Genomic DNA, 230,686 nt, shown 5'->3' with positions numbered 1-230,686 from the left:
CAGCGAGATGCCGGCCAGGAGGGTGGTTCCAGTTATCAGGCGTTTAAGCGCATGCGCCGTGTTCGATCCGTGCACCTTCAAGTGTCTCCGTGGCCTGAAAGATTTGATATCATCGGGTAATCGGGCGTCAGGGGTGAGGCAAGGCGTCGGCCTTCGGTTCCAAGTTCGCCAATCTCGCTTGATCTCATTTGAACGGCGCGATCCATCGGAAAGGACTGTTCCATTCGGATGGCTAACATCTTTTAATGACATTGCTGCGGGTCGAAACGTCGATCGGCGAAGTATGTTTCGCCTTTATACCGAAGTTGGGCGTTCTATTCCAAAGACATAGGCAAAAACCCCGATCTCCCTCGCGGTGGCGTGGGCGAGGAGGCGGGGTCTCCATCGGTCGGATCATGGCGGGGAAGGGCATGCCGGGATCAGGCTCCGCGCCGGGCCGGCACGGCTCGCCAGGAGGCCGTTGCGCCAGGCGGCGCAGGAATTGCGACGAGAAGCGCCAAGTTTCGGTAACCCCGCCTTGCACTCCTGACTGGTGCCGCTAACCATCAGAAAAATACAGATATAGGATCGGCCTGCACAGAGCGGGCTGATATGCATTCGATCGGGTCGTAATCTTCACCTGTTCAAGCAAGACTTCCGTCGTTCAGTCTTCAAGGAGGACGCATGAACCCGAAAGGATGTGCTTACTACGAATGCCGTTTCAGGCGTTATCCAACGCGTCTGCTTGAGGTCGCTTCTTTTGAACGGGTTGTACTATATTGAAAGCTGACGTTCTGACCCGCGCGCGAGGAACAGGCAGAAAGCGCTCGGCCCCCGGCGCGCTTCCGCGTGGCCGCGCGGCCGTGGTGGCGCTGCTCCTGACGGTCGGCCTGCTGCTCGGCGGCGGCGGGTCCGGCGCGGGGCTGGCCAACATGGTGGTGCAACTGGCCGGGCTTGCGGCGCTGGCCTTTCATCGCGACGCGGTTTTCGACTTCTTCGCCAAGGCGCCGCGGCTGCCGGCACTGCTCGTCGCCGCGACGGTGCTACTGCCGCTGCTGCAGATCGTGCCGCTGCCGCCGGTCTTGTGGCAGGCCTTGCCGGGGCGGGATCTGGTCGCTCAGTCGTATGATCTGATCGGCGCGCAGGGGGCGTGGCATCCGTTTTCGCTCAGCGCCGCGCGCACCGCGATCGCCTTCTTCTCGCTGCTGGCCCCGCTGGCGATCCTGACGCTTTCTTGGAACCTTCCCGAAGACCAGAAGCGCAGCCTGCTGCTGGTGGTAGCGGCAGCCGGCATGATCGTGGTCGCGCTGGGCGCGCAGCAACTTGCGACCGGCAACCGCGTTCTGGTGTTCTATGACGAGGTGGTGGGATCGGCAGACCTGCAGGGAACATTTTCCAATCGCAACAGCGGCGCGCTGATGCTGGACATCGCGCTGGTCGCACTCGTCGCCGCCGTGCCCTGGCGCCGCGTGGCTCCGGCGTGGAAGCTCGGGGCGATTGCGATGGGGTTCCTGCTCGTCGTCGGCGTGGCCCTGACCGGCTCGCGTTCGGGCATGATGCTTCTGATGGTGCCGGGCGTCTTGGCCGCCTGGGCATGGTGGAGCGCGCACGATTTTGGCCGGGGGCGCAGGAAACTCGCATGGGGCGCGTTGGCCGCACTGGTCGTCGTCATTGCCGGCGGCGCGCTGTTGAGCGGTAATCACCGGCTGGGGCAGAGCCTGTCGCGCTTCACGTCGATGGAGGACGAGCAGCGCCCGATCATCTGGAAGGACACGATCGAGGCGACCCGGCGCTATTGGCCGGTGGGCAGCGGCATCGGCTCGTTCGACGAGGTGTTCCAGGTGGACGAGGCGCTGGAGAACCTGAGCTATGGCCGCGCCGGCCGCGCGCATAACGATTTCCTGGAAAGTGCGCTGGAATCTGGGGTGTTGGGCATCGTGCTCGTCGCCGGCTGGGCAGTGGCGCTCTGCACCCTGGGTTATCGGGCAATGCGGCGCGGCGGCCCGGCTCTTGCCGCGGTAGGCGCCTTCGCCCTGATTACATTTCAGTCACTCACCGACTATCCTTTGCGGAGCCAGACCTTGCTGTGCATTGCAGCACTGATGTTGGCCCTGCTGTTGGATCCGGGACAAGGACGCAACACTGTTCGAAACGGCAGCGGGTCGCATCGCCCTGAAATCTGAAACTGGAAGCTGCATGGTGCCGGCGGAGCGGTTTTTCGCCGGTGGAGATCACACAGGCAGGTATTTCGGGACGCTCCTGGCGGACGACCTCCTGACGCAAACGATGGCTGCGGCCCGGTCTCGCACCGGGCCGGACAAACAGGCAGGATGAAACGTTGAACGACGCATATTTGGAACAGGACGGCGTGGACGGATATTCCACCGTGGAGGAGTCAGGGCCGGATCTGACCACCATGGTCAAGGCCGTGGTGGGCGCCGTGCGCCGCAACTGGGCGCTGATCGCGGGAACCATTGCCGGCGTCGTCGTGCTCGGCATCGCCGCAACGCTGCTGGTCGCGCCCCGCTACCGGGCCCAGGTGCGTGTGCTGATCGAGGATCAGGCAGACCAGATCATCGAAGGCACCGATCTCCAGAAGGTCAACAACGTCCAGGATACCGACCGCTTCCTGCAAACGCAGGTCGGCATCATCCAGAGCCGTTCGCTGGCGCAGAGCGTTGTCGAAAGCGGCAAGCTGGACCGCGATGCCGCCTTCTTCGACGCGATGGGCCAGGACATGCCGGACGCGGATTCGCTTTCCGAACTGGGCGGCAAGAAGACGCTGGAGCAGGCGCGCAAGGACGCGGCGATCGAGGCGCTGATGGACAACGTCAGCGTCGATCTGCCGCCGGACAGCCGGATCGTTTCGATCAGCGTCAGCAGCCATAGCCCGACTTATTCGGCCAAGCTGGCCCAGCTCTATGGCGAACGCTACATCGACCGCAATCTGGACCAGAAGTACAACAGTTCCTCCTACGCCCGCCGTTTCCTTGCCGACCAGCTTGACGAAGCGCGCGACAAGGTCACCCAATCGGAGCGGGACCTGAACCAGTACGCCCGCGCGGCCGGGCTCATCCGCGTGACCAGCCAGGGCGAAAGCGGCAACGAGGAATCGGTGCTGTCGGTCACCAACACCACGCTGGTCCAGCTGACCGACGCCACGTCGAAAGCAACGGCCGAGCGGATCGCCGCCGAGGATCGCTGGCGCACGCTGGCGAACGTGGCGCCGCTTTCGGTGCCCGAAGTGAACTCCAATCCGGCGATCGCCACGCTGCTGAGCGAAAAGGCCAAGACCGAGGCGGCGCTGGCCGAGGAGCAGTCGCGCCATCTGGACGATTTCGTCACGGTGAAGTCGAAGAAGGCCGAAGTGGCCGAGTACGACCAGCGCATCGGCGCCATCGCCGATTCGCTGAAGAAGACGGCCTATCTGGAATATCAGGCCGCGCTCCAGCAGGAAAAGTCGCTTACGGCGCGCGTCGGTGCCCTGCGCGGCGATGCGCTGAAGGAACAGGATCGCGGCGTGCAGTACGCGGTGCTGAAGCGCGTGGCCGATACCAATCGCACGCTCTACGACACGCTGCTTTCGCGCTACAACCAGCTCAATGCCGCCGCCGGTGCCTCGTCCAACAACCTGACGCTGGTCGACCGGGCGGAAGTGCCCACCAAGCCCTATTCGCCGCGTCTTTTCCTCAACATTCTGATTTCGCTGGTGTTGGGCATCATCGTGGCGGCGGCCGTGGTGCTGCTGCGTGAGGTTTTCGACGATACGATCCGCTCGCCCGACGATGTCGAGCGCAAGCTGGGCATGCCGCTGCTGGGGCTGATCCCGCTCGAAAAGGATGGCGACGTCCAGAACGCGTTCACCGATCGCCGCTCGAAAGTCAGCGAGGCATTCCGATCGCTGGTCACCAACTTGCGCTACTCAACCGCTTCGGGTCTGCCGCAAGTGCTGATGGTGACCAGTTCGCGCGAATCCGAAGGCAAGTCGACCACGGCGCGCGCGGTCGCCACCGATATCGCTCTGCTGGGCAAGCGGGTACTGCTCATCGATGCCGACTTGCGCCGGCCGACGCTTCATCGCCGGATGGCCGATCAGAAGGCCACCGGCCTGACCGACGTGCTGACCGGGCAGAAGAGTTTCGCCGACGCGGTCCATCCCACCGATGTCGAGACGCTCAGCTACATGTCGGGGCTGCCTGTGCCGCCCGATCCGGCACTTATCCTTGCCGGGGACGGTCTGACCGGCTTCGTGGAGCAGGCACGCGCGCAATTCGATATCGTCGTTGTCGACTGTCCGCCGCTGCTGGGGCTTTCGGATGCGGCGCTGCTGGCGAATCATGCCGACGGCGTGTTGTTCGTGATCGATGCGTCGGAATTCCATCGCGGCGCGGTCAAGTCGGCGCTGCGCCGGCTTGCGCTGATCAAGGCGAACGTCCTGGGCGTGGTGCTGAACCGCTTCGATCCGCGCGTCGGCGGAGAGGACTACAGCTATTACACCAACGACTACTACAGCTACGGCAACAAGCGGGACTGAGGCGGCCATGGCATCGGCGATCGGAAAGGCCCTGTGGTTCGCGCTGGCAGCGGCCTTTGCGGTGCCGGTGGTGGGGCTGGAACTCGACCGGGAGGCGCGGCGCAACGATGCCGTGGCAGAGGCCGTGCCCGCGCCGTTTCGCCATTTCGCGCTGGAGCCTCTGATCGACGCCGCCTACGCGCGCGGCGACAATGCGACCGGGCTGGCGCTTTCGCGCGAATTCGTCCGCCGGCGGCCGGTGCCTGCGGACGGCTTGGCTTTCATGGCCTATGGGCAAGTGCGGCAGGGGGATGAGGATGGGGCGGTCCGCTCGCTCGTGCTGGCCGGCCAGCGCGGCTGGCGCAACCGCTTCGCGCAGGACATGCTGGTGGTCATGGCGTTCCAGTCGCAGGAATGGAACGTCGCGGCGCAGCGCCTGCTGGCGCTTTGGCGGGTGGGGGTGACCGACGATCGGCTGAAGGAGATGACCGCGCACCTGCTGTCGCAACCGCAGGGCGTAAAGGCTTTTTCCGCGCAGCTTGGCCGCGAAAGGGACTGGTCGGACGCGTTCATTGGCTGGGCCGGCGAGACGCTGGATGACGATGCGCTGCGCAGCACGGTAGGGGCGATGGCGCACCACGGCGCCCGCGTCAGCTGCGATACGCTGGCCACGAAGCTGCCCGCGCTGGTCCGGTCGGGCCGCGCCGGAGCGGCGGCGGTGCTATGGGGCGAACTCTGCGCCAATGGCCGGATGACCGCGCCGGATGACTTCCGCTTCCGCCCGGTCACCGATGGCTCCCTGCCGGGACCGTTCGATTGGCAATATCCGGAAGTGGACGGGATCGAGCGTAGCTTCGTCACCGGCAAGAGCGGGACGACGGTTCGCTATTCCAACCGCAATGCGCTGCGCGGCGCGGTGGGCGTGCGCAATGCGTTGCTGGCCGCTGGGCGATATACCGCGACCATCGACGCCGCCGCGCAAGGCGAGGCGGGCTTCAGGCCACTGCTGCTGCGCATCACCTGCTATTCGGCCCGGGGCGAAGGCAATCAGCTTGTCGATATCGCGCTGAAGGCCGAAGGCACCGGCTTCGAGATTCCCACCTACGATTGCGTCAGTCAGGAACTGACGCTGATGACGGGACGGGGAGAGGGCGAGATTCGCCGGGTGACGATCGCGCCCCGATAATCCCCGCAATGGATACCCGAAGGTCGCCCCCGTCAGGCGGGGGCGAAATGCAGCACGATCTGATCGTCCAGTGGCTGGACGAATCGCACGGCATGGTGCCGGTCGTCGCTACGCGTCGCCGTGGCCGCGAACGGCCCTATCGCGCCGATCCACATCGTCAGTTCGCCTTCCAGATCGACGGCGCAGGCATCCGTTTCGACCGCGCAGCCAACGCGCGCGAGGTCCGAAATGCGCACGGTCATCGTCTCGCCCGAGCGAACGCATTCGCCATAAAGAACTTGGCCCATCAACTCACCCTGACGCCCGCTTGAGCGGGCTTTCCAGTGTACTATAGGACGGCGTGAGCCTCTTGCCGCAAGCCTTGCAACAGGCCTTGCGGCACGGGGCGAGTCCCGCCGTCTCCATCCTCTCCCTACCTGCCTTAGTGGTCAGATTGGTTGCAGGCGAGGGAAGTTTTGAAGATGCTCCGGAATTTCCGGGTGAATACCCGTTGGGATGCGACGGGGCGCGATCATGCCGTCTGGTCCTGGGCCGGCTTCTCGGCTTCGGTAGGCTTCTCTGCTTCGGCAGGATTCTCTGCTTCGGCAGGATTCCCTGCTTTGGCAGGCAAGGGCATGGCCGGCGGTTCCGCAGGCGGTCCGACGGGCGGGCCGAACAGGGCTTCGACGAAATCCTCCCGCCAGCGGCGCACGTCGTTCTCGCGTACCGAGGCAAGCAATCGCGCGTGGCGTTCGCGGCGTTCGGCCAGCGGCATTTCCAGTGCGCGCTTGATCGCCTCGCTCACGTGCTCGATCGAATGCGGGTTCACCAGCAGCGCATCCTTCATCTGGTGCGCGGCGCCGGCGAATTGCGACAGGATCAGCACGCCGGGATCTTCGGGATCCTGCGCGGCGACATATTCCTTGGCGACCAGATTCATCCCGTCCCGCAAGGGGGTGACCAGGCCGATGTCGGCGGCGCGGTAGAACCCGGCCAACTGGTCGCGCGGGTAGCCGCGGTTGACGTATCGAATCGGCACGAAGGCCACATCGGCATGGGCGCCGTTGATATGGCCGGTCTTGCGTTCCAGATCCTCGCGAATTTGCTGATAGCTGGCCACGTCCTCGCGCGATGGCGGCGCGATCTGGAGCAGCACGGCCCGCGCGGCCAGTTCGGGGTTGTCGGCCAGAAAGCGCCCATAGGCCTCGAACCGTTCGCCAAGGCCTTTCGAATAGTCCAGCCGGTCGACGCCGATCAGGATCTTGCGGCCGCGCACGCTCTGCTTCAGGCGGTCATGCGCGGCGCGGGCTTCCGCACCCCCGGCCGCTTCCACGAATTCCTCGTAATCGATGCCGATCGGGAAGGCGCGGGCGACGACGCGGCGGCCCTGATAGTCGATCGAATTGTCCGGATTGACGGTCAGCCCCAGTTCCTTCTGCACGTAATGCAGGAAGCTTTCGAGCCATTCGACATTCTGGAAGCCGATCACGTCGAATTCCAGCATCGATGCGACCAGCCGCTCATGCAATGGCAGCGAGACCAGCAGGCGCGTCGGCGGCCAGGGCGTGTGCAGGAACAGGCCCATGCGGTTCTTCACGCCCTTTCGGCGCAGTAGCGAACCCAGCGGCAGCAAGTGATAGTCATGGACCCAGACAAGGTCGTCGCTCTCGATCAGCGGCAGCACCGAATCGGCGAACCGCTCGTTCACGCGTTCGTAGCCTTCGCCGAAATTGCGGTCGTACTCGGTCAGGTCGATGCGATAGTGGAACAGCGGCCAGAGCGTGCGATTGGCATAGCCGTTGTAGTATTCCTCGATATCCTGCGGTTCCAGATCGATGGTGGCGGTGGTGACGCCATCGTTGCGCTGCATGTCGAGGTGGCCGGTAAATTCCTCCGTCTCCTGGCCGGACCAGCCGAACCAGATGCCGCCGTGTTCGCGCAGTGCCGAGTTGAGCGCCACTGCCAGCCCCCCTTGCGCGCCGGCGGCACCTGCCGCCTTGGGCACCGAGACCCGGTTCGAGATGACGATCAATCTACCCATTCAAATTCCCCTGTCGCGCGCCTCCTGACGCGCCTTTTGCGAGGCTGACTCAGCGCCAGTCCCGCCACGACCGGGACAGTTGCCCGGCACAGTTGATGATACCCACCAGCGAATAGGTCTGCGGAAAGTTCCCCCAGAGTTCGCCGGTCTCGAAATCCATATCCTCCGACAGCAGGCCGGACTGGGTGCGATGGGCCAGCATGGCCGCGAACAGCCGCCGCGCCTCCTCATCCTGGCCGGAGCGGTGCAAGGCCTCGATCAACCAGAACGTGCAGATGTTGAAGGCGGTTTCGGGCAGGCCGAAATCGTCCTCGCTATCATAGCGCAGCATGTGTTCGCCCCGGCGCAGCGCCTTCTGCACGGCGGCAAGCGTCGCCTTGAAGCGGGGATCGTCAGCCTCGACATAGCGCAGTTCCACCATCTGCAGCAGGCTGGCGTCTAGCTGGTTGCCGCCGAACGAGGCGGCATAGTGGCCGCCGGCGCCGCCATCGTCGAAATCGGCGCCCTCGATCACGTGCCACGCCTCGGCATCGATGGTCTTGCGTACCGTTTCTGCCCGTTCACGCCAAAGCGTGGCGCGGTCGTGCAGGCCCAGATGTTCGGCGGCATTGGCCAGACGGTCGCAGGCGGCCCAGCTCATCACGCTGGAATAAGTATGCACGGCCGTGCGCGTGCGCAGTTCCCACAGGCCGGCGTCGGGCTGGTCGTGCGTTTTCCACGCCAGTTCGCCCACTTGTTCAAGGCTGGTGAAATCGTCCACCGAGGCCATGCGCAGCAGGCGCTGGTCGGAGAAAGCCTGGATCGCGGGCAGGACGATCTGGCCATAGCAGTCGTTCTGGACCTGATAGTAGGCCGCATTGCCCACGCGGACCGGACCCATGCCGCGATAGCCGGGCAGATCGGGCGCTTCCCACTCGATGATCTCGCGCGCGCCGCTGACGGCATAGAGCGGCTGGATGGCGCCGCCTTCCGCATCGTCGATGATGTTGCGCAGATAGGCGAGGTACTTTTCCAGCACGTCCAGCGCGCCAAGGTGGTTCAGGGCCTGCACCGTGTAATAGGCGTCGCGTATCCAGCAGTAGCGATAGTCCCAGTTGCGCTGGCTGCCCGGCGCCTCCGGGATAGAGGTCGTCAGCGCGGCGACGATCGCGCCGGTTTCCTCGTGCTGGCACAGCTTCAGGGTGATGGCGGCGCGGATCACCGCATCCTGCCAGTCCAGCGGCGTCGCCAGCCCGCGCACCCACAAGCGCCAGTATTCGGCGGTGTGGCGCAGCATCGCCTCCAGCCGGTGCTCCACTTCGCCCTCGAACGGCTCGTCGGGGCCCAGGAAGAAATGCAGCGAGGTTTCGAGGCGGAAGAACCGCTCGTCGAGGATATAGCCGATCGGCGCATCGGTGGTCAGGCGCAGGGTATTGCGTTCCACCAGATAGCGGATGTGGTTGGAGCCGCGCGTGGTGGCGGCAAGCTGGGCGCCATAGTTGCTCATCGGCGTCAGCACGCAGCGGATGCGCGGCGATCCGGCGACGGGGCGGACGATGCGGGCGTAGGCCACCGGCCGGTACATGCGCCCCAAACGCTCATGACGCGGACAGAAATCGTAGATGTCCACGGCCCCGCCGGTGGCATCCTCCAGCCGGGTGATCAGGATCGGCGTGTTGCGCATGTAGGACTGGTGGACCGCCGTCTGGTTTTCCAGTTCGAACCGCCAGGTTCCCGCGTCCCGACCTTCGTCCCCGCGCAGAAGCGCGCAGAACGTGGGATCGCCGTCGACCCGGGGGACGCAGCCCCACGCGATCGCGCCGGTTTCGTCGATCAGGCCGGAAACCTGACAATTGCCGATAGGCCAGAGTTCGAGCGTGCTCATCCCCGTGCGTTCTCCTCGATTGTGGCGGTGAACGCCTCTGCAAGCCAGCGATGGACCGATGCGACCGAATCCAGCCGCCGGGAGGCCGCCGTCTTGCGGATCGGCCCTACCAGCACACCTTCGCCGCCCAGCCGCGCGATGGCGGCAAATGCATCCTCGTCGGTCACGTCGTCGCCGATGAAATAGGGGTGGGAGCCCGCGAAAGGCTCCATTTCCATGAAACGGGTTACCGCGCTTCCCTTGTCCGATCCGGGCATGGCCAGTTCGATCACCTGCTTGCCGTGTTTCAGCGTGAGGCCCAGCTCGTGACGGACCCCTTCCGCACAGGCGAGCAGGCCGTTCAGCGCGTGGGGGTGGGTGCGATAGTGAACGGCGATGGAAAAGGGCTTGGGCTCTACCAGCAGGCCGCCGTTTTCGCGCGCGAAGCGGGTCAATCGCTCGACCGCCAGCCCGGGCAGCGGATCGGCCAGCGCCATGGCCACGGAAACCCCGGCCGGGCGGAATTCACCGCCGTGCGATCCCGCCACCGCGACGCCAAGCGGGCCGACAAGCGCCTCCAGCGCGGCGATCGAGCGGCCGGTCACCAGCGCCAGCCGCCCGTCAAGAAGGTCGGAAAGGCGCGCGATCAGGCCGGGCAGGGTGGGCGGAACGATCACAGCATCCGGATGATCGGCAATCTCTACCAGCGTGCCGTCGAAATCGAGGAAGAGCGAGAGCGGCGGTTCACCGATGCGGGCAGGGCGCAAGGGCGGGGGCGGCGGCAGATCGCGCGGGCGCGCGCCATGTTCCGCCGGAGGAATGCGTTCGCTCGGGCCGGTCATTGCGATCAGTCTTGCACTTTGCAGCCGCGAAGACCACCCCCGTCGGGGATGGATCGGAAGTTGGAAGGCGTGGGGGAAGCCATGCAAGGGCAACGCCCTGAACCGAAATAGGTTCCGCCTACATCTGCGTGCGATAAGTGGCGCATTCCGGAGGCAATTCGCGGTTGCAACAGGAAAGCCACCGGGTATCACCATGACCAAGACCCCAACAGATCGTTGAGTTCATCGAGCCTAATGACCCAGATAGTCCCGGTTATCCTGTGCGGCGGCAGCGGCACGCGGCTGTGGCCGCGCAGCCGTGCGGCGCGGCCCAAGCCGTTCCTGCCGCTGGTTGGCGACAACACGCTGTTCGAGGCGAGCCTGGCGCGCTGCCCGGCGCATCTGGGCTTTGCTGCTCCGGTGGTGGTGACTGGCAGCAAACACCTCGAACACGTCGAAGCGCAGCTTGCGGGCGCGCCCGGCGCTACCGTGATCGTCGAGCCGGCCGCGCGCAACACGGCTGCCGCCATCGCGCTCGCCGCCTGCCGCTTGCCGGACGATGCGGTGATGCTGGTCTGCCCGAGCGACCACCACATCGGCCGTCCCGAAGTCTTTGCGGAGGCTGCCTGCGCCGCGGCGGCGCTTGCCACCGATGGCTGGCTGGTCTCGTTCGGGATCGAGGCGACCGCGCCCGAAACCGGCTTCGGTTATCTGAAGCGCGGTGAGGCGATCGCGGGTACGCCCGGCTATCGCACCGCGCAGTTCGTCGAGAAGCCCGATCTGGAGCGCGCCAGGAGCTTCCTCGAACACGGCGGCTATGCCTGGAACGGCGGCATTTTCGCCTTCCGTGTCGGCGACTTCATGGCCGAACTGGCCGCCCATCGTCCCGAGATCGCCGCCAAAGTGCGCGAGGCCGTGGCGAAGGGTGCCGAGGACGGCCACCGCTTCCACCCCGATGCCGTGACTTTCGCCGAAGTGCCGAGCGATTCGGTCGACTATGCGGTGATGGAAAACACCACGCGCGCGGCAATGGTGCCGGCGGACATGGAATGGTCCGACATCGGAAACTGGCAGGCGCTGCACGATGCGCTGACGCGCGACGAAAGCGGCAACTCCGTGCGCGGGCCGGGCGAGGCGGAACTGGTCGATTGCAGCAATGTGCTGGTCGACAGCGACGGGCCGCGCGTCTCGGTAATCGGACTTTCCAACGTGATCGTCGTCGTCGACGGGAACGAGGTGCTGGTCACTACGGTTGAAGGCGTGCAGAAGGTCGGAAAGCTCCACGGCGCCGTAAACCAGTAGGCCACCAGTAGCCGCTGGGCTTTGTCCCCGGATTGCCACGGTTTCGGCGCTAGGGGGTATGTTCAAGTCTCGCGCCCGATGGCAGAGGCGCGCACCAAATTGCTGGGGCCGGACGGCTCCGATTGCAGGGACAGACCGGAAATGAAGAAACTCGTTGCCTTCGATCTCGACGGTACGCTGGCCAAGAGCAAGCAGCCGCTTACCGAAGAGATGGCCGATGCGATGGCCCGGCTGCTGACCGTTTCCGACGTGGCGGTGATTTCCGGCGGGGACTGGCCGCAGTTCGACAAGCAGGTCGCGAGCCGCCTGCCCGCGCATACGGACCGTTCGCGCCTGTGGCTGATGCCTACCAGCGGCGCGAAGCTCTACGTCCACAGCGATGGCGCGTGGAACGCCGTCTATGCGGAGCTTTTCACCGACGCGCAGAAGCGTGAGATTCTCGACGCGTTCGACGCCGCGTTGGCCGCTACCGGCTTCACGCCGGAGGAAACCTGGGGCGAGCGGATCGAGGATCGCGGCAGCCAGATCACGTTTTCCGCACTGGGGCAGGAAGCCCCGCTGGAGGCCAAGGAAGTCTGGGATCCGGACTTCGCCAAGCGCAAGGTGATCCAGGCCGACCTGATGGCGCGCCTGCCCGGTGTTTCGGTCAATCTGGGCGGCGCCACCTCGGTGGACGTAACGCAGCCGGGCGTCGACAAGGCCTGGGGCCTCCAGCGCCTGTCCGAACGCGGCAATTTCGCGCATGACGATATGCTGTTCATCGGCGATGCCATCTTCCCGGGCGGCAACGACTATCCCGCCAAGGCCATGGGTCTGGATACGATCTGCGTGCGCGATCCGGCGGACACGCTGAACGTGATCGACGCCATCGTCGCCTGCCAGAAGTAAGGCCGGGTCTACTCCCTTTTGCAGGGCCATCGCGCGGGAAAGGATGCGGCAGGAATCCGTTCCGGATTCGGATCACGCCGCGTCTTTTCCTGCCAGGCTTTCGCAAGGCCTTCGATCAGCGGCCCGGCGTGAAATTGAAAATCGCTTCGGCGGCTGAAATCATTCAGTTTATCCCGTTATGTGCAGTTGCAGCACGATCTTGTTTGACGACATCGTTCGGGCCCTCAATAGACTTAGTCATCGGGTAGCCGAATGGGTCCTATCGTCGCCTTCGGAGTAGATTGCGACTGCAATGCAAAGCCGTTTACTTACGGCTGCATACGACGTTTAGCGTGAGAGCGAGTTTATGAAGATCGCCGTTTTCGGTCTTGGTTACGTTGGCCTTTCCAACGCGGTGCTTCTGGCGCAGCGCAACACGGTATTCGCCGTCGACATTTCGGCCGACAGGGTTGCCATGCTGGCAGCGCGCAAGTCTCCGATCGTCGATGCGGAACTGGAAACCTTCCTGGCCACGCGCGACCTCGATCTCACGGCCACGCTGGATCCGGCCCAGGCGCTGGAGGGTGCGGACTACGTGATCGTGGCAACGCCCACGAACTACGATGTGAACACCGACAAGTTCGACACGTCTTCGGTCGAAACCGTGATCCAACTGGCAACCCAGCTGAACCCGGCGGCGACCATTGTGGTGAAGTCCACGATCCCGGTCGGCTTCGTGGACGACGTGCGCGCGCGCTACCGGACCGACAACGTGATCTTCAGCCCCGAATTCCTGCGCGAAGGCCGGGCGCTTTACGACAACCTGCACCCGTCGCGCATCATCGTCGGCGAACGGTCGGACCGGGCGCGGGTGTTTGCCGAACTGCTGCTGCAGGGCGCGGAGAAGAAGGATGTCGAAATCCTCTTCACCGACACGCGTGAGGCAGAGGCGATCAAGCTTTTCGCGAATACCTACCTGGCGATGCGCGTCGCGTTCTTCAATGAACTGGACAGCTATGCGATCGCCGGCGGCATGGATACGCGCCAGATCATCCAGGGCGTCGGCCTCGATCCGCGCATCGGGATGCATTACAACAACCCCAGCTTCGGTTACGGCGGCTATTGCCTGCCCAAGGACACCAAGCAGTTGCTGGCCAACTATTCCGAGGTTCCCCAGAACCTTATCCGCGCGATCGTTGACGCCAACCGTACGCGCAAGGATTTCCTCTCCGATCAGATCATTGCCCGGCGGCCCCGCAAGGTCGGCGTGTTCCGTCTGGTCATGAAGGCCGGATCGGACAATTTCCGGCAGTCTTCCATCCAGGGCATCATGAAGCGGATCAAGGCCAAGGGTATCGAAGTCGTGATCTACGAGCCGGCGATGGTCGAGGATGAGTTCTACAACTCCCGCGTCATGCGCGATCTGGATGCTTTCAAGCAGGAGGCCGATGTGATCATCGCCAACCGCATGACCGCGGAAATCGAAGATGTGGTGGACAAGGTCTTCACGCGAGACCTGTTTGGTTCCGACTAGATGAATTAAAAAATGTTTATTGGCGCGGGTCGTATTTCGCTGCCAATGAAAACATAGTTTTGAATATTGTCGCATATTCAAAATAGCGCTGTTCATAAGATGAATATTCGTGAGGCGCGATGATGGTGGCGAATTCGACGGCAAGGCTCAAGGGCATCAGGTGGTGGCATTCGCCCGCCGCGCTGACTGCGTTCTTCGTCATGCCGTTCTTCCTTCTTCTGGCGGTGGTGACGCCGGCGGTCATCCGCACGGCGCCCGTGCTGCAATCGCACCGGGTCTACGTCACGCCGGAGAATATCGTGCAGGGCGTCTCGCTGCTGTTCGCGCTGATGGTCGGCGCGTTCATGACGGAGCGGTTTCCGTTCCGGCGCAAGCTGGTGATCCGCAACGGCGCGCTCGATTTCCTGTTCTGCATGACGCTGGCGGCCTATCTGATCTGGTTCGGCCCGCTGTTCGCCACGCATCCGGAGATCATCCTGGCCACCATCAGCGCATCGCGCGGGGCGATGTACGAGGTGCGCGAGGCGGCGCCGAACATTTCGGGCGTCACCACGGCCACCCAGTTCGGCATCTCCTATGCCATCATCTACGGGATGAAGGTGTTTCAGGACGGGCAGAAACTGCCGCGCCGTTATCACCGGATGCTGGCGGGGATCATCGCCCTGGCCGTGTTCCGCGCGATGGTGTTTTCGGAACGTATTGCCATCGTCGAATTAGTGGTGCCGCTGTTTGCCGTATATGCGACGTCCAAGGCGCCGAAGGTGCATGTCGCCGGGCTGGGGTTCAAATTTTTTCCTTACGTCCTCTATGCCGCGGCGCCGCTGTTTTTCGCGATTTTCGAATACCCCAGGTCGTGGATCAATCACTATGTGAACATCTACGACAACTTCTGGCACTTCATCGCGGACCGTTTCACGCTCTACTACGCAACGTCGATCAACAATATTTGCGCGCTGCTGCGCTATTCGCCCAATCCCACGTTTCGCGGGGAATGGACGCTGAACTGGCTCTATAAATTCCCGGTGATCGGGCAATTTCTGCCGACCCGGCCCGCGACCAAGGATGGATCCTGGTTCCTCAGCTTCCTGTCTGTCTATGCGACGCCGGAATACAATAACACCACGGGCATTCTCACCGTCATGTACGATTGGGGTTGGGTCTTGGGCCTATTCCTGATGGTCCTGTACGGTGCGATTGCCGGGATATCCTATTCGTCCCTGAAAAGCGGGTTGGGGCCGATGCGCTATATCTATCCCGTATTTCTCTATTCGATGCTCGAAATGACGCGAATTGGCTACATCTACGATGGGCGTGCCGTTTCCGTGCTGATCGGCATCATTTTCAGCGCCGTGATCTGGGGCAAGTGGCAACCTGCGACGCCATCGGTGCCGCGCAAGGCAAGGCCTGCGCCGCCGCTGCGCAGCCGCCCCGCGCGGTTGAATGCGGCCGCCCCTGTCAGATCGCGTGTCTAGGAGCCGGACAATGCGTGTAGTCATCAATGGACGCTTTCTCGACAAGGCGACCACCGGGGTCGAGCGCTATGCCCGCGAAGTGGTGCGCGCGATCGATGGGCTGGTCGCGGCGGACGATCCGCAGGTGCGCGGGATGACCTTCGTGGTCGCGCGTCCGCCGTCGCAAGCGGGCCGGTTCACCCGGGCCATTTCCGAAGTGCGCGTGGGCCCCGGGCGCGGCGTGCTGTGGGAGCAGACGGCGCTGCCCCGCATCGCTGGCCGATCGGCGATCCTGAACCTGTGCAACATGGCGCCGTTGCTGGCGGGCGCGCAAGTCACGTGCGTGCACGACGCGCATCCCTGGCTGATGCCGGAGAACTTCTCACGCGCGTTCAGGCGGTGGTACGATCTGATGATCCCGTTGGTGATCCGCCGCAGTGCGCGGTGGACCACGGTTTCCGAATTCTCCGCGCAAAAGTTGCAGGACCTGGACATTGCGCGCCGCCCGCCGGACGCGATCACCTACAACGCGGCGGACAATTTCGATGCTATCGCCCCGGAAGGGCTGGAGGGCCTGCCTGATGCGGTTCGCGGCACGTACGTGCTGTGCTTGGGCAGCCAGTCCGCCAACAAGAACATCGGCCTGATCGCCAGCATCGCGGGGGAACTTCGCGCGCATGGGATCGGCGTGGTGGTCGCGGGCGGGGGCATCAGCAGCATTTTCGGCGCGCGGGATGGCTATGGCGGCGATGTCGTCGATCTCGGCCGCGTGACTGACGGACAGTTGAAGGCGCTATACGCCCATGCGCTGGCCTTCGTGTTCCCGTCGTTCTTCGAAGGCTTCGGCGTTCCGGCGATCGAGGCGATGCAGATGTCCTGCCCGGCGATCGTCTCCAACACCTCCGCCTTGCCGGAAGTGGTGGGGGATGCCGCGATCCTGGCCGATCCGAACGACGGCGCGCAATGGCTGGAGGCGATCCTGCGCATCCGCGACGAACCCGGATTGCGCGAGGAGTTGGTCCGCAAGGGGCATGCGCGCGCCGCGCGATACAGCTGGGAACGTTCCGCCCGCACCATGGTCGCGCTGCTGAAGGATGCCGCCGCATGAGCGACCTCGATATCAAGGTGCTGCACGTGTGCGAGTGCCTGCCCGGCGGCCCGGCCAGCTATCTTCAGGAAGTGCTGCCCGCGCAGATCAACCGGCTGGGCAAGCGCAAGGTGGCGGTCCTGGCCCCGCAGAACCAGATCCACCTGTTGCCGAACAGTCCCGGCCTGCTGGCCTTCGCTTACGAGCAGGAAAAGCGCACGCTGCCCGCCAGCGTCCGGCTGGCCAGCGCGGTGCGGCGGCTGGTGCTGCGATACCGGCCCGATGTGGTGCACTTGCACAGCACGCTGGCCGGTGCGGTGGGGCGGCTGGCGGTGATCGGCATCAAGCCGCGCCCCAAGATCGTCTATTGCGCGCATGGCTGGATGATCGATCCCGACAAGCCGGTGGCGGGACGGTCCGTCATCACGGCGATCGAAAAGTCGCTCAGCAGCGTGACCGACCGCATCGTCAACATCTCTCCGCACGAAGTCGATTTCCTGCGCGATCGGGGGTTTCCGGAACATAAGCTGGACCTTGTGGTCTCGGGCATTCGCGATCTTCCGCCCGCCCCGCCGTTAGAAACGGCCGAGCAACAGCGCGAACGGCCGGTCAACCTCCTCTTCATCGGCAGGCTGGACCATCAGAAGGGGTTCGACCTTCTGCTCGATGCCTGCGCGCGTCTGCCGGACGGGCGGGCGAAAGTCACTGTGGTTGGCGACGTGGTGCGCGGCGACAAGCGCCCGAGCGCGGATGGCCTGCCGATCGAGTTCAAGGGCTGGCTGCCGCGCGAAACCGTGGCGCAGGCCATCACCGATGCGGATGCGGTGGTCATGCCCAGCCGGTGGGAGGGGTTGCCGCTGGTGGCGCTGGAAACGATGCGCGCCGGCCGTGCGTTGATTGCCACCAATGGCGGCGCGTTTCCCCATCTGGTGAACCACGGCGTGACCGGCGTGCTGGTGGACAGTGCCGATCCGGAATTTCTGGCCACGGCGCTGTCGCAATACGGCATCGCGGATTTCCGCCGCATGGGCATCACCGCGCGTGAGGAGTTTGAGGAACGCTTCCGTGCGGAACGGATGAACGAGGAACTGCTGGGGCTCTATCGCAATCTGGCCGTGGCGTGATCGCGCGGGTGGGGGCCCGCGCATCGATCCCGGTCGCTGACGAATATCGAGGAAACTTCGGCATGCACGGTACCAACAGGCACATCACCGGCAGTGCGACGGGCGGCCCGGAAACGCCGCCTTTGCGCGTGCTCTACGTGGTGCCCCCGTCGAAACAGTTCGCCGGGATCGAGCGGGTGACGGACGAGATCGCATCGGCCCTCGCCACGTTCGAAAGCCCGCGTTTCGATGTCAGCGTACTCTACTTCCGCGACTATCCCGAAGTGGTCGATCCCGCCTATTCGGTCATTCGCGGTGAGGCGGAGCGGACGCGGCATATCCCCGGCGCGGTCCAGCGCGTGTTGGACACGCACCGCTTCGACCTGGTGGTGATCCCGCAGTTCGAAATCGCCTTCCTCTGCATGGTGCAGGATCGGTTGCGCGGGCGGCGGACCCACATCGTGCTCCACCTCCACGGCAATCCGGAGATCGAGCGTGCCGTCTCGCTGAAATCGCGGGTGCTGTTCGCCTTCCTGAAGCCCGCCGCGCCCCGGTTCGCCGGCGTGATCGCGGTTTCGCCGGGGTTGGCGCGCCATGCCTCTGCCATGATGGGCGGCGGGGTCTCGGTCGAGCATATGCCCAACCCAGTGCGCCAGCTGGGCGATCATGTGCGAGTGGGCGCGGAGGCGCTGGCCGGCCGGAATTTCGTGACGGTGGCGCGGCTGGCCTACCAGAAGGGGCACGATATCGCGATCACCGCGTTCCGCCGCGTGGTGGACGCCTATCCCGATGCCCGGCTGACGATCGTGGGCGAGGGCCCCGAGCGTCCCAAGCTGGAGGCGCTGATCGCCCGGCTGGGATTGCAGGACAATGTGCGCCTTGCCGGCATGGTCGCCAATCCCTCGGCCGAACTGGCTTCGGCGCGGGCCTTCGTGACGGCGTCGCGCTGGGAAGGCTTCGGCGTCGCCATTGTCGAGGCGATGAGCGTGGGCTTGCCGGTGGTTGCCGCCAAGTGCGATTTCGGGCCGGAGGACTTGATCGTCGCCCCCGAACTGGGCGAACTGGCCGAACCGAACAACCCCGATGGGCTGGCGGAGGCGATGATCCGCCAACTGGCGCAGGAGCCGCGCGCCGAACACGTCGAAATTCGCCGCCGCCATGCGGCCGAGAGCGCCAAGGCCGCCGTCGTCGCCCGTCACGCCGCCTATCTTGCCGATCTCAAGCGGAGCCTGCCGGCATGAGCGCTTTTCCGGCCCCCTATCTGGTGATCAGTTCCGCGCACGATTACCGGTCGAAGAAGCGCGCCAATATCCATTTCATCACCGACGCGCTGGCCTCGCGCGGCGAAACCATGTTCCTCAGCACCCATTCCAGCGCGCTGTCGCGGCTGAAAGGGCGCGATACGCGGCATCAGCAGTTCTCAGACATGGGCCTGACCGCGAACGGCGTGTCCTGCTATCTCTGGCATTCGCTGCTCCATCCGGTGAACGTGGCTTCGGCGGCGGGGCGCTGGTGGAACCCGGTTGCCAGCGCGGTCTATCGCCGGCGGATGCCGCCGATCGTACGTGCCATGATCCGCAAGGCGGCCACCATCGTCGTCGAATCCGGCAGCGCGGTGGCCTTGCTTTCGGAGATCCGGTGGCTGAACCCGGAAGCGAAGATCATCTACAACGCGTCCGACACTTTGGGGACCATCGGGCTCGGCCGCTATTACGACGATCAACTGGCGGCAGCGGCGGCGGGGATCGCTTATGCCCGGCTGCCCTCGGCGCTGATGATCCCCGATCATCGCAGCATCGCCGAACACCGTGTGATCGCGCATGGGCTCGACGATGCCTTCTTCACCGGCGGCCTGCCCGATCCCTACGAAGGCAAGCGAGCGGCGATCTCGGTGGGATCGATGCTGTTCGACCCGCATGTGTTCGACGTTGCCGCGCAGGCATTTCCCGATCTGCAGTTCACCGTGATCGGATCGGGCCATCAAGGTACGGACCGCGCCAATCTGCGCTGGCTGCCGGAAATGCCGTTCCGCGACACGATCCCCTACATCCGCCACGCCACCTTGGGCATCGCGCCCTATCGCTCCGCACTGGCGTCTGACTATCTGATCGACACCTCCATGAAGCTCCTGCAGTTTGAGGCGGCGGGCCTGCCGGCGGTCTGTCCGGACTTCGTGCAGGGCGGCAAGCCCACGCGCCACGGCTACCGGGTGGGCGACGCCGCTTCGATCGTCGCCGCCATGCGCGCTGCGCTGGATGCGCCCAAGGCCGCGCTGGCACCCCCGCGCACTTGGGACCGTGTGGTGGACGAGATGCTGGCGCCTTCACCGCTATCGGCCGGGGGAGCACCGGTAACAGGAGCATCGGCATGAAGCTGTCCTGGCTGCTGCTGGCCCGGCTTCTGGCGGGCGGGGTAGGCTTCTTGCCCCCGCTGGTCGCGGCATCGCTGCTGGACGGGTTGCAATACGGGCTGGGTGCAAGCTCCTTCGCGGTGGGCATGCTGGTGATCGGCCCGGTCGCCCAATATGCGAAGCAGGGCTATCTGCGGTCGATCCTGCTGCCTGACCGGCCGGACATTTCCGCGTGGCATATCCTTTTCGTGTTCCTGGCGCTGGTTATCGCCGGAATGGTGGTGAGCCATGTGGCGCTGGGCGTGCCGCTGATGGCGCTGGCGGCGATCTTCGTGGCGGTCTGCTCGCTGGCGATCGTCCGGATCGAGGAAGTGCGGCAGGTCGCGCTCGATCGGCAATTGCTGGCAGTATGCCTGTTCTACGTGGTGCCGCCGGTGATGTTGACAGTGCTGTTCGCGGCATCGTGGTTCTTCGCGCTGCGGCCCGACTGGGTGGCGATCTCGCTGGCGATGTCGATGGCCTATCTCGTGCCCTCGCTGCTGTCGATCGTGCTGCGGCGGGGCTTGGCTGCGCTCTCCGTGCAGCCGATGCGGATGGAGCATGTGCGCCTGTTGTGGACGGAGAGCCGCACCTTCCTGGTCAGCGGCATCGTCATGTCCGCCACCGAAAGCCTGCCGACCTTGGCGCTTACCGCGCTGGGCGTGCCGCAGGCGGTGGCGACTTTCGAATTGGTCCGCAAGCTGTCCTCCGCCGTCTCGGTCTTCCTGCATGGCCTGTCGATCGCCTTCGCGCCGCGCCTGATCAAGGCGGCGGCAGAGCAGGACTGGACCGCCGTGCGCGGCACGATCTGGCGCAATACCCAGCTCTCGATCGCCTTCGCGGCGGTGTACCTGCCGCTGGCGGTGGCCGCCGTGCTGGTGCTGGGCCGGCTGGGGTGGATCCACGCCAGCGTTTCGTTCGACCTTGCTCTGCCGCTGTTCGCCAGCGCCTTCGTCACTTGCGTCGCCGCGCCGTTCGGCATGGCGGTGGCGGCACTCAATAGCGAGAAGTGGTGGGTGATCGGCGGTTTTCTGGGGGTGGCCAGCTTCGCCGCGACGCTGGCATTCGCGCCGTTGCTGGGCGCGGCGCAGGCCGTAGCCGTGGCGGTGCTGATCCAGAATCTGGTGCTCAGCCTGACGATCAGCCTTGTCGTATCCCGACTGGTCTTCCTGCACCGGGGCGAGGGGGCATCCCCGAAGCGCGAAGTTCGGGGTTTATCGCTGGAAGCGGAGTGATCCGATGACATCATCTCTCTCGTCCCGCCGCGCTTTCGTCGCGATGCTCGCCTGCCTGCCGGTGGCCGCGCGCGCAGTAGCGGCGCCGCCCGTACGGGACATTCGCGAGTTCGGCGGCAAGTCTGACCCGGCGCGCGACCAGCAGGCGGCGCTCCAGAGTGCGCTGGACTGGTGCTCGCAGGCGAAAGGCGTGCTGCGGCTGGAGAAAGGCGGCACTTATTGCCATTCGGGCATGCTTGCTTTGGATGGCGGCGCTATCGAGGGATCGGGGGCGACGCTGAAGGCGCTGGACCCGAACAACGGTCGCCTGCGGGTGACCGGCAGCGGCGCGCGGATCAGCGATCTGACGCTGGCGTCCCCGGCCACCAAGCGCATTCAGGCCTATTCGGGCTTTGGCCTCTTGGTGCAGTCGGCCCACGGCTTCACGCTGTCCAACGTGACTGTGCGCGGCGCGGCGACGGCGGGGATCGCGCTGGACGACGCCCACGGCGGCACGCTGCGGCACATTCTGGTGCGCGATACGATGGCGGACGGGCTGCACATCACCAATGGTTCCTCCGATATCGCGGTGAGCGGCTATCAGGCGATCAATACCGGGGACGATGGCTTTGCGGTGGTCAGCTACGACCGGCCGAACCAGAAGGGCCGGCGCTGCTCGAATATACGCGCCAGCGGGCTGACGATCACCGATGGCCATGCGCGCGGTGTGGCGGTGGTCGGCGGTGCGGACGTGACGGTATCGGACGTGCGCGTGGTGCGATCGGCCTGTGCCGGGCTCTACCTCAATTCGGAGCGGAGCTACGGCACTTTCGGCAATGCCCGGATCACGGCGCGGCGGGTGCAACTGGTGGACTGTGTAACGCGCAAGGGCATCAATCAGGGCGCGGTCCATATCCAGGGCCGCCCGGATTGCAGCGTGCAGCGTGCGGGCGCCGACGCCATCGCCTGCTCCACGCAGGGCGTCACTGTGTCCGAACTGGAGATCGACGGCCTTGGCCCCGGTGCGCGGGCCGGGGTGGTGGCGGCGGGATCGGTGCGCGACGTGCGCGTCAGCGGCCGGCGCGGCGGTGGCAAATGGTCCCGCCCGGCGGCGGTGGTCGATCCCGGCGTGCGCGATCCCGGTGCCGTGTCGCTGAAGGTCTCCTGAGTGGATGGACCTTCGGCGTCGTCCTCAGGCCACTTTCGCTGCGTAGATCATCCGGCCGGAGCCCAAGTGATCGAACGCGCGGTTCAGCAGGCTGTCGCCGACCGCCAGGCAACCCTGGCTGCGGCCCAGCTTGCCGTGGACCGCGATCATCGACGGTTCCGCATACCAGGCCCCGTGGATGACGATGGCGCGTTCCAGCGCGTTGCTGTTGCTGGCGTCCAGCCCGATCAGCCGCTGCGAGCGTCCATGACGGCCGAAGTAGTAGTCGGACGTCAGATAGGCGCCTTCGCTGGTCGCGTTGGAACCGGGGCTGTTGGAGAAGCGTTGCAACCATCCGGTGTGGTTCGGATCCGAACCGCTGCCATGGGCGACATGCAGCGTCGATGTGGTGCCGCCCACGAGATCGACGAGATGGAGGCGGGGATCGGACGAGGACGAGGAAAAGTCGACGATGCCGATTCGATCGCGCATCACCCGGCCGCCGTGGCGGTCCAGCGCGGCCATCGCGGCGTCGAACAGTCCGGGGTTCACGCCGGAACGGACCGCGGGCAGCGCCGCAGGAGCCGTGGGCGCAACGCCGGGGCCGGGCAGCGGGGCGCGCGGCAGTTCGGGCAGCACGCCGCCCACGCCGAAGGGCGAGGAGGAAATGGCGCTGGCCGCAGTCGAGGAGCTCGCCGCAAATGCCGTCGCGGCGACAATGAAGTTACGTCGGCTGAAGTTCATATTGCTGCCCCATTAGGGCATGTTCGTCGACAAGGTCTTGGAGTGATTCTCATTAATCGTCACAACGTGCTGTATTCGCGTTCATCGTCAGGAAAGCGTTCCGCATGACTGCAAACCGCTCCGGCGCACCCACCAGCGATGAGTATCGCAAGGCGGTTTCGGCGATTATCCGGCAGATCCAAAAGAGCCAGGCTCTCAACGATCGCCAGCTCGCCGAACGGCTGGGATGCTCGCCCGGAACGATTCGCAACGCGAAGTCCGAAGCGACCAGCCTCGACCCCGTGATGCTGCTGGGCATCGAGAAGAGCTTCGGCCCCGGGGCCATAGACCGTTGCCTCGGCCTGGCGCAAGTGCGTGCGGTGGCGCTGCCGGAACGGATGATCGGCGTCGATCCCATTCTGGCACTGGTAGAGGCGCTGCACCGGCTGGTGGAGGCGCAGGCAGTGGATAGCGAGGGCGGCAAGCGGATCACCAAGCACGAACTGAGCAAGATCCTGCCCGAACTGCGGCAGGGCCGCGCCGCGCTGGATGCGTTGATCGCGCGCGCCGACGTGAAGTGACCGACGTGGAGCGACCATCGGGCGTGGAGTGACCATCGGGGGCGACAACCTTTCGCATTTGCCCTAAGCTGCGGTCATCTCATGGGAAATTCCACGCTTCGCCAATGTCCGCATTCTACCTGACATGGATCGCGGTCCTGCTCGCGGGCTTCGGTGCGCGCGATCAGATGACCGTGGCGGGGCTGGCCCGCCGACAGGGCGCACGGCCGGGTGTGTTGCTGGTCGCGTTGGCCTGCGCGGTGCTGACGGCGGGGATCGCGGGCTGGGCCGCCAGCCTGCTGCTGGTGCAACTGCCGCCCCCGGCACGGGCGATTTTCGCGGGTATCGCGCTGGCCATGGCAGGCGCGGAGCTGATGATCTTCGTGCCGCGCCGCGATCCGAAGGAGCCGACCAATTCGCTGGGCGCGCTGGCGCTTGTGCTTTTCGCGCAGGAACTGACCGACGCGGCGCGCTTTCTGATCTTCGGGCTGAGCGTCGGCCTTGCCGCGCCGGTTGCGGCGGGCGCGGGCGGCGCGCTGGGCGGCGCGGCGCTGGCGGGTCTGGCCTGGGCAGCGCCGGATCTGCTGGATCGCGGGGCCCTGTGCTGGATCAGGCGCGCGATCGGCCTGCTGCTGCTGTTGGCGGCGGCCGTGCTGCTGCTTCAGGAATTCTCACTAGTCTGATCGAAAATTCGCGTTCCAACCAGACTTCAATTCATACGTTCACCAATCTACATTCCATCCTCCCCCACATGACGACCAAGGGAACCAAAGGCATGACTTCCAAGGACGACAATTCGAAGGCCGCGCTGATCGACAGCCTCAACGGGCTGCTGGCCGATACCTTCGCGCTCTACGTGAAGACCAAGAACTTCCACTGGCACGTCAAGGGCCCGCAGTTCCATGACCTGCACCTGCTGTTCGACACGCAGGCGACCGAGATCTTCGGCCTGACCGACCTGATCGCCGAACGCGTGCGCAAGCTGGGCGGCACCACGCTGACCTCGATCGGCGCAATCGGCGCCAAGACCTCCATCGCGGACCAGGACAAGACCTCGCTGGACGCCATGGCCATGGTCAAGGAACTGTTCGAGGACAATTCGTCCTACGTCGCCTCGCTGAAGGCGACCAAGGAACTGGCCGGCGACGCGGGCGACAACGCCACCGACGGCATCATCGACGACTGGACCGACCAGGCCGAACAGCGCGCCTGGTTCCTGCGCGAAATTCTCGCGTAATCCATTCCTTGGGACTGGCTGTGGGCATGGAGGGAGTGCTAATGCTTCCTCCATGCCCAAGCTGGAAATCATCGAAAACGCCGACAATGCGGCCATCGCCCAGTGGTTCGCCGCGCGCCTGAAGGCCGCGCTCGCCACCAGTCCCGACGATATCGCGGTAACCGTTCCGGGCGGCTCCACGCCGTTCCCGATCTTCGACCTGTTGGCCAAGGAAGATCTGCCCTGGCACCGCATTGCGGTCTGGCCGGGGGACGACCGTATCGTGGATGAGGATCATCCCGCCAGCAACGTCGGCAAGATCCGCGCCCGGCTTGAGCCTGTGGGCGCGCAGATCGTGCCGCTGACCGAAGATGCGCAGCCCCCGCACTTCGCCATCGCCTGGATGGGCATGGGAGGCGATGGGCATATCGCCTCGCTGTTCCCCAATACCGATCCGAAGGCGGACGATCCCTATCCGGTCCGCCGTCTGACCCCCGATCCGCTGCCGCCCGAAGCCCCGTTCGACCGGTTGAGCCTGACCATCCCCGCGCTGGTGGACAGCGACGAGATCGTCTTCGTGATCCGCGGCGACGACAAGCGCGCGGTGTTCGACGCCGCCGTGAAGGGCGAGCATGACCTGCCCATCGCCCGCCTGCTGCGCGCGGCCCGCCACAAGGTGACCTGCTTCTGCTGAACTTCCTGCCCGCCAGCCTCCACCGGACGCTCTACCGCATCGCGCATCGGGCGCGGATGGTGCTCTGGCGGATAAGGCGCCCGCGCCTTGAAGGCGTGCGTGTGCTGGCGCTCGACCCCGAAGGCCGCATCCTGCTGCTGCGCCATTCCTATGGCTCGGGAAAGTGGATGCCGCCGGGCGGGGGCATGAACCGCTCCGAAGACGCGCTGGCCGCCGGCATGCGGGAGTTCGAGGAGGAGACGGGCCGCCCGCTGCTCGACGGGCGGGCCCTGATCGTCATCGACGAGGATCTGCAGGGTGCCAGCAACCGCGTCCACATGGTCGTCGGCCGCGTGGAGGGCACGCCCCGGTGGGACGGGCGCGAGATCGTGGAAATTGCCTTCTTCCCGCTGGACGACCTGCCCGACCACATGCCCACGGGCCTGGCGCGGAAAATCCGCAACTGGATCGCGGAAAGCCGCTAGAGCGGTTTCCGATCCGATTGCGTCGGATCAGCCGCTCTAAGTCATTGGCCCACCGTGTTTTGCGGATCGCCGGGTAATTACTGCCTGATTAGAAAACGCCCAATGGCGCGGCGCGCAAGGGCTGTTATCGCTGCGCTGGCGCGTGGCGCAACCGCGTGGTTCTCGTTCAAATCCAAAAGACTCGCTCCCGTATTTAGTGGGATGCAGGTTGCTGTTTTCTTCAAAATATCGATTGCAGCTATTCGGAGTGTGTAGTTCCGCACATCCTTCAAGATATTTTAACCACGCGGACCTAGGAAGACCACCTAGAAGGAAGTCTTCGCGTGAAGGGCCTTCATCAAAGTGACGAATTTCTGATGGTGAAGCGATGAAGATCGATTTGAAATCTTGCCCGCCGGAAGTATTTATATCCGGAATTGGCCTGATCGCGATGCTATTGATTTCGATCGGATTCGATCTACCGATCGTAATGCCGGCAAGTACGCAGGCTAAATTTCTTGGTTTGTACTTCATATATCCTATGGTCGGTGTCGTCCTGATCGGTCTGCCGATGATTTTTCTGGGAAAGCGCAAGGTGGCAGCCCGTTTTTTGATCGGCTTGCCTTGCTATACAATCGCGCTATTTGTGTATTTCAACGTGAAATTATGGATTCCGCATCTTAACTCACACAATTTTGATGGATTTTACTGGAAGATAGACGAATTTTCTATGCCTTTGATTTATTTGTGCATGGCTATTCGGCGTGGACTTCTGCCGGTGATTCCATATGAGGCGAATTTTTACTTGTCCTCGTACATGATGCTTTTCTACATCAGCTTCCTCTATCACGCCATTCGGACGCCGGAGCAGTTCGGCAAACTCATCGTGGCAGTAATATTGCTTCAGCTGTTGAGCATCGTCGGATACGTAGGAACGCCGGCGGTCGGTCCTTTCATTTTCCAGAATGGCCTCAATCCGATTATCTCGCAGGGCCAGCACCAGATGCTGAATTTCTATTTCCATTCGCTGTCCGGCGGCGGGAAATGGATTGCCAGCCAAGGGGGCGCCAATTTCACGGCCGGGCTGGCGGCTATGCCGTCGCTGCATGCGGGCGGTGCGTTCCTGTTCTTCATGTTTGCGCGCAAGCACGGGAAAGTCCTGGTTCCGCCTTACGCCTTCATCCTGTTCTACATTCTGGTGACGGCAATCGCTTCGCGTTGGCACTACGTAATCGACATCCCCGTGGGAATGGGGCTCGCCTGGTTCAGCTACACGCTGGCAGACCGGCTTTCACCTGCCGGCGTCCGCGATGCCGCCATTGCCGCAAGGGGCAAGGCCGAACAGGGCTTCGGCTATCCTGCGCCGGTGCCTGCGCTGACTTGATGAAGGGCTGAGGGTGGGGCGGCGCGTTCAAAGCAGCGAGAGCTGGCCGTCCTTGGCCGGGCGTGCGTCTTCCTCGCCCCGTTCCAGCGCCGAGAGGGTGAGGCCCATCAGGCGGATCGGCTGGGGCAGGGGCAACAGGTCATCCAGCAGGGCATGGCCGATGCCCGAGAACTCCGCCTTGTCGGCCACGAAGTGATGCAGCGATCGGGCGCGGGTGATCGTGGTGAAGTCGGCATAGCGCAGCTTCAGCGTCACCGTGCGGCCGCGCGTGTCGGCGCGTTCGATACGGGCCCAGACGATCTCCACGATCTCGTCCATCGTCGTGCGCAAGGCATCGGCGCCGGCGATGTTCTCGAAGAACGTGCGCTCCCCGCCGACGGACTTCCGCGGGCGGTCGGCGCGGACCTGTCGCAGGTCGACGCCGCGTGCCGCCCGGAACAGGTATTCGGCGAAGCTGCCGAAGTTCGCGCGCAGGAAGGCAAGGTCCTTGGTGACCAGGTCGGCCCCCGTCTCGATGCCTAGCCGTGCCATCTTCTCCGCCCCGCGCGGGCCCACGCCGTGAAAGCGCCGCACGGGCAGCCCGGCGACGAACTGCGCGCCTTCGCCCGGGCGGATCACGCAAAGCCCGTCGGGCTTGTTCTGGTCGCTCGCCAACTTTGCCAGGAACTTGTTGTAGGAAACGCCCGCGCTGGCGGTCAGGCCGGTTTCCGCCTTGATGCGGCGGCGGATTTCCTCGGCAATGCGGGTGGCCGAACCGATGCCCTTGAGGTCCGCCGTGACGTCCAGATAGGCCTCGTCCAGCGACAGCGGTTCGACGTGGGGGGTGTAGTCCAGGAAGATCGCGCGGATCTGCTCGCTGACCTGGCGATAGACGTCGAAGCGGGGCTTGCGGAAGACCAGGTCGGGGCAGAGCCTTGCGGCTTTCACGGAGGGCATCGCCGAGCGTACGCCGAACTTGCGCGCCTCGTAGCTGGCAGCGGCGACCACGCCGCGCTGGGATGATCCACCCACGGCGACGGGCTTGCCCTTCAGCGTAGGTTCGTCGCGCTGTTCGACGCTGGCATAGAAGGCGTCCATGTCGACATGGATCACCTTGCGCAGGCCGTCGGCTTCCTCCTCGCGTTCATGATCGGCCGATGACATGCGGGTCTTATAGCGAGGGGTGGGCACGCTCCATAGGGGAGATCATGATCGGTGATCGCCAATGATGTGCGTTGCCCAATTGTCCGTTCGATGAGGCGCCGCACTCTCGCCACCCAACGCCGTCATCCCCGCGAAGGCGGGGATCCCGCTTCTTATCGCAGGTGGCGCCGTTCGGCCGATGTGACCGTTTGAACCCAAGGAAAGCGTTGCCCCCGCCTTCGCGGGGGCAACGGGAGAGTGTGCGCGGGAAGTTCGGAGCGGGGGCGGGAAAGGCGCGAGGTCCTGCAACGGACGTCCTCAAACGAAAACGCCCGCCGGTTTCCCGGCGGGCGTTTCGATTTCGTAGTGCGAGTGCGGATCAGCGCAGGCGCACCGGCACGAAGGCGGCCGGTTGGCCGCGCGGCTGGACGCGCAGCAGGATCGCGGAACGGTTGTCGGCCTTGGCGGCCTTGATCACGTTCTCCAGATCGGCCTTGGTCGTCACCGGCTGGTTGTTCGCCGACAGGATGATGAAGCCGCGGGCAAAGCCCTTCTGGCCGGCATCCGAGCTGGGATCGACCGAGATGATGACAAGGCCCTTGGTACCTTCCGCCGCGCCCAGCTGGCGAGCGATCGTCGGGGTCAGCGGGGTCACCGAAAGACCGGTGGCCTTTTCGATCACGCCCTGGGTCTGCTGCGCCGGCGGGTTGTTGAAGGCGTCGGTATCCTGATCGTCGCCGCTGTTGTCGAACGACTGGGCCAGATCGTCCTCGCTCGGGCGCTGGTCCACCGTGGCGGTCACCGTCATGCGGCGGCCGTTGCGGATCAGCTCCACCGGCACCTTCGTGCCCGGCGCCGTGTTGGCGACGAGGAACGAGAGGCTCTGGTCGCGGGTCACTTCCTTGCCGCCGACCTTCACCACCACGTCGCCGGCCTGGATGCCGGCCTTGGCGGCGGCGCCATCGGCGACCACGCTCTGGATGAATTCGCCCTTGTTGTGCTCAAGGCCCAGCGAATCGGCCAGATCTTCGTTCAGCGGCTGAATCTGCACGCCCAGATAGCCGCGCTGGATCTTCTCGCCCTTGATCAGCTTGTCGACGATGGGCGAGGCGATTTCGGAGGGAATCGCGAAGCCGATGCCGACGCTGCCGCCGGTGGGGGAGAAGATGGCGTTGTTGATGCCGATCACCTGCCCGTTCATGTCGAACATCGGGCCGCCGGAGTTGCCGCGGTTGATCGAGGCGTCAGTCTGGAGATAGCGGTCGTAGGCGCCGCCGGCACCGGTGTTGCGGTACACGGCCGAGACGATGCCCGCCGTAACCGTGCCGCCCAGCCCGAACGGGTTGCCGATGGCGACCACCCAGTCACCCACGCGCGCCTTGGAACTGTCCCCGAACTTCACGAAGGGCAGCGCCTTGGGGGCGGTGATCTTCAGCACGGCCAGGTCCGACGCGGCGTCCTTGCCGATCAGCTTGGCCGGATACTCGGTGCCGTCGGGCATGATGACGGTGATCGATTCGACCTGTCCCTTGCCCTCGGCCGTGATCACGTGGTTGTTGGTGACGATGTAGCCGTCGGCCGAGACGATGAAGCCCGAGCCCAGGGACTGCGCCTCACGCGTCTGCGGGCTGGAGCCGCCGCCGCCACCGCCGCCGAACAGGCCTTCGAAAGGCGTGCCCGCGAAGGGATTGGCGCCGCCGCCCTGCACTTGCACGCGCTGGCGGGTGGAGATGTTGACGACCGAGGGCGCCAGCTGTTCGGTCAGGTCCGCAAAGCTCGCCGGAGCGCCGCCGCGAGGGACCACGCGGGCCATCTGGCTGGCTTCGTTCTGGGCGACCTGGGCGCCAGCCGGATAGCCGGTGACAAGGGTGAGCGTCGCGCCTCCCAGCAGGAGCGCTGTGGTCAATCCATAAGCGTATCGCACGGGCTTCACGTCCTTTGATTCCTCCGTCCTGGCAGTGCAGGGTCACATACTGTCGTCACCGCCCGGTTGACGCTCCACGAGCTTAACCGGGTTTGAATGACGTCTCTGCGTCAGACCGGTGCAAACGAGCGCCGATCCGTTGATCGTCCGAAAAGCCTTATGGTTCCCGGAAATGCTTTAGATACGCGTTGTCGGGCGAAAGAAGAATAGTCTTGCCGCCTTCGCCCTTGCTATCGAACGAGATGGTATAGCTCTTCATCGCCCGGTAGAAATCGTAGAACTGGGGGTCCTTGTCGAAAGCATCGGCATAGATGCGCGAGGCTTGCGCTTCGGCATCGGCGCGAATGATCTGCGCATCCTTGGTGCCTTGCGCGCGGATCGTCTTGGCCTCTTCCTGACGCGTGGCCTGCATGCGGTCGAACGCGCTTTCCAGGGCGCTTTCGGGCAGGTCGGCCCGCTTGATCCGCACGTCGATCACTTGCGCGCCGTATTCGCGCGCCTCACGGTCCAGACCATCGCGGATATGGGCCATCGCCTCGCCGCGCTCGGCAGTCAGCAGCGACTGGAACGTGCGCTTGCCCAGTTCCTGCCGCACGACCGAGGACAGGATGGGCTGCAACTGTTCGGTCAGGCGTTCGGATGTCTGCGCCGTCTGCACCATCTTCACCGGATCGATGATCCGGTAGCGGGCGAAGGCGTCCACATTCAGGCGCAACTGATCGGTGGAGAGCACCTGTTCCTGCTGCATGTCCACCGAAAGCAGGCGCTTGTCGATGCGCACCGCGCGTTCCACGACCGGAATGCGCCAGTGGATGCCGGCATCGGTCGCGCCGAACGGCGCGCCGGGCACATAGGCATTGTAGACGCGCGTCGGACGGCCGGCGCGCACGATCACCACCTGCTCCGTCTCGGGCACGACGATCACGCTTACCAGCACGGCGGCGGCGGCGGCACCCGCCGCGATCCATGCGGCCTTGTAGTCCTGCCAGATGCTCATCACTGGCCTCCCTGTGCGGGGGCGGCGGTCACGGTGATGTCACCGGCAGCGGCAGGATCGGCGCGGCGCTTCATTTCGGGAAGCGGCAGATAGCTGGTCATGTTCTTGGGTTCGGCGACGACGGTGTCGTTCTGGGAAATCACGCGCTCCATCGTTTCGTAGTACATGCGCCGCCGCGTCACTTCGGGGGCGAGCTTGTATTCTTCGTAGACCTTGTCGAAGGCGGTGGCTTCACCCTGCGCATGGGCAATCGCCTGCTGCGCACTGGCGCGCGCGTTCGAACGATCGCGGTCGGCTTCCTGCTGGGCGACGTTGACCTGATCGAAGGCGGCGCGGGTCTTCGACGGCGGATCGGCCTTCTTGATCTCGATCCCCTGGATCGAGATGCCGGCGCGATAGTAGTCGAGAATGCGCTGCGTCCGCTCGCGCACGTCCTGCTCCACGCGGGCACGCCCGGCGCCCGACAGAGCCTCATTCAGCGAGATCTGGCCGATGGAGGCGCGCATGGCCGCCTCTGCCACTTCGCGCACGGTGTCCTTGGGGTCGACCAGGCGATAGGAATAGTCCTGCAGGTCCTTGATGTTCCAGCGGACCAGGTAGCTGAGGTCGACAAGGTTCTTGTCGCTGGTCAGCATCAGCTTCTCGCTCTCGCCATCGGGGATCGTGTCCACCGCGAAGGAGCGCACGTCGGTCTTGTCCACCTGCTCGATCGGCCAGGGCAGGGTGAGCGAAACGCCGGAATCGATCACGCGCGAGAATTGGCCGAAGCGGGTGACGACGCCCTGTTCCTGGGGGCTGAGCGAATGGACGGAGGAAACGGCCAGCAATCCCACTACCGCCAGGCCGATGCCCTGCGGCAGCCACGACTTGCCATCGGCGCGGCGCGGCAGATTGGGGAAGCCGCCGCCCAGTCCGCCGCCGCCATTGCCGCCGGTGCGGCGCGGATCGCGCGGACGGAAGATATCCTCGATACTGGCGGAGCGGCGCGGCGGGGTGCCGCCGCTGGGCAGCCAGGGGTTGCGCGGGCCGCGCGGTTCGTTGGGGCCGCCCTTGCCGGTCGAGGGGGCGGAGGGGCCAGCGGGCGTGGAATCGCCGGGCTTCCCGCCTTCGGGCCGGTCATCGGGGGTAGAGCCGGGCGTGTCGGACGCGGGGCGCCCGTCATCGCCGCCGCTGCCACTGCCGCTGCCACCGCCACCCGGCTGCGATGCGCCGTCGTCCCCGTCGCCTCCTTCGTTGCCACTACCGTCCGAGCCCCACGGGCTCTTGCGGCCTGCCATGGCAAGCGTTTCGCCCGAAAGGGTGTCCTGTGCGGTGCCGAGGCCGGCGCGTGAGATTGCGTCACCGTTTGCTGTCATGCCGTTATCTATAGGAAGCCTTTTTCGTCTTAAACAGTGCCTCTCTTGCCCTTTTTCCTCGACTACGCCACCTGAGCGGCATCGGACCCTCCGATTTTCCCGTATTCTCCACCTCATTTATCTCCAAGGACGCCATGACCAGCCCCGATGCCGCCGGCCCCGCCGATCGCCTGAAATCCCTGTTGCCGCCGGATCTGGCGGACCGGGTGCGGTCGCTGCGATTGACCGACGGGCGCGCCGTCGTGGTGTTGGACGGCACCGGCCTTTCGGTTCAGCAGCAGACCGCCGTGGAACCTGCAGTGCGCGCGGCGCTGGAAGGGGCTGAGGGCGTGGCGGAAGTGCACGTCGCGGTGATGGCGGACAAGCCGCGCCAGCACATCCTTGCAGTCGGTTCGGGCAAGGGCGGGGTGGGCAAGTCCACGCTGTCGGCCAATCTGGCGGTGGCTCTGGCCCGGCTGGGCCGCAAGGTCGGGCTGGTGGATGCGGATATCTCCGGCCCATCGCAGGCGCGATTGCTCGGCACTGAGGACCAGCGCCCGGTCGCGCATGAAAGCCGGCTGGTGCCGGTGGCCAGCCCCTGGGGCGTGCCGATGCTGTCGATGGCGCATCTGTCCGAACCGGGGCAGGCGATCGCCTGGCGCGGATCGATGGTGGCCGGCGCGCTGACCCAGTTTCTTGAGGCGCATTGGGACAATGCGGAGATCATCGTGGTCGATCTGCCGCCCGGCACTGGCGACGTGCAGCTGACGATGCTGCAGAAGTTCAAGCCGGCGGGCGCGGTGATCGTCTCCACCCCGCAGGACCTGGCGCTGATGGACGCGGCGCGGGCGGTTTCGCTGTTCGAAAAGAGCAACGTGCCCGTGGTGGGCGTGATCGAGAACATGGCCGGCTATGCCTGCCCGCACTGCGGGGAGGTGAGCGATCCCTTCGGCGCCGGCGGGGCAGAGGCCGCTGCGAAGACCATGGGACTGGACTTCCTGGGCCGCATTCCGCTGGATATCGCGATCCGGCGGGACAGCGATGCCGGCACGCCGCCGGCGGCGGGAACCGGGCCGCAGGCGGAAGCTTTCGTGGCGCTGGCACGCCGCGTGTCGGATTGGCTGGATACGATCTGATGGCGGTTTCGCGGCGCGGCGTCCTGATCGGTGCGCTGGCGGGCGGCGGCCTTGCGGTCGGCTACCTGCTGCGCCCGCATCGTTTCCCGCTGCCGCTGGAACCCGGCCCGGACGAGCATGCCTTCGGCGCCTGGATCAAGATCGGCGCGGATGGCGTGGTCAGCGTGGCGGTGCCGCAAGTGGAAATGGGGCAGGGCGTCACCACCTTGCTGCCCCAGATCGTCGCCTGGGAATTGGGCGCGGACTGGCGACAGGTGGCGGTGGAGCCGGCCCCGGTCAGCGCGTTCTATGCCAATACGGTGCTGGCGGCGAAGTGGGCGCCGCTTTGGATGCCGTTTGCAACCTCTCTTGCCGACAAGCCCGATGCCTACGTCACCCGCCGCTGGGCGGAGGATCACCGCTTCAACGTGACGGCGGACGGCACTTCGGTGGCCGCCTACGAAGGCCCGGCCCGCGCGGCTGCCGCCTCGGCCCGCGCCTTGCTGGCGCAGGCTGCCGCCGCGCGCTGGGGCGTCACTGCCGAAGAGTGCGAGGTGCGTGACGGGCTTGTCCACCATGCCGGCAAAGTGCTGCCCTTCGGCGTGCTGGCGGCGGAAGCGGCCGCGTTCTCGCCGCCGGATCCGCCGCCGCTGCGGCCCGATTTCCCCGCCGAAAAGCCGGGAGAGTTCCCGCCCGGCGCGCGCCTGCGCTATCCCCGGCTGGACTTGCCCTCCAAGGTGGAGGGATCGTGGACTTTCGCAGGCGACGTGCGCCTGCCGGACATGCTGCGCGCCTCGATCCGCCATGCCCCGCTGGTCGGCGGCACAGGGGCGATGGCGGAAGTGTCGGGCCTGAACGAGCAGGCGGCGAAGTCGGTGCGCGGCTTTCGGCGCTTCGTGCAGGGGCCCGGCTGGGTCGCCGCGCTGGCGGATGACTGGTGGAGCGCGGAAACCGCGCTGGTGCGCGCCCAGCCCCGTTTCCGCGTGATCGGCGCGCTCGACAGCGATGTGGTGGACAATGCGCTGGATACGGCGATGCGCACCGGCGGCGGCGAACGCATCTACCTGAGCGGAGACGGCGCGGCGGTGAACGGCCTGCTGCCGTTCCAGGTCCGCTACGAAGTCGCCCCCGCCGCCCATGCCACGATCGAGACGGCGACCGCCACGGCCCGTTTTGCCGATGGCACGCTGGAACTCTGGATCGGCACGCAGGCGCCGGAAGCGGTGCGTGCGGCAGCAGCCGAAGCCATCGGCATCGGGCCGCGCGCGGTCGTGCTCTATCCCATGGCGCTGGGCGGCAGCTTCGACTTGCGGCTGGAATGCCGCCACGCGGCGCAAGTGGCGGTGCTGGCGAAGGCGGCGGGGCGGCCGGTGCAGCTCACCTGGCCGCGCGGAGAAGAATTCCGCGCCGCGTTCCCGCGCGCCCCCGCCGTGGCGGTGATGGCGGCGCGCCCGAATGCGGAAGGCGGCATTGCCGGTTGGCGCGCCCGCATCGCCATGCCCGCCACCGCCCGTGAATTCGGCCGCCGCATGTTCGCGGGGGACAGCCCCGGCGATGCGGTGGCGGCAGTCGCCGGGAAGGCCGATGCGATGGCGCTGGAAGGGGCAGTGCCCGCCTATGCCATCCCCGCGCTCGCCGTCGACCACATCCCTGCCACCATCGACCTGCCGACTGCGCGGATGCGCGGCAATTCGCACGGCTACACCGCCTTCTTCAACGAAAGCTTCGTGGATGAACTGGCCCACCGCGCCGGGCGAGAGCCGCTGTCCTACCGCATGGCGATGCTGGGGCAGGACGTGCGCCTGGCCGAATGCCTGCAGCGGGTTGCCGCGCTGTCCGAATGGGGCGGCGGGGGCGACAACAGCGGGCAGGGCATCGCCTGCCATGCGATCGGCGCGGGGCGCATCGCCGTTGTCGCCAGCGCCCGGCGGGACGAGAGCGGCGTGCGGGTGGACCGGCTGAGCGCGGTGGCGGACATCGGCCGGATCGTCAATTTCGACATTGCCCGCCAGCAGATCGAGGGCGGGCTGGTCTTCGGCCTCGGCCTGGCGCTCGGCTGCGCGCCGCGCTATGCCGGCGGCCGGCCGGACAGCGACCGGCTGGGCGACATGGCCTTGCCGACGCTGGCCGATTGCCCGCGCATCGAAGTGGAATTCATCGAGGGTAAGGCCGATCCTGCCGACGCGGCACAGGCTGCAGGTTCGGGGGCTGCAGATCCGGGCGAACTGGGCACCGCAGTCGTGGCGCCCGCCGTGGCCAATGCGCTTTATTCGGCGACCGGGCTGCGCTTCCGTCGCCTTCCCCTGTTTGCGGAGGAGTTCTGATGCCGCCTTCCAATTCCGGTGTGGCTGTTTCCCGCGTCGGCGTCCTGCTGGTCAACCTGGGCACGCCCGATGCCCCTACCGCGCCGGCCGTGCGCCGTTATCTGGCGGAATTCCTGTCCGACCCGCGCGTGGTGGAAATCCCGGCGATCGCGTGGAAGCCGATCCTCCACGGCGTGATCCTGCGCACCCGCCCGGCAAAGTCCGCCCATGCCTATAGCCAGGTCTGGACCGACAAGGGGTCGCCGCTGGCCGTGATCACCGCCGCACAGGCGGAGAAGTTGCAGCAGCGGCTGGGGCAGGACATCATGGTCGACTGGGCGATGCGCTACGGCAATCCCGCGATCCCCGCGCGGCTTGCGGCGATGAAGGCGGCGGGGTGCGACCGCATCCTGATCGCGCCGCTCTACCCGCAATATTCGGGCGCGACGACAGCTTCGGTGACCGATAAGGTGGGGCAGGCGATGGCGGCGATGCGCTGGCAACCGGCGCTGCGCAACCTGCCGCCCTACTACGCCGATCCCGGCCATATCTCCGCGCTGGAAGCCGACTTGGCGCGGCAGGTCGAACGGCTGGCGTTCACGCCGGAGGTGCTGGTGCTGTCGTTCCACGGCATGCCCCAGCGCACCACCGATCTTGGCGATCCCTATTACTGGCACTGCCGCGAAACCTCGCACCTGCTGGTGGAGCGGCTGGGGAAGCGCTTCCCGGCGCTGCGCATCGAAACCAGCTTCCAGTCCCGCTTCGGCCGCGCCAAGTGGCTGGAGCCTGCGACGGAAGACCTGCTGATTGCCGAGGCCAAGGCCGGCACCCGCCGCATCGCGGTGGCGGCGCCGGGCTTCTCGGCCGATTGCGTGGAAACGCTGGAGGAACTGGCGATCCGCGGGCGGGAAGTGTTCCAGACGGCAGGGGGCGGCGATTTCGCGGTGCTGGCCTGCTTGAACGACACGGCCGAAGGCATGGATATGCTGGAAACGTTGGTCCGGCGAGAGCTTTCGGGCTGGTGATGGAGTCGCGGTAACAAGGATTTAACGCCCGTTTTGGCGGCAAGCCGTGTTGTTCTCCATTTTCTCTACGTGGGAACACCGAGCACATGGACGAGATGGATTTCAGCTACGGCGCGGACGCGCGCGATGGCGGCGCGACGCGGCAGGGTCGTTCGGCCACGCTCGCGATCTTCGCGGACCGCCCGCATTTGCGCGACATGATGCGCGAGGATGCGGCCGCAGCCGGGATGCGCGTCACCGCTGGCGCCCTGGGCGAGTTGCGGGACGATGGCGAGCGGATGCTGGGCGACGTGGTGCTCGTCGATTGTCCGCAAGTGGACATCGAAACGATCGCCGCGCTTGCCCGGCTGGACTTGCGCGCATTCCTGGAAGGCGCGCAGCTGATCGTTTCCACCAGCGTCGCGGGGCTGGAGGATGTCTTCGCCTGCATGGACCATTCCAGCCCGATCCTGCTGGTCGATCCCAGCCGGGCGGAACGCGTGGTGGCGCTGGGCCGGGTGATGGCAACGATGCCGCATGGCCGCGTGCGCGAACTTTCAGACGATGACCGCCTGATGATCCTGCGCCTGACCGAGCAGGTGGGAGAGATCGCCGGACGGATCGAGCGCCTTGCCCCCGGAGCCGAGGCGGAGGCATGGGGCGTCGCCGTTGCCGAGCCCGTTCCTGCGATGCACCCGCCCCAATCGGCCCCGCCCCAATCGGCCCCGGCCCAATCGGTCCCGGCCCAATCGGCCTTGGGCAAGGCTGCTCCGGTCAAGGCCGCCCCGGGCAAGACCACTGCCCAGCTTCCCGAAGCCCGGCTGGTGCGCAAGATCCTGCGTCAGCGCGAACTGCGCGCCCGTTTCATCGAAGGCGACCTGTTTGCCGATCCGGCCTGGGACATGCTGTTGGACCTTGCCGCCGCGCGGGGAGAGGGCAAGCAGGTCTCCGTCACGTCGCTTTGCATCGCGGCCGCCGTCCCGCCGACGACGGCGCTGCGCTGGATTGGCCAGATGGTCGAAGGCGGCTTGTTCCGCCGGGTGCTGGACGACAACGACCGGCGCCGCGCGTTCATCGAACTGACCGACAAGGCGGTCGATTCCCTCGGTCGTTACTTCGGCGAGATAGGATTGGCGACGGCCGCGCCGGTTTGAGGCGGGCGGCCGTCGCCTTCTGACCGCTTTGGACTGAGTTCGGAGCACCGCTCAACGAATTTCAAGTTTCGTCATCCCCGCGAAGGCGGGGATCCCGCTTCCTTCTTCACCGCCGCGCCGTGCTGCAAGAAAAGCGGGGCCCCCCGCCTTCGCGGAGGCGACGCTGGATCCAGACCTAGACCTGTCAGAACGAACGGGACCAAGACCGGCTTGGCCCCTTTTCGCTCGCTCACCCTCGATCAGGCGCGCGTCTTCTGGCGGATCAGGCGCAGATAGGTATCCGCCACTTCCTGATTGATGCGGTCCCAGCTGAATTCCAGTGCGCGTTCCTCACCGGCAAGGCCGTGCGCCTCGCGCAGGGGGGCGTCCTCGATATAGGCTTTCAGCGCTTCGGCGAACTGGTGGATCGCGCCAGGCGGCAGCAGGCGGCCCGACTGGCGATCGTCGACAAGGCTCTGGCTGCCGGTGGCGGCAGCGGCGACCACGGGCAGGCGGCAGGCCATCGCCTCCAGCGTGACATTGCCGAACGTTTCGGTGACCGAGGGGTTGAACAGCATGTCCATGCTGGAAACGGCGCGGGCAAGATCCTCATCCTGCTGGAAGCCGACGAAGACCGCTTGCGGCAGACGCGCCTCGAACCATTCGCGGGCAGGGCCCTCGCCCACGACGAGCACGCGATGCGCAACGCCGCGCCGCGTCAGTTCGTCCAGCGTGTCCGAAAACACGTCCAGGCCCTTTTCCATGACGAGGCGGCCCAGGAAACCGATCGTCACTTCATGATCGGCGATTCCCTTGGCGCGCCGCCATTCCAGATCGCGACGGCCGGGATGGAAAATCTCGCGGTCCACGCCGCGCGACCAGATCGACACGTCGTAATTCATGCGCTGTTCGCGCAGCAGCTGGGCCATCGATTCGGAAGGCGCCACCAGCGCGTCGCAGCGGCGGTAGAAGCGGCGCAGGATCGCTTCTACCACCGGTTCGCCCCAGGCCATGTTGTAATAGCGCAGGTAGGTTTCGAAGCGGGTGTGAACGGATGACAGCACCGGCAGGTTGCGGTTGCGCGCCCACCTCAGCGCCTGATGGCCAACCGGATCGGGGGAGGACAGATGCACCACATGCGGTGCGAAGGCCTTGAGATCCCGGCGCGCCTTGCCCGATATCGAGATGGGCATGCGGTATTCCGAACGCGTCGGGATCGGCACGGCGCGGATGCCCACCAGATCGCCGGTGGGCGCGAACGCCGGATTGCGGACGACGGGGGCATAGACGCGCACTTGCGCGCCCTGCTTCAGAAGGTAGCCGACCAGACGGTTCAGCGCCTGGTTGGCGCCATCACGCACGTAATTGTAGTTACCCGAAAAGAGGGCGATGCGAAGGTCGGCGATATCCATGTTGGGCGCCCCATAGCCGCCCGTGCGGGGCTTGGCGAGTGCGGATCATCGCACGAGGCGTGCATTGGACGGCGAAGATCAAGGGGCGGCGATCGAGTTCGACCGCCGCCCCAACAATTCAGGTCTCATACGTTCAAGTGCGATCGGCTAAGTGCGATCGGCCGGCGGCTCAGCGGCGCCAGCCACGTCCGTGATCGTCATGGCGCCCGTTGTCATGGCGCCCGCCGTCATGTCGGCCGTAATCGCGGCGATCATCATGGCGGCCATAGTCACGCCCGTGATCGCGCCCATAGTCCCTGCGGTCCCAGCCGCGATGATCGTTCCAGCGGTTCGGACCCGGCGCCCATCCCGGACGGCCATAGCCAGGGCGGCCCCAGCCCGGACGGTTCCAGTGCTCGCGGTAATAGGGCGCGTAGTACCGGTCGTAGTAGCGGTCCTGGTAGTAGCGGTTGGGATAGCCGTCGTAGTAATAATAGTATCCCGGCCGGCCGCGCACGGTGACGTAGCGCCGCGCGCCGTAGTAATCGTGATTGTAGTAGTAGCGATCGCCCCGGTCCGCCAGCGCGGCGCCCAGGGCAAGGCCGATGACGCCCGCGCCGATGGCCACGGCCGCCGTGTCGTCGCCATAGCCGTCACGCGCCATTGCCGGCGCCGATGCGGTCACGGCACAGGCCGCGAGAGCCGCGCCGAGGGCGAAATTCCTGATCCTGATATTCATCTCGATTGAACTCCCTTTCCGGGCCAACCAGTCAACGGCGGTTCCAGCGGGCACGTGCAACATTTCTGCAATGTTTCCACTGAACGCGTCGTGAACTTCCTGTTTCGCTTATCGAAAGCTGCGTTGCGCGGAGCGAAAATTGCTGCAGAACGAAAGACGCCCGGCCAGGAGGAGGGCCGGGCGTCTCGTCGCGACGGGGGAGGGGTTCACCCCGCCGCTCGGTGGCTCATGCGATCAATAACCGCGGCGGAAATCGTCCCGGTCGTGGTCGTAACCACGGCGGAAGTCGTTCTGGTTGCCGTGGTAGGCGGCACCGCGATAGTCGTTGCCGCGATAGTTATCGGGCCCGTTGCGGTGATAGCGGGCATATTCGTCGCGGCTGTGGCGGCCGCCGTCATGGTCCCAGTACCAGCCGTCGCGATATTCCCAGCCGCTGGTGTAATAGGCCGGATAGTCGTCGCGGTAGCGGTGGTCGTTGTTCGAAGCGATGATCGCGCCAAGGGCGAGACCCACCACGCCCGCGCCGATGGCGACGGCGGCGGTGTTGTCCCCGCCACGGTGATAGCCCCGATAGTCCTGAGCCATGGCCGGCGTCGCGGCGGCGAGGGCCGTCGCAGCGAGCGCGCCGGTAAGGCCGATCTTGCGCATGATGGTCATGATACTTGCTCCTTCCAGCGGCGGAAGCACCCGGTCATCCGGAGCATTCCCGCCCAGCGTTTCAGCTTGTCTTGAGCTTGGTTCTACCGATGCGCGGCTGAACGGGATCGGAGCGGACTTGGCAGATTCTGTTCAGGTTTGCACGAGATTGTATGAACACTTGTGTCCGCTGCCGGGATGCTAGCCATAGGCATCCCCAATCGCGGTCAGGCGGAATCGCCGGTTGCAGTGGGTTTCAGGTGGGGCACAAGTCTGCATCGGAGGGGAGATAATGGCAGTATTCGTGCTGGTTCATGGCGGAGGACACGGCGGCTGGTGCTATCGGCCCGTCGCCCGCCTTCTGCGGGCGCAGGGGCATGAGGTCTACCATCCGACGCTCACCGGGCTGGCGGATCGATCCCACCTGCTGGCCGCCGATACCGGGCTGGACACGCATATCGCCGACATTGCCTCCCTGCTTGAGTACGAGGATCTGACGGAGGTGATCCTCGCCGGCCACAGCTATGGCGGCATGGTCGTGACCGGCGCGGCGGACCGGGCGCTGGGCCGCGTTGTGCAACTCGTCTATCTCGACGCTGCCATCCCCATGCAGGGCGAGGCGCTGGTGGATGTCTCACCGGGGCTGCTGGCGCTGGCCCCGCGCAATCGCCGGATCGACGGTGTCGAACTATGCCTGTGGCCCGACGAACCGGCGGTCCGCTCGCTCTACGGGCTGGACGATGGGCCACTGGCGCAATGGGCCATGCAACGGTTGACGCCGCACCCCTGGAAGACCTTCACGGACCCGCTACACCTCGATCACCCGCAGGCCGTCGCGGAATTGCCGCGCACCATCGTCAATTGCACCCATACGCTGACCGTGCGGCCGGACGAGACGCGGCACCGGTGGCTGAATGCAGACCGGGTCTGGGATATCGACACCGGCCACGACCTGATGCTGACCGAACCCGAGAAAGTGGCAGCGATGCTGGCGCGCCTCAGCGCAGCACCATCCGAACGCGCATCCTGATCGCGTAGCAGAGCAGGCCGATGGCAACGATCCAGATGCCCCCGCGCAAGGCCATGCTCCCGGTGGTCCGCATCATTTCCGGGGTGCCGGGTTCCAACAGATAGACCTGATTGATCGCCAGCCCCACCAGCGAAAGCGCGAAGAGGGCCGTCGCCCAGCGGGAGCGCAGGAGCAGCAGCAGTGATCCGGCCAAGCCTCCCCAGACGCCGAGTGCCCAACTCGTCAGGCCCCAGACGGGGGTAACGTCCAGCCAGTCGATCGCGTCCGGCGGCAGGGCGGCGAGCCAGTCCATGTCGCGGGTGACGGTCATCCAGAAATCGAGGCAACCGAAGCCGTTCCACAACATGGCGACGATGCCGATCACCCAGAGATGCCAAGGCGTCCGCGCTCGCGTCGATCCGATCACCGTCGTTCTTCCCCCCGATTTTGCCGGGCTATGGTGCTACGCTTCCGGGAGAGGCGATGCAATTGCGCGGCTTAGTTGCTAGATAGCCCCCATGGCCGACCTTTTTGCCGACGATCTACCGCCCGCCACCGCTCCCGATCTGCCGGGCGAGGATGCCCCGCTTGCCGACCGGCTGCGCCCGCGCACTCTGGCCGATGTAGTGGGGCAGGAGCACCTGACCGGCCCCGAAGGCGCGATCGGGCGCATGGTGGCGGCGGGGCGCCTGTCCTCGATGATCCTCTGGGGCCCGCCGGGCACCGGCAAGACCAGCACCGCGCGGCTGCTGGCCGATGCGGTTGGCATGCGCTTCGCGGCGATCTCCGCCGTGTTTTCAGGGGTGGCCGATCTCAAGAAAGCCTTTGCCGAAGCCGATCAGGCGGCGCGCGCCGGGCAGCGCACGCTGCTGTTCGTGGACGAGATCCACCGCTTCAACCGCGCGCAACAGGACGGTTTCCTGCCCTTCGTGGAGCGCGGCACGGTAACGCTGGTGGGCGCGACGACGGAGAACCCCAGCTTCGCGCTCAACGCCGCTCTGCTCAGCCGGGCGCAAGTGCTGATCCTGCACCGGCTGGGCCCGGACGCGCTGGAGACGTTGCTGGACAAGGCGGAGGCGCTGGAAGGCCCGCTGCCGCTCGATGCGGATGCCCGCGCCGCGCTGGTCGCTTCGGCCGATGGCGACGGGCGCTTCCTGCTCAATCAGGCCGAGACACTCTATGCGGCGAAGATCCCGGAGCCGCTCGATGCGGCGGGGTTGGGTGCGTTCCTCCAGCGCCGCGTGGCGGTCTATGACAAGGGTGGCGACGGGCATTACAACCTGATTTCCGCCCTCCACAAATCGGTGCGCGGGTCGGACCCGCAGGCGGCACTCTATTACCTTGCGCGCATGCTGACGGCGGGGGAGGAGCCGCTCTACCTGCTGCGCCGCCTGACCCGCATGGCGAGCGAGGATATCGGCCTCGCCGATCCGCAGGCGCTCTTGCAGTGCATCGCCGCCAAGCAGACGTACGAGTTCCTCGGCAGTCCGGAAGGGGAGGGCGCGATCGTGCAGGCCTGCCTCTATCTGGCCACCGCGCCCAAATCGAACGCCGCCTACATGGCGCAGAAGGCCGCGTGGCAGAGCGCGAAGGAAACCGGCTCGCTGCCGCCCCCCACCAATATTCTGAATGCGCCGACCAAGCTGATGAAGGACATCGGCTACGGCAAGGACTACGCCTACGACCACGATGCGCCTGACGGCTTTTCGGGCGACAACTACTGGCCTGAGGGCATGCCGCCGCAGACTTTCTACGAGCCGGTCGAGCGCGGGTTCGAGCGCGATATCCGTAAGCGCATCGAATGGTGGGACCGCAAGCGGGCCGAACGGAGAGGCGAATGAGCAAGTTTGCCGACTGGGACGCGGTCGTCGCCCATGCGCTGACGCTGGAGGGCGTGGAGCTTTCCGCCAGCTACGGCAAGCCGGCGGTGAAAGTCTCGGCCAACGGGCGCTGGTTCCTGGCTGTCGGGCATGAGCCGGACACGTCGTTCGTGCTCCATGTGGACCTCGACACGGTGGAACTGCTGATGGCCACCGAGCCGGAGACGTACTGGCAGACGCCGCACTATCAGGGCTGGCCGGACGTGCTGGTGCGCTTCGCCCCCGCCGATGCGGAGCGCGTTGCCGCGATGATCGCGCTGGCCCGCGATCAGGCGGCGGCGCGCAAACCGGCCCGATCGAAGAAGTGAGCCCACGCTTCCGGCATTTCATGGCGATCGACTGGTCCGGCGCCCTCGGCCCGCGCCAGAAGGGCATCGCCGTCGCGCTCTGCGGTCTTGAGGGCGCGCCGGAACTGCTGCGGCCGGAGGGGCATGCGCACTGGTCGCGCGCGGAGGTGCTCCACCTGCTGCGCGATGGGCTGCCGCAGGACACGCTGGTGGGCCTCGATCTCGGTATCTCGCTGCCGTTCGCCGATGCCGGGGCGTTCTTCCCCGGCTGGGCGGAAAGCCCCGCCGATGCCCGCGCGCTCTGGGCGCTGATCGACAAGGTCTGCGCAGAGGACGAACATCTCTCCGCCGCCAGCTTCGTCGACCATCCCGAACTCAGCGCCTACTTCCGCCGCCACGGCGGGCGCGAGGGGGCCCGGTTTCACTTGCCCCAAGCACTCCACCGCCGGGGCCGCATGCGCGTGACGGAGGAGGCGCAGGCGCGCGCCGGGTGCAAGCCATACTCCAACTTCAACCTCGTCGGCGCGGCGCAAGTGGGCAAGTCCAGCCTCACCGGCATGCGCCTGCTGCACCGGCTGGGCGGCGCGGTGTCGGTCTGGCCGATCGACCCGCTGCCCGAAAGCGGATCGGTGGTGACGGAGATCTACACCACGCTCGCCGCCGTCGCCGCCGGGCGCTCCGCCGGGCGGGCGAAGATGACGGACTACGCCGCGCTGAACGCCGCGCTGACGGTGCTGGGATCGCCGCCGGTCGCGGGCGAGGGCCCTATCGACGATCACAGCGCCGATGCCCTGCTTACCGCCGCCTGGCTGCGCACCGCCGCCCCGCGCGCGGAGCTGTGGAAACCCGCCGAATTGACCGCCGAATTGGCCCAAACCGAGGGCTGGACCTTCGGCGCACTCTGACGCACAACCTTGCCCATCACGGCGCGCCCGGCCGGGCGACGTCTTACAAGGACAGGGATCGCTCGAAACATGAAGCACACGCTGCTGGCAGGTATGGCCTGCCTCGCTCTCGCCACAGGCGCGGGAGCCGCTGCTCCCGCCCAAAAATCCACCAACTCCGCATTGTCCAATCCCACCCCCGTCACTGCCGCCATGGGCACCCCGGCCACGCCGTGGAAGGCCTATGTCGGCAAGACGCTGGACGCCTGGATGGCGCTGGACCCGTCCTTCGCGATCTATCAGGGCGCGCACCAGTTCGACGGCCGCTTGCCCGATTGGAGCGCCGCCGGCCTCAAGGCCCGCGCCGATTTCCTGCGCGGCGTGATCGCGGACTCGGCCAAGTTCACCGATCTTTCCGCCGCCGACCGGTTTGAGCGGGACTATCTGGTGCAAGTGGCCAAGGGCCAGCTGTTCTGGCTGGTCGATGCCGACAAGCCGCACAACAATCCCGGCTTCTATATCGAGAACGGCCTCGATCCGAACGTCTACGTCAGCCGCGACTATGCCGACAAGCCGACGCGGATGAAGGCGATGATCGCGTTCTTCAAGGCGGTGCCGAACGCCGCCACGCAGATTCGCGGCAACCTGAAGACCGCGATGCCCGCCAGCTTCATCAAGCTGGGCGTCGCCGGCTTCAAGGGCTTTGCCGAATACTACCGGGGCGACGCCCGCGCCGCCTTCGCGGACGTGAAGGACGCGAAGCTCCAGGCCGAGTTCAAGGCCAGCTCCGAAGCTGCCGCCAAGTCCATGCAAGGGCTGGCCGACTGGCTGGCCAAGGCGACGCCGACGCAGGATTTCGCAATGGGCGCGGATCGCTTCTCGCGCATGCTGGCGGCGACCGAGGCGGTGGATGCCCCGCTCGACGAACTGGAAGCCGTGGGCCGCGCCGACCTGAAGCGCAATCAGGACCTGCTGAAAGCCGCCTGCGCCGAATACGCGCCGGGCAAGGACATCGCAGGCTGCTTCGACAAGATGCGCGCCGACAAGCCCGATGGCGGCCCGGTGATCGAGGCGCGCAAGGAAATCCCCGACCTCACCGCCTTCGTGCGCCAGCACGACATCGTGACCATCCCCGGCACCGAACAGGCGAAGGTGGAGGAAAGCCCGCCCTATAACCGCCAGAACTCCGCCTATATCGATCCGGCCGGTCCGCTCGATAAGGGCATCGCCTCGGTCTACTACATCTCGCCGCCGGATCCGGCATGGTCCCAGCAGATGCAGCAGGACTACATCCCTGGGAAGAACGACCTGCTGTTCACCTCCGTGCATGAGGTGATGCCCGGCCACTTCCTGCAGTTCCTCCACTCGAACCGCTCGCCCTCCTGGGTGGGGCGCCTGTTCGTAGGCTATGCCTTTGCCGAAGGCTGGGCGCACTATGCCGAGGAAATGATGTGGGACGCGGGCCTGGGCAACGGAGATGCCGGCGTCCATGTCGGCCAGCTTTCCAACGCACTGCTGCGCAACTGCCGCTACCTCTCGGCCATCGGCCTGCACGCGCGCGGCATGACGCAGGAACAGTCCAAGCGCATGTTCATGGACGAATGCTACCAGGATGAAGGCACCGCCGAACAGCAGGCCGCGCGCGGCACGTACGATCCGGCCTATCTCAACTACACGCTGGGCAAGCTGATGATCCGCAAGCTGCGTGAGGACTGGACCGCCACCCGCGGCGGCCGCGCGGGATGGAAGGCGTTCCACGACGAATTCCTCAGCTACGGTGGCCCGCCGATCCCGCTGGTGCGCCAGGCGATGATGAAGGAAGACGCCCCGCACGCGGTGTTCTGATTAAAATGCTGGACCGGCGCCCCTGCATCACTGTAAGGGCGCCGGACTTGCCTTGGCGAGTGCCGGCTTAGCTCAGTTGGTAGAGCACCTGATTTGTAATCAGGGGGCCACGGGTTCGAATCCTGTAGCCGGCACCATTGGCCCCCGTTCCAGTTTCGATGTGCGTGTATGCGGCGGCCGGACGGGCCGCGGCGGGGGAATGCGTTGGATCGCCGTTTACCTCCGATATGGCGATTTTAACTTTTAGTTAAATGACTTGCTGTAAGCGCGTCATGGGCATATCCCATCGCAACGCCATGAAGAGCGTCAGCGAGGGATGCCGAGATGATTCCATATGAGCAAAGTGTCGCCAGCTTTGGCGATCAGCGTGAAAGCCGCGATCAGCGGGATATCTCGCGCCTTGTTGGCATCGGCTTTCTCTGGGCCGTCACCATCGCCGCCGTGATCGGCTGTTCGGACATCACCGGCTGGCTGGGCTGAGGGCAGGCGGTTGCCCGGCCTTTGGAGGCCGGTGGGGCTTTGTCCGGCCCTGAAAATGATTAGCTAACTATTTCAGGTGTTTTAGGCGGCCGAATATCGGCCGCCCAATGGCCGGTTCAGGCCGCGAGCATGGCCAGCAGGGCGAAGCTCGCCAGCCAGTGTTCGCCCATGTAATCCCCCTCCACATGTTCCAGCGCGGCGGTGAGGTGGGCTTCGGCGGCTTTTCCTGCGATTTGCGACAGTTCCGGCGTGGCGGAGGCGATTTCGCGCCAGGCCCAGGCGCGGCTGAGGTTCAACCCGTCCAGATGCGCGATCTTGCCGTCGCTGCGGTCGCTGACATGGGCGGGGGTGAACAGCGAGGCCGGGCGGCGCTGCGCCAGATGCGGTAGGAAGCGACCGAACCAGTCCGTGAAGTTGGCGGCGTCCAGCGTGCGGCGCATCAGCAAAGCCTCACTGAGCGCGGAGGAGAGGAATTCGTCCCCGCCCGGCTCCCATGCCTGGCAGTCGGCATCGCCGGAGAACCAGTTCACGGCCTTGCCGCGAATCTGGTCGGCCAGCGCTGGATCGAACGCTTCGGCCCATTCCAGCGAGAGTGCGAGGGCGAAGGCGCTGTTGAAGTGGGTGCCGGTGCGGATCGGATACGTCAGGATCGACAGGTAATGCGACAGCCGCGATGCGAAGGCGCGGGCCAGCGGTTCCAGCCGCCCGGCCCATGGCTTGTCGGCATGGCGGCTGGCTTCGAGGTGCAGGTAAAGCAGCCAGGCCCAGCCGTAGGGCCGCTCGAACCCGCCGGAGAGCGGCCGATCCAGATAGGCCAATTCGGCGGCCAGCTTTTCCTCGGTAAAGGTCTCGTCCGCGCGGGCCGCGGCCTCGGCGGCTTCGGGCAGGGCCGGGTGGAGGCGGGTGAGGGTCAGCGCCGTCCACCAGCCGTGGACGCAGGAGTGCCAGTCGAAGCTGCCGTGGAAGGCCGGGTGCAGCACGCGCGGCGGCAGCACATCGGCATCGGAGGACATCACGTGGTCCAGCTTGTGCGGGTACTCCCGGCCCACATGGCCAAGCGCGATGCGGATGAACTTGGCGCCAATCTCGGCAGACGGGCTTTGGGTAGATGGGGTCACAGCAGGAATCCGGCGATGTAGAGGATCAGGATGTTGCAGGCGAGCAGCGGCAGGGCCGTGCCGATCTGGCGGCGGATCACCGCATGCTCGTCCTTCAGTTCGAGCAGCGCGGCGGGGAGCATGTTGAAATTGGCGGCCATCGGCGTCAACAGCGTGCCGCAGAAGCCGGAGAGCATGCCTACGGCGCCGACCACGGCGGGGTTGCCGCCATGCAGGTGGATCAGGATCGGCACGCCCACCGCACCGGCCATCACCGGGAACGCGGCGAAGGCATTGCCCATGACCACGGTGAACAGCGCCATGCCCAGCGCGAAGACCACGACGGCCACGAACACGTTACCCTCCGGCAGCACGCCCTGAGCGATGGCGCCCACCGCCGTGCCGACGCCCGCCGCGCCGAACACGACGCCCAGTGCGGCCAGCATCTGTGGCAGCAGCACGACCCAGCCGATCGCGTCCATCAGCCGGCGCCCTTCCTCCACCGGGGCGGAAAGCGGCGGCCGCAGCCACAGCATCGTCGCGACAAGTGCGATGATCACGCCGAGAGCCAGCAGCACCAGCGTGATCCAGCGCGGATCGACCAGGCCGAGCCGCTCCAGCCCAGCATAATTGAACAGCAGGGTGCCGCAGAACGCGGTGACGGGGATTACCAGTGCGGGCAGGAACAGCCGGGAGCCGAGCTTTTGGGCGAAAGCTTCCCGCTCCGCCGTGTCGGTAGTGCGCGGCTTGCCGTGGCCCAGCAGGCGGGCGCCGGCGATGGCGACGAGCGCGAGGACGAGCAGGCCATTGCCGAAGTCGCCCAGCCGGTCGCCGGCAAGGAAGCTTAACGCGATCAGCGCCCAGAACAGGCCGCTGCCCCAGCGCTTCGGATTGGCCCGATCGCGCGCGGTCGCCACGGCGAAGGCGGCGAAAGCCAGCCCGGCCAGCAGGTAGACGGTGCCGATATCGATCATGCCGCAGGCGTCCCGGCAGCGCGCAGGCGGCGGTCGAACCGCCACAGGCGGAAGGCGTGGATCACGAAGGCGCAGATCGCGGTGGGGATCGCCCATAGCGAGAGGTGGATGGGGGCGATGTCGATCCCATCCGCCTTCAAAACGCCCTGGATCAGCAGGATCGATCCGATGGCGATGAACACGTCCTCGCCAAAGAACACGCCCACGTTGTCGGTGGCGGCGGCCATGGCCTTGACCGCTTCAATGTCATCTTCGGTAGCGTTCGGGTCCTGTTTGCGCGCGGCGGCTTCGGCCATCGGCGCGACCAGCGGGCGCACCGTCTGCGGATGGCCGGCGACCGATGTCAGCCCCAGCGCCGCCAGGATCTGCCGGAAGGCGAGGTAGGCGATCAGCAGGCGCCCCACGGTGGCGCCGCGCATGTTCTCGATCATGGTGCGCGCCCGCTGTTGCAGGCCGAAGCGTTCGAGCAGGCCGATCACCGGCAGCACGATGTAGACCACGGTGATGAAGCGGTTGTCGTTGAAGCCCTTGCCCAGCAGCGAGATCACCTGGATCACGCCCATGTGGCCCAGCAGCCCGGTCACCAGCGCGGCGGCGGCCACCACCAGCAGTGGATTGAAGCGCAGGGCAAAGCCCGCGATCACCACCAGGATGCCGGCCAGCGGCCAATATTCGATCATCTTCACCGCCTTGGATTGCGCCCGAAAGCACAAGGTCTAGCGGCTTGCCGCCAACATGGAAGTGGCGCAGGCGGCACATTTTTCCCGGACGGCGCAACCGACCCGGTGCCTCATCCTTTATAATGAATTGCCGACCTATTTCGGGCGAACCGCAATGCCTGCGCCGCTCAAGCCGAGAGCGCTGCTGCCTCCCCGCAAGTACGGTAGGCCGCATGGTCGCAAGGAATGGAAATGAACAATCCCTCGGGTTCGGATAGCGGAACGGCCGGCAGACGCGGCCGCAGCCGTCTGCGGGTGCGGCTGCCGGCACGGGTCATCACGCGAACACAGACTGGGCAGGGCATCCTGGCCGACCTTTCGTTGACCGGGGCCAAGATTTCCACCGACGCCGAACTCAAGCTGGGCGGAGAAGTGGTGCTGGAATGGGGGAAGTTCGAGGCGTTCGGCGAAGTCGTGTGGATTCGCGGGCAATATTGCGGAATCTCGTTCTTCGACATGATCACGCCCGCCGTGCTGATCGCCACGCGCGCACTGGACGATGCCTCGCATCTTCCGCGCGACAGCGACATGCTGCGCGAAGTGGCGCAGAACTGGGTGAAGGGCGGGACGCGGCTTTGATTGGTGCGCTCGTCACACCCGTGACGAGCTTGCGGCACCGGCAGGCGGTCTTGCACGCGCCTTAGCCTGTAAAAACGAAAAACCCCGCCGCATTGCTGCGGCGGGGTTTTTTCGGATCAGGCGTCCTTCTTGCGGCTCTGCTTCTTGCGCTCGTTCGGGTCGAGGAAGGCCTTGCGCAGACGGATCGACTGCGGGGTCACTTCGACCATTTCGTCGTCGTCGATGTAAGCGATCGCCTGCTCCAGCGTCATCACGCGGGGCGGGGTGAGGCGGATGGCGTCGTCCTTGCCGGTCGAACGGAAGTTCGTCAGCTGCTTCGACTTCATCGGGTTCACTTCGAGGTCGTCGGGCTTGGCGTTTTCGCCGATGATCATGCCCTCGTAGATCTTTTCCTGCGGCTTCACGAACAGGATGCCGCGATCTTCAAGGCTGTTCAGCGCGTAGCCGACAGCTTCACCGGTACCGTTCGAGATCAGCACGCCGTTCTGGCGGCCTTCGATCGGGCCCTTGTGGGTGTCGTACTTCTCGAACAGGCGGTTCATGATGCCGGTGCCGCGGGTGTCCGAAAGGAACTCGCCGTGGTAGCCGATCAGGCCGCGCGAAGGGGCCGAGAAGGTGATGCGGGTCTTGCCGGCGCCCGAAGGACGCATGTCGGTAAGCTCTGCCTTGCGGCGCTGCATCTTCTCGACGACGGTGCCCGAGAATTCGTCGTCCACGTCGATCACGACGGTTTCGTACGGTTCGGTGCGGCCACCGTTCTCGTCCTTGCCGAACAGCACGCGAGGGCGGCTGATGCCCAGCTCGAAGCCTTCGCGGCGCATCGTTTCGATCACGACGCCCAGCTGAAGTTCGCCGCGACCGGCCACTTCGAAGCTGTCGCGGTCGGCCGATTCGGTGACGCGGATGGCAACGTTGGTTTCCGCTTCGCGCATCAGGCGGTCGCGGATCATGCGGCTGGTGACCTTGTCGCCTTCACGGCCCGCGAGCGGCGAGTCGTTGACGGCAAAGCGCATCGCCAGGGTCGGCGGATCGATCGGCTGGGCCTTGATCGGCACGGTGACCTGCGGGTCGGCGATGGTGTTCGACACGGTGGCCTTTTCGAGGCCGGCCAGCGCGATGATGTCACCGGCGCGGGCTTCTTCCACGGGAACGCGGTCAAGGCCGCGGAACGACAGCACCTTGGTGGCGCGGCCGACTTCGATGACCTTGCCGTCGGCATCGATGGCGCGGATCGGGTCGTTGACCTTCAGCGTGCCGGTCTGCACGCGGCCGGTGAGGACGCGGCCCATGAAGTTGTCACGGTCGAGCAGGGTGGCGAGGAACGAGAACGGCGCGTCGACGTCGAGGTTCGGCGCGGGCACGTGCTCGACGATCTTTTCGAACAGCGGGGTCAGCGTGCCTTCGCGCGCGTCCGGATCGTAGCTGGCGTAGCCGTTGCGGCCCGAAGCATAGAGGGTCGGGAAGTCGAGCTGCTCGTCATTGGCGTCGAGGCTGACGAAGAGGTCGAACACTTCGTCCAGCACTTCGGCGTGACGGCCGTCGGGACGGTCGATCTTGTTGACGACGACGATCGGCTTCAGGCCGAGGCCCAGCGCCTTGCCGGTGACGAACTTGGTCTGCGGCATCGCGCCTTCCGACGAGTCCACCAGCAGGACGACGCCGTCGACCATCGAGAGGATGCGTTCGACTTCGGCGCCGAAGTCGGCGTGGCCCGGAGTGTCGACGATGTTGATGCGGTAGCCGTTCCACTCGATCGAGGTCGGCTTCGCAAGGATGGTGATCCCGCGTTCCTTTTCGAGGTCGTTCGAGTCCATGGCGCGTTCTTCGATGCGCTGGTTCTCACGGAACGTGCCGGACTGGCGGAAGAGCTGGTCGACGAGGGTGGTCTTGCCATGGTCGACGTGCGCAATAATTGCGATATTGCGCAAGGGAAGCGGGGCGGACATGCTTTGCCTATCGGTTCGAGGAGTTGGCCAGCGGCGCATGCTGCACCGCAAAATTGGCGCGCCCTTAGCTGAAACCGGCCGTCGCGGCAAGCGCAACGACGATACCGGGAAATGTGACATTCCCGTCACAGATGCCGAAATCTATCGAAATCAACCTTTCGCGCCATTGTAAGTGCTGTGTAATCCGCTAGCTTCGGCGGCAGAGATTTTGGCGGATCGGGACAGCGAAAAAGTTCCGGGTGCCGGTTGAGAGGAAGACTGGGGCTGGCGCGATACGATCGTTTCGATCGCGTATTTCTTCAGGCTTGTGAATTCAGGAGGAACCAGCCGCGACCGCAGGTCGTGGCGGCGCGTTACCGGCTAAAAGCCGGAGCGTGAAAGCGGTCCCGGCGCGGCGGGGAGGAGACGCGACGGATCGCAACTGGCAAGGGGCGCGCAGCGATGCGCGCCCCATTTTATTGGGCCATGCCGTCGTCGAAAGCCTTTGGTTTTTTGCGAAATTACGGGTGGTTGCGGTCCCACGATCGAGCGCTATTGTGCGCTTCGATATTTTCAAAGGGGGAAACCGTGGTACCTTTCGGTGGATTTTGGTGGCGCGTGCTTGCCTATGTAATCGATAGCGTGATCCTATCGATCGCCACGACCATGATAGCGGCGATGTTCAATGTGAGCACGGCTTCGACAAACGCTCAGGATGGCTATGGCATGGCGATCCTGAGCGGATACCTGTTCTTTTTCTCGATAACGACGGTGTTGCAATGGCTTTACTTCGCCGGGCTGGAAAGCTCGCCATGGCAAGGCACGATTGGCAAGCTGGCGGTCGGGCTGGTGGTTACCGATCTGCACGGAAACCGGATTAGCTTCCTGCGCGCTACCGGGCGTTATTTCGCGAAGATCCTGTCCGGCATGATCCTGCTGATCGGCTACATCATGGTTGGCTTTACCGAGCGAAAGCAGGGTCTCCACGACATCATCGCCAGTACGCTCGTCTTCAAGACGCGCGACCCGCGCGAGGCGAAATACGTCGACGAAAACGTCTTCGCCTAACGTAAGGGAGCCTAAAGCTCCCTCAGCGCCCTTGCCGGTTTCGCCCGCAGCAGCGGTAGCGAGCCGGCAAGCGCGAAGGCCAGGACCAGCACGAGGCCGGCGCCCAGCACCGCGAACACGCGGGGCCAATCGGGCAGCCAGTCGAATTCGAACAGCTTGACGATCACCGCCCAGGCCATCGCGCTGCCAAGGACGAGTGCAACCGCGGCCAGAACTGCGGCCAGCAGCCCGTATTCGACCAGCTGGATCGTCAGCAACTGCCCCCGGCTGGCGCCCAGCACGCGCAAGATCACGTTGTCGTAGGTGCGGCTGGCGCGTGCGGCGGCGATGGCGCCCAGCAATACGGCCAATCCCGCCAGCACCGCTACCGAGGCAGCGGCCAGGATCGCCACGCTCATCTGGTCCAGCAGGTCGCGCGCTTCGGAAAGCACGGTCCCGGTCTCGATCACCGAACTGGAGGGGAAGGCGCGGGCGAGGCGCGGCAGCAGCGCAGTCGTGGCCTTGCCCGGAGGAGCCTGGATGGTCGCCGCCAGCTTGTGCGGCGCATCGGCCAGCGTGTTCGGGGAGAACACCAGCACGAAGTTCAGCCCCATCGAATCCCAGTCGATCCGGCGCAGCGCCGCCACTTTCGCGGTGCGCTCCACGCCCAGCAGGCTTACGGTCATATAGTCGCCCACCTTGATCCCCACGGCCTGCGCCAGCTTTTCGTCCAGCGAGACCAGCGGCTCTCCGCGCCAGATCGGCGGCCACCATTCGCCCGATGTCACTGTGCTGCCTTCGGGGATATAGGCCGAATACGTCAGCCCGCGTTCGCCCTTCAGCGCCCAGGCGTCATCGGAAATGTCCTTCAGATCGGCCACGCGCGTCATGTGACCCTTCGGCCCGAAGGCCAGGATGCGGCCACGCAAGTTGGGAACGATATGGGTGGTGGCGCCGGGGATCTGCTGCTCCACCAGATCGTGGAAGGCTTGTGCGCCGTCCTGCGGGATATCGAGCACGAAGTAGTCCGGCGCGCGATCGGGCACGGTCTTGCGGATATTGGCGTCCAGACTGGTCTGCACGCCCGCGATCAGCACGAAGGCGGAGAGCCCGAAGCCCAGCGCCGTCACCAGCGCGCCGGTCTGGGCGCCGGGGCGGTGCAGGTTGGCGAGGCCGGAGCGGAGCAGCGGATTGCGCGGGCGGGGCAAGCGCGCGGCAAGCCGGCGGATGCCGGTGCCCAGCAGTGCGAGCAGGCCCAGCATGACCGCCGCACCGCCCAGAAAGCCTGCCGTCACCAGCGGCTGCGCGGCGTTGAGCATGGCCAGGGCGACGATTGCTGCAAGGCCGAAACCCACCGGAATCGCCCATGCCTTACGGTTGGAGGCCAGCGGCGCGACGCGGGCGCGCATCAGTGCCATGGCGGGGAAACTGCGCGCACGCGCCAGCGGCGGTGCGGCGAAGACCAGAGCCACCAGCAGGCCGTAGGCCGCAGCCGTCAACAGTGCGAGGGGGGAGAGCATCAGGCCGGTCTCCACCGGCAGCAGCGTGCCCAGCGCATGGGCCAGCAGCGGCGTTACCGCCACGCCGACGACCAGGCCTGCCACGCTTCCTGCCAGCGCCGCTGCGCCCACTTGCAGCAGATAGACCCGCGCGATGTCGCTGCTGGTCGCGCCCAGTACCTTGAGCGTGGCGATGCTGGTGCGGCGCGCTTCCAGATACGAGGATACGCCGCCGCCGATACCGATCCCGGCAATAGCCAGCGCGGCTAGCCCGACCAGCGCGAGGAACTGACCCATGCGGCTGACGAAGCGCTGGGTGGACGGGGAGGCAGCCTTGCGCGTGCGAGCGTCGAACGTGGCGTCACCGAACTTGCGCTTCATTGCGTCCACAACGGCGTCGGGATCGCGCGCGGGATCGGCGAACTTCACACGCAGGGCCCCGCGATACATCGCGCCGGTCGCGGTAAGCCCGGCGCGGTCCGGCAGCGAAAGCGCGGAGATCGCGGTGTCTCCGAAGGAAAAGCCCTCGGACAGCGTTTCGGGGTCGGATGCGATGATCCCGCCCACGCGCTGCGGCACTTCGGCGACGGTGACGGTGTCGCCGGACTTCACGCCCAGACGCGCGGCGGTGCCTTCGGCCAGCCAGATCGTGCCCTCAGGCGGCGCGCCGACCTTGCGGCCATCCTTCAGCGAGAGCCGTCCGTAGAGCGGCCAGTTCACATCCACCGATTTCAGCGCGACGGGCGCGGTCAGTTCACCCTTGCGAATGATCGCCTGCAACCGATACCCGCGCGAAACCGTGCCGTACTTGGCCAGCGCCTTCAGTTCCGCGTCGGAGAGCGTGCGCTGCCAGGTCTTCAGCTCGATATCGCCGCCCAGCACCTGCCGACCGCGCGCGACCAGTTCGTGCTCGATCGATCCGGTCAGGCTACCGATCGCGGCCAGCGCGCCGACGCCCAGGAACAGGCAGACCAGCAGCAGTCGCAGCCCCTTGAACCGCGCCGAAAGGTCGCGCCGGGCCAGCGTCCACGCGGTGCGCCAGGAAATCGCGCGCTCAGGCAAGAGTGTCGCTCGCAATCCGGCCGTCCGCCAGCGTCACCACGCGCTCGCAATGGTGGGCAAGGCTTTCGTCATGGGTGATGATCAGCAGCGTCGCGCCCGTTTCGGCACGGCGAGCGAACAGCAGGTCGATGATCGTGTGGCCGGTCTTGGCGTCGAGGTTGCCGGTCGGCTCGTCCGCGAAGACCAGCGAGGGGCGCGGAGCAAGCGCGCGGGCGATGGCCACGCGCTGCTGCTCGCCGCCCGAAAGCTGCGCCGGATAGTGTGAAAGCCGATAACCCAGCCCGACGGCGGTCAGTTCCGCTTCCGCCCGCTCCCGCGCGCCGTCGATCCCGGCGAGTTCCAGCGGGGTCATTACGTTTTCCAGCGCAGTCATCGTCGGCAGCAGGTGGAAGGCCTGAAGCACCACGCCGATCCGGCCGCGCCGCGCGCGGGCAAGGGCATCCTCGTCCATCGCCGAAAAGTCCTGCCCGGCGACTTGCAGCGCGCCGGACGAAGCCCGCTCCAGCCCGGACAGCACCGCCATCAGCGAGGACTTGCCCGATCCCGACGGCCCCAGCAGCGCCAGCGTCTGCCCCTGCGGCACGGCCAGGTCGATCCCCTTCAGAATCTCCACGGCACTGTCGCCGCTGCCAAGCGTGAGGCGCAGGTCCTGCGCGTGAACGGAAAGGGCGAGGGAAGCCGGCTGGGGCTGGGCAGGATCGGTCACGTGCCCCATATGGGTGTGCAACCCGCCGTTCCACAAGCCATTCCATCGGAGAAACCCTTGCGCGCCAAAGCGATCGTCCTTCTTGGGGCCGTCTTGACGATGCCTCTGTTGCTGACCGCCTGCGACAAGGGCGCGCCGCCCGCGCCCGAACAGAGCACGAGCGCCGTCGACGCGCCGCCGGCGATCCCGGTGATGGGGCCGGAGCGGCCGATCCTGGCTTTCGGGGATTCGCTGCTGGCAGGCTATGGCCTTGAGGACGGCGAAAGCTATCCCGCGCGACTGGAAAACGCCCTGCGCGCGCGCGGCATCAACGCGCGGATCACCAATGCCGGCGTGTCCGGAGACACCACGTCGGCCGGGTTGGAGCGGCTGGACTTCACGCTGAAAAGCCAATCGGTGAAGCCCGAACTGGTGATCCTCAGCCTGGGCGGCAACGACATGCTCCGTTCGCTCCCCCCCGAACAGACGCGGCAGAATCTGGAGGCGATCCTGAAGCGGCTGAAGGGCGACAATATCCGCGTCGTACTGCTGGGCATGATGGCTGCGCCCAATCTGGGCAAGGACTATGCGGCGCAGTTCAACCCGATCTATCCGCAACTCGCGCAGAAGTACGGAGCCGTGCTGGTGCCGTTCTTCCTCCAGCCGGTGATCGACAAGCCGGACCTGCTGCAGAAGGACCATGTCCATCCCACCGCCATCGGCATCGAGGAGATCGTCACCGCGACGGTCGACGATGTAGCAGACGCGCTGCCGAAGAAGGCGGGTGGCTGATCCGGTAAGCACCCGCTCTGCTTAAACTCGTCGCCCCCGCGAAGACGGGGGCCCCGCTGCCTTCGAAACCTGTCGCATTAGCGAAGCGGGATCCCCGCTTTCGCGGGAATGACGGATTTGAGGGGCGGGGGTGATCACCGCTGGGCCGATCGCCGGAAGGCTTGCGGCGTCTCCCCGGTAAACTCGCGAAAAGCCCGGGCGTAAGCACTTTGGCTTTCAAAGCCGACACTTGCGGCGATGTTGGCGATGGAATCACGGGTTTCCGTCAGTGCTTCCATGGAAGCCAGCAGCCGAGCGCGTCTTCGGTATTCATCCCAACCCATGCCCAGATGCGCCATGCACCGTCGGCGCAGCGTTCGTTCCGACAGACCGGCGGATTGCAAGGCATCCATCATCCGAATTTCGCCAGGGTTGGCGCGCACGAGAGACAACGCCCTCTCCAGCACGGGGTCGGTGCAGGCGGGCAGCGTCAATTCCGTCCGGTCCACAATCCATTCGCCGCATAAGCGGGCAAAGGCCACGAAGAACGCGCGGCCTGTCGCGTCCAGTGGACGATTGAGTGGCCAACGCGCGGCTTCCGCACACATTTCACGCAGGAGCGGGGGGACCCGCACGATCCGCACACCAGGTTCGGCGCTGCGGACCAGATGTGGCGCAAGCACTATCGAAACGGATCGAATGCGGTGCAGGCTGTTGCGGTGACGTGTTCTAGCGGGAATCCAGGCGGCCAGGCTGCGCGGCAATAAGTGGCGCCCTTGATCGTCTTCCACCTCCATTGCCCCCTCGAAAGCATATTGAAGCTGGTGCATGTCATGGTGGTGCCAAGGGGCATGCAGGTCATACTCATCCTGCACGATAGCTCCGGCGAAGGAGCGCGAGCCCGCCTTGGCAAGTGTGATCAATCCCAGATCGCGATCTGGATCGGTGTCGATTACCGGCATGATCCCCACAGAATCGAATGTGGCCGTTTCAGGCGCAAGATTGTCCGAACACCGTGAGACAGCCAAAGCGCACGCGTGGCAACGAGTAGTCCGCAAGTAGCAGGGAGGCGATCAATGGCTATCCGCGTGCATCATGAAGACCGGCTCACCTGGCGCAAGATGGGCGATATTCCGATGGGATGGATGCGCGATCACATTGATCCGACCGAACTGGAAGGCCATCTCAGCTTTCACGAACCCGGCGGCGCCAATAGGATGCAGCTCATGGAAATGCGGCTGAAGCCCGGCACGCTGATTGCCCCGCATGCGCACGATGAGGATGAGATTTTCTACGTCGTAGAGGGCGCATTGCATTGGCAGGATAAAACGCTGACGGCAGGCGGTTCGCTCTACATCCCGGCAGGCACCGTCTACTCGTTTCGCACCGGAGATACCCCGGCACGGCTGCTCAATTTTCGCGCGCGCGCCGATCACAGCTTTCGCCCGGCGGCTTAGGGGCAGGCAATGCCTCTCGCTGGGTTTCGCGCTTAACTTAACCGCCGCACCGCGCCGGCGCTGACTTCCCATACGGCCGCTTCGGCCGCGATCGCCTCGAACGGGGCGAGTTCGGTGCCGGTCAACCAGACTTGTGCCGAACCTGCGCGAAGGCGGTCGAACAGGGCTTCGCGGCGGAGCGGGTCGAGGTGGGCGGCCACTTCGTCCAGCAGCAGCAGGCGCGGGCGTTGTTCGGTGCCGCCTTCCAGCAGTTGCGAGTGGGCGAGGGTAATCGCGATCAGCATCGCCTTCTGCTCGCCGGTCGAACACTCTGCCGCTGCCTGGCCCTTGCCCGCCATCGTCACCAGGATTTCGTCGCGATGCGGGCCGGTCAGCGTGCGCTGGGCGGCGCGTTCGCGGGGGCGGCCGTCGCGCAGGGCGCGGGCGAGCGCTTCGGCCTCGATCGGGCCGCCCGGTTGATAGGCGAGCGAGGGCCGCGCGAAGGGGGAGTCCGGCAGCGCGGCAAGCGTCGCTTCCAGCCGCTCGACCAGTTCGGCGCGGGCGGTGGCGACCATGGCGCCGGCTTCGGCCAGTTGCAGTTCGATGGCGTCCAGCCAGCGCGGGTCGGGGGCGTACTCGTCCGACAGCAGGCGGTTGCGTTCGCGCAGCGCGTTTTCGAGGCGGGTGGCGTGGCTGGCGTGATCGGGGCGGACGGCCATCACCAGCCGGTCCAGAAAGCGCCGCCGCGCGCCTGCGCCTTCGACGAAGAGGCGGTCCATCGCCGGGGTCAGCCAGCCGATCGAGAGCCATTCGGCCAGCCGCACCGCGGGTGCCTCTGCCCCGTTCACCTGCACCAGCCGTCGTCCGGGCCGTTCGGGCGCGACGCCGGTGCCGAGGCGCACAGGCTCGCTGCCGGGCACCAAAAGTGCGGCGCTGATCGCGAAGCCGCCGTCGAAATCCTGTCCCGGCATGTCCGCCAATGCCGCGCGGCGCAGGCCCCGGCCGGGCGAGAGCAGCGAGATCGCCTCCAGCACGTTGGTCTTGCCCGCGCCGTTTTCGCCCACCAGCAGGTTGAACTGCGCCGTGCCTTCCACCGCGGTTTCACGGTGGTTGCGGAAGCGGGACAGGAGAATGCGGTCGAGCATGGCTGCGGCGGACCTACCGGGGCCAACCGGTCATGCCAAGTCGTGCGCGCGGCTTATTCGGTGGTTGCGGCGTTTGCCTTGCGCGCCTTGGCGAAGGGGGAGAAGTCCACGTTGTTGTCGAACACGTCCACCCCCTCACGCTTCTTCAGCCAGCCGACCACCACGTAAGTCACCGGGGTCAGCACCACTTCCCAGCCGGTCTTGATCGCCCACTGGGTCAGCGCCAGCAGCACGATCGAGTGCGGGGTGAAGCCGGCCACGCCCAGGAAGGCGAGGGGGTAGAACAGCGCACTGTCCACGCCTTCGCCGAAGATCGTGGAGCCGATGGTGCGCGTCCACAAGTGCTTGCCCTGCGTCCAGACCTTCATCCGGGCAAGGACGAAGGAATTGACGAACTCGCCCGCCCAGAACGCGCAGACGGAGGCGAAGACGATGCGCGGCGTCTGCCCGAAGATCGAATAATAGGCGGCCTGGTTGGGCGCCGTCACCTGCTTGCCCTCCACGATATAGGTGGAGGAGGCGAGGGCCCATTCGGCGTTGGCGGGGATGTTCACCACCACCACGCTCATCAACACCATGAACAGCAGCGCGAAGAAGCCCACCCAGATGCAGCGGCGCGCGTTGGCGTAGCCGTAGACCTCTGTCAGCACGTCTCCGATGATGTAGGAAACCGGAAAGAACAGCACGCCCGCGCCGAAAGTGATCGGGCCGAACACGGGGAAGTTCACTTCCGCCTGCTTGGCCGCGCCGATCAGGTTGGAGAGCAGCAGGATCACCACGAAGGCGACCATCACATAGTCGAAATAGCGGAAATGGCGCCGGGCGCCGGCCATGCCGTCGATACGGGAAAGGCCCCGATCTGTAAGGTCTGCTTCGCTCATCGCGGCATGCGTAACCTGCCGGGATCGTTCGGCAAAGCACAACTTGTATGGGGATCGTCCCGATGCGCGGTTTGCGTGTAGAGAGAACCGCGCTATGGGGGCGCCACACAACATAGCGCGCGCCCGTAGCTCAGCTGGATAGAGCACGAGCCTTCTAAGCTTGGGGTCGCAGGTTCGAACCCTGCCGGGCGCGCCAGCTATCTGTCCCCAAAGCGGCAGAAAACTGCCAATTCCGCAGTAGCCGCGCTGCAAGAGGGCCATTCCGATGAGGCGTTCGTATCTCCTGTTCCTGAGCGCCTTGTGCATGGCGGCGCCGATTGGCGCGGCGGCGCCTTCGCATGATGCCTGGATTTTTCTGGGCGGCCGGAATCTCGCCAGCGGGACCGAGCGCGAAACCATGACCGTGATCAGCGATCGCCCGTTCCGCCAGCTGCAACTTTGCGTTTTCAATACGCCGCTGCAGCTGGGCACGGTTTCCATCCACTTCGATGAAGGCCAGCCGCAGGACGTAACGGTGGACCAGCGGATCGCACGCGGGGAATGTTCGCAGACCATCGATCTGGGCCATGCGCCGCGTCATGTCCGTTCCGTCGACCTCGCCTATCACAGCGTATCGCGTTTTCGGCGCCCGCCGATGGTGCGGATCGTCGGGCGCTGAAGCGGCGCCCTGATCCGCATCCATAAGGGCGGACTTACGGCCGTTCGCGGGGTGGCAGCGCGGCGACTTGTTCGGGCGTGAGCGCGGTGATCTGCCGGACGGCGCAGCGTTCCTGCCCTCTACCGCCGGTCCTGCGGGTCACGACCGAGACGCCCAGGGCCGAGCCGGCGCAGATCGAGGAACTGCCCGTCGTCACCAGGCCCATCCGTTCGTTCCAGTTGATGTTGGGGCAGATGCCCATCAGATCGAGGCGATAGACGTCGCGGCCGGCGCGAATGTTGACCGTCGTGGAGTTTACGGCCCGGAAATTGCGGACGTCGTTCGCCCAGAAGCATTGGCGGGGCTCTCGCGCCGCGGTGGGATTGCCGTGATCGGTGCCTGCGCAGCCGGTGACGGTTGCGAGGGTGATTGCCGTTGCAACGAAAATTGCGGATCTGGCCATCTGGAATTTCCTCTCGATCTGATTTTTGCCGTTGCGCGCCGGGATGGCGGCATGCGGCGGCATCGATTCGCGTAGGTGACTTCACCTGCCCGTCCGATCACGCCGGAGGGCGGGCGTTGTGAGAAGCGGGAACCCGGATCAATTCAGCAGAACGATCAACAGCAACCGCGTGGGGGCGGCTATCCGCATTGCCAAGGTCGCGGATATCCAGCGCGGCAATGGGGCGACTATAACCTGCCGAACTTGCATTGGAAACAATCGGAAGCGCGAATTTTCGCGAATCCCGCTCTCGGCCGAAACAAATTGTCCGGCACTGCGAAAATGGCGGGCAGGCAGACTTGCGAATTCGGACAGTACGGGTATCGTGGACTTGCGTTTTAGGCGTCGCACTGCACCTGAACAGGGGGCGAATAGTGGCCGCTCGGGCAATCAACGTGTCGGTCGGCATTATCGCGGCCATCCTGCTTCTTGTTGCCGCGCGGCTGGCAAGCGGCGTTCTGGCGCCTCTGGCCTTCGCCCTTTTCATCATCGCGCTGGTTTGGCCACTGCATCAACGGCTGCAATCCTGGCTGCCCAAGTTGCTGGCGCTGGCCCTTACCATGCTGGTGACGGTCTCGTTCGGATTGGTCTTCGCCGTTGTCATCGTCTGGGGCGTGGGGAACGTCTGGCGCGCCTTGCTGGCGGATTTCAGCCAGTATCAGGCGGCTTACGACGGTGCGATCGGCTGGCTGGCGGCGCATGGCATCTCCGTTCAGGGCCTATGGGCCGAGCATTTCGACACCGCGCGGATGCTGCGGATCGCGCAGCAGGTGGGCGGGCACCTGAACACATCGCTGGTGTTCTGGATCGTCACTTTGACATACGTGATCCTTGGCCTGCTGGAAGTGGAGGAAATGCGCGGCAGGATCGCGCTCCTCGGCAACCGGGAGGCTTCGCGCATATTGCTCACGGCCAGCCGCACCACCGCCGCGTTGTTCCGCCGCTACATGGTGGTGCGCACCTTGATGAGCGTGCTGACGGGCCTGCTGGTATGGGCCTTTGCGGCGATCGTCGGTCTGCCGTTCGCCGTGGAGTGGGGAGTGATCGCCTTCGCGCTCAACTACATACCCTTCATCGGCCCCTTCATCGCGACCTTGCTGCCGACGACGCTGGCGATGTTCCAGTTCGATACCTGGCAGGCGGTGATCGTCGTTTTCATCTGCCTCAACGTCATCCAGTTCGTGGTGGGCAGCTACATAGAGCCGCAAGTCGCGGGCAACGTCCTGTCGATCTCTCCGCCGCTGGTGCTGTTCGCGATATTTCTCTGGACCTATCTATGGGGCTTTCCGGGCACCTTCATCGGCGTGCCGATAACCATCGCGATGCTGACGTTCTGCAGCGAACATCCGCGCAGCCGCTGGGTGAGCGATCTTCTGGGCAAGCGAAGCACCGGGCAGGTAGCCTGAAGATGTCGGCCTGAAGATGAGAGCCGGAAAACGGGCACGTATTTTAGCATGTGCTTGAATTGCAGCGCATGATACTGATGGTGCGGGGGCTGAATACTCTGCGGAGGTAGGACATGTCGGGCTCGATTTCCTCACTTGTTGCCAAGCCGCGTTTTCGATTGGATCGCCATTCGCTGTGTCTGGCCGCAGGCCTCGCGCTGGCGGCAGGGGCCAGCCCGGCGCTTGCCCAGCGCACCGCGGCGGACGAGCTGACGGCCTTTCCCGCCGCGCCGTCCGGCCAGGTGCGGCGGGTGATCCTGCTCCCTCCCGAATCCAATGAAGATGCCCTCAAGGTCGGCGTGGTCATCGGCCGGACCATGGAAGTCGATTGCAATCGCCACGTGCTGGGCGCCCGCATGGAAACGCGCACGGTAGAGGGGTGGGGTTACGACTATTTCGTGGTGACCCTGGCGGATACGGCGGCCAGCACGCTGATGGCCTGCCCACCCAACAGCCAGTCGAAGCAATTCGTGCGCAGCGCGGATGAGCCCATGCTGCGCTACAACAGCCGGCTGCCCATCGTCATCTTCACCTCTCCCGACGTGGAAGTGCGCTACCGCATCTGGCGTGCGGGGCCGGAGGTGATGGCCAAGCAATCCGGTAAGTAGAAACGACGGAAGTCCGGTCCGGGCCGGAATGGAGGATGTCCATGCGCATTGGCAGGCTTTCGGTTCTCGTTGCGACTTTGCTGCTGGCTTCCGTCGATGCGCATAGCCAGCCGACGCCCCCGCGGCCGGGGCCGGCCCATCCCGGCCCGCCGCCGGGGGCGGCCGGGCAGAGGCCGGACGAAGTGATCGTCTACCGGGCCCGCAACTTCGGCGGCCCGGCGGTCAGTGTTTCTCGCGATACATCGCAACTGGGGCTGGCCTGGACAGTCGGTTCGGTGCGGGTTCGCGGCGGTGCCTGGGAGCTTTGCGAGCTGCCCAACTATCGCGGCACTTGCTTCACCGCCGATCGTGACAATGCCAATCTGGGCGCGCGCAGGGTGCAGAGCGTTCGGTCCACCCGATCGCGCGTCTGGCGCGAGTATGGCCATGTCGACATTCCCCGCTCCGGGTGGTGGGCGAACAAGACGATCCGTGCCAATGGCGCGCCCCGGCTCTGGTCGGTTCGCCTCTGCGCCGAGCGCAGCCGGGTCCAGCTTCGCAACGCACGCGCCTATTCCACGGTCGGCCGGTACGAGACGCTGCACATTCCTTCGCAGCTTGCCGCCGGTGCCTGCACGGGAACTTTGACGTTCTCCTCCAGGCGGAATGTCTCGTCGGTGGAGGTGTCGGTATCGGCGGCCTCCGGCCCGGTCCGGCTGCGGCTGGAAGGGCTTTGACGGCCGGGGCCTGACGCCCGGCGCCTGACGCCTGACGCCTGACGCCCGGCGCCGTCGGGCTTCCGGCAGCACACGCGGCGGGGCTGCGCCGCCGGCGCTATGTCGTCTTGTGGGTTTCGATTTTCGCCTTGTCCGCCGCCTTTTGCTCCCGCGCTTCCTGGATGAGGCTGTAGGCGATGTAGTACTTGTAGATATTGCTGACGTAGGTCGTCGTTTCCGTGCCGATCTTCTCCATCGCGATGCGTTCCACGTTGCCGAACCAGATATTGGGGTTCAGCCCGCGTTGCCGGGCAATCTCGCGAAGCTGGGCGACCCGGCCGGCACCGGCATTGTATGCCGCGAACGTGAAGAGCGCCTTGTTCAGCGGATCCATCGGCTCATGTTCGAAATATCGATCGCGCAGGAAGCGCATGTATTTCACGCCCGCGTGGATGTTCGGCTCCAACTGGTGAATATCGCCGACTTTCTGCATCTCCCCCGTCTTCGGCATGAGTTGCATGATGCCCACCGCGCCGACCGGGCTGTGCACGCTATTGTCCAGGCGTGATTCCTGATAGCCCTGCGCGGCCATCAGCAGATAATCGAAATTGTACTGCCCGCCGTAACGGCGGAACAGTTCCGCGATGTTCAGGAATTTCTGGCGTTCCTCGGTCGAGGATGCATCTTTCACGAAGTTCGTGTTCTGCAGGTACTTCTTCTGGAGGACGCGCCCGATAACGGAATCCAGTCCCTCGTCATGGATGAACTGATTCAGGGCCTTCATCATTTGCGGAGAGTTCTTGCGGATGGCCACCGCCAACGATCCGTCGCGGCGAACGGCGATGTCTTCGTGGATCTGGATATTGGGAAACACCGATTTCCAGAACCGCGCGAGATAGTCGTCCGCAATCGTCGCCGGGATGAGGCCGGCATTCACCATCTCCAGCAGGTCGTCGTCTTCCAGCGATTCGGGGGCCTCGCGGATCCGGACGGGCTGCTTGCCCTGGCTCTTCAGCGTGGCGTTCAGCTTCTGCAGGCTGGAATAGTAGCTTGAACTCCTGCGCACGAAGATTTCCGTGCCGGCCAGATCCTCGATCGCGTGAACCGCGCCGATACCCGGCCCGGTGACGAGCACTTCGGAAACGCCGGTGCGGGTCGGCGTCGTGAAGTCGATCAGGCTCTGGCGTTCGGGCGTGATGGTAAGCTGCGCGATCGCCATGTCGATACGCCCGTCGCGCAGTGCCGGCAGCAAGGCGTCCCTGGGCATCGGGATCGGCACGACGTGAATTTTCAGCGAGCCGGGCGGCTGCCGCTTGTTGAGCGTCTGCTCCAGCATCGTGAGATATTCGTAGGATAGGCCGCGCTGCACGCCCTTGTCGATGAAGTAGAACGTGCGGTTGAAGGGCACGCCCACGCGAATGAGGCGCCGGGCGATCAGCGCATCGAAGTCCCCCGTGAACTTGATGTCCACCAGTTTGCGCATGTCCGGCGGCAGGGCCAGTTCGTAAGTGGGCGTAGCGGCCGCCGCCGCCGCTGCCTCCTTCTGCGCATGATCGGACGGCTTCGGCTGATCTTTCCGCTGGGAACATGCGCCGGTCAGCACGAGTGCGGCCGACAGGCAGCCGGCAAGGGCCATGCGGGACATCCGATGGTACTCCCGGGGCTGGGCGTACCGGTCAAACTGCGGGCGATCTGCCATCATCACCATGCATCCGATTCTTGGGCCATCCGCGCGCTGCCCGGATGGCCGGGCCGACCAAGGGGCACCATGCGGAGCGCCGTTCTGCCCGGATACTTTCCAGAACGGCGGCGGGCCTGAAATCGGGAAGAATCCCAAGGTATCGATGGGATTTCCACGACCCCCGCGCATGCCCGAAGGCCCCTTTGCAGCGGGCCGTGAGGGGCCGCGCGCCCTCAATTTCCCGGTGCCGATTTTTAAGGTCCGGGATCAACGTCCACGGTCCGGTTCATTGCGCGGGGGGCGGGCAGGCTGTCATATGGAAGGATGGCGGCCAGGCGGGTAAACTATACCATTGTCCAGGGACTGCGAGGATTTACCTCGATCGCAGTGCTGCTGTTCCATGCCATTCAGGGCGGGCATGTGCCGGCCATTCTCGCGGCGATGCCGATCTCCCTTTTGAACGACTACTTTGCCGTTTCGGTGTTCTTCACGCTGAGCGGCTTCGTCATCGCGCATGGTCTCGACGGCGTGACGATGACCCCCGGCAAAGTGGGCATGTTCATGCTCGGCCGGTCCATCCGGCTCGATCCTGCCTATTGGGCTTCGATGCTGCTGACGATCGGCCTCGTCCTTCTGGCGGCGGCCTTTCATGGCAGGGCGTTCCAGCCGCCGACGACCGGCGCGGTGCTGGCGCACGTATTCTATCTGCAGGAAATTCTGGGCATCCCGGAAATCAATATCGTCTACTGGACGCTCACGTACGAATTCCAGTTTTATCTGGTCTTTGCGCTGGCGCTGATGGTCCGGGCACGATGGATGGAGGCGGCGATCTGGGCGCTGGCCATGCTTTCGGCGCTGGGCCTGGTCGGAACGCATTGGCACGGCTTTTTCATCGAGCACTGGGCGGTATTCTATGTCGGCGTGATGGCCCGGCGAGCGCTGGATTCGCAGCTGTCGCGCGTGGGTCTGGTGCTGCTTGTGCTGGCGCTGTTGACCGGCTCCGGCTTCGAACGGACACCCGCGATGGTGGCGGTGCTGCTGTTTTTTGCCGCGAAAACCGGCTGGGCCGAAACCGGCCTGAACTGGCGCTGGCTGCAGTTCATGGGGATGATTTCCTACAGCCTCTACCTGATCCACGTCCCGCTGATGCAGGTGGTGGACTTCGGGGTGCATCGGCTGGTCGGCCACGGGGTAGGGGCGGATCTGCTCTGCCTTGTCCTGATCATGGTGGTGTGCGTTGGCGGGGCCATGTTCCTCTACTGGGCGGTAGAGCGTCCTTCGCACCGTCTGGCCCGCACCGTTCGCTCGCGCGTTTCGGCGCGGCCATTGCAGATTGCGCCAACGCCCCTGCCGGACGCGCGGGCCTGAGCAAGCGCAAGACTTGAAGAAAACGCCCGGCGCGGGCCATGCGGGAGAGAGCGCCTGTCTGACGCCCGCGCCGGACGAGTGCGACCCTTAGAAGAAGCCCAGCTTCTTCGGGCTATAGCTGACCAGCAGGTTCTTGGTCTGCTGATAGTGATCGAGCATCATCTTGTGCGTCTCACGCCCGATGCCGGACTGCTTGTAGCCGCCGAAGGCCGCATGAGCGGGGTAGGCGTGATAGCAGTTGGTCCAGACGCGGCCGGCCTGGATCGCCCGGCCGAAGCGGTAGCAGGTGTTGATATCGCGGCTCCACACGCCGGCACCCAGGCCGAACATAGTGTCGTTGGCGATTTCCAGCGCTTCCTCGGCATCGCGGAAGGTGGTGGTGGAGACGACCGGGCCGAAGATCTCTTCCTGGAAGATGCGCATCTTGTTATGGCCCTTGAACACGGTCGGCTGGACGTAGAAGCCCCCGGAAAGGTCGCCGCCAAGGCTGGCCGCGCCGCCGCCGATCAGCACTTCCGCCCCTTCGTCGCGGCCGATGTCGAGGTAGCGCAGGATCTTGTCCTGCTGCTCCTGCGATGCCTGCGCACCGATCATCGTCTCCATCTCCAGCGGGCTGCCCTGCCGGATTGCGGCGACGCGCTTCAGCGCCTTTTCCATGAACTTGTCGTAGATCGATTCCTGGATCAGCGCGCGGCTGGGACAAGTGCAGACTTCGCCCTGATTGAGCGCAAACATCACGAAGCCCTCGATCGCCTTGTCGAGGAAGTCGTCATCTTCCGCGCAGACGTCGGCAAAGAAGATATTCGGGCTCTTGCCGCCCAGTTCCAGCGTTACCGGGATCAGGTTCTCGCTGGCATATTGCATGATCAGGCGGCCGGTGGAGGTTTCGCCGGTAAACGCGATCTTGGCGATGCGCTTCGAACTGGCGAGCGGCTTGCCCGCCTCGACCCCGAAGCCGTTAACGATGTTGAGCACGCCGGGCGGCAGGATATCGGCGATCAGTTCGGCTAGGACGAGGATGGAGGCCGGGGTCTGCTCTGCCGGCTTCAGGATCACGCAGTTGCCGGCGGCCAGCGCGGGGGCCAGCTTCCATGCCGCCATCAGGATCGGGAAGTTCCACGGGATGATCTGGCCGACCACGCCCAACGGTTCGTGGATGTGATAGGCCATGGTGTCATGGTCGATCTCGCCGATCGTGCCTTCCTGCGACCGGATGCAGCCGGCGAAATAGCGGAAGTGATCGATGGCGAGGGGAATGTCGGCGGCGGTCGTCTCGCGGATCGGCTTGCCGTTGTCCCACGTTTCCGCCAGCGCCAGCTTGGCTAGGTTCTGCTCCATGCGGTCGGCAATGCGCAGCAGGATCAGCGAGCGTTCGGCGGGCGGGGTGCGGCCCCAGGCCTCACGCGCGCCGTGCGCGGCGTCCAGCGCGAATTCGATATCGTCCGCGTCGGAGCGGGCGACGCGGCAGACCGGCTTGCCGGTGATCGGGCTGACGTTGTCGAAATAGCGACCGGCGACCGGGGGCACCCATTGGCCGCCGATGAAGTTGTCATAGCTCTTGGCGAAAGGCGCCACGAGCACCGAGGGCCTTTCGGTGACTTGTGCGTCTGACATGGTCTGGATCCTCTCGTTGATGGCCCGGCGGGATGCGCGGCCTTGATCGTGAGGGTGTCAGCGTTGGCGGAGGTGTGACAGGGGGAGGGCACAAGCCGTGCCGCCTAGTGTCTCGTCCTTGAGACGCATGGTCTAGGAGCCATTCGCAGCGGATTTTCCAACTCTACTGCCCGGGGGAAATGCCCACGCGCTCCATGCGGCGGTACATCGTCGCCCGGCCGATCCCCAGTTCGCGCGCGGCCTGGGTGACGTTGCCGCCGGAGCGGGCGAGCGCCTGACGCAGGATCGCGCGCTCGCTGTCGTCGAAGCTGCTGGAGGTATCGCCGATCACGTCGGCCAGCGGCCGGGGCCGTTCGAACGGCTTGTTGCCAAGGCCCAGGTTCAGGCGCGCGGCGCGGGTGGCGCCGATCACCAGATCGTCGCGGTCCACCGCCAGCAGCGCCACGCCGCGCCCGCGCGGGCCGGTCTGCCGGTCGGGGCTGTAGACGATCCGCGCGTCGGCATAGCGCATGCAGAAGAAGTCCCGCTCGATCTGGCGCGCGGCGTCCTGCACCAGCGCGGCCACGAGGGCGGCCAGCGCCTCCCCATGTTCGGCCCGCGCGCTGGAAACATCCAGCGCGGCGACAAGGCGACCCTCGGGATCGAACACCGGGGCATCCATGCAGCTGACGCCGATATTGCGGCTGGCGAAATGCTCTCCGCGCAGGATGGTGACGGGGCGCTGCTCGACAAGACAGGTGCCGATGCCGTTGGTGCCTTCGGCCGATTCGCCCCACATGCCGCCGGGGGCAAGGCCGATCGCATCGAACAATGGGGCATCGCTTGCGCTGGACCGCGCCTCCAGCACGACGCCGTCGATATCGGACAGGATCACGCAGCAGCCGGTGCGGCCGACATTGCCGAACAGCTGGTCCAGCACCGGTACGGCGGCGGCGATCAGTTCGCCATTGCTGTCGCGCAGGCCGGCAAGGCCCGCCGCGCTCAGCCGTTCCTGCTTGCGCGATGCTGCCGGGTCGAGCCCGTGGTGGAGGGCGGAACGGCACCAGGACGCGGCCAGCGAAGATGTCGCGGCGGCATTGCCCTGCTGCACGGTATTCAAGACCTGATCGCTGTGGTTCAGCCTGTCGCTGGCCATTGTCATCGTCCTCTCCACCGGTACGAATCCTGCGCCATTCAGGTGCCGCCCGGTTCGAATCCAGTCAGGCAAAACTGCGGAGGCGGAGGGCGCGATGCAATCGCGCGCGAGTCCGCCGCCGGGGCGGAGTGTCCCATTCATGGGACGATCTATCCAGCCCAAAATGCGGAACTTGCGCTTTTCCGGGGCGAACGTGGTGGCCGTGCGCCAGAAGCAAAATTGACGTGTGACGCACAGAATCTTGAGTACGCCGAAATTGCCGTGGGCGGCGTTGACAACGGTTCGATTTCAAATACGGTCGTGTAACAGAAAAGAAATAATATTACTCAGGGATGATGTCCGATAGGAACGCGCTGACCGACTTATGAGGGGGCTGGTCGATGTTCGTAAAGCATTCGCGTACCTGTTGTGATGTGAAGAGCGTATCGCCCATTCGTTGCTCTGGGCTTTTTAAACTTTCCAATTGAGGTTTAGGGCCGGTTTAGGTCCAGGAAGCGTGGTCGCATAGCATGTGTCTGCGGGGCGGGGTGTATTGCCCTATGCGATAAGCGTGCCGATCCGGCAGCTTGCGCGTCACACTTGCACGCCGGAATTCCCGGCATGATGCGGCCGCCGTCTCGTTGCCATCTCGATCCATGGGGACGAGTGGCCGCCTGAGGGTCGCACCGTTTCCGAATAGAGCTGAACTCGCGGCGTCGTTGCCTGCGCCATGCCGTTTCGGTCCCCAGGGGGTGGATCGGACTGCCCTGGCACGCGCCTTTTCCGGACAGCCCCTGGCTGTGTCCCGGCCGCCGATCCGCGTCGGCGCCGGCGGGGAAGGCGTGCGCCTGCATGGACCGGCAGCCGACGATCGCGAGAACCCAGGGAGAGGCCGCAACCACGGAGAAAAACCAGGCAAGGGGGCCTAGATGACATACAGGGTATCCGTATCGGTAACCGCGCTGGCGGCAGCGCTTCTTTTGAATTCGGGGCCAGCCATGGCCGAAGAGCCGGCCGAACCGGCGGCCGCCGAAGCCGCCGCCGATGCTTCGGGCGGCGCGATCATCGTCACCGGCACGCGCACGATCGGCATGAAGGCCACCGAAAGCCCGGCGCCGATCCAGATCATGACCAGCGAGGCGCTGAGCCGCACCGGCCAGCCCGACCTGATCCAGAGCCTTTCGCAAAACCTGCCCTCCATCCAGGCCCAGGCCTTCGGCAGCGATCTTCAGGCGCACAACCTGCAGATGAAGCTGCGCGGCCTTTCGCCCAATCACACGCTGATCCTGATCAACGGCAAGCGCCGCCACGGCACCGCCAACGTCTCGGTCGCCGGCGGTCCTTACGGCGGCAGCGCCGCGCCGGACATGAGCTTCATTCCGAATGACGCGATCGGCCATATCGAAGTGCTGCAGGATGGTGCCGCCGCGCAGTACGGCACCGATGCCATCGCCGGCGTCATCAACATCATCCTCAAGGACAACGATCACGGCGGCGTGCTGAACGGCACCGTCGGCCAGTATTACGATCAGGGTGGCGACACTTACAGCGTATCGGGCAATGTCGGCTTCGCCCCGATCGAGAATTCGTACTTCAGCCTTACCGTACAGAAGAAGAAGAAGGGCTTCAGCTTCCGGGGTGACATCGATCCGCGCGTCTATGGCGACAATGCGGTGGCCAAGGGCAACCTCACCAAGTTCCCGGACGTGGTGAACGCGGCGAACTATCCCTACGTCAACCGCATCGCCGGTGATCCGCAGATCGAACAGACCACGGCGATGTTCAACGCGGGTTGGAGTTCGGGCGATTTCGACGTCTACAGCTTCGGCAGCTACGGCCACAAATATGCCCGCGCTTACGAGAATTATCGCACGCCGGGCATCGTCGTTTCGGCGGCGGGCGTGCCGCTGTTCCCCACCGGCTTCGCGCCGCTGGAAGCCATTCGCGAGACGGACTATTCGATCAGCGGCGGGGTGAAGGGCAGGTTCGGCGATCTCGATTTCGATCTGGCCTCCACTTACGGCGACGATTTCGTGGGCGTCTATGTCGAAAATTCGGCCAACGCCGCGCTCTACAAGGCCACCGGCTTCACTCCCACCGAGTTCCACAACGGCGATTTCAAGGCATCGCAGTGGAGCAACACGCTGGACCTGACCTACCCGGTCGACATCGGCCTTGCCGAACCGATGAACGTCGCCGGCGGTCTGGAATGGCGGCGCGAGACTTACGGCATCGTCGCGGGCGATCCCGCTTCCTACTACGGCAGCGGCGCGCAGTCGTTCTTCGGCTACAGCCCGAACGACGCGGGCAATTATCACCGCACCAACTTTTCCCAATACCTCGATATTTCGCTGAAGCCGGTGTCGGAATGGCTGGTCGACGGTGCCGTGCGTCACGAACACTACAGCGATTTCGGCGATACCACCGTGTTCAAGCTGACGTCGCGCTACGACATTTCGGATATGTTCGCGGTGCGCGGCACCGTTTCCACCGGCTTCCGCGCGCCGACGCTGGCGGAAGGGTTCTATTCGGGCATCAACGTCGGCCCCAGTTCGGTTTCTGGTGTGCTTCCGGCCAACTCTCCGGCGGCGGCCTCGCTCGGGTTCGGCGGGTTGAAGCCTGAGAAATCGACCAACTTCAGCGCCGGCATCGTCTTCACGCCCAGCCCGCGGGTCAGCGTCACGCTCGATGCCTACTGGATCGAGATCCGCGATCGCATCATGATCTCCAGCTCGTTCTATGGCTTCTATGGCCAGTATTGTCCGCAGGGCTATGCCGGTTCCAGTGCGGCCAGCTGCGTTCCCTATACTACCGATAATTACAACCTCTACAATCAACAGGCGGTCTTCGACGCCGTTGCCACTGCGCTGGGCGGAGAAATACCGAGCTATGTGCTGACCGACGTAAACGGCGCCCGCAATACCAGCGGCACCGTGGCCGTGCAGACCTTCGTGAATGGCGCGGACATGCGCACGCGCGGCGTGGATTTCATGGCCAGTTACGACATGCCCACCGGCATTGGTGAGATCAACTGGACGCTTTCGGCCAACTATAACGACAACAAGGTGAAGAAGATCGCCGACTTGCCGAGCGCGCTCTACACCAGCACGGTCGATCCATCGAAGTCGGCGCTGATCAGCAAGTACAACGTCGTCACGCTGGAACACAGCACGCCCAAGGTCCGCGCCACGCTGGCGGCCTATTGGGAATCCGACCGGTTCAGTGTGAACTTGCGCGAAAGCTTCTATTCGAAGGTCTACGCCCTTGAAACCGCGCCGGGCGGCAGCCCGATCGCCGGGCAGGACCTGAAGGTACCGGTCAAGTCCGCCTTCATCACGGACCTGGAACTGGGGTTGAAGGCTACCGAGAACATCAAGCTGGCGATCGGTGCGAACAACCTGTTCAACCAGTATCCCACCAAGCGTTCATACGAATATATCCGTGCCGCACAGTTGGCGTCCGGATCAAGTTCTTATGCGTCTAACGTATATCCCACCATTTCGCCTTACGGTATCAATGGTGGATACTACTACGGCCGCGTCACGGTGAAGTTCTGATTGCTATCGATTGTATAGGCACTGTTCCCGGGTTAGCCCGGGAGCGGTGCCCATTATTTGATTTTTCAGGGAGTTGCGATTGTGATGCTATCTGAAATGGGCTGGCTGATCCCCGCAGTCGGGCTGCTGGTGGCCGGCCTTGTCGCCGGTTTCGCGGGCGGCGTGTTCGGGATCGGCGGCGGTTTCATCGTCGTGCCCGCACTGCTGCTGATGCTGCCGCTGCTGGGCGGCGATCACGCGCAATATGCGCATGTCGCCATCGGCACTTCGGCGGCGACCATCATCGTCACCTCGATCCGTTCGGTCATGAGCCACGCCAAGCGCGGATCGGTCGATTTCGAGATCCTGAAGTCCTGGGCGCCCTGGGTGATCCTGGGCGACGGCGTGGGCGTGGTGCTGGCCAGCCATGTGGACGGCAAAGTGCTGACGATGGTCTTCGCCTCCGGCGTGTTGCTGATGAGTCTCAACTTCCTGCTGCCGCGCGTGGGGGACAAGGTGATCACCGACCAGATGCCGTCCGGCATGCTGCGCGTGGGCATTGCCGGCGGGCTCGGCACGTTCTCCTCGCTGCTGGGCATCGGCGGCGGCACCATCGCGATCATGGTGATGACGCTGTGCGGCCGCTCGATCCACCGCGCGGTGGGCACGGCATCGGGGGTCGGCACGCTGATCGCCATCCCCAGCGCCATCGGTTTCGCGATCATCGGCCTGCACGAGAAGGGCCTGCCCTGGGGATCGCTGGGCTTCGTGAACATGCCCGCGACGCTCGCCATCGCCTCCATGTCGATCCTCACCGCGCCGCTGGGCGTGGCGGCCGCGCACTGGCTGGAGCCGCGCATGCTGAAGCGTGTCTTCGGCGTCTACCTGATCGTGATCTCCATGGTGATGTTCCACAATGCTCTGAAAATCTAGGGCTCTCAAAATCCGACAAAAACTGCCGACCACCCGATTTGAGAAGGAGTTCGAAATGCAGCTTGAGCAAGACATGCTGGCCGAGCGTATCGGCGGCGAAGAAGTGACGCAGGACCTGCTCGCGCGCGGCTATTCGCGCCGCAATCTGGGCAAGATCGCCGCGCTCTTGGGCGGCGGCATGGCGGTAGCGCAGGCCATGCCGGCGGGCGCGCAACAGGCCGCCAAGGCGGTGGCCGGCGCCGTGCGGATCGGCGCCAACGAGTGCTGGACCGGGCCGCTGCCCGCCGGCGCGCAGGCCGCGATGGCGATCGTCACGCAGGGCAACCGCTATGAGCCCAACGACGATCATGCCAAGCTGTTCGCCGCCGTCGCGCAGGTGGAAGGCATCCCGGCGGACCACGTCGTCGCCTGGCCGGGATCGAGCGACCCGCTCAGCCGCACCGCGATCACTTTCGCCTCGCCCTCGCGCGGGATCGTGACGGCGGACCCGACTTACGAAGCGATCTGGCGCACCGGCGCGTGGATCGGCGCCAAGGTCACGAAAGTGCCGCTCACTTCCGACTATCGCCATGACGTGAAGGCGATGCTGGCGGCCGATCCGAACGCCGGGCTCTACTACATCTGCTCGCCCAACAACCCCACCGGCACGCTGACCCCGATCGCCGACATCACTTGGCTGGCCGAGAACAAGCCCAAGGACGCGATCCTGCTGGTGGATGAGGCGTATATCCACTTCGCCGGCACCGAGAATGCGGCCAAGCTTGCCGCCTCTCGCGATGACGTGCTGGTGATGCGCACTTTCTCCAAGCTGTTCGGCATGGCGGGAATGCGCCTTGGTCTGACGCTGGGTTCGAAGGCGCTGCACGAGAAGATGATGCGCTATGACGGCGGGCAGGTCACATCGATGCTGCCGATGACGGCGGTGGCCTGCGGCACTGCCTCGCTCACGCTGGCCGAAGAGATCAAGGCCCGCCGCAACCAGATGATCGCCGCCCGCGAAGCGACCATCGCCCATATCGAGAAGCGCGGCCTGAAGGTGCTGCCGGGCAGCCATGCCAACATGTTCATGGTCGACTGGAACGGCAAGGCGCCCAAGGCGATGATGGAGGCGCTGCTGGCGCAAGGCGTGCAGATCGGTCGTTCGTGGAGCGCCTATCCCACGATGTCCCGCGTCACCGTGGGTTCGGCGGAAGATATGCAGAAGTTCCGCCTGGCGCTGGACAAAGTGCTGATGGCCTGATCGCGGATCCGCCCGCCGCGCCGGCCTGAGGGGGCTTGGTCGGGCGCGGTGGGTGGAGGCCCGACAGGGAAGGGCCCGGCATGCGGGGTTTCGTGCCGGGCCCTTTTATTGCAGCGTGGTCAGGCCGGCTGCGCTTCCGGAAAAGTCCAGCGGCCGTCCAATATTTCCTCGCGCGGTCGGTACAGGCGCACGGTGTAGTTCCAGCCCGGCACGATCGGCAGGCAGTTCGCCACATCCTCTCCGCAGCCGCCGAACTGGATCGTCACGGCACCATCCGCATCGGCCCGCGCGGTGACGGTGTTGAGCGAATAGGCATTGCGGGCATTGCGTTCGAAAAAGCCGTCCTTGTTATAGACGGTGACGGACCAGAAGCCGTCCACGGGCACATCCCTGACTGTCAGGCGATAGACGGTCTTGCCGTCGTTCTGCTTTGGCTCCCCCGCAACATACGTGGCATCCCGCGCCGGATTTCCGCCCCAGCCTACTGCCGTGCAGATAAGGTGGGATGTGGGATCGATCTCTCCGCGCCAACCGCAGGCGGTCGACGGATCGAAGCCCGGCATCCCGGCGATTTCGCCGCGCGTCTGCTTCAGCGACGATGGATCCCAGTTCGGCACCTCGAACCGGCCCGGGCCGCCGGGCTGGTCGACGGCGATCGCGTCCTGAAGCGCGTGGACTTTGGCAAGATCGGCGGGATCACCGGGATCCACGAAGGTTCGCACCAGAACCGTGATGTACCGCGTGCCGCCCCGTTCGCGCGAAAAGCGGTGCGGCTGACTGTCGTAGAAGGTTTCGAGGACATAGTGGTCCTCGTCGATCACAAGCGCGGAAAGGAACCGTCCGCCGCTGTCCGGCAGGGTCACGGTAACGGCACCGGCATCAAGGTCGAACACGGCCTGCGAATAAAGCGTGTCGCGGTTCATGCGGACCACGATCTGGTTGTCGATATCCGCCAGTTCGCGGTGATGAACGAATTGGCCCAGGCCGCCGTCGCGCACGAAGCTGGCGAAATAGGTGTCCGTCTCCGCCCGCACGAAGTTGTCGCGATCGACGGGGATCGGCTTGGTCGGGATGTCGTTACCGGCATGATCGTCGGCCATGTCGGGCCTCCTGCTGCAGTTTCCTTCAGCATAGAGGCGCGCGGCGATCGGGAGGATCGGTGCAAACCCGCAGGATTGGCCGGTGCAATCCGCAGGGCCCGTGTAGGAGGCTGTGCGGAGCGGTCCCGCCCTATTCCGGCGAATGGCAAACCGCTTCGACGTTGATCCCGTCCGGATCGAGGACGAACGCGCCGTAATAGTTCGGGTGGTAATGCGGGCGCAGGCCGGGCGCACCGTTATCCTGCCCACCGGCGGCCATTGCCGCTGCGTAAAAGGCATCGACTTCCGCACGCGATCTGGCGGCAAAGGCAATGTGCATGCCGGCGCCGCGCGGGCCGCCGTTGCCCAGCCAGAAGAACGGCTTTCCGTCCGCTCCATAGCCGATGCCGTGATATCCGCCGGTCTGTTCGGGCGTGACTTCCATCACCGGACCGATCCGCAAGGCGGCCAGAGCCGCGTCGTAAAACGCTTTCGACGCGGAGAAATCGGATGCCGCGATACCCATGTGATCGATCATGCGCATTGTCCTTCAGCGGGATGTCGTGCGCAGTCTATTTCGGTTTTTCGGCAAGTACATGTTCTTGGCCGGACATCGGCCCAATTCCTTGCCTGCCGTCATTCCCGTGCAGGCGGAAATCCCGCTTTTGTGCCAGCAGCCGGTTCGGCCAACCTGATGTAACGCCGATGCAAATCCGTTTGTCCTTGCCAACGGTGCCGCCTGCCTATTTATATGATTAAAGCGATAGAATAGAGAGGTGCCGGACTCAGCATGCCCAACGATCCGCAGGAAAACCGCGACGCTCTTGGACGCAATCTGACGTATGGGCTGCTGGACCGATTGGGGTCGCAGATCGTCGGCGGCACATGGGCGGACCGTTCGTTCCCCACCGAGGCTGAGCTTTCGCAGGCGCACGGCGTCAGCCGCTCCGTCACGCGGGAGGCGGTGAAGATGCTGACTGCCAAGGGCCTCGTCACCGCGCGGCCCCGGCAGGGGACGATGATCCAGCCGGTCAGCCAGTGGAACCTGTTCGACAAGGACGTGCTGCGCTGGATGCTGGAAAGCAGCTTCTCGATCGATCTGCTCAAGCAATTCGGGCAGTTGCGCGTCGCCATCGAACCCGCCGCCGCCGCGCTGGCCGCGCAGGAGGCGACGGATGAGGGGCGCGCCTTGATCGAGGCGGGCTTTGCGCGCATGCAGGCCGCCGATGCCGGGCGCGACGATGTGCTGGAGGCGGACGTCGCCTTCCACGTCGCCATCCTGAAGGCTTCGGGCAATCCGTTCTTCGGCCAGTTTCGCGATGTGGTGTCGACCGCGCTCAAGACCTCTATCCGCTATACCAACCGCATCGTCGGGCGCAGTGCCGATCTGGATGCGCACGAGAGCGTGATGGCGGCCATCCTTGCCCGCGATCCGCAGCAGGCGCACGCACGGATGGAACGCATCATCGTCGATGCCCTCGATGCGATAAAGCACAACGAAAGCGAAGGGTGAGGGCGGCAGGGCCCGTCGATCATTGACCGCATTGAGCATATATATCATACAAATCGAACAAGAGTGGGGAGCCTGATCTGCGTCAGGGCCGATCATCCGTGATCGGCTAGGCTCCCGTTCGTGCCGGAAACCCCCGTTTCTGGTTGAAACCGATGTGAGAGCCGCCGAAAGCAATGACCGCCTTCCCCCGAATGACTTCCGCTGTCACCGAAATCATTGGCGCCGATATTACTGCGGATCGTCGCAGCGCCATTGCGCTCGGCGCGGTCGGACTGGCCGCAGCAACGCTGCCCCAGACCGCGTTGGCGCGAGACGAAGTGGCTGCGCCTGCGGCAAGCCCGCGCCGCGAATGGCTGCTCGATCGGGGTTGGCGTTTCCACATGGGCCACGCGGCGGACATGGCGAAGGACTTCGACTGGGGCATCAACCAGCGCACTTATGCCAAGCCGGGGCTAGTGACTTCGCCGGCCGCCGTCGCCGATTTCGATGAAAGCGCCTGGGCGCACGTCTCGGTGCCGCACGACTGGGCGGTGGACCTGCCCTATGCCGATCCCGCGACGCCCGCGCCGGAGGACAAGGCCGATGCCGTCGCCGCGCATGGTTTCAAGGCGATCGGCCGCGCTTTCCCGCAGAACAGCGTGGGCTGGTATCGCCTGCGCCTGCCAGTAGGGGCTGCCGATAAGGGCCGCGCGGTCTGGCTGGAATTCGATGGCGTGTTCCGCGCCTGCAAGGTCTTCGTCAACGGCTTCGAGGCGGGCGGCAGCGAGAGCGGCTATGCGCCGTTCCGCGTCAATATCGCCGATTTCCTCGACTACGATGGCGGGGCGAACCAGCTTGCGCTGCGCGTCGATGCCTCTCTGGGTGAGGGGTGGTTCTACGAAGGCGCAGGCATCTATCGCAACGTGCGCCTCGTCAGCGCAGATGCCGCCCACGTGCCGCAGTGGGGCACGTGCGTACGCAGCGAGATCGATGCCGAGGGCGCGAAAGTCTCGCTCGCGACGACGCTTGCCAATGCGTCGGAGGGCAAGGTGACCGTTACCCTGCGCCAGTCGATCCGTGATGCGGAAGGCCGGCAGGCGGCGCGTGCGGCGGATTGGCAGGTGGAACTGGCACCGCTGGGCAGCACCGAGATCGAGCAGGGGGTGCACATCCGCACGCCGCAGCTGTGGTCCCCCGCCAGCCCGGTGCTCTACACGCTGGTCACCGAAGTCCTGCGCGACGGTACGCCGGTGGACCGTTACGAGACGCCGTTCGGTGTCCGCACCGTGACCTTCGACGCGGTGAAGGGCTTCACCATCAACGGCCAGAACGTGAAGCTGATGGGAGTATGCAACCATCAGGATCATGCCGGCGTCGGCAGTGCGATCCCCGATGCGCTGCATGCGTGGCGCGTCGATCGCTCGATCGAGATGGGCGTCAATTCCTGGCGCAGCGCGCACAATCCGCCCGCGCAGGCCCTGCTCGACATCTGCGATCGCAAGGGCATGATGATGATCGCGGAAACGCGGCTCAATACCACCAACCCGGAAGCGATGGACGAGCTGGAGCGGATGATCCTCTCCTCGCGCAATCACCCCTCGGTGATCCTGTGGTCGGTGGGTAACGAGGAAGGCCATCAGGGCAGCGAGCGCGGCCGCCGCATTTCGGCCGAACTGGTGGCGCGCTGCAAGGCGCTCGATCCGACGCGCCTCACCACGCAGGCGATGGATCAGGGCTGGGATGGCGGCGCGGCCGAAGCGGTGGACGTCGTTGGCTTCAATTACCGCACCGACAAGATCCCGGCCTGGCACGAACGCCACCCGAACAAGCCGGTGATCGGCACCGAGACCGGCAGCACCGTCTCCACCCGCGGCGCCTACGAGAACGATGCGGCGCGCCATGTGGTGAAAGCTTACGACACCGAACACCCCTGGTGGGCCTCCACTGCCGAGGAGTGGTGGACCATCGTCGCCAATGCGCCCTACATCGCCGGCGGCTTCATCTGGACCGGGTTCGACTATCGCGGTGAGCCCACGCCCTATCCGGCGTTCCCCAGCGTTTCCAGCTACTTCGGCGCGATGGATATCTGCGGGTTCGCCAAGGACAACTACTATTACTACCGCGCGTGGTGGCGGCCGGACCAGCCGCTGGTCCACCTGCTGCCGCACTGGAACTGGGCGGGGCGCGAGGGGCAGCCGATTCCGGTCTGGGCGCACGGCAACTGTGAGGAGATCGAACTGCTCCTCAATGGCAAGAGCCTCGGCCGCAAGCCGATGCCGCGCAACGGTCACCTCGAATGGCAGGTGCCTTACGCCCCCGGCAAGCTGGAGGCGCGCGGCTACAACGGCGGCAAGCTGGCGGCGCAGGACGCGCGGGTGACCGCCGGCGCGCCGGCCAAGCTGCGCCTCACCGCCGACCGCAAGCGCTACACCGCCGCCATTGCCGATGCCGCGATGCTGCGGGTCGAAGTGCTGGACAAGGCGGGCAATGTGGTGCCGACGGCGGACGATGCGTTGAGCTTCACCGTTTCCGGTCCCGCGCAGATCATCGGCCTTGGCAACGGCAATCCCACTTCGACCGAGCCCGACAAGGGCAGCACGCGCAAGGCCTTCAACGGACTGGCGCAGGCGATCGTGCAGGGGACCGGTCAAAGCGGAGCGGTGCGCGTCACCGTTTCCGGCGCGGGGCTTGCCAGCGCCGCCGTCGATCTCAGCTTCCATTCCTGAAGGACACGCATTTCATGAAAGCCCTTCGTGCCGCTCTGGCGGCCGCCACTCTGTTGTCCGCCGCGCAGGCTCATGCAGCGGACAAGCTCTACCTCGGCGCCGACTTGTCCTTCGCCAACGAGATGGAGGACTGCGGCGCGGTCTTCCGCCAGAAGGGCAAGCCGGTAGATCCCTTCGTGCTGCTGAAGCAAAAGGGCGGCAACATCATGCGCGTGCGCATCTGGAACAACCCGGACTGGACGCACTATTCGAACTACGACGATGTGCTGAAGACCATCCGCCGCGCCCATGCGGCCGGCCTGGAAGTGCTGCTGGACTTCCACTATTCGGACGACTGGGCCGATGGCGACAAGCAGATCGTCCCCAAGGCCTGGGCCGGGATGACCACCCAGCAGCAGGTCGCCGCCGTGCATGACTACACGCGCGATGTGCTGGCCAAGCTGAACGCGGCCGGCGAACTGCCCGAACTGGTTCAGGTGGGCAACGAGACGAACCCCGAAGTCATGGGCGGCGTCAAAGGCAAGGCGATCGACTGGAAGCGCAACGCCAGCCTGCTCAATGCCGGCGTCGCGGCGGTGCGAGAGGCATCGAAGGCGGCGGGCAAGCCGATCAAGGTCATGCTCCATATCGCCCAGCCCGAAAACGTGCTGCCCTGGTTCGACGATGCCACGGCGGCGGGCGTGCTGGATTACGACATCATCGGCATCAGCTATTATTCGAAGTGGTCCACCTACAACCTCTCCGGCCTGGCCAAAGTGATCTCGGCCGCGCACCAGCGCTACGGCGCCGATGTCATGGTGGTGGAGACGGCCTATCCCTTCACCGAAGAGAGCGCCGATGCATCCCCCAACCTGCTGGGCACGGATTCGCTGATTCCCGGCTACCCGGCCACCCCGCAGGGCCAGCTCAAGTACCTTCAGGACCTGACGCAGACGGTGGTGGATGCGGGCGGCAACGGCGTCGTCTACTGGGCACCCGACTGGGTCTCCACCCAGTGCAAGACGCGCTGGGGCACCGGTTCGAACTGGGAAAACGCCGCGTGGTTCGACCTGAAGCGCCACGAAGTGCTGCCGGCGATGGACTTCCTTGCGAAGACCTACACCAAGGCAGCGCGATAGGGTCCTGATCCTAAGTTTATTCCATCGGCATGGGCGCTGACCCATGCCGATGGCGCCAATCTCCCGTGTCAGTGCATGGAGAAAACGACGTTGTTCGTGTTGGCGCTGCATGCCGCCGCGCCGCCCGGTCGATAACTCATGTCGTATCGCGTATCCTTGCCGATCCCGGTCGCCGCTTCGCCGAAGATCAGCGGCGGATAGGCAACCACCGGGCGTACGTTGGCCGTCGATCCATCGGCGTTGATATCATATTCCAGGTGGACCCAACCTTCGAAGCCCATCGCTGCCGCGGAGGTGGGATAGAACCCGGTGCCGTTTCGGCGAAGTGCCGGAGGCAAACTGAGCAGGGCGCACTGTTCGTCGGTTAGGCCGGTCTTCGCGTAGAAGCTCTGCGCCTCTACCAGATGACCGGCGTCCGCGGCGCGATTGGCCAGAGTCAGCCAGCCCAATTGACGCAGGGGATGATGTTCCGGCAGCCGCCCATCCTCAGCCACTTGCCTTGCCCATACATCGGCCTGCGGATTGCGACGCGTTTGCCGCGTTTCTGCAATTTCGAGCCGCAAGGAGTCGGTCGCCAGCGCATCGGCGGCAATCGTGGGCTCTGCCGCCAGCGCTGCCAGCGAGCGGCTGCGGTTTTGCGCCTTCATTCGGTTGTCCGTATCGCGCAGCATCACCTGCTGGATGCGCAGCCAGTTCACCGTTTCGTTCGGAACTTGCGCCTTGGACGCAAGCTGTACGGCCTTGTCGGCCAGCGTGACGGGGGAACGGCGATCGAGGGAAACGATCATGCCGAGCGCCGCGATGCGTACGGATGTGCTAGTGGATTCGCTCTCATCCTCTGCCAGTCGGTGTAGTTCGGACATTACCGCTCCGCGATTGGCGGCCATCGTTTCCGCTGGCAGGACCGAAGCGGCCCACTGGGAAAACCGCGAGTCGATTGGACCCCACAAGCCGGGCGCTTTGCCCAGTCGGTTGCTGCATCGCAGTTCGACGCGCGTGGCCAGGCGGTAGAAGGCTGGGACGGCGGCCGCCTCTTCCGCACGCCAGTACCAGTCGCGCACGGCCTGTTCGAATGCGGCGGCCACTTGCGGGCCACCCCGTGAATAGACAGTCTGCGCGTAAGCGACGAAACCATCGTCATCGATGCCGAATTCCACCACGGCCACGTCATCCGGCCGCAGCCCGGTTTCATCGCCGCAGAGCGGTGGGTCCATCGATTCCGCACGCGTGAAGGACGTATTGCCGATGCGGCCGGCGCCGGTATAGGCGAGGTAGAGCCGCGCATCGTCCTTGCGGCCAATCAGCATGGCCGCCATCGCCAGATCTCCGCGCAGCGAAGCTTCGTCGAGCGTGGTGCGCTGGCTTAACCCGCCGCTGAGTGCCAGTGCCTGCTTCAGTTCCTTGTACGCTTCATCGGCCTTACCTTGATTGAGCAGGGTGCGGGCATAAAGCGTGCGATAGGCGATGGCATTCTTCTTGTTCATCTCCGGTGAGTTGGCCAGGATCGCCAGCGCTTCACGCGCCGGGGCCAGCGCTTCCTCGGTTCCGTCGAACGCGGTCGCACGGGAAAGGCGGACCAACGCGTCGAGCCGGTTGGTGCCGGTGCGGCTTTCCAGCGCCTGCCGGTAATAGGCGGCGGCGCCCGTACGGTCGGATACGGCCATGCGCACGTCGCCTAGCGCCATCCGCGCTTCCGATACGTCCGCCGCGAAATCGGGCCCTGCGGCGATCATGGCGGGCAGGCCCAGCGCGATCGCGCGCTCTCCCTCATCCCGACGGACTTGGCGGATCAGGCAGATGCCCTTCCGCACCGCGACTGCGGAGGCGGCAAACGAGCCCGGCTTGAGGTGGGGGTCTTTTTCCAGCGCCTCGAACATTGGGAGGGCGTCCTGGCATTGGCCGCCGCTTTGCAGAGCGCTGGCGGCATCGAACTTTTCCTGAAGTGTCGTCGGCGCTGCGGGCGTGACGGCAGCCGGAGCGGCCGCGGCGGCCGCCAGAAAAAGCATCAGACTCATGAATATTCCCCCGTTGCATCGAAGAGATGCAGGGGCAGTCCTATGGTGCGGCTTTTACGATGTCCACGACGATCAATACGGGTTCGGTATTGTGCTGGGTTCTGAACGCGCACAAAAAAGGGCCGCCCCGTAAAGGACGGCCCTTCTTCTGTTCTAGGCTGGTGGGAAGCCTTAGAAGCGGTAGCCGATGCCGACCACGCCGGCATCGCGGCCGCCGAAGTTCGATTCATATTCGGTGCGCTGGTATTCGGCCGAGATGTAGGTCTTCGGGCTCACCGCATATTCCAGGCCGCCGCCGTAGCGCACGCCTTCCAGCGAGTAGTTGCTGGCGCCGGTCGGTTCGAAGCGGGTGTTGGTGTAGCCCACCTTGGCGAAGGCCAGGACCTGCGGAGTGACGACGTAGCCGGCGCGCAGCGAAGCGGTGATGTCGCGGCTGACGTCGGTGGTGGCGCTGTGGGTGGTGGAGTCGCCGAGGGTCACTTCGGGACCGAAGGTGATGCGGGGGGCCACGCCGATGTCGTAGCCGGCGTTCACGCCGTAGGAGAAGCCTTCATCGCCTTGGATCTTGTCGAAACCCATGGTGATTCCGGCGCGCGGGCCCGTGAAGGGTTCGCCGTCCTGCGCCATGGCAGGAACCGAAACCGAAGCAGCGAGTGCGGCAGCAGCCGAAAGAACGATGTACTTCATAATAGTCCTCATATGCGTTCGTATGTTATAAATATAAATCAACCCAGACAGGCTTCATCGTTCGGTAAATCGATATTGTTTCGACTTACTGGACTTTGTTTCAATCATGTCTGCCATGTTGCTCGGGCATTTCGGGGGGTGATATGTTTGTTGAGCAACAACTTGGGTCGAATTTGCTATGGCCCCTCAAGACTGTACGCAAAATTAATGCGTCGTAAGTCGACGTTCACAAATGTGACAGGTTCGTCATGGAGCGGGCGATTTCACGGCGATTTTGTGGCGGGAAGGGCGAAAGCCGTTTTCCTACAAGGGGCTTGCGGCGGTAGCCTGCGGGCATGAACCGCGCGGATATCCTTGCCTTTGCCCCTGAATGCGGTGCCGCGCGAATTGAGGCGGCGCAGGTGCCGCAGGGTGATGATTTTGCGGCATAAGGTTACACTTTCGCACGCGGCCGGTTTCGTGCGGCAGGACCGTGTCAACCGTGTCAACCGCGGTGTCACCTTGTGGGCGTGGAGGCGCCAGGCACGAAAAAAGGGGCGCCGGGAGGAGATGGCGCCCCTTTTCAAGGTTACGGCCTGTATGGGCAGGCCGGTTATGGGGCCCCGATGGAGGCGGGGCCCGATCTGGTGGATCAGTGCTTGCCCGATCTGGAAGATCGGTACTTGCCCGATCTGGAAGATCAGTACTTGAAGGTGACGTCCGCCAGGTAGCTGCGGCCGTACTTCTCATAACGGGCGATCTGGTCGGGATCGTTGTTCCAGTAGAAGCGGGCGGCCTGGTTGGTCAGGTTGTTGGCCTGCAGGCGCACCGAGATATTGCTGTTGATCGCGTAGGACACGCTCGCACCCAGCGTCGTCTCGGATTCAAGACGGGTAAGCTGCGAGGAATCCCAGCCGTAGATCACGGTGTAGGGGCTGTGGTGCTTCAGCGCCACGCGGGCGTCGAGGCCGTGGGCGGAATACCAGAGGTCGACCTCGCTGGTGAACTTGGTCAGGCCTACGCCGGGGAACGGATTGCTGGCGGGGGCCAGTTCCTTGATGTTCGAATCGACGACGCTGGCATTGGCGTAGATGCCGAAGTTTTCGAGGCCGACGAAGTAGAACGGCGTCTGCAACGTGGCTTCCAGGCCGGCGATGTGGCCGCCCTTGCCGTTGGCCGGCGCGGTGACCGAATAGCTCGCGCCATCGATGATCTGCTGCGTCTGGGTGTAGCCGATGTTGCTCGACACATCCTTGTAGTAGCCAGCCAGCGCGATGAGCGAGTCCTTGTGGAAGTACCACTCAAGCGAAAGGTCTGCCTGGTTCGCCATGAACGGCTTGAGGTGCGGGTTGCCGCCCGATGCCGTGTTCTGCGGCGGGTAATAGCTGAGCGCAAGGTTGGCGCGCAGCTCGTCCAGCGGCGGACGCGACATCACGCGGGCCAGGCCGGCGCGCAGCTTCAGCGTCTGGGTCAGGTTGAAGTTGAGGTTCAGGCTGGGCAACGCGCGCAGATACTTGCTGTTCTCGCGGATCGGCGACGTGGAGGTGACGTTGGCCTGAAGCGCGTCATCCCACGAGGTGATCTGCGAATAGGCGTTCGAATGGGTGGACACGTCCACGAAGCGCACGCCCACGTTGCCGGTGAAGAACGTGCCGGCGAAGTCCGCCATCACGTAGCCTTCGAAATTGTCTTCCTTCACGCGCCAGTACTGGCTGGGATCCCAGACCGGATCGGCGAGCGAGAGATAGGTGCCGGCCAGCTGCTTGTAGTTGCCCCAGAGCAGGTCGGGCACGTTGAAGGTGCCGACGGAGAACTGAGTGAGGTAGCTGGGGTCGATGGTCACGTCGCCGCCGCTCTGCGTCGAAACCGCGGCGGTAGAGGCATTGTAGCTCTTCACGCGGTTCGAATAACGCAAGCCCGCGCCGAAGCCGGTGAAGAAGCCCTGGTCGAGGTGGCGATAGACGTCGAACTGCGCGGCACCCAGATCGTCCCGCAGGCGCTGCGGGCCGTCATACTGGCCGGCATAGTAGCTGGGCACGGTCTGGTTGTTGACGTCGGCCGGATTGCCGCTGACCGAAACGGTCGGCACGGTGTTGCGCCCGGTGGAGAAGGTCGTCGTGTCCGGATAGGACTCGGTATAGATCGCCCCCCACGAGTTGTCGCGGCGCGCGCGCGAGTACGAAGCGTCGAACTTCGCGGTCCAGTCGCCATTGTCGTACTTGGCATTGAGGCCGGTGACGAAGAGGTCCTTGTCCTCGGTATACTGGGCGATCGCGTTGGTGACCGACGAGAAGTTGTTCAGCGTCGCGCCGGTGATCGTGTTGCCGGACAGGGTGTAGCTGCCGTCCTGGTAGATGTCGCCCGGTCCGCCGATGGTGCCGCCCCAGTCGCCCCAGCCGTTCGAGCGGCCGTACCACTGCTGCGCCTGATGCTCGTCGATCTTCACCTTGGAGTAGAGCGCGTCGAGGTTGATGTCCCACTCGCTGGTGGGCTTCCACTGGATCGCGCCGGTGGTGGACCAGCGGGTTTCCTTCAGGCCCTTGATCTCGGTCTGCGCGCCCCAGGGGGCGTTGATCGGCTGGCCGTCGAGAGTTGGCGGGGTGCCGGTGTCGACGGTGTTGTAGCCCCAGCCCTGGAACGAGTTGAAACCGTTCTTCTGGCGCTGGAACGTGCCGCCGACGACGACGGCGAGCGTGTCGGTCAGGTGGCCGACGTACTGCGCACTGCCGCGCGAACCCCAGCCGGAATAGCCGGGAATGTCCTTGCCGCCGTCATTGTAGAGCGCGCCGGCGCGCACGGTGAGGGCCGGGCCGGAGTAGTCGAGCGGGCGCACGGTGCGGATGTCGATGCTGGCGGCGACGCCGCCGGCGATCAGGTCCGCCTGCTGCGACTTGTAGACGGTCACGCCCGAGACGATTTCGGACGGATAGATTTCCCAGCGGACGTTGCGGTCCGGCTCGGACGAAGCGACTTCGCGGCCGTTGATCAGGCCCAGCACAAGGCGCGGGCCAAGGCCGCGCACGGCTGCCTGGCTGGCATTGCCGCGATCGCGCGTGGCGGTGACGCCGGGCAGGCGGGCCAGCGAATCCGCGATGGTGACATCGGGCAGGACGCCGATGTCCTTGGCGCTGATCTGTTCGGTGACGACGGTTTGCGCGCGCTTGGCGTTGATCGCGTCGCGCAGCGAGGCGCGCAGGCCGGTCACGACGATATCGTCATTGCTCACGCTCTGGTCGGGCGCTGCGCTGGTGGCGTCGGTCGATTGTGCGAATGCCGGCTGCGCCAGTGCCTGCACGCCAAGTGCGATGGCGAGCGCGCTGGACGCACGGAATGCGGTGCGAAGTTTCAGGTCCACGTATCCCTCCCAATAAGCAGATGTCTTATTTATCCGATAAATATATTTGTCGGACATGAAAGTCAACGCGGGCTCCGGTTTGGCCCTTAAGTCGAGGCTCTGCGCGGGTTTGCCGGAGATGCCCGGAAACTGCGGAGTTTTGAGGTTATCGCTAACATCCCGAGGGTCGGGCAGGTATCTTGATTCGCCCCGCGAAGCGTGCGGGGCGCCGGTTATAGACGGAGAAAATGCCCAACGATCGGTGGCCGAACCATCGGCGAGACAGGCCGGGCACAGCTCAAGCGGCTTTACCGAATGGACAAAGTGGCAGTCTTCATGCGATGCCGGACAGGCGTAATGCGATTACGGGAGCCGGACCATCGAAGCCTTGGTAACCCTTGTTACGGTGCTGGTCCTGCTGGTGGGCATGCCGTACTTGATCGCGTGGTTGAAGGGCCGGGAGGCGCGCAAGCGGCAGAAGCGGCCATTCGGCACGGGCTTCGAGGGAGCGTTCGACGTGTTCGATCCCGCACGGGCCCGCGCGATGCAGACCATCCAGCTTCAAGAGGAAATCGGGCAGGCCGACGAAGGCAATCAAGGTGAACTGATCGTCCCCGCGCGTGCGAAGCCCGTGCGTGGGGACGATCGGGCTTAGGCTACTACCACCCGCACGCCGGCCTCACGCAGTCGGTCTGCCATGTCCTGCGGGATGCCGGAATCGGTGACCACCACGTCCACCTCATCCAGCCCGCAGACGATCGCGCCGGAGGAGGAGCGGAACTTGGAACTGTCCACCAGCAGGATCACTTCCTCTGCCCGGTCCATGAAGCGGCGCTCCGCGGCGACGAGGATCACGTCCTGCTGCATCACGCCCTGCGGGCCGACTGCCGCCGCGCCCATGAACAGCTTGGGCGCGTGGAAGCGGGGCATTGAATCCTCGCCCGCCGGGGCCAGGACGATGTTCTGTTCGCGGAAAACCGTGCCCGAAGGCAGCAGCACCCGCGTGCCCGGCTGCGGCAGCAAGGCCTGCACGATGTGGAGGGAGTTGGTTAGCACCTGACAGTCCAACCCATCCAGATGCGCGCACATCTGCAAGGTGGTGGTGCCGCCGTCGAGCATGATCGCCTCGCCCGGCTGGCAGAGCGCGGCGGCGGCCTTGCCGATGGCCTGCTTGGCGGGAAGGTGCTGGGTGATCGATTGCTCGAACGGCGTGCCGGCGAGGCCCGGTTGGCGATCCGCGCGTTCCTCCGGGAGTTTGGCACCGCCGTGGACGCGCAGCAGGTGGCCTTCTTCCTCCAATCGGGAGAGATCGCGCCGGATCGTCGCGGGAGAGGCGGCAAGCTGCGCTTCCAGATCGCGATAGGTCACGAAACCGCTGGGGCGCAGGGCTTCGAGGATCAGTCTTTCACGCTCAGTCGAATGCATGGGTTCCTGTCCGCCTGAATGGGGGAACGCTATGCGCTCCCCCATGCCGCCAATTTCGCTCAAAATCCATCAAATCGATCCACCGGCGTCCAGCATGTTGCCAACGCCGATCACGATCGTTGCCCCCAGCAGCATGCCGATGCCGGTCAGCACCGTGGCGCGCGTGCGGCTGCTGGCGCCGCGCCATTCCTTCAGTGCGAAGCCCCAGAGCGTGGAGAACAGGATGATCGACGCCATGTGCAGCGTCCATGATGAGAAGCCGTAGCGGCCCATCTGGCTCTCGCCCATCGTGTAGAAGAAGAACTGGAAGTACCACAGCGTGCCGCCCAGCGCGGCGAGCAGGTAGTTCGCGAGAAGAGGCGCGCGGGAATTGCCGCCTTCCTCGCTGCTCTGTCCGAAGAACTGGCCGAAGCTGCGGTTGCGGCGGATCAGTAGCGCACACCAGATGAAGTTGGTGGTCAGGCCGCCCGCCAGAACGACGCAGAGCACCGGCAGACCCTGGCTCAGCGGATCGGTGCCGGCGGCCAGGGTCAGGTCGCGGATCGGCTGGCCGGCGTCGAGCCCCCAGGCGAAGCAGCCCGACATCACGCCGGAGAACACCGCGATCAGCAGGCCCTTGCGCAAGTTGAACTCGGCCACGCCTTCGCTGGCCCGGCCGCCCAGATCCTTGTCCTTGGAGTGACCCGCCCGTGCGACGACGACGATGGCGACCAGCGTGATCAGGATGCCCAGCAAGGTCAGCTGGCCGCTGGTGCGGCTGGCGATCTCACCGATGGTGCCGTGGAAGATCGGCGGGCCCATCGTGCCGATCACGGTGGTCAACCCCAGCGCCACCGCCATGCCGAGCGACAGGCCGAGGTAGCGCATGGTCAGGCCGAAGGTCAGTCCGCCGAAGCCCCACATCACCCCCCAGAACCAGCACCACAGCAGGGTGGATGTCGGTGCGGAGGCCAGCACGCCCAGCAGATTCTCGGTCCGCAGCGAGGCGAAGACCCACGGCGCGATCAGCCACGAGAAGATGCCCCCGGCCAGCCAGAAAATCTCCCACGACCACAGCTTGATGCGCTTGTACGGCACGTAGAAGCTGGCCGATGCAAAGCCGCCCAGCCAGTGAAACACGACGCCGAGCGCCGGATTGCCTCCCATCGGTGTAGTATCCTCTCGTTCTGATTGTCGTTATGTTTCGGCGAGACAGCTGCGGTTGATTTCCGAGATCTTCGTCGTGCCGGTAAGCGCCATGGCGACGCGCATTTCGGCCTCGATCAGTTTCAGCATCTTGGTCACGCCGGCCTCGCCCCCGGCGCCCAGCGCCCAGGCCCATGCCCGGCCCAGCAGCACGCCCTTGGCGCCCAGCGCCAGCATCCGCACGACATCGAGGCCGGAGCGGATGCCGCCGTCTGCCAGCACCGTCATGCGGTCCCCCACGGCATCCACGATCGGTGGCAGGGCGCGGGCGCTGGACAGTACGCCGTCAAGCTGGCGGCCGCCGTGGTTGGAAACGACCAGCCCGTCCGCGCCCAGCTGCGCAGCTTCCTTGGCATCCTCCGGATCGAGGATGCCCTTGATGACCAGCGGCCCTTTCCATTCGGAGCGGATGAAATCGAGGTCGCGCCAATTGATCGAGGGGTCGAAATTATTGCGCATCCACGCGAAGAAATCCTCGATCCCGGTCTTGCCCTGAAGCACCGGGGCGACGTTGCCCAGCGTGTGCGGGCGGCCGTTGATGCCGACGTCCCAGGCCCAGTCCGGCTTCACGGCGGCCTGGGCGAAGCGCCATGCCGCGCCTTTCAGGCCGCCGGTGCCGGCAAGGCCGGTGTGATAATCGCGATAGCGGCTGCCGGGCACCGGCATGTCCACGGTGAAGACCAGCGTGGAGCACCCCGCCTCAACCGCCTTGGCCAGCAGGTCCTTCATGAAGGCACGGTCGCGGATCATGTAGAGCTGGAACCAGAACGGCTTGCTCGCCGCCGCCGCCACTTCACCGATCGTGCAGGCGCCCACGGTGGAAAGCGTGAAGGGCACGCCCGCCTTGTCCGCCGCGCGCACGGCCTGACACTCGCCGCGCCGGGCGTTGAGGCCGGCCAGGCCGATCGGGGCGAGGGCGACGGGCAGGGCCAGCTTCTGGCCGAACAGTTCGGTCGAAAGGTCCAGCGCGGAAACGTCGCGCAGCACGCGCTGGCGCAGGGCAAGCCCGGCGAGGTCGGAGACATTGCGGCGCAGCGTCTCCTCGGCATAGGAGCCGCCGTCGATATATTCGAACAGGAAGCGCGGCAGGCGCCGGCGTGCGGCCTCGCGGAAATCGGGGATAGAGGCGGTGATCATCAGGCAGGCTCCCGCACGTGCTCGCGCCATTTCGCGCGGTAGGCTTCCAGATCGCCTTCGAGCGGCTCGACGCGGCGCAGGCCGCCTTGTGCTGCGAGCAGCGGGTTGATCAGGCGCAAGGCGCCGAACGAGACGTCGTTGTGGGCGTTGGCGACGTAGACCTTGGTTTCCGGTCGCAGCGCGGCGAGGGCACGTACGAAGACTTCGGCATCGGCGAAGCGTCCTTCGATCAGCAGCCGTTCCTTCGATCCGATCAGGTCCAGCGAAGTGTCCGCGACCATCGCCGCATAGAGGCAGATCGCGGCGCGGCGGGCGTACCAGGTGCCGGCCCATTCGGCGGGGCGGTTCATCCATTCCGCCTTGCCGTCGGGGTAGGGGCCGAAGCCCGGCGCCAATGTGGGCAGCATCATCGTGCCGCGTTCTAGCAGTGCGGGCACGGCCTCCATCAGCTTGGGCTGGTCGGGGCGGATATCGACGCGGCGGGTGTCGATCTCGATGATCGATTCGATCTCGCGCCCACCCATGAACCGGGCGGAGGGCACCGGCCAGCCATAGGCATCGACATTGACCAGCGTGTCGCGCGCTTCCGGTAGCGCGGAGATGGCGAAAGGCTCTGCCGCAAGGCGCATGGCGATGAACCAGGTGCCGGTGGAGAGGATCGTCGCCTCCTGCCGGGCGATCTCCGCAAAGCCGCGCGCGGCGAGCAGGGCGGCGTTGGAATCGTGCAGGCCCGCCAGCACCTTGGCTGTGGCAGGGAGCCCGGTTTCGGCGGCGAGTTCGGGGCGCAGCGTGCCGACCGCCTCGCTGGCTTTCACCAGCGGCGCGAAGCGGTCCGCCCAGCCAAGGCGCTGGGCCATGGGGGAGAAGCGGGCGTCGGCCGGGCACCACAAGTCGGTATGGCAACCCAGGCTGGTCACTTCGCTGGCCATCGCGCCGGAGAGGAACCATGCCCAGTATTGCGCCCAGGGCACCAAAGTCGCGCGGGCCATTTCCTCAGGATACTGGCGCGCCATCCAGTAGACTTGCGTGCCCAGGTTCAGGCCATCGGGCAGGGCGGGCGAGCCGGTGAGGGCGAAGCGATCGCGTTCCTTGCGATAGGCGGCCATGACATCGGCGGGCGGCGTCTGCTCGTAATCGATCGGAGCGAACAGCAGGCCGTCCTGATCCAGCGCGGCAAAGCCTGCGCCGTGCGCCACCGGGATCAGCGCTTCCACCGGATGACCGGCCCAACCGCGCAGCGTCGCGCGCAGCCACTGGCCGATGCCGTCCGCATCCAGCCGGCGAATCCCGTCCGACTCGCGCACCATATTGGGCCGCACCTGGCGGTCGATCATGCGGCCGCCCTGCGTCCACAGCGTCAGCTTGCTGAGCGTCTTGCCGATGTCGACGACGATGAAAGTGCCGTTCCCTGCCATTCTCTCTGCCCATTTTCTCGAACGTATCACCATGCTTGAACATGGTGTTGTTTGATTGGATTTGATCGTTTAGTATCGAATCAGATTGAACCTGAAAAGAGGTTTCGTTAGAGGATGCCCATGGACACTATCGCACCGGCCAAACCGGCGGCTCAAAGCGCCGCGCTTCCCTTCTCGGTCCCCTCCAGCCGTTGGGACGAATCGGTTGCCGCCACGCTTTCTCCCGCCGAACTTCTGCTTTACCGTTCGAACCTGCTGGGTTCGGACCTGACGGTCACCAATTTCGGCGGCGGCAATACCTCGGCCAAACTGGAAGAAATCGATCCGCTGACCGGCGAAACGGTCGAAGTGCTCTGGGTGAAGGGGTCGGGCGGCGACATCGGTTCGATGAAGCTGGACGGCTTCGCCACGCTCTATCAGGAAAAGCTGCTCGGCCTTGAAAAGCACTATGGCGGGGCTGACGACGACGACAAGATGGTCGGCTTCCTGCCGCACTGCACGTTCAACCTGAACGGCCGCGCTGCCTCGATCGACACGCCGCTGCATTCGCTGCTGCCCTTCGCGCATGTCGATCACGTCCACCCGGATGCGATCATCGCGCTGGCCGCCAGCTCGGGCGGCGAAGCGGCCACTAAGGAAATCTGGGGCGGCAAGATCGGCTGGCTGGGCTGGAAGCGCCCCGGCTACACGCTGGGCGTGATGCTGCGCGATTACGTTGCGGCCAACCCCGGCGTGGAGGGCGTCATGCTTGCCGGCCACGGCATCATCTGCTGGGCGGACAGCGCCAAGGCCTGCTACGAACACACGGTAGACCTGATCGCGGATGCCGCGAACTACCTCAACGCGAAACTCTCCGAAAAGCCTGCTTTCGGCGGCGTAGTCCAGGCCTCTTTTGGCCACTCCTCCTCCTCGGACCGCGCGGCCATTGCTGCCGACCTTATGCCCCGCCTGCGTGGCAACATGACGGGTGCACGGCGTAAGGTCGGCCATTTTTCGGACGATGCAGAGGCGCTGGAATTCGTGAACTCGGCCGAGTTCGAGCGGCTTGCCGGGCTGGGCACGTCCTGCCCCGATCACTTCCTGCGCACCAAGATCGCACCCCTCACGCTCGATCCCACGCGCCTTCAGGACGATGCCTACCTAGCGCAGAAGATTGCCGATTATCGCCAGATGTACGCAGCCTATTACGAGCGCTGCAAGCGTCCGAATTCGCCGGCGATGCGCGATGCCAACCCGGTGGTCGTGCTGGTGCCGGGCGTGGGCCGCATCACCTTCGCCACGGACAAGACCACTGCGCGCCTTGCGGGTGAGTTCTACGGCAACGCCATCAACGTGATGCGCGGCGCGGAAGCCATCGGCGACTACATCGCGCTGGACGAGCAGGAAGCGTTCGACATCGAATACTGGCTGCTTGAGGAAGCCAAGCTGCAGCGCATGCCTGCGCCGAAGCCGCTGGTCGGCCGCGTGGCGCTCGTCACCGGCGGCGCCGGCGGCATCGGTGCCGCCACCGCCGCGCGGCTGATGGCCGATGGTGCCTGCGTGCTGCTGGCGGACCGCGATGCCAACGCGGTGGAGGAAGTGCGCGCCGGCTTCGCGAAGCAGTTCGGCAAGGACGTTGTCCGCGCCGCCGTCTGCGACGTGACCGACGAGGCGCAAGTCTCCGCAGCCTTCGCCGTGGCCGCACGGGAATTCGGCGGGCTCGACATCCTCGTCGCCAATGCCGGCATCGCCTCCTCGGCCCCGATCGAGGAGACCACGATCGAGCTGTGGAACCGCAATTACGACGTGCTGGCGCAGGGCTACTTCCTCACCAGCCGCGCCGCATGGCCGCTGCTGAAGGGCATGAAGGAGCAGGGCGGTACGTCGGTGGTGTTCATCGGATCGAAGAACGGCGTTGCGGCGGCCACCAATGCCTCTGCCTATGCCTCTGCCAAGGCGGCGGCGAACCACCTTGCGCGCTGTCTGGCGCTGGAAGGCGCAGCCCACGGCATTCGCGTGAACGTCGTCAACCCCGATGCGGTCATCAAGGGCAGCAAGATCTGGGACGGCGACTGGCGCAAGGAACGCGCGGGCGCCCATGGCATCGACACCGGCAAGGAACTGGAAGAGCACTACCGCAACCGCTCCATGCTGAAGCGCGACGTGCTGCCCGCCGACATTGCCGAGGCGGTCTATTTCCTGGCCGGCGACCAGTCGGCGAAATCGACCGGCAACATGATCAATGTCGATGCGGGTAACGCGCAAGCGTTCACGCGCTAAGAAGTCTATTCGGGGAATGCGCGAACCGGTGCATTCCCCTTTCCGGCGCTGCGGCGTTGGATGCGGAAGAGGATAAGAGAATGAGAAGATTGCCGATTTCCGACGAACTCATCGCCGAAGCCAACGCCCGCGCGGCGGACGCGCTGGAGGATGAATACGCCTCGCTCGGCCGCAAGCTGGAGCGTTCGGGCATCGCCATCGATGCGATCAAGGACAAGGTTGCCGGCTTCTCGGTCGCCGTCCCCTCGTGGGGCGCGGGGCGCGGGGGCACCCGTTTCGCCAAGTTCCCGATCGCGGGCGAGCCGACCAATGTGCATGAGAAGCTGGAAGACTGCGCGGTCATCAACCAGCTTTCGCGGCTGACGCCGCGCGTCTCGCCCCACTTTCCGTGGGACAAGGTGAGCGATTACAAGGCGCTGCGCGAAGAGGCAGCCAGTCTTGGCCTGGGCTTCGACGCGGTGAATTCCAACACGTTCCAGGACCAGAAGGACCAGGCGCACACCTATGCCACCGGCTCGCTCTCCTCGACGATCGAGGCGACGCGTCAGCAGGCGATCGAGCACAACATCGAGTGCATCGAGATCGGCAAGCAACTCGGCTCCACCGACCTGACCGTGTGGGTGGGTGACGGCACCAACTTCCCCGGCCAGCAGGACCTTGGCCGCAGCCTGGACCGCTATCTGGACGCCGCCGCTGAGGTCTACGCCGCGTTGCCGGACGACTGGCGCATGCTGCTGGAACACAAGATGTTCGAGCCGGCGTTCTACTCCACCGTCATCAGCGACTGGGGCTCTTCGATCCTGGCCGCGCAGGAACTGGGCCCCAAGGCCAAGTGCCTGGTCGATCTGGGCCACCATGCGCCCAACGTGAACATCGAGCAGATCGTGGCCCGCCTCCACCGCTTCGGCAAGCTGGGCGGCTTCCACTTCAACGACAGCAAGTACGGCGACGACGATCTCGATTCCGGCTCGATCAACCCGCACCAGCTGTTCCTGGTGTTCAACGAACTGGTCGAGGCGGAACTGGCCCCGCGTGACGGTTTCCGCCCCGCCTACATGATCGACCAGTCGCACAACGTGACCGATCCGATCGAATCCATGCTGTCCTCCGCCGAAGCCATCGGCTCCTGCTATGCCAAGGCTCTGCTGGTGGACCGGGAGGCGCTGCATCTGGCGCAGGAAGCCAACGACACGATGATGGCCTTCCAGGCGCTGCGCCGGGCCTACAATGTCGACGTCAGTCCGATTCTTGCCAAGGCGCGCGTGGAGGCGGGCGGCGCGGCGGATGTGCTGGCGGTCTACCGCGAAAGCCGTTGGCGCGACCGCAAGGCGCAAGAACGCGCGGCCGTGGGCCTGGGCGCCGGGATCGTCTGATCCCGCGCTATACACTTCGGCGCTGAGGGGCTTCCCAGGCCCCGCCGAAAAACCCTTCTCGCCGGGGCGGACCCGTCCCGGCGGCAGGGCAAGAACAGAACAATCACGACAATAAAAATCCACACAACCATCTGGATCCGGGAGGGACTATGCCGATCCATTCGTTTCGTACCGTGCTGTGCGCTGCAACCTCTTTGGCTACGGCGCTCGTCGCCGTGCCGTCTCTTGCGCAGGAACAGTCTGCTGCAGCCCCAGGCTCTTCGGCTGCACCTGCCGCCAATGCTCCGCTGGAAGAACAGTTCCGCGATCCGCCCAATTCCGCCCGCCCGCGTGTCTGGTGGCACTGGATGAACGGCAACATCTCCAAGGACGGCATCGCCAAGGACATGGCGTGGATGAAGCGCGTGGGCATCGGCGGCCTCCAGAACTTCGACGCCAATCTGCAGACCCCGCAAGTCGTCGATCACCGCCTGGTCTACATGACGCCGGAGTGGAAGGACGCCTTCCGCTTCGCCGCGCATGAGGCGGACCGGCAGGGGCTGGAACTGGCCATCGCCGCATCGCCCGGCTGGTCCGAAACCGGCGGCCCCTGGGTCAAGCCCGAGGATGGGTTGAAGAAGCTGGTCTGGAGCGAGACGCAAGTCAGCGGCGGAAAGCGCTTTGCCGGCAAGCTGGCTTCGCCTCCGGGCGTGACCGGGCCCTATCAGGACCTGCCGATGGGCAAGAGCATCGAGGAGATGATCTCGGGCCAGAAGGGCGAGGAACCGCCGCAGCACTATCAGGACGTGGCCGTGCTGGCGGTCCCGCTGGCGGCCAGCATCGCCGCCGTGCCGACCGCGACGCTGGCGGACGGCACCGCCATCGACGGCAAGGCTATCGGCGACAGCGACCTCACCACCGGCATCGACGTTCCTCACGGCACGCCCGACCAGCCCAATGCGGTGCTGCTGACGTACGACAAGCCGCAGACCATCCGCTCCGCCTCGATCTTCCTGCCCGGCGCCCGCCAGATGTTCGGCGGCCCTGCCGTGGCGCCGGTCCTCGAAGCCAGCGACGATGGCAAGACCTGGCGCAAGATCGCCGATTTTCGCGTCGAGCAGGTGCCAACCACCATCGCCTTCGCCCCGGTGACCGCGCGCAATTTCCGCGTAGTGCTGACGCCACTATCGGCTTCGATGTCGAACATGGGCGCGCCCGCTCCGGGCATCATCATGGACATGGGCGCGATGATGGGCGGGGCTGCGAAAATGCCGTTCCGCCTTGTCGACCTGCGCCTTTCTCCCGAAGCGGTGATCGATCAGGCGCAGCTCAAGGCCGGCTATGCGATCCCGCACGACTACTACGATCTGGGCACGCCCGGCGACGGCGCGAAGGGCGCGGACGTTGCCAAGGTGATCGACCTGACCGGTAAGCTGCGCGCGGACGGCACGCTGGACTGGACGCCCCCGAAAGGTGAATGGCGGGTGATCCGCTTCGGCTATTCGCTGCTGGGCACCACCAACCACCCCGCGCCGGCCGAGGCGACCGGGCTTGAGGTGGACAAGTTCGATGGCGATGCCGTGCGTCGCTACCTCGAACACTACATCGGCATGTACAAGGATGCTGCCGGGGCGGACATGGTGGGCCAGCGCGGCGTGCGCGCGCTGCTGACCGATTCCATCGAAGTCGGTGCCGCCAACTGGACGCCGAAGATGGTGGAACAGTTCAAGCGCCTGCGCGGCTACGACCCGACCCCGTGGCTGCCCGCGATCACCGGCACCCTGATCGGCAGCCGCGAGGACAGCGACCGCTTCCTCTACGACTATCGCCGCACCCTGGCGGACCTTATGGCTAGCGAGCACTATGGCACCGTCGCCAAGGTGGCGCACGAAAACGGCCTGAAAGTCTATGGCGAGGCGCTGGAAGACCATCGCCCCTCGCTGGGCGACGACATGACCATGCGCAGCCATACCGACGTACCGATGGCGGCGATGTGGACGCATTCGCGCGAGCAGGGGCCGAACCCCAGCTATCTGGCCGACATCAAGGGTGCGGCTTCGGTGGCGCATCTTTACGGGCAGAATCTGGTCGCGGCGGAATCGATGACTGCCGCGCTCAACCCGTGGAACTTCGCGCCGAAGGATCTGAAGCGGATCATCGATCTGGAATTCGTCACCGGCGTCAACCGGCCGGTGGTCCACACGTCGGTCCACGTGCCGGTGGACGACAAGAAGCCCGGCCTCTCGCTCTTCATCTTCGGCCAGTATTTCAACCGGATGGAAAGCTGGGGCGAGATGGCGAAGCCCTGGGTGGACTACATCGCGCGCTCGTCCTTGCTGCTGCAGGAAGGCCGCAACGTTGCCGATGTCGCCTACTTCTACGGCGAGGAAGCGCCGCTGACCGGGCTCTACGGCGACAAGCCGGTGGCCGATGCCCCGGTGACGCACGCTTACGACTTCCTCAGCCACGATGCGCTGACCGGGCTGCTCACCAACGACGGCAACGAAGTCGTCGCGCCGAGCGGAGCGCGTTACCGAGCGATCTACCTTGGCGGATCGTCGCAGCACATGACCCTGGGCGCGCTGAAGAAGCTGGCCGCACTGGTCGATGGCGGCGCAACCGTGATCGGCGCGGCGCCCACTTCAACGCCAAGCAAGATGGCGGAGCAGGGCGGTACCACGGGCGAATGGACTGCGCTGGTGGCCAAGCTCTGGCCGGGTAGCGGGGATGCTTCGGTCGGAAAGGGCCGAGTGATCGCCAGTAGCGACGTGGAAGGCGCGCTCAAGACTCTGGGCGTCGCGCCGGACTTTGCATTCACCGGCGGCACGGCAGGCGCGAAGATCCCGTTCCTCCACCGCCGCGACGATGCGGGTGAGATCTACTACCTCACCAACCCGCAGGCGAGCGCGCAGAGCATAGATGCGCACTTCCGCGTTACCGGCAAGGTGCCCGAACTCTGGCACCCCGAAACCGGATCGCACGAGCCGGTCAGCTACCGCATCGAGAATGGCGAGACGGTGGTGCCGCTGAACCTCGTGACCGACGACGCGGTCTTCGTGGTGTTCCGCAAGCCCGCCAGTGCGCAGAGCCTGACGGTGACGGAGCAGAAGCAGCAGGCACTGGCCTCGCTGGATGACGGCTGGACGGTACGTTTCCAGGCGGACCGCGGCGCGCCCGCTTCGATCCAGATGGCGAAGCTGGCCCCGCTGAACGAGAATGCCACGCCCGGCGTGAAGTACTTCTCCGGCGAGGCGACCTATTCGCGCAGCTTCACGCTGCCGAAGGGGGCGAAGGCCGGGCAGCCGCTGTGGCTGGACCTTGGGCAGGTTGGCGATCTGGCCGAAGTGCGTGTGAACGGCCAGCCGGTCGGCGCGGTATGGCATGCGCCCTATCGCCTGGACATCGGCAAAGCGGTGAAGAGCGGCACCAACACGATCGAGGTGAAAGTGGCGAACCTCTGGGTCAATCGCCTGATCGGCGATGCCCAGCCGGGCGCCCAGAAGATCACCTGGACAGCGATGCCGACCTATAAACCCACCGCTCCCTTACGGGCCTCGGGGCTGATCGGGCCGGTAGTGCTGCAAGGCGGGAACTAAACTAGACCGTCATTCCTCCTTTGGAAGGGGAGGAATGACGGTCATCGCAACTGCTACTCCGTCATCCCCGCGCAGGCGGGGATCCCGCTTGTTCTTGCGCGCGTGGCAGAAGGAAGCGGGGCCCCCGCCTTCGCGGGGGCGACGATGCTTTGTGATGGTACGTCCCGGTGACGGTACGTCCCGCCGTCTGGCCGGATAGGAATCTCGACGAGGCCCTATCGAAGCTCAGCCCCGCTCTACTTGCGCGATCCAGTCGGCAAGGTTGTAGTGGTTCGAAACCCGCGCGATCAGGCCCTGCTCCACATCGAAGAACGCGCCGACGCGCAGCGCGTAGGACTGCCCGTGCGCCGCCGGCAGGCCCTCATCGGTTTCGATATATTCGCCGGTCAACCGGAACTCGGCCGAGGCATGCGAACCATCCGGCGTCGCCAGCACGACCGGCTCATGCACATGCTCGCGATAGCAGCGGTTCATATGCGCAAGGAACTCGGCAAAGGCGGCCTTGCCATCGCGTGGCGCGCCCTGGCTGGGTTCGTGCACCACGTTCTCGGCCAGCAGCGCCAGCATCGCCTCCACATCGTGCCGATTGAACGCATCGTAGTGGTTCGCGATCAGCGCGATGGTCGAACGCTCGGACGAGTGGGGTGCGCTCATGCCTTCAGCCTTTCCGCATGCCAGCCCACGTGATCAGCCATGAAGCTGGAGATGAAGTAGTAGGAATGGTCATAGCCATCCTGCATGCGGATCGTCGCAGGCTGGGCCGCCTTTGCGCAAGCCGCTTCCAGCAGGTGCGTCTTCAGCTGCCCTTCCAGGAAGCCGTCCGCCGTGCCCTGATCGACCAGCAGGTCCGGCAGACGCGCACCATCCTCGATCAGAGCGCAGGCATCGTATTCGCGCCATGCCGCCTTATCCGCTCCGATGTAGCCCGTCAGCGCCTTCTCACCCCACGGGCAATTCAGCGGCGAAACGATCGGCGCAAAGGCGCTGACCGAGCGGAACCGCGAGGGATCGCGCAAAGCGATCGTCAGCGCACCGTGGCCGCCCATCGAGTGGCCGGTGATCCCCTGCCGCGCCATGTCGGCGGGGAAATGCTCGGCGATCACGGCGGGAAGCTCGGTCTCGATGTAGGACCGCATGCGGAAGTTAGCCTTCCAAGGCTCCTCAGTCGCATCGACGTAGAAGCCCGCGCCCTTGCCGAAGTCGTAGCCTTCGTCATCCGGCACGTCATCGCCGCGCGGAGAGGTATCCGGCGCCACGAAGATCACGCCGTGCTCGGCACAGGCGCGGCGGAATTCGCCCTTTTCTGTGACGTTGGCGTGGGTGCAGGTGAGCCCCGAGAGATACCACAGCACCGGCAGCTTCGCGCCCGGAGCGTGCCCAGTAGCGACGTCCGGCACGAAGACCGAGAAGGTCATCGGCGTGCCCGTCTCGGCGGAGGCGTGGGTGTAGACACCCTGCACCCCGCCGAACGCCTTGTTGGTCGAAACCGTCTCCATCAGTAGACGACGACCGAGCGGATCGACTTGCCCTCATGCATCAGGTCGAACGCGGTGTTGATCTCTTCCAGGCCCATGACGTGGGTGATCATCGGGTCGATCTCGATCTTGCCGGTCATGTACATGTCGACGATCTTCGGCACGTCGGTACGGCCCTTGGCGCCGCCGAACGCGGTGCCGCGCCAGTTGCGGCCGGTGACGAGCTGGAACGGGCGCGTCTCGATGGTCTTGCCCGCTTCGGCCACGCCGATGATGATCGAGGTGCCCCAGCCGCGATGGCAGGCTTCCAGCGCGGTGCGCATCACTTCGGTATTGCCGGTGGCGTCGAAGGTATAGTCCGCGCCGCCATCGGTCATCAGCACGATCTTGGCGACCACGTCCTCGCGGCTCATGCCCTTGGTGTTGAGGAAGTCGGTCATGCCGAAGCGGCGACCCCATTCCTCGCGATCCGGGTTGATGTCCACGCCGATGATCTTGTTCGCGCCGGCAAGGCGCGCGCCCTGAATCACGTTCAGGCCGATGCCGCCGAGGCCGAAGACCACGACGTTGTCACCCACTTGCACCTTGGCGGTGTTGATCACGGCGCCGACGCCGGTGGTGACGCCGCAACCGATGTAGCAGGACGACTGGAACGGCGCGTCCTCACGGATCTTGGCGACGGCGATTTCGGGCAGCACGGTGAAGTTCGAGAAGGTCGAGCAGCCCATGTAGTGGTAGATCGGCTGGCCCTTGTAGGAAAAGCGCGTGGTGCCGTCCGGCATCAGGCCCTTGCCCTGCGTCGCGCGGATCGCGGTGCAGAGGTTGGTCTTGCCCGAAAGGCACGACTTACACTGGCGGCATTCCGGGGTGTAGAGCGGGATCACGTGGTCGCCCGGCACCACCGAAGTCACGCCCGCGCCCACTTCGCGCACCACGCCCGCGCCCTCGTGGCCCAGCACGCTGGGGAAGATCCCCTCGCTGTCGAAACCGTCCAGCGTATAGGCATCGGTGTGGCAGATGCCGGTCGCCATGATTTCCACCAGAACCTCGCCCGCCTTGGGGCCTTCCAGGTCCAGTTCGACGATTTCGAGCGGCTTCTTGGCCTCGAAGGCGACGGCGGCGCGGGTCTTCATTGGGGTATGCTCCTTGAACTTCTTGCCCGCTTTGTAGGACCGGGCCTTGCTGTGATAAAGCGCCCGTTCTGAAAAGTATTATCACCGTACGGGGAAAATCATGCTCGGCCAGTGGGACGGGATCGAAGAGTTCGTGATGGTGGCGCGCCATGGCAGCTTCACGCTGGCGGCAGAGGCCTATGGCGCCTCGGTCACGCACATGAGCCGCGCGCTGGCGCGGCTGGAGGCACGGTTGCAGGCGCAACTGATGCTGCGCACCACACGATCGTTGCGGCTGACCGAGACGGGGCGGATTTTCCTGGAAACCTGCCGCCGCCTGATCGACGAGCGGGACGAGGCGATTGCCGCCATCACCTCGCAAGGCGAACCGAGCGGACACTTGCGCGTGTCCTGCTCCTACGCGCTGGGCGAGAAGTTCGTGGCGCCGCTGGTGCGCGAACTGTCGCAGGCGTTCCCGGCGATCTCGGTCACGCTGGACCTCGACAACGCGCTCGTGGACCTGATCGCGGAAGGATACGACCTTGCCATCCGCACCGGCCATCTCGACGATTCCCGACTGGTGGCAACGCGCGTGGCCAGCCGCGCGCTGGTGACGCTGGCCTCCCCCGCCTATCTCGACGCACATGGCCGGCCGGAGGGGCTGGCCGACTTGCGCCGCCACGAATGCCTCGTCGGATCGGCGGCGCAGTGGCATTTCCGGGGCGGCGAAACCTTCCGCCCACAGGGGCGCTGGCGCTGCAACAGCGGCAATGCCCTGCTGGAAGCGGCACTGGCGGGCATGGGCTTATGCCAGTTGCCCGCCTTCTACCTCGGCGATCATGTCACTGCGGGGCGCTTGGAGCCGGTCCTAGCCGAGCTTGCGCCGGAGGAGGAGCCGATCTGGGCGGTCTATCCGCAGCGGCGGCATCTCTCGCCCAAGGTCGCCGCGCTGGTGGCGCACTTGCGGGCGAACCTGCCCGCAAGGCTGGCGGAGGCGAGTGCCTGACCGCGCGCTAAACCGAGGTAGCATACACCACCCCGTCATCCCCGCGAAGGCGGGGATCCCGCTTGTTCTTCGCGGCGAGGTAAAAGGAAGCGGGGCCCCCGCCTTCGCGGGGGCGACGATGTTCGGATTACGAACCGAAGCCTGTGAAAGCCACCGTCATCCGATCGCCAGCGGAGCGTCGTCGGCCTCGTCGTCGTTGAGCATGCGCCGCTCCTCGGCGGCGATGATCGTCGGCGCGGGTACGGTGAAGAACCCGCCGGCCTCCGCCTGCGACCCCACCGTCGCGCGTGAGGTCAGGCTGATCAGCCACGGCGAGGCCAGCAGTCCCACCGTCAGCGGAGAGAGCCAGAGCGCCGTCATCGGATCGATGAACACCGTGGCGGCGAAGGCCAGGCCCAGCGCGATGTGCTCCTTCAGGTCGGGCAGCACCTCGCGCACGCCGATGCGGCGGGCGTCGCGGTCCTGTGTGTTCCAGTGGACCGGAATACCCAGCGCCAGGCCGAACAGTGCTTTGATCTGCATGACCATCGTCACTGGCGCCAGCAGGATCGCCAGCGGCACTTCCAGCATGACCGAGCGCAGCACGCCGCCAAGGCCGCCGAATGCACGACGGCGCGCGCCGTCGGCCAGAACCCAGAGCGTGCCCATCGCCTTCGGCCCGAACAGCAGCAGCACCGTCAGCCACAGCACGCTGGGCGGGGTCGCGCCTACGAAGCCCTGACCGCCTCGTGCCATCGCAGCCTGCGCGATCGCGGTGATCAGCAGCAGCAGCCAGCCCGGCGACGTGAGGTAAGCCGATGCACCGATCAGCAGGTGCAGGCGGCTGGCCCAGTGCAGGCCCGATGCGTCGAGCAGGCGCAAGTGCTGGAGGTTGCCCTGCATCCAGCGCCGGTCGCGGATCGCGTGATCGACGATGGTGGGGGGAAATTCCTCATAGCTGCCGTCGATCATCACCATGTGCACGGCCCAGCCGCGACGGCGCAGCAGCGCGGATTCGAACATATCGTGGCTGAGGATGTGCCCGCCGAAAGGCGCCTTGCCCGGAAGTTCCGGCAAGCCGCAGGATTCGGCGAAAGCACGCGTGCGCACGATGGCGTTGTGGCCCCAGAAGTTCGCTTCCGCGCCCGACCACCAGAGCAGCCCGGCCGACGCGATCGGCCCGTAAGCCTCAGTGGCAAAGCGCATCCAGCGCTGGAACAGCGTCTGGGCGTTGATGATCATCGGCACGGTCTGGAGCAGGCCGATCGACGGGCGCTCCTCCATGATCGCCGCCATGCCGATGATGGCATCGCCGCTCATCAGCGAGTCCGCGTCCAGAATCAGCATGTTCTCGTAGGCGCCGCCGAAGCGCTGCACCCACTCGGCGATATTGCCGGGCTTGCGCGCGATGTTCTTCTCACGCCGGCGGTAATAGACATTGATCGGCGCTTCTGCCGCGATCTCGCGCCAGGCCGCTTCCTCGCGCTTGCCGTGGAAGGCGTTGGAATCGCTGAGCACGAAGAAATCGATCCACTCGGCCCCGCCGGCAGCGGCGATCGAAGCGGTCATCGCGCGCACGCGGCCGAACGTGGCCTCCACGCTTTCGTTGTAGACCGGCATCAGCACGGCAGTGCGATGGCGCAGCGAGGAAGCCGGGCTGGGCACGGCGGTAAAGCCGGGGTGCTTGCCAGTGATCAGTTGCAGGAAGCCGATTGCCGAGGTGACGAAGCCGAACGAGATCCACGCGAACAGCGGCACGAAGAACAGCAGCAGCACGATGTCCAGCACGCTCAGTCCATCGCGGGACAGCGCGAAACGTACCTCGCTCGACGCAGCCAGCGCGATCACGGCGGTCACCACCAGCAGCAGCAGGCGCTTCACCTGCATGCCATGCGGACTGGTGCGGACGGCGATGGAGCCCGGCGCGATGCCGTAAAGGTCCTGCACCGGCATCGCCAGCGGCGCTTCCGGCGGAAGCGGGGAAAGCTTCCGGTTCATGCCTGCACTCCCTGAATTACGGTTTCGCTAAGCGCTTGTCCTGCGCGAGACAGGAAGACCCTGACTTCCGGAGACGGCATGGCGGAAGGGCGCAAGTCCAAGGTCACGCGCCAGCGCGAATCCTCGCCCACCACCGGATAGGCGGCTGCAGACATGACGGCGGCGGCGGGAAGTCCGGTCATCGCGGTAACGCCGCTATCGCGGGTCAGGCCCTTCAGCGCGGGGCCTTCGAAATCGAACACGAACTTGCGCGCGTCCTTCGGGACATTGCTGTCGCCCGGCTTGCCTGCCGCACCCTGCCACGAATCGACGCAGCGCGCCGATGCGGTGCGGCTGGGATCGTCCGAAGTCCACGTCAGCTTGTAAGCCAGATCGCGCCGCTGCCCCGTCTTGGCCGCCTCGTCAGAGAGCCAGAAGGCGGCGATGTTGTCGACCGTCTCGGTATTCGTGGTCATCTGGTAGAGCATCACCGCGCCCTTGCCCCAGTCTCCTTGCGGCTCCACCCAGAGCGAGGGGCGGCGGTCATAGAACGCGCCATCATCCTGATAGTGGTCGAAACGCTGGTCGCGCTGGAGCAGGCCGAAGCCCTTCACCCCGTCCGCGCGCATGGCGTTGGTACGGGTGAGGTGCGGATTGCTCAGCGGCACCCACATGCGCTCCCCATTGCCCGCGTGAATGGCCAGGCCGTCGGAATCGTGGATTTCCGGGCGCCAGTCGCCGCGCTTGGCGGGGTCCGACTGGTCGTACCAGAACATGCTGGTGATCGGCGCCAGGCCCAGCCGTTCGACATCGCGGCGCAGGAACAGGCTGGCGCGCACGTCCTGGGTGACGCCCTGCTTTCCGTGCGTGCAGTCGAAGGCATAGGCGCCAGTGACGCTCGGCCCGTCAAGCGCGGCGTGGATGCGCACGCGGTCCGGGCCCAGGTTCTCGATCCAGAACTCGGTAAAGGCGGGGAATTCCTCGGCCTTGGGCATGGCGGTGTCGATGGCGACGCCGCGCGCGGAAAGGCCGTACTGGTCGCGCGAACCCGATGCGCGGAAGTAGGATGCGCCCAGAAAGGCCAGCCAGTCCGAATGCTGGTCGGCGGTCATCACGCGAAAGCCTGCCGGATCGGCGCGGCTGTTGCCCACGAAGAAGCCGTGCGTGTCCACCAGCTGACGCGAATTGCCGTTCTCCACGAGGTGGATCTTCACCGCCTGCGGCGCGACGCCCCGGCTGGTGGGGAAAAGGCGCACGTCACCGGCCAGCGATTGTGCGCTGCCGTAGGTCAGCTTCACCGCCGTATCGAAATCGGCCACGGCATGGGCGGAGGCCGCCGGCGCCGTCCACGGGCGAGCTGCCGCGCTCTGCGCGTTGGTGACCAGATTGTCCCAGGAGAACGGCTGCGAAGGGCCGAAATTCGATGCGGCGCCGGTCTGCACCGCCGCCTCCGCCAGACGCGGAAGCGCGAACAGCCCCACCATCGAGGCCAGCATGGCCGAAAATTCGCGCCGCGCAATTGCAGGGGCGCCGGACGCGTCCGGGTTGCCCGCCTGCGGGCCTGTTTCCCTCATGTTGCTTCGTGTCATGGGCTCTATACGCACCGGCGATCACAAAGTTTCGCTGCAGTGCGTCGTAAGGGTCCTTCTTCCAGCTCAGTCCGATTCCGGCCGCAAGGACCGAATGTCGGAAAGACATTATTCAAAAAGCAAATGAATGGACCATGACCGATCGTCGCCGATCCCGATCCATACTTGCACTACGGCTTCTGGGGCTGGTTGCGCCATCCCACGATGACTTCGGCACCGGGCCTGAGATCATTGGCGAAGACTTCCGTGCGTTTGCCGTCGCCAGCGCCGGCGGAAACATAGACGCGGCGCGGCTCTCCGTCGCCCGAGACGAGATAGATGCGCGGCTGATTGCGACCAGTCGAGTGAGGGGTAGCGTTACCGGTGCCCGGGCTGCCCGGTTCGAACGTCAGCGCCGCATCGGGCACCAGCAGCACGTTTTTCCGTTCCGGCAGAGCTACTTCCACCGTCGCGCCCATGCCGGGGCGGATCGCCTCGGTCGGCTTTTCCAGTGTGAAAACAGCGCGGCGCGATCCCGGGGCATCGGCGCGGTCTGTCAGGATACGGGCTAGCGTGGCCTGTTGCACTTCGTCCGGCATGGCATCCAGCCGCACTTGCGCCACGGTGCCCGCCTCAAGACCGGCATTGCCTGCGCGCGCGAGCGGGATCTCGATTTCCAGCGTTTCGTCGCTGGCGGCCAAAGTAAACAGCTTCATGCCCACGCGCACGCGCTGGCCGGTGCGGATATTGCGCTCCACCACATAGCCCGCGAACGGCGCGGTCACCACGGCGGCGGCCAGTTTCTCGCTATCGGCCTTCAGGCTGCTGCGCGCGGCGGCAACCCGCGCCTCCGCAGCGGTGACTTCGCGCGCCACGCGTTCGGCAGCAGCGCGCGCGGCCTCCAACTCGTTGATTGCCGGCACGCGGTGGCCGGATCGGCGCCAGACATCCTCGAACCGGGCCAGCTTCGCCGTGGCCTCATCCCGCGCGCCGCGTGCACCGGCAAGATCCGCTTCCGCCGCCGCCACCAGCGCGCGGTCGGCGGTAAGCGTACTGCGCAGCGGTTCGGCATCGATGGTGGCCAGGACTTGCCCCTTTTCCACCTTGCCGCCCGCCGGAACGCCTTCGGCCGTGACCGTGCCATCCAGCGCGGCGGCCAGCGCCACTTCACCGCTGCCGTGCACGGTGCCGCGTTCGGACAGGAGCGGAGTGATGCTGCCCTGCTCCACCAGCGCAGTGTAGTACGGCGAATCGGTGCCGCCCAGAAAGCGCACCAGCAACAGGATCAGCGCCACCACCGCCGCTGCCAGCAGCAGGATGCGCAGCAGGTGCGTGCGGCCGCGCCGCGCGCCAAAACCCAGAAAACTGTCGAGGGCGACCTCATCGCTCTCAGTCACAGCTGGCGTCTCCCGCCGGTGGCGAAAGGTCGGCGGCCGACCAGCCATCGCCGCGCTGCAGGTGCAGGCGGATCATGCCCGAGGCCCGCTCCGCCCGCAGCCCCAGCCGCGCTTCCTCGACCGAGAGCGCGGAAGCCTCCGCCACGTAGAGCGTCGCGAAATCGCCCATTCCTGCGCGATAGGCGGAGCGTGCATCCTGCACCGCGCGGCGCGAACGTTCCCCGCTCTGCTCCAGCGGGCCTTCACGGGTATCCAGCGCGACCAGCGACTGGCGCGTGCGGCCGATTTCGGCGCGGGCGTCCATTTCCGCCTTGTCCAGCTCGGTCAGCCCCTCGCGCAGCAGCGGCGGCGTAGTCGGATCGGCGGGCTTGGCTTCGGCCGCGTCGATATCGGCTTGCGACATCTTCTCGTGCTCGATCCGCGCCAGCAGGCGGTAGCGCAGCGCCAGCAAGTCCGCGCGGTGGAGCGGGCCCTGATCGGCCACGCCCGGTGGATCACGGCCAAGATCGGGCACGTCGCCGGTTTCGCCCAGCAAGGCGAGCAGCGCGGCATCGTCCATGCCCGTCAGCCGCGCGAGTTCGGCCCGCGCGCGGTCGAAACGACCGCGCGTGGCCGCCAGATCGGCATCGGCAACGCCCGCCATGCTGCTGCCGATGCCACCGTCGATGGCAGTCACCAGCCCGGCCTGGCGGCGGAACTCGGCAATTGCGGCGTTGTCGCGGAACTGGTCCAGCCGCTCGGTACGCAGGACCAGCACTTTCTGCAGCCGTCGCACTTCGACGTAGGCCAGCGCCACCGTGGCCGCGCGTTCGGCACGTGCCTGCGCATAGGCATAGGTATCCGCGCGCAGCGATGCCGCGCGCGACAGGCCCTGGTCGGCACCCACCAGCTTGCGCATCTTGCCGGTTATCCGGCGGTCGGCAGAGGCATCTTCCTGCATCTGCGCATTCAGCCGCGCGGCGCGGCAGGCCAGATCGTGATCGGCGGCAATCCCGCGCGCGATCAGGTCGGCCAGCAGCGGATCGCTGGCATTCTTCCACCAATCGCCATCGGCGGGAGCCTCCACCACCGGCTCCGGCGGCTGCGGAAGCTGCTCGGCCGGGTGCGTCTGCCCCGTGCACGCGGCAAGCGCACAGGCCATGGCCAATGCCAAGGGCAGGCCCATCGCTCGCGAGGCCCGGTTCAATGCTCCAACGTTTCGCACGCGCGCAGCGATAGCAGCAAAGTCCGCAGAGGCAATCATACTGCGCATGCGAAGCCCCCAAGTTCTTGCGCGCAAGGACAAAAACGGATCACTCCCGGGGGCAAGCGGATAGCCCCGAAGGCGCCCGCGCTCCGCCGATTGCGGCTGGCCAAGTTCTGATCCATTGCGTATCATATCATCGAAACATCCGGTCGCACGAGAACCGGAACGCATGGGGAGACGCAGGGTTGTCGGAAGGAGAACGGCCATGAACGCCGAAACCGCAAATGCCGTCTGCCCCCGTGCCGGGCGGGACGATCGAAAGAGCGCGCAAATCGCCGCCGCGAACCTGACGCCGCAGGCCGGATCGCGCGTGGTCGGCTCCTTCGCGCTGGGCCGCGACGTACTGCGATCACCCAAGGTGCGGCAGGCCGGCGCCCATGCCGACGACACCAATATCTCCAACCCAGACGAGGTTTCGTTCTTCTTCCTCGACGGCGATCTGCACCGCAAGCGCCGCGCGGCCGTGGCCGGGCTGTTCACGCCCAAGACCATCGTCACCCGACACCATGTCGTGATGCACCGCACCATGGACCAGCTCGTCGCCCGCTTGCGCGAGGGCAAACCGCTGCCGCTGGACGAATTGAGCTTTCAGATGGCGGTGGATGTGACGGCGGAAATCGTCGGCCTGACGGACAGCGACAACAATGCCAATCTCGCCCGCCGGGTGAAGGCCGTGCTCGACAGTTCGCTGGAGCGGCGTCCCGGCTGGCTGGGCAACCTGATCTTCAATGCCAAGATGCTGCTGCGCGTCGGCCGGTTCTACCGCAAAGACATGGTTCCGGCGATCGAGGCGCGCCGCAAGGAACCGCGCGACGACGTGATCTCGTTCATGGTCGGCGAGAATTACTCGCGCAAGGCGATGATCATGGAGTGCCTCAGCTACGGCGGCGCCGGGATGATGACCACGCGGGAGTTCATCGTCATGGCGGCCTGGCACCTGTTCGACAAACCGGACCTCCGCGAACGCTATCTGACCGGGGGCGAGGCGGACCAGTCGGCCATTCTGGAGGAAATCCTGCGGCTGGAACCCGTCGCCTCGATGCTCCATCGCCGCGCGGTGGAACCGCAACCGGGGGTGATGGAGGACGGCGAAGTGCTCTGCGTCTCGATCCGCGAGGCCAATGTCGATGAGGCGATCACGGGCCCTTGCCCCTTCGAACTCGATCCCGATCGGGCGAAGCGGATGAAAGTCGTCGGCCCCTACATGAGTTTCGGCGACGGTCCGCACCGCTGCCCCGGCGCGCAAGTGGCGCTGCATGAAACGCGGATCTTCCTCGATCGCATGTTTCGCCTGCCCGGTATTCGACTGGTTTCGGAGCCTAAGATCATCTGGAACAGCTTCATCCAGGGCTACGAACTGCGCGGGGCGCTTGTCGCCTGCGATCCGGCCTAGCCGCTGTGGTAAGCGTGACGTTCATCGACGCCGGGGGAACCGTGCGCGAGATCGAGGCGAGCGAAGGCCTGTCCTTGATGGAAAACGCCGTCGCGAGCGGGATCGAGGCGATCGAGGCGGTCTGCGGTGGCAACTGCTATTGCGGCACCTGCCGCGTGCATCTGACGCCCGAGTGGTTCGAAAAGTTGGGTGCGCCGGGGGAGTACGAAGGGCCGGTGATCGAGACTTCGGGTGACGAACATCCGAGAGTGCGGCTTTCGTGCCAACTTACGGTGACGGCGGCGCTGGAGGGGTTGGTGGTGGAGACGCCGGAAGCGCAGAGTTGAGGTGTGGGCAGGGTATGGGTTGAGCCGTTCCCACGACCGACAAGCTAATCGCTCTTCCGGCCCCCTCTCTCGTCATTGCGAGCGTAGCGAAGCAATCCAGGGAGGTTTGCGCGGCTCTGGATTGCTTCGCTACGCTCGCAATGACGAGAGGTAGTTCTGGATTTTAAAGGGTCGGCCGAGCCTCCCACTTAAACCCTTCCCGTCATCCCCGCGCAGGCGGGGATCCCGCTTACTTCTTCCTTCGCGCAACCGTCTCAAAGGAAAGCGGGGCCCCCGCCTACGCGGGGGCGACGAGTGTTGTGGTGCAGACTTGGGGCTCGGACCTACAGGCTCAGCCTTCGACCGAGCAGGAATCTCGAACTTAAACCGGCAGACCCACGTAGTTCTCGGCAATCACCCGCCGCGCATGCTCGCTCGACGCGATGTAGTCCAGTTCCGCCAGCTGCATGCGGCGTTCGAACGGCCCGTCCTCCGGGAAGCGGTGCATCAGCTTGGTCAGCGACCAGCTGAACCGCTCCGATGCCCAGACGCGGCGCAGCGCCTTGGCGGAGTAGCCAACGATGGCGTCGTTATCGGCCCGCTTGAAGAACCCGGTCAGCGCCTCGCAGGCGTAATAGACGTCGCTGGCGGCAAGGTTCAGGCCCTTGGCGCCGGTGGGCGGCACGATGTGCGCGGCGTCGCCACAGAGCATCAGGCTGCCGTGGCGCATCGGCTCGAACACGAAGGAGCGCAGCGGGGCGATCGACTTTTCGATCGAGGGACCGCGCGTGATATGCGCGGCGGCATCGGGGCCGAGGCGGATCGACAGCTCATCCCAGATGCGGTCGTCGCTCCAGTCTTCCAGCTTCTCGGTCAGCGGCACGTCCACGTAGTAGCGGCTGCGCGTGTGGCTGCGCTGCGAGGCGAGCGCGAAGCCGCGTTCGTGGTGCGCGTAGATCAGTTCGTGGTTGCACGGCGGCACATCGGCCAGGATGCCCAGCCAGCCGAACGGATAGACGCGCTCGAACGTCTGTCCGACGCTCGCCGGGATCGCTGCGCGCGAGGGGCCGTGGAAACCGTCGCAGCCGACGATGAAGCGCGCGTCGATGCGGTGCTCGGCGCCATCCTTGGTGTAGGTGACGAAGGGCGCGTCGCTCTCGATATCGTGCAGTGCGACGTCGGCCGCCTGATAGATCACTTCAAGCCCGCGCTCTTCGGTGGCTTCCATCAGGTCGCGCGTCAGTTCGGTCTGGCCGTAGACCATGACCTGCTTGCCGGTCAGCGCCTTGATGTCGATGCGGATCAGGCGCTCGCCATCGGCAAGGTTGAAGCCATCGTGCGGCAGGCCCTCGACCTTCATGCGGGCATCGAGGCCGAGGCGCTCCATCAGCGCCACGGTGCCCTGTTCCAGCACGCCGGCACGAATGCGCGAGAGCACGTAGTCACCGGTCTGGCGTTCGAGGACGACGCAGTCGATGCCATCGGCACGCAGCAGGTGGCCGAGAAGCAGGCCGGCAGGGCCTGCGCCGATGATGGCGACTTGGGTACGCATAGATCCATCTCCCGATCGGGCGTCCTGCTTCGGGCGCCGCAATACTTGCCCTTGGGCAATACTTGTTCTTGGATTGACACCAGGGCGGTTCTGGCGGAATGCACCGGACGGCCATTGTTCCGGTACTTTCAGGACATACCCGAGACTCGTCATGCCCACCCCCACATCGGCCCCGCGCCCCATTCCCAGCTATGTTCTCTACGGCGAGGATATGCCGGAAAGCCCCGCCGAATTCGGACATATCGAGACGATTGCGGCGCGAAGTTCCTTGCACGATTGGGAAATTGCCCCGCATCGCCATGTCCGCGGCGTGCAGGTGATGCTGGTATCGAAGGGACAGGTGACGCTCACCATCGACGATACGACCGAGACTTTGGAGGCGCCCTGCCACATCGTGATCCCCAGCGGCAGCATCCACGGCTTCCGCTTTCGGCCGGAGACGGTGGGCTATGTCCTGATGCTCAGCAGCGCTTTCGCGGAACGGCGCAGCGGCCCGGGCGATCCGCTGCTTCACGCCGCCACCCATGGCTGCTTCGCGCCGACCCCGCCGGAGGTGCTGGAACGGGTGGAGTTTCTCTGCGCCGAAATGCTGGGCGTCCCGCAGGACTGGCGGCGGCCAAACGCATTGTTCCTGGCCATGGCGGAGGCGCTGCTGCGCTCGCTGCTGCCGGAAGAGGAAGCGGCCGACGATGGCGGCGGCGACCAGCGCATTTCGCATCTGCGCCATCTGGTGGAACTGCACTTTCGGGACCAATTGCCGGTGGGCTGGTATGCGGAGCGGCTGGGCATGACCACGCGCACGCTCACCCGGCTTACTCGCGCGCGGCTGGACTGCACGCCGCAGGACCTGCTGCACGCCCGCCTCGCGCTGGAGGCGCAGCGGCTGCTGTGCTTCGCCAATGCCAGCGTGGTGCAGGTGTCCAACGAGCTGGGCTTTTCGGACCCGTCATACTTCTCGCGCTTCTACTTGCGGATGACCGGGCATCGGCCGCATCTCGACAAGTCCACCCATGCACATGAAGCGTGATGTATTCCGCCGCCGCAACGGGTTAAGACGAAGGTTTGGAAGAGCGATGAAAGGCCCGGTTCCGCGATGACCAAACCCGTCTGGCGCGATGGATTGACCGGCCTTGCCATGGCCGGGCTGATCCTGCCGGAAAGCGTGGCCTATGCGGAGATCGCCGGCCTTGCACCCGGCCGCGCGCTGGCGGCGGCGATCGCGGGCGGGCTCGCCTATGTGCTGGTCGGTCGCAGCCGGTTCGCGGTGGTCTCCCCCACTTCATCCGCCGCCGCGATCCTGGCGGCGACGCTGGCCAGCCTCTCTGCCACCGGCCCGGCGCGCGAAGGGCTGGCGACGGTGCTGGTGGGGATGACCGGGCTGATCTTCCTGCTGCTCTCGCTGCTGCGGCTGGGCAGTCTGGCCGGGTTCGTCTCCCGCCCGGTACTGCGCGGTTTCGCCTTTGGGCTGGCGATCACCATCATCGTGCGGCAGTTGCCGGCGATAGCGGGTATCGCGGCGCCTTCGGGCACGATCTTCACGGTGCTGGGCTCGCTAGGCATGCGCGTGGCGGAATGGCACCCGGCCAGTTGTCTGCTTGGCGTGGCGACCCTGGCCCTTTTGCTGGCGCTGCGCCGGGCGCCACAGGTGCCGGGCGCGCTGATCGTGCTCGCCCTGGCCATCGCGCTGGGCGCGGCAGTGAACCTGCCCGCGCACGGCATTGCCACGGCGGGGCCGGTCGGCCTTGGCTGGCCGGACAGCACGTGGCCGTCCTCCACAACCGCCTTCGCACGGCTGGTCCAGTTGGCCGCGCCGATCGCGCTGATCCTTTTTGCCGAAAGCTGGGGCACCATGCGTACGCTGGCGCTGCGCCATGGCGACACGCTCTCCGCCGATCGCGAACTGGCCGCGCTGGGCGCCGCCAATCTCGCCTCCGCGCTGGTTCAGGGCATGCCGGTAGGTGCGGGCTTCTCGGCGGGATCGGCCAACGAGGCGGCGGGCGCCACCAGCCGCTGGGCGGCGACGGCGGCGAGCCTTGCACTGCTGGCGATGGCGCTGTTCGCCTCCGGCTGGATCGCGCGCATTCCGCAGCCGATGCTGGCCGCCATCGTCATCGCCGCGCTGACCCATGCGCTGACGCCGGGCCCGCTGCTGCACCTTTTCCGCATTCGCCGCGATCATTGGGTGGCCATGGCCGCCGTCGCCGGGGTGCTGGCCTTTGGAGTGCTCAACGGCATGCTGCTGGCCGTGCTGCTGTCGATCATGCACTTGCTCTACGAACTGGCGAACCCGTCGATCAGCGAACTCGGCCAGTTGGGCGACGGGCACGAATTCGTCGATCTGGCACGCCACGTCGATGCCCATCCGGTGCCCGGCGTGGCGATTTATCGCCCCAACGGCCAGCTTGTCTTCGCCAATGCCGAGACGGTGCTGGGCGCCATCGCCCGCCGCGCGCGGGCCAGCACCGCGCGGGTGATCGTGCTGAGTCTGGAGGAGAGCAACGATCTGGACAGCACCGCCATCGAAGTCGTCGCCGAGTTCGCGCAGAGCATGGACAAGGCCGGCAAGCACGTGATTCTCGCCCGCGCGCATGATCGGGTGCGGGATGTACTGGCGGCGGCCGGATGCGATGTGCTGGCGGAGGGTTCGACGTTCAGCGTGGCGCAGGCGGCTAGACGCGCGGCGGAGCAGGTTGGCGGTTGAGTTCCAGTCTCAGCCGGAAATCGAAATTTACGCCTAAACAATAAACCTCGTCGCCCTCGCGAATGCGGGGGCCCCGCTTTCTTCTTCAACCTCTTGCCGTGGCGCAAGACAAGCGGGATCCCCGCCTTCGCGGGGATGACGGGGTTATTTATCGAAAAGTCGATCTCTCGAAGCAAGCGAAGGGCCACGAGGCAACCAGCAGTTACTCCCCCTGCCAGGAAGCTTCACCGCACGAAATCGTACTTGATCGAGGCCTGGATCCGGCTCGCATCGCGAGAGGAGCCGTCCTGTCGCTCCAGCCGCCCCCACAGGCCCTCCAGACCGACCGAGAACGAAGTGGCCGGCGCCCAGATCACGTTCACCGCGCCGTACTGGCTGCTGGAGAAATCGTCCGCCGGCAGCAGCCCGCCATCGCGGATCGACAGCGCGCTGTAGACGAAGTTGGAGCGCACCTTGTTCGTCCAGTAGTGCGTGTAGGCGCCGAAGCCGCCGACGTGCTCCACCAGCCGCAGCGAGCCGTCGGAGCGCAGCGCGGCGTCCAGGCCATAGCCGTTGATGTCGTTGACGTAGTGCGTCGCGCCCTTGCCCCAGGTGCCGCCGAGCGCTATCGAATCCTGCCCGAATAGTGAGAGCGAGCCGGAGGCGGAGAGCGCGAAACCGGTGGCGTCCGCGCCGCTGCGCTCACCCTCGACAGGGTCGGTCAGGCGATAGCCGATGCGGCGCACCACACCGCCCAGTTGCAGGTGGCCCTTGGCATCCTCGTACCGGGCGACCAGCACCACGTCGGGCATGGTTTCGGCGGTTGTCTGGTCGTCAGCCAGTGCCAGGTCGGAATTGGGTTGTTCCAGCGAGAGCGTCAGGTGGGTGTTGGTGGCCACCTTGAACGATTGGCGGACCGAGGCGGTGCGCAGGAATACGGCGCCGCCGGGCCCCCAGTTATCCAGCGTGTCGGGCAGCGAATCCGCGTCGACCAGCGCCGAATAGCCATAGCCGCCGTAGGTGTTCCCCACTTGCCCATAGGCGTGGTTGAGGTGGAAGTTGTAGCTGGTGCCGTCCCCGTAGAAGTCGTTCTCGACATAGAAACGCAGGTTGCCCAGCGTGGACGGGCGGCGCACTTCCAGGCTGAAGCGAGTGGCACGGGCGCTGACGTCGGCGCGGTTGCGATTGCGGGTGCCGAAGGGGATTTCCGGCACGGCGAACTCGTCGCGGTCGCCGCCGGCGGTCTTGGGATCGTAGATCAGGTCCACTTTGGCGAAGCCGCCGATGCGCACGGCGGTCTCGGTGCCGGGGATCGGGATGAAGCCCTTGAGATCGGGATCGTTCGGCGGGCTCTGGTTGTCCGGGCGGGAGGCGCCGGTGATGCGATCGCCGATGGTGTCGCGGCCCGGCAGCGGAGAGGCGGTGACGCCCAGATTGCTGGCGGCGCTGGCGACTTGCGCGCTGTCGAGATGGGCAGGCGGGGCCGGCGGGGTTTCCAATGGCGCGGCGGGCGTGCGGCCGGACGCGGTGACCGTGCCGGGCGCGGTGGCAGCGGCAGCCGGAGCCGAGACGGGCGCAGGCGTTGCGGCGGCGGCTTGAGCCGGAGCCGCGCGGTCCTGCTTCATCGCCGCGATCTCGGCCTTCAGGGCATCGACCGTGGCCTTCAGGTCGGCCACTTCGCCGCGCAGCGCGGCAACGTCTGCGTTATCCTGCGCTTTGGCGGGCAGTGCGACGGCCGCAGAGGCCGCCGCGCAGGCCAGAGCCAGGCTCCGGCCGGAAGAGTGGATCATGCATAACCCCCTTCAGATAGGGCGCACGAGCATCCTTGCTTCAGGGCCGTAGCCCTTGGCCGGATCGAGCAGCCCGTCGCCGAGCAACCCGAAGCCCTGCTTCTCCCAGAAGCCGTGAGCATCCCCCACGGCGATCAGCACCACGCGGCTGAGCCCGCGCGCCTTTGCCTCGTCCAGCGCGATCCGCACCGCCTCGCCCGCGAAACCCCGCCCGCGGGTGGAGGCGCCAAGGGCAAGGTCGTGCAGGAAGTAACAGTCGAACGGCTCGGCCAGGCCGGACATCGGCTGATTGATGACCGGCGGCCGATCCTGCCGTCCGGGGTGCGAGACGAGGTAGCCGGCAACCTTTCCGTCATCCCCTTCCAGCACGTGGCAGCCGGAAGGGTAATGCCGGAAGCAGGCGGCGAAGACTTGCGGATTCTCGGGGTAGTCGAGGTGGACCATGTCCGCCACGTCCGCCACGTGAGCCACGTCGTCTTCGCGCATTTCTCGCCAGTGCATCGTCTCGTCGTTCCTCTATTGGGCGCCGGCCCTCAATTCGCCCCAGATGGCGCCATCTGCTGCGCGGTCTCACCCGCCTCTGTCGGTGCTTGCGCGCGCGAATGGAGGTCGAGGTCGTTGTGCCGGCCGACCGATAGCCAGAACATCACGACCAGGGCAACCACGGTGACCCCCAGCGCCAGATAGCGCACCCAGACCGGGGCCTTGCCACCCGGATGGATGTGCTTTTCATCCAGATCGCGCTTGCGGGTGATCGATGCGGAGTAGAACACGATGGTGGCGATCACGAAGATCAGCGACCAGCGCGTCTGCTCGCCGTCCGATCCGACCAGCGCGATCATGCAATAGATCGCGCCTGCCAGGCCCGCTGCCACGAAGAAGGTGTACTGGCCGTGCGGCATCTTGCCATAGCCCAGCACCTTTATCGCGATGCAGGAGTAGATGTAGGGCAGCAGCGTCATGATCACGGCGATCGAGGCGATCTTGCCGAACTGCTGGCTGGCCGTGGGCGACATCGTGGCGAGCACTTGCACGCTCATGATGACGGCCACGATCACAAGGCCGAGCGAAGGCACGCCGCGCTTGTTCACCTTGGCGAAGATGCCGGGGAACAGCCCGTCGTCCGCTGCCGCCTTGGCCGACTGGCCGACCAGCAGGGTCCAACCCGCCAGAGAGCCGAGACAGCCCACCGCCGCGCAGAGCGCCACGGCGCTGCCGGCGAAATCGCCCAGCGCCAGCCTTGCCGCGTCGGCAAAGGGCGCGGAGGAGGCGACCAGTTCCTTGTTCGGGATCATGCCCATGATGACCGAGGAACTGAGCACATAGGCCACCGAGGCGAGCACCACCCCGCCCACCGTCGCGATCGGCACGTTGCGCGAAGGATTGGCGACGACGCCTGCGGAGACCGAGGCGCTTTCCACCCCGATGAAGGCCCAAAGCGTGAAGGTCAGCGTGGCCATCACCGCGTTCGGGCTGGATTGGCCGGAGACGTTCCAGGCGGAGGAGAAGGTTTGCGGGTTGAACCAGAACCAGCCGAACAGCGCCATGCCGAAGATCGGCACCAGTGCGAAGACGGTGGTGAAGCTCTGCAGCCGTCCCACCACTTTCGGACCCAGAATGTTGGCATAGGCGAAGAACCAGATGATCGCGATGGACCCGAAGGCCATCACGATCGGCACTTTCAGCGCCGGGAAGAAGTGGGAGAGATAGCCAAGGCCCGCGACGGCCAGCGCCACGTTGCCCACCACGTTGGCCAGCCAGTAGATCAGGTTGGTCTGGTATCCCATGTAGTCGCCATAGGCCTTGCGGGCGTAGGCGTAGGGGCCGCCCGCGGCCGGATCGATGGCGGACAGCTTGGCGAAGACCAGTGCCAGCGCCACCGCGCCCACCACGGTCAGCAGCCAGCCGATCAGCGCGATCGATCCGATGGCCGAAAGGTTGGCGGGCAGCATGAACACGCCCGATCCCATCATGTTGCCCGCCACCATCAAGGTGGCGGGAACGAGTCCGATCTTGTTGCCGCCGTCATCGGCCGCTGCTGTTGCCATTTTTGGTCTCCCCTCAGGACTTCTTGACGACGAGAACGTTGTAGACCCCGTCCTCCACTTCGACGCCGTGGGTATCGTGGCCGAAGCCCGGGAACCGCAGGTCGTAGTGTTCCAGCGCGCGCAAGTATCCGATCAGCGCGCCCTTGGCGGGGCCGGCATTCTCGCCCGGCATCAGCAGCGGGATGCCCGGCGGATAGGGCACGATGCCGGTGGCGAGGGTGCGCCCGGCCAGGCCGTCCAACGTCACCTTCTCGATATTGCCGCGCACCAGTTCCTCATAGGCGGAAACCGGGCTCATGTCGGGCTTGGGCAGGATGCCGAAGGCTTCGGACATCGTGGCGGTGGTCTTGAGGTCGCCCATCGCCGCGAACATCAGGTCCGCCAGTTCGCGCAGGCCCATGCCGGAATAGCGATCCGGATAGTCGGCGACGAGCGAGGGGATCGTGCGCTCCAGCGAGACGTTGGCGTCGTAATCCTTGCGGAAGTCCAGCAGGGCGTTGACCAGCGTGCCCCACTTGCCCTTGGTCACGCCCAGCGAGAACAGGAAGAGGACGGTGAAGTCCGTGGTCTTCTCCACCACGATCCCGCGCGCGCCAAGGTAGGAGGTGAGGATGCTGGCGGGGATGCCCACCGCGCGCAAGCTGCCGTCCGGATCCATGCCCGGCGTGAGCACCGAAACCTTGATGGGATCGAGCATGCAATAGCCCGGCTCGATCTCTCCGAAGCCGTGCCATTCGGCATTGGGCACCAGTTGCCAGCAGGTGGGATCGGTGGCCAGATGCTCCGGATCGCATTCGTGGAAGGGCACGGTGCGGCCGCGCGCGTCGTTCACTTCGTCCGGCTGCCAGATGTCGAAGAACCAGGCGTTGTCGTCCGCGCTTTCGGCATTGAGGCGGGCGATCATCTGGCGGAAGGCCACCGCCTCACGGATCGACACATCGGTCAGATGCTCGCCGGAGCTTTCCATCATCGCGGCGGAAACGTCGTTGGACGCGATGATCGGATAGCAGGGCGATGTGGAGGCGTGCATCATGAACGCCTCGTTGAAGCGCGCATGGTCGATCGGATTGCGCCCGTCGCGCACATGGATCATCGAGGCCTGAGACAGCGCCGCCAGCAGCTTGTGCGTCGATTGCGTGGCGAAGACGGTGGGCTTGGACTTGTCGCGCGTTTCCGGATCGCCGTGCATGCCGAAGCGTTCGCGGTAGATCGGGTTGAAGCGGGCATAGCCGTACCACGCCTCGTCGAAATGCAGGCGGTCCACGGTGTCGCCCAGCAGTTCCTCGACCCGGGCGACGTTGTAGCAGAGGCCGTCGTAGGTCGAATTGGTGATGACCGCATGCACCGGCTTGGCCCCTTCGGGCGCCAGCGGATTGTCCGCCACCAGCAGGCGCAAGTGCGCGGGCGTCAGATGCTCGGGCGGGATCGGGCCGATGATGCCCAGCGCATTGCGCGTGGGCATCAGGTAGCACGGAATCGCGCCGGAAAGCGTCATCGCGTGCTCGACCGACTTGTGGCAGTTGCGATCGCACAGCGCCACCTGATCGCGCGTGACAGAGGCCATCAGGATCACGCGGTTCGATGTGGAGGAGCCGTTGGTGACGTAATAGGTGCGATCCGCGCCGAAGACGCCCGCCGCATAGCGCTCACCCGCGCCGATCGGGCCGGAGTGATCGAGCAGCGAACCCAGATCGCCGACCGAGATCGACAGGTCCGACCGGAACAGGCTTTCCCCGAAAAACTCGAAGAAGGCGCGGCCCGCGGGGGAGGTGAGGAAGGCGGTGCCGCCGGTATGGCCGGGGGTGTGCCACGAATATTCGTAGGTCTGCGCGAACTTCACCAGCGCGCCGAACATCGGCGGCAGCACGGTGGAGCGATAGCGCTCGATCGCGGCGCGGATGCGGCCGCCGATGAAATCGGTGGTGTCTTCCAGCAGCCAGACGAAATCGTCCGCCTTGGTCATCGCGTCGACCGGGATCACCGACGCGGCCGATCGGTCGGCCAGCAGGAAGATCGGCACGTCGGCATTGAATTCGCGCATGGCGTCCAGCACACGGTGCGCTTCTTCGTGGTTTTCGTCCGTGCCAAGGTCCCAGTCGAGCAGCAGGCACTGGATCGAGGGATCGGTGGAAACGACCGCAACGGCGTCTTCCACGTGATCCGAGACGATCACCTCGATCTCGCGCCGGTCCAGTTCCTCCACCAGCGCGGTCAGGGCGCGGCCAGGGGCGGAGACATCCTCGAAATCCTCGCGCACCAGCAGGGCGCGCATGGCCAGCCTCAGGCTCGAACGTGATACCATTGGATTGGGCTCCTCAATCTTGCGATCCGGGCCATCTGGCATGAAGAGGGCGAGCGATTACGACGAGTGGATACGACCAGACGTGCTCGACACCCTCCGGACCGAAGAATTTAAACAGTATTGTTTGAAAACGTCATTGCACGATCGCAAAGTAGCGATCGTCTATTGAAGCTCATCTGTTCGGAGACGTGTCAAAGTCGGGCACCTCCATGCATTCGCGATACTTCGCGATTCGGTTCCCCCAACCACGGGCGGAACATTGAACGAAATGTCTTTCGGTTCAAGGGGAAATGTGCAAACCATTACGAAGCACATTCTCCGGTGGAACAGGATGGTCGCCTCGGGAATTCGTAATCGAACGGTCATTTTCGGGGCGGGACTACTTTCGTTTCTGGCCGCGAACCCTTCCGAACTACATGCGCAGGACGCGGATGCTTCCAGTGCTGTTAAGCAAGATGGGCCGATCAATTCTGGTGTTAATTCCGATCCCAATTCGGGGGAGGCAATTACTCTCAGCTTCGATGCGGCGCGGCGGCGGCTGGACAAGGTTTCCTCTGCGCTGGGTGCCGCTTCGGAGGATGTGACCGCGGCGGAGGCGATGGCCCATTCGCTGAAGGCGCTGAACCGGCCGCTGGTCTCCACATCCGTCTCGGTGATCACGTATCAGAAGACGCTTTCGGTGGATCTGACCGGGCAGAAGGACAGCTTCAGCAATTCGGCGAACGAGTTCCTCAGCGGCCTGCCGGGCCAGTTTCCGGCCGAATTCTCCTCCATCGTGGAGCAGGTGACCGGCCGGGTGAGCCAGGCACTGCCCGGCCTGCTTTCCGCCATCCCGGATGAGCTGGACTATACCGCGCGCCAGACGGTGATCCGGCCCAATGTCACCGCCGTGATGCCGCTCTATTCCGGCGGCGCGATCCCGGCGATCCAGCACGGGGCGGAGGCCGGCGCCGAACTCGCCCGCGCCAAGCAGGCGGGCGCGCAGGACCTTTCGCAAGTGAAGCTGGTGCAGGCCTATTTCGGTGAGCAACTGGCCGCCGCGCTGCTGACTTCCGCCACGCAGACGCGCGATGCGTTCGACAAGCACTTGTCCAACGCGCAGGCGCTGTTCCGCGAAGGTGTCATTCCGCGCTCCCGCGTGCTGGAAGTGCAGGTAGCGCGCGATGCCGCGCAGCGTTCGGTGGAGCGCGCGACGATGGAGCAGGCCAACGCGGCGGACTCGCTGGCGCGCCTGCTGGACGCTGATGGCGGCGTGCGGCCGACGACGCCGCTGTTCGTCAATTCCAATGGGTTGGAGCCGCTGGCGGACTTCCTGGCCAGCGCCACCTCCGAAGGCCAGCCGCAGATGCGGGTGGCGGCAGCGGCCGAGCATCTGGCCGATTCCGGGGTGGACCTTGCCAAGTCCCGAATGCGGCCGCAGGCCTATGCCTTCGGTTCCTACAACTTCAACCGCAGCGATGCGATTCCGATCGATCCGGACTGGATCGCGGGCGTGGGCCTGCGCTTCACCTTGCTTTCCAACATCGATCGCAAGGACACGCTGGACGCCGCCCGTGCCCGCCAGCGCTCCGCCGCGCAATCGGCGGACGATACCAGGAAGACGATCGAGATCGAGACCAGCCGCGCCTACAACCTTGTCGAGACCGCGCGGCGATCGTTCCTGCTGCTGGACAGCAATATCAAGGCGGCCGAGGAGAACCTGCGCGTCCACGAAGTGGGCTTTCGTGAGGGCGAAGATACCGCCAGCCAGTTGATCGACGCGCGCACCGCGCTATCGGTGGCGCAGACCCAGCGCATTGCGACCGCATACGAATATGTGATCGCGCTCAGTGCCTTGCTGGCTGCCAGCAATCGCAGTTCCGACTTTCCCGCCTATGTCCTCCGCCCCGACAGGATAACCGCTCCATGACAGAAGAGACCGGCACATCCTTGACCGAAGCGGCGGGGCGCCCATCGCCCGTGAAATCCCGCCTGCTGGTGGGCGGGCTGGTGCTGGTGGCGGTGCTGCTGGCGATCGGCCTGTGGGTCGCATCCCGCCCCGGCCCGCAGCAATTGCAGGGCATGGTCGATGCGGACGAGGTGAACGTCGCCACCAAGGCGCTGGCGCGGGTGGATACGCTGCTGGCGGAGGAGGGCGACCCGATCCGCAAGGGCACGCTGATGGCCACGCTCTCCAGCCCGGAGATCGACGGGGGCAAACAGCAGGCCGAAGGCGCGCTGAAAGGGGCGGAAGCCATGCGCGATCTGGCCGATGCCGGCGCACGGCGAGAGGATGTGGAATCGCTGAAATCGATGTGGAAGGCGGCGCAGGCGGGTGCGGACCTTGCCGCCGTGTCCGCGCGCCGGGCGGACAATCTCTATGCCGAAGGCGTGATCGCGGCTCAGCGGCGGGATGAGGCCCATGCCGCGCGCGATGCCAGCGCCCGGCAGGCGGAAGCGGCGAAGCTGCAATACCTGAAGGCCCAGTCCGGCGCGCGGGTGGAGGAAAAGGCTGCCGCCGCCGCGCAAGTGCAAGTGGCGCAGGGTGGCGTCTCGATCGCCGATGCGCTCGGCAGCGAAAAGCGGCTGGTCGCCCCCATCGATGGCGAAGTGACGCGTAAACTGGCCGAACCTGGTGAGATCGTCGGCCCCGCCGTGCCGGTGTTCCAGATCATCGATGTGGCCCATCCCTGGGTCTCGCTGAACTTGCGTGAGGACCAGTTTCATGGCCTCGCCAAGGGCAAAGTGCTGAACGGCAAGATACCGGCACTGGGCGGGAAGGTGGCGACGTTCCGCGTCAGCTACATCAGCCCGCAGGGCGATTTCGCGACGTGGCGGGCGACGCGCCAGTCTTCCGGTTTCGACGTGCGCAGCTTCGAAATCCGCCTGCGCCCCACTGCGCCGGTGCAGGGGTTGCGGCCGGGCATGAGCGTGCTGTTCGACTGGCCCCAGTAATGGGCTTCAGCGGGCGTTTCATCGGCGCCTTGCGGCGTGAACTTGCCCATCTCGGCCGCGACGGCTGGGACCTTGGCATGCTCACGCTGTTCCCGGCCTGTGCGATCACGGTGGTCGCCGCCATGTTGATTGCCGCCGTGCCACGCGCACTGCCGGTGGCGGTGCTGGACCAGAGCAACGGCACCGTCAGCCGCGCCATCGTCCGCGCCGTTTCCGCTTCGGCCGCCGTCACCATCGCCGCGCGGCCCACATCGATGGCGGAGGCCGAACGGCTGGCGCGGGCAGGGCAAGTCTGGGCGATCCTGTCGATCCCCGAGGGCGTGGATAGAGGCCTCACCCGCACCGACACTCCCGCGATCCAGATCTTCTACAACGCCTCGTTCCTCACCATCGGCGGTAGTGCGGAATCCGCGCTCCAGTCGGCAGTCAGCGCGGTGCTGGCGGAGAAGGGGCTCGACGCCTTGCGGGCGCGCGGGCTTCCGGCGATGCGGATCAGCCCGCCCAAAGTGCAGGCGACGGTGCTGTTCAACCCGCAGACCAGCTTCGAATGGTACTTGCAGGCGCTGATCCAGCCCGCAGTTCTCCACCTGCTGACCGCCTGCGTGGTGGTGATGGCGATGGGGCGGGAGCTACGCGGCAAATCGCTCGCCGCGTGGAAACAGGAAACCGGGGGCGGGCTGGCCGCGCTGCTGGGCAAGCTCACGCCCTATCTCGTGGCGCTGACATGCTGGGGTGCGGTCTGGCTGATCTGGCTCTGCGGCGTGCGGGGCTGGGCGATGAACGGCAGCCTGTTGCTGACCGTCTTCGCGCAAGGCCTGCTGTTCGCGGGCACGGCGGCAATCTCCCTCCTGCTGGTGATCGGCGTGCGCAAGGCCAGCTTCGCATTTTCCGCCAGCGCGCTCTACGCCGGATCGGCGCTGGCCTATTCGGGCGGCACGCTGCCGTTGGACGGCGGCTCCGGCTTCGCCCGCAACTGGAGCGCGGCGCTGCCTTTCACGCATTATCTGCGGCTCCAGATGGACCAGTTCCTGGGGGCGCCGGTTTCGGTCGCCTTGCCGCAGATCGGCGTGCTCTCGCTCTATGTCGTGGTGCCGATGGTGCTCGTCCTGCTGCTGCTCCGGCGGCCGGAGGAGGAGGCATGAGTTTCGGAAAAGCCTATCTCGGCGTCTTTCGCGAAGTGCTGTCCACGTTCGCCTTGGCCTCGATCATCCTGCTCGCAGTGGTGCTCTACGGCTTCTACTACCCCGCGCCCTATGCCCACCAGACCGCCACGCAATTGCCGGTGGTGCTGGTGGACGAGGAGAACTCCACGCTCACCCGCGCGCTGGCGCGCAACCTTTCGGACACGCGCGAAGTCCGCATCGTCGCGCAGGCGCAGTCCACCGATGACGCCGAGCGGATGGTGCGCCACCGGCAGGCGGACGGCATCCTGCTGATCTCTCGCGGGTTCAGTCGCAGCCTGCTGACGGGCGCGCCGGGCGGTGGCATCGGCATCTTCGTCAACGGCACCTACCTGATCCGCGCGCGCGATATCGGCGGTGCGGTGCAAGCGGCGGTCATGGCCGTGGCGGTGGAGCGGCTGGGCCCACTCGCCCAGGGGCTGCACTTGCGCGCGCCGGTGGAGATCGTGGCGCGCCCGCTGTTCAACACGCGGGAGGGCTATGCCGATTACGTGTTCCCGGCCGTATCCGCGATCATCCTGCAGCAGACGCTGCTGTTCGGCACCGCCATGCTCGCTGCCGATCGTCGCAAGCGGGGGGAGGGGCGCTGGTCATTGCCGGGTTTCCTGGGCACCTGGACCGCGCTGGCGACCATCGGCTGCTGCGGCGCGGCGTTCTATTTCGGCTGGGTCTTCTGGTTTCAGGATGTGCCGAGGGCAGGCAATCTGGCTGGATTGACTCTTGCCGTGCCGCTCTTTGCCTTTGCGGTGACCGGGCTGGGGCTGATGCTGGGCAGCCTGTTCGACAGCGCGGAGCGGGCGCTTCAGGTGCTGATCCCCACCTCGATCGTGCTGTTCTTCCTGGCGGGGGCGGCGTGGCCGCTATCGTCGATGCCGGGCTGGGTCTCGGCACTGGCGCATCTGTCGCCGGCGACATGCGGGGCGCAGACCTTCGTGCGGCTTAACGAAATGGGTGCGCCTCTGCGCGATGTGACGGGCTATCTGGCCGGATTGGCAGCCTTGACCGCGATCTACGGCACGGTCGCCGCGTGGCGCCTGTGTGGCGCGCCACGCGGCGAGGTGCTTGAAGTCTGATCTGAAACTACCGTTTCAGATCGTTCGGCACCGGCCCTCTCCCCCACCCGACCACCCATCAGGGTACACTCGTGGGAGGTCGGGTGGGGGAGAGGGCCGGTGCCGAACCCGAAATTCGCCACGCGAATTTCGGATCAGATACTTACAACTCTTCAGGCCAATAAAGCCGCATCGGGTTGGTCACGAGCAGCTTCTGCTGAAGCTCCGCCGTGGGCGCGATGCGGGGGATCATGTCGACCAGATGGCCGTCGTCCGGGATGTTGTCCTGCATGTTCGGGTGCGGCCAGTCGGTGCCCCAGATCACGCGGTCCTGATAGTCCGCCACCAGCGGGGCCACCGCTTCGGCGAACTTGTCCCACGGGTCGTTCGTGGGGTCTAGGCGGTCCGGGCAGGTGGCCTTGAACCAGATGTCGTCCCGGCTGTCGAGCAGGTCGCGGAACGCCTTCATGTCCACGCCGTCCGGGCCTTGCGTCACGTCCGGGCGGCCCATGTGGTCGATGACGACCGGCACGGGGATCGCGGCGATGAAGGCACGCATTTCCTCAAGGATGTCGGCCTCGAAATAGATCACCACGTGCCAGCCTTCGGGCAGGCGGCTGGCGACTTCCAGGAACTTGTCCTTCGGCGCATCGTCGACCAGGCGCTTCAGGAAGTTGAAGCGGATGCCGCGAATGCCGCCTTCATGCAGCTTGGCAAGGTCCGCGTCCGAGATCGCCGGATCGACCACGGCCACGCCGCGCGCCTTGCCGTTCGACTTGGCGATGGCGTCCAGCGTCGCGGCATTGTCGGTGCCGTGGCAGCTGGCCTGCACGATCACGTTGCGGGCAAAGCCCAGGTGATCGCGCAGGGCGAAAAGCTTGTCCGGCCCGGCGTCTTCCGGAAGGTACTTGGCTTTGGCGCTGAACGGGAATTGCGCCATCGGGCCGAACACGTGGCAATGCGCGTCCACCGCGCCGGCGGGCGGGGTGTAGAGCGGCTTGCTGGGACTGGCGTGCCAGGAGACGATCCGGTCAGACATACTTCAGACCTTCCTTCTCCAGACGCTCACGCATCTTGTACATGTCGAGGCCGAGGACGCCGGCAGCCAGCTTCTCGCGCTTTTCGCCTTCGTTGGCTTCGCGGGCCTGAGCTGCGGCGAGCACTTCGGCGGCCTTTTCGCGCGGCACCACGACCACGCCGTCATCGTCGGCCACGATCACGTCGCCCGGCTGCACGGCGGCATTGGCGCAGACCACCGGCACGTTGACGGAACCGAGCGTGTTCTTGACCGTACCTTGCGCGTAGACCGCCTTGGACCACACGGGGAACTGCATCTCGGTCAGGTCGCGCACGTCGCGCACGCCGGCATCGATGATCAGCCCGCGGCAACCGCGCGCGATCGCGCTGGTGGCCAGCAGGTCGCCGAAGTAGCCATCCTCGCACGGGCTGGTGGGGGCAAGCAGCAGGACGTCGCCGTCCTTCAGCTGTTCGATGGCAACGTGGACCATCCAGTTGTCACCCGGAGGGGCGCTGATCGTCACTGCCGAACCGGCGATGCGGGCACCGGCGTAGATCGGGCGCATGTAGCTGGCGAGCAGGCCGGTGCGGCCCTGTGCCTCGTGAACGGTGGCGACGCCGCACTTGGCGAGGCCGTCGATCACGGCCTGATCGGCGCGTTCGATGTTCTGGACGACGATGCCACTCATGATCTGCTCTCCTTCGATCTTCGGGTTCCGGCGCGCGGGAATGATCTGGGCCGGATATGGCGACGATGTCTTGGGCCTGACCTTGTTCAAGGGGAAAGAGAAACTTTGGACACGTGATAGGATTTGGCTAATAACGATGCCATGGATATCTGGAGTCTCAACCTTCGGCACTTGCGGGCTGTCGCAAAAATCGCGGAATTGGGCACGGTCAATGCCGCTGCCCTGGCTGTGAACCTCAGTCAGCCAGCCATAACACAGGCGTTGGCCCGGCTCGAGTCGCAGATCGGCCTGCCACTGTTCGAACGCCGTCATGACGGCATGGTGCCTACCCGTGCCGGAGAGATCCTGGCCCCCCGCATCGATGCCGCGCTGGGCCATGTGAACAGCCCCCACGTCACCATGTCGCGCCTGCGCGCGCTGCTGGCGCTGGTGGAGACAGGCAGCTACGCCGGCGCCGGGCAGGAGACCGGGCTGTCGCTCCCCTCGATCCACCGCGCGGTCAATGACTTGTCCTTGGCGCTGCGCCGCCCGCTGGTGGTGCGCCGGGGCAAGTTCGTCATCACCACCGAGGCGGGAACCCAGCTTGCGCGTGAGTTCCGGCTGGCGAAAGTGGAACTGGAGGCTGGCCTTTCCGAAGTCGCCGCGCTGCGCGGCGTTGAAACGCGGCGGATCGCCGTGGGCGCCATGCCGCTCTCCCGCGCGCGCATCCTGCCCGCCGCCGTGGCGCGCTTCCTCGCCCGCCGCCCGCATGTGAAGCTGACCATCGTCGAGGGCTCCCGCTCCGAACTCGTCGAGCCCCTGCGCGGCGGCGTGCTGGACCTGACGGTCGGCGCCCTGCGCGATCCGCTGGTGGAGCCGGACCTCGTCCAGCGCCCGCTGTTCGAGGATCGCCCCGCCGTCTACGGCCGCAAGGGCCACCCGCTGGAAGGCACCGATCCCACACCGGCGGACCTTGCCCGCTATCCCTTCACGCTGCCGCCGCTGGGCACGCCCCTGCGCGACTCCTTTGAGCGGTATTTCGAGGCGCACGGGCTGCCGCATCCCAAAGTGCCGGTGGAATCCGGTTCGGTGATGATGATCCGGCAAGTGATGATGGGCGGCGATTTCCTGACCGTCCTGTCGCCCGATCAGGTGACGGTGGAAGTGGAGGCCGGCTGGCTCTGCGAACTGGCGCGCCTGCCGGAAAACTTCACTCGACTGATCGGCATGACCACCCGTTCGTCGCTCCGCCCGACCGAAGTGCAGGCGGAATTTATCGCGGACCTTGAATGGGCGGCGAAGCGGGTGGGGGATTAAGGCTTAGTCCGCCAGCGCCTGCCGCCATGTTCAATATGTGGCCGAGTCGATCTTGGTTTCAGGTTTGTACTGGACGTTGCGCCAGCCCACCCCGTTGCGACTAACTTCGCTACGCTTCGTAAGTCTCACGGCCCTCCCGCTTGCAGGAGGGCAAGATTGCGCTGCCCTCTCGCCGTTGCGCTGAAACGCCCCTGCCGCATGCGGGAGGGGCTGGGGGTGGGCATTGTAACCTCTTCAATGCGGGGGCCGCGTCAACCGCACTGTCACCTTGTGATCATTTGCAAACTGGATTGCCCGAATGCGGCATAATCTGTCTGGCAGCCGCATATCATGCGGCCGGTTAAGTTACATCAACCTTATAGCCGAAAGCCGCTTCCGATTGGCCCATTCCCTGTGGTGAGGGCAGGGTATCCGCATGTACAGATCCATCGCCCTTATTGGGTTCGGAGAAGCCGGATCGACATTCGCGGGAGCAGGAGACTGGGCTGGTCAGGCTCGGGCCTTCGATGTGCTTCCCGAGTGTCGCGCCGTCATGGCCGACCTTGGCGTCACCGCCTGCGACAGCGTCGCCGAAGCGCTTGAGGGTGCTTCGCTGGTGCTTTCGCTCGTCACCGCAGATGCTGCGCCGCATGTCGCGGAAGCCGTCGCGCCCTTGCTGGGCGAGGGGGCGCTGTTCTGCGACATGAACTCGGTCGCGCCGGGTACCAAGCGGGCGGCTGCCAAGGCCATTTCGGCGGGCAAGGGGCGCTATGTCGATGTGGCCGTGCTCGCCCCGGTCAATCCCGCGCGCATGAAAGTGCCGCTGCTGGTGGCCGGGCCGGATGCGGCCGAGGCGCAGGCCGCGCTGGAGGCGGTGGGCTTCACCAATGTCCGCACCGTGGGCGCCGATGTCGGCCGCGCTTCGGCGATCAAGCTGGTGCGCTCCGTCATGGTCAAGGGCCTTGAGGCGCTGACCGCCGAAATGATGATGGCCGCCCATGCAGAGGGCGTGGCGGACGAAGTGCTTGCCTCGCTCGACGCCAGCGAGAAGGCCATTTCCTGGACAAGCCGAGCGGACTACAATCTCGACCGCATGCTGGTCCATGGCCGCCGCCGCGCCGCCGAGATGGACGAGGCCGCGGAAATGCTGCGTTCGCTGGGCATTCCGCCGCTGATGACCGAAAATACCGTCGCCTGGCAGCAGGCGCTGGGCGAGCTGGGCTTGGTGCCGCCGCCCGAAGGATTCGAAGCCAAGCTTGCGGCAGCTGTCGCGGCGGGCGTACTCAAGGGAGAGAATTGAGCATGTCGCTCATCATCGACTGTCACGGACATTATACCGTCCTGCCCAAGGCGCATGACGCCTGGCGCGAGGCGCAGATCGCCGCTTTCAAGGCCGGTGAAGAAGCGCCGCCGTACCCCGAGATTTCCGATGCGGAAATCCGCCAGACCATCGAGGACAACCAGCTTCGCCTCATCAAGGAGCGCGGCGCCGATCTTACCGTGTTCAGCCCGCGCGCCAGCGCGATGGCGCACCATGTCGGCGATCAGGCGGTTTCCGAGGCATGGGCGGTCCACTGCAACAATCTTATCGCCCGCGTGGTGAACATGTTCCCCGAGACGTTCGTGGGCGTGTGCATGCTGCCGCAGAGCCCCAAGGCGGACCTTTCCGCCTCGGTGAAGGAGCTGCGCCGCTGCGTTGAGGAACTGGGCTTCATCGGCTGCAACCTTAACCCCGATCCGGGCGGCGGCCACTTCGAGCATCCGCCGCTGACCGACGAATACTGGTTCCCGATCTACGAGGCGATGAGCGAGCTGGACGTTCCGGCGATGATCCACGTCTCCGGTTCGTGCAACCCGGCGATGCACGCCACCGGCGGCTTCTACATCGCGGCGGACACCGTGGCCTTCATGCAGCTGATGCAGGGCGACCTCTTCGCGAAGTTCCCCAAGCTGCGCTTCATCATCCCGCACGGCGGCGGCGCGGTGCCGTACCACTGGGGCCGTTATCGCGGGTTGGCGGACATGCTGAAGAAGCCTTCGCTTGACGAATACATCATGAACAACGTGTTCTTCGATACCTGCGTCTACCACCAGCCGGGCATCAACCTGCTGGCCGACGTGATCGACAACAAGAACATCCTGTTCGGCTCCGAAATGGTCGGCGCGGTGCGCGGGATCGACCCGCAGACCGGCTTCTACTTCGACGACACCAAGCGCTATGTCGATGCGCTCGACATCTCTGACGAGGAGCGCCACGCGATCTTCGAAGGCAATGTGCGCAAGGTCTTCCCGCGCCTTGACGCCAAGCTCAAGGAACGCGGCCAATGAACGCCAAGACTCCGACCGATAAAAACCCTTGCGAGAACGCGGGTGGTCCCATCGACATCCACGCCTATCTCGGTGAGTTCGACGATATTCCGGGCACGCGCGTCTACACGGCGAAGCGCGCGCGGCAGGGCTATCACCTGAACCAGTTCGCGATGAGCCTGATGAAGGCGGAAAACCGCGAGCGCTGGAAGGCCGACGAGCGCGCCTATCTCGACGAATGGCCGATGACCGAGGACCAGAAGCTGGCCGTGCTCGCGCGCGACTACAACCGCCTGCTGGACCTGGGCGGCAACATCTACTTCCTCGCCAAGGTCTTCTCGACCGACGGCCTGAGCTTCCTTCAGGCCGTGTCGACGATGACCGGCATGTCGGTTGAGGATTATCAGGCGATGATGATCGCCGGCGGTCGTTCGCCCGAGGGCGTGCGGTCGATCAAGGAGCACCGCTGAGATGGCCCGCATTACGCACGGCATCGCCTGTAGCCATATCCCGGCGCTCGGCGTCGCGTCGGACTTCGACAAGTGGGAAGATCCCTACTGGAAGCCGATCCAGGAAGGCTTCGCGCCCACCCAGAAGTGGGAAGCGGAGAACCTGCCGGACGTCGTGATCCTGGTCTACAACGACCACGCATCGGCCTTCGACATGAAGATCATCCCGACGTTCGCGATCGGCTGCGGCGAAAGCTACAAGCCGGCGGACGAGGGCTGGGGCCCGCGCGAAGTGCCGGTGGTGGAAGGCCATCCGGACCTTGCCTGGCACATCGCGCAGAGCCTGATCCTCGACGAGTTCGACATGACCATCATCAACGAGATGGATGTCGATCACGGCCTTACCGTTCCGCTCTCCATGGTGTTCGGCAAGCCTGCCAAGTGGCCGGTGAAGGTGATCCCGCTGGCGGTCAACGTCGTCACTTATCCGCCGCCGTCGGGCAACCGCTGCTGGGCGCTGGGTGAGGCGATTGCGCGCGCCGTGGAAAGCTTCCCCGAAGACCTGAATGTGCAGGTCTGGGGCACCGGCGGCATGAGCCACCAGCTTCAGGGCCCGCGCGCCGGCCTGATCAATGCCGAGTGGGACCAGATGTTCCTCGACAAGCTGTCGGGCGACACGCAGGAACTGCGGTGCATTCCGCATATCGAATACCTGCGCGAAACCGGCAGCGAAGGCATCGAGATGGTGATGTGGCTGATCATGCGCGGTGCGCTGGGCAAGGAAACGCGCGAACTGCGTCGCTTCTACCACGTGCCCGCCAGCAACACGGCCGTCGGCCACATCGTGCTGGAGCCGGTGAACGGCGAGGTTCCACCCTCGACCACCGTCGAAGGCGCAGCCTCTCAAGAACTCATCGACTGATCGATTCCGCGTGCCGGTGGTTGACGCCGGCACGCCCTTTGTCTTTGACAGACACCCCAAGGAGATTCCCATGCGTATTGCCCTCGTAGGCGCCGGCGCTTTCGGTGAAAAGCACCTCGACGGCCTCAAGAACATCGACGGCGTAGAGATCGCCTCGGTCATCAGCCGCTCGGCCGAGCAGGCTGCCGAAGTGGCCGCCAAGTACGGCGCGCCGCATTCCGGCACCGATCTGGCCGAAGTGCTGGCCATGCCGGACGTCGATGCCGTGATCCTTTGCACCCCCACGCAGATGCACGCCGAACAGGCCATCGCCTGCATGAACGCCGGCAAGCACGTTCAGGTCGAAATCCCGCTGTCGGACACCTGGGCCGATGCCGAGGCGGTTGTGGCGAAGCAGAAGGAAACCGGGCTGGTCTGCATGGTCGGCCACACCCGCCGCTTCAATCCTTCGCACCAGTACGTGCACAACAAGATCACCGCGGGTGAGTTCAACGTCCAGCAGATGGACGTGCAGACCTACTTCTTCCGCCGCAAGAACATGAACGCCAAGGGCCAGCCGCGCTCGTGGACGGACCACCTGCTGTGGCACCACGCCGCGCACACGATCGATCTGTTCGCCTACCAGTCGGGCAAGATCGTCGCCGCCAACGTGCTGCAGGGCCCGAAGCACCCCGAACTGGGCATCGCCATGGACATGTCGATCCAGCTGAAGGCGGAAACCGGCGCGATCTGCACGCTCTCGCTCTCGTTCAACAACAACGGCCCGCTCGGCACGTTCTTCCGCTACATCGGCGACAGCGAGACCTACATCGCGCGTTACGACGATCTGGTGAACGGCCGCGAAGAGCCGATCGACCTGACCGGCGTCACCGTGTCGAACAACGGCATCGAGCTGCAGGACCGCGAATTCGTGGCTGCCATCCGCGAAGGGCGTGAGCCCAATTCGTCGGTCGGCAAGGTGCTCGATTGCTACCGCGTGATCGGCGAACTGGCCCAGAGCCTCGAAGCGCAGGACGGCTGGTCCTGATGACGAAACGCCTCCTCGCGGGCCGTCCGGTCCACTCCGTCGGTCTCGGCTGCATGAATGTGGCCTGGGCCTACGGCAATCCGCCGTCTCGCGAGGAGGCGGTCGCGTTGTTCCGCCATGCCCTGGATGCAGGCTGCGATCACTTCGACACTGCCAACATCTACGGCATGGGGCTGAGCGAGGAGATCCTTGGCGAAGCCATCATGGACCGCCGGGACGAGTTCCTGCTGGCCTCCAAGACCGGCATCCTGATCGACGGCGCCCGCCGCGGGATCGACTGCGCGCCGGACAGCATCACCGCCTCGCTCGACGCCAGCCTGAAGCGGCTGGGCACCGATCATATCGACCTGTTCTACATGCACCGCTTCGACCCGAAGGTGCCGATTGCCGACTCGGTAGGCGCCATGGTGCGCGCGATCGAGGCGGGCAAGATCGGCGCCTATGGCGTGTCCGAATGGTCCACCGCGCATATCCGCGAGGCACATGCCGTGCATCCGGTGGCGGCGGTGCAGACCGAATATTCGCTCTGGACCCGCAACGTCGAACTGGGCGTGCTGGATGCCACGCGGGAACTCGGGATCGCGCTCGTCGCCTTCTCGCCGGTCGCGCGCGGGGCGCTGGGCGGTGAGCTGACCGACGTGAACACGCTCACCGAAAAGGACCTGCGCCGCGTATTCCCGCGATTCCTGGGCGAGAACTGGGTGCACAACCTGGCTCTGATCGAGGAATTCAACGCGCTGGCCTCGTCCGCGCGCGTCATGCCCGCGCAACTGGCGCTGGCCTGGGTTCTTTCGCGCGGCGATCATGTCCACGCGCTGCCGGGCACCCGCTCGATCGCGCATTTCGACGACAACCACGCGGCGGCGGGCCTGCATATCGATGCGGAGGTGCTGGCAAAGGCGGGCGAGCTGATGAACCAGCAGACCATTGCCGGCCACCGCTATCCCGACATGTTGATCCCGACGATCGATACCGAAGACTACGTCTGACCGGCGCTTCCGGTTGACGGAACCTTGCGTTCCGGGGTCGGTTTTGAGGGCATGGACGATGCCCCCCAAACCGACCCCGATCTCACCGACCCGGAGCTATCGCACGACGATCCGTCGCGCCGCAAAACCGACCGCGAGCTGGAGCGCGACGAATCCAGCCTGACCGGCCACGAACGCGGGCAGGTCAAGGACAACCTCCGGCTTTCCGCGATCACCGTGTTCTCGGTGATCCGGCGGGAAGGGGAGGAGGAACTCCACCGTCCGGCCATGTCGCTCTGGTGGTCCGGCATTGCCGCCGGGATCGGCATCTCGACCTCCATCTTCGCGCAGGGTCTGCTCCACCAGTCGTTCGCGGACCATCCGCAGCGCGCGCTGATCGCGGCGTTCGGCTATGCGATGGGCTTCGTGCTGGTGGTGCTCTCCCGTCTGCAACTCTTCACCGAGAACACGCTTACGGCAGTGCTGCCCCTGCTCGCCGGGCCGAATGCGGAGCGGTTGTGGCGCACGGCCCGGCTCTGGGCGATCGTGTTGGCGGCGAACCTGGTGGGCACGCTCCTGACCGCGCTGCTGATGGACCTGTTCGTCGATCCCGCCCATCCCACGCTGGCGGGCATGCTGGAAGTCTCTCGCAAGGCGGCGGAGGCGCGCGGGTGGCCGGCGCTGCTGGACGGCGTTCCGGCCGGCTTCTTCATCGCCGCCTTCGTCTGGATGCTGCCCAGTTCCAAGGGCTTCGAGATCTTCGTCGTCGCGCTGTTCGCCTGGCTTATTTCGGCGGGTGGTTTCGCGCATGTGGTCGCGGGATCGACCGAGATGTTCCTGCTGGTGCTTCATGGCGAGATGCCGGTGCTGGATGCCTTCACGCTGCATCTGGCGCCGACGCTGGTGGGCAATGTGATCGGCGGCACGGGCCTGTTCGCGCTGCTGGCATTCGCGCAGATCAAGGCGGAGATTTGATCACGGGGCAGCGCAAATCCTCCCCTGCAAGGGGAGGGGGACCGCCCGAAGGGTGGTGGAGGGGTGTCAGCTTCTCGGTGGTGCTTGACTGTGCCGGTTACACCCCTCCGTCATCGCTTCGCGATGCCACCTCCCCTAACAGGGGAGGAGCGCCTTATCGAGGTTGCGCTTGCCCACCCCGCTGCGACTAGGCAGGCAAGCTGCCAAGTCTCACTGCCCCTCCCGCTTGCGGGAGGGGAAAACAGCGTAACGGATCGAGCGGGGCGTTATTCCGCCCTCCCGCAAGCGGGAGGGCCGCGAGGCTTGGTGAGCCGCAGCGGGGTGGGCACGGACAACGCCGAACCAAAAGGATGACCCCAGCCCCCCACCAAGCTACAAAACCGCCATGAACGGTGCAGAGACCATCACCCTCCGCCGCAACGCCTACGGCACCGACCTTGGCGCCGACCGCGTCGCCATTCCCGTCGAAGCGCCCATCGCCATCGAGACCAACGGCATCGCCTATGCCGTGATGATGGCAACCCCGCTGGAGATCGCCGACTTCGTCACCGGCTTCCTCATGGCCGAGGGTCTCGCCACGGCCACCGAGATTGGCGAGATCGCCCTCCACACGGTGGAGAACGGCGACTGGGGCACCGGCCACGTCGCCCGCGTCAACCTCCCGCCCGAGCGGCTTTCGCTGATCCTCGAACGCGCGCGGCGGCGCACGGGGGACAGTTCCTGCGGCATCTGCGGGATCGAAGGGGTGGAAGCCGCGCTGCGCCCGCTGCCGCGCCTGACCCGTCAAAGCGAAGCCGCTCCCGAGGCAATCCGGCGCGGGCTGGATGCGCTCGATGCCGCGCAGCGACTGGGGCGGGAGACCCGCGCCACCCATGCCGCCGCTTTCTGCGACGAGGAGGGCGTCTTGCGGATGATCCGCGAGGATGTCGGCCGCCACAACGCGCTGGACAAGCTGGTGGGCGGGTTGGCTCGTGCCGGGGCTCGCGATGCGATCGATGCAACACGGGGCTTCGTGGTCATGACCTCGCGCTGTTCCTACGAACTGGTGGAAAAGACCGTGCGCGCGGGAATTCCGCTGCTGGTGACGATCTCCGCCCCCACCGATCTTGCGGTACGCCGCGCGCAGGCGGCGGGCCTGTCGCTCTGCGTCGTGGCGCGGGACGATGCCATGCTGATGCTCGGCCATGCCCAGCCTTCCGACGAAGAGGCCACGCCGCTCGTCGAACCGTAAACCGGGCCTTTCCTGTTTTGCTTGTAGTTTTTTCGCCCGAACCTAGATTCGGCGTAAGACGACTGCATTATTTCTTGGACGACGGGGATTTCCTTAGATGGCGACGACGACAGATCAGGCGGCTACCGGCGAACTGAAGCTGACGCCGCCCGACCCGGTGCCGGTGGTCCAGCCCGAAAAGGCGGCCGGCCTCGTGCCCGTGGGCGATGAGCAGAAGTCCAAGCTGCAGGTCCGCGTCGACGAATTCGTCGAGGATCTGGTCCAGCAGGACGTGAACTCGCCCGAATTCGGCCGCCGCGTCGATCAGCTGACCAATATGGGCCGCAAGGAAATCGCAGAGGCTTCGGGCCAGTCCAACCGCTTCCTCGATCGCCCGGTGCGCGCGATGGACAAGGAAGCCGGCGTCGGCGCCGACCTGGCCGAACTGCGCCGCACGGTGGAAGACCTCGACCCCTCGACCAAGGGCAACCTGCTGGCCCCGCGCAAGCTGTTCGGCGTGATCCCGATGGGCAGCAAGCTGCGCAACTATTTCGATGGCTACAAGTCCGCGCAGGGCCACATCAGCGCGATCCTCGCCCGCCTGCAGGGCGGCAAGGACGAACTGCTGATGGACAATGCCGCCATCGATGTGGAGCGCCAGAACCTCTGGGCGGCGATGGGCAAGCTCGAACAGATGATCTTCATGTCGAAGGCGCTGGACGAGACGCTGGAGCAGAAGGCCGCCGATCTGGACCATACCGATCCCGCCAAGGCGAAGGCCCTGCGCGAATCGGCACTGTTCTACGTGCGCCAGCGCACGCAGGACCTGCTGACGCAGATGGCGGTTTCGGTGCAGGGCTACCTCGCGCTCGATCTGGTGAAGAAGAACAACGTCGAACTGATCAAGGGTGTCGATCGCGCTTCCACCACCACCGTCGGCGCGCTGCGCACGGCGGTCACGGTGGCGCAGGCGATGGCCAACCAGAAGTTGGTGCTGGACCAGATCACCGCGCTCAACACCACCACGGCCAAGATCATCGATGGCACCGGCCAGATGCTGAAGGACAACACCGCCCGCATCCACCAACAGGCGGCGAACTCCACGATCCCCTTGGAAACGCTCAGCCGGGCGTTCCAGAACATCTACGACACGATGGATTCGATCGACACCTTCAAGATGCAGGCGCTCGATTCGATGAAGCAGACCGTGCAGTCGCTGGAGGGGGAGGTCACCAAGTCCAAGGCCTATATCGCCCGCGCGCAAGGGCAGGCCGAAGGCGCGGCGCTGGGCGACAAGAGCGCGAAGGCGTTGCTGGAGGCGCTCGATTGAGCCTGATAGACTAGCACCATGTCGGACCCGATCATTAAAGGCCCCGCTTCGCGCGCGGTTTCGACGCGCAGCGGCGTCAATCAGGAGATCATCCGCGCCGCGCGCCGCCAGCGTGCCGCGCGGCTCTACAACGCGCGCAAGGAACGCTGGGCGTTCCGCTGGCGCCGGCTGCGGCGCGCATTCCTGGCGGTGGCGGGCATCTTCATCGTCGCGCTGACTGCCGGGCTGATCCTGGGCGGGCTCTCGTTCGCGACCACGGTGCTGACCACGCTGCTGGCCTTCGCGGTGTTCTGCCTGCTGTCGATCTACCCCTCGACCCCGCGCCTCAACACCGGCGATCTTAATAGCGCGACCCTGCCGGAACTGGCCGGATCGACCGAGATCTGGCTGGAAAACCGCCGCCGCGCGCTGCCCAGCGCTGCCGTGGATGCGGTGGACATGATCGGCGTGCGCCTGGAACAGATCGCCCCGCAGCTCGCTTCGCTGGAAGAGACCGGCCCGGCGGCGCGAGAGGTGCGCAAGCTGCTGTCCGAACACTTGCCCTCGCTGGTGGACAGCTACACCCGCATCCCCGCCGAACTGCGCAACAAGCCGCATGCGGGCGGCTCCACGCCCTCTCAGCAACTGGTCGAAGGGCTGGACGTGATCGCCGGCCAGATCGAGGCGATGAGCCTCGATCTCTCCCGCAACGACTTGGACGCGCTGGCCACGCGCGGCCGCTTCCTGGAAGCCAAGTACATCGATTCGCGCGACGATGGTTGAACTGCTGACGCGGGCAGGAAGCCTGCCTTTCTCCGTCGCCCTGGCGCTGATGCTGATGTTCGCCTTGCTCCAGATCGTGGGCGCGGGGGACTTTCTGGGCGGTGACGCCGATGTCCACGTGCACGGTGGATTGCATGCGCATGGCGGCCTCGACGCCGGGCTGCTGTCGGTGCTGGGCATCGGGCGCGTGCCGTTCCTGATGTGGCTGATGCTGCTGCTTACCGTGTTCGGGCTGGCCGGCATTTCGACGCAGGAACTGCTGCTGGCGCTGACCGGGAAGACCTGGAGCGCCTGGCTGGTGGCCCCGGCGGTAGGCTTCGTTTCCCTGCCGATCACCGGCATGGTGTCGCGCGGACTGGGGCGGATCATCCCGCAGGATGAGACGACCGCGATCGATGTTTCGGCGCTGGTCGGGCGCGAAGCGGAAATCCTTGTCGGCACCGCGATGCGCGGCAGCCCGGCGCGGGGGCGGGTGTTCGATCACTATGGCCAGGTCCACAACGTCATGCTCGAACCCGACATCGACGGGCAGCGCTTCGTGGAAGGTGAAAGAGTGCTGCTGGTGCGACGGGAGGGCGAACTGTTCAAGGCGATCGCGCGCGGCGATCACTATTTGCCGCGCCTCGACTGAGAACGGCGGCGGAATCCCCATGACAAGTGCGGTTAACGATTTGAAATCGGCCGCGCTGCAACCGGTTTTTGTGGGAGGGTCAGGCCCGCCCTGCTAGTCATGCGCATGGGTTTCAATGCGCCGTGCAGGGCAAGAAAAGCACGGCGCCAGGGGAGTATTGTACCATGCAAGACCTCGTCGGCATCGCAATTCTGGCCGGCATCGCGCTTGTCCTGTTTCTGGCTCTGGGTCTCATGCTCGCGCGGCTCTACAAGCGCGCGTCGAAGGAGATCGGCTTCGTGCGAACGGGCTTCGGCGGTGAAAAGGTCGTCATGAACGGCGGCGCGCTGGTGCTGCCGGTGTTCCACGAAACCATGCCGGTGAACATGAATACCGTGCGTCTTGCCGTGGAGCGCAAGAACCAGGATGCGCTGATCACGCTGGATCGCCTGCGTATCGACGTGAAGGCGGAATTCTACGTTCGCGTCCGCCCCGATGCCGGCGCCATCGCCATGGCCGCGCAGACGCTGGGCGCGCGCACCATGCATCCGGAGGCGTTGAAGGAACTGGTGGAAGGCAAGTTCGTCGACGCGCTGCGCTCGGTCGCGGCGGGCATGACGATGAACCAGCTTCACGAACAGCGCGCCGATTTCGTGCAGAAGGTGCAGCAGGTTTCCTCGTCCGACCTGGCGATGAACGGGCTTGAGCTGGAATCGGTTTCGCTCACCGGCCTCGACCAGACTTCGATCGAGCATTTCAACGCCAACAACGCTTTCGACGCCGAGGGTCTCACCAAGCTGACCGAGCAGATCGAACTGCGCAAGAAGGCGCGCAACGACATCGAGCAGGACACCCGCGTCCAGATCGAGCAGAAGAACCTGGAGGCCGATCGCCAGTCGCTCCAGATCCAGCGCGAGAACGAGTTCGCCCGCCTCGATCAGGAGCGTGAGGTGGAGATGCGCCGTGCCGAACAGGCGGCCGAAGTCGCCCGCGAACAGGCCCTGCGCAACCGCGAGGCGGAAGAGGCGCGGATCGTTGCCAAGCAGCAGGTCGATTCGCAGCAGATTGAGGCGGACCGCACGATCCAGCAGGCCAAGATCGCACAGGCACAGGCGGTCGAACTGGCCCGTCAGGGCCAGCAGATCGCGATCCAGAACAAGAGCCGTGAGGAAAGCCAGGCCAAGGCCGAGGCGGACGAGGCGCGCGCCAAGGCCGTCGCGGCCGAGGAACAGGTGGCCACCAGCCGCGAGACCGAGATCGCCGAGCGTGCCAAGCGCATCGAACTGATCGAGGCGAGCAAGGAAGCCGAGCGGCAGGCCATTGCCATCAAGGTCCAGGCCGAAGCCGACAAGGAGGCCGCCGCCAACCGCGCCGAGGCGGCCCGACTGGAAGCCGAAGGCGAGGCGGAGGCCGAGAAGCTGCGCGCCGAAGCCGCACGTGTGCGCTTCGAAGTGGAAGCTGCCGGTCAGCGCGCCATCAACGAGGCGGCGAACCTGCTCTCGTCCGACCAGATCTCGCTGCAGATGAAGATGGCGCTGCTGAAAGTACTGCCCGAAGTCGTGCGTGAGAGCGTGCGTCCGATGGAGGCGATCGATTCGATCAAGATCGTGCAGGTGGACGGGCTGACCCAGAAGGGCGGTTCTGCCGGTTCCTCGGCCGCGGTGGGCGGATCGGGCAACCTTGCCAACGATGCGGTCAGCGCCGCGCTTGCCTATCGTGCGCAGGCGCCGGTGATTGACGGGCTGATGAAGGAACTGGGCCTCGACGGCACCTCGCTCGCCAATCTGGTGCAGGGCGCAGCGCAAGTATCCGTCGCCGCGCCGATGCCGAACACCTCGCCGGCCAATGACGAACGGGCCGTAGCGGCCGAATGACCCTGACGACGGGGGCGGTCCTCAGGCCGCCCCCGTCCGCTTCCATCGCCCGGGCGGCCCGCAAGGCCGTGCCGGGCGGTCTGGCTCTTGCTAGCGTCGCTTCGGAAGGAGAGGCGCGATGTACAAGATCCTGCTGTTCATGAAGCGCAGGCCGGACCTGACGCCGGAGCAGTTTCGCGACTACTATGAGACGCGCCACGCGCCCTTGGCGGAGCGCTATTCGCAGGGGCTGTCGCGCTATGTGCGGCGCTATCTGGAGCCGCAGATCCATCCCGAGACGGGCGCTTTTATTGATGGGCCGGATGTGATCACCGAACTCTGGTTTGAGGACGAGGCGACCTTTCGCGGCACCTTGCGCTATATGACCACCAGCCTGATGCCCGAAGAGATCGTGGCCGACGAGGCCAACCTGTTCGACCGCGCCTCGTTCCGGATCGCGACGGTGGTGGAGTGCGAGAGCGATCTGAAAGGGTGAGGGCGGGGCGGGCAGGCTAGAGGCGGCTGAGCCCAGCACCTCCCCAAAGGCGCGATCCAAACACGACCTGCCCCCATAAACCTCGTCATCCCCGCGAAGGCGGGGATCCCGCTTCGTTGATCCATGCGAGGACCTTGCAAAGAAAAGCGGGGCCCCCGCCTACGCGGGGGCGACGGAGTGTTTGGATGGGTCGGAGAAGGAGCCGCTCGCTCCGGGCCTAGGTCAAAACCCCAAACGTCCCAGAATTCCGCCATCGACCGGAATGTCGCACCCGCTGACATAGGAAGCGCCGGCCGAGCAGAGGAATTCCGCGACCGAGGCGATCTCATCGCCCAGGCCCAGGCGCCCGGCCGGGGTCATGGTGATCATCTGGCGCATCTGTTCGCTCTCTTCGCGTTCGGCGCGGCTCATCGGGGTGTCGATGAAGCCCGGCGCGATCGAGCAGATGCGCAGGCCGCGCGCGCCGAACGCCGCTGCCTCGCGCCCGACCAACGCCATCACCGCGCGCTTGGAAAGCGTGTAGCCCATGCCGGGATTGACGGCGAAGCGGTCCACATCCTCGCGCCCCTTGCCGGCCACCATGTCGCGCACTGCCGTCACCATCGCCGGGTCGGTCAGCAGATAGCCCGACATCGAGGAGAGCAGGACGGCACAACCGCCTTCCGCGAAGCGGGGCAGCAGGGCGGCCACCAGCCTTTCGGTGGCGAAATAGTTCACTTCCAGGATGCGCAGCGGATCGGCCATCGTCGGCGAGAGGCCCGCCGTATGCACCAGAGCGTGAAGCGGCGCGTCGCCCAGCGCGTCGATCAGGTCCTGCGGATAGGATGGCGCGGAAATGTCGCCCACCAGCGTGGTCACCGTGGCGCCATCGGCGCGCAGTTCCTCGGCAAAGGCGTCCAGCTTCTGGGCGCTGACGTCGCAGAGCAGCAGCGGGCGCCCCTGTGCGGCAAAGCGCTTCGCGGTGGGAATGCCCATGCCGCCGGCGGCCCCGGTTACGATGACGGTTGCGCTCATGCCTCTCCTCCTGCCTCGCCTGTCGCGGGGGTTATTCGGGGCGAGTGGTAATCGCTGCCCGGGCGGATCGCCAGCAAGGTAGTCAGTCATCGCCGGGGGGAATAAGATACAGCAATGCTCATAACTCTTGCGCGGGGGCGCAAGATCGCGTTCACTCCGCTGCCAGACAGAACACAAGCGGCAAAGCGGGGGTAGCGCGGGATGCAGATGACGGGCGAGCAAATGGTCGCAGCGCCGCGCCAGCGCGTGTGGGAAGCGCTGAACGATCCGGCCGTGCTCGCGCAGTGCATTCCCGGTTGCCAGTCGCTGGACCGCGATGGCGACAACCGCTTCGTGGCGGCGGCGGAAGTCAAGATCGGCCCCATCGGCGCCCGGTTCAAGGGCGCGGTGGAACTGTCCGATCTGGACGCGCCGAACGGCTATACGATCACCGGATCGGGCAACGGGGGCGTTGCCGGAACGGCGAAAGGCGGCGCGAAAGTTCGTTTGAGCGACGCAGCGGGCGGGGGCACGCTGGTCGCTTACGAGGTCGATGCGGAAGTCGGCGGGCGCATGGCCCAGCTTGGCGGTCCGATCATCGATGCCACTGCGAAGAACCTGGCCGGCAAGTTCTTCGCAAAGTTCGGTGAGGTGGTTGCTTCCGGGGGGAAGGCAGGCACCGTGGCCGAACAAGGGGCGACGGCACCGGTTGCAGCGGTCGGGGGACCTGCGGCCGGTGCCGTTCCTGTTTCCATTTCGACGGGCGGGGCGCCCGGCGGCCTCTGGGGCTGGGTCACGGCGCTGATTCTGGCGGTGCTGTCCGGGTTCATTCTGGGGCAGCGGCACATGCCCGCCGAACTGCTCGTGCTGATGGCGCTGCTGATCGTCACCGCCGCCGCCGCCTTCGAAGCGGGCCGGCGCGGAGGGCGGCGATGAAGCCCGCGCCCTTCGACTACGAGCGGCCCGGCACTGTCGAGCAGGCCTGCCGCATCCTGTCCGAAGCGGGCGGCGGCGCTACCGTGATCGCGGGCGGGCAAACGCTGATGCCGCTGCTGAACTTGCGGATGAGCCAGCCCTTCATCCTTGTCGATATCGGGCGGATCCCCGCCTTGCAGGGCGTTACCCGCGTGGAGGGTGGCACCCGCGTCGGGCCGATGACGCGGCAGGCCGATGCGCTGGCCGATCCCCTGCTGGCGCGGCATCTGCCGGCGATGGTTACGGCGCTGGGCCATGTCGGCCACCACCAGACGCGCAACCGGGGCACCGTGGGCGGCTCCATCGCGCTGGGCGAACCGGCAGCGGAAATGCCCGCGACCGCCGCGGCGCTGGGCGCGCGGCTGGAGATCGCATCCACGCGCGGCACCCGCACGGTCGACGCCGCGGACTTCTACATCGGTCCCTACATGACCGCGCTGGAGCCGGACGAACTGCTGACCGGCATCACTTATCCGGACTGGCCTGACGGGCATGTGGTGCTGTTCCGCGAAGTGGCGCAGCGGCCGGGCGACTTCGCACTGGTCGGCATGGTCGGCGCGGCGGTGGTCGAGGGCGACACGATTACCCGCGCGGGTCTGGCATGGTTCGGCATGGGGCCGACGCCGATCCGCATGCGTCAGGCGGAAGCGGCGCTGACCGGCGCGGCGCTGTCCACGCTCGATCCGCGCGCTCTGGCCGAACTCGCGGTGGCGGACACCGCGCCGTTCGACGATCACCACGCCAGCGCCGAATACCGCCGCACCGTCGGCCGCCGCATCTTCGCGCGCTGTTTGCGAGAGGCGCTTGCCCTGAAGGAGGCGGCATGAGCGACCATGCGATCGACCTGACGCTCAACGGCCAACGCCGCGCCGCCACCGTGGAGGCGCGCACCAGCCTGGCCGATTACCTGCGGCTGGATGCGGGCTGCACCGGCGTACATCTTGGCTGCGAACACGGCGTTTGCGGCGCCTGCACGGTGATGGTCGATGGCCGCGCGGTGCGCGCCTGCCTGATGCTGGCGGTGCAGGCGGACGGCTCCGATGTCACGACCGTCGAGGGCCTTGCCGCGCCCGATGGCACGTTCCATCCGGTCCAGCAGGCGATGCGGGAAGCGCACGGCCTGCAATGCGGGTTCTGCACCCCCGGCGTGCTGATGACTTTCGCGGCGCTGACCGGCGGAGAGGACAGGGCGAGCGAGGACTCGCTGGTTTCGGCGATGAGCGGGCATATCTGCCGCTGCACCGGCTATCAGGGCATCCGCCGCGCCGCCAAGGCGCTGGCGGAGGGCACCGTGGGTAGCGGAGCGGCTGTGGTTGGAGGGGGCGAATGAACGCCCCGAACTCCAACCTCGGCGCCACCCGCTGGATCGGCAAGCGTGTTCCCCGCAAGGAAGATCCGCGCCTCTTGACCGGGCGCGGCCAGTTCGTCGACGATATATCGCTGCCGGGCATGCTGCATGTCGCCTTCGCGCGCAGTCCGATCGCGCGGGGGCGGATCGTCTCGATCGATACCCGGATCGCGCGCGAGATGCCCGGCATCCATGCGGTGCTGACGATGGCGGATCTTGCCGCCCGGCCGATCAAGCTGCTCTCGTTCTTCTTTACCGAGGCGGAGATCCCGATCACCCCGCTGGCGGACGGCCACGTCTCCTACGCGGGCGAGCCGGTGGTCATGGTAGTGGCCGAAACCCGGGCGATGGCGGAAGATGCCGCCTCGCTGGTGGAGATAGAATTCGAGGAACTGGACCCGGTCGTCACCATCGCCCAGGCCAAGGCGGCGGACCCGATCCATCCCGGCATGGACAGCAATGTCGCGGCCGAGATCGGCGACGAGGAGATCGAGGACGAGCTGGAGGAAAAGCTCGCCGGATCGGCTTTGCGCCTGTCGCACCGGATCGTCCACCAGCGCATCTCGCAATCGCCGATGGAGACGCGCGGCGTTGTCGCTACGCGCGATGGGCCGGAGGAACTGACGCTCTGGATCACCTGCCAGAGCCCGCATCTGGTCGCGCGCTGGGTCAGCCTGGCGTTGGGCCTGCCAGATACCGCGATCCGGGTGATCGCCAAGGACGTGGGCGGCGCCTTCGGCCTGAAGAACCACCCGTGGAAGGAAGAGAGCGCGGTGATCGTGGCCGCGCTGCTGCTGGGCAAGCCGCTCAAGTGGATCGAGGATCGGTACGAGGCGCTGACCGCCTCCAACCAGGCGCGCGAGGCGGAGATGACCTTGCAGGCCGGGTTCGATGCCGAAGGGCGGCTGACCGGATCGCACGGCATCTATGATTGCAACAACGGCGCGTTTCCGCAGGGCGCGGACAGCAATATCGCCGTGCACATGTTCGTCTGGGCGGCCTATCGCGTGCCCGCCTATGCTTTCGTTTCGCGCGGGTGGTACACCAATACCAACGGGCTTGCCGCCTATCGCGGGCCCTGGGCGATGGAATCGCTGGCGCGTGAAACCCTGCTGGACCGCGCGGCGCGGCAGCTGGGCATCGATCCGATCGAAATCCGGCGGCGCAATCTGGTCTACCTTTCCGACCAGCCGACCGTGACCAGCATGGGTATCCCGCTGGACGATATTACGCCGGGCGAGTGCCTGGAAAAGCTGCTCGACCACTTCGACATGGCCGCGTTCCGGCGCGAACAGGCGGCGGCGCGGGCGGAGGGGCGCTATCTGGGCGTCGGCATCGCCTCCTACATCGAGCCGACCGGATCGGCCGGATCGATGGCGCCGATGACCGGCGAACTGGCGCAAGTGCGGATCGAGCCGACCGGCAAGGTTACCGCCACGCTCTCCACCCATTCGCAGGGCCACGGCACCGCCACGACCATGGCCCAGTGCATCGCCGACCGACTGGGCGTGCGGTACGAGGACGTCTCGGTGTTCGAGGGCGATTCCACGCGTGGCGGCTTCGGCCCCGGCGCGGCGGGCAGCCGTCAGGGCGTGATCGCGGGCGGCGCGGCGATCCGCTGTTCCGAAATGCTGGCGGACAAGGTGCGGACTTTGGCCGCGCACTTGCTCAACGCCAGCGTGGAGAGCGTCGTCATCGACGATGGCATGATCCGTGTGGACGGTGCGCCGGAAATGGCCCGCCCGCTCGCGGAGATTGCCGCGATTGCCTATGGCGAGCCGGACCGCCTGCCAGCCGGGTTCGAGAGCGGGCTGGAAATGCAGTTCCGTTACCAGCCGCCGCCGATGACCTTCACCAGCGCCACGCACCTTGCCGTGGTGGAAGTGGATGCGGAGACCGGCTTCGTGACGATCCTGCGCTGGATCTCTTCCGAAGACTGCGGGACGGTGATCAACCCTGCCGTGGTGGAAGGGCAGATTTCCGGCGGTTTGGCGCAAGCGATCGGCATGGTCCTGCTGGAAGAGATGCCTTACGACGCGCGCGGCAATCCGCAGGCGGCGACGTTCAAGGATTACATGCTGCCATCGATCAGCGATGTGCCCACGTTCGAATTCGTCCATGCCAACACCCCGTCGAAGACGATCGGCGGCATGCGCGGCGTGGGCGAGGGCGGCGCGATCATCGGCCCGCCGACTTTGGTGAACGCGATTGCCGATGCCCTTTCGCCCTTCGGCGAACTGGGCGATGTGGTGCTGCCGCTGACGCCGGCACGCATCCTCGACGTGATCGAGCAGCGCGACGTTTCGGGTGTCCATGCGCCGGAGCCGGTTCGCGCGGAGCCTGTCGTGGAGCAGCCCGTGGTCGCCGAGCCTGAGCCGGTTGCCGAAGCCCCTGTCTCTTCGGCGGGGCCGGAAGGTGACTGGAACATGGTGCTGAAGACGCCGATGGGGCCGCAGGCGATGCTGGCGCATTTCGACGTCTCGGGTGGGGCGCTCAGCGGCTATCTCTCGGCGCCGGAGGGGCGGCAGGACTTCGGCGGCGGCACCGTGGAGGCGGGCCGCCTGCGCTTCGATCTGAAGGTGGAGAAGCCGATGAAGATCACGCTGAAGTACGATCTGGAAGTCAGCGGCGATGCGATCACCGGCAAGTGCAAGATGGGGATGTTCGGCTCCGCCAAGGTGACCGGCCAGCGGGTTTAGTGCTCAGGCATTCCGGCAAACGACCCAGCCCAAACAACCCCGTCATCCCCGCGAAGGCGGGGATCCCGCTTCCTTCCGCCACAACGCCGACCTCGCCAAGAAAAGCGGGGCCCCCGCCTTCGCGGGCGCGACGGGGTGTTTGGTCGAGGGATAGGGGGGTAGGGGGTAGCGGGGTAGCGGGGTAGCGGGGCGTAGCGGGGAGGGATCATCTCACCCGTGCAAAGAAAAAGGGGCGCATCGCTGCGCCCCTTTTCATATTCGCTCAAGCAACCGCCGATCAGTCGACGAAGGCGCGTTCGATCACGAAGTCGCCCGGCTTGTTGTTCGAACCTTCCTCGAAGCCCATGGCTTCCAGGCTGTGCTCGAACTCGCGGATCATCGCCATCGAACCGCAGAGCATGATGCGGTCGGTCTCGGGATCGAGCTTCGCCGGGCCGCGCAGCTGCGGGATGAACAGGCGGCCGTCCTCGATCAGGTTGCCGATGCGGCCCTGCGTGTGGAAATCCTCACGCGTGACGGTGGGCAGGTAGTGGAACTGCAGCAGCGCTTCGTCGGCGATCAGCGGATCGTCGGCCAGCTGGCTTTCCAGTTCGGTGCGGAAGGCCAGATCGCTGACGCGGCGAACCGAGTGGACCAGCAGGATCTGCTCGAAACGCTCATAGATGTCCGGATCGCGGGCCAGGCTCAGGAACGGCGCAAGGCCGGTGCCGGTCGAGAACAGGAACAGGCGCTTGCCCGGGCGCAGCGCGTCGGCGACGAGCGTGCCTACCGGCTTGCGGCCGAGGTAGATCTGATCGCCCGGCTGGATCTTCTGCAGGCGCGAGGTCAGTGGGCCGTCCTGGACCTTGATCGACAGGAATTCCAGTTCCTCGGCATAGGCGGGGCTGGCGATCGAATAGGCGCGCAGCAGCGGCTTGCCGTTGTCGCCCGGCAGGCCGATCATGATGAACTCGCCCGAGCGGAAGCGGAACGTCGCGGGGCGGGTGATCTTGAAGCTGAAGAGGTGGTCGTTCCAGTGATGGACCGACAGCACTTCCTCAACCGTCAGTGCGCCGGTGGGGGTCAGGGTCGCCGTATCGGCGGCGCTATCGCTCATTACTATCGAATCCTTCGGAAAAAATGCTGTGTCCGGGAAATACTGTCGGCGGCGGTCTTCTTGGGGCGGCTGACCCTGCATTACAGGGTGTGAAGTCGCCGCGCGAACCGTGTGGTCCGCAGGCCGAACAGGATCGCCTCGTCCTCGCCAGTGATGCGCCCATCCACCGGCGTGAGTCGAAACCGTTCGCGCGAATGACCTGTCATAAGCGGCATGGCAAGGCGAAAATGGCCGCGTGCCGGCGCGCTGCGGCGGGGCGCGCGCCACGCGAACGCACGGATGGCCACAAGGCCGGCACCGCGCAAAGCCTGCCCACGTGCCGCCGCGAGCGCAAAACGCCCGAAACTGCGTGGGTTTGCCGCCGTTCCTGCGGCGAATGCTTGCATGGCTCACTCCTTCGCTTCTCGGGTTATAGCTAATGATAACCAATTGCAATAATGGAGCGAGGATTTCTAACAGAGGGGCAAGCTGGGGTTTTTGCCTGTCAGGCGGGCGCTTCGGGGGACGGAACCTGCCGCACGTTCGGGCGTTCGTTCAGAGTGTCCCCTGATGGCTCCGGGTGGGTCGGCCCACCCGGAGCCATTTCATTCCCGGAGCCATTCCATTCAAAGCCAGCGCGTGTGCCGGAACCAGGCATAGAGCCCGCTGCACAGCACCAGGATCACTCCCAGCACCACGAAGTAGCCGTTGTGGGTGTGCAATTCGGGCATATTGTCGAAATTCATGCCGTAGATGCCCGCGATCGCGGTGGGCACGGCGAGGATGGCGGCCCATGAGGCGAGCTGGCGAGTAATCTCGCTCTGCCGCTGCGATTCCAGCAGGTGGCTGACTTCGAAGACCGAGGTGAGCACTTCGCGCAAGTTCGCCACCATCGACTCCACGCGGCGCACATGGTCCAGCACGTCGCTGAAATAGGGCTTCACCGCCGCGTCCAGGAACGGCATGTCGAGGTGGACCAGCTTGCTGCACACTTCGCCCATCGGCCCCAGCACGCGCTGGAAGCGGATTAGCTCACGCCGCAGCGCGAACAGGTGCATGACCTGTTCGCGGTCCAGAAAGGCGTCGAGCGCGCGCTGTTCGATCTCCAGCACTTCCTCCTCGATGGTCTCGACGATGGGCAGGTAGCCGTCGACGATGAAGTCGAGGATCGCGTGCAGCACATAGTCCACCCCGTGCTGCAGCAGCGTCGGCGCCGCCTCAAGCTGGGCGCGCAGAGTCGTGTGGGCGCGGGCCGAACCGTGGCGGACGGAGATCACGTGATGCGCGCCCACGAACATCGCGGTTTCGCCGTAGACGATCGTGTCGTTTTCCAGATGGGCGGTGCGGGCGACGACGAAAAGCTGGTCGCCATAGACGTCCACCTTGGGCAACTGGTGCGCCTTCAACGCGTCTTCCACCGCCAGCGGGTGCAGGCCGTACGTCTTCTGGACGGAGCGGAGTTCGGCTTCGCTGGGCTCGTAAAGGCCGATCCACACGAAGTCCCCGTCCTGCCGCATCGGCGGGCAGCTTTCGAGCGAGACGGGCTCGGCCGAGCGGCCGTTGTGGTAGAGCTGGGCGGCGATGACAGTCATTCGTGGTCCGGTACGTGGGGTTTTGGAGAGCGACACTAGCGGCAGGTCGGCGCGGGGGACAACCGCCGGTGCGGCGGGCGGAGTGGAGAAGTTCTTCGTCCGGAATGGGAAGTGTGGGGAAGGCCCACCCCCAGCCCCTCCCGCCTGCGGGAGGGGAGTGCCAGCGCCAAAAAGAGATGGCAGCACGACCTTGCCCTCCCGCAAGCGGGAGGGCCGCGAGACTTACGAAGCGCAGTGTAGTTAGTCGCAGCGGGGTGGGCAAACGCAACGGCTGCTAACGCCCTAAAGTGGACGCCTTGAAGCAATAGCGTCGATGCGCCATGCCGGTGGCGCAGCCAACATCGAGGTCGTAGATGGGATTTCAGCGCATATTCTGGAAATACGCTCATCGCCGTTATCAGGCCCGTACACTCTCGATCCTACCAGAACTCGCGGTGGGGTCGTGGGGCCTCTTTTTTGTATTCGTTTATGCCGGAGCTTTCGTAGCGGGCTGGTATCCCACCTTGGTTGAAGCAGCGGTCGCGCTGTTTCTGACCGGCTTTCCGGTGGGCTATTGCATCCTCCATTGGCGCATCCGCAAAGAGAAGGCGAAGGGCGCTGACGCGCTTTATCGGAAGCTCGTTTCGGTCAGTTCATTCCGCCGGACATAAGTCCGCTCACCACCCAAGCCCGTCGTCCCTGCGAAGGCGGCGACCCCGCTTTTCTTGCGGGAGGGTGTGAGGTTGGCAGAAGCGGGGCCCCCGCCTTCGCGGGGGCGACGGGGTTTGGGCTAAGAGGGGCTGTTCTCAGGGCACGTCTCGATCCAACTCAGGATGTGAGCGGGATGGGTTGCGCCGCCTTCCGTTGCCCTCCGCGCAGCCTGCCGACACTGCGGCCGTCGCCGATCAGCGCTTGCAGGTCCAGCAGGGCGCGCCCGGTCGCGACGCCGCCGCTGCAGGCGATGAAGCGCGGTTCCCACACCGGCGCAAACTTCTCCTTGTAGTTGCGCAGCCCCTCGAAGCCGTAGAACGCGGCGCCGTGGCGGAACAGCATGCCGGCCGCGCGGGCCCAGGTGGGCGCCAGGCGGCGTGCCTCTATGCCCGACAGCGGGGCGAGGCCTAGGTTGAACCAGGCGTAGCCCTCCTGCCGGCCCCACAGCATCAGGCGCGTGAACAGGAAGTCCATGCAGCCATAGGGCACCTCTGCCCGGTGGCGCATCAGGTCCACCGAAAGCTCCTCACGCCCCGCCGTTTTCCAGATGTTGGCGAAAGCGACGATCGCGCCTTCGCGGCGGACCACGGCGATGTCGCAGCGGGCGATGTACTCCTCGTCGAAGCGCCCGACGCTGAAGGCTTTCTCGCGCTGGCCCTTGGCGTGGAGCCATTCGTCGGAGACCATGCGCAGCTCGCCCATGATGGCAGGAACGCGCGCGGCGGGGACGATGGCGAACTCCGCGCCCTCCTTCTCGGCGCGGCGCATGGCGTGGCGCAGGGGGCGGGCGGCGGGGCCGTCCAGCGAGAATTGCGCGAGGTCCACCCGCGCTTCCTCACCGTATTTCATCAGTTGCAGGCCCATGTCGATGGCGATGGGCAGTACGGCGGGGGTTACCTGATAGAGCAGTACGCGGCCCTGGTTGGCGTCCGCCCGTTCGCGCAGGCGCCAGAGCAGTTCGGGCCAGTCGGCCGGCTCGCCCACCGGATCGCCCATGACGATCCACGAATGGCCGCGCACCTGGTACATCAGCAGGCTGCGGTTGTCCGGCCCGGCCAGGAACAGCTTGTCCCCCGTGAGTGCCAGCATCGATTCGGAGCGGACGGCGTGGGTCAGCGCCGCGTCCACGTCCACCGCCGCCTCATCCGTCAGGGCGCAGTGGCGGGAGGGGCGCAGCAGGGCCAGCACCACGAAGGCGCCGGTCGCCACCGCCACCGCGAAGCTGGCGCGCATGTAGCGGGAGGCATCGCCCGACCAGGCGAACTTCCACCAGAGGCTGCCGCGATAGGCGGGGAAAGTCTGGGTGAAATAGCCGATCACGATCACCAGCGTGATCGTGGCCACCATGGCCAGGATCCAGTTGGCGCTCATCACGTCGGTGGTCAGCGCCGTGCGCCGCCAGAAGCCCTTGCGCGCCAGTTGCAGCACGCCGGCAACGGCGATCAGCGTCAGCGCCTCTTCATAGTCGAGGCCTTTCGCCAGCGAGAAGATCGCGCCCGCCACCAGCAGCGCGCGGGTCAGCAGGAAGGCGGCATCCAGCCGGCGATAGAGCGCCGGGGCCAGCACCAGCAGCAGGGTGCCGACAAGGCTGGCGGCGATCTGCGAAGCTTCGACGAAGGGCAGCGGCACCAGCCCCCGGATCGCGGCCATGCGTTCGGGCAGCGCAGGCGTCGCGCCTGAAAGCAGCAGCACGCCGCCGCCCAGGAACACCAGCAGAGCGATCACCCGCGGGGCGAGCGCGGTCAGCATCGTCTCGCCCGCTTTCAGGGCAAGCACGGCGGGGCGTTTCCACCGCGCATGCTCATGGCGCAGCAGCAGCACCAGCGCGACCGCCAGCGGCAGCAGGTAATAGACGATGCGGTAGACCAGCAGCGCGGAGAGCAGCATGCCCGGCGGCACTTGCGGGCAGAGCGCCACCACGGTCGCCTCGAACACGCCAAGGCCGCCCGGCACGTGGCTGACCAGCGCGACCACGATCGCCAGGACATAGGCGAGCAGCAGCGGGGCGTAGAGCGCGGGCGCGGCTTGAGACAGCACGGGCGGCAGCAGCACGAACAGCGCGGCGCAGGCGGTGGCGATGTCGGCCAGCGCCACCGTGGTCATCCGCGCCATGCCGGCGGGGCCGGGCAGGTGCCAGCGCTTGCCCGCCAGCGCGACCACGGCCAGCAGCGCCAGCAGGCCCGCGCCGGTGCCGTGCTGCACGGACAGCGGCACGAAATGGCCTGCCACTACCAGCGGCCGCTGGTGGACCAGCAGCGCCAGCGCGGCGGAGGCGAGCACGCCGGTCCAGAACGTCACCCCCGCGATCGCCGTCACCCGCGCGACATCGCCGGTGGTCAGGCCTCGTGCGCCATAGACGCGCAGGCGCGCGGCGGCGCCGGTGATGATGCCGAAGCCCAGATTGTGGCTGAGCGTATAGCTGGTGAAGGAGGCGAGCGCGGCGCTGCGCCAGGGCAGCGGCTTGCCGATCGCGCGCAGGGCCATCACGTCGTAGATCGTCAGCAGCAGGTAGCTGGCGGCGGTAAAGCCCAGCGCCGCCGCCAGCCGCCATGCGGGCAGGGCCTTGGCATCGCGGATCACCGCGTGGAAGTTCAGCGTGGTCGCCATGTGGTGCAGGCAGACGCCCGCCAGCGCCAGCACCATGGCTGCCAGCGCCAGTTGCGCGGGTATCGCCAGCCGATGGGCCAGATGGCCAAGGGTCGGTTTCAGGTGGGCGAGACGTTTTTGCAGTGGCGTCGTCATGGTTGTCGCATCCCCATTTGCCCCCGCCTGTCTATCGCCTCGTCCAGATCTGCGATTTGCAGAGCAGCCCGTGCAGGATGCAGCCGCTGATCTTCAGATGGCCGTCGTCCGGCTGGTGGATGCGCGAGAAGAAGGTGGCGCCCATGTCGGGCACGAAGACCTGCCCCTGCCAGTTGCCGCCGTCCTGCCGGCGATAGCCCTGCAGCAACTGCGTGCCGACAAGGTGCTGCACCCCCGCGTCCGAGGCATCGGCAAGGGCCTGTCCGCCCACCCACGTCACCGTGCCGCAGAGCAAGGTGCCGCAGGGGGCGACCGACACTTCCACGTCTCCCGCCGGATTGAGCCAGCGGCCATAGGGGTTGAGCTGGGCCACGGAGGGAACCGCTTCGGCCGGAGTTCCTGCCGCAACAGCCCCACTCGCCAAAGCGAGGCCGAGGAACAGGACGCGAAGGCGCGGGAGCATGCGGCGGATCATCGGGGGGACTCCGGGAAATTCAACGGCTGAATGGGTTGGAAATGGGCCGGTTGGAAATGAGACGCGATCACGGTGCGGATGGTGGTGAACACCCGGTCGGCATCGTGTTCCAGGTAATGGTCGCCGGGCAGGGCCAGCTGCGTCAGGCGGGGAAGGTGGAGGAGCGGGCAGAGGCTGTCGGTCTCCCGCACGCCGCGAATGCAGACCACCGGCACCCAGTCCAGCTTGCGGGCAGTGGTGATGGCCATCGCGTCGGGCGTGGTCCTGTCCAGCCATTCGAGCGGGGAAACGCGCAGGAAAACCGTGCGCGTGGGCACGGTCAGCACCACCAGAGAGACGTGGGAGCGCAAGTCCGCCGGCAGGTTTTCAAGGCCCACATGAACCATGTCCGCCCCGAACGACTGGCCCAGCACGACAACCTTGTCGACATGGCCCAGCACCATGGCGTCGCGGATCGCCTGGCCCATCATCGCGGTCACTTCGGCAGGCGTGCGGCGCACGCGGAAATAGTTCAGCGAATTGACCGAAACGGTGGCAACGCCGTGGTCCGCCAGGCCGTCCGCCACCGGGGCGCCCATGCCGGCGCGCGGGCCCATGTCGCCGGAAATCAGCACGGCGGCATAGTCCTTGCGGGCGACGCCATGGGTGTCTCCACGGGCGGCAAGCTGGCGGAACGGGCTGGCGTCGAAAGCGCCCAGCCATGCCAGCCAGCCGGCCACGCCCAGCACGATCAAGATGATCGCCAGCAGCGCATAGCGGCGCTTTCGCCAGCCCCTGCGCTGAAAAGATGCAGCCCTGTTCATGCTGGCTTTCCTGCGCCGCGCCGCCTTGCCGCAGCGTGGAGCGAACATGGAATTTCCTTAATGTGACATTCCGTTCCAGCGCTGCGATAGTCACGATCAAGGGTGTGCTTGTGCCGCCGGTGCTGCGCGTGATGCCCCACGGATGCAGCGCCCAAGGCGTGGATTCGATACTTTCATGACCGACGCTGACGACGCCCGAGGCGATCTCGGGGCTCATTTGCCTGACGCTCATTCGGATGCGAGACGACGCGTGCTCGATCTCCTGCCGATGCTGGGCGCCCTGCTGGCGGTGACCGGCGCGTTGACCTGGGGCGATCTCTGGGCGCAGCGCCATTTCGGCCTGACCGCGCCCGATGCCGCCACCGTTCACGATACCGCCACGCGCGATGCCGCCTGGCGCCAGGTTCTGGACTTCACTGCGGACAAGCTTCCCGGCGGGCAGCAAGGGCTTGTCGTCACCTCCGTCCGCTCGGACGGGAATGCCGAACATGCGGGGCTGGCGGTGGGCGATCGCATCACCCGGGTGGACGGCGAGCAGCCCACGTCCTTCTCTTCGCTGGCGGAGGAGTTGTCTGAGCGCGGACGGCAGCCTATGCATCTGGATGTGGTGCATCTGGGCGCGGTCCGCAGGATCGATCTTCCCGGTGGGCCGCAGCCCCGCAATCCTTGATCTGCCGGGGCATTGGGATGCTGGCGGAGTCGGGAAAGCAACGCATGGGGCACAAGCTGCTGGTCGTCGAGGATGACGAGGCTACCGCTACCTACATCGTGAAGGGTTTTGCCGAGGAAGGCTTCGTGGTGGACAGGGCGGGCAACGGGCGCGATGCGCTGTTCCTGGCCAGCGACGGCACCTACGACGCCATCGTGCTGGACCGCATGATCCCGCAGATGGACGGCATGTCGGTGCTGGGCGCCTTGCGCGCGGGCGGCATCGAGACGCCGGTGATCGTGCTTTCGGCGCTGGGATCCACGGATGACCGGGTGACCGGCCTGACCTCCGGCGCGGACGATTACCTGACCAAGCCTTTCGCCTTCGCCGAACTGCTGGCCCGCGTGCGCCTGCTGGTGAAGCGCGGCGCCGGGCAGGCGGCGGTGGAAACCCGGCTGACCTGCGGCGACCTGGAGATGGACCTGCTGGCCCGCAAGGTGAAGCGCGGCAGCCGGGTGATCGACCTGCAGCCGCGCGAATTCCGCCTGCTGGAATACTTCCTGCGCCATGTCGACGAAGTGGTGACGCGCACGATGCTGCTGGAGGCGGTGTGGGACTATCACTTCGACCCCGGTACCAACGTGATCGACGTCCACGTCAGCCGCCTGCGCCGCAAGCTGGATGAGGAAGGGGCGCCGCCGATGCTCCACACCGTGCGCGGGGCCGGCTATCGGCTGGGCCTTTCGGCTTGAGGGAGAAAGTTCGGCGGCGGGTGGCGCGGTTGCTGCGCTCCACTTCGTTCCGCCTGTTCGTTCCGGTCGTGCTGTTCCAGCTCGTCGCCACCGGCGGCGTGCTGGCTTTCGTGTGGATTTCCAGCCAGCAGACCGTGCGCGACGAGCAGCACGCGCTGGTGGAGGATCTGCGCGACGATCTGCTGGCCGCCTACGAGGATGGCGGATTGGCCGGCCTGCGCGCAACGATCGACACGCGCCTGCGCGCAGAGGGGCGCCGGGCGCCGCTGATGCTGCTGGCAGGGCCTGATGGGCAGCGCGTTACCGGCAATCTGGACGCATTGCCGCCGCGCGGCGGCCATGTCGGCGACTGGTACGAGACGGTGCTCTACCGCAGCGATTTCTCGCAGCCCCAGCAGATGACGCTGACCGAGGCGCGGCTGCCCGACGGGTCCACCCTGCTGGCCGGCGTGGAGACAGGGCGCGACCTGAAGCTGCAGCGCAGTTTCGAACAGGCGTTGTTCGCGGCGATCTTCCTGGCGCTGCCGCTGACCATGCTGGTGGCGGTGCTGACCTCCCGGCTGGTGGGCCGGCGCGTGCACGACATGGCGCAGACCGCGCATCGCGTCGCCAGCGGCGCATTCGACGCGCGCGTCCCGCTGGACGGTTCGGGCGACGCTTTCGACGAGCTGGCGGGCGAGATCAACGTCATGCTGGGCCGGATCGAGACGCTGGTGGGCGAATTGCGCGTGGTGGCCGAAGGGCTGGCGCATGACTTGCGCTCCCCCGTCACGCGGCTGCGCGCCGCGCTGGAACAGGCGGCGGTGGAAGCGCGCGACCCGGCGGCGGAGTTGGCGATGAGCCGCGCACTGGCGGAGGCGGATACGCTGACCCGCATCCTCACCACCGCGCTCCAGATCGGCCGCGCGGAAGCGGGCATCGGCCGCGAGCGTTTCGAATATACCCCGCTCGCGCCGTTCCTCGAAGACCTTGCCGCGCTCTACGAGCCTTATGCCGAGGATGAGGGGTTCACCCTTTCCGCGGAAGCGCCGGAGGGGCTTTCCGTGCTGCTCCACCGCGAACTGATGGGGCAGGCGCTGGGCAATCTGGTCGACAACGCGGTGAAGTATGCGGCCGGCGGAAGCGCGATCACGCTGTTCGGATACCGCAGCGACGGCCACGTGATGCTGGGCGTGCGCGACGACGGGCCGGGCATTCCCGAAAGCCAGCGCGAAGCCGCACTGCAACGCTTCGGCCGCCTGGACCCGACGCGGGCGGTGGCGGGATCGGGACTGGGCCTGGCACTGGTGGAAGCGGTGGCCAAGCTGCACGACGGCCATGTCGAGCTTGCCGATGCGGTAGGGCATGGATTGGAAGTGAGGCTGGTGCTGGGCGCGGGGTAACGGGCGTCGGCGAGGTGGGTGTCGTGAAAGCCCACCCCCAACCCCTCCCGCCAGCGGGAGGGCCGCGAGACTTGCGGAGCGCAGCGGAGCTAGTCGCAGCGGGGTGGGCAGGCGCGACATGATGCGAAAGCGGATATGGCGTGTTTTCGAGATTTTAATCTAAAACCTACCGTTCCGGACACGCCAACTTTGCGGACACCTCCAACTTGGATAAGAATTGGCGGATGAGCGCTATCAACGCGGACGATGTGATCGAAGAAATCGTTTCTGGGCAACTACGACCTAGGTCGCATTCCGTTGCGCGCGCATTGCATCAGTTTTTACAGATTGAAGATGCAATGCAGCGAGAAGCGCTGACTGCGATTGATCGCGGCGCAGGGCCCGCTGAGTTGGCGGCGCTTCAGCGGCGGATATGGGGCAAGATCGATAAGCTTAAACCTGCTGAGCAAAGTGGCCTTCGATTATCAATTTGCCTCATCAGGCCCGACGCGCCGGTGGATTGGGAACTTGCTGAGTACCTCATTCTCTGGGCGCGCCAACAGGGACTATCCGAGCAGAATATCATTGATGCGCTACATGCATTACAGTGACGGCTAACCTCAACATCCGGCTCTGTTGCGCAATCGCTGCTGGAGTTGTCCTTCTGGCCAGCGTTGCGGGATATCGTCAGGGCTACCGATCGGGCTTCCATTTGGGCCGGGTCGAAGGGCGTCAGGCCGGTGCGGATGAGCACTATCGGGAGTGGAGCAGAAGCGGCGGCGATCCGTCGTTCTCTGCCCAGATCCGGGACGCAAGGCGGCGGTGGAACGCAAGGAACAACCGGCCCCCGAACCAGGTCGATCCGGATCGTGTTGCGCTGGTAATGGCCTTTTCGGATCGGGTCTGCGTACAGCTGAAGCTTGGCGCGGGAAGTATCGGGGCAAGTCCGATCTACTGTTATCGCGGCGAATCCACCGAGCTATTACGGGCAGATGATGTTGGCGAATAGCGGGGCCAATAGCGGGGCCGAATAACCTTCGAACTTACAGCGAGGCCCCCGCTTTCGCGGAGGCCTCCTATCCCGATATCCCTGCTTTTGCCGCCTTGGCCTCAGCCCGCCGTTTCCAGTTCCGGCCGCGTGTCCGACGCGTTCAGCGGAACGGCCGGGGCGGGGGTGGTGGCGCCCGGCATGGCATTGACGCGGCCGGTGCGTTCCAGCTTGCCCCAGCCGATGCCCTTGCCGGCGAAGGCGGCGCCCACTGCGCGGATCACCACGCTGTACATCAGCTGGCGATAGATGAAGCGCTGGGCCAGCAGCAGGAACGGGCGGAACCGTTCCTTGCGCGGATCGAGGCGATAGGCGACCCAGCCGCAGGCAAGGTCCACCAGCGTGAAGCCCAGCCAGTAGGCGCCCATGCGCAGCACGTCGGTCTGCGTCTGCGCCCAGCCGTGCTGCGAGATGCGCAGCGCGGTGCCGCCGATCGAGATCAGCAGGGCAAGGTCGATCGCGGGCGAGATCACCGCGAAGACGATCTGGAACAGCCAGGCCTGCGGCATGCCGATGAAAGCGAGGCCCGAAGGACGCCCTTTACGCAGCGTGCCGCGATGCTTCCACAGGCACTGGAGGGTGCCGAACGACCAGCGGAAGCGCTGCTTCGAAAGCGCGTGGAAGCTCTCCGGCGCCTCGGTCCAGGCCACGGCGTCCTCGTCATAGGCGACCTTCCAGCCCTTGCGCTGGATGGCGATGGTCAGGTCCTGATCCTCGGCCAGCGTGTCTTCCGGATAGCCGCCCACTTCGTCCAGCGCTTCCCGGCGCCAGGCGCCGACTGCGCCGGGGACGACCATGATCGCGTCCAGCTTGGTCAGCGCGCGGCGTTCGAGGTTCTGCGCGGTGACATATTCCACGCCCTGCCAGCGGGTGACCAGGTTCACGCGGTTGCCCACCTTGGCATTGCCGGCCACCGCGCCGATGCGCGGATCGGCGAACCAGCGGACGAGGCGCGAAATCGTCTCGGGCTCGAACTGGGTATCGGCGTCCAGCGCGACCACGATCTCGCCGCGAGCCTGCTTCAGCGCGCGGTTGAGCGCGGCGGCCTTGCCCCCGTTCACCAGCGTCAGCAGTTCGACCCGCGGGTTGCTGGCGAAAGCGTCGGCGATGATGGCGCTGGTGCGGTCCTTCGAACCGTCGTCGGCCACGATCACCTGCAAGTGGCGATAATCGCTTTCCAGCACGCGGCGCACCGAAGCCTCGATCACGCGCTCTTCATTGTAGGCGGGGATGATCACGGTGACGAGCGGGGCGCAGGTATCCTCCGGCGCCTCCATCGGCTGCGGGCGGCGCAGCATGGTCGCCAGCGAGGCCAGCCCGATCGAGCGCAGCACGCCCAGCGAGATCGCGAAGAAGAACGTCCAGTTGAGGGCGGCCAGGATGCCCGCCAGCACGGCGAACAGGGCCACGTCTGCGCGCACGGCGGCAAGATCGACGCCGTCCACCTTGGGCATGACCTGATCGTGCGACAGGCCGGCCAGCTTGGAGGTGGGCACGAAAGTATAGCCGTCCTGGCGCAGGCGCTGGATGATCACCGGCAGCGCTTCCACGGTCTGCGAACGATCGCCGCCGCCGTCGTGCAGCAGGATCACGTTTTCCGAACGGTCCGGGCTGGCCGATTCCACCTGTTCGATGGTGCTGTCGATGATGTGCTGGACGCCGGGGCGCTTCCAGTCGTCCGGATCGACGTGCAGGCCGACCACGGTGTAACCATGTTCCTGCGCGACGACGGCGGGGACCAGTTCGTCGGCCGTCGTCGGCTCGGCGTCTCCGAAATAGGGGGCGCGGAACAGGCGGATCGAATGGCCGGTGGTCGCTTCGATCAGGCGCTGGGTGGCGTTCAGTTCCAGCCCGATGCCGGTCGCGGCTTCCTCCGCCATGTTGGGGTGAGTGTAGCTGTGGTTGCCGATCTCGTCGCCATCGTCGGCAATGCGCTTGACGAGGTCGCGATTGGTCAACGCGTTCTCGCCCACCATGAAGAAGGTGCCGGGCACGTGGTTCTGTTCAAGGATCGCCAGGATCTTCGGCGTCCACGTCGGGTCCGGGCCATCGTCGAACGTCAGCGATACCTGCTTGTTCAGCGCGCCGGTGCGCTTCACGACATAGGGCGTCGGCAGAACCTGATAGTTTTCGGCGGAGACCATGCCGGTCACCTTGTCGAAGGTGACGGCGCGGGTGCCGTCGCGCGGCGTGGCGGTGACGCGCAGGATTTCGCCCTGGCCTTCGACGTCTACGTTGGCGGCCTGCACCAGCGGCTTCAGGTTGGGCAGCTGGCCGCCGGTGTGCCAGGCCTTCACGGCGTTCCAGAAACCGGGGTCTTCCGAACCCAGGCGCCAGAGCGCGATATCGCCCACGCCCAAGCGCGAGAGGATCTTCATCTGGTTCCAGGTGGCGGCGGCGTCCAGCATCCACACGTCGTGGCGGCTGCCATCGACGAAGGAGTAACCGGCATTGCCGCTCATCGGATCGTACTGCGGCGTGGTGCCGCTGTCGTGCGCGCTCAGCCAGGCTTCCTCGACGGTCATGTTGTCCGCCTTGCCGTCGTGCCAGTCGTAGGCATATTCGCCCAGCGCCACGATCGCCTTGCCGCGCGGCAGGCCGGCGAGGGCGCCCTGCAGCTTCTGCACGAACCACGGGTTCGACGCGATCGGGCCGGGGGTGCCGCCCTGCCAGTGCTCGTCATAGGCCATCAGCACCAGACGGTCCGCCACTTGCGCGAAAGCGCGGGTGGACCAGTCCGGATTGTCGATCGGCATCGTCATCGAGACAAGGCGGTGCTTGGGGGCAAGCTGCGTGCGCAGTTCAGAAAGGAACGTGCGCAGCGCCGGCAGGCTGGCGGCGGGCATCGTTTCGAAGTCGACCATCACGCCGGCGGCGTTGGTCTTGTCGAGATAGGCGATGGTCTGCGCTTCCAGCGCACGGCGGCGGGCTGGGTTGGCCAGCAGCGCGCCGGTCTGCGGGCCCTGCCATTCGCCGTCCAGCGTGTTCTGCAGCACGGGCACCACCAGCGGGCGGTGCAGCGCCGTCGCCATGATGCGATCGAAACGGGCATCCGTCTCGACCTTCAGTGCGCCCTTGTCGTCCACAGAGAGGCTGGCCGGGGCAACCCAGTCCAGCCGGTCGATATGGCGTTCCAGCGAGGTGGCGCTGTCATCGTTCCACGGCGTGTAGAAGCCGACGGTGATCGGGTTGGCATCGGGCGTGGGGGCAGGCGCGGTGGTGCGGCCGAACAGGAACTTGCGGGCGCTGCGCGTCAGATGTCCGATCTCTGCGCGGAAGGGCAGGGGCTGGGCATGCTCGTAGGCGATCGGCAGCGGCGGCGGGGCCGGCACGGTGGCGACGGTGGTCGCGAAGATCGCCGAGGCGGCCAGCGCCACCAGCAGCATGAGCAGCCCGAACCGCCGGACGCGGATGCGCCGGTTTCCGGTGGGATCGAAGAAAACGGGTGCAGCCACGGCCTGTCTCACTGATGACCCCCTCGCAAGGGGCCGGGCGGCCAAGGGGGACCGCCCGGTAAACAGAGGTATTTTCGGGGGTGCGATCCGGAAACCAGGGGCAATGACGAGGGTGCGACTGTCAGACTGTGGTTCCCGGATCGCATGGTCGTTTTGCCATTCGGGGGATGGAGTGGCGGTGGAGGCGAGGTTACAAAAGATTCATGTGAGAGAGATTTACCCGCACCTGCGGGGATATCCGCGCGGTTCGCCGGCGTCGTTTCCGGTGGGGGTTTCCGGGTCGTTTCAACCTCGGTGGCTTCTCTCGGTGTCCTCCATCTTCTCTCCACCTCAATTCCGGTCATCCCCGCGAAGGCGGGGATCCCGCTTCTCTTTCGGCACGCGGCGACGTCGAGATGCGGAGGCATGATGTCAGCCCAACGCGGTGCCGGCGGTCTGCTTTCCCCACCTCCGCGTGAACCAGGAAAGCGGGGCCCGCCTGTGCGGGGACGACGGGGTGTATTTGTGCGGGCGTGGTTGATGTCATGTGGCTGATGACATGGCGTGCGCGCGTCCACGCATCGAAGGGTGCAATTCCGTTTCAGGCCCGCTATCGAAATCGCATTCTCCCTCGGGCCGTCCGCGTCCGGGGGCTCTTGCGTCGCGCCGCCCGGCTCCGGATTTGGAGCTTAGGTCGGTCAGGACGAAACATTCGGAGAGACACTCAGTGACCACGCGCATGAGGTTCCGGCCGGGCAAGGCTGGAATGGCGTTTCTGCTTCTTGCCACTACCGCGATCGTGCCCGGCCTTGCCGCCGCCACTCCCGCCGCTGCAAAGCCCGCCGCCACCCAGCAGGATGCCGCCGTGAAGCAACAGAACAGTCTGACGTTCGAACGCGTTTTCGCCAGCCCCTCGCTCGACGGGCCGGCCCCGCGCGAAGTGAAGATCTCGCCCGATGGCCGCTGGCTGACCCTGCTGCGCAACCGCGCCGAGGACCGCGAACGCTATGACCTCTGGGGTTACGACCGCGAAACCGGCGAATGGCGCATGCTGGTCGATTCGCTCAAGCTCGGCTCCGGCCGCGAGCTGAGCGAGGCGGAGAAGATGCAACGCGAACGCAAGCGCGTGGGCAGCCTGAAGGGCATCGTCAGCTACAGCTGGACCAAGGACGGCAAGGCGATCCTCGTGCCCCTCGACGGCGATCTCTGGCTGGCGACACTGGACGGTTCGATCCGCCGCCTGACCGATTCGCCCGAGGACGAATTGAACGCCGCGCTCAGCCCGCGTGGCCGCTATCTCTCGTTCGTGCGCGACCAGCGCCTGTGGGTCGGCACGCTGTCGGGCGATGCGCCCAAGGCCGTCACGCCGGAGGAGACCGCCAAGACCGTCCATTGGGGCGAGGCGGAATTCGTCGCGCAGGAAGAAATGGACCGTTTCGCCGGCTATTGGTGGAGCCCGGAAGAAAGCCGCATCGCGGTCGAGCGCTTCGACGAAGCGCCGGTGGGCGTCGTCACCCGCGCTGCCATCGGCGCGGAAGGTACCAAGACCTTCGAACAGCGCTATCCCGCCGCCGGCACCCCCAATGCGCTGGTCTCGCTCCACCTGATGAACCCGGACGGTTCGGGGCTGGTGAAAGTGGACCTGGGCAGCGATCCCGACATCTACCTTGCCCGCGTGGACTGGGCGCCCGATGGCCGCACCCTCTACGTCCAGCGTGAGGACCGCGCGCAGAGCAAGATCGATATGCTCGCGGTCGATCCGGCGACGGGCAAGAGCCGCGTGCTATTTACCGAGAATGCGCCGAAGGGGAGCCCCAATGGAACTTGGGTAAATCTTTCCAGCAATTACCGTTTCCTGAAGGACGGCGGCCTGATCTGGTGGTCCGAACGCGACGGTTTCGGGCACCTCTACCGGTTCAAGCAGGGCAAGTTCAGCCAGCTCACTTCGGGAAGCTGGGTCGTTACCGGCCTTGTCGGCGTGGATGAGGCGAAAGGCCGCATCTATTTCACCGGGACCAAGGACAGCGTCCTCACCCCGCAGCTTTACGCCCTCGACCTCGCCAAGCCGGGCGCGCCGGAACGGCTGACCGAGGCCGGCTGGTCGAACGCCGCCGTCGCCAGCGCCGATGCCACGACGTTCTACGTCACCCGGTCGTCACCCACGCAGCCGCCGCAGAGCTACGTCGCCGATGCGGCCGGCAAGCGCCTGGCCTGGGTCGAGGAAAACCGTTTGGAGGGCACGCACCCCTACGCGCCGTTCATGGCCGCGCACCGCGAAACCACGTTCGGCACGATCAAGGCCGATGACGGTTCCGACCTCCACTGGCTGATGATCACGCCGAAGATGGAGCCGGGCAAGCGTTACCCCGTGTTCTTCGAACACTACGGCGGCCCGCACGCGCAGACCGTGTCGAAGGCGTGGCTGGGTGCGCTGCCGCAGGCGATCGTCGCCAAGGGCTACATCTACTTCCGCCTCGACAACCGGGGCAGCGCCAATCGCGGCGTCGCCTTCGAAAGCCAGATCCGCAATGCCATGGGCACGGTGGAAGTGGCCGACCAGCGCGCCGGCGCGAAGTACCTGAAGTCGCTGCCCTTCGTGAACCCGGCCAAGGTCGCGACTTACGGCTGGTCTTACGGCGGCTATATGACGCTGAAGATGCTGGAGACCGATCCCGGCCTCTACGCCGCGGGCATTTCGGGCGCGCCGGTGACGAAGTGGGAGCTGTACGACACCAGCTATACCGAGCGTTACCTGGGCGATCCGCGCAAGCAGCCGGAGGTCTACCGCGCGGCCGACGCCGTCGATAACGCGCCGAAAATCGCCGATCCGCTGCTGCTGATCCACGGCATGGCGGATGACAACGTGGTGTTCGAAAACAGCACCGCGCTGATCGCGAAGATGCAGACGTCGTCCACCCCGTTCGAGATGATGCTCTATCCGGGGCAGACCCACTCGGCGGTGCGCGGCACTACCGCGCGGCACGTGTGGGAGACGATCTTCGCCTTCCTCGGCCGCCACGATGTGAAGCCGGACTGACGGGCAGCGGTCCGCACGGTGCCGGCGAACGGCCCGTGCGGACCGTAACCTTGCGGACACGCAACGGTTATTGCGCCGACGCACGCATCTGATAGGGGTTCGTGACTCCGGACGGGCCCGGAGCGGCAATCTGCAGGGGCGCAGGCGCAATCCAATGGTTAACGGGGGCATCGTTGCGGCGGGGGAGGCGCGCAGTTATCGCGCGTTCCTGAGCTATAGCCATGCCAACGAGCGATTCGCCGGTAAGCTGCATCGCTGGCTTGAAGCCTATCGCATTCCCCAGCGTTTGGTCGGCACCCCTTCTCCGCGCGGGCCGGTGCCGCAGCGGCTGACGCCGATCTTCCGCGATCGCGCCGAACTGGCGGCGGCCAGCAGCCTGGACCACGAAGTGCGCACCGCGCTTTCGCAGTCCGAAGCCTTGCTGGTGCTGTGCTCCCCGGCGGCGCGCGCCTCGCGCTGGGTCGATGCCGAAGTGGCGCTGTTCCGCAGCCTCTATCCCGACCGGCCGGTGATCGCCGCGCTGGTGGAGGGCGAGCCGGCCGACAGTTTCCCCCAGGCGCTGCTGGAGCCGGACGCGAACGGCGTGGTGCATGAGCCGATCGCCGCCGATTTCCGGGCACAGGCGGACGGGCCGAAACTGGCGCGGCTGAAAATCGTCGCCGGCCTCACCGGCGTTGCGCTGGACCAAATTATTCAACGAGATGCGCAGCGCCAGCTGCGCCGCGTGATCGCCATCACGCTCCTTACCGTGCTGCTGACGCTATCGATGGCGCTGATGCTGATCTTCGCGGTGCGCGCGCAGATGGAAGCGCAACGCCAGAGACAGCAGGCAGAAGGACTGATCGAATTCATGCTGACGGACCTGCGGCAAAAGCTCGAAGGCGTCGGCCGACTCGATGTGCTCCAGACCGTGAACCAGCGGGCGCTGGCCTATTATGCCGATCAGCCGAACCTGACCGATCTGCCCGCCGAATCGCTGGACCGCCGCGCGCGCATTCTCCACGCGATGGGGGAAGACGATCACAAGCGTGGCGACGTGGCCGGCGCGCTGGCCAAATTCCGGGAGGCGCATCGTGTCACCGGGGCGTTGCTCGATGCCGATCCCGCCGATCCGGCGCGCGTCTATGCCCATGCGCAGAGCGAATACTGGCTCGGCTACGTCGACTTCATCCAATACAAGTACGATTCGGCGCTGCCGCACTTCAAGGCCTATCGCGATCTCGCGCGCCGGCTGGTGGAACTGCGGCCAGGTGAAAGCACCTACTTGCGTGAACTCGGCTATGCGCAGGGCAACATCTGTTCGATCGGCGTGACCGGGAAACGCCCGCAGGACGGTATTTCCGAATGCGGCAAGGCGCTGGAAACGATGGAGCAGGTCGGCCGCATGATGCCCGGCGATGCCGGCGTGCGCGAGGATATCGCCAACCGCCACGGCTGGCTGGCCGATGCCCTGCGCGTGGAAGGGCGTGATCGGGATGCTCTGGCGGAGCGGAAGAAACAGGCCGCGATCGTGCAGGGCCTGCTGCGCGACGATCCCAAGAATGCCAGTTATCTGGAGGACTGGATGCTGGTTCGTTATTCGACATCGCAACTGCTGTACGCGCTGGGGGAACGGGCGCAGGCGGAAGCGATGAGCGCGGAAGCGCGGGGCGATGTCGAGCGACTTATGGCGTCGGACCCTGAGAACAACGATTGGCGTATTTGGCGGAGCAAGTTCGATAAGCCGTTCAATTGAGTGCAAAGGGGAAGCATGATGTCGACTATGAATTACACGGAGTTCGGCCTTGCGCCGTGGATCGAATTTGAAGTGAAGGGCGAGGATTTCCGCGCCGAAGCCCCGATCCAGTTCGATGTCCGTCTCGAAACCGATCAGGACCTCGTGGTGCTCAGCTACAACGGTCCCAAGGATCGGGACTATATCTCGATCGACTGCAATTCGACTGTCCAGATCACCCTGCATGGTGAGCAGCTGTGGTTCTCCAAGCAGTACGACGGGATCACCACCAAGGAACCGTTGTCCTCGTTCTACGGCAGCATCGAATATGTCGATGAAACGTACTGCCCGAAGAAGGAGCGCTACAAGGCGCTGCGGTTCAAGGCGCGGTTCAACAAGGGCGGGCAGTACAACACCTGCCATCGCTTCAACATCAACATCGACTTTCTGCAGAACCCGGACGAGAGCGAACTAAAGTGGATCGGCCTCACCATCGATCCTGACATCAAGAACCCGCCGCCGCAGGGTGGCGGCTGACTTGGGTGAAGCGCAGGAGCGGCGACCATCGTGACTCTTCCCCTTCTTGCCCGGATTCGCCAGATCGCCAGATCGGGTGACGTGCTGCGTGCATGGCGTCTTTTCGAAGACGTGGGCCTGCTCGAATCGCGTGACAGCGAAGCGCTGAGCCTGAAGGGGAGGCTGCTGAAGGATCGTGCCCTGCGCAGCCTGGGGCCTGATCGCAGCGATCTGCTCGATCAGGCGCAGGAAGCCTATACGCGCGCCGCCGGGGGGCGGCGCGCCACTTATCCGCTGATCAACGCGGCCACCATCGCCCTGCTGAACGGCAAGCCGGACGAAGCCCATGGCCTGGCCCGCCAGGTGCTGGAGCTGCTGGAAAGCGGCGATCATGAGCCGGAAACGCGCTATTGGCTGGGCGCCACGGCGGCAGAGGCGAAGCTGCTGCTGGGCGATGCCCGGGCCGCCCGTCTGGCGCTGGAAGATGCGGTGAAGGCCGCCCCCCAGGCCTGGGAAGATCAGGCGGCAACGCTGCGCCAGTTCCAGCAAATTCTCGAATGGACGGGCGCGCCCTTCGGCCTGTTCGATCACTTGCGGCCGCCCGCCAGCCTCTATTTCAGCGGCATCATCGGTCTGCCGCAGGATGAGGCGCGGGTGCGCGCGGAGATCGGCGCCATGCTGGATCGCGTCCGCCCGGGCGTGGTTTTTGGCGCTTTGGCGGCGGGATCGGATATTCTTATCGCCGAAATGGCGATTGCGGCGGGTGCGCGGCTTCATGTCGTGTTGCCGACTGCGATCGATGCCTTCCGCGAGATTTCGGTGGCGCATTTCGGCGGCGACTGGGCGGAGCGGTTCGACCGCCTGCTGGACGATGCCGACGTGATAGACGTGCTGGAAGGGCCGGGCAGGCTTTCCGGCGCGGCAGTGCACCTTGCCGCGCAAGTGGCGATGGGCCTTGCCATCCGCCGTTCGCGCGTGCTGGCGACCGAGGCGCTGGCCTTCCACGTGGGCCGGGCGTTCGATGAGCTTTCGCCGCCCGAGGTGGAATGGCGCAGGCAAGGGCGGATGCTGCACGAACTGGTGCTGGACGAATCGTTGCCGGCGCACGGGGCCGCTTTCGATCCGGCGGTGAACCGCGCGGTTCTGGCGATGCCGGGGCCGGTTCCGGCGTGCTGCGACCTGACTTTCGTAACCCGGCAGGCCGCGTTCGAGGGCTTTTCGCTGTTGCAGTTCGACGATCCGGTGGCGGCAATGGACCAGGCCGGCGCGATCTTGCGCGTTGCGCCGGAAAGCCGGCTGGGGTTGGATTATCGGCCGACCTGTCCGGAAAAAAGCCTGATCGACATCGCGGAGGCCGCGATCGTGCTGGCGCGTTCCGCCAACGAAGGTAGCGTCTGCGCGCACTGGCCGCAGATCGCCGTGCTCGAATTGCTGGCGCCGCGCTATCGCTTCGAAACGGCGGGTGAGGTGGTCACGCCGAAGGGCGATTTCCCGATCGGCCTGTTCTGCCAGGATTCGGCCGACTGACGGGATTTGCCGGGGGCGGGCGAAAGCCGACGTTCCCGGCGCCAAGCCAATCTCAGCCTGTCTCGCTGCGTCGCTACACGGCGTTGGCCGCAGGGCCGTGTCTTGCGCCTTGCAGCAGCGCCGACAGATCGGGCCCCGCCGCGGAGACGACTTCGCCTGCGGTCGTGATCGGCTCGGCCTCGTAGCGCGAAGATGTTCTTCACCACCCGGTCGGTGATGCCCATGCCTTCGCCAAGGCCCACGCCGTCCCCAGCATCGACATTGTAGCGTCCGAGAAACCCGGGGCTGCGCTGGAGGATGGGCCGCAGGCCGGCTTCCGCCTTCCCGGCGCTATCTCAGCAGACCAGTTCCAGCAGCATGCGCGGGGCGTGGATCAGCAATTCGCGATCGTCGCGGCTGATGATCCCGCGCCGGATCAGCGCCGCGATCGCGCGGGAGGCGGTTTCGCGCGTGGTATTGGCCGAGAGCGCCAGCATCGTCACCTTGGGCGGCGGCGCGATGCGTTCGGCCCCGCCGGCCAGCGATAGCAGTTCGGCATAGACGCGCCCGGCAGCCGAATAGGTGGTGCGGGCCATCATCCGGTCCAGCGCGCGGTCCAGTTGGCGGGCCAGCAGGCGGGCCATGCCGGCGCCGATCTGGGCATCTTCGGCCACCAGTTCGGCCACGCGAACCGCTTCGGCGCGCAGCAGGCTGGTATCCATCAGCGCCGCAATCTCCGCACGGTGGACGGCCGGCATGGGATAGGCGCCGAAGAATTCGCCCGGCCCGTACTGGGCAAGCTGCTGGCGCTGGCCTTCCAGCCCGAACGCCTCGATCCGCATGCCGCCTTCGATCACCAGCCAGCAGTGATGCGATTCCTCCCCCTGGCGCGCGAGAATTTCCTTCGCCCCCAGTTTCTGGAAGGCGAGCACGCGGGCGAGCTTCTCGGCGGCGGGGCGATCGCACCGGAAGATCGTACGGATAATCTCGATTTTGTCTTCGGAATCCAAAAACACTGCCCCTTGGCCGCGCGAACCGGCGGCCGAACCCATGCAATTGCGCTTAACTCATTTTGGGCGTGCGGCGGAAGACGTGATTCCCTTCGAGGCGTGATTTCGGTCACGCGGTTTGGTTTTTCCCTTCGCTAGGAAGAGTTCGCGACCCGAAGGCGGCTCTGAAAGGAGCAGCCACATCACTCGGCCCGGAAGACCAGCTCTTCCGGGCCTTTTTTCATGCCTTGCATGGCTTCGGGGCGAATCGGTGGCGGTGCCCGAATCCGCGCGGCATGGCAGCGCGATTGACCTTGCGGGCAAGTCACACGTATAAATGCGTTGTTATCCAGTCGGATAACACGGTCGCCGGGGCAGTTTCCCGCAAGCGATAACAAGAATCGACAAGTCTCAAGTCCTTCTGGCGCCAGTTCTCCCGGCGTCGTGTCCGTCGCGTGCGAAGGGGATTTTGGTGCTGTTGAGTCTGGCTGACTGTCGAATTCCGCCCCGAAGGCGCACGGCTTGCCTGCTGCTGGCGTCCTTGCTTGCCATTTCCGCCTGTTCCTTCGCGCCCAACAATGTGCAGCCGCCGCTGCCCGTTCCCGATCGCTATGACGGCGGCGTTGAAGGGCAATCGATCGCCGGGCTGGACTGGCACGCCTTCTTTCGCGAGCCGCAGCTGCAGGCACTGATCGCGCAGGCGTTGGCGAACAATCGGGACATCCGCCTTGCCGCCGCCCGCGTGGCGGAGGCGCGCGGGGCATGGCGGATAGAGGGCGCGTCGCTCTATCCGCAGCTGGACGGGGTCGCCACCGGCACGCGCGGGCGGACTTTGGTGACGGGCACCGATCAGTACGCCGATCTCAAGCAGGTCACCGTGCAATTGAGCGCCAGTTGGGAGATCGACTTCTGGGGCCGCCTGCGCAACTTGCGCGAGGCGGCGCGCCAGCAATACCTGTCTACCGAGGAATCGCGCCGCGCGGTGGCCACCGATCTGATCGGGCAAGTGGCGCTGGGCTACCTGCTGGAGCGCGAGTACGAGGAGCGGGCGGAACTGGCCCGCCAGTCGATCACCACGCGTGAGGAAACGCTGCGGATCATGCGCCGCCGCTACGAGGTGGGTTCGGGCAACAAGCTGGACATGGCGCAGTCCCAGGTGCTGCTGGCCCAGGCGCAGACGACGCTGGATGCGCTGGAACAGGAACGCGACGTCAACCGCAACGCGCTGGCCCTGTTGGTGGGTGCGCCGGTGGAGATTGCGCCGGGATCGCTGGGGCTGACGGGGGACTTTCCGGAATTCACCCTGCCCACGGGCTTGCCGTCCGAACTGCTGGTGAACCGGCCGGACATCGTTTCCGCCGAGCACCAGCTGCGCGCCGCCAATGCCAATATCGGCGCGGCGCGCGCGGCGTTCTTCCCCAATATCAGCCTGACCGGCGCCTTCGGCACGTCCAGCTCAGACCTTGCGGGGCTGTTTGCGGGCGGGAGCGGGGCGTGGAGCTTCACGCCGCAGTTGGTCATGCCGATCTTCAATGCCGGACGCCTGAAGGGCAATCTGGACGTGGCCGAGGCGCGCCGCGATCAGGCGGTGGCCACGTATGAGAAGACCATCCAGTCCGCCTTCCGCGACGTGTCGGACGCGCTGGTGCGCCGCCAGCAGCTGGCCAAGCAGATCGTGACCACCCGCGCATTGGTGGAGGCCCAGCGGGAGCGGGCGCGGCTGGCGCAGCTGCGGTTCGACAATGGCCGGTCCACGTATCTGGAAGTGCTGGATGCGCAGCGCGACCTGTTCGATGCCGAACAGGCGCTGGTGCAATTGCGCCGTGCCGAACTGGCCAGCGTGGTCTCGCTCTATTCCGCGCTGGGCGGCGGCTTTCCGGTCAATCGGCCGTTCGAGACGCCTTCTGCCGATATTCCCGCCACCAACACGCAGACCAGCCAAGAGGGGCAGCAACGATGAACAAGACCTGGTTGGTCAGGGGACTGATCGTCGCGGCAGTTATCGCCGTGGCTTTTGCGCTCTACAAGCTGCTCACACCCTCCGGCCTGCCCGAAGGCATCGTTGGCGGCAACGGCCGGCTGGAGGCGACCGAGATCGACGTCGCCTCCAAGTCGCCCGGCCGCATCCGCGACATCGTGGTCGATGAAGGGCAGACGGTGAAGGCGGGCGACGTGATCGCGCACATGGATGTGGACGTGCTCACCGCCCAGAAGACCGAGGCGGAGGCGCAGCTTGCCGAAGCGCAGAACACGGTGCTGGTCTCCCGCACGCAAGTGGCCCAGCGAGAGGCGGAGAAGGCCGCCGCCGATGCGGTGGTGCGCCAGCGGCTGGCCGAACTGAACGCATCGCGCAAGCGGCTGGGCCGGTCCGATACGCTGGCGCGCGAGGGGGCGACTTCGAAGCAGGAGCGGGATGACGATTCCGCGCAAGTGGAAGGCGCATCGGCCGCGGTGGAGGCGGCGCGGGCGCAAGTGGCTTCCGCGCAAGTCGCCATCACCAATGCCCGCAATCAGGTGATCGGATCGCAATCGCGGGTGGAGGCCACCCGCGCGACGATCCAGCGGATAGAAGCCGATATCAACGACGCCACTCTGCGCGCCCCGCGCGACGGGCGCGTGCAGTTCCGGGTGGCCCAGCCGGGCGAGGTGGTCAGCGCCGGGGGCCGCGTGGTCAGCCTTGTAGACCTGTCCGACGTGACGATGACGTTCTTCCTGCCCGCCACCGCTGCCGGCCGGCTGGGCATCGGCAGCGAGGCGCGGATCGTGCTGGATGCGCTTCCCGATACGCCGATCCCGGCGACGATCAGCTTCGTGGCCGACGTTGCCCAGTTCACGCCGAAGACGGTGGAGACGCAGAGCGAGCGCGAGAAGATGATGTTCCGCGTGAAGGCGCGGATCGCCCCCGCATTGCTGCGCCGGTACATGAGCCTGGTGAAGACCGGCCTGCCGGGCATGGCTTACGTGAAGATCGATTCCCACGCGCAATGGCCGGATTTCCTTCAGCTTCGGGGGCCGTTGGCGCCTCAGCAGCAGGCGCCCGGTAAGGGCGGCTGAGGAGAGGGGGGTGACCGTGCCTGCTGCGCTCTCCGACCCGGTCGTCCATGTTCGCGGCGTCTGGACGCGCTATGGCAAGACGGAGGCGCTGCGCGGCATCGATCTGGACGTTCCGGCGGGGCTGATGATCGGCCTGATCGGGCCGGACGGCGTCGGCAAGTCCAGCCTGCTCTCGCTGATATCCGGCGCGCGCGTGGTGCAGGAGGGCGAGGTGCGCGTGCTGGGCGGCGACATGCGCGACAGGCGCCACCGCCTGGATGTCTGCCCGCGCATCGCCTACATGCCGCAGGGGCTGGGCAAGAACCTCTATCCCACGCTTTCGGTGGAGGAGAACCTTCAGTTCTTCGGCCGCCTGTTCGGGCATGACGGGCCGGAGCGCCGCCGCCGGATCGACGAACTGACGGGGGCGACCGGGCTCGATCCGTTCCTCGCCCGCCCCGCCGGCAAGCTTTCGGGCGGCATGAAGCAGAAGCTGGGCCTCTGCTGCGCGCTGATCCACGATCCCGACCTGCTCATCCTGGACGAGCCGACCACCGGCGTCGATCCGCTGGCCCGCGCCCAGTTCTGGGACCTGATCACCGATATCCGCAAGACGCAGGACCGGATGAGCGTGATCGTCGCCACCGCCTACATGGACGAGGCGCAGCGGTTCGACTGGCTGGTGGCGATGGACGACGGCAACGTGCTGGACACCGGCACGCCGCAGGAAATCTTCGATCGCACCGGCACCACTTCGCTGGAAGAAGCCTTCATCGCCCTGCTGCCGGAGGAGAAGAAGCGCGGGCACACGGCGGTCGTGATCCCGCCGCTGGAGGCGGACGAGGACGATATCGCCATCGAGGCGCAGGGCCTGACCATGCGGTTCGGCGATTTCACCGCGGTCGATCACGTCAGCTTCCGCATCCGCCGGGGCGAGATCTTCGGCTTCCTGGGCTCCAACGGCTGCGGCAAGTCCACGACGATGAAGATGCTGACCGGCCTGCTGCCCGCCAGCGAGGGCAAGGCCTGGCTGTTCGGCAACGAAGTGGATTCCAGCGACATCTCCACCCGCCGCCGGGTCGGCTACATGAGCCAGGCCTTCTCGCTCTATGGCGAACTGACGGTGCGGCAGAACCTGGAACTGCACGCGCGGCTGTTCCATGTGCCAAGGGCGGAAATCCCCGCGCGCGTTGCCGAGATGGTGGAGCGGTTCGGGCTGGACCATGTGCTGGAGGAACTGCCGGAAAGCCTGCCACTGGGCATGCGGCAGCGGCTCAGCCTTGCCGTCGCCATGGTGCACCGGCCCGAACTGCTGATCCTGGACGAGCCGACCTCCGGCGTCGATCCGGTGGCGCGCGATTCCTTCTGGCGGCTGCTGGTGGAACTTTCGCGGCGGGACAAAGTGACGATCTTCATCTCCACCCACTTTATGAACGAGGCGATGCGCTGCGACCGGATGTCGATGATGCATGCGGGCAAAGTGCTGGACAGCGATGCCCCGCAGCGCCTGATCGAAAAGCGCGGGGCGAAGGATCTGGAGCAGGCGTTCATCGGCTATCTGGTGGAGGCGGGCGGCGATACGCGCAGCCTGCAAGAAGGCGCGCCGGCGCTTTCGGCGGAAGCCCACCCCGACTCGGGCACGCATACCGGCGGCGGCTTCAGCCTTCAGCGCTGCCTGACCTATGCCTGGCGTGAGGCGCTGGAGCTTCAGCGCGACCCGGTGCGGGCCACGCTGGCACTGGCCGGTTCGCTGATCCTGATGCTGGTGATCGGCTTCGGCATGACCACCGACATCAACGAACTGTCCTACGCCGTGCTCGACCGGGACAATACCACGCTCAGCCAGAACTACGTGCTGGACATATCGGGTTCGGACTACTTCGTCGAACATGCGCCGATCCGGGATTACGACGATCTGGAGCGGCGGCTGAAGACCGGCGAACTGGCGATGGGCATCGAGATTCCGCCCGGTTTCGGCCGCGACGTCGGCGCCGGGCGGCAAGTGACGATCGGCGCTTGGTTCGATGGCGCCAATCCCCAGCGCGCCGAAACCGTGCAGGGTTACATCCAGGGCCTGCACCAGCACTGGCTGACCGAGCAGGCCCGCCGCCGCGTCGGCTCCACCGCCAGCATCTTTTCCATAGAGAACCGCTTTCGCTACAATCCGGACGTGCAGAGCCTGCCGGCGATGGTGCCGCTGGTGATCCCGTCGCTGCTGCTGATGCTGCCGGCGATGCTGACGGCGTTGGCCGTGGTGCGGGAGAAGGAGATCGGCTCGATCATCAACCTCTACGTCACCCCCGTCACCCGCAGTGAATTCATGCTGGGCAAGCAGGCGCCCTATGTGGCGCTGGCGCTGATCAACTTCCTGCTGATGGTGCTGATGGCGATCTTCATCTTCGGCGTGCCGGTGAAGGGCAGCTTCCCCACGCTGCTGCTGGCCGCGACGATCTACTGCATTTCCGCCACCGGCATGGGCCTGCTGGCATCCGCCCTCACGCGCAGCCAGATCGCGGCGATGTTCCTGGCGATGATCGGCACGATGATCCCGGCCACGACGTTCGGCGGCATGACCGACCCGGTATCCTCGCTGGAAGGCGGCGCGCGGTTCATGGGCGAAATCTACCCCGCCAGCCACATGTTCACGATCAGCAGGGGCGTCTTCGCCAAGGCGCTGGGCTTTTCCGATCTGGCCGGATCGTTCCTGCCGCTGGCGATTTCCGCGCCGGTGATCGTCGGATTCGCCATCCTGCTCCTGAAAAAGCAGGAGACCTGACATGGCTGCGCCCGCCCTTGCCAAGCTCTCCAACGTCTACCGCCTTGGCGTGAAGGAACTGTGGAGCCTATGGCGCGATCCGATCATGCTGGTGCTGATCGTCTTCACTTTCACGGTTTCGGTCTACACCTCGGCCAATTCCATGCCCGAAACGCTGCACAACGCGGCGATCGCCATCGTTGACGAGGATCAGTCCCCGCTTTCGCAGAGGATCGTCTCCTCGTTCTATCCGCCGCAGTTCGTGGTGCCCCGGATGATCACGCCGCAAGAGGTGGATCCGGGCATGGACGCGGGGGACTTCACCTTCGTGCTGCATATTCCCCACGGCTTCCAGCGCGACGTGTTGGCGGGAAGGGGGGCGGAAATCCAGCTCAACACCGATGCCACGCGGATGAGCCAGGCCTTCACCGGCACGGGGTTCATCCAGCAGATCGTCAATGGCGAGGTGAACGAGTTCATCAACCGCTATCGCGCCAACACCGTGCCGCAGGTGGACCTTGCGATCCGCGCGCGGTTCAATCCCACGCTGAACCGGTCCTGGTTCGGCGCGCTGGCGCAGATCATCAACCAGATCGCCATGCTGTCCATCATCCTGACCGGCGCCGCGCTGATCCGCGAGCGCGAGCATGGCACTATCGAGCACTTGCTGGTGATGCCGGTGACCCCGTTCGAGATCATGCTGTCGAAAGTATGGTCGATGGGGCTGGTGGTGCTGCTGGCATCGGCGCTGTCGGTGAACCTGGTGGTGCGGGCGCTGATGCACGTGCCCATCGCCGGATCGCTGCCGCTGTTCTTCGCGGGCGCGGCGCTGGTGCTGTTCTCCACCACCTCGATGGGCATCTTCCTGGCCACCATCGCGCGCAACATGCCCCAGTTCGGAATGCTGATGATCCTGGTGCTGCTGCCGCTCCAGATGCTTTCCGGCGGCAGCACGCCGCGCGAATCGATGCCGCCGCTGGTGCAGAACGTGATGCTTTTCGCGCCCACCACGCATTTCGTGGAGCTGGGGCAGGCGATCCTGTTCCGGGGGGCGGGCTTCGACGTGGTCTGGCCGCAATTCGCCGCCACTTTCGCGATCGGCGTGGTGTTCTTCGCGATCGCCCTGGCCCGGTTCCGCTCGACGATCAGCGCGATGGCTTGAGGGGGGATGGATTGGAGAACTTCGGTAAAGTCGGGTCGGAGTTGGGCTAGGCGCAACGGAGCACGCATAAACTCCGTCGCCCCCGCGAAGGTGAGGGCCCCGCTGCCTTTTCAACCCTCTCGTTTCGCCGCAAGAAAAGCGGGGTCCCCGCCTTCGCGGGGACGACGGGGCTTGGATTTGTCAGCGATCCTTAAAGCCGGCATCCCAATCCTCCCCTGCAAGGGAAGGGGGACCGCCCCCCGTCCATTCTAAACCGGTGGTGGAGGGGTGTCGGCCTCTCGATAGCGAACTACCGAAACCGCGACACCCCTCCGTCAGCCCGGAGGGGTCGCCAAATGGATCAGATCAGTTCCTTCAGCGGCTTGCCGGCATCGGCCAATGCCTCGACATCGGGCGAGGCGCCGGCTTCCACCAGCTTGCGGCCCTGGACGTAGTCCTTGACCATGTTCACGCAGTCCAGCGCGACCACCTTGCCCTGCTTCAGATAGACCACCGAGAACGAGCGCCCGGCCGTATCGCCGCGGATCACCGTCTGGTCGAAGCCGGTGTTGATGCCGGCGGTCTGCAGGCGCAGGTCGTACTGGTTGGACCAGAACCACGGGAACGCCTTGTACGGCTTTTCGTCGCCGCAGATCGCCTTGGCCACGCACGTCGCCATGTCGTTGGCGTTCTGCACCGATTCCACGCGCATCACGTTGCCGCCCGCAAAGTCGCAGGCGAAGGCCGCGCAATCGCCGATGGCATAGATGTCGGGCAGCGAGGTGCGGCAGTATTCGTCCACGTCCACACCGTTGGCGCCGGCTGCGCCCGCCAGGATCAGCGGGCCGACGGCAGGAACGATGCCGATGCCGACGATCACGGCTTCGGCCGGGACCACTTCGCCGTCCGCCAGCTTCACGCCGGTGACGCGGTGGCCGTCGCCCTCAAGGCATTCCACCGCGACGCCGGTGCGCAGATCGACGCCGTGTTCGCGATGCTCGTTCTGATAGAATTCGGACAGTTCCTCACCCGCCACACGGGCCAGCACGCGCGGCAGCGCTTCCAGCAGCGTGACGTTGAGCTTCATCTTCGACAGCACCGCCGCCGCTTCCAGCCCGATGTAGCCGCCGCCGATCACGACGATGTTCTTGGTGCCGGCATCGACTTCGGCCATCAGCGTGTCGCAATCCTCGCGGGTGCGAACGGCGTGAATGCCGGCGAGTTCGGCGCCGGAGCAGGAGAGCCGGCGCGGATCGCCACCGGTCGCCCAGACCAGCTTGCCGTAGCCGTAGGTTTCGCCGTTGGAGAGCGTCAGTTCATGCGCCTGCGGGTCCACGGCGGTGACTTCGGTGCTCAGCTTGAAGGTCACGTCCTTCTCCGCCCAGAACGTGGGCGGGCGGATGTAGAGGCGATCGAACGTCTTTTCGCGCGCGAAATACTCCTTGGAGAGCGGCGGGCGCTCGTAAGGGTGTTCCGGCTCGCGGCCGATCACGGTGATGGTTCCGGTGAACCCGTTCTGGCGCAGGGCGATGGCGCACTGCGCACCGCCGTGGCCGGCTCCTACGATTACGACGTCTGCCTTGCTCATGAGCCGATCCGTTCGGGCAATTTCATCTCTCCGTCAATGTCTGGGGTGGAATAATCTTGCTTGCAGGTGATTAAAGAGCCGCCTCCAGCGCGGGCGACACATCGTATCCCCATTCGCGATACTTGCGGGCGATCACGGCGATCATCTGCTGCAATTCGACCGAGTGATCGCCGGCGCGGTGGCTCATGATGATGGGGGAGGTAACCGGCTCCACCAGTTCGCGATAGGCCACATCGTGGCTGCGCGCGCGGTGCACCGATTCGGGGACGATGGCCACGCCTTCCTCGGCGGCGACCAGGCCGATGGCGATCTGCAATTCGCGCGCCTCATGAATTACGCGCGGCTCGATCGAATGGTCGCGCAGTAGAGACAGCACCTGGTCGGCATAGCTGGGCCGGGGGGAGCGGGGGTAGATGATCAGCGGCTCGTCCGCGATCTCGTGCAGAGACACCGGCCCATCGCCCTGCGCCAGCCGATGCGTGAAGGGGAAGGCGGCCACCAGCTTCTCATGCCGCAGCACCGTGCGGCGGACCGAGGGATCGTCGAACCGGATGCGGCCGAAGCCCACGTCGATGCGGCCTTCCTTCAGCGCGGCGATCTGGTCCAGCGTGGTGCTTTCCACCAGCACCAGCTCCACGTCCTGGGCTTCCTTGCGGAATTCGCGGATCAGTTCGGGCAGGCGGGCATAGATCGTGGAGGAGACGAAGCCGACCACGAAGCGCCGCCGCTCGCTGCCGACGGCGGCCTTCACCATCGATTCCATGTCCTCCATCCGCGCCAGCATCTGTAGCGCCTGATCGTGGACCAGCTGGCCGACGGGGGTGAGCTTCAGCGGCCGCTGGGTGCGATCCAGCAAGGGCGCGCCGATCTGCGCCTCAAGCTGCTGGATGGCGCGGCTCAAGGGCGGCTGGGCGATGTGGAGCCGTTCGGCGGCCCGGTTGAAGTTTCCTTCGTCGGCCACCGCCACGAAGTATCTCAGAAGACGCAGATCCATTCAAAAATACCTGTCAGGTATCGATCTATGACCGCAACGGTCTTTGATGCGACTCAGCCTCATCCCTAATTTACACCCGAAACCCTAAGCATACCGGAGAGGTTCTGCAATGGCTGCGCTGGATCGCGCTGATACCTTAATCGTCGATGTACCGACGATCCGCCCGCATGTGCTGGCCATGGCCACGATGCATTCGCAGGCGATGGTGATCGTGCGCCTGACCGATACGGACGGCGTCGAGGGGATCGGCGAAGGCACGACGATCGGCGGCCTCAGCTATGGCGAGGAAAGCCCGGAAAGCATCAAGTCCGCCATCGACACGTATATCGTCCCGGTCCTGAAGACCTGCGATATCAGCCGCGTCGGCGCGACGATGGCCAAAGTCGCCAAGTGCGTGCGCGGCAATCACTTTGCCAAGTGCGCGGTGGAAACCGCGCTGCTGGATATGGCGGGCAAGCGGCTGGGCGTGCCGGTTTCCGAACTGATCGGCGGGGGCCGCGTGCGCGACGATATGCCGGTGGCCTGGACCCTCGCCAGCGGCGACACCGCGCGCGACATCGCCGAGGGCGAGGAAATGCTGGGCCTCCGCCGCCACCGCATTTTCAAGCTGAAGATCGGCAAGCGTGATGTGCGGGCGGACGTCGCCCATGTCGGCGCGATCTGCAAGGCGCTGGGTGATCGGGCGAGTGTCCGCGTGGACGTGAACCAGAACTGGAGCGAGGCGCAGGCCAAGCTGGGCATGGCGATGCTTCAGGACGTGGGCTGCGATCTGGTCGAACAGCCGATCGCCGGGGACGATATCGCGGCGATGACCCGCCTTGCCACCACGCAGGCGGTGCCGCTGATGGCGGACGAGGCGCTGCACGGCCCGCGCACCGCGCTGCGGATTGCCTCTGCCGGTGCGGCGGGCGTCTTCGCGCTGAAGATCGCGCAGTCGGGCGGGCTGTTCGCCACTGCCGAAGTCGCTGCCATCGGCACGGCGGCGGGGATCGGCCTCTATGGCGGCACGATGCTGGAAGGCGGCGTGGGCACGGCGGCCTCGGCCCATGTCTTCGCCACCGTTCCCGAGCTTGCCTGGGGCACCGAACTGTTCGGCCCGCTGCTGCAGACCGAGGAAATCCTCACCCAACCGCTCGGCTACGGGGACTTTTCGCTGAAGGTGCCGACCGGCCCCGGCCTCGGCATCGCGCTCGATCCCGACAAGGTCGAATTCTTCCGGCGTGACCGTTCGGGGCCGCGCCTTCACGCCGTAAACGCAGGAGCCTGAGCCATGCTGTTCATGGTCGAAATGGACGTCAACATTCCGCTGGACTTCGATGCCGAAGAGGCCGCGAAGATCAAGGCGGCCGAGAAGGCCTATTTCCAGAAGCTCCAGCAGGCGGGCATCTGGCGCCATATCTGGCGCAAGGTCGGCTTCTATTCGAACGTCTCGATCTTCGATGTCGAGAGCAATGCAGCGCTGCACGACACGCTGATGAGCCTGCCGCTCTACCCCTTCATGACCATGAAGGTCACGCCGCTCTGCCGGCACCCATCCTCCATCCATGACGACGATCGGTGATCGCCGCCTGACCGAAAACCAGTCCTTGGGAGAGAACAAAATGGACGTCAGCTTCGTAAAGACCCCGGAAATCCAGCAGCTGCTCGATCGCGCCGCCGGCGTGAACGAGAGCGGCGGCAGCCCCCGCCTCAAGGCGATCATGCGCGACCTTACCGAATCGGTGATGGAGCTGATCGTCCGCCACGACATTTCCGAAAGCGAGTTCTGGCTCGCCATGAAGTATCTTTCGGACAGCGCGGGCGAGATCGGCCTGATCGTGCCGGGCACCGGCCTTGAGCACTTCCTGGACCTCTACATGGATGCCAAGGATGCCGAGGCCGGCCTCACCGGCGGCACCCCGCGCACCATCGAAGGCCCGCTCTACGTCGCCGGTGCGCCGCTGGTAGAAGGCAACGTGAACCTCTCCGTCGACGAGGACGAGGGCACCACGGTCCTGCACATGACCGGCAGTGTGACCGGCCCGGACGGCGAGGCGGTGGAGAACGCGATCGTCCACGTCTGGCATGCCAATTCGAAGGGCTGGTATTCGCACTTCGATCCCACCGGCGAACAGACCCCGTTCAACAACCGCCGCCGCATCAAGCTGGGCAAGGACGGGCGCTATGCGTTCCATTCCAAGCAGCCGAGCGGCTATTCGGTGCCGCCGGGCGGATCGACCGACCAGCTGATGCAGGCGCTGGGCCGCCACGGCAATCGCCCGGCCCACGTGCACTTCTTCATCGAGGCGCCGGGCTACCGCACGCTGACGACGCAGATCAACTTCGGCGACGATCCCTTCGCGGCCGACGATTTCGCCTTCGGCACCCGCGCCGGCCTGCTGCCGGTACCCAGCCGCCAGGGCGACAGCGCCTACATCCAGTTCGACTTCCAGATGCAGCGCGCCGCCGACGCGGATGACGAGCACTTCTCGTCCCGCGCCCGCGCCGAAGCCGAACCGCAGCCCGAAACAGAAACGGCCTGACCACAACGCGATACGGGAGACAGGATCATGTACGAACGCCTCATGCACCGGGTCTCGACCGCCGTGGTCGATGACGTCGAAACCGGAGAGTTCCGCTGCCGCCGGGACGTCTTCACCGATCCGGCGCTGTTCGAACTGGAAATGAAGTACATCTTCGAAAGCAACTGGGTGTACCTCGCCCACGAAAGCCAGCTTCCGAACAAGAACGATTACTTCACGACCTGGATCGGGCGCACGCCCGTGATCCTGACCCGCGCGAAGGACGGCGCGATCAACGGCGTGGTCAATGCCTGCGCGCATCGCGGCGCCAAGCTGTGCCGCCGCAAGCGGGGCAACCAGCCACTGTTCGTCTGCCCGTTCCACGGCTGGAGCTTCAAGACCGACGGCAAGCTGCTGCGCGCCAAGGATGCCAGCACCGGCGCCTATCCGGACAGCTTCGACCACGAAGGGTCGCACGACCTGACCAAGGTGCGCGTCGAGAGCTATCGCGGCTTCGTGTTCGGATCGCTGAACCATGACGTCTTGCCGCTGGAAGACCATCTGGGCGAGGCGAAAGTCATCATCGACCAGATGGTCGATCAGGCGCCCGAGGGGCTGGAAGTGCTGACCGGCAATTCCACCTACACCTTCGACGGCAACTGGAAGATGCAGATGGAGAACGGCTGCGACGGCTATCACGTCAGCTCCGTTCACGAAAATTACCAGTCCACCATGGGCCGCCGCGCCGAGGGCGGCACCAAGGCGGTAGACGCCAACGGCTGGTCCAAGGCGCCCGCCAGCGGCGTCTATGGCTTCGAGCATGGCCACATCCTGCTCTGGACGCAGGTGATCAATCCCGAAGTGCGGCCGATCTGGAACCACAAGCCGGAACTCGACGCCCGGCTGGGTGAGGATCGGGCGAAGTTCATCATCGAGCAGACTCGCAATCTGGCGCTCTATCCCAACGTGTTCCTGATGGACCAGTTCTCGACCCAGATCCGCGTCGTCCGCCCGATCGACGTGCACACCACCGAAGTGACGATCTACTGCTACGCCCCCAAGGGCGAAAGCGCCGAGGATCGCGCCCACCGCATCCGCCAGTACGAGGATTTCTTCAACGTCACCGGCATGGGCACGCCCGACGATCTGGAGGAATTCCGCTCCTGCCAGAAGGCCTACGAAGGCGCGGGCGAGCTGTGGAACGACCTCAGCCGCGGCGCCACCCGCTGGATCCACGGCGCGGACGACAATGCCAAGGCCATGGGCATGAACCCGCTGCTCTCCAGCGAGCGTAGCGAGGACGAGGGGCTGTTCGTGCGCCAGCACGAGTTCTGGGCCCGGATCATGCTCGACGGTCTGGCCAGGGACGCGGCCAATCAGCCGCCGATGATGGAGGCGGCGGAATGAGCACGCTCGACATGACCCGCGAAACCCAATCCGCAGCCTTCTCGTACCGCGACATCTGCGCCTTCCTCTACCGCGAGGCGCGGCTGCTGGACGATCGCCGGTTCGACGAATGGCTGGAATGCTATTCGCCCGACGTCGAATACTGGATGCCGGCCTGGACCGACGACGATGCGCTCTGCACCGATCCGCAGACCGAAATCTCGCTGATCTACTATGCCAACCGGCAGGGTCTGGAAGACCGCGTCTACCGCCTCAACACCGAGCGGTCCTCCGCCTCCACGCCCGAGCCTCGCTCGGCGCACTTCATCGGCAATGTCGAAGTGCTGGAGAGCCGGGAAGGGCAGGTGGACCTGCGCTACAATTGGCACACGCTCAGCCACCGCTACCAGCAGACGCAGCAGTTCTTCGGGACCACGTTCCTGACGCTGGATTGTGCGGATGAGATGCCGTTGATCCTGAAGAAGAAGATCGTCCTGAAGGACGACTACATTCATCAGGTCATCGACATCTACCACGTCTGAGGAGGGTGCCGTGATCTTCGCAGGACGTTTCGCAGGCAAAGTCATGGTCGTGACCGGCGCGGCGCAGGGTATCGGGGCCGGTGTCGCAACCCGCGCCGCTGCCGAGGGCGCGAGCGTGGTTCTGGTCGACCGTGCCGAATTCGTGACCGAGGTGGAACAGGCCATCGTGGCGGCGGGCGGAAAAGCAATCTCCATCTGCTGCGACCTTGAGACCTACGAAGGCGCGGCGGAAGCGATGGCCAAGGCGGTCCAAGCCTTCGGGCGGATCGACATCCTGATCAACAATGTCGGCGGCGCGATCCGGATGCGGCCCTTTGCCGAATTCGAGCCCGCGCAGATCGACGCGGAGATCCGCCGCTCGCTGATGCCGACGCTCTATTGCTGCCACGCGGTGCTGCCGGCGATGCTGGAGCAGGGGGCAGGGACCATCGTGAACCTGTCCTCCAACGCCACACGCGGCATTCGCCGGGTGCCTTATTCGGCGGCGAAGGGCGGGATCAACGGCCTGACCCAGAGCCTTGCCATGGAATATGCCGAAGTGGGCATTCGTGTCGTCGCGACGGCACCGGGCGGCACCAGCGCTCCCCCGCGCCGTGTCGCTCGGAACGCCGAAGGCGACACCGCGCAGGAGCAGGCGTGGATGGCCGAGGCGGTCGCGCAAGTGACCGATTCCGCCTTCCTGAAACGCTATGGAACCCTTGAGGAGCAGATCGCCCCGATCCTGTTCCTCGCCTCGGACGAGGCCAGCTACGTGACCGGCACAGTGCTGCCCGTCGCGGGCGGCGATCTCGGTTAAGGAGACACCAGATGTCCAAAGTATTCGACAGCCCCCGGGTCGCACTGGAAGGACTGCTGTTCGACGGCATGACGATCATGTCCGGCGGGTTCGGGCTCTCGGGCAATCCCGAGAGCCTGATCCTCGAAGTGCGCGCGGCGGGTGTGAAGGACCTGACGGTCATTTCCAACAACGCGGGCGCGGACGGCTTCGGCCTGTGGATGCTGCTGGAAAGCCGCCAGATCCGGAAGATGATCTCCTCCTACGTGGGGGAGAACAAGCTGTTCGAAAGCCAGTACCTCTCGGGCGAGCTGGAGCTGGAACTCAACCCGCAGGGCACCCTGGCCGAGCGCATTCGCGCGGGCGGCGCGGGCATCCCGGCGTTCTACACCAAGACCGGGGTCGGCACCGTGGTCGCCGAAGGCAAGCCGGTCGAGGTGTTCGAGGGCGAGGAATACGTGCGCGAAACCTGGCTGCGCGCGGACCTGTCGATCATCAAGGCCTGGCGCGCGGACGAGGAGGGCAACCTCCAGTTTCGCAAGACCGCGCGCAACTTCAATCCCAACATGGCGACGGCCGGCAAGGTCACCGTGGCCGAGGTCGAGGAAATCGTCCCCGCCGGCACATTCGATCCGGACTGCATCCACACCCCCGGCATCTATGTCGACCGCGTGGTGCTTTCGACCATCAACGAGAAGCGCATAGAGAAGCGCACCGTGCGTGAAAGGGAGGCTGCGTAATGAGCTGGACCCGCGATGAAATGGCCGCCCGCGCCGCGAAGGAACTGCGCGACGGGTACTATGTGAACCTGGGCATCGGTATCCCGACCCTGGTGGCGAACCATGTGCCGGCCGGCATCAAGGTCACGCTCCAGAGCGAGAACGGCATGCTGGGCATCGGCCCGTTCCCCTATGACGACGAAGTCGATCCCGACCTGATCAACGCCGGCAAGCAGACGATTACCGCGCTGCCGACGTCCAGCTTCTTCTCCAGCGCGGACAGCTTCGCGATGATCCGCGGCGGCCATATCGACATGGCCGTGCTGGGCGCGATGGAAGTCTCGGCCGAGGGCGATCTCGCCAACTGGACGATCCCGGGCAAGATGGTGAAGGGCATGGGCGGGGCGATGGACCTCGTCGCCGGGGTGAAGAAGGTGATCGTGGTGATGGACCATGTTTCCAAGCACGGCGATCCCAAGATCCTGCCCGCCTGCACCCTGCCGCTGACCGGCAAGCGCGTGGTGGACATGATCGTCAGCGATCTGGCCGTCTTCGCCGTGGACCGCAAGGTGGGCGGCCTCACGCTGCTCGAACTCGCGCCCGGCGTCTCGCTGGACGAAGTCACCGCCAAGACCGGCGCCCCCTTCGCCAGCGCACTGGCAGAGGCGGCCTGATGTTCACCAGCGTTCCCGGCGCACGCCTCTACTGGAAACTGGAAGGGCGCGACGGCGCGCGCCCGCTGGTGCTGCTCAATTCGATCGGCACCGATATGGACTTGTGGGACCCGGTGCTGCCGCTGCTGCGCGCACGGTTCCGGCTGCTGCGCATCGACACGCGCGGCCATGGCGCCTCCACGGCCGAGCCGGGCGATTTCGCAATGCCGCAATTGGCGCGCGATGTGCTGGCGATCGCCCACGATGCCGGGATCGAGCGCTTCTCGGTCGCCGGTGTTTCGCTGGGCGGCATGATCGGCATGGAACTGGCGCTGTCGCGTCCCGGGCAGGTGGAGAAGCTGGCGCTGGTCTGCACGTCCGCGACGATGGATGCCGGTGCGTGGAACGACCGCATCTCCAAGGTCCGCGCCGAGGGCATGGCCGCGATTGCCGATCTGGCGATGGGTCGCTTTCTCACGCGCGACAACCCGGTGATATACGAGACGGTGCGGCGCCAGTTGGTGACGATGGACCCGCAGGGCTATGCCGGTTGCGGCGCGGCGATCCGCGACATGGATCTTGCCGAGCGTATCTTGCGAATAGTCGCGCCCACGCTGGTCGTCACCGGCTCGCGCGACGCCTCCACCCCGTTCGAAGGCCATGGCGAGCACTTGCTCGCGCGCATTCCCGGCGCCGTCCACGCCGAACTGGCCGCTGCGCATCTTGCCCCGCTGGAAGCACCCGAGGCGCTGGCGGTTGCCCTTATCCCCTTCCTGGAAGGCTGATCCCCCCATGACCGAAGCTTACGTCTGCGACGCCATCCGCACCCCCATCGGCAAGCTGAACGGCTCGCTGGCGACCGTCCGCGCCGACGATCTCGCCGCGATCCCCTTGCGCGCGCTGGTGGAGCGGAACCCGGGCGTGGACTGGGCCTCGGTCGATGACGTGATCCTGGGCTGCGCCAACCAGTCGGGAGAGGACAACCGCAATGTCGCCCGCATGGCGGTGCTGCTGGCCGGTCTGCCGGAGACGGTGCCGGGGGTGACGGTCAACCGCCTGTGCAGTTCCGGCCTCAACGCGCTGGGCATGGCGGCGCAGGCGATCCGCAGCGGCGATGCGGATCTGATGATCGCCGGCGGCGTCGAATCCATGACCCGCGCGCCCTATGTCATGGGCAAGGCGGGCAGCGCATTCGGCCGCGATCAGAAGATAGAGGACACCACGCTGGGCTGGCGCTTCATAAATCCGGCGATGAAGGCCGCTTACGGCGTCGATACGATGCCGCAGACGGGTGAGAATGTTGCCGAACAATGGCAGGTCAGCCGCGAAGACCAGGATCGCTTCGCACTCGCCAGCCAGGAAAAGGCCGCGATTGCCCAAGGGAACGGCCGTCTCGCGGCGGAGATCGTGCCCGTCACCATTCCGCAAAGAAAGGGTGAGGCGCTGGTCTTCGATCGCGACGAACACCCCCGCGCAACCAGCCTTGAAGCACTCGCGAAACTGAAGCCGGTGGTCCGTGCGGACGGCACGGTGACGGCGGGCAATGCCTCCGGCCTGAACGACGGCGCGGCGACCATGCTGGTTGCCAGCGAGGACGCGGCGAAGCGCCATGGCCTGACCCCGCGCGCCCGCGTGATCGGCATGGCCGCATCGGGCATTGCGCCCCGCGTAATGGGGGCAGGGCCGATCGAGGCAGCCCGCAAGGTTCTGCGGAAATCCGGGCTTTCGATGGACCAGATCGACGTGATCGAACTGAACGAAGCTTTCGCCAGCCAGGCCATCGCCACACTGCGCGACCTGAACGTCGATCCCTTCACCGACTCGCGCGTCAATCCGAACGGCGGGGCCATCGCTTTGGGCCATCCGCTGGGCATGTCGGGAGCCAGAATCGCGATGAGTGCGGTCGAACAGCTCAGCCGAACGCATGGCCGCTATGCCCTTGCCTTCATGTGCATCGGGGTGGGACAAGGCTTGGCGGTACTGCTCGAACGCGTGTAATCCGCAGTATACTGCGGATTTTCCGTCGCAAACGCGCTCGGCCACAGTTTGTGACGATCCAGTCATGAACTGTCTTCATGACAGCAATCAAAACTAAGTATCTATTTCCCCGGCTTCCAAGCTGATAGGCGCCTGATTCTCGAAAAAACGGGATGGGTCGAAGCGGGTTTCCGGTCGCGCCGCGAGCGTGGCCTTTCCGGCGTTCGGCCCTTCAAAAAAACCATCACACGGGGTGAGGCGTTCTGGCCGGTGAGCCGTGCATACCTGCGCGGACCTCCGGCGACTGGAGTTATCGATGCTGGGAATCGTCAAGACCGCGTTGCATCGCCCTCTGACGTTTATCGTCATGGCCATTCTTATAGCGATCGGTGGCCTGATCGCTGCCTTCCGCACACCGGTTGACATTTTTCCGGATATCAAGATCCCCGTCATCGCGGTCGCCTGGACCTACACCGGCTTATCCCCGCAGGACATGTCGGACCGCATGGTGACGCCTTACGAGCGCATCCTGACCACGACGGTCAACGATATCGAGCATATCGAAAGCCAGTCGCTTCAGGGCACCGGCATCGTCAAGATCTACTTCCAGCCGGGTGTCGACATCCGCACGGCCACGGCGCAGGTCACCTCGGTTTCGCAGACCGTTCTGAAGCAGATGCCGCCGGGCGTGAACCCGCCGCTGATCCTGAACTATTCGGCCTCCACCGTGCCGATCCTCCAGCTCGCCCTGTCGGGCAAGGGGCTGTCGGAACAGCAGCTGTTCGATATCGGCCAGAACCAGGTGCGCACCGGCCTCGTCACCATTCCGGGCCTTGCCATGCCCTATCCTTCGGGCGGCAAGCAGCGCCAGGTGCAGGTTGACCTCAACCCCGATGCGCTTCAGGCCCGCGGCCTTTCCGCGCAGGACGTCGGCAACGCCATCGCCGCGCAGAACCAGATCAACCCGGCCGGCTTCGTCAAGATCGGCCCGGCGCAGTACACCGTTCGCCTGAACAACACGCCCGGCTCGATCGAGGCGCTGAACGACCTGCCGGTGAAGGTGGTCAACGGCGCGACGATCTACATGCGCGATGTGGCCTTCGTGCGCGACGGCAGCGCCCAGCAGCAGAACGTCGTCCACGTGCAGGGCGGCCGCTCGGTGCTGCTGACGGTGCTGAAGAACGGCGCCACTTCCACTCTCTCGGTGGTGGACGGCGTGAAGAACGCGCTGCCCAAGATCACCTCCACCCTGCCGGACACGCTGAAGGTGCTGCCGGTGGGCGACCAGTCGCTGTTCGTGAAGGCCGCCGTTTCGGGCGTACTGCACGAAGGCGCCATCGCCGCCGCGCTCACCTCGCTGATGATCCTGCTGTTCCTGGGTTCCTGGCGCTCCACGGTCATCATCGCCGTCTCCATCCCGCTGGCCGTGCTGGCCGCCGTGGCCGCGCTGGCCGTGTTCGGGCAGACGATGAACGTGATGACGCTGGGCGGTCTTGCCCTCGCGGTCGGCATCCTGGTCGACGACGCGACGGTGACGATCGAGAACATCAACTGGCACCTGGAACAGGGCAAGGGCGTGATGGAGGCGATCCTGGACGGCGCCGCCCAGATCGTGACTCCGGCCTTCGTCTCGCTGCTGTGCATCTGCATCGTGTTCGTGCCGATGTTCTTCCTGCCGGGCGTTGCGGGCTACCTGTTCGTGCCGATGGCGCTTTCGGTTGTCTTCGCGATGATCGCCTCGTTCATCCTGTCGCGCACCTTGGTGCCGACCATGGCGATGTACCTGCTGAAGCCGCATGCCCCGCATGGCGAGAATTCGCACAATGCCGGCACCCCGGAATCGACCAATCCCTTCGTGCGCTTCCAGCGCGGGTTCGAAGCGAAGTTCGAAAAGATCCGCGACGGCTACCTTGGCATGCTTGCGCGCGCGCTGCGCTCGCGCAAGCCGTTCATGATCGGCTTCCTTGCGGTCGTCGTGCTGTCCTTCGGGCTGATGCCGCTCTTGGGCAGCAACTTCTTCCCCACGGTGGACTCGGGCCAGATCGCCATGCACGTGCGCGTGCCGGTGGGCACCCGCATCGACGAAGCCGCCCGTAACTTCGAACAGATCACCGCCGAAGTGCGCAAGATCGTGCCGCAGTCCGAACTGAAGTCGGTTACCGACAACATCGGCCTGCCGGTCAGCTCGATCAACACCGTCTACAACAACAGCGGCACCATCGGCCCGCAGGACGGCGACATGCTGATCACGCTGGAGGAAGGCCACAAGCCGACCGCCGGTTACGTGAACCAGCTGCGCCGCGAACTTCCGCGCCGCTTCCCCGGCATGCAGTTCGCGTTCCTGCCGGCGGACATCACCAGCCAGATCCTGAACTTCGGTTCGCCGTCGCCGATCGACGTGCAGATTTCCGCCAAGGATCCGGTGGCCGCGCGTGCCTATGCGCACAAGCTGATGGTCAAGCTGGCGACCGTGCCTGGCCTTGCCGACTTGCGCCTGCAGCAGCCGGCCAACTCGCCGCAGATCGACGTCGATGTCGACCGTTCGCGCGTCGGCCAGTACGGCCTCACCGAAAAGGACGTGACCACCAGCCTCGGCAACTCGCTGGCCGGCACCTCGCAGACCGCACCGGTCTACTTCGTGAACCCGGACAATGGCGTGCAGTACGCCGTGGTGGCGCAGGCGCCGGACTACAGCGTCGATTCGATGAGCAAGCTGGCCAACCTGCCGGTCTCCGGCGCGGCCGCAACCCGCCCGCAGCCGCTGGGCGCGCTGGCCACGCTCACCCGTTCGAGCACCGCGCCGGTCGTCTCGCACTACAACATCGCCCCGGTTCTCGACGTCTACGGCACCCCGCAGGGTCGTGACCTTGGCGCCGTGGCCGGTGACGTGCAGCACGCGATCAACTCGCTGAAGGCAGAGGAGCCGAAGGGCGCCACCGTCACCATCCGCGGCCAGTACCAGACGATGAACACCGCGTTCTCCGGCCTTGGCTGGGGTCTGCTGGCCGCCGTGGTGCTGATCTACCTGCTGATCGTGGTGAACTTCCAGTCCTGGCTGGACCCGTTCATCATCATCACCGCGCTGCCCGCCGCGCTGGCCGGCATCGTCTGGATGCTGTTCGCCACGGGGACGACACTGTCCGTCCCGGCCCTGACCGGCGCGATCATGTGCATGGGCGTCGCCACTGCCAACTCGATCCTGGTCGTCAGCTTCGCCCGCGAAAAGCTGGCAGAGCTGGGCGATCCGGTGAAGGCGGCGATGGAGGCCGGTCTGGTCCGCTTCCGCCCGGTTCTCATGACCGCGCTGGCGATGATCATCGGCATGGCGCCGATGGCGCTGGGCCTTGGCGAAGGTGGTGAGCAGAACGCCCCGCTGGGCCGCGCCGTGATCGGCGGCCTCATCTGTGCCACGATCGCCACGCTGTTCTTCGTTCCCACCGTGTTCGCTTTCTTCCACAGCCGTCGCAAGCATCACGAAGCCCCAGTAGAGATGGAGGCCGCTCATGCTTGATCCCCAGATGCACCACACTCCCGAGGCCCCCATGGACAACGACACTCCCACCGGTCCCAGCACCCGCACCCTGAAGCGGGTGGGCATCGGCGCGGCCATCGTCGCACTGGCCGTGGTGGGCATCGGCACCGCCACCCGCATCCAGGCGACGCGCGACCTGAAGGCCGTGAGCGAAGAGTCCGCCGTGCCCACCGTTGCGGTGATCAATCCCACGGCGGCAGCGGGTGAGGGCGGGCTTACTCTGCCGGGTACTGCGCAGGCCTGGAACAGCGCCGCGATCAACGCGCGCACCAACGGCTATGTCAGCAAGTGGCTGGCCGACATCGGCGATCACGTGAAAGCGGGCCAGCCGCTCGCCATCCTGGACGCGCCGGAAATCGACCAGCAGCTGGCGCAGGCCAAGGCGGACTATCAGACCGCCGTCGCCAACCAGCGCCTGGCCGCGACGACCGCCAAGCGCTGGAGCGCGATGCTGGCGAAGGACGCCGTCTCGCAGCAGGAAGTGGACGAGAAGGCGGGCGATCTTGCCGCCAAGACCGCGCTGGCCAATGCCGCGCTGGCGCAAGTGCGTGAGCTTCAGGCCCAGCACGGCTTCACCCAGCTGGCCGCCCCGTTCGCGGGCGTGGTCACCAGCCGCTCGGCCCAGATCGGCGCGCTGGTGGTGGCGGGGAATGCCGCCGCGCAGCCGCTGTTCACTGTGTCCGACGTGCACAAGATGCGCGTCTATGTCCGCGTGCCGCAGATCTATTCGGCGCAGGTCAATCCGGGCGTCACCGTACAGCTCAGCCTGCCTGAGTTCCCCGGCCGCACTTTCCCGGGCGTGGTCAGCCGCAGCGCCGGCGCCGTCGATGCCCAGTCGGGCGCGGTGCTGGTGGAAGTGCAGGCGGACAATAACGACGGCGCGCTGAAGCCGGGCGCCTTCGTGCAGGCCCACTTCGATGTCGACGCCACCCTGAAGGGCGTGACCCTGCCGGGCAGCGCGGTGCTCTATACCGACAAGGGGCCGAGCGTGGCCGTGCTGGGCGCGGACAACAAGGTTACCGTCCGCCCGATCACCATCGCCCGCGATCAGGGCAAGTCGGTGATCGTCTCGGTCGGCGTGAACCTGGGCGACCGCGTGGTGGACTCGCCTTCGGACTCGATCCGCACCGGCGACCGCGTGCAGCCGCAGGCGGCCACCGACGCGCCAGCCGCCGCGCCAGCCAAGGCCGCGACGCATGGCTAAGCGGGCGGCGCCCGCCGCATTCACGGCCGCATGCACTGCCGCGATCACGCTTGCCCTGCTGGGCGGCTGCTCGATGGCGCCCACCTACACGCCGCCGCAGTCCAGCCTGCCCGCCGCGCCTGAACAGTTCGCGGAGATGCAGGGCTGGGCCCCCGCCGCTCCGCAGGACGGCGCGATGCGCGGGGACTGGTGGACCGTGTTCGGCGATCCGGTGCTGAACGATCTGGAGGCCCGCGCCGCCGCTGCCAGCCCGACGCTGGCCGCCGCGCTGGCCCGCTACGATCAGGCACGCGGCGCGGCCGGCGTGGCCGCCGCCGATCTCTATCCGCAGATCGGCGTCTCCGGCGATGCCTCGCGCAATCGCGTTTCCGCCGGGCGCCCGCTCTCGTCGGGATCGTCGGCGACCTACAACAACTACATCATCGGCGGCAGCGCTTCCTATGAGCTGGATCTCTGGGGCCGCGTCCGCAACAGCGTGAAGGCGGGCAACGCCGAAGCCGATGCCTCGCAGAGCGATCTCGCCTCGGCGCGGCTCAGCCTTCAGGCCTCGGTGGCGGATGCCTACTTGCGGCTGCGCGGCCTCGATGCGCAGGCGGCCTTGCTCGACCGTTCGGTGGACGCCTTCCAGCGCGCCGCGCAGCTGACCGAGACGCGCCACGAAGGCGGCATCTCCTCGGGCATCGACGTCAATCGTGCCCGCACCGTGCTGGGCAATGCGCAGGCGCAAGTCGCCTCGATCGCCAACCAGCGTGCCCAGACCGAGCATGAGCTTGCCGCGCTGACCGGCGCGCTGGCATCGACGTTCCACGTCGCCCCGCAGGAAGCCGCTTTCGCCACCCCGGCGATCGCCGTCGGCACCCCGTCCGAACTGCTCCAGCGCCGTCCGGACATTGCCGCTGCCGAACGCCGCGTGTTCGCTGCCAATGCCCGCATCGGCGTCGCCCGTGCGGCCTGGTTCCCGACCATCGGCCTGGGCGCTTCGGGCGGCTGGCAGACCACCGGCGGCAACTTGCTGAGCGCACCAAACGCGATGTGGGCGCTGGGCCCGCTGACCGCGCTGCTGAACGTGTTCGACGGCGGCGCGCGCCGCTCGCAAGTGAAGATCTCGCGCGCCGAATACGACGAGGCGGCTGCCGACTATCGCAGCACCGTGCTGGATGCCTTCCGCGAAGTGGAGGATTCCATCGCGGCGATGCGCCAGCTTGAGGCGCAGGGCAAGGCGCAGCAGGAAGCGGCCAACGCCGCCCAGCGCACCAGCGAGATCGCCATGTCGCGCTATCGCGACGGCGCGGCCGGCTACCTTGACGTGGTGACCGCCCAGACCGACGCGCTGGACGCCCAGCGCTCTGCCATCGCAGTAGACACCGAACGGATGCGTGCGGCCGTTTCCTACGTGCGCGCCATCGGCGGGCCGGAAGAAGAAAAGGGCGGCTAGAGCGTTTTCTAATCAGGTGGAATCACCTGATGACTCGGAAAACGCGGCAAACCAAAACTTAGAGCGTTTTCCAATCGGGTGGAATCGCCTGATGCCTCGGAAACTGCTCTAAGCCCTTACGTGCTTCGGCGCTCGCGGATCCCCCCGTCGCGAGCGCCGAGACTTTCCAGATAGGCGCAAAGCATGTCCGCCATCGCGTCGGACCATGCGACGATCTCTTCCTCGCTGCGCGGGGTTTCCGAAAAGCTCTTGGCCACTTCGCTCAGCGTGGTCTTGATCATCCGCGCGGCCAGATCGCGCGTCTGGTCGGGGGCGTGGGGCAGGGCTTCGGCAAAGAACCGGCGCATCACCCCCTGGCTTCGCGTCCGTGCCGCCTGCGCCTCGGGCGCGTCGCGGTAGAGCGGCGCCGCGTCGCTCAGCGCCTGCCGCAAGTCGGCCTCCGCACATTCGGACCGCACGAAGGAATGGACCAGCCGGCGCACGCGTTCCGGCGGGGTCTGGCCGGTGTCCGACAGGATCGCGCCCAGCAGATCGCGCGTCTCGGTCCATTCCTCGCTCTGCAGGCGGAACAGGATCGCTGCCTTGTTCGGGAAGTACTGGTAGAGCGAACCGATGCTGACGCCCGCGCGCTCGGCCACCCGGGCGGTGGTGAATCGGGTCGCCCCCTCGCTCGCCAGAACCTGAGCGGCAGCTTGCAGGATGGCCTTCACCGTCTCTTCGGATCGGCTCTGACGGGGGCGCTTTCGCGTGGAAATCTGCGGGGTTTCGGCACTGGCCATCGGCGAACTCGGGAATGCGATTAGGAAACGCGATCAATTGTTCATATTTTTCTCCCGGACGCAACGAGGCGTCCTGGAGACCATGATGACCACATTGACCACAACCCCCGTCGCCCCGCTGCTGGCGCGGCTGTTCGAGGAGGCGGATCGCCTGCGCGCCGAAATGTTCCGCGCGTTCGAAGGCATGTCCGAACAGGAAACCACCCGGCTGATGCAGGACAAGACCGCCTGGCGGGAGATGTACGGCACGCTGCGCGAAGTGCCGCTGCCGGTCTCCCCCGAGTCCGGCCGGCTGCTCTACATGCTGGCCCGCAGCGGCAATGCCCGCACGATCGTGGAGTTCGGCACTTCCTTCGGCATTTCCACCATCCACTTGGCGGCGGCGCTGCGCGACAATGGTGGCGGCCTGGTGATCACCACCGAGTTCGAGCCGACCAAGGTCGAAAAGGCCCGCGCGCACCTCGCCGAGGCCGGGCTGGCCGACCTCGTCGAGATCCGCGTGGGGGATGCGCTGGAAACGCTGGCGGAGGGTCTGCCGGACAGCGTCGACCTCGTCCTGCTGGACGGTGCCAAGTCGCTCTATCCCGATGTGCTGGACCGTCTGGAAAGCCGCCTGCGGCCGGGCGCCTTCGTGCTGGCGGACAATGCCGACTATTGCCCCGAATACCTCGCCCGCGTGCGCGCGGCCGATGGCGGCTACCTCTCGGTGCCGTTCGCGGACGATGTCGAACTGTCGATGAAGCTGTGATGGGGAAGGGCGGCCCGATGGCAGGCCGCCCTTTTCGTCAGACCATCGTTTCCGGGCGTACCACGCGGTCGAACGTGGCTTCGTCCACCAGCCCCAGATCCAGCGCCGCCTCGCGCAAGGTCAGGCCGTCGGTGTGGGCGTGCTTGGCGATCTTGGCGGCATTGTCGTAGCCGATTTCCGGCGCCAGCGCGGTCACCAGCATCAGCGATCGCTCCACCAGCTCGGCGATCCGCCTGCGGTTGGGCTCGATCCCGTCCACGCAGCGCTCGGCAAAGCTGACCATGCCGATGGCGAGCAGACTGATCGAGCGGATCACCGCCGATCCTATCAGCGGCTTGAACACGTTCAGTTCGAACGCGCCCTGAAGCCCGCCGACGGTGGCGGCCTGATGGTTGCCGATCACTTGCGCGGCCACCATCGTCAGCATCTCGCACTGGGTGGGATTGACCTTGCCCGGCATGATCGAACTGCCCGGCTCGTTGGCGGGCAAGTCCAGCTCGCCCAGGCCGGAGCGTGGGCCGGAGCCGAGCAGGCGGATGTCGTTGGCGATCTTGGTCAGCGCCACTGCCAGCGTGGAAAGCGTGCCGGAAAGCTGCACCAGCGCATCGTTGCTGGCCAGCGCCTCGAACGTGTTGGGCGCGGGCACGAAGGCCAGCCCGGTCTGCGTCGCAAGGTCCGCCGCCACATCCGCGGCAAAGCCCTTGGGCGCGTTGAGCCCGGTGCCCACTGCCGTGCCGCCCTGCGCCAGCCGCAGCACGCCCTGTTCGGCATGAACCAGCCGCTCCCGCGCATCGCGCAGCTGCTGGACGTAGCCGGAAAACTCCTGCCCCAGAGTCAGCGGCGTCGCGTCCTGCAAGTGGGTGCGGCCGATCTTCACCACGTCGGTCCAAGCTTTCGCCTTGGCGTCCAGCGACTGGGTCAGCCGTTCCAGCGCGGGCAGCAGCGCCCGTTCCACTTCCACCGCCGCCGCCACATGGAGCGCGGTGGGGAAGCTGTCGTTGGACGATTGCCCGCGATTGACGTGATCGTTCGGGTGGACCGGATCCTTGCCGCCGCGCTTGCCCGAAAGCAGCTCATTGGCGCGGCCGGCGATCACCTCGTTGACGTTCATGTTGCTCTGGGTGCCCGATCCGGTCTGCCAGATCACCAGCGGGAACTGATCGTCCAGCGTGCCGGAAATCACTTCGGCGGCGGCAGCCTCGATCGCCTGCGCAAGCCCGGCGTCCAGCCCGTGCTTCGCATTGACCCGCGCGGCGGCCAGCTTCACGCGGGCCAGGGCGTGGACGATGGCGATCGGCATCCGCTCTGTCGGGCCGAAGGGGAAATTGTGCAGGCTGCGTTCGGTCTGCGCGCCCCAATAGGCGGTGGCGGGGACGTCGATCTCGCCAATGGAGTCGGATTCGCGACGGAATTCCATGAGCAAAGGCTCCTTTATCGCCGCGCCCGCGCGAGGTGGGAGAGAGGGGGCGCGGCGATAACCTAAGTATCGGAACGGGCAGGCGCAACGGCTGTTGCGTGGTGCTTGTGTGCTTGCGTCACACAGATTTGAATCGTGCCGGCGATGATTGAAGCCGGTCCCGGTGCGATTGCCGAAGGGGTGGGCGCCGGGCAGGTCCGCTCACACCAAGCATCCAGCAATCGGAGCATACGGGTCGTGAGAAGGATTTCGGGCGGGTTCCGCCCCGGCGTGGCTATTGCAGTCATCGCCGCGATGGCATTCGCGAACAGCATTCCGGCCATGGCGCAGGACGCGCAGACGGATACGAACGATCAGGCGGCCCTCCCACCGTCACCTCCCGCACAGGCAACTCCCGCACCGGCGACGCCGTCCGCCGCCATGCCCGGTTACGGCATTGCCGATTTCATGCGCACCTTCGCGGGCGTGGGCATCATCGGCGAAATGAACTCGTCGGAGACCTACGGCGCCGTGCAGCAGCGCATCGGCCAGTACACCGCCCACGCGCAGGCCGCGCAGTATGGCGACGACCTTAGCCATGTGCGTGACAATGCCACGTCCTACGTGGTGCCCGCGCATGTCACGTTCGAACTGCCGGGGGATGGCAACACGCTGCTCAAGGTGGGCGGCGCGGCGATCTATGCGCGCGGCAACGAAAGCGCGCCCACCGATCAGGACAGCGACGGCTACAACTTCCTGGCCGAAGTGCTCCGCCGTATCGCGCCCAACCAGGCGATCGGCGTCGGCTTCGCCACCGAAGTCACCGACGTGGACTTGAAGGACAGCGGCGGCCACATCGACAGCCGGGGCACCGGCGTCCGGCTGGACTACGTAAATCGCCTCAGCCCCACCACCGGACTGGCCGTGCGCGCGATCGTGCTGGACGGCCGCGACGTGACCGGGATGCCCGGCATTCCCACCGCCCGGCAGAAGTGGCGCCGCTACTTCACCGAGGCGAAGCTGATGAAGACGCTGGACCATCGTAATGCCGGCTTCGTTCCCGAAGGCTGGTTCCTGCGTCCGGCGGTGGAGGCGGTCTATCAGGCCTCGCGCGGCTACGGATCGAACCCGGCTGAGGACGAGAACTACGGCTTCGTCGAGGGCAGTCTGCGGCTGGAAAAGCAGGAATTCCGCAACTGGCACTTCGCCCCTTATGTCGAGGCCGGACTGATCCGGGAGTTCGTGCAGGATATCAGTCCCAAGGGCCAGGATGCCGGTAACGATCCGACCGTGCTCTACAGCAAGATCGGCGGCTCCACGCGGCTTGGCGGGCATGGGCGGCTGGACCTCTATTATGCCCGGCGGGATGGCGCGAAGGGGATCTACAACCAGCAGACGATCAACCTGCTGATTTCCATAGATATCTAGGACGCAGGCGCGCGCCTGTGATTGTTCGGCGGGAACCACTATTGCGCCCAACCACTCCGTCGCCCCCGCGAAGGCGGGGGCCCCGCTTTCTTGGAGTTTACGCCGAGGCTCGGAGATCTTGCGCACCGGCGAAATCTCTGGGCCTCGGCGCGCTTTAGAAGAACAAGCGGGATCCCCGCCTTCGCGGCGATGACGGGTGTGTCTGGGTGAAATGCTGGAGCAGGCGGCGGAAACTCCATCGAGGGTGCGCACACCCTTAGATTCCGCTCCTTCCCCGATAGATTGCGCACGCCGCTGTGGCTCCGCTCGCGGGGCTCGGCTAGCCTGCGGGGAACGATCGGAAAAGGATGCGGGATGAAAGCGAAACTGTGGGCCACGGCGCTGTGCGGGATGGCGGGCTGGACACTGGCCGGATGCGCCACGGTATCCACGCCGCAGGCACAGACACACCAGGCACAAACACAGACGCAAACGCTGGCCTATGTGGGCACGCAAGGCAGCGGACCGGGGCAGGGCGTGGTCGCGGTAAAGCTCGATCCGAAAAGCGGCGCGCTGTCCTCGCTCGGCGTGGTGGCCGAAGTGGACCGGCCGACCTGGGTATTGGCCGATCCCGCGCATCACCGCCTCTTCGCGGTGAGCGAGACGGGCAATGACGGCGTCACGCACGGCACTGTGTCCGGCTTCGCCTACGACCCCGCAACCGGCGCGCTGACGCCCCGGGGCAAGGCGGATTCGGGCGGCGGCGGGCCGACCCACCTCGCGCTATCCGCCGACGGCCGCACGCTGTTCGTCGCCAATTACGGCACCGGACAAGTCGCCGCGGTCCCGGTGGCGGCGGACGGCACGCTGGCGGACCAGCCTGCCAGCGTCGAGACCCACCTGGGATCCGGCCCGCACAAGCGCCAGAAAGGACCGCACGCGCACGGGGTGACGCTCGATCCCTCCGGCCGCTGGGTGCTCTCACCCGATCTCGGCGCGGACAAGGTCTTCGTCTACCGTTTCGATGCCGCTAAACACACGCTCTCGCCAGCGCCGGAGCCATTCGCGACGCTGCCGCCCGCATCCGGCCCGCGCCACATCGTCTTCGCGCCGGATGGCCGCCATGCCTTCCTGGTCACCGAAATGGGCGGATCGATCGTCAGCTTCGCCTGGGACGCGCGGCAGGGGCGGCTGACGCAAGTGGCGGCCGTCTCGCTCGATCCCGCGGACTTTGCGGGCACGCGCAGCGGTTCCGAAATCGCCGTCTCGCGCGATGGGCGCTTCCTCTATGCCGGCAACCGCGCGACAAACCGCGTGCAGGTCTATGCCGTGCGGCGGGACGCCACGCTCACCGCTATCGACAAGGTCGATAGCGGTGGGCAGGTGCCGTGGGGCCTCTCGCTCTCGGGCGATGGCAAGTGGATGGTGGTCACCAACCAGGGGGGCGCGCAAGGATCGGGCAATCTCGCCGTCTTCGCGGTGGACCGTGCCAGCGGCAGGCTGACCGCCACGGGCGGCGGCCTTGAATTGGCCAAGCCCACCTCCATTTCCTTCACCGACCGGTGAAGCCGAGGAAAAGCCATGTCTGACAATACTTTCCGTCCCGTCCTCTACCTCAAGGCGACGTGCCCGCATTGCCTGAAGCTGCGGATATTCCTGCTGGAAGCGGACCTGCTCGACCAGTTCGAACAGCGCGTGTTCGCAGCGGGGGACGCCAACGAAGCGGCCATCCGCGAGGAACTGGCGCCGCATTTCGAAAAGGTGACGTTCCCCACCGTCCAGTACGCTCCGGGCGAGTACATGAACGATTCCGACGCGATCATTGCCCACTACGCCGAAGCGGAAACGATCGATCGTGCGGACCTGCCGATCTTCGGCACTTATGCGAACAGCGTGTTGCCGAACTACATGGCGGTGCGGAAGGAACTGCGGGCGTTGAAGGGGTAAGGCGTGGGATGGAGTGCAGGCGCGGCGTCTGTCCACCCCGCTGCGACTAGGTTCGCCTGCGGCTCTCCAAGTCTCGCGGCCCTCCCGCTTGCGGGAGGGCAGGGTTGCCCTGTCGTTTCGGATTAGACCGTATGTCCGCCATCGGCATGCAGGGTGGCTCGCCCTACACTGTGCTTCCGAGGGTTGCTCGGGCCGGCCGAGCCGATCCTCATCGCAGGAGGACGAGCCGTGGAGAACTATACAGGTGTTTTCGTCGGAATCGACGCCGCCAAGTCGCGCAATGCGATCGCGATCGCTGATAACGAGCGAGGAGGTGAAGTTCGGTATCTGGGCGAAGTTGACGCGTCGCCTGACTCGATGCGGCGTGTCATACAGCGGATTGTAGACAAGCATGGTGGCGCCCATTTTTGTTACGAGGCGGGGCCTACGGGTTACGGCCTCTACCGCCTCATCAGATCCATGGGCCATCCGTGCGAAGTCGTGGCGCCATCATTGATCCCCAGAAAGCCGGGCGACAGGATAAAGACCAACAGGCGGGATGCGGTGGGTCTGGCGAAGCTGCTTCGCGCGGGAGAACTTACGCCAGTATGGGTCCCAGACGAGGGCCATGAAGCGATGCGCGATCTGGTTCGCACGCGCACTGCGGCGGTCGAAGCTCAGCGCGTGAACCGCCAACAAGTCAGTGGTTTCATGTTGAAGCATGGGCGGATTTATCCGCGCAAGGTTGCGTGGAGCATGCGCTACCTCCGCTGGCTTCAGGAGCAACGCTTCGATCATCCTGCGCACCAAATCGCTTTGCAGGAACTCGTTGATGCTGTTCGGGTGTCCACGGAACGGATCAAACGGATTGAAGCGGCAATAGAGGAGTTCCTGCCTGCCTGGTCGCTAGCGCCGGTTGTTCGAGCTCTTCAAGCCTTGCGCGGCGTAGACCTGATTGTTGCCGTCACCTTCGCAACCGAGATTGGCGATGTGCGTCGCTTCGACAGTCCCCGCCAACTGATGGGCTATGTCGGCTTGGTACCGAGCGAACGCTCCACGGGCGATACAATCCGGCGAGGCGGCATCACAAAGGCTGGCAATAAACGCGTCCGTCACATGCTCGTGGAAAGCGCGTGGAGCTATCGCATGCCCCCACGGGTTGGACCTAAGAAGCTCTACCGCCTCGAACAAACCACCCCTGAGGTGCGTGAGATCGCATGGAAGGCCCAGAGCCGGCTGACCTCCCGCTATCGGACACTAAGCGCCAGAGGCAAGAAATCGACTGTCGTGTGTGCAGCGATCGCCCGCGAACTGGCGGGGTTTATGTGGGCAGTCGCCCGGGAGGCGCAGCCCGCTTGAGATAGACCGCCACCACCGCGCACAGGCGGGGGTGGGACCACGGCAGGGGAACATCCGTCAGCGCTATGTGGCCGGCATCGCCGACGCCCGATGTTAGACAGGATAAGCCCCGGACGCAAAATCGGGAATGCGGTATCCAACCCGCGTATCAGAGCTTGATCACCGACGTCTCTCAGGTCCCTCCCCCACCTATGCGCGGCTGACTATAGGCCGCTCACCAGGGCGAACGCTTCCGCGTGCTTGAAACGTTGACAGCGGACATCAGAGCGCTGTTACTCCCCTCCCGCAGGCGGGAGGGGCTGGGGGTGGGGCCGCGCGTCAGTGCCCCTCAAGCACGGCTTGGTCCGCCTCGTGATTCATCAGGCGTTCGATGCCGATGCGGAATGTATCCAGCTCCGCGTAGCTCGTCAGGAATTCGCCCATCACGCGGTTGTGGGGGGCTAAATCGTCCGCCACCACGAACCGGACGGCCAGTTCGCCTCGACTATTGGCAGGGGCGATCTCAAGGCGCAGGATCAAATCGTCGCCTTCCTGCCTGTTGCAGCCCCATTGGGCCACGATGGGACTGCCGGTCGCTATGGGAAAAGCGGAGAGGGCTTCTCCAAATTGCTTCACGTCCTGCCATTGAACCCAAAAGGCGCCGGTGCCCGAGAAACGATCCGTCCGGACGTCGATGGAGAGGCGACCAAAATCGTCGCGCACCTCCGCGGCGTCGAAGAAGCTGGAATCATAGCGGTATCGCAGGGTAAGCTTGTTCATATCCCCGGTCGGTCGCGGCGCAGGACTATTCGGCCCTACGCCTTCACCCCGCTCCAGATCGCCCAGCCGATCAGCCACGCCGCTACCACGCAGGCGATGAACCGCCAGGCCGGCGCGCGCACCAGTCCCGTGGTGCCGGCGGGCAGCACGCGCTTGCCGGTCACCATCGGCGCGATCAGGTCGTCGCGCTTCACCAGCCGATAATAGAGCACCGCGACGATGTGCAGCGCGATCAGCGCCAGGATCAGATAGAACACCACCCCGTGCAGGCTGGTCGCCCGGTCCGACGTGGTGAACGAGACGAGGTGGTTCAGCGGCCCGGTCACGCCGTCGTCCTCGTCCCCCGAGAACAGGCCCAGCGTGACTTGCAGGCTCATCAGCCCCAGCAGCGCGATCACGCTCCATCCGCCGGCCGCGTTGTGGCCGGCGGTGGGCATGGCTTTCGCCTTGCCGCGAAAATGCCCCAGCACTGCGCCGGGACCCCGCACGAACGCCGAAAAGCGTGCGGTCGATCCGCCCACGAAGCCCCACAGGATGCGGATCACCAGCAGTTGCAGCAGCACCGTGCCGATCTGCATGTGCAGCGCCATCCTGTCGTTTTCCGCCGTCCACCATAGCGCCGGGATCAGCACCACGAAGGCCCAGTGGATGAAACGGACGGGAAGATCCCAGAGCGGCGTGCGGACGCCGGCGCTATCCGGCGCCGCGCTCACTTGTCCTTCTTCCGGAACTGCTCGTGGCAGCCCTTGCAGGCGCCGCCGATGTTGCCCATCGCCTTGGCCGTTGCGGCAAGGTCCTTGGCGTCGGCAGCGGTCTTGAGTTCGTCGGCCGCGCTGGCGAGCTTCGCGGCGGCGGCCTTGAATTCGCCGTTCTTCTGCCAGATCACCGGCAGGGCTTCGGTCTTCGAACTGGCGTCCGGGCCGGTGCCTTCGGGGAAGAAGCCGACGATCTTGCCCGCATCTTCCTTGATCGAGGCAGCGGCGGAGGATGCGGTGGCGAAATCGGGCGGGGTGCTTTCCAGCGCGGCCTTGGCCACCTTGTTCGACTTGCCGATGTCCTTGAAGTTCGCCTTGCGCTCCTTGACGATGGCGCCGACGTCCACGGCGGAATCGGATGCGCTGGCGGAACTGTCCGGCGCGGTCTGCGGGCCCTTGCAGGCGGAAACGGCAAGAAGAGTGGCAATCGATGCCGCGAGGACGAGTTTCGAGGCCGAGGGCTTACGGGTCATGGCGCAACTCCTGTCAGGCGGGACACTTATGAATCCCTTGAAGCCCTGATAACGCGGAATGTTGCGCTGCGGCGAGCGTTTTTTGGAGTTAGTGCCTGTCCTGGATAGGTTTTCCGGCGGCGTGTTGCTCAGCCGGCGAAAACCACCCCGTCCATCAGCTTGCGCGCGGTGCGAAGGAGGGCGGCGCTCACGACGGCGCCGCCCTCGTCCACTTCGAGGACACAGGACATTTCTCCGGTCGGATGTTCGACCGATAGCGTCTTGCGGCGACCCTCGGGGCTAATGGCGACTTCGGCGGCGGGCGAGCCTTCGATCAGGCAGGCCGTCGCCACCGACACGGCGCCCAGCACGCCGATCGTGGCGTGGGCGCGGTGGGGAATGAAACTGCGCACGGTCACCGCACCGCCATGCTTCGGCGGGGCGACCAGCATCATCTTGGGAACCGACTTGTCCTTGACGTCGCCCAAGTTCATCCGCTCGCCCACGGCAAGGCGGATGGCCTCGATCTTCGCCTTCAGCTCGGTATTGGCGTCCAGGCTCTCGCGGTCTTCGTAACCGGTGATGCCGACGTCTTCGGCCTTCATCACCACGCAGGGCATGCCGTTGTCGATCAAGGTCACGCGCACGCCGTTCACTTCGTCCACGGCATTGCCGGTGGGCAGCAGCGCGCCGCAGGAGGAGCCGGCAGTGTCGCGGAATTCCAGCGGAATCGGGGCGTGGCTGCCGGGCACGCCGTCGATCCTGGCATCACCCTTGTAGGTCACGACACCGCCCGGCGTCTGCACGGTGGCGACGGCAACCTGGCCGGTGTTTTCCATGAAGATGGCGACGTTGGTTTCGTCGCCCTTGGCCGCGATCAGCCCGCGCTCGATGGCGAAGGGGCCGATGCCGGCCAGGATGTTGCCGCAGTTCTGCTGGTCGCTGACAAGTGCCTGATCGACGAACACCTGCAGGAACAGGTAGTCGACATCGATACCTTCGCGGGTGGACTTGGAAACGACCGCGACCTTGCTGGTCAGCGGATCGGCGCCGCCCATGCCATCGATCTGGCGCGGATCGGGGGAGCCCATGATGGAAAGCAGGAACGCGTCGCGCGCGGCCGGATCGGCGGGAAGTTCGTGCTTGAGGAAGTAGCCGCCCTTCGAAGTGCCGCCGCGCATCCACATGCAGGGCACGCCCTCGATTTCGCGTTCTTCACTCATGGCGGACTCCCGGCAAGATCGATTCGAAGATGGGCCACATGCCCTTCATGACGCGCGAAGGGGAAGCCGGTTGCGGGGCGCGGCGATTGGTTCTGGCTAATCCTGGAGACGCGGAAAAGCCTCAGCGAATGCCCAGCACTTCCGCCTGCTGGCGTAAATCCGTGGCATGTGAAGGGTTTGCGGCGATAGCATCGGTGAGGGCCTTGCGCGCCTTGTCCGCCTCTCCCAGCGTCATCCGGCTGCGCATCAGCATGATCCAGCCGTCCACGTTGGACGGATCGGCGGCAAGGCGCGCCTCCAGCTTGGCGACCATGCCGTCCGCCATCGCCCGCTGTTCGTGCGGGGCAAGGCGGGCGGCGGCGGCGATATCGCCCGCATTGGGGCCGGGAATGCCCTGTGCGGCCAGCGGCATCTCCTGCGCATGCGGCAGGGCGGCGGCGGGCAGGGCCTGCATGGCCGCCAGTTTCGCCTTCACGTCCAGATGGTTGATGGTGGCGACCTGATCGATCGTGCGGATCAGATCGCCGCGCCAGGGGGCGTCGGCAGGGCTGTCGCGCAGCAGCGCCAGCCAGTCGTCCAGCGCGCCGGCATGGTCGCCGTCCAGATCGCGCTTCACCGCCAGGAAATAGCGCGCGCGGGGATCGGCCTTGTCCAAAGCGGCGGCCTTGCGGAACGCCTCCAGCGCGGGGGCGGGCATCGGGTCATGCTCGCTGGCCATCACCCGCGCTTCGCCCAGCGCGGACCACAGCACTGCCTTGTCCGGCGCGATGGCGGCGGCGCGGGCATAGGCATCCGCCGCTTCGCCGTAGCGATTCTGTGCGAAGTAGGCGAAGCCCAGCTTCTGCCATGCCGTGGCGTCCGTGGGCGCATTGCGGGTGGCCTGTTCCAGCGTGCCGATCGGGTCCGCAGTGGCGGCAGGGGCCAGCGCATTCGCGTCTGGCGACGCGTCCGCCGGCTTGCGCCCGTGCCACACCGCCGTGCCCACCGCCCCCGCGGCAATCAGCCCGGCGACGACCAGCGCCACGCGCTGGACCCCGATCTTCCCCCCCATATTCGACAAGCCCCCTGTTGAATCCTCGGCAAAACCGATCCATGAGAGCGCCTGTCGGCCCCACGGGGGGCATGTCGGACACTCGCGCGAGCAGATGCGGAATTTCGCCGCACTTTGCAATCGGGGGGCAAATGGACGGCATGGCGATGGCCAAAGCTATGGCTGTCGCGGCTCGACAGGGGGAATGCAGTGACCGATCGCGTCCGACTGGCCATCGTTGGCTCGGGCCCCGCCGGCATGAGTGCGGCGGGCCGTGCTGCTGCGCTTGGCATGAGCCACGTCCTGCTGGAAAAGACCGACCACCTGTCGGACACGATCTTCAAGTACCAGAAGGGCAAGCACGTGATGGCGACGCCCGCCTCGCTGGTGCTGCGGTCGGACTTCGGGTTCGACGCCGGCAAGCGAGAGGCGGTGCTGGGCACCTGGGACGATGACGCCGCCGCGCTGGGCATCCACGTGCGCTACAATGCCGAAGTCACCGCCATCGAGGGGGAGAAGGGCGCGTTCGAACTCGTCCTGAAGGATGGCACCCGGATCGCGGCGGAGGCGGTGATCCTGGCCATCGGCACGCAGGGCAATCCCAACCGGCTGCGCTGCGCCGGCGCGGACCTGCCGCATATCCAGTACCAGCTGGACGATCCGGGCGAATATGTGGACGAGCATATCACCGTGGTCGGTTCCGGCGACGCGGGGATCGAGAACGCGCTGGGCCTTGCCGCCGATCCGGCGCAGGGCAACGTGGTCACCATCCTCAATCGCGGCACCGAATTCGCCCGCGCCAAGGAAGGCAACGTCACCCTGCTGGCAGAGGCGGAGGCGGCGGGCCGCATCCGCGTGCGGCACGAAACGACGCCGGCCGAAGTGCGGGCCGGGGAAATGGTGCTGGATACGCGTGACGGGCAGGAGACGATCCGCTGCGATCGCATCATCGCCCGCACCGGCTCCGCCCCGCCGCGCAAGTTCGTGGAAGACTGCGGCATCCTGTTCACCAGCCCGGAGCGGGAGGCGTTTCCCGTCCTCTCCCCACAGTTCGAGACGACGCGGCCCGGCATCCACGTGATCGGCGCGCTGGCGGGTTATCCGCTGATCAAGCACTGCATGAACCAGGGCTACGACGTGGTCGAGTTCCTGAACGGCAATACCGCGCTGAAACCGGCGGACGAACCGATCCTGGCCGAAAAGTTCGCACCGCTTCCCGGTAGCGTAAATGGCGATCGGGGTGTCGACGAATGGCTCACCCTGTTCGGAGAGCGGATCGAGATCTTCCGAGAGATTTCGGCGCTGCAACTGCGTGAGATCATGCTCGATTCCGCCGTGCGCGCGGTGCCGAAGGGGCAGCCGGTGTTCCTGCGGCATGAGCCGGGCTCCTCGCTCTTCGCCATCGCCGAAGGATCGGTGCTGGTGGAAGTGAACAAGGACGATCCTTCGATCACCGTGCCGATCGGCGAAGGATCGATCTTCGGCGAAGTGGGCCTGATCTCCGGCCGTCGGCGCGGGGCGACGGTGCGCGCGGGCAGCGACATCGTCGTCGTCGAACTGCCGCGCGCGGCCGCGCTGAAGCTGATGGCTACCGCGCCCGCCGCCGCGCGCGCGGTCAACCGTATCTCGATCGAGCGGCAATTGCTGCAGATCTTCGGATCGGGCCTGACGCCGGACGATATCGCCGAACTCGTCGCCGGGGCCGAAGTGGTGGAGGCGCGCGCGGGCGAAGTGGTGATGAAGGAAGGGGCCGAGGGCACCGACATCTTCATCATCCGCCGTGGATCGATGGTGGTGGAGCGGGAGATTGCCGGAAAGCCGGTGTTCCTCAGCTATCTGCCCGCCGGATCCTACGTGGGCGAAATGGCGGTGATCGACGGATCGCGCCGCTCCGCCACGGTGCGTGCGGCGATCCGTTCCGAACTGATCCGCCTGCCGGGCGAGGCTTTCGTGCGCCTGCTGGACCGCAAGCCGCAGTTGCGCAGCAAGGCGCTGGGCGAGATGGAGCGCCGGCGAGAGGTCAATGCCTTCATCGAAGGGCGCAAGGAGAACTTCTCCAGCGTGGTCGACATGTATTCGCAGACCGCGCAGTTCCTGGTCGACAACGGCATCGGCGAGGCGACCGACGTACTGCTGATCGACGAGAAGCTCTGCGTCGGCTGCGACAATTGCGAGAAGGCCTGCGCGGACAGCCACGACGGCCTCTCCCGCCTGGACCGGGAAGCGGGGACGACCTACGCGCATCTCCACGTGCCCACGTCCTGCCGCCACTGCGAGCATCCGCACTGCATGGCCGACTGCCCGCCCAACGCGATCCGGCGCGGGCCGGACGGCGAAGTGTTCATCGACGAGACTTGCATCGGCTGCGGCAATTGCCAGCGCAACTGCCCCTATGGCGTGATCCGGATGGACGCGGTGCTGCCGAAGAAGCCCTCGCTTCTCTCTTGGATGTTCCTGGGGCGCGGGCCGGGGCCGGGCGAGCCGGACAAGCTGTGGCGCAAGAAGCATGCCGGTCCTGCCGAACAGCCGAAGAAGGCGATCAAGTGCGACATGTGCGCGGGGATCGACGGCGGCCCGTCCTGCGTGCGCGCCTGCCCGACCGGGGCGGCGATCCGCGTCTCGCCCGAAGCGTTCCTGAGCGTCGCGCGGCTGGGGGAGGAGGGCTGATGGCGACCACGCCCCTGCGCTCTAACCGGGCCAACCCGGCCAACCGGGCCAACCGGGAGGTGACGAGCAGCCACGAAGGTTTCCTGCGCCATCGCCGCTTTCGCTGGGCGAAGCTGGCGGGCGCGCTGTGCCTCGTTTCCATCGCCGCCTATCTGCTCACCGATCCCACGCCGCGGCCGGGTGGGGGCACCTGGCTGGGCTATACGCTGGGCACGATCGGCGCGCTGCTGATCGTCTGGCTTTCGGTGCTGGGCATCCGCAAGCGGGCGATCACGCCGGGGCGCTGGTCGCTGAAGGCGTGGACATCGGCGCATGTCTATCTGGGCCTCTCGCTGGTGGTGGTGGGGACGCTGCACACCGGCTTCCAGCTGGGCTGGAACGTCCACACGCTGGCCTATGCGCTGATGATGCTGGTGATCGCCTCGGGCCTGTTCGGGGTCTGGGCCTATGCCTCGCTGCCCGCTGTGCTGAGTTCCAATCGCGAGGGGATGACGCAGGGCCAGATGGTGGAGGCGATGCGCGCGCTGGACCGCCAGCTGGACGAAGCCGCGCAGCCGCTGGCCCGGCGGGAGGCCGATCTGGTGCTGGTGGCGCTGGCGCAGGACCCGTTTGCAGCGGGGCTGTGGCGGCGGCTTTCGGGCACCTATCCGCGCTGCGCCACGCAGCGGGCCATCGCCGGGCTGGACGCCGCCGATCCCGATGTGGAGCGCGTGGAAAAGCTGATGATGCGCCGCAAGGCGATGCTGGACCGGCTGCGGCGGCACATGCGGCTGAAGGCGCTGCTGGAAGTCTGGCTCTACGTCCATGTGCCGACGACGATGGCGCTGCTTGCCGCGCTGACCGCGCACATCGTTTCCGTGTTCTTCTACTGGTGAGCCGCGCGTGACCTTCCGCATCCGCCAGATCGAACGCACCGCCGCCGGGCGGGAGATCGTGCGCGACCGCGATGTCGCGGGTGATACGCTTTCCATCGGCCGCCTTGCCGACAACGACCTGCACTTGCCCGACCTTGCGGTGGAGCCGCGCCACGCCGTGCTCACGCTGGCCGCCGAGGGGCGCGTGCGCGCGGAAGCGGCGGGAACGCTGGGTTTCGTCCTCGATGGCAGTGAGACGCGGGCGGCCACGATCGATCCGAACGTCGGCGGCGAACTGGGCTTCGGCACCTATCGCCTGACCTTGGGCCGCGATGCCGACGGCGCCGTACTGCTGACCGTGCGCAAGGGAGAGGGCGCGACCACCCGCTCGGGCGACCTGGAAGGCAAGCGCGGCTTTTCGCTGCAAGGCGTGGTGCCGGGCAAGCGCTGGGTTTCCTGGACGCTGGCGCTGGCGATCCTGGTGGCGTTCCTTGCGGTGCCGATCGTCAGCAATCTCACGCGCAATGTCCAAGGGGCGCCCGACAAGGGCGTGATCGGGGACAGGAGCTGGAACCCCGGCGAACTCAGCCTGGCCCACCATACCCTGACCGACCGCTGCGAGACCTGCCACGTCAAGCCGTTCGAGCCGGTGGGCGATGCCACCTGCCGATCCTGCCACAAGGCGGTGCATGACCATGCCGATCCGGCGCGCCTGGCCGCTGCACGCGGCAACCTGCCGCTGGGTGAGCGGGCGCTGTGGTCCGTCGCCCACGCCTTCGGGCACGAGGGGCCGGGCGCCTGCCGCGATTGCCATGTCGAGCACCAGGGCGCGACGCGCATGGCCGAACCGGCCCAGCAGTTCTGCGCCGATTGCCACGGTGCGCTGAAGGACAAGCTGCCCGATACGCGGCTGGGCAATGCGGCGGACTTCACGCGCCTGCACCCGCAGTTCACGGCCACCGTGGTCACTGACGCGATGAGCGGGAGGACCGCCGAACGCACGCTCGATACGCCGCTGAGCGAGGACAACGGGCTGGCCTTCCCGCATCGCCTCCACCTCGATCCGCGTGGCGGCGTGGCGCGCATGGCGATGAATGTTGGCCTTAAAAACGCTAACGATGCACGCGGCTATGGCGCGAACGGCCTCCAGTGCAAGGACTGCCACCGCCCGACCGAGGACGGCGTGCGCTTCCAGCCGATCAAGATGGAGCGCGATTGCGAAGGCTGCCACTCGCTTGCCTATGACCGCGTGGGCGGGATCGTCCGTCGCCTGCGGCATGGCGACGTGGAGCAGCTGGCCGCCGACCTTGCCGCCGCGCGCTGGACCCCGCGCGCCTTCATGTCCTCCCGCCCTGCCGCCGCGCAACTGGGTGCACGGCGCCGGCCGGGCGTCTATGGGGACGCTGGGCCCTACCAGTTCCGTTATAGCCAGCCGGTGCAATCGACTTGGCCGGGGCTGACGCTGGCCTCGGCGTTGTCCGGCAAGGGCGTCTGCGGCGAATGCCATCGTGCCGCCACTATCGACGGCAAGCCGGGCGTCGTGCCGGTGCATCAGCCGATGCGCTACATGACCAAGGGCTGGTTCGATCACGCCGCGCACCGGCAGGAAAGCTGCACCAGCTGCCACGCCGCGCCGAAGTCTGACCGCGCGTCGGACGTCTTGCTGCCGGGCATCGCGCAGTGCCGCACTTGTCACGTGGGCGCCGGTCAGGGGGTGACGCTGCTGCCGGGACCGGCCAAAGTGCCGTCCACATGCGCGATGTGCCACGGTTTCCACGGAGTATCGTCGGGATCGCGCCGCGCCATGCCGCGCGACGCGGTGCATGCCTTTGAATTGCCGGTAACCACGGGCGTCAACACGCCGGACAGATCGGGCGCCTAGGGTCAGGACCTATAACGAAAACACGCCTTCGGGAGATTCGCATTGCTGATTGCCCAAGTGACGGACATCCATATCGGCTTCGACCGGGGCAACCCGGAGGAGTTCAATGTCCGCCGCCTGCTGGCGGTGCTGCGGCGCATTGCCGAAAGCCCGCAGCGGCCGGACCTGCTGCTGCTTTCGGGCGACCTGACCGAACATGGCGACGCCGAAAGCTATGCGCTGCTGGCGCGGCTGGTGGAAAGCTGCCCGATCCCCGTGGCGCCGATGACCGGCAATCATGACTTGCGCGGGCCGCTGCTGGCGGCGTTCCCCGATTGCCCCAGCCATCAGGGCTTCGTGCAATATGCGATCGAGCTGAAAGGCCTGCGCGTGCTGGTGCTCGATTCGCTGGAGGAAGGGCGCCACGGCGGCGGCTTCTGCGATGTCCGCGCGGCTTGGCTGGCCGCCGAACTGGCCGCGCATCCGGCCACGCCCACGGTGATCGCGCTGCACCACCCGCCGTTCGAAAGCGGCATCGGCTGGCTGGACTGCGATGCGCGCGAACCCTGGATCGCCCGGCTTGCCGCCGCGCTGGACGGGCATGGGCAAGTCGTGGGCCTGATCGCCGGGCATCTGCACCGGCCGATCCACACGCTGTGGAACGGCATTCCCGCCACCGTCTGCGGATCGAGCGCCGCCCCGGTTGCGCTGGACCTGACGCCGCTGGACCTGGCCCACCCGGACAAGCGCGCGATGATCACCGACGAGCCGCCGGTCTACGCGCTGCACTACTGGAACGGCACGCGCCTGATCTCGCACATGGAGCAGGGTGGGGAGATCGCCGTGCTGGCCCGTTACGACTCTGCGTTCCATCCCGTAGTGCAAACCATTGCGGATGAACGCCCCGAGTAAAACGTCATGCCGTGGCCGGTTACTGCATCCATTTCGGACTAATCTGACGCGCAGCATACTTACTGATTTCCGGCATCCAAATCGCTGCAAGTGACGACTGAAATGGTTCGGGCCGGTTCGTCGCGGGACCGTCTTCGAACTGCCATCAAACTTGCGCCAGATTGCCATCTTCGCCCCCTAGCAATCGCCCCGCGACTGAAAGACCTGCAACAATAGGGGCATATCCATGACACATGACCTGCCCGCCACCGGGTATACCGATGGCGATGTCGATACCAATGCCAGCGAAGTGCCTTCGCTGGAGACGCTGGCGGACCAGCGCTACTCGCGCCGTCAGGCCCTGTTCCGCGGTGCCGGTGCCACCACGATGGCCTTCATGGGCACCGCGCTGCTGGCCGCCTGCTCCGACGATGACGACAATGCCAGCTCGGTAACGATCTCGGCCGGCGCCAATGCCGCCACCAGCTCGGGCCGCGTGGTCACGCTGACAGGTACCCCGGCCAACGGTACCGACGGCGTGGCCACCGCCTGGGCGCAGACCTCCGGCACCGCCGTCACGCTGACCGGCACGGGTTCGACCGTCACCTTCATCGCGCCGGCCGTCAGCACCGCCACCGATCTGGTCTTCACGTTCGCCGTGGTGGAGCAGGGCGGCCATTCGCAGACCGCCCAGACCACCGTGCGCGTATCGCCCAACACGCTGGGCTTTACCGCGGTGCCGCACGGCCTGGCGGACGTGGTTGCCGTGCCCACCGGCTACTCGGTCACCGTCATGACCCGCCTGGGCGATCCGCTTTCGGCCACCACCGCCGCCTATGCCAACAACGGCACCGATGCCGACTTCGCCCACCGCATCGGCGACCATGGCGATGCACTGCACTTCTTCGGCCTTTCGACGGCCGGCGCGCGGGACGATACCAGCTCCACGCGCGGTTTGATGGTGCAGAACCATGAGAACCTGAACGTGCAGTACCTGCACCCGAACGGCCCCACCAACGTCTCCACCGGCCCGCGCCCGGTGGACGAGGCGCTGAAGGAGATCGAGGCGCACGGCGTTTCGGTGTCGGAATACAAGGACGCCGGCAGCCGCAAGTGGGCCTACGTCCAGAACAGCACCTTCAACCGCCGCATCACCCCGAACACGCCGATGGCGTTCAACGGCCCGGCGGCCGGTTCGGCCATGCTGTTCACCGCCTATTCGCCCACCGGCAAGACCGGGCGCGGCACGATCAACAACTGCGCCAACGGCATCACCCCCTGGGCCACCAACCTGACGTGCGAGGAAAACTGGGCCGGCTACTTCCGCCGTGACGCGGCGGACGACGCCAAGCGCACCGTGCGCGAAATGACCGCGATCAGCCGCTACGGCGTCACCAGCCGCACCGGCAACTTCGCGTGGTCCACCGCGAACTCCACCGATTCGATCTACACCAAGTGGAACGCGACGATCACCGGCGCCACCGCGGCCGACGACTATCGCAACGAGTTCAACCAGTACGGCTGGGTGGTGGAGATCGACCCCTACGACCCGGCATCGACCCCGCGCAAGCGTACCGCGCTGGGCCGCATGGGCCATGAAGGCGCCTTCGTGCGCGCCGTCGCCGGCCAGAAGCTGGGCCTCTACATGGGCGACGATTCCCGCCGCGAGTACCTCTACAAGTTCGTATCGAGCACCACTTACGCCGCTGCCGACGCCGCCAGCACCAGCCGCCTCGCCATGGGCGACAAGTATCTGGACGCCGGTACGCTCTACGTCGCCAAGTTCAATGCCGACGGTACGGGCAAGTGGCTGCCGCTGGTGTTCGGCCAGGTGCCGAACCGCCCGGTCAGCGGCACGACGCCGGAATACGTCTTTGCCGACCAGGCCGACATCCTGGTCAACACCCGCCTTGCCGCCGATGCGGTGGGCGCCACGCCGATGGACCGTCCGGAATGGACGGCCGGCAACCCGGTGACCGGCGAAATCTATCTGACGCTCACCAACAACAACGCCGCCGGCCGCCCGCTGAACGGCACCGATGCCGCCAACCCGCGCCACTACAACGATCCCAAGGGCGCTTCGAACACCGCGCAGTACGGCAACCCGAACGGGCACATTATCCGCCTGCGCGAAGATGGCGACACCACCGCCGCCACGACGTTCAAGTGGGACATCTACCTGTTCGGCGCCGATGCCACCGATGCCGATCCCACCAACGTCAACATCTCGGGCCTGACGGTCGACAACGACTTCTCCAGCCCGGACGGTTGCTACTTCTCGCGCGACACCAACCCGGCGGGCCAGATCAATCCGGTGCTGTGGATCGAGACCGACGACGGCGCGATGACCGACCGCACCAACTGCATGCTGCTGGCCGCGCTGCCGGGCAAAGTGGGTGACGGCGGCGCCAAGACCATCACCAACAAGGACTCGACCGGCGCCACCGCCACGCAGGCGACCATCGCCGGCAAGGCGGCATCGGCAGCCACGCTGCGCCGCTTCCTGGTCGGCCCGGTCCAGTGCGAGATCACCGGCATCGATATGACGCCGGACGGCCGCACGCTGTTCGTGGGCATCCAGCACCCGGGCGAGGAAGGTACCGTGACGGCCCCGTCCAGCCACTGGCCCGACAGCCAGACCGGCACGGCCGCCGCAACGGTGCGCCCGCGCTCGGCGATCGTGGCGATCACCAAGGATGATGGCGGTGTGATCGCTCTCTGATCGATGGCGTAACGACAATGACGGGGAGGGGGCCTTGCGGGGCTCCCTCCTTTTTCGTTCAACCTTGCCAGCCAGCGCGTGACACTTGCGCCCTGACGCATGGTGGCTAGACATCGCAGCGGGGGAAGCGCCTTTGTCCGCGCTTGGGGAACTCGCATGTACGCCAGGCTGTCATCGCGTTCGACGTTCGCAGGGGCCATGCCCATCGCCATGGTCGTGGCGGCTTTCGCACTGGCGCTGGCCTTGCGGCTGCGGCAGGAGCCGGCCCCGCTCGGTTTCGACGAATATGCCTCGCTCTATTTCTCCGGCCGGTCCTTCGCGGAATTGTGGGGGCCGTGGATGCTGCGGGAGACGAACCCGCCGCTGTTCTATTCGCTGCTGAAGCTCTGGCGCATGGCGGTGCCGGACAGTCAGACGCTGCTGCGCCTGCTGCCGCTGCTGCTCTCGCTGGCGCAGATCGGGCTGATCGCGCGGATCGCCGGGAAGCGCTGGGGCTGGGCGGCGGCGGCGATGGCGGTGCTGCTCTTCGCGCTCTCACCCTCCGACATCTATCAGTCCGAATACTTGCGCGGCTATGTGCTGGCCAAGCTGGCGGTGACGGTCTCGTTCGTCGGCCTGCTGGCGGCATTGGACGACGACCGGCCGATGGGCTGGGCGCTCTACGCCGGCGGCGCGGTGGTGGCGGTCTACAGCCATACGACGATGCTGCTCTGGCCGGTGATCGCCACGCTGGCGGTACTGGCAGAGGCTGCGCTGCGCCAAGGCGTAGGCAGGGCCGTGCTGACGCGCCTGTTCGCCGCGAACCTTGCCGTGGCGGCCCTGTCCGGCTGGGCGCTATGGATCGCGGTGGCGCAAGTCCACGCCGCCTCCGCCAATATCGCCTGGATCGAGCCGCTCTCGTTCGAGGACTGGCTGTCGAGCATGAACCTGCAGCTCCTGCTCGATGGGGAAGCGGGATCGGCCTTGATGGCGGTGCTGATGGCCGTGGGCGTCATCCGCACCTTCGGCGACCGCGCCACGCGGCTGGCGCTGTTCATCCTGATCGCCGCCCTCGCCATGTTCAAGGTGGCGGACCACGTTCACCCGATCATCTCCGACTACACGCTGCACTGGTGCGCCAGCTTCACCGTCCTGCTCGCGGCCGCCGCGCTTGCGGGTAACGGGCGTGTTCTGATGCGCGGAGGCGTGCTGGCGGCAATGGCGGCGGTCGGCCTCTACGAACTGGTCACGCTCGTCTGGATACCGAAACCGCAGGACTGGCGCCGCACGGTCGAGACTGTCGCGCATAGCCCGCACGCTGCCTTGCTGGTCTCGCACGAGTCGGTGGGGCTGGTCGTCCAGCAGGCCTGCATGCTGGAGTATCACGGCCCGGGCTGCCCGTTCCCGCTGGTGGTCATGGCCAGCCGCGCCCCCACCGATGCCTGGGCCTTCGGCGGCTATCGCGGCCACATCACGCCCGTCCGACAAGTCCGCGCCGCGCTTCTGCCCGCTCGCCGGGTCTATGCCTTCAGCCGCTACGTCTACACCCCGCTGCCTCCGCTCGGCCTCGACGAGAACCGCTACCGCCGCGTCGAGTGGGACGATGGCGAACTGATCGGCCCGATTCCCGCCAGCGACTTCCGCAAGCACGCTTGAAGGGCCGTACCGGCCCGTTCCCCCATCTGGCCTCATCCATCCCGGCAGCGATCAGGGCAAAATCCCTCTGGTCGCCGCGCCGGCGATGGCTTAATGAACAACGCTGTTGATAACAGGAGAGGCCACGTGAAAGAGACGGGCACCAATCATACGGCCAAGGGTCAGGCAGCCACGCTGACCGCGCAGGACATGGACGAGGAACGCCTCGCCACTTATCCCACCACCGCTTTCCTCTCGAAGGACTACCTGGCAGCGGAAAAGAAGCTGCTCTGGCCCAAGGTCTGGCAGATGGTGGAGCGCGAGACGGACCTGCCGAACCCCGGCGACTGGATGACCTACAACGTCGCCGACGAATCGATCATCGTCCTGCGCAAGGACGATGGCAGCCTGCGCGCCTTCCACAATGTCTGCCCGCATCGCGGCCGCCAGCTCGTCTCGGTGCCGGACATGCTGCCGAACAAGATCCACGACGTGCGCGGCAACAACCGCAAGAGCTTCGTCTGCGGCTTCCACGGCTGGACGTTCGATCTGGACGGCAAGAACACCTACATCCTTGACCCGCAGGACTGGCACAACAAGCTGACGCCGGAGATGACCTGCCTCTCGGACGTGCAGGTCGATACCTGGGGCGGCTACATCTACATCAGCATGGACCCCGATGCGGTGCCGCTGAAGGAATGGATGGGCCGCGCGGGCGAGATCCTGGACCACTTCGACCTGGCCGGCATGCACTACAAGTGGCGCCAGTGGGCCATCTACGACTGCAACTGGAAGACCGCGATCGAGGCGTTCCTGGAACCCTACCACGTCGCCGGCACCCATACGCAGCTCCTGGCCTATGGCGACTACTACGCGCTGTCGAAGCAGTACGGCCTCCACTCGGTCTCCAGCTACGACACCCGTGACGCCAAGTTCCAGATGAGCGAAAGCGCCGGCACCACCCGCGCCGGCAAGGGGGATGACGCCCGCGTCTCCACTTACGAACTGATCCGTGAAAACTACGAGACGGTGAACTACTCCGCCTCCACCGAAACGCTGGTGAACGCCGCCAGCCGCCTGGTGGACGAGCTTCCGGAGACCGCCACGCCGGGTGAGATCATCGCCCACTGGCTGAAGTCCGCCCGCGCCGACGATGCCGCGCGCGGCGTGGTCTGGCCGGAAGTTCCGCCGGAGATCAAGAAGGAAGGGGGGCTGGCCTGGGGCTTGTTCCCCAACCAGAACATCCTTCATGGCGAAACGTTTGCGCTCTGCTACCGCGTGCGCCCCTATGGCGACGACCCGGACAAGTGCGTGTTCGAAAGCTACGCCCTCGAACGCTTCCCCGAAGGCGAGGAGCCGGAAACCGAATGGGTCTATGCCGATCCCATCGGCGAGAACTGGGGTTCGGTGCTGGCGCAGGACTTCTCGAACATGCAGTTCGTGCAGAAGGGCATGAAGTCGTCCGGCTTCCGTGGCCCGCTGCCCAACCCGCATCAGGAGCAGAAGGTCATCAACCTGCACCGCAACCTTGCCAACTTCATGGATGGCATGGGCGCGCCGAAGCTGCTGGATATCGACTGAGTCGGTTCGAAGGGGGGGAGGGGCCGGCTGGCGATGCCCGCCGTTCGCTCCCCCCGTCGAGGGTAACGCGTTTTACGCGGCCATCGGCGGTACGAAGTTGATCGCCACGGAAATCCTGGGCCGCTTGCCCTCGAAGATGTTCACCCCGTGGATCAGCCATGACGGGAACATGAGCAGCGTGCCCGATTGCGGGCGAACCTGATGCTTGAGGCCGGCCAGAAGGCATCCCTCGATCCGCATCTTGATCGCGGGATTGAGCATGATCGGCATGGAGCCACGGGGATCCAGGAATTCGATCTCGCCGCCCGAAGCCTCGTCGGCATCGTCCATTCCGTTGTCGACCCAATAGACGGCGGACCAATAGCAACCGGGATGGGCATGGCCGACATTGCCCTGGCCGCTGCGGTTCACGTTCGCCCAGGCATTGAACGCCCAGTCGAGATCGGCTTCCAGCAGGCCGCTGCCGGGATCCCAGATGGCGGACATCCGGTTCGCGAAAGCCAGCGCGAAGGCAACCAGATCCGCGCCGGCTTCGCCGCTCCAGTCCAGAAAGTTGTCCTGCGATTGCCAGCCGCCCTGGTTGCTGTGGCGAACGCCGGGGTCGGCCGCCTCTCGCGCCAATATGGCCGCGGTCAGATCCCGGTTCAGGCGCGCGGCATCGGGATGGGCGATGCTGGCCAGCGGTGTGGGAAAGATCTTGCTGACTTGCACCGCATCCGAATTGATCAACGAGGCCGTGTCCGAAGCACGCCGATGAATTGACGATCGCATAGATTTCAGTTCGTTCTTTCGGAATTCGGGGAAGCAGGCCGGTAAAGTCGGCCTTCGTCAGCGCCCGCGCCCAGGATCGACGGCATCCGCGACGCTGGGCATGAGTGCCTGGGCGCGGATTACGGCCGCGCACGCGCGCCATGATGTCGCAAATATTGCACCATATTTCAGGTGGGGCGGCATTTCGGGGGGCACTGGCGACGACGCCCCATGGGCCGAATCCGCCAATGCCCGAACCGTCACCCGACCGGTTGCGCTTCCGGGAATTTCCAGTGTCCCTGCACGATTTCCGGTCGCGGGCGATAGAGGCGAACCATGTAGTTCCATCCCGGAACGATCGGAATGCAGTTCGCCGCAGAACCGCTGCCGCCCCCGGACTGGCCGCCGAACTGAATGGTGACGCCTCCGTCGGCATCCTTCGCGGCCGTCAGGTTGTTGAAGGCGTAAACCTCGCGGTCGTTCCTGGGGATGTAGCCCTTTTCGTCATAGACGATCACGGACCAGAAGCCGTCTACCGGCACGTCCTTCACGGTCAGCCGGTGAACGGTACTTCCATCGTTCCGCTTCGGGGTGACGTTGAGATACATGGCATCCTCGGGCGGGTTGGCGCCCCAGGCTGCGGCGCCGCCGACAAGCCGCTGGATGGGGTCGACTTCGCCCCTCCGGCCGAAGCCCCGGCTGGTATCGGGCATTGTCCGGGCCAGCGCCAGCAAGGCCTCGCGGACCCGGTTCTGGCTGTCCTGGTCCCAGTCGGGTATCTCGAAACGGCCCGGCCCGCCCGGTTGATCGACGCGAACGGCATCCTGAAGGGCATGCACCCTGGCAAGATCTTCGGGATCGGTGGGATCGAGCAATGTGCGCAAGCCGATCATGACGTAGCGCGTGCCGATCTCTTCGCGCGTCAATCGGTGCGGATCGGCATCGTAGAAGACGTGCGGAACGTATTGATCCTCGTCGATGACTTCCATCGACATGAAACGTTCACCCGCGTCGGGCAGGGCCAGCGTCACCGGCCCTGCATCCAGATCGAAGACCGCCGATGAATAGACGGTATCGCGGTTTTCGCGGATGATGTTCTGATTGTCGATCGGAACAAGCGCGCGGCGATGGCACAGCTTTCCCAGTGCGTCGTCCTTGATCGCCACGGCCGTGAAATAGAGATCGGTTTCGGCCCGCAGAAAATTCTCGGGGGTGACGATGATGGACATCCGCATTCTCCGGCATGGCGGCGGTTGGTGATCCGGATGCTGATATTCCTGCCATCGCCCGGCAATCGGGTGGATTCCCGATAATCTCGATGCGTTCTTCCCCGGCCGGCTGGACGGGCGTTCGCGTGCGTCGGGCCTGTGACCGATGTTCCCGGCCACCGCGGGGAGGGCTGCTTGCGGCACCGGCGGACAGCGAACGCCGTTAAGAATGACGTGCGGGTCTCTTAACTGCGCAAGCCACGGGCATTGCAGGAAAATAGGTAGATCACACGGGGCCCGCCGCGAGCCAATATCAAGGGATATCATGCACCCTGCGGGACATGGAAAACCGTGCCCCCCGTTCCGCCGCGCTTGCGAATCGGCTTCTTACAAACGTTTGCAAGCCGTATTTCCTGATGCTTGCGGTAACTGCGTTCGCCGCTCCGCACGCCGCGCAGGCCGCCACCACGACGACGACGATGGCCGTCACCGCCACGGTGCAGCCATCGTGTACCGTTTCCGCCACCGCGCTGGCCTTCGGCAATTACAATCCGCTCTCGGCCACGCCGCTGGACGGCACCAGCACGATCACCGTCAACTGCACCACCGGATCCACCTACACGGTGGGCCTCAACGCCGGCGCGACAAGCGGTGCCACGGTCACCACGCGGCAGATGCTGTTGAGCAGCAATGCGCTGAACTACACGCTTTACCGCGATTCCGGCCGCACCAACAATTGGGGCAATACGCCGGGCACCGATACGCCGGCCCTGGCCACCGCCACCACCTCGCCGGCATCGATCACCGTATACGGGCGGATACCCGCTCTTCAGAACGTGCCGGCGGGCAGCTATGCCGATACGGTTACGGTCTCGGTCAACTACTGATGCGTTCGCGCGATATCCGGCGGTGCGCCCTTGCAGCCCTGGCGCTGGCGGCGGTCGGAATCGCGGTCCCGGTTGCGGCGGGCAGCCTGCGGATCATGCCGATCCGCGTGGAAGTGGCGGCGGATGCGCGGTTCTGCAGCCTGACCGTCGCCAATGACGAGGATGTGCCCGTCTCGGTGCAAGTGCACGGCTACGGCTGGTCGAAGGATGCGAACGGTGTGGACGTGCTGGCAGAGGATGCCGGGTTCCAGATCAATCCGACGATCCTGACGCTGGGTGGCAAGGAGGAACGGCTGGTGCGCTGCGGCTTGCCTCCGGCGCGCGGGCCGGGGGAGCAGAGCTGGCGGCTGGTGCTGGACGAATTGCCGCGACCGGGGCCGTCGGCGGGCGGCGTGCGCACATTGCTGCGGATCAGCGTGCCGGTGTTTCGCGCCTCGCCCGATGCGCGGCCCGATCTTGTCTGGTCGATCGGGGCGGACGGCGGCGTTCCGGCGCTGGTGATAGAGAATCGCGGCTTGCGGCATGCGCAGGTCACGGCCCTGGAACTGACCGCGCGGCCGCCGGGGCAGCAGGCGCGTATCGGGCGCAGTTTCTACATTCTTGCCGGCGGGCGCGCGGAAGTGCCTTTGCCGGCCGGCTTTGCGGGGGCGCCGGAAGCCGTCCGCGCGATCACGCCTGACGGCCCGCTCGACCTGCGCCTTCGCGCGGGGCCTTGAGCGGTCATTGCCATGGCCGATCTCCAGTGTCTTCCCGTCATGCCCTTCTGCTTGCGGCAGCGGTGCTGGTCCTTCCGGCCGGGACCGCACGCGCGGATCCGCCGATTGCACCACCGGGCGCGGCCATACCGGTGGGCGTGGTGGTGAACGGGCAGGATAGCGGCTGCAACGGTTTGCTCGTGCTGGTCGGCAGGCGGCTCAACTTGCGGCGCGAAGACCTTGCCGCCTGCGGCGTGCCGCTACCGGACAGGGTGGTTTCGGCCACGCTGGCGGGGGAAGACTACGTCGCGCTGGACGCTGTGCCGGGGGTGACGGCGCGGCTGGACGCCAGCGGGATGCTGCTGCTGATCGACGTTTCGGCCGATCGCTATGCGCCGGTGCGGATCGGCGCGCCCGATGCGCCGGTGGCCGTCAGCCGCCCGATCCCGGCGGCCCATCTGGACTACGACCTCTCCTTTTTGCAGGACAGCCGCACCACCGCCTTTTCCGCATTGCTCGATTTCGCGGCCTCGGGAAGCTGGGGGGTGTTCGCCACCAGCGGGATCGTCGGCACGGGCGGGACGCCGAACGCGCGGCTGGACACCGCCTATGTGCTGGACTTTCCGGGGCGCCGCGTCCGGATGGTGGTGGGCGACAGCCTGGACGAGGGCGCCTCGTGGGGCCAACCGGTGCGGTTTGGCGGCATTCGCATCGGCACCGATTTCTCGCTCGACCCCGCGCGGCTGACCTATCCCTTGCCGGTGCTGCACGGCGGTTCGGCGCTGCCCTCGACCGTGGAACTCGCCGCGCGCGAGGGCATGCGTGACTTTGCAGTGCAGCCGGGGCTGTTCAGCTACGCCTATCGCCCGCAGTTCAACGGCGCTGGCGACGTGACGATGATCGTGCGCGACGTGGCCGGCAACAGCCAGGTGGTGACGCGCAGCTTCTACGCCAGCACCTCCGCCCTGCAGCCGGGGTTGAGCGCCTTCGCGCTGGAGGGCGGGCTGCTGCGGCGGTACTACGGGCTGCGCAGCTTCTCCTACGGGCCGGGCTTCGGCGCGCTGTCCCTGCGGCGGGGCATGAGCGCGGCGCTGACGCTGGAAGGCCGGCTGGAGAGCGGGGCGGGCGTCACGGGCGGCGGGCTGGGGGCGCAGATCGTCGTCCAGCCGCTGGGCGAAATCCGTCTGGCCGGGGCACTTTCCACCGGCGACGGGCGCAGCGGCACGCTGCTGCAGGTGCAGGCCCAGCGCCTGACACGGAATTACGGCCTTACCGCCAGCTACCGCGTCGCGAGTGCCGGGTACCGCCAGTTGGGCGACCCCGCGATCGACCGCGGGGAGCGGCGCGAACTCGCACTGTCGGGCAGTCTTGCGCTGGGCCGCGCGGGATCGGTCAACCTCGGCTATCTGGCCGCACGCATCGGCCCCTCGCGCAGCACGCTGGCCTCCGTCAGCTATTCGATCATGCTTGGTGACGCCTTCCTCAGCCTGGGCGCGCAGCGGCAGAGCGGCGACGATGGCCGTACGGACTGGCTGTTCGGCATGGTGACGATGCCGCTGGGCCGCGCCCGCCATCTCTCGCTCAACGCCGATTCCGGGCAAGTCTCCGCGCTTTATGACAAGGCCGTGCCCACCGGCTCCGGCTTCGGTTACCGCATGGCCGTGGGCAGAGAGAACCGGGACGCGAACGCGGGCGCGATCTGGACCGAAGGCATGGCCACCCTGCGCACCGCCGCCGGCGATATCTCGGTGGCCGGGCTCTACCGCGAACAGGCGCTGTCCACCCGGATCGAGGCGCGCGGCGCGCTCGTTGCCGCAGAGGGCACCGTGGCCGCCACGCAGCAAGTGGGAGATGCCTTCGCCGTGGTCGACCTGACCGGCGCGCCCGGCGCCGCCGTCCTGCTGGAGAACCGCCCCGTGCCCATGCCGCTCTCGGCCAAGGGCGGGCAGGCGGGCCACGTGCTGGTCACCGGCCTGGTCCCCTACGTCGCCAACCGCCTTGCCGTCGATCCGGTGCGCATACCTATCGAGGCCGCGCTCGGCGATGCCACGCAGACCGTCACTCCCGGATGGGGCAAGGCGGTGAAAGTCACGTTCGGCCGCCCCGCCGCGCATCCCGCGCGCCTGCTTGTCGTGGACGAGGCGGGCGCGCCGCTGGACGCCGGCTACGAAGTGGTGATGGAGGCCGCCGGGGCCGCGCCCGTGAGCACCGTCACCGGGCATGGCGGGGAAGTGTTCCTGGAAGACTTCGTGCCCCACGCCGTGCTGCACATCCGCTACGGTTCGGGCAGCGCGGGGCAGGGCCGGGATTGCATCGTCCGGCTGGGCGACGCTGTCCCTGCGGATGCCCTGGCCCAGCCGATCCGCGCGGTTTGTGAGGGCGAGCCGAGGATCGCCGGGTCATGACCCGGCCCCGCCTCCTTGTTTCCTGCCGGGCCGTTCCCCGCTGGCGCGTTTCCCGCCGCTTCCGCAAGCCCGCCATGCTCGCTCCGACCATGCTTGCTATCGCCGGGCTGGTCCTGCCGACCGAGCCCGCGCAGGCGCTCTGCCTCTGCTCCTGCACCGTCACCACCACGGCCATGAGTTTCGGCAACTACGACCAGACCGCCTCCACCCCGCTCGACACCAACGCCACCGTCACCATCAACTGCACCAGTGTCGCCAGCGTGCTCAGCACCGCCGACATCGCCCTCAGCACCGGCGGTTCCGGCAGCGCCACCACGCGGCGCATGATTTCGGGAACCAACCTGCTCTATTACAATATCTTTTCGAACTCGGGCCACACGACGGTCTGGGGAGACGGCACCGGCGGAGCCAGCATCGTGCAGGTCTCGCTCAACGGAGTGCTCAACTTCAGTTCCAGCGCCACCGCCTATGGCCGCATTCCGGCGCTGCAGAACGTGCCCGTCGGCAGTTATGCCGATACGCTGACGATCACCGTCACCTATTGACCCGAAAGGCGGAGGGTCAGCGCGCTATTCGGAGCCCTCCCGCGCCTTGCGTGCCTCCACTTCCTCGCGCAGCCGCGCCAGCTTGGCATGGAGCGAGGCGCGCACTTCCTCCACCGAGGGAGCGTCCGCCTCGATCTCCGCGCGGATCCGCTCGTAAGCGGGCGAGCCGGGGCGCAAGTCCACGTCCGCGCCATAGCGATGCGCGCGCCGCTGGCGCAGCAGAAACAGCATCAGCTGGGTATCGTGACGGGTGTAAGTGGTGACGACCTCTCCCCGGCTGACCACCGGCCGCTCCTCGCCCCGGATCGCGCGTTCCAGTGCGCAGTCCTCCAGCCGCGCCATGCCCCGGTCGATGGCCATTTCCCACGCGGCGGCGAACCCTTCCGCGCCCGGCAGCGCGCGCAGCTTGTAGAGCGCCTCCATCGAAGCGCCGATCGTCCGCGCCGCCTGCGTCACGATGCCACTGGCGGCGAGGGCGGCGATGAAGGCGCGCTGCCGGTCGGGCGTAATCGCATTCCGGCGCGGCTGCTTGTGGAGATAGGGCGCAAAGCCCAGCAGGGGATCGTCGTCATCGGGCTCGTCCTCGAAGAACGCCACCCGCGAAGTCCGCCGCCCCGGCCGCCGCGAAGCACAATGCAAGTCCTCCCCGGAGCTTTGTTTGTAATTGGGGGGAGGGGGAGTGACGGCGGCGGGGGTAAGCGCCGGATTCGTGCCGCGCACACCCGAACGTTTCGTGGAGGACATGAGGCAACCTCGCTCACGCTGTTGGACCTGATTTCCCCTTGGCGGGACGGTGTAACGTGAGCGGGGAGGTGTAGGAAAATGGTTTGTGCCGAGAGGGCAGTGAAAGCCCACCCCCAACCCCTCCCGCCTGCGGGAGGGGAGTGCCAGCGCCACGGCGAAGCGGCAGCGCATTCCAGCCCTCCCGCAGGCGGGAGGGCCGCGAGACTTGGCAGCTTGCTGCCTAGTCGCAGCGGGGTGGGCCGTCCTGCCGCCGCCGTATAACCGCAACCTCTTCACGAATGGCCGTCACCACACCTTCCAATTCCCGCATGACCGCCTCGTTGGAAAACCGCATCACCCGCAATCCATGCGCTGCCATCCAGCGATTGCGCGCGGCATCGTATTCGACGCGTACCTGATGCGACCAACCATCGAGTTCGACCACCAACGCCAGTTCCCGGCAGAGGAAATCCGCGAAATACGGGCCCACCGGCATCTGTCTGCTGAACTTGACGCCCAATTGGGATCGCGAAAGGTAGCGCCAGAGCAGCCGCTCTGCCGGAGTGGCTTCGTTGCGAAGCTGGCGGGCGCGAACGGTGTTTCGAGGCAGGAATGGGCGCATCGCGGCCAAGCTGATGGATGTTGCGTCGCGCGCGCAGTTAAAGTGCTGCAATGTGCGAGGGTAGCGAAAGCCCACCCCCAGCCCCTCCCGCTTGCGGGAGGGGAGTGCCAGCGCTACGACGACGCGGCAGGATAATTCCGCCCTCCCGCAAGCGGTAGGGCGGCGAGACTTGGCAGCTTGCTGCCTAGTCGCAGCGGGGTGGGTAAGCACACCATCACCTTGACCCCAACCCCCAAATCTCCTAAGGGCGCGCATCTCCTTTGGGCGTGCCCTCAGGAAACGACATAGAGCTGAACGTTGCCACGTCAGCATTTCCGGGGCTTTGCCGCTGCTTCGTAGCGGATCGGTCCAGATGGATGCCTTCGCATTTCCGATTCGGAAAGCGGGGCGCTCCCGGAAGGCGGTGGCAGAGTAATCCGGCGATTTCGTCCGGGTGGAGTGTTTTTCGGCTCACGTGTGCAACAGGCATGGCGCTTGTGGCCAGCGGTCCCAGCTTTCGCTGGGGTGACGGGCGCAAGCAGGCGGGCTTGATGCAAGGCGTGACCTCACTCTTCCCTTTCGAAATGCGTCGGCCCGTGGACCACGGGGTGCGACGGGTCCGTGCCGATCCGGTCTATCCGGGCGTTTCGGCCCGGATCCATCGCACTCCACATTTCGAAAGAAGAGTATAGATGCCCACTATCAACCAGCTGGTCCGCAAGGGCCGCGAACCGCAGAAGACCAAGTCGAAGGTCCCTGCGATGGAGCAGAACCCGCAGAAGCGCGGCGTTTGCACCCGCGTTTACACCACGACCCCGAAGAAGCCGAACTCGGCTCTCCGCAAGGTCGCCAAGGTGCGCCTCACCAACAGCCGCGAAGTCATTTCGTACATCCCCGGTGAAGGCCACAACCTTCAGGAGCACTCGGTCGTGCTCATCCGCGGCGGCCGCGTTCGCGACCTTCCCGGCGTTCGCTACCACATCCTGCGCGGCGTGCTCGACACCCAGGGCGTCAAGGATCGCAAGCAGAGCCGTTCGAAGTACGGCGCCAAGCGTCCGAAGTAAGCTGGTCGCGGCATGAGGGCCCGGGGTTCTCTGCCGCACGGTACACGATTTACCGGCCGGTGATGCTCACGCTCCCGCCCGAAAGAACAAGGAATACCAACGATGTCACGTCGTCGTCGTCCCGAGAAGCGGGAAATCCTGCCTGATCCGAAGTTCGGTGATCAGGTCCTGTCGAAGTTCATGAACAACCTCATGCTCGATGGTAAGAAGTCGGTCGCCGAATCGATCGTCTACGGTGCCATGGAAACCATGGAAACCCGCGCCAAGGCCGATCCGGTCCAGCTGTTCCACGATGCCCTGAACAACGTGAAGCCGCAGATCGAAGTTCGCAGCCGCCGCGTCGGTGGTGCGACCTACCAGGTTCCGGTCGAAGTCCGTCCGGAGCGCGCTCAGGCTCTCGCCATCCGCTGGCTGATCACCGCCGCCCGCAACCGTCCCGAGACCACCATGTCGGCGCGTCTCTCGGGCGAGCTGCTCGATGCTGCCAACAACCGCGGCAATGCCGTGAAGAAGCGCGAAGACACGCACCGCATGGCGGACGCGAACCGCGCCTTCTCGCACTACCGCTGGTAATGTGCGTGGTGTCGCCCGGATCGATTGCCTCTCGGCGGTCATCCGGGCGTCACACTTTTATTTCAGGGGGCGAGGTCTTATCTGAAGGCCGCTCCGCTCCCAAACACTCCTGCTAAGGATTTTCACCATGGCACGCAGCC

Annotated in this window: 195 protein-coding genes and 2 tRNA genes (2 of these 197 only partly in view); 124 read left to right on the top strand and 73 right to left on the bottom strand. The window is 65.9% G+C overall.

From position 1 onward, the window contains the following. Positions 1 to 75, bottom strand: the start of a protein-coding gene (locus WBP07_RS11365) for a polysaccharide biosynthesis/export family protein (protein WP_395391161.1). 654 nt of this gene lie to the left of the window's left edge; 75 of the gene's 729 nt are visible here — the first part of the coding sequence; it begins with the start codon at positions 73 to 75; the stop codon falls past the left edge of the window. A gap of 683 nt (positions 76 to 758) precedes the next feature. Here WBP07_RS11365 and WBP07_RS11360 point away from each other — a divergent pair. The 3 genes from WBP07_RS11360 (at position 759) to WBP07_RS11350 (ending at position 5,678) form a co-directional block, all read left to right on the top strand. Further along, positions 759 to 2,162, top strand: coding sequence for an O-antigen ligase family protein (locus WBP07_RS11360; RefSeq protein ID WP_395391160.1), 1,404 nt, complete (start codon positions 759 to 761; stop codon positions 2,160 to 2,162). A 155-nt stretch (positions 2,163 to 2,317) separates the two neighbouring features. Further along, a complete protein-coding gene (locus WBP07_RS11355) occupies positions 2,318 to 4,513 on the top strand; it encodes a GumC family protein (protein ID WP_395391159.1) in 2,196 nt (731 codons plus the stop codon). Between the two features lie 7 nt (positions 4,514 to 4,520). After that, positions 4,521 to 5,678 (top strand): hypothetical protein, encoded by a 1,158-nt coding sequence (locus WBP07_RS11350; RefSeq protein WP_395391158.1) that lies wholly within the window; start codon positions 4,521 to 4,523, stop codon positions 5,676 to 5,678. 32 nt (positions 5,679 to 5,710) lie between these two features. Here the strand turns inward: WBP07_RS11350 and WBP07_RS11345 are convergent, their stop codons facing one another. The 4 genes from WBP07_RS11345 to otsB all read right to left on the bottom strand — a co-directional run bounded on the left by WBP07_RS11345 (position 5,711) and on the right by otsB (position 10,383). Continuing rightward, the gene (locus tag WBP07_RS11345) at positions 5,711 to 5,965 is read right to left on the bottom strand and encodes a hypothetical protein (protein ID WP_395391157.1); all 255 of its coding nucleotides are present in this window, start codon (positions 5,963 to 5,965) and stop codon (positions 5,711 to 5,713) included. A 224-nt stretch (positions 5,966 to 6,189) separates the two neighbouring features. Further along, positions 6,190 to 7,698: an alpha,alpha-trehalose-phosphate synthase (UDP-forming) gene (otsA, locus tag WBP07_RS11340; protein WP_395391156.1), complete on the bottom strand. Its 1,509-nt coding sequence runs from the start codon at positions 7,696 to 7,698 to the stop codon at positions 6,190 to 6,192. A gap of 49 nt (positions 7,699 to 7,747) precedes the next feature. Continuing rightward, a complete protein-coding gene (locus WBP07_RS11335; RefSeq protein ID WP_395391155.1) occupies positions 7,748 to 9,562 on the bottom strand; it encodes a glycoside hydrolase family 15 protein in 1,815 nt (604 codons plus the stop codon). Next, a complete protein-coding gene (gene otsB / locus WBP07_RS11330; RefSeq protein ID WP_395391154.1) occupies positions 9,559 to 10,383 on the bottom strand; it encodes a trehalose-phosphatase in 825 nt (274 codons plus the stop codon). Before otsB ends, WBP07_RS11335 begins: the two co-directional genes overlap by 4 nt. A gap of 234 nt (positions 10,384 to 10,617) precedes the next feature. On the opposite strand from otsB, the gene WBP07_RS11325 reads away from it, so the two are divergent. From WBP07_RS11325 to WBP07_RS11315, 3 genes are all read left to right on the top strand, one after another. Then, positions 10,618 to 11,664, top strand: coding sequence for a mannose-1-phosphate guanylyltransferase (locus WBP07_RS11325; protein WP_395391153.1), 1,047 nt, complete (start codon positions 10,618 to 10,620; stop codon positions 11,662 to 11,664). Positions 11,665 to 11,805: 141 nt separating this feature from the next. Beyond that, on the top strand, positions 11,806 to 12,552 hold the full coding sequence (locus WBP07_RS11320; protein ID WP_395391152.1) for an HAD-IIB family hydrolase: 747 nt from the start codon (positions 11,806 to 11,808) through the stop codon (positions 12,550 to 12,552). A gap of 346 nt (positions 12,553 to 12,898) precedes the next feature. Continuing rightward, positions 12,899 to 14,065, top strand: coding sequence for a nucleotide sugar dehydrogenase (locus WBP07_RS11315; protein WP_395391151.1), 1,167 nt, complete (start codon positions 12,899 to 12,901; stop codon positions 14,063 to 14,065). 16 nt (positions 14,066 to 14,081) lie between these two features. Here WBP07_RS11315 and WBP07_RS11310 read toward each other — a convergent pair whose 3' ends face one another. Continuing rightward, complete coding sequence (locus WBP07_RS11310) at positions 14,082 to 14,267, bottom strand: hypothetical protein (RefSeq protein WP_395391150.1); 186 nt, start codon at positions 14,265 to 14,267, stop codon at positions 14,082 to 14,084. Between WBP07_RS11310 and WBP07_RS11305 the strand changes: the two genes are divergently transcribed. The 7 genes from WBP07_RS11305 (at position 14,266) to WBP07_RS11275 (ending at position 22,477) form a co-directional block, all read left to right on the top strand. After that, on the top strand, positions 14,266 to 15,537 hold the full coding sequence (locus WBP07_RS11305) for an O-antigen polymerase (protein ID WP_395391149.1): 1,272 nt from the start codon (positions 14,266 to 14,268) through the stop codon (positions 15,535 to 15,537). The two genes, WBP07_RS11310 and WBP07_RS11305, sit on opposite strands and share 2 nt — an antisense overlap. 10 nt (positions 15,538 to 15,547) lie before the next feature. After that, the gene (locus WBP07_RS11300) at positions 15,548 to 16,624 is read left to right on the top strand and encodes a glycosyltransferase family 4 protein (protein WP_395391148.1); all 1,077 of its coding nucleotides are present in this window, start codon (positions 15,548 to 15,550) and stop codon (positions 16,622 to 16,624) included. Then, a complete protein-coding gene (locus WBP07_RS11295) occupies positions 16,621 to 17,727 on the top strand; it encodes a glycosyltransferase (protein WP_395391147.1) in 1,107 nt (368 codons plus the stop codon). Before WBP07_RS11300 ends, WBP07_RS11295 begins: the two co-directional genes overlap by 4 nt. Before the next feature lie 62 nt (positions 17,728 to 17,789). Then, positions 17,790 to 18,947, top strand: a complete 1,158-nt coding sequence (locus tag WBP07_RS11290; protein WP_395391146.1) for a glycosyltransferase — start codon at positions 17,790 to 17,792, stop codon at positions 18,945 to 18,947. After that, complete coding sequence (locus WBP07_RS11285) at positions 18,944 to 20,077, top strand: hypothetical protein (RefSeq protein WP_395391145.1); 1,134 nt, start codon at positions 18,944 to 18,946, stop codon at positions 20,075 to 20,077. The genes WBP07_RS11290 and WBP07_RS11285 overlap by 4 nt, the downstream gene beginning before the upstream one ends. Then, the gene (locus tag WBP07_RS11280) at positions 20,074 to 21,330 is read left to right on the top strand and encodes a hypothetical protein (RefSeq protein ID WP_395391144.1); all 1,257 of its coding nucleotides are present in this window, start codon (positions 20,074 to 20,076) and stop codon (positions 21,328 to 21,330) included. The genes WBP07_RS11285 and WBP07_RS11280 overlap by 4 nt, the downstream gene beginning before the upstream one ends. A 4-nt stretch (positions 21,331 to 21,334) precedes the next feature. Further along, positions 21,335 to 22,477 carry a right-handed parallel beta-helix repeat-containing protein gene (locus tag WBP07_RS11275; protein WP_395391143.1) on the top strand — a complete coding sequence of 381 codons (1,143 nt, stop codon included), beginning with the start codon at positions 21,335 to 21,337 and terminating at the stop codon, positions 22,475 to 22,477. A gap of 24 nt (positions 22,478 to 22,501) precedes the next feature. Here WBP07_RS11275 and WBP07_RS11270 read toward each other — a convergent pair whose 3' ends face one another. Further along, positions 22,502 to 23,200 (bottom strand): murein L,D-transpeptidase catalytic domain family protein, encoded by a 699-nt coding sequence (locus WBP07_RS11270; RefSeq protein WP_395391142.1) that lies wholly within the window; start codon positions 23,198 to 23,200, stop codon positions 22,502 to 22,504. A gap of 104 nt (positions 23,201 to 23,304) precedes the next feature. Here WBP07_RS11270 and WBP07_RS11265 point away from each other — a divergent pair, with 104 nt between their 5' ends. From WBP07_RS11265 to WBP07_RS11240, 6 genes are all read left to right on the top strand, one after another. Further along, entirely contained in the window at positions 23,305 to 23,760 is a 456-nt protein-coding gene (locus WBP07_RS11265; protein ID WP_395391141.1) for an XRE family transcriptional regulator, read from the top strand. 104 nt (positions 23,761 to 23,864) lie between these two features. After that, complete coding sequence (locus tag WBP07_RS11260; RefSeq protein WP_395391140.1) at positions 23,865 to 24,422, top strand: hypothetical protein; 558 nt, start codon at positions 23,865 to 23,867, stop codon at positions 24,420 to 24,422. 92 nt (positions 24,423 to 24,514) lie between these two features. Continuing rightward, positions 24,515 to 24,976 carry a Dps family protein gene (locus WBP07_RS11255; protein WP_395330855.1) on the top strand — a complete coding sequence of 154 codons (462 nt, stop codon included), beginning with the start codon at positions 24,515 to 24,517 and terminating at the stop codon, positions 24,974 to 24,976. Positions 24,977 to 25,028: 52 nt separating this feature from the next. Next, positions 25,029 to 25,649 carry a 6-phosphogluconolactonase gene (locus WBP07_RS11250; RefSeq protein WP_395391139.1) on the top strand — a complete coding sequence of 207 codons (621 nt, stop codon included), beginning with the start codon at positions 25,029 to 25,031 and terminating at the stop codon, positions 25,647 to 25,649. Between the two features lie 101 nt (positions 25,650 to 25,750). Further along, a complete protein-coding gene (locus tag WBP07_RS11245; protein WP_395391138.1) occupies positions 25,751 to 26,113 on the top strand; it encodes an NUDIX domain-containing protein in 363 nt (120 codons plus the stop codon). Between the two features lie 367 nt (positions 26,114 to 26,480). Continuing rightward, positions 26,481 to 27,476, top strand: coding sequence for a phosphatase PAP2 family protein (locus WBP07_RS11240; RefSeq protein WP_395391137.1), 996 nt, complete (start codon positions 26,481 to 26,483; stop codon positions 27,474 to 27,476). Between the two features lie 27 nt (positions 27,477 to 27,503). Here WBP07_RS11240 and dinB read toward each other — a convergent pair whose 3' ends face one another. The 4 genes from dinB to WBP07_RS11220 all read right to left on the bottom strand — a co-directional run bounded on the left by dinB (position 27,504) and on the right by WBP07_RS11220 (position 32,796). Beyond that, positions 27,504 to 28,619 (bottom strand): DNA polymerase IV, encoded by a 1,116-nt coding sequence (gene dinB, locus WBP07_RS11235; RefSeq protein ID WP_395391136.1) that lies wholly within the window; start codon positions 28,617 to 28,619, stop codon positions 27,504 to 27,506. 358 nt (positions 28,620 to 28,977) lie between these two features. Continuing rightward, entirely contained in the window at positions 28,978 to 30,522 is a 1,545-nt protein-coding gene (locus tag WBP07_RS11230) for a Do family serine endopeptidase (protein ID WP_395395778.1), read from the bottom strand. 157 nt (positions 30,523 to 30,679) lie between these two features. Continuing rightward, positions 30,680 to 31,522 (bottom strand): protease modulator HflC, encoded by an 843-nt coding sequence (hflC, locus tag WBP07_RS11225; RefSeq protein WP_395391135.1) that lies wholly within the window; start codon positions 31,520 to 31,522, stop codon positions 30,680 to 30,682. Continuing rightward, the gene (locus tag WBP07_RS11220) at positions 31,519 to 32,796 is read right to left on the bottom strand and encodes an SPFH domain-containing protein (RefSeq protein ID WP_395395777.1); all 1,278 of its coding nucleotides are present in this window, start codon (positions 32,794 to 32,796) and stop codon (positions 31,519 to 31,521) included. The genes hflC and WBP07_RS11220 overlap by 4 nt, the downstream gene beginning before the upstream one ends. A gap of 212 nt (positions 32,797 to 33,008) precedes the next feature. Here WBP07_RS11220 and WBP07_RS11215 point away from each other — a divergent pair, with 212 nt between their 5' ends. The 4 genes from WBP07_RS11215 (at position 33,009) to WBP07_RS11200 (ending at position 38,429) form a co-directional block, all read left to right on the top strand. Continuing rightward, on the top strand, positions 33,009 to 33,989 hold the full coding sequence (locus WBP07_RS11215; protein WP_395391134.1) for an Mrp/NBP35 family ATP-binding protein: 981 nt from the start codon (positions 33,009 to 33,011) through the stop codon (positions 33,987 to 33,989). Then, positions 33,989 to 36,292, top strand: coding sequence for a molybdopterin cofactor-binding domain-containing protein (locus WBP07_RS11210; RefSeq protein ID WP_395391133.1), 2,304 nt, complete (start codon positions 33,989 to 33,991; stop codon positions 36,290 to 36,292). Before WBP07_RS11215 ends, WBP07_RS11210 begins: the two co-directional genes overlap by 1 nt. Further along, positions 36,292 to 37,296, top strand: coding sequence for a ferrochelatase (hemH, locus tag WBP07_RS11205; RefSeq protein ID WP_395391132.1), 1,005 nt, complete (start codon positions 36,292 to 36,294; stop codon positions 37,294 to 37,296). The genes WBP07_RS11210 and hemH overlap by 1 nt, the downstream gene beginning before the upstream one ends. Before the next feature lie 86 nt (positions 37,297 to 37,382). After that, the gene (locus WBP07_RS11200; RefSeq protein ID WP_395391131.1) at positions 37,383 to 38,429 is read left to right on the top strand and encodes a MarR family transcriptional regulator; all 1,047 of its coding nucleotides are present in this window, start codon (positions 37,383 to 37,385) and stop codon (positions 38,427 to 38,429) included. 239 nt (positions 38,430 to 38,668) lie between these two features. Here the strand turns inward: WBP07_RS11200 and WBP07_RS11195 are convergent, their stop codons facing one another. The 3 genes from WBP07_RS11195 to WBP07_RS11185 form a co-directional block, all read right to left on the bottom strand. Beyond that, positions 38,669 to 39,820: a glycosyltransferase family 4 protein gene (locus WBP07_RS11195; protein WP_395391130.1), complete on the bottom strand. Its 1,152-nt coding sequence runs from the start codon at positions 39,818 to 39,820 to the stop codon at positions 38,669 to 38,671. A gap of 169 nt (positions 39,821 to 39,989) precedes the next feature. Continuing rightward, the gene (locus WBP07_RS11190; RefSeq protein ID WP_395391129.1) at positions 39,990 to 40,538 is read right to left on the bottom strand and encodes a hypothetical protein; all 549 of its coding nucleotides are present in this window, start codon (positions 40,536 to 40,538) and stop codon (positions 39,990 to 39,992) included. A gap of 234 nt (positions 40,539 to 40,772) precedes the next feature. Then, a complete protein-coding gene (locus tag WBP07_RS11185) occupies positions 40,773 to 41,195 on the bottom strand; it encodes a hypothetical protein (RefSeq protein ID WP_395391128.1) in 423 nt (140 codons plus the stop codon). 271 nt (positions 41,196 to 41,466) lie between these two features. Here WBP07_RS11185 and WBP07_RS11180 point away from each other — a divergent pair, with 271 nt between their 5' ends. Continuing rightward, positions 41,467 to 42,204, top strand: a complete 738-nt coding sequence (locus tag WBP07_RS11180) for an alpha/beta fold hydrolase (protein WP_395391127.1) — start codon at positions 41,467 to 41,469, stop codon at positions 42,202 to 42,204. On the opposite strand, the gene WBP07_RS11175 is transcribed toward WBP07_RS11180, so the two are convergent. Further along, the gene (locus WBP07_RS11175; RefSeq protein ID WP_395391126.1) at positions 42,173 to 42,610 is read right to left on the bottom strand and encodes a hypothetical protein; all 438 of its coding nucleotides are present in this window, start codon (positions 42,608 to 42,610) and stop codon (positions 42,173 to 42,175) included. The two genes, WBP07_RS11180 and WBP07_RS11175, sit on opposite strands and share 32 nt — an antisense overlap. A 91-nt stretch (positions 42,611 to 42,701) precedes the next feature. On the opposite strand from WBP07_RS11175, the gene WBP07_RS11170 reads away from it, so the two are divergent. From WBP07_RS11170 to WBP07_RS11145, 6 genes are all read left to right on the top strand, one after another. Next, positions 42,702 to 44,024 (top strand): replication-associated recombination protein A, encoded by a 1,323-nt coding sequence (locus WBP07_RS11170; protein ID WP_395391125.1) that lies wholly within the window; start codon positions 42,702 to 42,704, stop codon positions 44,022 to 44,024. Then, positions 44,021 to 44,371 carry an MmcQ/YjbR family DNA-binding protein gene (locus WBP07_RS11165; RefSeq protein ID WP_395391124.1) on the top strand — a complete coding sequence of 117 codons (351 nt, stop codon included), beginning with the start codon at positions 44,021 to 44,023 and terminating at the stop codon, positions 44,369 to 44,371. The genes WBP07_RS11170 and WBP07_RS11165 overlap by 4 nt, the downstream gene beginning before the upstream one ends. Positions 44,372 to 44,391: 20 nt before the next feature. Further along, positions 44,392 to 45,255 carry a hypothetical protein gene (locus WBP07_RS11160; protein ID WP_395395776.1) on the top strand — a complete coding sequence of 288 codons (864 nt, stop codon included), beginning with the start codon at positions 44,392 to 44,394 and terminating at the stop codon, positions 45,253 to 45,255. A 69-nt stretch (positions 45,256 to 45,324) separates the two neighbouring features. Continuing rightward, positions 45,325 to 47,079, top strand: a complete 1,755-nt coding sequence (locus tag WBP07_RS11155; protein ID WP_395391123.1) for a DUF885 domain-containing protein — start codon at positions 45,325 to 45,327, stop codon at positions 47,077 to 47,079. Between the two features lie 61 nt (positions 47,080 to 47,140). After that, positions 47,141 to 47,216 (top strand) — tRNA-Thr (locus WBP07_RS11150). 187 nt (positions 47,217 to 47,403) lie between these two features. Further along, positions 47,404 to 47,559 carry a hypothetical protein gene (locus WBP07_RS11145; protein WP_395391122.1) on the top strand — a complete coding sequence of 52 codons (156 nt, stop codon included), beginning with the start codon at positions 47,404 to 47,406 and terminating at the stop codon, positions 47,557 to 47,559. Between the two features lie 116 nt (positions 47,560 to 47,675). On the opposite strand, the gene WBP07_RS11140 is transcribed toward WBP07_RS11145, so the two are convergent. Genes WBP07_RS11140 through WBP07_RS11130 form a run of 3 tightly spaced genes read right to left on the bottom strand, consistent with a single transcriptional unit; the run spans position 47,676 to position 50,310 of the window. Then, the gene (locus WBP07_RS11140; RefSeq protein WP_395391121.1) at positions 47,676 to 48,677 is read right to left on the bottom strand and encodes a DUF2891 domain-containing protein; all 1,002 of its coding nucleotides are present in this window, start codon (positions 48,675 to 48,677) and stop codon (positions 47,676 to 47,678) included. Further along, positions 48,674 to 49,630 carry a DUF979 domain-containing protein gene (locus WBP07_RS11135; protein ID WP_395391120.1) on the bottom strand — a complete coding sequence of 319 codons (957 nt, stop codon included), beginning with the start codon at positions 49,628 to 49,630 and terminating at the stop codon, positions 48,674 to 48,676. Before WBP07_RS11135 ends, WBP07_RS11140 begins: the two co-directional genes overlap by 4 nt. Beyond that, the gene (locus tag WBP07_RS11130; RefSeq protein WP_395395775.1) at positions 49,627 to 50,310 is read right to left on the bottom strand and encodes a DUF969 domain-containing protein; all 684 of its coding nucleotides are present in this window, start codon (positions 50,308 to 50,310) and stop codon (positions 49,627 to 49,629) included. The genes WBP07_RS11135 and WBP07_RS11130 overlap by 4 nt, the downstream gene beginning before the upstream one ends. A gap of 55 nt (positions 50,311 to 50,365) precedes the next feature. Between WBP07_RS11130 and WBP07_RS11125 the strand changes: the two genes are divergently transcribed. Continuing rightward, positions 50,366 to 50,545: a hypothetical protein gene (locus WBP07_RS11125; RefSeq protein WP_395391119.1), complete on the top strand. Its 180-nt coding sequence runs from the start codon at positions 50,366 to 50,368 to the stop codon at positions 50,543 to 50,545. Next, a complete protein-coding gene (locus WBP07_RS11120) occupies positions 50,542 to 50,928 on the top strand; it encodes a PilZ domain-containing protein (protein ID WP_395391118.1) in 387 nt (128 codons plus the stop codon). Before WBP07_RS11125 ends, WBP07_RS11120 begins: the two co-directional genes overlap by 4 nt. 116 nt (positions 50,929 to 51,044) lie before the next feature. Here WBP07_RS11120 and typA read toward each other — a convergent pair whose 3' ends face one another. After that, positions 51,045 to 52,874: a translational GTPase TypA gene (gene typA / locus WBP07_RS11115; RefSeq protein ID WP_395391117.1), complete on the bottom strand. Its 1,830-nt coding sequence runs from the start codon at positions 52,872 to 52,874 to the stop codon at positions 51,045 to 51,047. Positions 52,875 to 52,911: 37 nt separating this feature from the next. On the opposite strand from typA, the gene WBP07_RS11110 reads away from it, so the two are divergent. Together WBP07_RS11110 and WBP07_RS11105 are read left to right on the top strand one after the other, a co-directional pair. Then, on the top strand, positions 52,912 to 53,046 hold the full coding sequence (locus tag WBP07_RS11110) for a hypothetical protein (RefSeq protein ID WP_395391116.1): 135 nt from the start codon (positions 52,912 to 52,914) through the stop codon (positions 53,044 to 53,046). A 395-nt stretch (positions 53,047 to 53,441) separates the two neighbouring features. Then, positions 53,442 to 53,921 carry an RDD family protein gene (locus WBP07_RS11105; protein WP_395395774.1) on the top strand — a complete coding sequence of 160 codons (480 nt, stop codon included), beginning with the start codon at positions 53,442 to 53,444 and terminating at the stop codon, positions 53,919 to 53,921. Between the two features lie 11 nt (positions 53,922 to 53,932). On the opposite strand, the gene WBP07_RS11100 is transcribed toward WBP07_RS11105, so the two are convergent. Beyond that, positions 53,933 to 56,476, bottom strand: a complete 2,544-nt coding sequence (locus WBP07_RS11100) for an ABC transporter permease (protein ID WP_395391115.1) — start codon at positions 56,474 to 56,476, stop codon at positions 53,933 to 53,935. Next, positions 56,454 to 57,176: an ABC transporter ATP-binding protein gene (locus WBP07_RS11095; protein WP_395395773.1), complete on the bottom strand. Its 723-nt coding sequence runs from the start codon at positions 57,174 to 57,176 to the stop codon at positions 56,454 to 56,456. Before WBP07_RS11095 ends, WBP07_RS11100 begins: the two co-directional genes overlap by 23 nt. A 90-nt stretch (positions 57,177 to 57,266) precedes the next feature. Between WBP07_RS11095 and WBP07_RS11090 the strand changes: the two genes are divergently transcribed. Next, positions 57,267 to 57,938 (top strand): arylesterase, encoded by a 672-nt coding sequence (locus tag WBP07_RS11090; RefSeq protein ID WP_395395772.1) that lies wholly within the window; start codon positions 57,267 to 57,269, stop codon positions 57,936 to 57,938. A gap of 134 nt (positions 57,939 to 58,072) precedes the next feature. Here WBP07_RS11090 and WBP07_RS11085 read toward each other — a convergent pair whose 3' ends face one another. Continuing rightward, positions 58,073 to 58,879, bottom strand: a complete 807-nt coding sequence (locus tag WBP07_RS11085) for a helix-turn-helix domain-containing protein (protein WP_395391114.1) — start codon at positions 58,877 to 58,879, stop codon at positions 58,073 to 58,075. Between the two features lie 114 nt (positions 58,880 to 58,993). On the opposite strand from WBP07_RS11085, the gene WBP07_RS11080 reads away from it, so the two are divergent. Next, the gene (locus WBP07_RS11080; protein WP_395391113.1) at positions 58,994 to 59,374 is read left to right on the top strand and encodes a cupin domain-containing protein; all 381 of its coding nucleotides are present in this window, start codon (positions 58,994 to 58,996) and stop codon (positions 59,372 to 59,374) included. 32 nt (positions 59,375 to 59,406) lie between these two features. Here the strand turns inward: WBP07_RS11080 and recF are convergent, their stop codons facing one another. Together recF and WBP07_RS11070 are read right to left on the bottom strand one after the other, a co-directional pair. Next, positions 59,407 to 60,498, bottom strand: a complete 1,092-nt coding sequence (recF, locus tag WBP07_RS11075) for a DNA replication/repair protein RecF (RefSeq protein WP_395391112.1) — start codon at positions 60,496 to 60,498, stop codon at positions 59,407 to 59,409. Positions 60,499 to 60,551: 53 nt separating this feature from the next. Further along, the gene (locus tag WBP07_RS11070; protein WP_395391111.1) at positions 60,552 to 61,379 is read right to left on the bottom strand and encodes a queuosine precursor transporter; all 828 of its coding nucleotides are present in this window, start codon (positions 61,377 to 61,379) and stop codon (positions 60,552 to 60,554) included. Positions 61,380 to 61,498: 119 nt separating this feature from the next. Here WBP07_RS11070 and WBP07_RS11065 point away from each other — a divergent pair. Further along, a tRNA-Arg gene (locus tag WBP07_RS11065) sits at positions 61,499 to 61,575 on the top strand. A 69-nt stretch (positions 61,576 to 61,644) separates the two neighbouring features. Next, entirely contained in the window at positions 61,645 to 62,037 is a 393-nt protein-coding gene (locus WBP07_RS11060; RefSeq protein ID WP_395391110.1) for a hypothetical protein, read from the top strand. A gap of 34 nt (positions 62,038 to 62,071) precedes the next feature. Here WBP07_RS11060 and WBP07_RS11055 read toward each other — a convergent pair whose 3' ends face one another. Further along, positions 62,072 to 62,479, bottom strand: coding sequence for a DUF6491 family protein (locus WBP07_RS11055; RefSeq protein WP_395391109.1), 408 nt, complete (start codon positions 62,477 to 62,479; stop codon positions 62,072 to 62,074). A 413-nt stretch (positions 62,480 to 62,892) separates the two neighbouring features. On the opposite strand from WBP07_RS11055, the gene WBP07_RS11050 reads away from it, so the two are divergent. The 3 genes from WBP07_RS11050 (at position 62,893) to WBP07_RS11040 (ending at position 65,287) form a co-directional block, all read left to right on the top strand. Next, the gene (locus tag WBP07_RS11050) at positions 62,893 to 63,924 is read left to right on the top strand and encodes an AI-2E family transporter (RefSeq protein ID WP_395391108.1); all 1,032 of its coding nucleotides are present in this window, start codon (positions 62,893 to 62,895) and stop codon (positions 63,922 to 63,924) included. A gap of 113 nt (positions 63,925 to 64,037) precedes the next feature. Then, positions 64,038 to 64,571: a serine protease inhibitor ecotin gene (gene eco / locus WBP07_RS11045; RefSeq protein WP_395391107.1), complete on the top strand. Its 534-nt coding sequence runs from the start codon at positions 64,038 to 64,040 to the stop codon at positions 64,569 to 64,571. A gap of 35 nt (positions 64,572 to 64,606) precedes the next feature. Beyond that, a complete protein-coding gene (locus tag WBP07_RS11040; protein ID WP_395391106.1) occupies positions 64,607 to 65,287 on the top strand; it encodes a beta/gamma crystallin-related protein in 681 nt (226 codons plus the stop codon). A 97-nt stretch (positions 65,288 to 65,384) separates the two neighbouring features. Here the strand turns inward: WBP07_RS11040 and WBP07_RS11035 are convergent, their stop codons facing one another. Further along, positions 65,385 to 66,911, bottom strand: a complete 1,527-nt coding sequence (locus tag WBP07_RS11035) for a transporter substrate-binding domain-containing protein (RefSeq protein ID WP_395391105.1) — start codon at positions 66,909 to 66,911, stop codon at positions 65,385 to 65,387. Between the two features lie 360 nt (positions 66,912 to 67,271). Between WBP07_RS11035 and WBP07_RS11030 the strand changes: the two genes are divergently transcribed. Beyond that, complete coding sequence (locus tag WBP07_RS11030) at positions 67,272 to 68,315, top strand: acyltransferase family protein (RefSeq protein WP_395391104.1); 1,044 nt, start codon at positions 67,272 to 67,274, stop codon at positions 68,313 to 68,315. A gap of 87 nt (positions 68,316 to 68,402) precedes the next feature. On the opposite strand, the gene adh is transcribed toward WBP07_RS11030, so the two are convergent. Next, positions 68,403 to 69,929, bottom strand: coding sequence for an aldehyde dehydrogenase (adh, locus tag WBP07_RS11025; RefSeq protein WP_395391103.1), 1,527 nt, complete (start codon positions 69,927 to 69,929; stop codon positions 68,403 to 68,405). 163 nt (positions 69,930 to 70,092) lie between these two features. Next, positions 70,093 to 71,070, bottom strand: a complete 978-nt coding sequence (locus tag WBP07_RS11020; protein ID WP_395391102.1) for a helix-turn-helix domain-containing protein — start codon at positions 71,068 to 71,070, stop codon at positions 70,093 to 70,095. A 902-nt stretch (positions 71,071 to 71,972) separates the two neighbouring features. Here WBP07_RS11020 and WBP07_RS11015 point away from each other — a divergent pair. The 3 genes from WBP07_RS11015 to WBP07_RS11005 all read left to right on the top strand — a co-directional run bounded on the left by WBP07_RS11015 (position 71,973) and on the right by WBP07_RS11005 (position 76,752). Continuing rightward, entirely contained in the window at positions 71,973 to 74,600 is a 2,628-nt protein-coding gene (locus WBP07_RS11015; protein WP_395391101.1) for a TonB-dependent receptor plug domain-containing protein, read from the top strand. A gap of 84 nt (positions 74,601 to 74,684) precedes the next feature. After that, positions 74,685 to 75,512, top strand: a complete 828-nt coding sequence (locus WBP07_RS11010; RefSeq protein WP_395395771.1) for a sulfite exporter TauE/SafE family protein — start codon at positions 74,685 to 74,687, stop codon at positions 75,510 to 75,512. A gap of 55 nt (positions 75,513 to 75,567) precedes the next feature. Further along, positions 75,568 to 76,752, top strand: a complete 1,185-nt coding sequence (locus WBP07_RS11005; RefSeq protein WP_395391100.1) for a pyridoxal phosphate-dependent aminotransferase — start codon at positions 75,568 to 75,570, stop codon at positions 76,750 to 76,752. 119 nt (positions 76,753 to 76,871) lie between these two features. Here the strand turns inward: WBP07_RS11005 and WBP07_RS11000 are convergent, their stop codons facing one another. Both WBP07_RS11000 and WBP07_RS10995 read right to left on the bottom strand, forming a co-directional pair. After that, positions 76,872 to 77,852, bottom strand: a complete 981-nt coding sequence (locus WBP07_RS11000) for a DUF1254 domain-containing protein (protein ID WP_395391099.1) — start codon at positions 77,850 to 77,852, stop codon at positions 76,872 to 76,874. Between the two features lie 130 nt (positions 77,853 to 77,982). Beyond that, positions 77,983 to 78,369, bottom strand: coding sequence for a VOC family protein (locus WBP07_RS10995; RefSeq protein ID WP_395391098.1), 387 nt, complete (start codon positions 78,367 to 78,369; stop codon positions 77,983 to 77,985). Between the two features lie 252 nt (positions 78,370 to 78,621). Between WBP07_RS10995 and WBP07_RS10990 the strand changes: the two genes are divergently transcribed. From WBP07_RS10990 to WBP07_RS10980, 3 genes are all read left to right on the top strand, one after another. Continuing rightward, on the top strand, positions 78,622 to 79,344 hold the full coding sequence (locus WBP07_RS10990; RefSeq protein WP_395391097.1) for a FadR/GntR family transcriptional regulator: 723 nt from the start codon (positions 78,622 to 78,624) through the stop codon (positions 79,342 to 79,344). 191 nt (positions 79,345 to 79,535) lie between these two features. Beyond that, complete coding sequence (gene galA / locus WBP07_RS10985) at positions 79,536 to 82,049, top strand: beta-galactosidase GalA (protein ID WP_395391096.1); 2,514 nt, start codon at positions 79,536 to 79,538, stop codon at positions 82,047 to 82,049. 14 nt (positions 82,050 to 82,063) lie between these two features. After that, positions 82,064 to 83,167, top strand: a complete 1,104-nt coding sequence (locus WBP07_RS10980) for an arabinogalactan endo-beta-1,4-galactanase (RefSeq protein WP_395391095.1) — start codon at positions 82,064 to 82,066, stop codon at positions 83,165 to 83,167. A gap of 68 nt (positions 83,168 to 83,235) precedes the next feature. Here the strand turns inward: WBP07_RS10980 and WBP07_RS10975 are convergent, their stop codons facing one another. From WBP07_RS10975 to WBP07_RS10965, 3 genes are all read right to left on the bottom strand, one after another. Beyond that, the gene (locus tag WBP07_RS10975; RefSeq protein WP_395391094.1) at positions 83,236 to 85,182 is read right to left on the bottom strand and encodes an energy transducer TonB; all 1,947 of its coding nucleotides are present in this window, start codon (positions 85,180 to 85,182) and stop codon (positions 83,236 to 83,238) included. 171 nt (positions 85,183 to 85,353) lie between these two features. Next, a complete protein-coding gene (locus WBP07_RS10970) occupies positions 85,354 to 85,869 on the bottom strand; it encodes a porin family protein (RefSeq protein ID WP_395391093.1) in 516 nt (171 codons plus the stop codon). 679 nt (positions 85,870 to 86,548) lie between these two features. Next, on the bottom strand, positions 86,549 to 89,203 hold the full coding sequence (locus tag WBP07_RS10965; RefSeq protein WP_395391092.1) for a TonB-dependent receptor: 2,655 nt from the start codon (positions 89,201 to 89,203) through the stop codon (positions 86,549 to 86,551). Between the two features lie 367 nt (positions 89,204 to 89,570). On the opposite strand from WBP07_RS10965, the gene WBP07_RS10960 reads away from it, so the two are divergent. Next, positions 89,571 to 89,837, top strand: coding sequence for a hypothetical protein (locus WBP07_RS10960; protein WP_395391091.1), 267 nt, complete (start codon positions 89,571 to 89,573; stop codon positions 89,835 to 89,837). Here the strand turns inward: WBP07_RS10960 and WBP07_RS10955 are convergent. The 4 genes from WBP07_RS10955 to WBP07_RS10940 all read right to left on the bottom strand — a co-directional run bounded on the left by WBP07_RS10955 (position 89,834) and on the right by WBP07_RS10940 (position 94,344). Beyond that, complete coding sequence (locus tag WBP07_RS10955; protein WP_395391090.1) at positions 89,834 to 90,607, bottom strand: DeoR/GlpR family DNA-binding transcription regulator; 774 nt, start codon at positions 90,605 to 90,607, stop codon at positions 89,834 to 89,836. The genes WBP07_RS10960 and WBP07_RS10955 overlap by 4 nt on opposite strands. Positions 90,608 to 90,676: 69 nt before the next feature. Continuing rightward, positions 90,677 to 91,753 carry an L-rhamnose/proton symporter RhaT gene (gene rhaT, locus WBP07_RS10950; protein ID WP_395391089.1) on the bottom strand — a complete coding sequence of 359 codons (1,077 nt, stop codon included), beginning with the start codon at positions 91,751 to 91,753 and terminating at the stop codon, positions 90,677 to 90,679. Positions 91,754 to 91,783: 30 nt separating this feature from the next. Further along, positions 91,784 to 92,929, bottom strand: coding sequence for an FMN-dependent L-lactate dehydrogenase LldD (gene lldD / locus WBP07_RS10945; protein WP_395327770.1), 1,146 nt, complete (start codon positions 92,927 to 92,929; stop codon positions 91,784 to 91,786). Next, positions 92,929 to 94,344 (bottom strand): FGGY-family carbohydrate kinase, encoded by a 1,416-nt coding sequence (locus tag WBP07_RS10940; protein WP_395391088.1) that lies wholly within the window; start codon positions 94,342 to 94,344, stop codon positions 92,929 to 92,931. The genes lldD and WBP07_RS10940 overlap by 1 nt, the downstream gene beginning before the upstream one ends. Positions 94,345 to 94,464: 120 nt before the next feature. Between WBP07_RS10940 and WBP07_RS10935 the strand changes: the two genes are divergently transcribed. From WBP07_RS10935 to WBP07_RS10925, 3 genes are all read left to right on the top strand, one after another. After that, positions 94,465 to 96,603 carry a bifunctional rhamnulose-1-phosphate aldolase/short-chain dehydrogenase gene (locus WBP07_RS10935; RefSeq protein WP_395391087.1) on the top strand — a complete coding sequence of 713 codons (2,139 nt, stop codon included), beginning with the start codon at positions 94,465 to 94,467 and terminating at the stop codon, positions 96,601 to 96,603. Positions 96,604 to 96,683: 80 nt separating this feature from the next. After that, positions 96,684 to 97,976 carry an L-rhamnose catabolism isomerase gene (gene rhaI, locus WBP07_RS10930; protein WP_395391086.1) on the top strand — a complete coding sequence of 431 codons (1,293 nt, stop codon included), beginning with the start codon at positions 96,684 to 96,686 and terminating at the stop codon, positions 97,974 to 97,976. A 149-nt stretch (positions 97,977 to 98,125) separates the two neighbouring features. Continuing rightward, on the top strand, positions 98,126 to 101,551 hold the full coding sequence (locus WBP07_RS10925) for a glycosyl hydrolase (protein WP_395391085.1): 3,426 nt from the start codon (positions 98,126 to 98,128) through the stop codon (positions 101,549 to 101,551). A gap of 225 nt (positions 101,552 to 101,776) precedes the next feature. On the opposite strand, the gene WBP07_RS10920 is transcribed toward WBP07_RS10925, so the two are convergent. From WBP07_RS10920 to WBP07_RS10910, 3 genes are read right to left on the bottom strand one after another with little or no spacing between them, the layout of a single operon-like run. Then, the gene (locus WBP07_RS10920) at positions 101,777 to 102,205 is read right to left on the bottom strand and encodes a ketosteroid isomerase-related protein (protein ID WP_395391084.1); all 429 of its coding nucleotides are present in this window, start codon (positions 102,203 to 102,205) and stop codon (positions 101,777 to 101,779) included. Beyond that, positions 102,202 to 103,047: an S-formylglutathione hydrolase gene (fghA, locus tag WBP07_RS10915; RefSeq protein WP_395391083.1), complete on the bottom strand. Its 846-nt coding sequence runs from the start codon at positions 103,045 to 103,047 to the stop codon at positions 102,202 to 102,204. Before fghA ends, WBP07_RS10920 begins: the two co-directional genes overlap by 4 nt. Beyond that, the gene (locus WBP07_RS10910) at positions 103,047 to 104,159 is read right to left on the bottom strand and encodes an S-(hydroxymethyl)glutathione dehydrogenase/class III alcohol dehydrogenase (RefSeq protein ID WP_395391082.1); all 1,113 of its coding nucleotides are present in this window, start codon (positions 104,157 to 104,159) and stop codon (positions 103,047 to 103,049) included. Before WBP07_RS10910 ends, fghA begins: the two co-directional genes overlap by 1 nt. Positions 104,160 to 104,259: 100 nt before the next feature. Between WBP07_RS10910 and WBP07_RS10905 the strand changes: the two genes are divergently transcribed. Next, positions 104,260 to 105,144 (top strand): LysR family transcriptional regulator, encoded by an 885-nt coding sequence (locus tag WBP07_RS10905; RefSeq protein ID WP_395391081.1) that lies wholly within the window; start codon positions 104,260 to 104,262, stop codon positions 105,142 to 105,144. A gap of 156 nt (positions 105,145 to 105,300) precedes the next feature. Here WBP07_RS10905 and mdoH read toward each other — a convergent pair whose 3' ends face one another. The 4 genes from mdoH to WBP07_RS10885 form a co-directional block, all read right to left on the bottom strand. Then, positions 105,301 to 107,121 (bottom strand): glucans biosynthesis glucosyltransferase MdoH, encoded by a 1,821-nt coding sequence (mdoH, locus tag WBP07_RS10900; RefSeq protein WP_395391080.1) that lies wholly within the window; start codon positions 107,119 to 107,121, stop codon positions 105,301 to 105,303. Beyond that, entirely contained in the window at positions 107,118 to 108,674 is a 1,557-nt protein-coding gene (locus WBP07_RS10895; protein ID WP_395391079.1) for a glucan biosynthesis protein, read from the bottom strand. The genes mdoH and WBP07_RS10895 overlap by 4 nt, the downstream gene beginning before the upstream one ends. Before the next feature lie 185 nt (positions 108,675 to 108,859). Beyond that, positions 108,860 to 110,065: an efflux RND transporter periplasmic adaptor subunit gene (locus WBP07_RS10890; protein WP_395391078.1), complete on the bottom strand. Its 1,206-nt coding sequence runs from the start codon at positions 110,063 to 110,065 to the stop codon at positions 108,860 to 108,862. Further along, entirely contained in the window at positions 110,058 to 111,317 is a 1,260-nt protein-coding gene (locus tag WBP07_RS10885; RefSeq protein ID WP_395391077.1) for a TolC family protein, read from the bottom strand. The genes WBP07_RS10890 and WBP07_RS10885 overlap by 8 nt, the downstream gene beginning before the upstream one ends. A 199-nt stretch (positions 111,318 to 111,516) precedes the next feature. Between WBP07_RS10885 and WBP07_RS10880 the strand changes: the two genes are divergently transcribed. After that, complete coding sequence (locus WBP07_RS10880) at positions 111,517 to 112,704, top strand: cytochrome P450 (protein WP_395391076.1); 1,188 nt, start codon at positions 111,517 to 111,519, stop codon at positions 112,702 to 112,704. Between the two features lie 14 nt (positions 112,705 to 112,718). Next, the gene (locus tag WBP07_RS10875) at positions 112,719 to 113,030 is read left to right on the top strand and encodes a 2Fe-2S iron-sulfur cluster-binding protein (RefSeq protein WP_395391075.1); all 312 of its coding nucleotides are present in this window, start codon (positions 112,719 to 112,721) and stop codon (positions 113,028 to 113,030) included. Positions 113,031 to 113,391: 361 nt separating this feature from the next. Here the strand turns inward: WBP07_RS10875 and pobA are convergent, their stop codons facing one another. Further along, positions 113,392 to 114,561 (bottom strand): 4-hydroxybenzoate 3-monooxygenase, encoded by a 1,170-nt coding sequence (gene pobA / locus WBP07_RS10870; RefSeq protein ID WP_395391074.1) that lies wholly within the window; start codon positions 114,559 to 114,561, stop codon positions 113,392 to 113,394. Positions 114,562 to 114,712: 151 nt separating this feature from the next. On the opposite strand from pobA, the gene WBP07_RS10865 reads away from it, so the two are divergent. Together WBP07_RS10865 and WBP07_RS10860 are read left to right on the top strand one after the other, a co-directional pair. After that, a complete protein-coding gene (locus tag WBP07_RS10865; protein ID WP_395391073.1) occupies positions 114,713 to 115,588 on the top strand; it encodes a helix-turn-helix domain-containing protein in 876 nt (291 codons plus the stop codon). Between the two features lie 66 nt (positions 115,589 to 115,654). Next, the gene (locus tag WBP07_RS10860; RefSeq protein WP_395391072.1) at positions 115,655 to 117,262 is read left to right on the top strand and encodes a SulP family inorganic anion transporter; all 1,608 of its coding nucleotides are present in this window, start codon (positions 115,655 to 115,657) and stop codon (positions 117,260 to 117,262) included. Positions 117,263 to 117,486: 224 nt separating this feature from the next. Here WBP07_RS10860 and WBP07_RS10855 read toward each other — a convergent pair whose 3' ends face one another. The 4 genes from WBP07_RS10855 to WBP07_RS10840 are packed head-to-tail and all read right to left on the bottom strand — an operon-like array spanning position 117,487 to position 123,381. Next, positions 117,487 to 119,031, bottom strand: coding sequence for a DcaP family trimeric outer membrane transporter (locus WBP07_RS10855; RefSeq protein ID WP_395391071.1), 1,545 nt, complete (start codon positions 119,029 to 119,031; stop codon positions 117,487 to 117,489). Positions 119,032 to 119,043: 12 nt separating this feature from the next. After that, positions 119,044 to 119,517, bottom strand: a complete 474-nt coding sequence (locus tag WBP07_RS10850; RefSeq protein WP_395391070.1) for a GNAT family N-acetyltransferase — start codon at positions 119,515 to 119,517, stop codon at positions 119,044 to 119,046. A 47-nt stretch (positions 119,518 to 119,564) separates the two neighbouring features. Then, a complete protein-coding gene (adiC, locus tag WBP07_RS10845) occupies positions 119,565 to 121,079 on the bottom strand; it encodes an arginine/agmatine antiporter (RefSeq protein ID WP_395391069.1) in 1,515 nt (504 codons plus the stop codon). Positions 121,080 to 121,092: 13 nt separating this feature from the next. Then, the gene (locus WBP07_RS10840) at positions 121,093 to 123,381 is read right to left on the bottom strand and encodes an Orn/Lys/Arg decarboxylase N-terminal domain-containing protein (RefSeq protein ID WP_395391068.1); all 2,289 of its coding nucleotides are present in this window, start codon (positions 123,379 to 123,381) and stop codon (positions 121,093 to 121,095) included. Between the two features lie 598 nt (positions 123,382 to 123,979). On the opposite strand from WBP07_RS10840, the gene WBP07_RS10835 reads away from it, so the two are divergent. From WBP07_RS10835 to WBP07_RS10820, 4 genes are read left to right on the top strand one after another with little or no spacing between them, the layout of a single operon-like run. Beyond that, complete coding sequence (locus tag WBP07_RS10835) at positions 123,980 to 125,290, top strand: TolC family protein (protein WP_395391067.1); 1,311 nt, start codon at positions 123,980 to 123,982, stop codon at positions 125,288 to 125,290. Further along, positions 125,287 to 126,315 (top strand): HlyD family secretion protein, encoded by a 1,029-nt coding sequence (locus WBP07_RS10830; protein ID WP_395391065.1) that lies wholly within the window; start codon positions 125,287 to 125,289, stop codon positions 126,313 to 126,315. Before WBP07_RS10835 ends, WBP07_RS10830 begins: the two co-directional genes overlap by 4 nt. Then, entirely contained in the window at positions 126,315 to 127,457 is a 1,143-nt protein-coding gene (locus tag WBP07_RS10825) for an ABC transporter permease (protein WP_395391063.1), read from the top strand. Before WBP07_RS10830 ends, WBP07_RS10825 begins: the two co-directional genes overlap by 1 nt. Then, positions 127,454 to 128,569 carry an ABC transporter permease gene (locus tag WBP07_RS10820; RefSeq protein WP_395391062.1) on the top strand — a complete coding sequence of 372 codons (1,116 nt, stop codon included), beginning with the start codon at positions 127,454 to 127,456 and terminating at the stop codon, positions 128,567 to 128,569. The genes WBP07_RS10825 and WBP07_RS10820 overlap by 4 nt, the downstream gene beginning before the upstream one ends. A gap of 142 nt (positions 128,570 to 128,711) precedes the next feature. On the opposite strand, the gene WBP07_RS10815 is transcribed toward WBP07_RS10820, so the two are convergent. Further along, positions 128,712 to 129,587: an amidohydrolase family protein gene (locus WBP07_RS10815; RefSeq protein ID WP_395391060.1), complete on the bottom strand. Its 876-nt coding sequence runs from the start codon at positions 129,585 to 129,587 to the stop codon at positions 128,712 to 128,714. After that, a complete protein-coding gene (gene ligK / locus WBP07_RS10810) occupies positions 129,580 to 130,254 on the bottom strand; it encodes a 4-carboxy-4-hydroxy-2-oxoadipate aldolase/oxaloacetate decarboxylase (protein ID WP_395391058.1) in 675 nt (224 codons plus the stop codon). Before ligK ends, WBP07_RS10815 begins: the two co-directional genes overlap by 8 nt. 141 nt (positions 130,255 to 130,395) lie before the next feature. On the opposite strand from ligK, the gene WBP07_RS10805 reads away from it, so the two are divergent. The 14 genes from WBP07_RS10805 to WBP07_RS10740 all read left to right on the top strand — a co-directional run bounded on the left by WBP07_RS10805 (position 130,396) and on the right by WBP07_RS10740 (position 144,438). After that, on the top strand, positions 130,396 to 131,550 hold the full coding sequence (locus tag WBP07_RS10805) for a LysR substrate-binding domain-containing protein (RefSeq protein WP_395391056.1): 1,155 nt from the start codon (positions 130,396 to 130,398) through the stop codon (positions 131,548 to 131,550). 415 nt (positions 131,551 to 131,965) lie between these two features. Further along, on the top strand, positions 131,966 to 132,829 hold the full coding sequence (locus WBP07_RS10800) for a DUF1932 domain-containing protein (protein ID WP_395391054.1): 864 nt from the start codon (positions 131,966 to 131,968) through the stop codon (positions 132,827 to 132,829). Positions 132,830 to 132,831: 2 nt separating this feature from the next. After that, a complete protein-coding gene (locus WBP07_RS10795) occupies positions 132,832 to 133,857 on the top strand; it encodes an amidohydrolase family protein (RefSeq protein ID WP_395391052.1) in 1,026 nt (341 codons plus the stop codon). Further along, positions 133,854 to 134,306: a protocatechuate 4,5-dioxygenase subunit alpha gene (gene ligA / locus WBP07_RS10790; RefSeq protein ID WP_395391051.1), complete on the top strand. Its 453-nt coding sequence runs from the start codon at positions 133,854 to 133,856 to the stop codon at positions 134,304 to 134,306. The genes WBP07_RS10795 and ligA overlap by 4 nt, the downstream gene beginning before the upstream one ends. Before the next feature lies 1 nt (position 134,307). After that, complete coding sequence (locus WBP07_RS10785; protein WP_395327691.1) at positions 134,308 to 135,207, top strand: class III extradiol dioxygenase subunit beta; 900 nt, start codon at positions 134,308 to 134,310, stop codon at positions 135,205 to 135,207. Positions 135,208 to 135,277: 70 nt separating this feature from the next. Continuing rightward, positions 135,278 to 136,234 (top strand): Gfo/Idh/MocA family oxidoreductase, encoded by a 957-nt coding sequence (locus WBP07_RS10780; protein WP_395391050.1) that lies wholly within the window; start codon positions 135,278 to 135,280, stop codon positions 136,232 to 136,234. Further along, a complete protein-coding gene (locus tag WBP07_RS10775; protein ID WP_395391049.1) occupies positions 136,234 to 137,223 on the top strand; it encodes an aldo/keto reductase in 990 nt (329 codons plus the stop codon). Before WBP07_RS10780 ends, WBP07_RS10775 begins: the two co-directional genes overlap by 1 nt. Positions 137,224 to 137,274: 51 nt before the next feature. Beyond that, the gene (locus tag WBP07_RS10770; protein ID WP_395391048.1) at positions 137,275 to 138,177 is read left to right on the top strand and encodes a formate/nitrite transporter family protein; all 903 of its coding nucleotides are present in this window, start codon (positions 137,275 to 137,277) and stop codon (positions 138,175 to 138,177) included. Between the two features lie 385 nt (positions 138,178 to 138,562). Continuing rightward, a complete protein-coding gene (gene fdhD / locus WBP07_RS10765) occupies positions 138,563 to 139,408 on the top strand; it encodes a formate dehydrogenase accessory sulfurtransferase FdhD (protein ID WP_395391047.1) in 846 nt (281 codons plus the stop codon). Positions 139,409 to 139,505: 97 nt separating this feature from the next. Further along, a complete protein-coding gene (locus tag WBP07_RS10760) occupies positions 139,506 to 140,717 on the top strand; it encodes a toxic anion resistance protein (protein ID WP_395391046.1) in 1,212 nt (403 codons plus the stop codon). An 18-nt stretch (positions 140,718 to 140,735) separates the two neighbouring features. Beyond that, the gene (locus WBP07_RS10755) at positions 140,736 to 141,479 is read left to right on the top strand and encodes a hypothetical protein (protein WP_395391045.1); all 744 of its coding nucleotides are present in this window, start codon (positions 140,736 to 140,738) and stop codon (positions 141,477 to 141,479) included. After that, the gene (locus WBP07_RS10750; RefSeq protein ID WP_395391044.1) at positions 141,472 to 142,110 is read left to right on the top strand and encodes a YqiJ family protein; all 639 of its coding nucleotides are present in this window, start codon (positions 141,472 to 141,474) and stop codon (positions 142,108 to 142,110) included. The genes WBP07_RS10755 and WBP07_RS10750 overlap by 8 nt, the downstream gene beginning before the upstream one ends. Before the next feature lie 164 nt (positions 142,111 to 142,274). Continuing rightward, entirely contained in the window at positions 142,275 to 143,963 is a 1,689-nt protein-coding gene (locus WBP07_RS10745) for a flotillin family protein (RefSeq protein WP_395391043.1), read from the top strand. A 118-nt stretch (positions 143,964 to 144,081) separates the two neighbouring features. Then, a complete protein-coding gene (locus tag WBP07_RS10740) occupies positions 144,082 to 144,438 on the top strand; it encodes an EthD domain-containing protein (protein WP_395391042.1) in 357 nt (118 codons plus the stop codon). Positions 144,439 to 144,660: 222 nt separating this feature from the next. On the opposite strand, the gene WBP07_RS10735 is transcribed toward WBP07_RS10740, so the two are convergent. Next, the gene (locus WBP07_RS10735; protein WP_395391041.1) at positions 144,661 to 145,452 is read right to left on the bottom strand and encodes an SDR family oxidoreductase; all 792 of its coding nucleotides are present in this window, start codon (positions 145,450 to 145,452) and stop codon (positions 144,661 to 144,663) included. 207 nt (positions 145,453 to 145,659) lie between these two features. Between WBP07_RS10735 and WBP07_RS10730 the strand changes: the two genes are divergently transcribed. From WBP07_RS10730 to WBP07_RS10715, 4 genes are read left to right on the top strand one after another with little or no spacing between them, the layout of a single operon-like run. Further along, entirely contained in the window at positions 145,660 to 146,367 is a 708-nt protein-coding gene (locus tag WBP07_RS10730) for a CoxG family protein (RefSeq protein WP_395391040.1), read from the top strand. Beyond that, on the top strand, positions 146,364 to 147,233 hold the full coding sequence (locus WBP07_RS10725) for an FAD binding domain-containing protein (RefSeq protein WP_395391039.1): 870 nt from the start codon (positions 146,364 to 146,366) through the stop codon (positions 147,231 to 147,233). The genes WBP07_RS10730 and WBP07_RS10725 overlap by 4 nt, the downstream gene beginning before the upstream one ends. After that, complete coding sequence (locus WBP07_RS10720; RefSeq protein ID WP_395391038.1) at positions 147,230 to 147,736, top strand: (2Fe-2S)-binding protein; 507 nt, start codon at positions 147,230 to 147,232, stop codon at positions 147,734 to 147,736. The genes WBP07_RS10725 and WBP07_RS10720 overlap by 4 nt, the downstream gene beginning before the upstream one ends. Continuing rightward, positions 147,733 to 150,453, top strand: coding sequence for a xanthine dehydrogenase family protein molybdopterin-binding subunit (locus WBP07_RS10715; RefSeq protein ID WP_395391037.1), 2,721 nt, complete (start codon positions 147,733 to 147,735; stop codon positions 150,451 to 150,453). Before WBP07_RS10720 ends, WBP07_RS10715 begins: the two co-directional genes overlap by 4 nt. A 277-nt stretch (positions 150,454 to 150,730) precedes the next feature. Here the strand turns inward: WBP07_RS10715 and WBP07_RS10710 are convergent, their stop codons facing one another. The 3 genes from WBP07_RS10710 to WBP07_RS10700 all read right to left on the bottom strand — a co-directional run bounded on the left by WBP07_RS10710 (position 150,731) and on the right by WBP07_RS10700 (position 153,120). After that, on the bottom strand, positions 150,731 to 151,549 hold the full coding sequence (locus WBP07_RS10710; protein WP_395391036.1) for a ferredoxin--NADP reductase: 819 nt from the start codon (positions 151,547 to 151,549) through the stop codon (positions 150,731 to 150,733). A gap of 80 nt (positions 151,550 to 151,629) precedes the next feature. Beyond that, positions 151,630 to 151,935 (bottom strand): hypothetical protein, encoded by a 306-nt coding sequence (locus WBP07_RS10705; RefSeq protein ID WP_395391035.1) that lies wholly within the window; start codon positions 151,933 to 151,935, stop codon positions 151,630 to 151,632. Positions 151,936 to 152,154: 219 nt separating this feature from the next. Further along, positions 152,155 to 153,120: a magnesium and cobalt transport protein CorA gene (locus WBP07_RS10700; RefSeq protein ID WP_395391033.1), complete on the bottom strand. Its 966-nt coding sequence runs from the start codon at positions 153,118 to 153,120 to the stop codon at positions 152,155 to 152,157. Between the two features lie 353 nt (positions 153,121 to 153,473). Between WBP07_RS10700 and WBP07_RS10695 the strand changes: the two genes are divergently transcribed. Then, entirely contained in the window at positions 153,474 to 153,770 is a 297-nt protein-coding gene (locus WBP07_RS10695; RefSeq protein WP_395391031.1) for a hypothetical protein, read from the top strand. Positions 153,771 to 153,927: 157 nt separating this feature from the next. Here WBP07_RS10695 and mprF read toward each other — a convergent pair whose 3' ends face one another. The 3 genes from mprF to WBP07_RS10680 are packed head-to-tail and all read right to left on the bottom strand — an operon-like array spanning position 153,928 to position 157,830. Then, positions 153,928 to 156,552, bottom strand: a complete 2,625-nt coding sequence (gene mprF / locus WBP07_RS10690; protein WP_395391030.1) for a bifunctional lysylphosphatidylglycerol flippase/synthetase MprF — start codon at positions 156,550 to 156,552, stop codon at positions 153,928 to 153,930. Positions 156,553 to 156,583: 31 nt separating this feature from the next. Continuing rightward, positions 156,584 to 157,027, bottom strand: coding sequence for a DUF2147 domain-containing protein (locus WBP07_RS10685; RefSeq protein ID WP_395391028.1), 444 nt, complete (start codon positions 157,025 to 157,027; stop codon positions 156,584 to 156,586). Next, positions 157,024 to 157,830: an AcvB/VirJ family lysyl-phosphatidylglycerol hydrolase gene (locus WBP07_RS10680; RefSeq protein ID WP_395391027.1), complete on the bottom strand. Its 807-nt coding sequence runs from the start codon at positions 157,828 to 157,830 to the stop codon at positions 157,024 to 157,026. The genes WBP07_RS10685 and WBP07_RS10680 overlap by 4 nt, the downstream gene beginning before the upstream one ends. Before the next feature lie 250 nt (positions 157,831 to 158,080). Between WBP07_RS10680 and WBP07_RS10675 the strand changes: the two genes are divergently transcribed. From WBP07_RS10675 to WBP07_RS10660, 4 genes are all read left to right on the top strand, one after another. Then, the gene (locus WBP07_RS10675) at positions 158,081 to 158,500 is read left to right on the top strand and encodes a PDZ domain-containing protein (RefSeq protein WP_395391026.1); all 420 of its coding nucleotides are present in this window, start codon (positions 158,081 to 158,083) and stop codon (positions 158,498 to 158,500) included. 44 nt (positions 158,501 to 158,544) lie between these two features. Beyond that, on the top strand, positions 158,545 to 159,231 hold the full coding sequence (locus WBP07_RS10670) for a winged helix-turn-helix domain-containing protein (RefSeq protein WP_395391025.1): 687 nt from the start codon (positions 158,545 to 158,547) through the stop codon (positions 159,229 to 159,231). Then, on the top strand, positions 159,228 to 160,613 hold the full coding sequence (locus tag WBP07_RS10665; RefSeq protein ID WP_395391024.1) for a sensor histidine kinase: 1,386 nt from the start codon (positions 159,228 to 159,230) through the stop codon (positions 160,611 to 160,613). The genes WBP07_RS10670 and WBP07_RS10665 overlap by 4 nt, the downstream gene beginning before the upstream one ends. A 224-nt stretch (positions 160,614 to 160,837) precedes the next feature. Continuing rightward, positions 160,838 to 161,203 carry a hypothetical protein gene (locus WBP07_RS10660; protein ID WP_395391023.1) on the top strand — a complete coding sequence of 122 codons (366 nt, stop codon included), beginning with the start codon at positions 160,838 to 160,840 and terminating at the stop codon, positions 161,201 to 161,203. 499 nt (positions 161,204 to 161,702) lie between these two features. Here the strand turns inward: WBP07_RS10660 and WBP07_RS10655 are convergent, their stop codons facing one another. Further along, positions 161,703 to 165,095, bottom strand: a complete 3,393-nt coding sequence (locus tag WBP07_RS10655; RefSeq protein WP_395391022.1) for a glycosyltransferase — start codon at positions 165,093 to 165,095, stop codon at positions 161,703 to 161,705. 745 nt (positions 165,096 to 165,840) lie between these two features. On the opposite strand from WBP07_RS10655, the gene WBP07_RS10650 reads away from it, so the two are divergent. The 4 genes from WBP07_RS10650 to WBP07_RS10635 all read left to right on the top strand — a co-directional run bounded on the left by WBP07_RS10650 (position 165,841) and on the right by WBP07_RS10635 (position 171,868). Then, positions 165,841 to 168,111 (top strand): DPP IV N-terminal domain-containing protein, encoded by a 2,271-nt coding sequence (locus WBP07_RS10650; protein WP_395391021.1) that lies wholly within the window; start codon positions 165,841 to 165,843, stop codon positions 168,109 to 168,111. 154 nt (positions 168,112 to 168,265) lie between these two features. Then, positions 168,266 to 169,846 (top strand): toll/interleukin-1 receptor domain-containing protein, encoded by a 1,581-nt coding sequence (locus WBP07_RS10645; protein ID WP_395391020.1) that lies wholly within the window; start codon positions 168,266 to 168,268, stop codon positions 169,844 to 169,846. Positions 169,847 to 169,864: 18 nt separating this feature from the next. Beyond that, on the top strand, positions 169,865 to 170,362 hold the full coding sequence (locus WBP07_RS10640; RefSeq protein ID WP_395391019.1) for a nucleotide synthetase: 498 nt from the start codon (positions 169,865 to 169,867) through the stop codon (positions 170,360 to 170,362). A gap of 30 nt (positions 170,363 to 170,392) precedes the next feature. Continuing rightward, entirely contained in the window at positions 170,393 to 171,868 is a 1,476-nt protein-coding gene (locus WBP07_RS10635) for a TRAFs-binding domain-containing protein (protein WP_395391018.1), read from the top strand. A gap of 335 nt (positions 171,869 to 172,203) precedes the next feature. On the opposite strand, the gene WBP07_RS10630 is transcribed toward WBP07_RS10635, so the two are convergent. Continuing rightward, complete coding sequence (locus WBP07_RS10630; RefSeq protein WP_395391017.1) at positions 172,204 to 172,857, bottom strand: Crp/Fnr family transcriptional regulator; 654 nt, start codon at positions 172,855 to 172,857, stop codon at positions 172,204 to 172,206. Between the two features lie 457 nt (positions 172,858 to 173,314). Here WBP07_RS10630 and WBP07_RS10625 point away from each other — a divergent pair, with 457 nt between their 5' ends. The 4 genes from WBP07_RS10625 to WBP07_RS10610 are packed head-to-tail and all read left to right on the top strand — an operon-like array spanning position 173,315 to position 179,786. Continuing rightward, complete coding sequence (locus WBP07_RS10625; RefSeq protein WP_395391016.1) at positions 173,315 to 174,796, top strand: efflux transporter outer membrane subunit; 1,482 nt, start codon at positions 173,315 to 173,317, stop codon at positions 174,794 to 174,796. Then, positions 174,793 to 175,890: an HlyD family secretion protein gene (locus tag WBP07_RS10620; protein WP_395391014.1), complete on the top strand. Its 1,098-nt coding sequence runs from the start codon at positions 174,793 to 174,795 to the stop codon at positions 175,888 to 175,890. Before WBP07_RS10625 ends, WBP07_RS10620 begins: the two co-directional genes overlap by 4 nt. Positions 175,891 to 175,900: 10 nt before the next feature. Continuing rightward, positions 175,901 to 178,645 carry a ribosome-associated ATPase/putative transporter RbbA gene (gene rbbA, locus WBP07_RS10615; protein WP_395391013.1) on the top strand — a complete coding sequence of 915 codons (2,745 nt, stop codon included), beginning with the start codon at positions 175,901 to 175,903 and terminating at the stop codon, positions 178,643 to 178,645. 1 nt (position 178,646) lies between these two features. Further along, entirely contained in the window at positions 178,647 to 179,786 is a 1,140-nt protein-coding gene (locus WBP07_RS10610; RefSeq protein WP_395391012.1) for an ABC transporter permease, read from the top strand. Positions 179,787 to 180,126: 340 nt separating this feature from the next. On the opposite strand, the gene WBP07_RS10605 is transcribed toward WBP07_RS10610, so the two are convergent. Beyond that, on the bottom strand, positions 180,127 to 181,353 hold the full coding sequence (locus WBP07_RS10605; protein ID WP_395391010.1) for an NAD(P)/FAD-dependent oxidoreductase: 1,227 nt from the start codon (positions 181,351 to 181,353) through the stop codon (positions 180,127 to 180,129). A gap of 70 nt (positions 181,354 to 181,423) precedes the next feature. Further along, complete coding sequence (locus tag WBP07_RS10600; RefSeq protein ID WP_395391009.1) at positions 181,424 to 182,347, bottom strand: LysR substrate-binding domain-containing protein; 924 nt, start codon at positions 182,345 to 182,347, stop codon at positions 181,424 to 181,426. A gap of 109 nt (positions 182,348 to 182,456) precedes the next feature. Between WBP07_RS10600 and WBP07_RS10595 the strand changes: the two genes are divergently transcribed. From WBP07_RS10595 to WBP07_RS10535, 13 genes are all read left to right on the top strand, one after another. After that, the gene (locus WBP07_RS10595) at positions 182,457 to 183,614 is read left to right on the top strand and encodes a muconate/chloromuconate family cycloisomerase (protein ID WP_395391008.1); all 1,158 of its coding nucleotides are present in this window, start codon (positions 182,457 to 182,459) and stop codon (positions 183,612 to 183,614) included. 3 nt (positions 183,615 to 183,617) lie between these two features. Beyond that, entirely contained in the window at positions 183,618 to 183,908 is a 291-nt protein-coding gene (catC, locus tag WBP07_RS10590) for a muconolactone Delta-isomerase (RefSeq protein WP_395391007.1), read from the top strand. Between the two features lie 40 nt (positions 183,909 to 183,948). Continuing rightward, entirely contained in the window at positions 183,949 to 184,869 is a 921-nt protein-coding gene (locus WBP07_RS10585; RefSeq protein ID WP_395395770.1) for a dioxygenase, read from the top strand. A gap of 27 nt (positions 184,870 to 184,896) precedes the next feature. Next, positions 184,897 to 186,255 carry an SRPBCC family protein gene (locus WBP07_RS10580; protein ID WP_395391005.1) on the top strand — a complete coding sequence of 453 codons (1,359 nt, stop codon included), beginning with the start codon at positions 184,897 to 184,899 and terminating at the stop codon, positions 186,253 to 186,255. Further along, complete coding sequence (gene benB, locus WBP07_RS10575) at positions 186,252 to 186,776, top strand: benzoate 1,2-dioxygenase small subunit (RefSeq protein ID WP_395391004.1); 525 nt, start codon at positions 186,252 to 186,254, stop codon at positions 186,774 to 186,776. Before WBP07_RS10580 ends, benB begins: the two co-directional genes overlap by 4 nt. Positions 186,777 to 186,786: 10 nt before the next feature. Next, complete coding sequence (benD, locus tag WBP07_RS10570; protein WP_395391002.1) at positions 186,787 to 187,572, top strand: benzoate diol dehydrogenase BenD; 786 nt, start codon at positions 186,787 to 186,789, stop codon at positions 187,570 to 187,572. Between the two features lie 11 nt (positions 187,573 to 187,583). Continuing rightward, positions 187,584 to 188,291, top strand: coding sequence for a CoA transferase subunit A (locus tag WBP07_RS10565; protein ID WP_395391001.1), 708 nt, complete (start codon positions 187,584 to 187,586; stop codon positions 188,289 to 188,291). After that, positions 188,291 to 188,944 carry a 3-oxoacid CoA-transferase subunit B gene (locus tag WBP07_RS10560; protein WP_395390999.1) on the top strand — a complete coding sequence of 218 codons (654 nt, stop codon included), beginning with the start codon at positions 188,291 to 188,293 and terminating at the stop codon, positions 188,942 to 188,944. Before WBP07_RS10565 ends, WBP07_RS10560 begins: the two co-directional genes overlap by 1 nt. Continuing rightward, complete coding sequence (gene pcaD / locus WBP07_RS10555) at positions 188,944 to 189,708, top strand: 3-oxoadipate enol-lactonase (protein ID WP_395390997.1); 765 nt, start codon at positions 188,944 to 188,946, stop codon at positions 189,706 to 189,708. Before WBP07_RS10560 ends, pcaD begins: the two co-directional genes overlap by 1 nt. Positions 189,709 to 189,715: 7 nt before the next feature. Then, positions 189,716 to 190,921, top strand: a complete 1,206-nt coding sequence (gene pcaF, locus WBP07_RS10550; protein WP_395390996.1) for a 3-oxoadipyl-CoA thiolase — start codon at positions 189,716 to 189,718, stop codon at positions 190,919 to 190,921. Positions 190,922 to 191,216: 295 nt separating this feature from the next. After that, positions 191,217 to 194,411, top strand: a complete 3,195-nt coding sequence (locus WBP07_RS10545) for an efflux RND transporter permease subunit (RefSeq protein ID WP_395390995.1) — start codon at positions 191,217 to 191,219, stop codon at positions 194,409 to 194,411. Then, positions 194,404 to 195,636: an efflux RND transporter periplasmic adaptor subunit gene (locus WBP07_RS10540; protein WP_395390994.1), complete on the top strand. Its 1,233-nt coding sequence runs from the start codon at positions 194,404 to 194,406 to the stop codon at positions 195,634 to 195,636. Before WBP07_RS10545 ends, WBP07_RS10540 begins: the two co-directional genes overlap by 8 nt. Continuing rightward, on the top strand, positions 195,629 to 197,071 hold the full coding sequence (locus WBP07_RS10535) for an efflux transporter outer membrane subunit (protein WP_395390992.1): 1,443 nt from the start codon (positions 195,629 to 195,631) through the stop codon (positions 197,069 to 197,071). Before WBP07_RS10540 ends, WBP07_RS10535 begins: the two co-directional genes overlap by 8 nt. Before the next feature lie 116 nt (positions 197,072 to 197,187). Here the strand turns inward: WBP07_RS10535 and WBP07_RS10530 are convergent, their stop codons facing one another. After that, the gene (locus WBP07_RS10530; protein ID WP_395390991.1) at positions 197,188 to 197,850 is read right to left on the bottom strand and encodes a TetR family transcriptional regulator; all 663 of its coding nucleotides are present in this window, start codon (positions 197,848 to 197,850) and stop codon (positions 197,188 to 197,190) included. An 85-nt stretch (positions 197,851 to 197,935) separates the two neighbouring features. Here WBP07_RS10530 and WBP07_RS10525 point away from each other — a divergent pair, with 85 nt between their 5' ends. Further along, a complete protein-coding gene (locus tag WBP07_RS10525) occupies positions 197,936 to 198,598 on the top strand; it encodes an O-methyltransferase (RefSeq protein WP_395390990.1) in 663 nt (220 codons plus the stop codon). A 37-nt stretch (positions 198,599 to 198,635) separates the two neighbouring features. On the opposite strand, the gene fumC is transcribed toward WBP07_RS10525, so the two are convergent. Further along, positions 198,636 to 200,015, bottom strand: a complete 1,380-nt coding sequence (fumC, locus tag WBP07_RS10520) for a class II fumarate hydratase (RefSeq protein WP_395390988.1) — start codon at positions 200,013 to 200,015, stop codon at positions 198,636 to 198,638. Between the two features lie 270 nt (positions 200,016 to 200,285). On the opposite strand from fumC, the gene WBP07_RS10515 reads away from it, so the two are divergent. The 4 genes from WBP07_RS10515 to WBP07_RS10500 all read left to right on the top strand — a co-directional run bounded on the left by WBP07_RS10515 (position 200,286) and on the right by WBP07_RS10500 (position 204,686). Beyond that, a complete protein-coding gene (locus WBP07_RS10515) occupies positions 200,286 to 201,422 on the top strand; it encodes a hypothetical protein (RefSeq protein ID WP_395390987.1) in 1,137 nt (378 codons plus the stop codon). A 354-nt stretch (positions 201,423 to 201,776) separates the two neighbouring features. Beyond that, a complete protein-coding gene (locus WBP07_RS10510) occupies positions 201,777 to 202,967 on the top strand; it encodes a lactonase family protein (RefSeq protein WP_395390985.1) in 1,191 nt (396 codons plus the stop codon). A 15-nt stretch (positions 202,968 to 202,982) separates the two neighbouring features. Beyond that, the gene (locus WBP07_RS10505) at positions 202,983 to 203,348 is read left to right on the top strand and encodes a glutathione S-transferase N-terminal domain-containing protein (RefSeq protein WP_395390984.1); all 366 of its coding nucleotides are present in this window, start codon (positions 202,983 to 202,985) and stop codon (positions 203,346 to 203,348) included. Positions 203,349 to 203,576: 228 nt separating this feature from the next. Then, a complete protein-coding gene (locus WBP07_RS10500) occupies positions 203,577 to 204,686 on the top strand; it encodes an IS110 family transposase (protein WP_395390983.1) in 1,110 nt (369 codons plus the stop codon). A 318-nt stretch (positions 204,687 to 205,004) separates the two neighbouring features. On the opposite strand, the gene WBP07_RS10495 is transcribed toward WBP07_RS10500, so the two are convergent. From WBP07_RS10495 to WBP07_RS10475, 5 genes are all read right to left on the bottom strand, one after another. Next, positions 205,005 to 205,445, bottom strand: a complete 441-nt coding sequence (locus WBP07_RS10495; RefSeq protein WP_395390981.1) for a hypothetical protein — start codon at positions 205,443 to 205,445, stop codon at positions 205,005 to 205,007. A 35-nt stretch (positions 205,446 to 205,480) separates the two neighbouring features. Next, positions 205,481 to 206,158 carry a cytochrome b/b6 domain-containing protein gene (locus tag WBP07_RS10490; protein WP_395390979.1) on the bottom strand — a complete coding sequence of 226 codons (678 nt, stop codon included), beginning with the start codon at positions 206,156 to 206,158 and terminating at the stop codon, positions 205,481 to 205,483. Next, entirely contained in the window at positions 206,155 to 206,673 is a 519-nt protein-coding gene (locus WBP07_RS10485) for a c-type cytochrome (protein ID WP_395390978.1), read from the bottom strand. The genes WBP07_RS10490 and WBP07_RS10485 overlap by 4 nt, the downstream gene beginning before the upstream one ends. A gap of 128 nt (positions 206,674 to 206,801) precedes the next feature. Next, on the bottom strand, positions 206,802 to 207,875 hold the full coding sequence (locus WBP07_RS10480; RefSeq protein ID WP_395390977.1) for a 4-oxalomesaconate tautomerase: 1,074 nt from the start codon (positions 207,873 to 207,875) through the stop codon (positions 206,802 to 206,804). A gap of 121 nt (positions 207,876 to 207,996) precedes the next feature. Beyond that, positions 207,997 to 208,926, bottom strand: a complete 930-nt coding sequence (locus WBP07_RS10475; protein WP_395390976.1) for a tetratricopeptide repeat protein — start codon at positions 208,924 to 208,926, stop codon at positions 207,997 to 207,999. Between the two features lie 189 nt (positions 208,927 to 209,115). On the opposite strand from WBP07_RS10475, the gene WBP07_RS10470 reads away from it, so the two are divergent. From WBP07_RS10470 to WBP07_RS10440, 7 genes are all read left to right on the top strand, one after another. Further along, positions 209,116 to 211,572, top strand: coding sequence for a cyclic nucleotide-binding domain-containing protein (locus WBP07_RS10470; RefSeq protein WP_395390975.1), 2,457 nt, complete (start codon positions 209,116 to 209,118; stop codon positions 211,570 to 211,572). Continuing rightward, complete coding sequence (locus WBP07_RS10465) at positions 211,572 to 212,447, top strand: hypothetical protein (protein WP_395390974.1); 876 nt, start codon at positions 211,572 to 211,574, stop codon at positions 212,445 to 212,447. The genes WBP07_RS10470 and WBP07_RS10465 overlap by 1 nt, the downstream gene beginning before the upstream one ends. A gap of 7 nt (positions 212,448 to 212,454) precedes the next feature. Further along, positions 212,455 to 214,308 carry a cytochrome c3 family protein gene (locus WBP07_RS10460; RefSeq protein WP_395390973.1) on the top strand — a complete coding sequence of 618 codons (1,854 nt, stop codon included), beginning with the start codon at positions 212,455 to 212,457 and terminating at the stop codon, positions 214,306 to 214,308. A 42-nt stretch (positions 214,309 to 214,350) separates the two neighbouring features. Then, entirely contained in the window at positions 214,351 to 215,199 is an 849-nt protein-coding gene (locus WBP07_RS10455) for a metallophosphoesterase (RefSeq protein ID WP_395390972.1), read from the top strand. Between the two features lie 226 nt (positions 215,200 to 215,425). After that, positions 215,426 to 217,900 (top strand): alkaline phosphatase PhoX, encoded by a 2,475-nt coding sequence (locus WBP07_RS10450; protein ID WP_395390971.1) that lies wholly within the window; start codon positions 215,426 to 215,428, stop codon positions 217,898 to 217,900. A gap of 156 nt (positions 217,901 to 218,056) precedes the next feature. Continuing rightward, positions 218,057 to 219,535 (top strand): hypothetical protein, encoded by a 1,479-nt coding sequence (locus tag WBP07_RS10445; protein WP_395390969.1) that lies wholly within the window; start codon positions 218,057 to 218,059, stop codon positions 219,533 to 219,535. Positions 219,536 to 219,724: 189 nt separating this feature from the next. Further along, complete coding sequence (locus WBP07_RS10440; protein ID WP_395395769.1) at positions 219,725 to 221,095, top strand: SRPBCC family protein; 1,371 nt, start codon at positions 219,725 to 219,727, stop codon at positions 221,093 to 221,095. A gap of 72 nt (positions 221,096 to 221,167) precedes the next feature. On the opposite strand, the gene WBP07_RS10435 is transcribed toward WBP07_RS10440, so the two are convergent. Together WBP07_RS10435 and WBP07_RS10430 are read right to left on the bottom strand one after the other, a co-directional pair. Beyond that, positions 221,168 to 221,806: a TIGR02466 family protein gene (locus WBP07_RS10435; protein WP_395390968.1), complete on the bottom strand. Its 639-nt coding sequence runs from the start codon at positions 221,804 to 221,806 to the stop codon at positions 221,168 to 221,170. Between the two features lie 299 nt (positions 221,807 to 222,105). Next, the gene (locus WBP07_RS10430; RefSeq protein WP_395390967.1) at positions 222,106 to 223,074 is read right to left on the bottom strand and encodes a DUF1254 domain-containing protein; all 969 of its coding nucleotides are present in this window, start codon (positions 223,072 to 223,074) and stop codon (positions 222,106 to 222,108) included. Positions 223,075 to 223,469: 395 nt separating this feature from the next. Here WBP07_RS10430 and WBP07_RS10425 point away from each other — a divergent pair, with 395 nt between their 5' ends. Genes WBP07_RS10425 through WBP07_RS10410 form a run of 4 tightly spaced genes read left to right on the top strand, consistent with a single transcriptional unit; the run spans position 223,470 to position 227,585 of the window. Then, the gene (locus tag WBP07_RS10425) at positions 223,470 to 223,940 is read left to right on the top strand and encodes a spore coat U domain-containing protein (protein WP_395390966.1); all 471 of its coding nucleotides are present in this window, start codon (positions 223,470 to 223,472) and stop codon (positions 223,938 to 223,940) included. Then, entirely contained in the window at positions 223,940 to 224,656 is a 717-nt protein-coding gene (locus WBP07_RS10420; RefSeq protein WP_395390965.1) for a molecular chaperone, read from the top strand. Before WBP07_RS10425 ends, WBP07_RS10420 begins: the two co-directional genes overlap by 1 nt. Positions 224,657 to 224,682: 26 nt before the next feature. Further along, positions 224,683 to 227,040 carry a fimbria/pilus outer membrane usher protein gene (locus WBP07_RS10415; RefSeq protein WP_395390964.1) on the top strand — a complete coding sequence of 786 codons (2,358 nt, stop codon included), beginning with the start codon at positions 224,683 to 224,685 and terminating at the stop codon, positions 227,038 to 227,040. Continuing rightward, positions 227,037 to 227,585: a spore coat U domain-containing protein gene (locus WBP07_RS10410; protein ID WP_395390963.1), complete on the top strand. Its 549-nt coding sequence runs from the start codon at positions 227,037 to 227,039 to the stop codon at positions 227,583 to 227,585. The genes WBP07_RS10415 and WBP07_RS10410 overlap by 4 nt, the downstream gene beginning before the upstream one ends. 24 nt (positions 227,586 to 227,609) lie before the next feature. Here WBP07_RS10410 and WBP07_RS10405 read toward each other — a convergent pair whose 3' ends face one another. Together WBP07_RS10405 and WBP07_RS10400 are read right to left on the bottom strand one after the other, a co-directional pair. Next, entirely contained in the window at positions 227,610 to 228,182 is a 573-nt protein-coding gene (locus WBP07_RS10405) for a hypothetical protein (RefSeq protein ID WP_395390962.1), read from the bottom strand. 367 nt (positions 228,183 to 228,549) lie between these two features. Beyond that, on the bottom strand, positions 228,550 to 228,930 hold the full coding sequence (locus WBP07_RS10400; RefSeq protein WP_395390961.1) for an endonuclease domain-containing protein: 381 nt from the start codon (positions 228,928 to 228,930) through the stop codon (positions 228,550 to 228,552). A 671-nt stretch (positions 228,931 to 229,601) separates the two neighbouring features. On the opposite strand from WBP07_RS10400, the gene rpsL reads away from it, so the two are divergent. The 3 genes from rpsL to fusA all read left to right on the top strand — a co-directional run. Next, on the top strand, positions 229,602 to 229,973 hold the full coding sequence (rpsL, locus tag WBP07_RS10395; RefSeq protein ID WP_395390960.1) for a 30S ribosomal protein S12: 372 nt from the start codon (positions 229,602 to 229,604) through the stop codon (positions 229,971 to 229,973). A gap of 102 nt (positions 229,974 to 230,075) precedes the next feature. After that, on the top strand, positions 230,076 to 230,546 hold the full coding sequence (rpsG, locus tag WBP07_RS10390) for a 30S ribosomal protein S7 (protein WP_395331251.1): 471 nt from the start codon (positions 230,076 to 230,078) through the stop codon (positions 230,544 to 230,546). A 127-nt stretch (positions 230,547 to 230,673) separates the two neighbouring features. Beyond that, positions 230,674 to 230,686, top strand: the beginning of a protein-coding gene (gene fusA / locus WBP07_RS10385) for an elongation factor G (RefSeq protein WP_395390959.1). Its footprint extends 2,072 nt past the window's final position; 13 of the gene's 2,085 nt are visible here — the first part of the coding sequence; it begins with the start codon at positions 230,674 to 230,676; its stop codon lies off the right edge, out of view.

It is taken from the genome of Novosphingobium oxfordense (assembly GCF_044029435.1).
Taxonomy (GTDB): Bacteria; Pseudomonadota; Alphaproteobacteria; order Sphingomonadales; family Sphingomonadaceae; genus Novosphingobium.
Note: the sequence above shows the minus strand (reverse complement) of the source record. Positions and strands in the feature narration are given on the sequence as shown.

Bases quoted from the DNA above. Each gene is read 5' to 3' on its own strand.
- WBP07_RS11350 (WP_395391158.1), top strand. From the start codon at position 4,521: ATGGCATCGGCGATCGGAAAGGCCCTGTGGTTCGCGCTGGCAGCGGCC.
- WBP07_RS11345 (WP_395391157.1), bottom strand. From the start codon at position 5,965: ATGGGCCAAGTTCTTTATGGCGAATGCGTTCGCTCGGGCGAGACGATG.
- otsA (WP_395391156.1), bottom strand. From the start codon at position 7,698: ATGGGTAGATTGATCGTCATCTCGAACCGGGTCTCGGTGCCCAAGGCG.
- WBP07_RS11335 (WP_395391155.1), bottom strand. From the start codon at position 9,562: ATGAGCACGCTCGAACTCTGGCCTATCGGCAATTGTCAGGTTTCCGGC.
- otsB (WP_395391154.1), bottom strand. From the start codon at position 10,383: ATGACCGGCCCGAGCGAACGCATTCCTCCGGCGGAACATGGCGCGCGC.
- WBP07_RS11325 (WP_395391153.1), top strand. From the start codon at position 10,618: ATGACCCAGATAGTCCCGGTTATCCTGTGCGGCGGCAGCGGCACGCGG.
- WBP07_RS11320 (WP_395391152.1), top strand. From the start codon at position 11,806: ATGAAGAAACTCGTTGCCTTCGATCTCGACGGTACGCTGGCCAAGAGC.
- WBP07_RS11315 (WP_395391151.1), top strand. From the start codon at position 12,899: ATGAAGATCGCCGTTTTCGGTCTTGGTTACGTTGGCCTTTCCAACGCG.
- WBP07_RS11305 (WP_395391149.1), top strand. From the start codon at position 14,266: ATGCCGTTCTTCCTTCTTCTGGCGGTGGTGACGCCGGCGGTCATCCGC.
- WBP07_RS11310 (WP_395391150.1), bottom strand. From the start codon at position 14,267: ATGACGAAGAACGCAGTCAGCGCGGCGGGCGAATGCCACCACCTGATG.
- WBP07_RS11300 (WP_395391148.1), top strand. From the start codon at position 15,548: ATGCGTGTAGTCATCAATGGACGCTTTCTCGACAAGGCGACCACCGGG.
- WBP07_RS11295 (WP_395391147.1), top strand. From the start codon at position 16,621: ATGAGCGACCTCGATATCAAGGTGCTGCACGTGTGCGAGTGCCTGCCC.
- WBP07_RS11290 (WP_395391146.1), top strand. From the start codon at position 17,790: ATGCACGGTACCAACAGGCACATCACCGGCAGTGCGACGGGCGGCCCG.
- WBP07_RS11285 (WP_395391145.1), top strand. From the start codon at position 18,944: ATGAGCGCTTTTCCGGCCCCCTATCTGGTGATCAGTTCCGCGCACGAT.
- WBP07_RS11280 (WP_395391144.1), top strand. From the start codon at position 20,074: ATGAAGCTGTCCTGGCTGCTGCTGGCCCGGCTTCTGGCGGGCGGGGTA.
- WBP07_RS11275 (WP_395391143.1), top strand. From the start codon at position 21,335: ATGACATCATCTCTCTCGTCCCGCCGCGCTTTCGTCGCGATGCTCGCC.
- WBP07_RS11270 (WP_395391142.1), bottom strand. From the start codon at position 23,200: ATGAACTTCAGCCGACGTAACTTCATTGTCGCCGCGACGGCATTTGCG.
- WBP07_RS11265 (WP_395391141.1), top strand. From the start codon at position 23,305: ATGACTGCAAACCGCTCCGGCGCACCCACCAGCGATGAGTATCGCAAG.
- WBP07_RS11260 (WP_395391140.1), top strand. From the start codon at position 23,865: ATGTCCGCATTCTACCTGACATGGATCGCGGTCCTGCTCGCGGGCTTC.
- WBP07_RS11255 (WP_395330855.1), top strand. From the start codon at position 24,515: ATGACTTCCAAGGACGACAATTCGAAGGCCGCGCTGATCGACAGCCTC.
- WBP07_RS11250 (WP_395391139.1), top strand. From the start codon at position 25,029: ATGCCCAAGCTGGAAATCATCGAAAACGCCGACAATGCGGCCATCGCC.
- WBP07_RS11240 (WP_395391137.1), top strand. From the start codon at position 26,481: ATGAAGATCGATTTGAAATCTTGCCCGCCGGAAGTATTTATATCCGGA.
- dinB (WP_395391136.1), bottom strand. From the start codon at position 28,619: ATGTCATCGGCCGATCATGAACGCGAGGAGGAAGCCGACGGCCTGCGC.
- WBP07_RS11220 (WP_395395777.1), bottom strand. From the start codon at position 32,796: ATGGCAGGCCGCAAGAGCCCGTGGGGCTCGGACGGTAGTGGCAACGAA.
- WBP07_RS11215 (WP_395391134.1), top strand. From the start codon at position 33,009: ATGACCAGCCCCGATGCCGCCGGCCCCGCCGATCGCCTGAAATCCCTG.
- WBP07_RS11210 (WP_395391133.1), top strand. From the start codon at position 33,989: ATGGCGGTTTCGCGGCGCGGCGTCCTGATCGGTGCGCTGGCGGGCGGC.
- hemH (WP_395391132.1), top strand. From the start codon at position 36,292: ATGCCGCCTTCCAATTCCGGTGTGGCTGTTTCCCGCGTCGGCGTCCTG.
- WBP07_RS11200 (WP_395391131.1), top strand. From the start codon at position 37,383: ATGGACGAGATGGATTTCAGCTACGGCGCGGACGCGCGCGATGGCGGC.
- WBP07_RS11195 (WP_395391130.1), bottom strand. From the start codon at position 39,820: ATGGATATCGCCGACCTTCGCATCGCCCTCTTTTCGGGTAACTACAAT.
- WBP07_RS11190 (WP_395391129.1), bottom strand. From the start codon at position 40,538: ATGAATATCAGGATCAGGAATTTCGCCCTCGGCGCGGCTCTCGCGGCC.
- WBP07_RS11185 (WP_395391128.1), bottom strand. From the start codon at position 41,195: ATGACCATCATGCGCAAGATCGGCCTTACCGGCGCGCTCGCTGCGACG.
- WBP07_RS11180 (WP_395391127.1), top strand. From the start codon at position 41,467: ATGGCAGTATTCGTGCTGGTTCATGGCGGAGGACACGGCGGCTGGTGC.
- WBP07_RS11170 (WP_395391125.1), top strand. From the start codon at position 42,702: ATGGCCGACCTTTTTGCCGACGATCTACCGCCCGCCACCGCTCCCGAT.
- WBP07_RS11165 (WP_395391124.1), top strand. From the start codon at position 44,021: ATGAGCAAGTTTGCCGACTGGGACGCGGTCGTCGCCCATGCGCTGACG.
- WBP07_RS11160 (WP_395395776.1), top strand. From the start codon at position 44,392: ATGGCGATCGACTGGTCCGGCGCCCTCGGCCCGCGCCAGAAGGGCATC.
- WBP07_RS11155 (WP_395391123.1), top strand. From the start codon at position 45,325: ATGAAGCACACGCTGCTGGCAGGTATGGCCTGCCTCGCTCTCGCCACA.
- WBP07_RS11145 (WP_395391122.1), top strand. From the start codon at position 47,404: ATGATTCCATATGAGCAAAGTGTCGCCAGCTTTGGCGATCAGCGTGAA.
- WBP07_RS11135 (WP_395391120.1), bottom strand. From the start codon at position 49,630: ATGATCGATATCGGCACCGTCTACCTGCTGGCCGGGCTGGCTTTCGCC.
- WBP07_RS11130 (WP_395395775.1), bottom strand. From the start codon at position 50,310: ATGATCGAATATTGGCCGCTGGCCGGCATCCTGGTGGTGATCGCGGGC.
- WBP07_RS11125 (WP_395391119.1), top strand. From the start codon at position 50,366: ATGGAAGTGGCGCAGGCGGCACATTTTTCCCGGACGGCGCAACCGACC.
- WBP07_RS11120 (WP_395391118.1), top strand. From the start codon at position 50,542: ATGAACAATCCCTCGGGTTCGGATAGCGGAACGGCCGGCAGACGCGGC.
- typA (WP_395391117.1), bottom strand. From the start codon at position 52,874: ATGTCCGCCCCGCTTCCCTTGCGCAATATCGCAATTATTGCGCACGTC.
- WBP07_RS11110 (WP_395391116.1), top strand. From the start codon at position 52,912: ATGCTGCACCGCAAAATTGGCGCGCCCTTAGCTGAAACCGGCCGTCGC.
- WBP07_RS11095 (WP_395395773.1), bottom strand. From the start codon at position 57,176: ATGGGGCACGTGACCGATCCTGCCCAGCCCCAGCCGGCTTCCCTCGCC.
- WBP07_RS11090 (WP_395395772.1), top strand. From the start codon at position 57,267: ATGCCTCTGTTGCTGACCGCCTGCGACAAGGGCGCGCCGCCCGCGCCC.
- WBP07_RS11085 (WP_395391114.1), bottom strand. From the start codon at position 58,879: ATGCCGGTAATCGACACCGATCCAGATCGCGATCTGGGATTGATCACA.
- WBP07_RS11080 (WP_395391113.1), top strand. From the start codon at position 58,994: ATGGCTATCCGCGTGCATCATGAAGACCGGCTCACCTGGCGCAAGATG.
- recF (WP_395391112.1), bottom strand. From the start codon at position 60,498: ATGCTCGACCGCATTCTCCTGTCCCGCTTCCGCAACCACCGTGAAACC.
- WBP07_RS11070 (WP_395391111.1), bottom strand. From the start codon at position 61,379: ATGAGCGAAGCAGACCTTACAGATCGGGGCCTTTCCCGTATCGACGGC.
- WBP07_RS11060 (WP_395391110.1), top strand. From the start codon at position 61,645: ATGAGGCGTTCGTATCTCCTGTTCCTGAGCGCCTTGTGCATGGCGGCG.
- WBP07_RS11055 (WP_395391109.1), bottom strand. From the start codon at position 62,479: ATGGCCAGATCCGCAATTTTCGTTGCAACGGCAATCACCCTCGCAACC.
- eco (WP_395391107.1), top strand. From the start codon at position 64,038: ATGTCGGGCTCGATTTCCTCACTTGTTGCCAAGCCGCGTTTTCGATTG.
- WBP07_RS11040 (WP_395391106.1), top strand. From the start codon at position 64,607: ATGTCCATGCGCATTGGCAGGCTTTCGGTTCTCGTTGCGACTTTGCTG.
- WBP07_RS11035 (WP_395391105.1), bottom strand. From the start codon at position 66,911: ATGTCCCGCATGGCCCTTGCCGGCTGCCTGTCGGCCGCACTCGTGCTG.
- WBP07_RS11030 (WP_395391104.1), top strand. From the start codon at position 67,272: ATGGCGGCCAGGCGGGTAAACTATACCATTGTCCAGGGACTGCGAGGA.
- adh (WP_395391103.1), bottom strand. From the start codon at position 69,929: ATGTCAGACGCACAAGTCACCGAAAGGCCCTCGGTGCTCGTGGCGCCT.
- WBP07_RS11020 (WP_395391102.1), bottom strand. From the start codon at position 71,070: ATGACAATGGCCAGCGACAGGCTGAACCACAGCGATCAGGTCTTGAAT.
- WBP07_RS11015 (WP_395391101.1), top strand. From the start codon at position 71,973: ATGACATACAGGGTATCCGTATCGGTAACCGCGCTGGCGGCAGCGCTT.
- WBP07_RS11010 (WP_395395771.1), top strand. From the start codon at position 74,685: ATGCTATCTGAAATGGGCTGGCTGATCCCCGCAGTCGGGCTGCTGGTG.
- WBP07_RS11005 (WP_395391100.1), top strand. From the start codon at position 75,568: ATGCAGCTTGAGCAAGACATGCTGGCCGAGCGTATCGGCGGCGAAGAA.
- WBP07_RS11000 (WP_395391099.1), bottom strand. From the start codon at position 77,852: ATGGCCGACGATCATGCCGGTAACGACATCCCGACCAAGCCGATCCCC.
- WBP07_RS10995 (WP_395391098.1), bottom strand. From the start codon at position 78,369: ATGATCGATCACATGGGTATCGCGGCATCCGATTTCTCCGCGTCGAAA.
- WBP07_RS10990 (WP_395391097.1), top strand. From the start codon at position 78,622: ATGCCCAACGATCCGCAGGAAAACCGCGACGCTCTTGGACGCAATCTG.
- galA (WP_395391096.1), top strand. From the start codon at position 79,536: ATGACTTCCGCTGTCACCGAAATCATTGGCGCCGATATTACTGCGGAT.
- WBP07_RS10980 (WP_395391095.1), top strand. From the start codon at position 82,064: ATGAAAGCCCTTCGTGCCGCTCTGGCGGCCGCCACTCTGTTGTCCGCC.
- WBP07_RS10975 (WP_395391094.1), bottom strand. From the start codon at position 85,182: ATGAGTCTGATGCTTTTTCTGGCGGCCGCCGCGGCCGCTCCGGCTGCC.
- WBP07_RS10970 (WP_395391093.1), bottom strand. From the start codon at position 85,869: ATGAAGTACATCGTTCTTTCGGCTGCTGCCGCACTCGCTGCTTCGGTT.
- WBP07_RS10955 (WP_395391090.1), bottom strand. From the start codon at position 90,607: ATGCATTCGACTGAGCGTGAAAGACTGATCCTCGAAGCCCTGCGCCCC.
- rhaT (WP_395391089.1), bottom strand. From the start codon at position 91,753: ATGGGAGGCAATCCGGCGCTCGGCGTCGTGTTTCACTGGCTGGGCGGC.
- lldD (WP_395327770.1), bottom strand. From the start codon at position 92,929: ATGATCACCGCCTCTATCCCCGATTTCCGCGAGGCCGCACGCCGGCGC.
- WBP07_RS10940 (WP_395391088.1), bottom strand. From the start codon at position 94,344: ATGGCAGGGAACGGCACTTTCATCGTCGTCGACATCGGCAAGACGCTC.
- WBP07_RS10935 (WP_395391087.1), top strand. From the start codon at position 94,465: ATGGACACTATCGCACCGGCCAAACCGGCGGCTCAAAGCGCCGCGCTT.
- rhaI (WP_395391086.1), top strand. From the start codon at position 96,684: ATGAGAAGATTGCCGATTTCCGACGAACTCATCGCCGAAGCCAACGCC.
- WBP07_RS10925 (WP_395391085.1), top strand. From the start codon at position 98,126: ATGCCGATCCATTCGTTTCGTACCGTGCTGTGCGCTGCAACCTCTTTG.
- WBP07_RS10920 (WP_395391084.1), bottom strand. From the start codon at position 102,205: ATGAGCGCACCCCACTCGTCCGAGCGTTCGACCATCGCGCTGATCGCG.
- fghA (WP_395391083.1), bottom strand. From the start codon at position 103,047: ATGGAGACGGTTTCGACCAACAAGGCGTTCGGCGGGGTGCAGGGTGTC.
- WBP07_RS10910 (WP_395391082.1), bottom strand. From the start codon at position 104,159: ATGAAGACCCGCGCCGCCGTCGCCTTCGAGGCCAAGAAGCCGCTCGAA.
- WBP07_RS10905 (WP_395391081.1), top strand. From the start codon at position 104,260: ATGCTCGGCCAGTGGGACGGGATCGAAGAGTTCGTGATGGTGGCGCGC.
- mdoH (WP_395391080.1), bottom strand. From the start codon at position 107,121: ATGAACCGGAAGCTTTCCCCGCTTCCGCCGGAAGCGCCGCTGGCGATG.
- WBP07_RS10895 (WP_395391079.1), bottom strand. From the start codon at position 108,674: ATGAGGGAAACAGGCCCGCAGGCGGGCAACCCGGACGCGTCCGGCGCC.
- WBP07_RS10885 (WP_395391077.1), bottom strand. From the start codon at position 111,317: ATGCGCAGTATGATTGCCTCTGCGGACTTTGCTGCTATCGCTGCGCGC.
- WBP07_RS10880 (WP_395391076.1), top strand. From the start codon at position 111,517: ATGAACGCCGAAACCGCAAATGCCGTCTGCCCCCGTGCCGGGCGGGAC.
- pobA (WP_395391074.1), bottom strand. From the start codon at position 114,561: ATGCGTACCCAAGTCGCCATCATCGGCGCAGGCCCTGCCGGCCTGCTT.
- WBP07_RS10865 (WP_395391073.1), top strand. From the start codon at position 114,713: ATGCCCACCCCCACATCGGCCCCGCGCCCCATTCCCAGCTATGTTCTC.
- WBP07_RS10860 (WP_395391072.1), top strand. From the start codon at position 115,655: ATGACCAAACCCGTCTGGCGCGATGGATTGACCGGCCTTGCCATGGCC.
- WBP07_RS10855 (WP_395391071.1), bottom strand. From the start codon at position 119,031: ATGATCCACTCTTCCGGCCGGAGCCTGGCTCTGGCCTGCGCGGCGGCC.
- WBP07_RS10850 (WP_395391070.1), bottom strand. From the start codon at position 119,517: ATGCGCGAAGACGACGTGGCTCACGTGGCGGACGTGGCGGACATGGTC.
- adiC (WP_395391069.1), bottom strand. From the start codon at position 121,079: ATGGCAACAGCAGCGGCCGATGACGGCGGCAACAAGATCGGACTCGTT.
- WBP07_RS10840 (WP_395391068.1), bottom strand. From the start codon at position 123,381: ATGGTATCACGTTCGAGCCTGAGGCTGGCCATGCGCGCCCTGCTGGTG.
- WBP07_RS10835 (WP_395391067.1), top strand. From the start codon at position 123,980: ATGGCCCATTCGCTGAAGGCGCTGAACCGGCCGCTGGTCTCCACATCC.
- WBP07_RS10830 (WP_395391065.1), top strand. From the start codon at position 125,287: ATGACAGAAGAGACCGGCACATCCTTGACCGAAGCGGCGGGGCGCCCA.
- WBP07_RS10825 (WP_395391063.1), top strand. From the start codon at position 126,315: ATGGGCTTCAGCGGGCGTTTCATCGGCGCCTTGCGGCGTGAACTTGCC.
- WBP07_RS10820 (WP_395391062.1), top strand. From the start codon at position 127,454: ATGAGTTTCGGAAAAGCCTATCTCGGCGTCTTTCGCGAAGTGCTGTCC.
- WBP07_RS10815 (WP_395391060.1), bottom strand. From the start codon at position 129,587: ATGTCTGACCGGATCGTCTCCTGGCACGCCAGTCCCAGCAAGCCGCTC.
- ligK (WP_395391058.1), bottom strand. From the start codon at position 130,254: ATGAGTGGCATCGTCGTCCAGAACATCGAACGCGCCGATCAGGCCGTG.
- WBP07_RS10805 (WP_395391056.1), top strand. From the start codon at position 130,396: ATGGATATCTGGAGTCTCAACCTTCGGCACTTGCGGGCTGTCGCAAAA.
- WBP07_RS10800 (WP_395391054.1), top strand. From the start codon at position 131,966: ATGTACAGATCCATCGCCCTTATTGGGTTCGGAGAAGCCGGATCGACA.
- WBP07_RS10795 (WP_395391052.1), top strand. From the start codon at position 132,832: ATGTCGCTCATCATCGACTGTCACGGACATTATACCGTCCTGCCCAAG.
- ligA (WP_395391051.1), top strand. From the start codon at position 133,854: ATGAACGCCAAGACTCCGACCGATAAAAACCCTTGCGAGAACGCGGGT.
- WBP07_RS10785 (WP_395327691.1), top strand. From the start codon at position 134,308: ATGGCCCGCATTACGCACGGCATCGCCTGTAGCCATATCCCGGCGCTC.
- WBP07_RS10780 (WP_395391050.1), top strand. From the start codon at position 135,278: ATGCGTATTGCCCTCGTAGGCGCCGGCGCTTTCGGTGAAAAGCACCTC.
- WBP07_RS10775 (WP_395391049.1), top strand. From the start codon at position 136,234: ATGACGAAACGCCTCCTCGCGGGCCGTCCGGTCCACTCCGTCGGTCTC.
- WBP07_RS10770 (WP_395391048.1), top strand. From the start codon at position 137,275: ATGGACGATGCCCCCCAAACCGACCCCGATCTCACCGACCCGGAGCTA.
- fdhD (WP_395391047.1), top strand. From the start codon at position 138,563: ATGAACGGTGCAGAGACCATCACCCTCCGCCGCAACGCCTACGGCACC.
- WBP07_RS10760 (WP_395391046.1), top strand. From the start codon at position 139,506: ATGGCGACGACGACAGATCAGGCGGCTACCGGCGAACTGAAGCTGACG.
- WBP07_RS10755 (WP_395391045.1), top strand. From the start codon at position 140,736: ATGTCGGACCCGATCATTAAAGGCCCCGCTTCGCGCGCGGTTTCGACG.
- WBP07_RS10750 (WP_395391044.1), top strand. From the start codon at position 141,472: ATGGTTGAACTGCTGACGCGGGCAGGAAGCCTGCCTTTCTCCGTCGCC.
- WBP07_RS10745 (WP_395391043.1), top strand. From the start codon at position 142,275: ATGCAAGACCTCGTCGGCATCGCAATTCTGGCCGGCATCGCGCTTGTC.
- WBP07_RS10740 (WP_395391042.1), top strand. From the start codon at position 144,082: ATGTACAAGATCCTGCTGTTCATGAAGCGCAGGCCGGACCTGACGCCG.
- WBP07_RS10735 (WP_395391041.1), bottom strand. From the start codon at position 145,452: ATGAGCGCAACCGTCATCGTAACCGGGGCCGCCGGCGGCATGGGCATT.
- WBP07_RS10730 (WP_395391040.1), top strand. From the start codon at position 145,660: ATGACGGGCGAGCAAATGGTCGCAGCGCCGCGCCAGCGCGTGTGGGAA.
- WBP07_RS10725 (WP_395391039.1), top strand. From the start codon at position 146,364: ATGAAGCCCGCGCCCTTCGACTACGAGCGGCCCGGCACTGTCGAGCAG.
- WBP07_RS10720 (WP_395391038.1), top strand. From the start codon at position 147,230: ATGAGCGACCATGCGATCGACCTGACGCTCAACGGCCAACGCCGCGCC.
- WBP07_RS10715 (WP_395391037.1), top strand. From the start codon at position 147,733: ATGAACGCCCCGAACTCCAACCTCGGCGCCACCCGCTGGATCGGCAAG.
- WBP07_RS10710 (WP_395391036.1), bottom strand. From the start codon at position 151,549: ATGAGCGATAGCGCCGCCGATACGGCGACCCTGACCCCCACCGGCGCA.
- WBP07_RS10705 (WP_395391035.1), bottom strand. From the start codon at position 151,935: ATGCAAGCATTCGCCGCAGGAACGGCGGCAAACCCACGCAGTTTCGGG.
- WBP07_RS10700 (WP_395391033.1), bottom strand. From the start codon at position 153,120: ATGACTGTCATCGCCGCCCAGCTCTACCACAACGGCCGCTCGGCCGAG.
- WBP07_RS10695 (WP_395391031.1), top strand. From the start codon at position 153,474: ATGGGATTTCAGCGCATATTCTGGAAATACGCTCATCGCCGTTATCAG.
- mprF (WP_395391030.1), bottom strand. From the start codon at position 156,552: ATGACGACGCCACTGCAAAAACGTCTCGCCCACCTGAAACCGACCCTT.
- WBP07_RS10685 (WP_395391028.1), bottom strand. From the start codon at position 157,027: ATGATCCGCCGCATGCTCCCGCGCCTTCGCGTCCTGTTCCTCGGCCTC.
- WBP07_RS10680 (WP_395391027.1), bottom strand. From the start codon at position 157,830: ATGAACAGGGCTGCATCTTTTCAGCGCAGGGGCTGGCGAAAGCGCCGC.
- WBP07_RS10670 (WP_395391025.1), top strand. From the start codon at position 158,545: ATGGGGCACAAGCTGCTGGTCGTCGAGGATGACGAGGCTACCGCTACC.
- WBP07_RS10660 (WP_395391023.1), top strand. From the start codon at position 160,838: ATGAGCGCTATCAACGCGGACGATGTGATCGAAGAAATCGTTTCTGGG.
- WBP07_RS10650 (WP_395391021.1), top strand. From the start codon at position 165,841: ATGGCGTTTCTGCTTCTTGCCACTACCGCGATCGTGCCCGGCCTTGCC.
- WBP07_RS10645 (WP_395391020.1), top strand. From the start codon at position 168,266: ATGGTTAACGGGGGCATCGTTGCGGCGGGGGAGGCGCGCAGTTATCGC.
- WBP07_RS10640 (WP_395391019.1), top strand. From the start codon at position 169,865: ATGTCGACTATGAATTACACGGAGTTCGGCCTTGCGCCGTGGATCGAA.
- WBP07_RS10620 (WP_395391014.1), top strand. From the start codon at position 174,793: ATGAACAAGACCTGGTTGGTCAGGGGACTGATCGTCGCGGCAGTTATC.
- WBP07_RS10610 (WP_395391012.1), top strand. From the start codon at position 178,647: ATGGCTGCGCCCGCCCTTGCCAAGCTCTCCAACGTCTACCGCCTTGGC.
- WBP07_RS10605 (WP_395391010.1), bottom strand. From the start codon at position 181,353: ATGAGCAAGGCAGACGTCGTAATCGTAGGAGCCGGCCACGGCGGTGCG.
- WBP07_RS10600 (WP_395391009.1), bottom strand. From the start codon at position 182,347: ATGGATCTGCGTCTTCTGAGATACTTCGTGGCGGTGGCCGACGAAGGA.
- WBP07_RS10595 (WP_395391008.1), top strand. From the start codon at position 182,457: ATGGCTGCGCTGGATCGCGCTGATACCTTAATCGTCGATGTACCGACG.
- catC (WP_395391007.1), top strand. From the start codon at position 183,618: ATGCTGTTCATGGTCGAAATGGACGTCAACATTCCGCTGGACTTCGAT.
- WBP07_RS10585 (WP_395395770.1), top strand. From the start codon at position 183,949: ATGGACGTCAGCTTCGTAAAGACCCCGGAAATCCAGCAGCTGCTCGAT.
- WBP07_RS10580 (WP_395391005.1), top strand. From the start codon at position 184,897: ATGTACGAACGCCTCATGCACCGGGTCTCGACCGCCGTGGTCGATGAC.
- benB (WP_395391004.1), top strand. From the start codon at position 186,252: ATGAGCACGCTCGACATGACCCGCGAAACCCAATCCGCAGCCTTCTCG.
- WBP07_RS10565 (WP_395391001.1), top strand. From the start codon at position 187,584: ATGTCCAAAGTATTCGACAGCCCCCGGGTCGCACTGGAAGGACTGCTG.
- WBP07_RS10560 (WP_395390999.1), top strand. From the start codon at position 188,291: ATGAGCTGGACCCGCGATGAAATGGCCGCCCGCGCCGCGAAGGAACTG.
- pcaD (WP_395390997.1), top strand. From the start codon at position 188,944: ATGTTCACCAGCGTTCCCGGCGCACGCCTCTACTGGAAACTGGAAGGG.
- pcaF (WP_395390996.1), top strand. From the start codon at position 189,716: ATGACCGAAGCTTACGTCTGCGACGCCATCCGCACCCCCATCGGCAAG.
- WBP07_RS10545 (WP_395390995.1), top strand. From the start codon at position 191,217: ATGCTGGGAATCGTCAAGACCGCGTTGCATCGCCCTCTGACGTTTATC.
- WBP07_RS10540 (WP_395390994.1), top strand. From the start codon at position 194,404: ATGCTTGATCCCCAGATGCACCACACTCCCGAGGCCCCCATGGACAAC.
- WBP07_RS10535 (WP_395390992.1), top strand. From the start codon at position 195,629: ATGGCTAAGCGGGCGGCGCCCGCCGCATTCACGGCCGCATGCACTGCC.
- WBP07_RS10530 (WP_395390991.1), bottom strand. From the start codon at position 197,850: ATGGCCAGTGCCGAAACCCCGCAGATTTCCACGCGAAAGCGCCCCCGT.
- WBP07_RS10525 (WP_395390990.1), top strand. From the start codon at position 197,936: ATGACCACATTGACCACAACCCCCGTCGCCCCGCTGCTGGCGCGGCTG.
- fumC (WP_395390988.1), bottom strand. From the start codon at position 200,015: ATGGAATTCCGTCGCGAATCCGACTCCATTGGCGAGATCGACGTCCCC.
- WBP07_RS10510 (WP_395390985.1), top strand. From the start codon at position 201,777: ATGAAAGCGAAACTGTGGGCCACGGCGCTGTGCGGGATGGCGGGCTGG.
- WBP07_RS10505 (WP_395390984.1), top strand. From the start codon at position 202,983: ATGTCTGACAATACTTTCCGTCCCGTCCTCTACCTCAAGGCGACGTGC.
- WBP07_RS10495 (WP_395390981.1), bottom strand. From the start codon at position 205,445: ATGAACAAGCTTACCCTGCGATACCGCTATGATTCCAGCTTCTTCGAC.
- WBP07_RS10485 (WP_395390978.1), bottom strand. From the start codon at position 206,673: ATGACCCGTAAGCCCTCGGCCTCGAAACTCGTCCTCGCGGCATCGATT.
- WBP07_RS10480 (WP_395390977.1), bottom strand. From the start codon at position 207,875: ATGAGTGAAGAACGCGAAATCGAGGGCGTGCCCTGCATGTGGATGCGC.
- WBP07_RS10475 (WP_395390976.1), bottom strand. From the start codon at position 208,926: ATGGGGGGGAAGATCGGGGTCCAGCGCGTGGCGCTGGTCGTCGCCGGG.
- WBP07_RS10465 (WP_395390974.1), top strand. From the start codon at position 211,572: ATGGCGACCACGCCCCTGCGCTCTAACCGGGCCAACCCGGCCAACCGG.
- WBP07_RS10450 (WP_395390971.1), top strand. From the start codon at position 215,426: ATGACACATGACCTGCCCGCCACCGGGTATACCGATGGCGATGTCGAT.
- WBP07_RS10445 (WP_395390969.1), top strand. From the start codon at position 218,057: ATGTACGCCAGGCTGTCATCGCGTTCGACGTTCGCAGGGGCCATGCCC.
- WBP07_RS10440 (WP_395395769.1), top strand. From the start codon at position 219,725: ATGGACGAGGAACGCCTCGCCACTTATCCCACCACCGCTTTCCTCTCG.
- WBP07_RS10430 (WP_395390967.1), bottom strand. From the start codon at position 223,074: ATGTCCATCATCGTCACCCCCGAGAATTTTCTGCGGGCCGAAACCGAT.
- WBP07_RS10425 (WP_395390966.1), top strand. From the start codon at position 223,470: ATGCTTGCGGTAACTGCGTTCGCCGCTCCGCACGCCGCGCAGGCCGCC.
- WBP07_RS10420 (WP_395390965.1), top strand. From the start codon at position 223,940: ATGCGTTCGCGCGATATCCGGCGGTGCGCCCTTGCAGCCCTGGCGCTG.
- WBP07_RS10410 (WP_395390963.1), top strand. From the start codon at position 227,037: ATGACCCGGCCCCGCCTCCTTGTTTCCTGCCGGGCCGTTCCCCGCTGG.
- WBP07_RS10400 (WP_395390961.1), bottom strand. From the start codon at position 228,930: ATGCGCCCATTCCTGCCTCGAAACACCGTTCGCGCCCGCCAGCTTCGC.
- rpsL (WP_395390960.1), top strand. From the start codon at position 229,602: ATGCCCACTATCAACCAGCTGGTCCGCAAGGGCCGCGAACCGCAGAAG.
- rpsG (WP_395331251.1), top strand. From the start codon at position 230,076: ATGTCACGTCGTCGTCGTCCCGAGAAGCGGGAAATCCTGCCTGATCCG.